The 189,161-nt window shown below is 39.8% G+C and carries 161 protein-coding genes, 2 tRNA genes, 2 pseudogenes and 1 CRISPR repeat array; of the genes and pseudogenes, 92 read left to right on the top strand and 73 right to left on the bottom strand.

What is annotated here, in order from left to right:
• Nucleotides 1-442: 442 nt before the first annotated feature.
• Entirely contained in the window at nucleotides 443-1,321 is an 879-nt protein-coding gene (locus J2X69_RS15160) for a glutamate--tRNA ligase family protein (protein WP_310104954.1), read from the bottom strand.
• 451 nt (nucleotides 1,322-1,772) lie between these two features.
• Between J2X69_RS15160 and J2X69_RS15155 the strand changes: the two genes are divergently transcribed.
• Nucleotides 1,773-2,504, top strand: a complete 732-nt coding sequence (locus J2X69_RS15155) for a carboxypeptidase-like regulatory domain-containing protein (protein WP_310104952.1) — start codon at nucleotides 1,773-1,775, stop codon at nucleotides 2,502-2,504.
• On the opposite strand, the gene J2X69_RS15150 is transcribed toward J2X69_RS15155, so the two are convergent.
• Entirely contained in the window at nucleotides 2,501-2,947 is a 447-nt protein-coding gene (locus J2X69_RS15150) for a DUF4442 domain-containing protein (protein WP_310104950.1), read from the bottom strand. The two genes, J2X69_RS15155 and J2X69_RS15150, sit on opposite strands and share 4 nt — an antisense overlap.
• 148 nt (nucleotides 2,948-3,095) lie before the next feature.
• On the opposite strand from J2X69_RS15150, the gene J2X69_RS15145 reads away from it, so the two are divergent.
• Complete coding sequence (locus tag J2X69_RS15145; RefSeq protein WP_310104947.1) at nucleotides 3,096-3,887, top strand: M48 family metallopeptidase; 792 nt, start codon at nucleotides 3,096-3,098, stop codon at nucleotides 3,885-3,887.
• A 146-nt stretch (nucleotides 3,888-4,033) separates the two neighbouring features.
• Here J2X69_RS15145 and J2X69_RS15140 read toward each other — a convergent pair whose 3' ends face one another.
• Entirely contained in the window at nucleotides 4,034-4,255 is a 222-nt protein-coding gene (locus tag J2X69_RS15140) for a hypothetical protein (RefSeq protein ID WP_310104944.1), read from the bottom strand.
• An 11-nt stretch (nucleotides 4,256-4,266) separates the two neighbouring features.
• On the bottom strand, nucleotides 4,267-5,361 hold the full coding sequence (locus J2X69_RS15135; RefSeq protein ID WP_310104941.1) for a metallophosphoesterase family protein: 1,095 nt from the start codon (nucleotides 5,359-5,361) through the stop codon (nucleotides 4,267-4,269).
• A 139-nt stretch (nucleotides 5,362-5,500) separates the two neighbouring features.
• On the opposite strand from J2X69_RS15135, the pseudogene J2X69_RS15130 reads away from it, so the two are divergent.
• The 4 genes and pseudogenes from J2X69_RS15130 to J2X69_RS15115 form a co-directional block, all read left to right on the top strand.
• Nucleotides 5,501-5,752 (top strand): annotated as a pseudogene (locus tag J2X69_RS15130) (PhoPQ-activated protein PqaA family protein); the annotation flags it as partial.
• Between the two features lie 72 nt (nucleotides 5,753-5,824).
• Nucleotides 5,825-8,191, top strand: coding sequence for a DUF2339 domain-containing protein (locus J2X69_RS15125; RefSeq protein ID WP_310104938.1), 2,367 nt, complete (start codon nucleotides 5,825-5,827; stop codon nucleotides 8,189-8,191).
• Complete coding sequence (locus tag J2X69_RS15120) at nucleotides 8,175-9,407, top strand: DUF3999 family protein (protein ID WP_310104935.1); 1,233 nt, start codon at nucleotides 8,175-8,177, stop codon at nucleotides 9,405-9,407. The genes J2X69_RS15125 and J2X69_RS15120 overlap by 17 nt, the downstream gene beginning before the upstream one ends.
• A 230-nt stretch (nucleotides 9,408-9,637) precedes the next feature.
• On the top strand, nucleotides 9,638-10,051 hold the full coding sequence (locus J2X69_RS15115) for a hypothetical protein (protein WP_310104932.1): 414 nt from the start codon (nucleotides 9,638-9,640) through the stop codon (nucleotides 10,049-10,051).
• 14 nt (nucleotides 10,052-10,065) lie between these two features.
• Here the strand turns inward: J2X69_RS15115 and J2X69_RS15110 are convergent, their stop codons facing one another.
• Both J2X69_RS15110 and murC read right to left on the bottom strand, forming a co-directional pair.
• Nucleotides 10,066-10,869: an exonuclease domain-containing protein gene (locus J2X69_RS15110; protein ID WP_310104930.1), complete on the bottom strand. Its 804-nt coding sequence runs from the start codon at nucleotides 10,867-10,869 to the stop codon at nucleotides 10,066-10,068.
• A gap of 2 nt (nucleotides 10,870-10,871) precedes the next feature.
• On the bottom strand, nucleotides 10,872-12,227 hold the full coding sequence (gene murC, locus J2X69_RS15105; protein ID WP_310104928.1) for a Mur ligase family protein: 1,356 nt from the start codon (nucleotides 12,225-12,227) through the stop codon (nucleotides 10,872-10,874).
• 335 nt (nucleotides 12,228-12,562) lie between these two features.
• Here murC and dnaB point away from each other — a divergent pair, with 335 nt between their 5' ends.
• Nucleotides 12,563-14,143, top strand: coding sequence for a replicative DNA helicase (gene dnaB / locus J2X69_RS15100; protein ID WP_310104925.1), 1,581 nt, complete (start codon nucleotides 12,563-12,565; stop codon nucleotides 14,141-14,143).
• Nucleotides 14,144-14,152: 9 nt separating this feature from the next.
• Complete coding sequence (locus J2X69_RS15095) at nucleotides 14,153-15,151, top strand: zinc-binding dehydrogenase (protein ID WP_310104923.1); 999 nt, start codon at nucleotides 14,153-14,155, stop codon at nucleotides 15,149-15,151.
• On the opposite strand, the gene J2X69_RS15090 is transcribed toward J2X69_RS15095, so the two are convergent.
• Both J2X69_RS15090 and J2X69_RS15085 read right to left on the bottom strand, forming a co-directional pair.
• Nucleotides 15,148-15,633: a hypothetical protein gene (locus J2X69_RS15090; RefSeq protein WP_310104920.1), complete on the bottom strand. Its 486-nt coding sequence runs from the start codon at nucleotides 15,631-15,633 to the stop codon at nucleotides 15,148-15,150. The two genes, J2X69_RS15095 and J2X69_RS15090, sit on opposite strands and share 4 nt — an antisense overlap.
• Nucleotides 15,634-15,821: 188 nt before the next feature.
• Nucleotides 15,822-16,154, bottom strand: coding sequence for a tetratricopeptide repeat protein (locus tag J2X69_RS15085; RefSeq protein WP_310104918.1), 333 nt, complete (start codon nucleotides 16,152-16,154; stop codon nucleotides 15,822-15,824).
• 74 nt (nucleotides 16,155-16,228) lie between these two features.
• Between J2X69_RS15085 and J2X69_RS15080 the strand changes: the two genes are divergently transcribed.
• The 10 genes from J2X69_RS15080 to cas2 all read left to right on the top strand — a co-directional run bounded on the left by J2X69_RS15080 (nucleotide 16,229) and on the right by cas2 (nucleotide 30,496).
• Nucleotides 16,229-16,966 (top strand): electron transfer flavoprotein subunit beta/FixA family protein, encoded by a 738-nt coding sequence (locus J2X69_RS15080; RefSeq protein ID WP_310104914.1) that lies wholly within the window; start codon nucleotides 16,229-16,231, stop codon nucleotides 16,964-16,966.
• A 35-nt stretch (nucleotides 16,967-17,001) separates the two neighbouring features.
• A complete protein-coding gene (locus tag J2X69_RS15075; protein WP_310104912.1) occupies nucleotides 17,002-17,970 on the top strand; it encodes an electron transfer flavoprotein subunit alpha/FixB family protein in 969 nt (322 codons plus the stop codon).
• Nucleotides 17,971-17,976: 6 nt separating this feature from the next.
• Nucleotides 17,977-18,573 (top strand): bifunctional nuclease family protein, encoded by a 597-nt coding sequence (locus J2X69_RS15070; protein ID WP_310104909.1) that lies wholly within the window; start codon nucleotides 17,977-17,979, stop codon nucleotides 18,571-18,573.
• Nucleotides 18,574-19,811: 1,238 nt separating this feature from the next.
• On the top strand, nucleotides 19,812-20,456 hold the full coding sequence (locus tag J2X69_RS15065; protein ID WP_310104906.1) for a hypothetical protein: 645 nt from the start codon (nucleotides 19,812-19,814) through the stop codon (nucleotides 20,454-20,456).
• A 320-nt stretch (nucleotides 20,457-20,776) separates the two neighbouring features.
• A complete protein-coding gene (locus J2X69_RS15060) occupies nucleotides 20,777-21,934 on the top strand; it encodes an acyl-CoA dehydrogenase family protein (RefSeq protein WP_310104903.1) in 1,158 nt (385 codons plus the stop codon).
• A gap of 76 nt (nucleotides 21,935-22,010) precedes the next feature.
• On the top strand, nucleotides 22,011-23,693 hold the full coding sequence (locus J2X69_RS15055; protein ID WP_310104901.1) for an AMP-binding protein: 1,683 nt from the start codon (nucleotides 22,011-22,013) through the stop codon (nucleotides 23,691-23,693).
• Nucleotides 23,694-23,859: 166 nt separating this feature from the next.
• Nucleotides 23,860-24,357: an HIRAN domain-containing protein gene (locus tag J2X69_RS15050; RefSeq protein ID WP_310104898.1), complete on the top strand. Its 498-nt coding sequence runs from the start codon at nucleotides 23,860-23,862 to the stop codon at nucleotides 24,355-24,357.
• Nucleotides 24,358-24,462: 105 nt separating this feature from the next.
• Nucleotides 24,463-28,590 carry a type II CRISPR RNA-guided endonuclease Cas9 gene (gene cas9 / locus J2X69_RS15045; RefSeq protein ID WP_310104896.1) on the top strand — a complete coding sequence of 1,376 codons (4,128 nt, stop codon included), beginning with the start codon at nucleotides 24,463-24,465 and terminating at the stop codon, nucleotides 28,588-28,590.
• Nucleotides 28,591-29,259: 669 nt separating this feature from the next.
• The gene (gene cas1, locus J2X69_RS15040) at nucleotides 29,260-30,156 is read left to right on the top strand and encodes a type II CRISPR-associated endonuclease Cas1 (protein WP_310104895.1); all 897 of its coding nucleotides are present in this window, start codon (nucleotides 29,260-29,262) and stop codon (nucleotides 30,154-30,156) included.
• Nucleotides 30,149-30,496, top strand: coding sequence for a CRISPR-associated endonuclease Cas2 (gene cas2, locus J2X69_RS15035; protein ID WP_310104894.1), 348 nt, complete (start codon nucleotides 30,149-30,151; stop codon nucleotides 30,494-30,496). Before cas1 ends, cas2 begins: the two co-directional genes overlap by 8 nt.
• A 160-nt stretch (nucleotides 30,497-30,656) precedes the next feature.
• A CRISPR array of direct repeats spans nucleotides 30,657-32,596; the repeat unit is 46 nt; unit sequence GCTGTGATTTCACTAGTAAAGTACTGATTTGAAAGCAATTCACAAC.
• A gap of 925 nt (nucleotides 32,597-33,521) precedes the next feature.
• Here the strand turns inward: cas2 and J2X69_RS15025 are convergent.
• From J2X69_RS15025 to J2X69_RS15015, 4 genes are all read right to left on the bottom strand, one after another.
• Nucleotides 33,522-34,967: a peptidase gene (locus J2X69_RS15025; RefSeq protein ID WP_310104890.1), complete on the bottom strand. Its 1,446-nt coding sequence runs from the start codon at nucleotides 34,965-34,967 to the stop codon at nucleotides 33,522-33,524.
• A gap of 428 nt (nucleotides 34,968-35,395) precedes the next feature.
• A complete protein-coding gene (locus J2X69_RS24860; RefSeq protein ID WP_409014425.1) occupies nucleotides 35,396-35,716 on the bottom strand; it encodes a hypothetical protein in 321 nt (106 codons plus the stop codon).
• 313 nt (nucleotides 35,717-36,029) lie between these two features.
• Nucleotides 36,030-36,803, bottom strand: a complete 774-nt coding sequence (locus tag J2X69_RS15020; protein WP_310104887.1) for an SDR family oxidoreductase — start codon at nucleotides 36,801-36,803, stop codon at nucleotides 36,030-36,032.
• 76 nt (nucleotides 36,804-36,879) lie between these two features.
• A complete protein-coding gene (locus J2X69_RS15015) occupies nucleotides 36,880-37,449 on the bottom strand; it encodes a Crp/Fnr family transcriptional regulator (protein ID WP_310104884.1) in 570 nt (189 codons plus the stop codon).
• Between the two features lie 169 nt (nucleotides 37,450-37,618).
• On the opposite strand from J2X69_RS15015, the pseudogene J2X69_RS15010 reads away from it, so the two are divergent.
• Nucleotides 37,619-37,777, top strand: a pseudogene (locus tag J2X69_RS15010) (IS982 family transposase); the annotation flags it as partial.
• Nucleotides 37,778-37,938: 161 nt separating this feature from the next.
• Here the strand turns inward: J2X69_RS15010 and J2X69_RS15005 are convergent.
• Genes J2X69_RS15005 through uxaC form a run of 4 tightly spaced genes read right to left on the bottom strand, consistent with a single transcriptional unit; the run spans nucleotide 37,939 to nucleotide 41,987 of the window.
• Nucleotides 37,939-38,493 carry a sugar O-acetyltransferase gene (locus J2X69_RS15005; RefSeq protein WP_310104881.1) on the bottom strand — a complete coding sequence of 185 codons (555 nt, stop codon included), beginning with the start codon at nucleotides 38,491-38,493 and terminating at the stop codon, nucleotides 37,939-37,941.
• Complete coding sequence (gene uxuA, locus J2X69_RS15000; RefSeq protein ID WP_310104879.1) at nucleotides 38,490-39,668, bottom strand: mannonate dehydratase; 1,179 nt, start codon at nucleotides 39,666-39,668, stop codon at nucleotides 38,490-38,492. Before uxuA ends, J2X69_RS15005 begins: the two co-directional genes overlap by 4 nt.
• Before the next feature lie 58 nt (nucleotides 39,669-39,726).
• On the bottom strand, nucleotides 39,727-40,545 hold the full coding sequence (locus J2X69_RS14995) for an SDR family oxidoreductase (RefSeq protein WP_310104876.1): 819 nt from the start codon (nucleotides 40,543-40,545) through the stop codon (nucleotides 39,727-39,729).
• Nucleotides 40,546-40,547: 2 nt separating this feature from the next.
• A complete protein-coding gene (gene uxaC, locus J2X69_RS14990; protein ID WP_310104873.1) occupies nucleotides 40,548-41,987 on the bottom strand; it encodes a glucuronate isomerase in 1,440 nt (479 codons plus the stop codon).
• A 176-nt stretch (nucleotides 41,988-42,163) separates the two neighbouring features.
• On the opposite strand from uxaC, the gene J2X69_RS14985 reads away from it, so the two are divergent.
• Nucleotides 42,164-43,186, top strand: coding sequence for a LacI family DNA-binding transcriptional regulator (locus tag J2X69_RS14985; RefSeq protein ID WP_310104870.1), 1,023 nt, complete (start codon nucleotides 42,164-42,166; stop codon nucleotides 43,184-43,186).
• A 568-nt stretch (nucleotides 43,187-43,754) separates the two neighbouring features.
• Here the strand turns inward: J2X69_RS14985 and J2X69_RS14980 are convergent.
• From J2X69_RS14980 to J2X69_RS14970, 3 genes are all read right to left on the bottom strand, one after another.
• The gene (locus J2X69_RS14980) at nucleotides 43,755-45,458 is read right to left on the bottom strand and encodes a RagB/SusD family nutrient uptake outer membrane protein (protein WP_310104867.1); all 1,704 of its coding nucleotides are present in this window, start codon (nucleotides 45,456-45,458) and stop codon (nucleotides 43,755-43,757) included.
• Nucleotides 45,459-45,464: 6 nt separating this feature from the next.
• Complete coding sequence (locus tag J2X69_RS14975; RefSeq protein WP_310104864.1) at nucleotides 45,465-48,482, bottom strand: TonB-dependent receptor; 3,018 nt, start codon at nucleotides 48,480-48,482, stop codon at nucleotides 45,465-45,467.
• Nucleotides 48,483-48,869: 387 nt separating this feature from the next.
• Complete coding sequence (locus J2X69_RS14970) at nucleotides 48,870-50,252, bottom strand: DUF1080 domain-containing protein (RefSeq protein ID WP_310104860.1); 1,383 nt, start codon at nucleotides 50,250-50,252, stop codon at nucleotides 48,870-48,872.
• Nucleotides 50,253-50,419: 167 nt separating this feature from the next.
• On the opposite strand from J2X69_RS14970, the gene J2X69_RS14965 reads away from it, so the two are divergent.
• Nucleotides 50,420-51,583 (top strand): class I SAM-dependent RNA methyltransferase, encoded by a 1,164-nt coding sequence (locus J2X69_RS14965; RefSeq protein WP_310104857.1) that lies wholly within the window; start codon nucleotides 50,420-50,422, stop codon nucleotides 51,581-51,583.
• 253 nt (nucleotides 51,584-51,836) lie between these two features.
• Here J2X69_RS14965 and J2X69_RS14960 read toward each other — a convergent pair whose 3' ends face one another.
• The 8 genes from J2X69_RS14960 to J2X69_RS14925 all read right to left on the bottom strand — a co-directional run bounded on the left by J2X69_RS14960 (nucleotide 51,837) and on the right by J2X69_RS14925 (nucleotide 60,100).
• Nucleotides 51,837-53,348, bottom strand: a complete 1,512-nt coding sequence (locus J2X69_RS14960; protein ID WP_310104855.1) for a DUF4301 family protein — start codon at nucleotides 53,346-53,348, stop codon at nucleotides 51,837-51,839.
• A gap of 136 nt (nucleotides 53,349-53,484) precedes the next feature.
• Nucleotides 53,485-54,357: a biotin-dependent carboxyltransferase family protein gene (locus tag J2X69_RS14955; RefSeq protein WP_310104853.1), complete on the bottom strand. Its 873-nt coding sequence runs from the start codon at nucleotides 54,355-54,357 to the stop codon at nucleotides 53,485-53,487.
• On the bottom strand, nucleotides 54,354-55,049 hold the full coding sequence (gene pxpB / locus J2X69_RS14950; protein WP_310104850.1) for a 5-oxoprolinase subunit PxpB: 696 nt from the start codon (nucleotides 55,047-55,049) through the stop codon (nucleotides 54,354-54,356). The genes J2X69_RS14955 and pxpB overlap by 4 nt, the downstream gene beginning before the upstream one ends.
• A complete protein-coding gene (locus J2X69_RS14945; RefSeq protein ID WP_310104848.1) occupies nucleotides 55,046-55,765 on the bottom strand; it encodes a LamB/YcsF family protein in 720 nt (239 codons plus the stop codon). The genes pxpB and J2X69_RS14945 overlap by 4 nt, the downstream gene beginning before the upstream one ends.
• A gap of 63 nt (nucleotides 55,766-55,828) precedes the next feature.
• The gene (locus J2X69_RS14940; protein ID WP_310104845.1) at nucleotides 55,829-56,338 is read right to left on the bottom strand and encodes a YdeI/OmpD-associated family protein; all 510 of its coding nucleotides are present in this window, start codon (nucleotides 56,336-56,338) and stop codon (nucleotides 55,829-55,831) included.
• A 324-nt stretch (nucleotides 56,339-56,662) separates the two neighbouring features.
• Nucleotides 56,663-58,108: an ATP-binding protein gene (locus tag J2X69_RS14935; RefSeq protein ID WP_310104841.1), complete on the bottom strand. Its 1,446-nt coding sequence runs from the start codon at nucleotides 58,106-58,108 to the stop codon at nucleotides 56,663-56,665.
• Nucleotides 58,109-58,115: 7 nt separating this feature from the next.
• Nucleotides 58,116-58,559 (bottom strand): response regulator, encoded by a 444-nt coding sequence (locus tag J2X69_RS14930; RefSeq protein WP_310104839.1) that lies wholly within the window; start codon nucleotides 58,557-58,559, stop codon nucleotides 58,116-58,118.
• A 101-nt stretch (nucleotides 58,560-58,660) separates the two neighbouring features.
• Entirely contained in the window at nucleotides 58,661-60,100 is a 1,440-nt protein-coding gene (locus J2X69_RS14925) for a CHASE3 domain-containing protein (RefSeq protein ID WP_310104836.1), read from the bottom strand.
• Nucleotides 60,101-60,292: 192 nt separating this feature from the next.
• Here J2X69_RS14925 and J2X69_RS14920 point away from each other — a divergent pair, with 192 nt between their 5' ends.
• The 6 genes from J2X69_RS14920 (at nucleotide 60,293) to arfB (ending at nucleotide 64,890) form a co-directional block, all read left to right on the top strand.
• On the top strand, nucleotides 60,293-60,445 hold the full coding sequence (locus tag J2X69_RS14920) for a lmo0937 family membrane protein (RefSeq protein ID WP_310104834.1): 153 nt from the start codon (nucleotides 60,293-60,295) through the stop codon (nucleotides 60,443-60,445).
• Nucleotides 60,446-60,758: 313 nt separating this feature from the next.
• Nucleotides 60,759-61,010 carry a hypothetical protein gene (locus tag J2X69_RS14915; protein WP_310104832.1) on the top strand — a complete coding sequence of 84 codons (252 nt, stop codon included), beginning with the start codon at nucleotides 60,759-60,761 and terminating at the stop codon, nucleotides 61,008-61,010.
• A 124-nt stretch (nucleotides 61,011-61,134) separates the two neighbouring features.
• Nucleotides 61,135-61,515, top strand: a complete 381-nt coding sequence (locus J2X69_RS14910; protein WP_310104829.1) for a response regulator — start codon at nucleotides 61,135-61,137, stop codon at nucleotides 61,513-61,515.
• Nucleotides 61,516-61,519: 4 nt separating this feature from the next.
• Nucleotides 61,520-62,938, top strand: a complete 1,419-nt coding sequence (locus tag J2X69_RS14905) for a sigma-54 dependent transcriptional regulator (RefSeq protein ID WP_310104826.1) — start codon at nucleotides 61,520-61,522, stop codon at nucleotides 62,936-62,938.
• Between the two features lie 443 nt (nucleotides 62,939-63,381).
• Nucleotides 63,382-63,870 carry a DNA starvation/stationary phase protection protein gene (locus J2X69_RS14900; RefSeq protein WP_310104824.1) on the top strand — a complete coding sequence of 163 codons (489 nt, stop codon included), beginning with the start codon at nucleotides 63,382-63,384 and terminating at the stop codon, nucleotides 63,868-63,870.
• A 588-nt stretch (nucleotides 63,871-64,458) separates the two neighbouring features.
• Complete coding sequence (gene arfB / locus J2X69_RS14895) at nucleotides 64,459-64,890, top strand: alternative ribosome rescue aminoacyl-tRNA hydrolase ArfB (protein ID WP_310104822.1); 432 nt, start codon at nucleotides 64,459-64,461, stop codon at nucleotides 64,888-64,890.
• A gap of 109 nt (nucleotides 64,891-64,999) precedes the next feature.
• Here the strand turns inward: arfB and J2X69_RS14890 are convergent, their stop codons facing one another.
• Nucleotides 65,000-65,392 (bottom strand): hypothetical protein, encoded by a 393-nt coding sequence (locus J2X69_RS14890; RefSeq protein WP_310104819.1) that lies wholly within the window; start codon nucleotides 65,390-65,392, stop codon nucleotides 65,000-65,002.
• Nucleotides 65,393-65,971: 579 nt separating this feature from the next.
• Between J2X69_RS14890 and galE the strand changes: the two genes are divergently transcribed.
• From galE to J2X69_RS14870, 4 genes are all read left to right on the top strand, one after another.
• Nucleotides 65,972-66,979, top strand: a complete 1,008-nt coding sequence (gene galE, locus J2X69_RS14885) for a UDP-glucose 4-epimerase GalE (RefSeq protein ID WP_310104816.1) — start codon at nucleotides 65,972-65,974, stop codon at nucleotides 66,977-66,979.
• Nucleotides 66,980-67,403: 424 nt separating this feature from the next.
• Nucleotides 67,404-71,777, top strand: a complete 4,374-nt coding sequence (locus J2X69_RS14880) for a PAS domain S-box protein (RefSeq protein WP_310104813.1) — start codon at nucleotides 67,404-67,406, stop codon at nucleotides 71,775-71,777.
• Between the two features lie 209 nt (nucleotides 71,778-71,986).
• Nucleotides 71,987-72,060 (top strand) — tRNA-Asp (locus J2X69_RS14875).
• Between the two features lie 48 nt (nucleotides 72,061-72,108).
• Nucleotides 72,109-72,182, top strand: a tRNA-Asp gene (locus J2X69_RS14870).
• A 47-nt stretch (nucleotides 72,183-72,229) separates the two neighbouring features.
• Here the strand turns inward: J2X69_RS14870 and J2X69_RS14865 are convergent.
• The gene (locus J2X69_RS14865) at nucleotides 72,230-72,394 is read right to left on the bottom strand and encodes a hypothetical protein (protein WP_310104810.1); all 165 of its coding nucleotides are present in this window, start codon (nucleotides 72,392-72,394) and stop codon (nucleotides 72,230-72,232) included.
• A gap of 100 nt (nucleotides 72,395-72,494) precedes the next feature.
• Between J2X69_RS14865 and J2X69_RS14860 the strand changes: the two genes are divergently transcribed.
• The 5 genes from J2X69_RS14860 (at nucleotide 72,495) to J2X69_RS14840 (ending at nucleotide 77,216) form a co-directional block, all read left to right on the top strand.
• A complete protein-coding gene (locus J2X69_RS14860; RefSeq protein ID WP_310104808.1) occupies nucleotides 72,495-73,442 on the top strand; it encodes an acetyl-CoA carboxylase carboxyltransferase subunit alpha in 948 nt (315 codons plus the stop codon).
• A gap of 51 nt (nucleotides 73,443-73,493) precedes the next feature.
• On the top strand, nucleotides 73,494-74,333 hold the full coding sequence (locus J2X69_RS14855; protein ID WP_310104805.1) for an MBL fold metallo-hydrolase: 840 nt from the start codon (nucleotides 73,494-73,496) through the stop codon (nucleotides 74,331-74,333).
• Nucleotides 74,323-75,126, top strand: a complete 804-nt coding sequence (locus J2X69_RS14850) for a patatin-like phospholipase family protein (RefSeq protein WP_310104802.1) — start codon at nucleotides 74,323-74,325, stop codon at nucleotides 75,124-75,126. The genes J2X69_RS14855 and J2X69_RS14850 overlap by 11 nt, the downstream gene beginning before the upstream one ends.
• Nucleotides 75,123-75,683: a 1-acyl-sn-glycerol-3-phosphate acyltransferase gene (locus J2X69_RS14845; protein WP_310104799.1), complete on the top strand. Its 561-nt coding sequence runs from the start codon at nucleotides 75,123-75,125 to the stop codon at nucleotides 75,681-75,683. The genes J2X69_RS14850 and J2X69_RS14845 overlap by 4 nt, the downstream gene beginning before the upstream one ends.
• Before the next feature lie 384 nt (nucleotides 75,684-76,067).
• Nucleotides 76,068-77,216: a DUF4221 family protein gene (locus J2X69_RS14840; RefSeq protein ID WP_310104796.1), complete on the top strand. Its 1,149-nt coding sequence runs from the start codon at nucleotides 76,068-76,070 to the stop codon at nucleotides 77,214-77,216.
• A gap of 23 nt (nucleotides 77,217-77,239) precedes the next feature.
• Here J2X69_RS14840 and msrB read toward each other — a convergent pair whose 3' ends face one another.
• From msrB to J2X69_RS14825, 3 genes are read right to left on the bottom strand one after another with little or no spacing between them, the layout of a single operon-like run.
• Nucleotides 77,240-77,662, bottom strand: coding sequence for a peptide-methionine (R)-S-oxide reductase MsrB (gene msrB, locus J2X69_RS14835; RefSeq protein ID WP_310104794.1), 423 nt, complete (start codon nucleotides 77,660-77,662; stop codon nucleotides 77,240-77,242).
• Nucleotides 77,663-77,715: 53 nt separating this feature from the next.
• Nucleotides 77,716-78,906 (bottom strand): aspartate aminotransferase family protein, encoded by a 1,191-nt coding sequence (locus tag J2X69_RS14830; protein WP_310104791.1) that lies wholly within the window; start codon nucleotides 78,904-78,906, stop codon nucleotides 77,716-77,718.
• 14 nt (nucleotides 78,907-78,920) lie between these two features.
• Nucleotides 78,921-79,817: a class I SAM-dependent methyltransferase gene (locus tag J2X69_RS14825; protein WP_310104788.1), complete on the bottom strand. Its 897-nt coding sequence runs from the start codon at nucleotides 79,815-79,817 to the stop codon at nucleotides 78,921-78,923.
• Nucleotides 79,818-80,145: 328 nt separating this feature from the next.
• Between J2X69_RS14825 and J2X69_RS14820 the strand changes: the two genes are divergently transcribed.
• From J2X69_RS14820 to ppk1, 5 genes are all read left to right on the top strand, one after another.
• Entirely contained in the window at nucleotides 80,146-80,967 is an 822-nt protein-coding gene (locus J2X69_RS14820) for a 1-acyl-sn-glycerol-3-phosphate acyltransferase (RefSeq protein WP_310104785.1), read from the top strand.
• Nucleotides 80,960-81,928: a GNAT family N-acetyltransferase gene (locus tag J2X69_RS14815; RefSeq protein ID WP_310104783.1), complete on the top strand. Its 969-nt coding sequence runs from the start codon at nucleotides 80,960-80,962 to the stop codon at nucleotides 81,926-81,928. The genes J2X69_RS14820 and J2X69_RS14815 overlap by 8 nt, the downstream gene beginning before the upstream one ends.
• Entirely contained in the window at nucleotides 81,906-82,292 is a 387-nt protein-coding gene (locus tag J2X69_RS14810; RefSeq protein ID WP_310104780.1) for a CoA-binding protein, read from the top strand. The genes J2X69_RS14815 and J2X69_RS14810 overlap by 23 nt, the downstream gene beginning before the upstream one ends.
• A 168-nt stretch (nucleotides 82,293-82,460) precedes the next feature.
• The gene (gene gyrB, locus J2X69_RS14805; protein WP_310104778.1) at nucleotides 82,461-84,419 is read left to right on the top strand and encodes a DNA topoisomerase (ATP-hydrolyzing) subunit B; all 1,959 of its coding nucleotides are present in this window, start codon (nucleotides 82,461-82,463) and stop codon (nucleotides 84,417-84,419) included.
• 110 nt (nucleotides 84,420-84,529) lie between these two features.
• On the top strand, nucleotides 84,530-86,653 hold the full coding sequence (gene ppk1, locus J2X69_RS14800; RefSeq protein WP_310104775.1) for a polyphosphate kinase 1: 2,124 nt from the start codon (nucleotides 84,530-84,532) through the stop codon (nucleotides 86,651-86,653).
• A gap of 15 nt (nucleotides 86,654-86,668) precedes the next feature.
• Here the strand turns inward: ppk1 and J2X69_RS14795 are convergent, their stop codons facing one another.
• The 4 genes from J2X69_RS14795 to J2X69_RS14780 form a co-directional block, all read right to left on the bottom strand.
• On the bottom strand, nucleotides 86,669-87,556 hold the full coding sequence (locus J2X69_RS14795; protein WP_310104773.1) for a phosphatase: 888 nt from the start codon (nucleotides 87,554-87,556) through the stop codon (nucleotides 86,669-86,671).
• A gap of 43 nt (nucleotides 87,557-87,599) precedes the next feature.
• Nucleotides 87,600-87,812 (bottom strand): hypothetical protein, encoded by a 213-nt coding sequence (locus J2X69_RS14790; RefSeq protein ID WP_310104770.1) that lies wholly within the window; start codon nucleotides 87,810-87,812, stop codon nucleotides 87,600-87,602.
• A gap of 108 nt (nucleotides 87,813-87,920) precedes the next feature.
• Complete coding sequence (locus J2X69_RS14785; protein WP_310104767.1) at nucleotides 87,921-89,702, bottom strand: SLC13 family permease; 1,782 nt, start codon at nucleotides 89,700-89,702, stop codon at nucleotides 87,921-87,923.
• A gap of 3 nt (nucleotides 89,703-89,705) precedes the next feature.
• Nucleotides 89,706-89,981 (bottom strand): DUF202 domain-containing protein, encoded by a 276-nt coding sequence (locus J2X69_RS14780; protein ID WP_310104765.1) that lies wholly within the window; start codon nucleotides 89,979-89,981, stop codon nucleotides 89,706-89,708.
• A gap of 48 nt (nucleotides 89,982-90,029) precedes the next feature.
• On the opposite strand from J2X69_RS14780, the gene J2X69_RS14775 reads away from it, so the two are divergent.
• From J2X69_RS14775 to J2X69_RS14765, 3 genes are all read left to right on the top strand, one after another.
• Nucleotides 90,030-90,929: a DUF3078 domain-containing protein gene (locus J2X69_RS14775; RefSeq protein WP_310104763.1), complete on the top strand. Its 900-nt coding sequence runs from the start codon at nucleotides 90,030-90,032 to the stop codon at nucleotides 90,927-90,929.
• A 317-nt stretch (nucleotides 90,930-91,246) separates the two neighbouring features.
• Nucleotides 91,247-93,037: a DUF1080 domain-containing protein gene (locus J2X69_RS14770; protein ID WP_310104760.1), complete on the top strand. Its 1,791-nt coding sequence runs from the start codon at nucleotides 91,247-91,249 to the stop codon at nucleotides 93,035-93,037.
• A gap of 27 nt (nucleotides 93,038-93,064) precedes the next feature.
• Nucleotides 93,065-95,158 carry a plastocyanin/azurin family copper-binding protein gene (locus J2X69_RS14765; RefSeq protein ID WP_310104757.1) on the top strand — a complete coding sequence of 698 codons (2,094 nt, stop codon included), beginning with the start codon at nucleotides 93,065-93,067 and terminating at the stop codon, nucleotides 95,156-95,158.
• A 157-nt stretch (nucleotides 95,159-95,315) separates the two neighbouring features.
• On the opposite strand, the gene J2X69_RS14760 is transcribed toward J2X69_RS14765, so the two are convergent.
• Both J2X69_RS14760 and J2X69_RS14755 read right to left on the bottom strand, forming a co-directional pair.
• A complete protein-coding gene (locus J2X69_RS14760; protein ID WP_310104754.1) occupies nucleotides 95,316-97,601 on the bottom strand; it encodes a prolyl oligopeptidase family serine peptidase in 2,286 nt (761 codons plus the stop codon).
• A 314-nt stretch (nucleotides 97,602-97,915) separates the two neighbouring features.
• Entirely contained in the window at nucleotides 97,916-99,061 is a 1,146-nt protein-coding gene (locus J2X69_RS14755; RefSeq protein ID WP_310104752.1) for a heparan-alpha-glucosaminide N-acetyltransferase domain-containing protein, read from the bottom strand.
• Nucleotides 99,062-99,266: 205 nt separating this feature from the next.
• On the opposite strand from J2X69_RS14755, the gene J2X69_RS14750 reads away from it, so the two are divergent.
• Nucleotides 99,267-100,151: a PPK2 family polyphosphate kinase gene (locus J2X69_RS14750; RefSeq protein ID WP_310104750.1), complete on the top strand. Its 885-nt coding sequence runs from the start codon at nucleotides 99,267-99,269 to the stop codon at nucleotides 100,149-100,151.
• 257 nt (nucleotides 100,152-100,408) lie between these two features.
• On the opposite strand, the gene J2X69_RS14745 is transcribed toward J2X69_RS14750, so the two are convergent.
• The 12 genes from J2X69_RS14745 to pdxA all read right to left on the bottom strand — a co-directional run bounded on the left by J2X69_RS14745 (nucleotide 100,409) and on the right by pdxA (nucleotide 114,605).
• Nucleotides 100,409-102,535 carry a c-type cytochrome domain-containing protein gene (locus J2X69_RS14745; RefSeq protein WP_310104748.1) on the bottom strand — a complete coding sequence of 709 codons (2,127 nt, stop codon included), beginning with the start codon at nucleotides 102,533-102,535 and terminating at the stop codon, nucleotides 100,409-100,411.
• Between the two features lie 7 nt (nucleotides 102,536-102,542).
• Nucleotides 102,543-103,997 (bottom strand): DUF1501 domain-containing protein, encoded by a 1,455-nt coding sequence (locus tag J2X69_RS14740; protein WP_310104745.1) that lies wholly within the window; start codon nucleotides 103,995-103,997, stop codon nucleotides 102,543-102,545.
• A 1-nt stretch (nucleotide 103,998) separates the two neighbouring features.
• Complete coding sequence (locus J2X69_RS14735; RefSeq protein WP_310104742.1) at nucleotides 103,999-106,311, bottom strand: PSD1 and planctomycete cytochrome C domain-containing protein; 2,313 nt, start codon at nucleotides 106,309-106,311, stop codon at nucleotides 103,999-104,001.
• 103 nt (nucleotides 106,312-106,414) lie between these two features.
• Nucleotides 106,415-107,470: a nucleotidyl transferase AbiEii/AbiGii toxin family protein gene (locus J2X69_RS14730; RefSeq protein WP_310104741.1), complete on the bottom strand. Its 1,056-nt coding sequence runs from the start codon at nucleotides 107,468-107,470 to the stop codon at nucleotides 106,415-106,417.
• The gene (locus J2X69_RS14725) at nucleotides 107,467-108,237 is read right to left on the bottom strand and encodes a DUF6577 family protein (protein WP_310104739.1); all 771 of its coding nucleotides are present in this window, start codon (nucleotides 108,235-108,237) and stop codon (nucleotides 107,467-107,469) included. Before J2X69_RS14725 ends, J2X69_RS14730 begins: the two co-directional genes overlap by 4 nt.
• A 491-nt stretch (nucleotides 108,238-108,728) precedes the next feature.
• Entirely contained in the window at nucleotides 108,729-110,078 is a 1,350-nt protein-coding gene (gene accC / locus J2X69_RS14720; protein WP_310104736.1) for an acetyl-CoA carboxylase biotin carboxylase subunit, read from the bottom strand.
• A gap of 24 nt (nucleotides 110,079-110,102) precedes the next feature.
• Nucleotides 110,103-110,573, bottom strand: a complete 471-nt coding sequence (gene accB, locus J2X69_RS14715) for an acetyl-CoA carboxylase biotin carboxyl carrier protein (RefSeq protein WP_310104733.1) — start codon at nucleotides 110,571-110,573, stop codon at nucleotides 110,103-110,105.
• Nucleotides 110,574-110,672: 99 nt separating this feature from the next.
• Entirely contained in the window at nucleotides 110,673-111,236 is a 564-nt protein-coding gene (efp, locus tag J2X69_RS14710; RefSeq protein ID WP_310104731.1) for an elongation factor P, read from the bottom strand.
• A gap of 103 nt (nucleotides 111,237-111,339) precedes the next feature.
• Nucleotides 111,340-112,338 (bottom strand): beta-ketoacyl-ACP synthase III, encoded by a 999-nt coding sequence (locus J2X69_RS14705; RefSeq protein ID WP_310104729.1) that lies wholly within the window; start codon nucleotides 112,336-112,338, stop codon nucleotides 111,340-111,342.
• A 230-nt stretch (nucleotides 112,339-112,568) separates the two neighbouring features.
• Nucleotides 112,569-112,760 carry a 50S ribosomal protein L32 gene (rpmF, locus tag J2X69_RS14700; protein ID WP_057938136.1) on the bottom strand — a complete coding sequence of 64 codons (192 nt, stop codon included), beginning with the start codon at nucleotides 112,758-112,760 and terminating at the stop codon, nucleotides 112,569-112,571.
• An 18-nt stretch (nucleotides 112,761-112,778) separates the two neighbouring features.
• Complete coding sequence (locus J2X69_RS14695) at nucleotides 112,779-113,351, bottom strand: DUF177 domain-containing protein (protein ID WP_310104720.1); 573 nt, start codon at nucleotides 113,349-113,351, stop codon at nucleotides 112,779-112,781.
• A 231-nt stretch (nucleotides 113,352-113,582) separates the two neighbouring features.
• Nucleotides 113,583-114,605, bottom strand: coding sequence for a 4-hydroxythreonine-4-phosphate dehydrogenase PdxA (gene pdxA, locus J2X69_RS14690; RefSeq protein ID WP_310104717.1), 1,023 nt, complete (start codon nucleotides 114,603-114,605; stop codon nucleotides 113,583-113,585).
• Nucleotides 114,606-114,723: 118 nt separating this feature from the next.
• Between pdxA and rsmA the strand changes: the two genes are divergently transcribed.
• The 27 genes from rsmA (at nucleotide 114,724) to J2X69_RS14555 (ending at nucleotide 143,112) form a co-directional block, all read left to right on the top strand.
• Nucleotides 114,724-115,509 carry a 16S rRNA (adenine(1518)-N(6)/adenine(1519)-N(6))-dimethyltransferase RsmA gene (gene rsmA, locus J2X69_RS14685; protein WP_310104714.1) on the top strand — a complete coding sequence of 262 codons (786 nt, stop codon included), beginning with the start codon at nucleotides 114,724-114,726 and terminating at the stop codon, nucleotides 115,507-115,509.
• A complete protein-coding gene (gene mgtE / locus J2X69_RS14680; RefSeq protein ID WP_310104710.1) occupies nucleotides 115,496-116,863 on the top strand; it encodes a magnesium transporter in 1,368 nt (455 codons plus the stop codon). Before rsmA ends, mgtE begins: the two co-directional genes overlap by 14 nt.
• A gap of 13 nt (nucleotides 116,864-116,876) precedes the next feature.
• The gene (locus tag J2X69_RS14675) at nucleotides 116,877-117,806 is read left to right on the top strand and encodes a 2-hydroxyacid dehydrogenase (RefSeq protein ID WP_310104707.1); all 930 of its coding nucleotides are present in this window, start codon (nucleotides 116,877-116,879) and stop codon (nucleotides 117,804-117,806) included.
• A gap of 600 nt (nucleotides 117,807-118,406) precedes the next feature.
• A complete protein-coding gene (locus tag J2X69_RS14670) occupies nucleotides 118,407-118,790 on the top strand; it encodes a hypothetical protein (protein WP_310104705.1) in 384 nt (127 codons plus the stop codon).
• 198 nt (nucleotides 118,791-118,988) lie between these two features.
• Nucleotides 118,989-119,699, top strand: a complete 711-nt coding sequence (locus tag J2X69_RS14665; RefSeq protein WP_310104703.1) for a DUF421 domain-containing protein — start codon at nucleotides 118,989-118,991, stop codon at nucleotides 119,697-119,699.
• A 292-nt stretch (nucleotides 119,700-119,991) separates the two neighbouring features.
• Nucleotides 119,992-121,341 (top strand): tyrosine-type recombinase/integrase, encoded by a 1,350-nt coding sequence (locus J2X69_RS14660; protein ID WP_310104701.1) that lies wholly within the window; start codon nucleotides 119,992-119,994, stop codon nucleotides 121,339-121,341.
• 117 nt (nucleotides 121,342-121,458) lie between these two features.
• A complete protein-coding gene (locus J2X69_RS14655; protein ID WP_310104700.1) occupies nucleotides 121,459-122,307 on the top strand; it encodes an NUMOD1 domain-containing DNA-binding protein in 849 nt (282 codons plus the stop codon).
• Nucleotides 122,308-122,367: 60 nt separating this feature from the next.
• Complete coding sequence (locus tag J2X69_RS14650; protein ID WP_310104697.1) at nucleotides 122,368-122,877, top strand: hypothetical protein; 510 nt, start codon at nucleotides 122,368-122,370, stop codon at nucleotides 122,875-122,877.
• A gap of 320 nt (nucleotides 122,878-123,197) precedes the next feature.
• Complete coding sequence (locus J2X69_RS14645) at nucleotides 123,198-123,683, top strand: phage terminase small subunit P27 family (protein WP_310104694.1); 486 nt, start codon at nucleotides 123,198-123,200, stop codon at nucleotides 123,681-123,683.
• Nucleotides 123,684-123,711: 28 nt separating this feature from the next.
• Nucleotides 123,712-125,346 carry a terminase TerL endonuclease subunit gene (locus J2X69_RS14640; RefSeq protein WP_310104691.1) on the top strand — a complete coding sequence of 545 codons (1,635 nt, stop codon included), beginning with the start codon at nucleotides 123,712-123,714 and terminating at the stop codon, nucleotides 125,344-125,346.
• Between the two features lie 37 nt (nucleotides 125,347-125,383).
• On the top strand, nucleotides 125,384-125,908 hold the full coding sequence (locus J2X69_RS14635; RefSeq protein WP_310104690.1) for a phage holin family protein: 525 nt from the start codon (nucleotides 125,384-125,386) through the stop codon (nucleotides 125,906-125,908).
• Nucleotides 125,909-125,919: 11 nt separating this feature from the next.
• A complete protein-coding gene (locus tag J2X69_RS14630) occupies nucleotides 125,920-126,294 on the top strand; it encodes a D-Ala-D-Ala carboxypeptidase family metallohydrolase (protein ID WP_310104688.1) in 375 nt (124 codons plus the stop codon).
• A 35-nt stretch (nucleotides 126,295-126,329) separates the two neighbouring features.
• Nucleotides 126,330-127,565 carry a phage portal protein gene (locus J2X69_RS14625; protein WP_310104686.1) on the top strand — a complete coding sequence of 412 codons (1,236 nt, stop codon included), beginning with the start codon at nucleotides 126,330-126,332 and terminating at the stop codon, nucleotides 127,563-127,565.
• Nucleotides 127,558-128,175 carry an HK97 family phage prohead protease gene (locus J2X69_RS14620; protein ID WP_310104685.1) on the top strand — a complete coding sequence of 206 codons (618 nt, stop codon included), beginning with the start codon at nucleotides 127,558-127,560 and terminating at the stop codon, nucleotides 128,173-128,175. Before J2X69_RS14625 ends, J2X69_RS14620 begins: the two co-directional genes overlap by 8 nt.
• 63 nt (nucleotides 128,176-128,238) lie before the next feature.
• Nucleotides 128,239-129,489: a phage major capsid protein gene (locus J2X69_RS14615; RefSeq protein WP_310104681.1), complete on the top strand. Its 1,251-nt coding sequence runs from the start codon at nucleotides 128,239-128,241 to the stop codon at nucleotides 129,487-129,489.
• Nucleotides 129,490-129,566: 77 nt separating this feature from the next.
• Entirely contained in the window at nucleotides 129,567-129,779 is a 213-nt protein-coding gene (locus J2X69_RS14610; RefSeq protein ID WP_310104679.1) for a hypothetical protein, read from the top strand.
• Entirely contained in the window at nucleotides 129,776-130,324 is a 549-nt protein-coding gene (locus J2X69_RS14605; protein WP_310104676.1) for a head-tail connector protein, read from the top strand. The genes J2X69_RS14610 and J2X69_RS14605 overlap by 4 nt, the downstream gene beginning before the upstream one ends.
• Before the next feature lie 2 nt (nucleotides 130,325-130,326).
• Nucleotides 130,327-130,650: a head-tail adaptor protein gene (locus J2X69_RS14600; RefSeq protein ID WP_310104674.1), complete on the top strand. Its 324-nt coding sequence runs from the start codon at nucleotides 130,327-130,329 to the stop codon at nucleotides 130,648-130,650.
• On the top strand, nucleotides 130,650-131,120 hold the full coding sequence (locus tag J2X69_RS14595; protein ID WP_310104672.1) for an HK97-gp10 family putative phage morphogenesis protein: 471 nt from the start codon (nucleotides 130,650-130,652) through the stop codon (nucleotides 131,118-131,120). Before J2X69_RS14600 ends, J2X69_RS14595 begins: the two co-directional genes overlap by 1 nt.
• Entirely contained in the window at nucleotides 131,117-131,509 is a 393-nt protein-coding gene (locus J2X69_RS14590) for a hypothetical protein (protein WP_310104669.1), read from the top strand. The genes J2X69_RS14595 and J2X69_RS14590 overlap by 4 nt, the downstream gene beginning before the upstream one ends.
• Before the next feature lie 54 nt (nucleotides 131,510-131,563).
• Nucleotides 131,564-131,998: a phage tail tube protein gene (locus J2X69_RS14585; protein WP_310104663.1), complete on the top strand. Its 435-nt coding sequence runs from the start codon at nucleotides 131,564-131,566 to the stop codon at nucleotides 131,996-131,998.
• A 95-nt stretch (nucleotides 131,999-132,093) separates the two neighbouring features.
• Nucleotides 132,094-132,393, top strand: a complete 300-nt coding sequence (locus J2X69_RS14580; RefSeq protein ID WP_310104658.1) for a hypothetical protein — start codon at nucleotides 132,094-132,096, stop codon at nucleotides 132,391-132,393.
• A gap of 53 nt (nucleotides 132,394-132,446) precedes the next feature.
• The gene (locus tag J2X69_RS14575; RefSeq protein WP_310104655.1) at nucleotides 132,447-132,734 is read left to right on the top strand and encodes a hypothetical protein; all 288 of its coding nucleotides are present in this window, start codon (nucleotides 132,447-132,449) and stop codon (nucleotides 132,732-132,734) included.
• A gap of 24 nt (nucleotides 132,735-132,758) precedes the next feature.
• Nucleotides 132,759-135,365: a phage tail tape measure protein gene (locus J2X69_RS14570; RefSeq protein WP_310104653.1), complete on the top strand. Its 2,607-nt coding sequence runs from the start codon at nucleotides 132,759-132,761 to the stop codon at nucleotides 135,363-135,365.
• 37 nt (nucleotides 135,366-135,402) lie between these two features.
• The gene (locus tag J2X69_RS14565; RefSeq protein WP_310104650.1) at nucleotides 135,403-137,661 is read left to right on the top strand and encodes a hypothetical protein; all 2,259 of its coding nucleotides are present in this window, start codon (nucleotides 135,403-135,405) and stop codon (nucleotides 137,659-137,661) included.
• Between the two features lie 7 nt (nucleotides 137,662-137,668).
• Nucleotides 137,669-142,042 carry an alkaline phosphatase D family protein gene (locus tag J2X69_RS14560; RefSeq protein ID WP_310104647.1) on the top strand — a complete coding sequence of 1,458 codons (4,374 nt, stop codon included), beginning with the start codon at nucleotides 137,669-137,671 and terminating at the stop codon, nucleotides 142,040-142,042.
• 17 nt (nucleotides 142,043-142,059) lie between these two features.
• Nucleotides 142,060-143,112 carry a PIN domain-containing protein gene (locus J2X69_RS14555; protein WP_310104644.1) on the top strand — a complete coding sequence of 351 codons (1,053 nt, stop codon included), beginning with the start codon at nucleotides 142,060-142,062 and terminating at the stop codon, nucleotides 143,110-143,112.
• Here J2X69_RS14555 and J2X69_RS14550 read toward each other — a convergent pair.
• Together J2X69_RS14550 and J2X69_RS14545 are read right to left on the bottom strand one after the other, a co-directional pair.
• Complete coding sequence (locus J2X69_RS14550) at nucleotides 143,089-143,460, bottom strand: hypothetical protein (RefSeq protein WP_310104642.1); 372 nt, start codon at nucleotides 143,458-143,460, stop codon at nucleotides 143,089-143,091. The two genes, J2X69_RS14555 and J2X69_RS14550, sit on opposite strands and share 24 nt — an antisense overlap.
• A 75-nt stretch (nucleotides 143,461-143,535) precedes the next feature.
• Nucleotides 143,536-144,102, bottom strand: coding sequence for a hypothetical protein (locus J2X69_RS14545; RefSeq protein ID WP_310104640.1), 567 nt, complete (start codon nucleotides 144,100-144,102; stop codon nucleotides 143,536-143,538).
• Between the two features lie 72 nt (nucleotides 144,103-144,174).
• On the opposite strand from J2X69_RS14545, the gene J2X69_RS14540 reads away from it, so the two are divergent.
• The 11 genes from J2X69_RS14540 (at nucleotide 144,175) to J2X69_RS14490 (ending at nucleotide 151,375) form a co-directional block, all read left to right on the top strand.
• On the top strand, nucleotides 144,175-145,053 hold the full coding sequence (locus tag J2X69_RS14540; RefSeq protein WP_310104638.1) for a hypothetical protein: 879 nt from the start codon (nucleotides 144,175-144,177) through the stop codon (nucleotides 145,051-145,053).
• 26 nt (nucleotides 145,054-145,079) lie between these two features.
• On the top strand, nucleotides 145,080-145,406 hold the full coding sequence (locus tag J2X69_RS14535) for a hypothetical protein (RefSeq protein WP_310104635.1): 327 nt from the start codon (nucleotides 145,080-145,082) through the stop codon (nucleotides 145,404-145,406).
• Nucleotides 145,407-145,568: 162 nt separating this feature from the next.
• A complete protein-coding gene (locus tag J2X69_RS14530) occupies nucleotides 145,569-145,826 on the top strand; it encodes a hypothetical protein (RefSeq protein WP_310104632.1) in 258 nt (85 codons plus the stop codon).
• A 598-nt stretch (nucleotides 145,827-146,424) separates the two neighbouring features.
• A complete protein-coding gene (locus tag J2X69_RS14525) occupies nucleotides 146,425-147,858 on the top strand; it encodes a hypothetical protein (protein WP_310104629.1) in 1,434 nt (477 codons plus the stop codon).
• Nucleotides 147,859-148,023: 165 nt separating this feature from the next.
• Nucleotides 148,024-148,389: a hypothetical protein gene (locus J2X69_RS14520; RefSeq protein ID WP_310104626.1), complete on the top strand. Its 366-nt coding sequence runs from the start codon at nucleotides 148,024-148,026 to the stop codon at nucleotides 148,387-148,389.
• 23 nt (nucleotides 148,390-148,412) lie between these two features.
• On the top strand, nucleotides 148,413-148,550 hold the full coding sequence (locus J2X69_RS14515; protein ID WP_310104622.1) for a hypothetical protein: 138 nt from the start codon (nucleotides 148,413-148,415) through the stop codon (nucleotides 148,548-148,550).
• A gap of 3 nt (nucleotides 148,551-148,553) precedes the next feature.
• Nucleotides 148,554-148,928: a hypothetical protein gene (locus J2X69_RS14510; protein WP_310104619.1), complete on the top strand. Its 375-nt coding sequence runs from the start codon at nucleotides 148,554-148,556 to the stop codon at nucleotides 148,926-148,928.
• A gap of 197 nt (nucleotides 148,929-149,125) precedes the next feature.
• Nucleotides 149,126-149,503, top strand: a complete 378-nt coding sequence (locus J2X69_RS14505; RefSeq protein WP_310104617.1) for a hypothetical protein — start codon at nucleotides 149,126-149,128, stop codon at nucleotides 149,501-149,503.
• Between the two features lie 91 nt (nucleotides 149,504-149,594).
• Complete coding sequence (locus J2X69_RS14500; protein ID WP_310104615.1) at nucleotides 149,595-150,032, top strand: hypothetical protein; 438 nt, start codon at nucleotides 149,595-149,597, stop codon at nucleotides 150,030-150,032.
• A gap of 436 nt (nucleotides 150,033-150,468) precedes the next feature.
• On the top strand, nucleotides 150,469-150,942 hold the full coding sequence (gene greA / locus J2X69_RS14495) for a transcription elongation factor GreA (protein ID WP_310104612.1): 474 nt from the start codon (nucleotides 150,469-150,471) through the stop codon (nucleotides 150,940-150,942).
• A 40-nt stretch (nucleotides 150,943-150,982) separates the two neighbouring features.
• A complete protein-coding gene (locus J2X69_RS14490; protein ID WP_310104609.1) occupies nucleotides 150,983-151,375 on the top strand; it encodes an HIT family protein in 393 nt (130 codons plus the stop codon).
• A 327-nt stretch (nucleotides 151,376-151,702) separates the two neighbouring features.
• Here the strand turns inward: J2X69_RS14490 and J2X69_RS14485 are convergent, their stop codons facing one another.
• From J2X69_RS14485 to J2X69_RS14475, 3 genes are all read right to left on the bottom strand, one after another.
• The gene (locus J2X69_RS14485; RefSeq protein ID WP_310104606.1) at nucleotides 151,703-152,569 is read right to left on the bottom strand and encodes a PfkB family carbohydrate kinase; all 867 of its coding nucleotides are present in this window, start codon (nucleotides 152,567-152,569) and stop codon (nucleotides 151,703-151,705) included.
• Nucleotides 152,559-153,905: a sugar porter family MFS transporter gene (locus tag J2X69_RS14480; protein WP_409014424.1), complete on the bottom strand. Its 1,347-nt coding sequence runs from the start codon at nucleotides 153,903-153,905 to the stop codon at nucleotides 152,559-152,561. Before J2X69_RS14480 ends, J2X69_RS14485 begins: the two co-directional genes overlap by 11 nt.
• Before the next feature lie 82 nt (nucleotides 153,906-153,987).
• Nucleotides 153,988-155,280: an acetyl-CoA hydrolase/transferase C-terminal domain-containing protein gene (locus J2X69_RS14475; RefSeq protein WP_310104603.1), complete on the bottom strand. Its 1,293-nt coding sequence runs from the start codon at nucleotides 155,278-155,280 to the stop codon at nucleotides 153,988-153,990.
• A 238-nt stretch (nucleotides 155,281-155,518) separates the two neighbouring features.
• Between J2X69_RS14475 and J2X69_RS14470 the strand changes: the two genes are divergently transcribed.
• Genes J2X69_RS14470 through J2X69_RS14450 form a run of 5 tightly spaced genes read left to right on the top strand, consistent with a single transcriptional unit; the run spans nucleotide 155,519 to nucleotide 163,486 of the window.
• Complete coding sequence (locus J2X69_RS14470) at nucleotides 155,519-158,896, top strand: methylmalonyl-CoA mutase family protein (protein ID WP_310104600.1); 3,378 nt, start codon at nucleotides 155,519-155,521, stop codon at nucleotides 158,894-158,896.
• A gap of 49 nt (nucleotides 158,897-158,945) precedes the next feature.
• Nucleotides 158,946-159,359, top strand: a complete 414-nt coding sequence (locus J2X69_RS14465; RefSeq protein WP_310104597.1) for an OsmC family protein — start codon at nucleotides 158,946-158,948, stop codon at nucleotides 159,357-159,359.
• A complete protein-coding gene (locus J2X69_RS14460; protein ID WP_310104591.1) occupies nucleotides 159,359-159,598 on the top strand; it encodes a hypothetical protein in 240 nt (79 codons plus the stop codon). Before J2X69_RS14465 ends, J2X69_RS14460 begins: the two co-directional genes overlap by 1 nt.
• Nucleotides 159,599-159,620: 22 nt before the next feature.
• Nucleotides 159,621-160,628 carry a PDC sensor domain-containing protein gene (locus J2X69_RS14455; protein ID WP_310104588.1) on the top strand — a complete coding sequence of 336 codons (1,008 nt, stop codon included), beginning with the start codon at nucleotides 159,621-159,623 and terminating at the stop codon, nucleotides 160,626-160,628.
• Entirely contained in the window at nucleotides 160,628-163,486 is a 2,859-nt protein-coding gene (locus J2X69_RS14450; protein WP_310104585.1) for an ATP-binding protein, read from the top strand. The genes J2X69_RS14455 and J2X69_RS14450 overlap by 1 nt, the downstream gene beginning before the upstream one ends.
• 304 nt (nucleotides 163,487-163,790) lie before the next feature.
• Here J2X69_RS14450 and J2X69_RS14445 read toward each other — a convergent pair whose 3' ends face one another.
• From J2X69_RS14445 to J2X69_RS14415, 7 genes are all read right to left on the bottom strand, one after another.
• Nucleotides 163,791-165,077 (bottom strand): dihydrolipoamide acetyltransferase family protein, encoded by a 1,287-nt coding sequence (locus J2X69_RS14445; protein ID WP_310104582.1) that lies wholly within the window; start codon nucleotides 165,075-165,077, stop codon nucleotides 163,791-163,793.
• 95 nt (nucleotides 165,078-165,172) lie between these two features.
• Nucleotides 165,173-166,423 carry a competence/damage-inducible protein A gene (locus tag J2X69_RS14440; RefSeq protein WP_310104580.1) on the bottom strand — a complete coding sequence of 417 codons (1,251 nt, stop codon included), beginning with the start codon at nucleotides 166,421-166,423 and terminating at the stop codon, nucleotides 165,173-165,175.
• 196 nt (nucleotides 166,424-166,619) lie between these two features.
• Nucleotides 166,620-167,405 (bottom strand): SDR family oxidoreductase, encoded by a 786-nt coding sequence (locus J2X69_RS14435; RefSeq protein WP_310104578.1) that lies wholly within the window; start codon nucleotides 167,403-167,405, stop codon nucleotides 166,620-166,622.
• Nucleotide 167,406: 1 nt separating this feature from the next.
• A complete protein-coding gene (locus tag J2X69_RS14430) occupies nucleotides 167,407-167,907 on the bottom strand; it encodes a dihydrofolate reductase (protein ID WP_310104575.1) in 501 nt (166 codons plus the stop codon).
• Between the two features lie 64 nt (nucleotides 167,908-167,971).
• Complete coding sequence (locus J2X69_RS14425) at nucleotides 167,972-168,898, bottom strand: DUF4412 domain-containing protein (RefSeq protein ID WP_310104572.1); 927 nt, start codon at nucleotides 168,896-168,898, stop codon at nucleotides 167,972-167,974.
• A gap of 210 nt (nucleotides 168,899-169,108) precedes the next feature.
• Nucleotides 169,109-170,035, bottom strand: coding sequence for a methionyl-tRNA formyltransferase (gene fmt / locus J2X69_RS14420; protein WP_310104569.1), 927 nt, complete (start codon nucleotides 170,033-170,035; stop codon nucleotides 169,109-169,111).
• A gap of 41 nt (nucleotides 170,036-170,076) precedes the next feature.
• Entirely contained in the window at nucleotides 170,077-171,264 is a 1,188-nt protein-coding gene (locus J2X69_RS14415; protein ID WP_310104566.1) for a DUF1343 domain-containing protein, read from the bottom strand.
• Nucleotides 171,265-171,303: 39 nt separating this feature from the next.
• Here J2X69_RS14415 and J2X69_RS14410 point away from each other — a divergent pair, with 39 nt between their 5' ends.
• Entirely contained in the window at nucleotides 171,304-172,521 is a 1,218-nt protein-coding gene (locus J2X69_RS14410) for an FtsX-like permease family protein (protein WP_310104564.1), read from the top strand.
• On the opposite strand, the gene J2X69_RS14405 is transcribed toward J2X69_RS14410, so the two are convergent.
• The 9 genes from J2X69_RS14405 to J2X69_RS14365 all read right to left on the bottom strand — a co-directional run bounded on the left by J2X69_RS14405 (nucleotide 172,496) and on the right by J2X69_RS14365 (nucleotide 182,440).
• Nucleotides 172,496-173,251: a polyprenol monophosphomannose synthase gene (locus J2X69_RS14405; protein ID WP_310104561.1), complete on the bottom strand. Its 756-nt coding sequence runs from the start codon at nucleotides 173,249-173,251 to the stop codon at nucleotides 172,496-172,498. The genes J2X69_RS14410 and J2X69_RS14405 overlap by 26 nt on opposite strands.
• A 279-nt stretch (nucleotides 173,252-173,530) precedes the next feature.
• Nucleotides 173,531-174,331 (bottom strand): tetratricopeptide repeat protein, encoded by an 801-nt coding sequence (locus tag J2X69_RS14400; protein WP_310104559.1) that lies wholly within the window; start codon nucleotides 174,329-174,331, stop codon nucleotides 173,531-173,533.
• Between the two features lie 120 nt (nucleotides 174,332-174,451).
• Nucleotides 174,452-175,549 carry a bifunctional histidinol-phosphatase/imidazoleglycerol-phosphate dehydratase HisB gene (gene hisB, locus J2X69_RS14395; RefSeq protein ID WP_310104557.1) on the bottom strand — a complete coding sequence of 366 codons (1,098 nt, stop codon included), beginning with the start codon at nucleotides 175,547-175,549 and terminating at the stop codon, nucleotides 174,452-174,454.
• Nucleotides 175,550-175,552: 3 nt separating this feature from the next.
• Entirely contained in the window at nucleotides 175,553-176,620 is a 1,068-nt protein-coding gene (gene hisC, locus J2X69_RS14390) for a histidinol-phosphate transaminase (protein WP_310104556.1), read from the bottom strand.
• Nucleotides 176,617-177,912, bottom strand: a complete 1,296-nt coding sequence (gene hisD, locus J2X69_RS14385) for a histidinol dehydrogenase (RefSeq protein WP_310104553.1) — start codon at nucleotides 177,910-177,912, stop codon at nucleotides 176,617-176,619. The genes hisC and hisD overlap by 4 nt, the downstream gene beginning before the upstream one ends.
• A gap of 102 nt (nucleotides 177,913-178,014) precedes the next feature.
• Nucleotides 178,015-178,875, bottom strand: a complete 861-nt coding sequence (gene hisG, locus J2X69_RS14380) for an ATP phosphoribosyltransferase (RefSeq protein ID WP_310104550.1) — start codon at nucleotides 178,873-178,875, stop codon at nucleotides 178,015-178,017.
• Between the two features lie 268 nt (nucleotides 178,876-179,143).
• Nucleotides 179,144-180,238 carry a hypothetical protein gene (locus J2X69_RS14375; RefSeq protein WP_310104547.1) on the bottom strand — a complete coding sequence of 365 codons (1,095 nt, stop codon included), beginning with the start codon at nucleotides 180,236-180,238 and terminating at the stop codon, nucleotides 179,144-179,146.
• A gap of 243 nt (nucleotides 180,239-180,481) precedes the next feature.
• Nucleotides 180,482-180,952, bottom strand: coding sequence for a DinB family protein (locus tag J2X69_RS14370; RefSeq protein WP_310104544.1), 471 nt, complete (start codon nucleotides 180,950-180,952; stop codon nucleotides 180,482-180,484).
• A gap of 291 nt (nucleotides 180,953-181,243) precedes the next feature.
• Complete coding sequence (locus J2X69_RS14365; RefSeq protein ID WP_310104541.1) at nucleotides 181,244-182,440, bottom strand: alpha/beta hydrolase-fold protein; 1,197 nt, start codon at nucleotides 182,438-182,440, stop codon at nucleotides 181,244-181,246.
• A gap of 538 nt (nucleotides 182,441-182,978) precedes the next feature.
• On the opposite strand from J2X69_RS14365, the gene J2X69_RS14360 reads away from it, so the two are divergent.
• The 3 genes from J2X69_RS14360 (at nucleotide 182,979) to J2X69_RS14350 (ending at nucleotide 186,332) form a co-directional block, all read left to right on the top strand.
• Nucleotides 182,979-183,566 (top strand): T9SS type A sorting domain-containing protein, encoded by a 588-nt coding sequence (locus J2X69_RS14360; protein ID WP_310104540.1) that lies wholly within the window; start codon nucleotides 182,979-182,981, stop codon nucleotides 183,564-183,566.
• Nucleotides 183,567-183,921: 355 nt separating this feature from the next.
• Complete coding sequence (gene araD1, locus J2X69_RS14355; protein WP_310104538.1) at nucleotides 183,922-184,935, top strand: AraD1 family protein; 1,014 nt, start codon at nucleotides 183,922-183,924, stop codon at nucleotides 184,933-184,935.
• A 308-nt stretch (nucleotides 184,936-185,243) separates the two neighbouring features.
• The gene (locus tag J2X69_RS14350) at nucleotides 185,244-186,332 is read left to right on the top strand and encodes a glycoside hydrolase family 18 protein (RefSeq protein ID WP_310104534.1); all 1,089 of its coding nucleotides are present in this window, start codon (nucleotides 185,244-185,246) and stop codon (nucleotides 186,330-186,332) included.
• Between the two features lie 18 nt (nucleotides 186,333-186,350).
• Here the strand turns inward: J2X69_RS14350 and J2X69_RS14345 are convergent, their stop codons facing one another.
• Both J2X69_RS14345 and J2X69_RS14340 read right to left on the bottom strand, forming a co-directional pair.
• A complete protein-coding gene (locus tag J2X69_RS14345; protein WP_310104531.1) occupies nucleotides 186,351-188,597 on the bottom strand; it encodes a multicopper oxidase domain-containing protein in 2,247 nt (748 codons plus the stop codon).
• A 21-nt stretch (nucleotides 188,598-188,618) separates the two neighbouring features.
• On the bottom strand, nucleotides 188,619-189,074 hold the full coding sequence (locus tag J2X69_RS14340) for a DUF3347 domain-containing protein (RefSeq protein WP_310104528.1): 456 nt from the start codon (nucleotides 189,072-189,074) through the stop codon (nucleotides 188,619-188,621).
• Between the last annotated feature and the right edge of the window lie 87 nt (nucleotides 189,075-189,161).

The following is a 189,161-nucleotide window of genomic DNA, read 5'->3' as shown; positions in this document are numbered from 1 at the left end:
TGCCCAACTCAGAGATCCTATGCCCCTTGTTTTTTTTTCTTTTTGTCGTTTCATAGTAGTTTACTTTGTGTAAACTCAATTCAGGACGAGTCAAAGTAGCTGGTAGGACAAGAATCAAGAAACAAGAGTCATTATTCGTCATTGCGATAAGCGAGGTACGAACGAAGAAGCAATCTCATTTATTAAAGCAATAAGTATCAAGAACCAAGATCCTAGAGGCAAGAAGTAAGAGACTAGAAAGTTGAGTCGATGATAATCTGAAATTACTGGTATATTCAGTATTAATCCTGTGCTCAATTTTAACCTATTAACCTTTAACCCTTAATCTATAATCCTTACAGTAACAAGAGACAAGGGCCATGTTTAGTCATCGGTATAAGTGAGGGTTGCCTGATTCAATCAGATTTGTAGTGGGCTTAACTGAGCAATTAATGTATTGTTTTTAGGCTCCAAGAATTGCCTTGAAAGAATCGAAATCCTGAATCGTCTCTTTTGCTCCGATCATTTCACCTAAAATACGGTAAATATCAGCAGGCTTTTTGCCCTCTTTTCTAAGAAATTGAATAGAAGTAGCCCCTTCGGATTTAGATAGTTTTTTGTTTTTCGGACCTTTCAATAAGGTGTGGTGGTGAAATGTCGCTTCTTGAAAGGATACGAGATCAAGTCCCTTGGCTACTATTTGCTGGTCTAAAGTTGATCCCAACAAGTCATTTCCTCTCACGATCAGGTCCACGCTATAGTGTATGTCGTCCAGTACAGAGGTAAGCTGATAGGCTGGAAGTTTATCTTTTTTTCTAACTATAAAAAAGGCAGAATCTTCCGGCAGGACATAGGATTTCACTCCTTCTGAGTAGGTTTTGACTTTGATGAAATCCGTATCGAAAGTATCCATACGCCAGCAAGTTTCATTTCTTTCCAGTGGAATATTCCTGACTTGGCAATGCCCCAAATAATAACCGGAAGAATCCATTTGTTGGATTTTCTTGCGAGTGCAATCACAGGCAAAGACTAATTTTCTCTCTCTGATTTTCTCTAATGCTTCCAGATAAATACTCATTCTATGAATCTGAGACCATTCTTTTTTAAATTCCTCAACGGTTTTTGGCCCATGGTCATAGCCGATTTCCATGAAGTCCAGCGTATCAAAAATATCCTGTACGTATTCAGTTCTGTAGCGGTCACGGTCTAGGTCATCAATCCGTAGAAGAATTTTGGCACCGGTATTTTCAGCAAGAATTTTAGTGATCAAAAAAGAATAGAGGTTTCCCAAATGCAAAAATCCACTTGGGGTAGGGGCAAATCGTGTAAGCTTGAAATCCATCCGGCGAAATTAACTAGATTCGGATGATTAAAAATCATGAATTGGCAAACGTTACAATTTCATTTCAGATCATATTATCTTCTTTTACCACAACACCAATTTCAATCCTGCGATGAGCTTGTCAGACCATGTCCAGATGAACCATGGATTGTTTTGGGACAGGTATCATTGCGTATAGTCATATTTTTTGTTTTATGATTATCCACTTTTCTACCAGCAAGGGAAGAAAGGTGTCATAATATTCAGAAAATACTAAAGGAAGTCTACTTCGGTCTTCCGTCACTCGTGCTGAGCGTAGTCGAAGTATCGGTCTTCCTGCCAGTAAAGCATGAAAAATACGGCTACTGGCATCATTACAGTTATACATGTTTCGTTTTTACTTTTCGGTCTTAAGCTTCTTTAACTTTCTGAAATTTAATACCTAAGTAAAGCCTGCTTATTTTTGGACTTTATGAAAGTTAGGTTACTGCTCATTATATACTTTGCATTTCTTCCGGCGTTGTTGGCTCAGAGATCATATTCGGGGAACGTGTTGGATGCCACTGATAAGCGATATCTGGAAGGTGTCTCGGTAGAAGTGGTGGGTACTGACCAGCTACAAACTACCAATATCAGGGGTTACTTTTCGGTCAAGGGAAAACATGGAGATACGCTACGTGTATCTTTTCCGGGATTTATAGAGCAGAAGATGGTGCTGGGTGAAGAAACTTTTCTTACGTTTCAGATTCAGGATAGAGCGAGGTTACTGCCTACGTTTGAAGTGAAATCAGATCCATATACTTTTCGCTTCAAAGACGGGAAGCTGGTGTTGATAGATCCTGATGAAGAAACATCCCCTTCCAAAAAAGGCGGAATCAGTGCCGGTTATCTGGATTCTCCAAACGGTGGTGTGGCCATAGCCGGTGTATTGTCATCGCTGACCAAAAGAGCCAAGCAAGAGCGGGAATACCAAAAAAAGCAAGAATGGATGAGAAGGAGAGCGGGTTATTACGAAGTGGTTGAATCAGATTCAGTACGTCAGAATTTTATGGTGAAGTATCAGCTAAAACGTTCAGATTGGGATAGAATAATTATCCGGTTCAATGAAGGAAGTAGCCACCATGAATTTCTTGATTGGAGCAAAGAGCGGGTTTATGAGACTCTAAGTGAGTTTATCCATCGAGAGAGTCAATGGATTGATTAGACTTTCCTTTTGAACGACCAAGTCACATAGAAGCGTGCCACTTCTTCATTCTGCGGATTTTTCCCACTTGAAACCATCGTCAACTTTCCTGTATCATTTGGCTTGAGAGATGAGAGTAACTCATGAAGCTCTTGCCCCTGATTGCAGGAAAACGTGATTTTTTGATTGGCTTTTTTATAATATTCCGCCCTAAAATCCACCACAAGCATCGAGTATTTACCCAACCCACTTATTGCCAGTTGACACAGTGCGCCTGTACTCAACTCAGCTGCTCCTGCCATAGCTGCAAAATAAATAGACTTGAATGGATTCTGAGTCCTCCAGGAATAAGGGATGGTTACCTCGCATTTCTCAGCTCCCAGCTCCTTGATACGGAATTTCCAGAATACCGCAGAAGGGAGCTTGACCAGCATGCCAAACCAAAAATAGAACGGATTGCTCATCTTTTTTTGATAAGCTAAAGATGCTGGATTTAAAGGGGTTAGGGTTTCTTTAGTGTTCATATATTCTCTAATTGAACTCTTAAACTAGTGAAAATTGATTTATGGTATTTAATTTGGGACTTTGGGACTATGATGAAAAACTAACAACATGAAAAAGATAGCAATTTTATTTTGCGCCGGGCTAATGGTTTATTCCTGCGCCAAAGTACCCTTGACAGGAAGGAGCCAACTGTCCTTGGTGTCGAATGAGGAAATTCAGCCTTTGGTGAATGAGCAGTATGGTCAAGTCTTAAAAGAAGACAAAGTGTTGACCAACACACCGGATGGACAGAAAGTACTCAAAGTGGGTAAGCGCATGGCAACCGCAGTAGAAAACTATTTGGTATCAAAAGGCTATAAGGAATTGGCCGGTTCATTTAATTGGGAGTTTAACCTGCTCGAAAGCGATCAGGTGAATGCTTGGTGTATGCCGGGCGGGAAGGTAGCATTTTACACAGGTATAATGCCTCTTACCCAGACCGAAACCGGTATAGCTGTGGTGATGGGACATGAAATAGCCCACGCAGTGGCCTCTCATTCGGCAGAACGTATGTCAAACGGTATGGTCACCAACATGGGAGTAAGTGTATTGTCTACAGCCATGGGGCAAAACCCGACTTTGACTCAATCTCTTTTCTTGCAGTCTGTAGGGATAGGAAGTCAGCTTGGGATGTTGAAATTTTCCAGAAAACATGAGTTGGAAGCAGATGAAATGGGATTGATTTTTATGGCTATTGCCGGATATGATCCTCAGGAGGCACCGATTTTCTGGCAAAGAATGCTGGAGAAAGAAAATGGTGCAGCACCACCGCAGTTTCTTTCCACACACCCGGCTTCCCAGACCAGAATAGACAAACTGAATAAACTTATGCCGGAAGCCATGGCATACTATAAAAAGTAAAAATTGACCAGGAATTCCAAAAGTAAAGAGGCTGCCCAAATTTAAGGCAGCCTTTTTACTTTATAAGCTTACTAAGCTGCGAAAAATTGGAGGGGGTACAGCTCAAGAAAGGAGGTTAACTGATTTTTGCAGTATGAGTGGGGAATTCATTTTTCATTTCCTTGAAGCCGTTCAGGCGTATTGGGAATTTGATTGATAAGTGTATTTATGCCATTGGAGTCTTTGTGAATTTCAAAGGCATCATAAAGTTCTCCCAAAGCAGTGTAAGCTTTGAAGCTCAGCACATCCTCTTTTAGGTTGACCCACTGATAGGTCTGTGTACCGTAGGCTTTTCGATCCATCCAGTCATCGGCTTCTAAGTCATACATTTTGGGACCGGCTATAGATACCACATATACGGTTCCTTTTTCATAATCATATTGCCCCCGGCTTCGTATGCTCTTCCCCGTGCATAGGCGTGATCGTGCCCCTGTATAGCTAGGTCAACCTTGAATTCCTGTAGTATCGGCCGGATATATTCTATCATCTTGTCATGATATCGATCAGGAGCCGTAGCATATACAGGATAGTGGAAGGTGATTACAGTCCATTTTCGAGGATTATTGGTTAGAATATCTCTAAGCCAATCCATTTGCGCTTTCCTATACGCGGGGGACTCATCGATTTGCTCACCATCCAAAGAGATGATTTTGAGTTCTGGATAATTCACCTCATAGGTAGTCTCTTCCAAGCCCTTTGGGCCGTTGCTAGGGAGATTGAATTGTGCATTCCAGTGAGGGGTAAGTGTAGCCGGATTTTTGGAGAATTCATGATTGCCTGGTGTCATCATGGACGGAATAGTGGCGTGAATCCACTGCCCGGATGCAAACCATTCGCCCCATTCGAAGTCAGCACTCTCATGGTTGATCAGATCCCCGGCATAGACAGTGAAGTCCATTTTGGGTAAGTTGATTATCGCTTCGCGAAAAACTCTGCTGAACATGGATACTACTTCATTTTGGACATCGCCGAAGTAAAGGAAGTTTACCTCTTTATCGTCGTCTGGAATGGCGAATTGAAACCATTCACTCCAATTATCTTCATTGCCCACCCTATAAACGTACTGTTGTCCGGCTTTTAGTCCGGTCAATTTCACCTGATGGTAATTCGCATGGATTGTCGGTTCATCATCCTGCTGGGATACCAGCAGTTCAGTGATGGCTTGAATAGCCTGCGCTGACTGCCTGAATTCAGGTCCGGGTGTAGCCATGGCAAATTCCGCATTTGAAATATGCTGAGAGGTATCTGTTCTCCAATTTATTCCGATTTCCTCCAATGGGTCTGCTGAAAGATTCAGTATAATTCTATCAGGTTTGGCGCTTGGGAGGAGATGGGAATTGGGATGGTTTTTGGGTAAGCTCTGAGAAAATGAGCAGATAGGAAATGAGAAAAATGTGATAAAAATTACTTGTTTTATTGTTTTTAAGTTGCTCATTATTATCTGTTTAATAGATTGTTTCAAAGTTTTACTTAGGTTTTCCTGTGTTATTTTTACTAGACCGTTTCATAAGTTATACTGCGATAGTCAGCTTTCGGGCTAGTGTTTCCTTAAATTAACTTTATATAAAGATGAAGTTGTTTCTTACACACTTCAACAGTTTCAGAAGAGAGGTGATCCGGAGTGGCCAGCACTATTTTCGATGATAAAAGCAGCAAGTTCTGCCACGGATGCCATGGTGGAATTTAGCCATATAAGCTTGTTCATCTTGATAACAGGTTCTATGCTTACGGGGCTTTCCAAAAGAGTCCGTACTATACGACTTACTGGCTCACCTGACGTGTGGGCTGCAGAAAATAGCATCGATGATGATCGACTTACTCAATAGTGGAAATAAAAAATGCTAAATTTCCTGTAGTGTTAGGTCAGAAGACAGTACACTATACCTAGAAAGTCAACTATGGCAGAGAATAACAATACGATAAACTTACTCCTTGACAAGCTGCAGGTAATTCTCCAAAGGCAGGACAACTTTGAGAGGGAGATAGAAAATTTGAAGCTGGAAATAAACAGACTGAAAACCGGTGGGCAGGGGAGAATTGTGGAAAAGGAGGTGCTATCACAGGATAGCCCCACTTCAAAGACGGAACTTAAAACAGAGAATGTAACGGCTCTCAATCAGCCTTACCCACAGCAGATAAAACAGGTGGCTCCAACACCGGGATTTGCCCCAGCGCCTACCCTGGTACCTAAACCTTCAAAAGCGAAATCAGATCTAGAGAAGTTTATTGGCGAGAACCTGATTAATAAAATCGGAATTGTAATTACTGTAATTGGCGTAGCCATAGGTGCAAAATATTCCATAGAAAATGAACTGATAAGCCCACTGACAAGAATCATTTTAGGTTATTTATCCGGCTTGGGGTTAATGGGATTTGGTATCAAATTAAAGAGCAAGTATGAAAATTACAGTGCCGTCCTTGTAAGTGGGGCAATGGCAATAATGTATTTTATTACCTATTCTGCATATGCTTTCTATGGGTTGTTTCCCCAGGTTTTCACCTTCGCACTGATGGTGGTTTTTACCGCATTTACCGTGCTGGCTGCCTTATCTTACAAAAACCAACTAATTGCACATATAGGACTGGTGGGTGCGTATGCTGTACCGTTTTTGTTGAGCGAAGGCTCAGGGAAAGTTGCATTTCTCTTTTCCTACATGGCAATTATCAATATAGGAATACTTGTAATTGCGTTTAAAAAGTACTGGAAACCACTTTACTATTCAGCTTTCGGGCTCACTTGGCTCATGTATTTTGTATGGTATTTCTTTACATATCAGGCAAGTGTGCATTTTACTTTGGCCCTGTCATTTCTTACGGTATTTTTTGTCATATTCTACCTGACGTTCCTTGCCTATAAATTATTTCAAAAAGAAAAGTTTGAATTCGACGATATTTTATTGCTGCTTGGGAATTCCCTGATTTTCTATGGAATAGGCTATTCCATTCTTGATAACCATGCGGTAGGGGAGCAATTGCTGGGAGTATTTACCCTTTGCAATGCCATAGTACACTTCATAGTAAGTGTAGTGATTTACCGTCAGAAAACCACTGACAGGAACTTGCTCAATCTGGTTTCAGGTCTTGTATTGGTCTTTATTACTATTGCTATTCCTGTACAACTGGATGGAAATTGGGTCACATTGCTCTGGGTGGGAGAAGCTGCATTGCTGTTTTGGATCGGCAGAACAAAAAATGTTCCAGGGTATGAAAAATTGTCCTACCCTGTAATGGTGCTGGCATTTTTAAGTATATGTCACGATTGGATGTATGTTTATGATACTTACATTCCTGAAAATCCCCAATCCAGAATAACCCCACTAATCAACGTGAATTTTTTAACCTCACTGTTGTTTATTGCGGCTTTTGGGTTTATAAATATTCTAAACCATAACAAAAAATACGCTTCTTCAAATGACTCGCTGAAAGGTATTTCAAGATTGTTTTACTTTTTCATTCCCTCAATTCTGCTGATCTCAGCGTACTATGCCTTCCGGATGGAAATAGCTACGTACTGGAACCAACTTTACCTAGACACGATAATTACTGGTTTTGATGCTCCTACTTTTACCAAAAGTCAGGATTTGATGGACTTTAAAACTATCTGGATAATTAATTATTCTTTGCTTTTTGTTTCTCTACTGGCTTTCTTAAATCTCGGGAAATTCAAGAACCGGCAATTTGGGTTGATCAACCTTGGTTTGCTTGTCTTGACCCTTGCTGTATTTTTGATTCAGGGTCTTTATGTTCTTAGTGAGCTAAGAGAGAGCTACTTGGAAGAGTCTTTAGTGAACAGCTATCAACTAAGTCACTTTAGCATCATAAGGTATGTTTCGCTGGCTTTCGTTGCTTTGGCACTTGTAGCTTGCTATAAGTACACTCGCCGGGATTTCATGCAGCGGGACTTCAAGATTGCCTTTGACTTGCTGCTGCATAGCTCAGTATTGTGGATTGCCAGTAGTGAATTAATCCACTGGCTGGATATTGCCGACTCCACGCAGTCATATAAACTTGGGTTGAGCATTTTGTGGGGATCCTATTCACTTTTCCTAATTGCATTGGGAATATGGAAGAAAAATAAACCATTGCGAATAGGAGCTATTGCATTGTTTGGCGCTACCCTCGTTAAGCTGTTTTTCTATGATATTTCACATCTTGATACCATTGCAAAGACTGTAGTGTTCGTGTCTTTGGGGATCTTGCTTTTACTGATTTCATTTTTATACAATAAATACAAGTACATAATTTCGGATGAAGCTGACAATTAAACTATCGTGTATTCTCCTGCTCTTTGCATACACACTCTCTTATGGACAGGTAGAGCAATACAATTACAAGCGGGAATTAACCGGGATTACTGAGCAGTGGCACTCAATACGTCTGCCTGAGGAAGTTTTTGGAAAAGTTTCTCAGGATTTGTCAGATATAAGGATTTTCGGGATAACTGCAACTAGTGATACAATTGAGGCTCCTTATCTGCTTCGGCTGGCAACGGAGAAAATATCAGTCAAAGAGGTTGCGTATAAGACGCTCAATACTTCATACAATGACAGGGGATATTATTTCACATTTGAAATACCGACAGCAGAACCAATCAATCAAATCAATCTGGACTTTCGTCAGAGTAATTTTGACTGGCTGATTAGTTTGGAAGGCAGTCACAACCAAAACGATTGGTTTACTATCGTAGAGGATTATAGAATCTTATCTATAAAAAACGAGATGACCGACTTTGAATTCACCAAGTTGGTATTTCCCAGTTCCAAGTATCGCTTTTTCAGACTGCTTGTCAACAGTAAAGAAAAGCCCGAACTAAGCGTTGCAAGTATTGCTCAGTATGAAATTGCAGAAGGGGTATTCAGAGATTATGCGCTCAAGAAATTTGAAGTAAGTGAAAACAGAAAGACCAGAGAGACTGAAATCGATATAGAATTACAACTGCCTGTTCCCGTAAGCCATCTAAAGATAGATGTTGCCAATACGTTTGACTATTATCGGCCTGTTACAATAAACTATCTTTCGGATAGCATCCGAACAGCCCAAGGATGGAAGTACAACTACAGTACCTTGACTTCAGGAACACTGAATTCGATGGAAAACAATGAATTTAAATTTAGCAGTACAACTGTACAGAAGCTAAAAATTCTTATTCACAATCAGGCCAATCAGCCTTTGACTATTGATAAGATTCATGTGAGAGGTTACGAACATGAATTAATAACCCGTTTTACTGAATCGGCTACTTATTTTTTGATCTACGGAAATAAAATGGCGAGAATGCCCTATTATGATATAGACCGCTTTGCCGACAAGGTTCCGGAGACAATGAAAACACTAAGTTTGGGTGAGGAACTGGTAATCGAAAAAGAACCGGTGCCTTTAACGGAGCCGTTATTTAAAAACAAAGTTTGGCTATGGGCAATTATGGGGTTAATTATTGTATTGCTTGGTTGGTTTTCAATCAAAATGATAAAGAAAAACTAGTAACGTTTGTGAATAGCACGGGCTCAAAGGTGACGTTATAGCTATACACAGTAGGTCTTTATGGTTTTATCAATTTGAGAATTACCTAGAATATGATTTCAAATTCCAATTGTAACTGAGAGGAAAAAAATGGATTCTTACCACTTTTTTAGCTTTTTGTTCTATAATTGTAAGGAAACTAACTTTATGGTGATGAATAAAATTTTTATAAACTCCCTGATAGCTATTCCATGATTTTATCGGCATGTAATTCTGATAATCCATTTGAGCAGGAGCCGCTGATTGAGGAAGTGGAGAAAGACCGGTTTTCAATTGATGCCGTTTTAGAAGCATGTGATTCTCAAAGTAGTTCAGACTTTTCTTGGCTACAAGCATCTATTGAATCTGCGGTTGAAACAAAAGATCCTGATTTTTCCTACAGTGCTAAGTTAATAGAATTCAAAGCTCAATATTTTGTGATTATAGTGGAAACCTGGGTTGATGGGAAAGGCAATACTTCCATAATTTCTTGCAATTACAGTTGTGCAGGGGTACTGGGCATTCCTGATCATACGCTAACCCTAGATGAATACATGGGGGAAATTAGTGTGGTGGAAGAGATATATTCTAAAACAGGAACAACAAAAAACCCGGGGTATTATTAACTCCGGGCTCTTTATTATTGATTAAATCCTCTCAGCTTGATCTGGGTAAGTTTGCGTTTGGTGTCAAGCGGGAAATCGCCCCGCATCATCCAGTCGTAGTATCCGGGCTCTTCCTTTAGTACCTGAGTGACAGGTGTTCCTTTCTGCTTTCCGAAGTTAAAGACTTCCACACCTTCATTGTTGAATACAAACCTTCCGGCCAGATCTACCATTTTCTCATTGAGGAGCTCATGGAGTTTCTTCATGTCATTTTCGAAGATCCCCACTTTATTGCCCTGCAAATCTTCCATTTCCTCACCCAAATACCGTTCTACCTGCGCTTTGAACACGTCCAGCGTAGCTAGGGTGTCAGCTTCGGCACTATGTGCATTTTCCAGATTTTGTCCACAATAGAATTTGTACGCGGCGGTAAGGTTGCGCTTTTCCATCATGAAAAAGATCTTCTGCGCATCCAGTAAATTCCTCTTGTCCAGATCAAACTCAATTCCCGCCCTCAGAAATTCTTCTACCAACAAGGGGATGTCATATTTCAAGATGTTGAATCCTGCAAGATCCGATTGGCCGATAAACTGGAATATTTCCTTTGCCAGTTCTTTAAATGTCTTTTCATTTTTTACATCCTTATCGTAGATGCCATGGATCAGTGAAGACTCCAGAGGAATAGGAATAGTAGGATTGATTTTTTTGGTGTAGATCTCCTGTCCGCCATCAGGCATTACTTTTACAATGGAGATTTCTACGATTCGGTCGGTAGAGATATTGATTCCGGTTCCTTCCAGATCAAAAAATGCTATGGGGTTTCTTAAGTTTAACTTCATGGTTAGTTGAATTTAGCTTTAATCAGCTCCAGATCCATTTTGTCGTAGGATCCCGAGCTCATCAACAGTAGGTTGGAATTAGTGTAGTCTTGGGCCAGAAGATATTCTTTCAGGCTATTGCTATCGGTAAATAATTTTAGGTCAGGTCTCTGAAAGCCAGCCCGCAATGTTTCTTCATCCATCAGTTCTAGTTTTTTCAATGCTACTGCATGGGGATCAAGATACACAATTGCTACGTCTGCAGCTTCCATTGATTTGGCATAATTAGGCAAAAACTCCTTATTCAGGGAAGAATACGTATGAAGTTCCTGTACGGCAATCAGCTTTCTGTCCGGGAATTGGGTTTTTACGGCCGAGACTGTAGCTTTCAATTTGGACGGTGCATGGGCAAAGTCCCTGAAAAGACTTGAGTTTTCATTCTGTACCAAAAGTTCTTGCCGTTTTGCTGCACCTTTGAAGGTCTGAATACTTTCGTAGAACTGATCTTTAGACAATCCCAAGGCTAAGCAGATATCCATTGCGCCTTGAAGGTTTTGCAGGTTGTGTTCTCCAAAAATGTAAATAGGAATCAACCCATTTTCGGTTTCCAGATAAGTCTTACCTCCTTTGATTGTTGCAGGATGGGCTTTATAGGCGGTTTTCTTAGCATCAATCGAACTTTTCTCTGCCGCTTCTTTTACCAGAGGATCAGCTTCGCAATAAATTAATTGTCCTGACTCGGGAGTCAAATCCATCAGCTTGCTAAACTGCTGCCGGTAATCTTCGAAATCGGGGAATACATTGTAATGGTCCCACGCGATTCCGCTGACTAAGGCAATATCATGCTTATAATGGAAGAATTTCGGTGTTCCATCCAGTGGAGAAGTGAGGTATTCATCGCCTTCTATGATGATCACGGGGGCATCTGACAGTTTTACCATCAGGTCAAATCCCTCGATCTGAGCACCGACCAGGTAGTCGAAATCAATATTTTGTTCTTTCAGCACATGGAGAATCACCGAAGTGATAGATGTTTTGCCATGTGAGCCAGCCACGATCACCCGCTTTTTATGCTGACTTTGGTTGTATATAAACTCAGGAAAGGAATAAACGGGGACTCCCAGCTCCTGTGCTCTAAGTAGTTCCGGATTATCTATTCTGGCATGCATTCCCAGAATAATTCCTTCTAAGTCAGAAGTGATTTTCTCAGGAAACCAGCCGTATTCCGCAGGTAAAATTCCTGCTTTTTCTAATCTTGTCCGGGATGGCTCGTAGATTTCGTCGTCCGAACCAGTGACCCGATAGCCTTTTTCTACCAGTGCCAGCGCCAAATTATGCATCACGGCTCCACCGACGGCTATAAAGTGATAGTTATTCATGGGGGAAAATAAGGTGTGGTAATTTCAGATCAAACTTAAAAATAATTATCGGCTGCTGATGGGGCCGGCATTTCTTATTCACAACATTTTCTCTGAGCGGTATTGATTGCCTTTACAAGCTAATTCCGATTTGTGGTACAATTCACAGGATATTCAACTTTTTGAGTATCAATGGTTCTTTTCTCTACTCAGTTTTGCTTCGGGTTCAGGTAAAAAGTAACCGTGTTTTTTTCCAAATAATTTTCCTTTGAGGCTTGATTATTGAGCCTTCGAGTGTTGATAACTCTGGCAGAAGTTGTTTAAAACTCTTGCCTTTTTCCCAATACATTTGTTCTATGACCGAGAAAAACAGCAATCCGCGTATCACCCGTAACAAGCCAAACCATCAGAATTCTACTATGCTGGGTAAAATGCCTCCGCAAGCCATTGATCTTGAGGAAGCTGTGCTTGGTGCTTTGATGCTGGAAAAGGAGGCGCTTACGAATGTGATTGATATTCTTAAGGTCGAGAGTTTCTATAAGGATTCGCATCAGGTGATTTTTCAGGCTATTCTTGATTTGTTTACCGAAAGTCAGCCGATTGATTTGCTTACCGTGACTTCCCAGCTCCGCAAAAGCGGTAATCTGGAGATTGCAGGTGGTGCCTTTTATGTAACCGAGCTTACTTCCAAAGTAGCTTCTGCGGCTAATATCGAATATCACGCAAGGATTATCACCGAGCAATCCATCAAGCGTGAGATGATCAGAATTGCTTCAGATATTCAAAAAGATGCATACGAGGAGACAACGGATGTTTTTGAGTTGTTGGACAAGATGGAGCAGAATCTTTTTGAGATATCCGAAAAAAATATCCGAAAGAATTATTCCGACATGAAGTCCATTATGCGGGATGCTATTATTGAATTGGAAGCCAGAAAAGGCCAGAAAGATGGACTGACAGGAGTTCCTTCCGGACTGACAGCATTGGACCGGGTGACCTCAGGCTGGCAGAAATCAGATTTGGTAATTATTGCTGCACGTCCCGCGATGGGAAAGACGGCATTTGTTCTTTCGGTATTGAGAAATGCCGCTGTGGATCACAATCGCCCCGTTGCTATTTTCTCATTGGAGATGTCTTCCATTCAGTTGGTGAATCGTTTGATTTCTTCCGAAGCTGAGCTTGATTCTGAGAAAATCAAAAAAGGAACACTCGCCGAGCACGAATGGGCACAATTGGTACATAAGACCGCCAAGCTATCGAAAGCCCCACTTTTCGTAGATGATACGCCTGCACTTTCTATTCTTGAACTGCGGGCAAAATGTAGAAAGCTTAAGGCGCAGCACGATATTCAGATGATCGTAATCGATTACTTACAGCTGATGTCGGGAGACTCCAAAAGCGGAGGAGGAGGAAACCGTGAACAGGAAATTGCGAGTATTTCCCGAGCCTTGAAGAAAATCGCAAAAGAACTGGAGGTACCCGTAATCGCACTTTCGCAGCTGTCCAGAGCGGTGGAAACAAGGGGAGGAGATAAGCGGCCACAACTTTCGGATTTGAGGGAATCGGGAGCTATCGAGCAAGATGCCGATATGGTAATGTTCCTTTACCGTCCCGAATATTATGGTATCACGGAAGATGAGGATAATAACTCTACTCAAGGAGTTGGAGAGGTGATCATCGCAAAACACAGGAATGGTTCTTTGGATACGGTAAGGCTTCGGTTTATCGGTAGATATACTAAGTTTCAGGATTTGGATGGCTTCGGTAACATGCAAGATCCCCAAGGAGGGAATGCTGTTTACAGACCTACTTTCGCAGCCCAGTCGAGCGGAGTTTCAGAGTTTGATTCGGGAAATACCATCAAACTCCAAAGTAAGGCTAACAGTGACGACGGAGATAACTTATTGAATAGAAATAATTCTGAAGATGCTTTTTAATTTTTGGATATGAAGGCAATCACACTGGATAGTAAGGAGGACTCCAAATTGCTTTTGACTGAGGTTCAGGAAAGAGGCTTGAATGAGGGAGAAGTTCGGGTCTCCATCAAAGCAGCAGCTTTGAATCATCGGGATGAATGGTGTAGACAAGGATTATATCCGAATATCAAGGATGGCGTGGTGCTCGGTTCGGATGGTGCCGGGATAGTCACTGAGCTGGGGGATGGAGTGGATCAGGAGTGGTTGCAAAAAGAAGTGATCATCAATCCTGCGATGAATTGGGGAGAAAACCAAAAAGTACAAAGTGCCTCTTTTGAAATTCTCGGAATGCCCAGAAATGGAACCTTAGCTGAATCGGTGATTGTGCCTGCAGACCGACTCCATACAAAGCCTTCCCATCTAACTTGGGAAGAAGCTGGAGCATTGCCTCTTGCAGGTTTGACAGCTTTTAGAGCCCTTACTTCTAAAGGGAATATTCAGCTGGGAGAAAATTTGCTGGTCACAGGATTTGGAGGCGGAGTGGCCCAGTTTGCAGTGCAGTTTGGGCTGGCCTTAGGTGCCCAGGTTTCTACAAGCAGCAGCAGTCAGGAAAAATTGGAAAAGGCTAAAGCATTGGGAGTGACACGGGTATTCAATTATCAGGATAGCAACTGGATATCGCAGGCCCTAGCTGATGTAAAAGGTTTTGATTTGATAATTGACGGAGCTGTAGGAGATACGCTGGATCAGTTGATACAAGTCACAAAACCGGGAGGGAAGATAGTCTTCTACGGAGCAACTCTAGGCAACCCCGGCAAGCTGGAGGCAAGAAAAATTTTCTGGAATCAGTTACAGATAATGGGCACCACGATGGGGTCAGACCAGAATTTTAAAAACATGATTTCCCTAGTCTGTGAAAAGGAAATCCATCCGATCATAGACCGGGTTTTTAAGTTTGAGGAGGCCGAAAAAGCATTTGATAGAATGCGTGACGGCAAGCAGATGGGCAAAATCGTGTTGGTACCTTAGATTTCCACGTAAGTTTCGCTGAATTCCTTCTTAGCTATTCGATAGATTTCATTTTTTTCAGGTGGAACGACCAGCATGTCACCGGGTTTTACGACCATCGTGTCCTTCCAAGGCGCCTGAAATTCCAGCGTTTTTGGATTTCCCAGAGCTTCTAAGTGCGATTCACTCACTACCAGTCCTGATGCCTCGCCTTTGGATTGATAGCATCCCCAGCCTTTTTCCAGCGATTGAACCAGCGAATATTTCTTCTTAAAAGTTTCCGCTTTTACGAGGTAATGCTCATTGCTACTGGTTTGATTTTCGACCAACCAATCTCCCGATTCTGCCGTGCTTTTCGTCTCATCACTACCCGATGTCTTAGTTACCACTACTAATCCGGCTTGAGCTTTTTTGGCACGAACCATACTTTTCTTTTTATAGCGCTTGCCGCTTTTTTCTAGAATTGGCAGAAAATAGGCTAGCATTTCTTTTTGGGTGATCATTGAAGCAAGGAGTTTAGTAAGCGGAGATTGGAAAGTTTAAGATAAGCGGTTCCCGCAGATTTACGTAGGAAAAGAAGCTAATATCGGCAGATTTTTTTACCCTCTTTCTTAGAAGTATGTGAATACCTGATTGGTAATTGTTTTCTGAGAAAAGGAATAAAAATCAAGTCAATTAATAAGAAGGTGTTTTAATCCAAATCATGCTCAAAGAGAAAATTTTGATATGCATTCTGTAGTTCTTGTTGGGCTTTGATATTCTTTTGCTCCCGGGCCAGTACTATTCCCTTTTCAAAAATCGCTTTAGCTTGTTCTATTTCACCCATTTCCGCATAGAGATGAGCTGCAGGAAAATACGCTGCAAGGTAGCTCGGATGGTCTGCTAGTACCTTTGCAAAAAGGGTAAAGGCCTCTTCTTCATCCGTTTCTCTATATTCTAAAGCCAAGGCATACCAGTTGAAGGGATTTTCCGGTTCTTCTTCGGTAAATTGCCTAAGTAATTGTATCCTGTTCAGATTGGTCATCAATAGTTTTTTTAATTAAGTGCTTACTGTTATTTTCACGAGAAATAAATCTAAACTAATCTAATTCTAAACCAATGAAGATTCTTGTTTGTATCACCCACGTCCCCGATACTACCTCCAAGATTCAGTTTACGGCCGACAATACCAAGTTTGATTCTACCGGAGTTCAATATATTATTGGCCCATACGATGATTATGCCTTGGCTCGTGCTGTTGAACTCAGAGATCAGGCGAGTGGAAAGTTAACTGTTTTGAATGTAGGTGAAGCGGATTCCGATCCCACCTTGAGAAAAGCGCTGGCAATAGGAGCTGATGAAGCGATCCGTATAAATTCCGCTCCGAAGGATTCTTATTTTGTAGCAAAGCAAATTGCACATTATGCAAAAGAAGGAGGGTATGACTTGATTTTGATGGGTAGAGAATCTATCGATTTCAACGGTGGAATGGTTCATGGCATGGTAGGAGAGTTGCTGGGAATTCCTTCATTTTCGCCGGTGATGAAACTGGATGTGGATGGATCTACTGTGAAAATGTCCAGAGAAATCGAAGGCGGTAAGGAAACGCTGGAAGCTAGTCTTCCGCTGATTGCCGGTTGCCAGGAACCTATCGCAGAATGGAAAATCCCGAATATGCGCGGAATCATGTCTGCTAGAACCAAACCGCTGAATGTAGTAGAACCTGTCTCTCAGGAGACTCAGGCAGAAGCAAGCAAGTTCGAGCTTCCTCCGGCCAAAGGTGCTGTGAAATTAATTGATAAAGATAATGTGGCAGAACTTGTAAAGCTGTTGAAAAACGAGGCAAAAGTTCTTTAATATAACCCAATTAACTTATTAAAAATTAAGATATTATGTCGATATTAGTTTATATAGAACAAGCTGAAGGGAATGTGAAAAAGACAAGCCTTGAGGCAGTCTCTTTTGCAAATGCTTTAGCTGCACAGACCGGTGAGGGAGATGTGGTGGCGGTAGCTCTTGGGACAGTAAGTCAAGGAGAATTAGCCGCAATAGGAAAAGCCGGCGCAGCGAAGGTACTTCACGGTGCAGACAGCAAATTGGATGCTGGTGTGATCCAAGCACATGCTTCAGCCGTAGCTCAGGCTTTTAATCTTATTGGAGCTAAAACTTTGGTGTTGGCAAAATCATCCTTGGGTGATGCAGTAGCAGCTAGATTGGCTATCAAACTGAATGCTGGTCTGGTGTCCAATGTGGTGGAATTGCCAAAAACCGATGCAGGATATGTGGTGAAGAGAAGTATTTATACCGGAAAAGCTTTCGCTGAAACAACTGTCACTACAGACAATAAAATTCTGGCAATCAAAAAAAATGCAATTGATTTGAAGCAGGATGGCCCTGAAGCACAAGTGGAGAGTTTCGATGTAGCAATAAGTGATTCGGATTTTGCTTCTAAGATCACTGCTACAGAGCGTGCTACAGGAGACGTTCTACTTCCGGAAGCGGATATCGTCGTATCAGGTGGCAGAGGATTGAAAGGTCCCGAAAATTGGGGCATGGTCGAGGAAATGGCGAAAACGTTGGGAGCAGCTACTGCTTGTTCTAAACCTGTTTCTGATCTTGGATGGAGGCCACATCATGAGCACGTAGGGCAGACAGGCATAAAAGTAGCTCCAACTTTGTACATAGCGATAGGAATTTCAGGAGCTATTCAACATCTTGCAGGAGTCAATTCCTCAAAGTGCATTGTAGTAATCAATAAAGATCCGGATGCGCCTTTTTTCAAAGCTGCGGATTACGGAATCGTTGGAGATGCTTTTGAGGTTGTACCAAAACTAAACGAAGCATTTAAAGCTGAATTATAAATTTTTGTGGAAAAACTCATAGAACTTGAGATTTTGGGGCTTTCGTCTAACCATTCCCAGTCAGGGTCATTTACCCTGGTGCTAGGGGAGGTAGGAGGAGCTAGAAGACTGCCGATTGTGATCGGTATGTTTGAAGCTCAGGCGATAGCTTTGGAAATCGAAAAGATTATTCCTAACCGTCCCATGACACATGATTTGTTTAAGTCATTTGCTTCCGGGTTCAATTTTGATATCGATAGAATCGTAATCACAGATATGAAGGAAGGAGTGTATTATGCTAAAATTCAGTGTAAAGGCGACCATATCGAAACTGATGTAGATGCACGGCCTTCTGATGCGATAGCAATTGCGATACGGTTTGGAAGTCCCGTATTCTGTACGGAGAAAGCCATGTCCGAGGGGGCGGTGGAGCATTACGAAGTAGAGAAAAAGGATGAAAAAACGGAACCTAGGCCATCCACACAAAAATTCACAGCTAAAAAAGAGCCTTCTTTGAAGGATTTCAGTTTGGACAAGCTCAATCAAATGCTTGACAAGGCAATACTCAATGAGGATTATGAGCGAGCTGCCCGCATCCGGGATGAAATCAACAAAAGAAACTGATACACTATGAAAGCCCGGGGTAACTCGGGCTTTTTTTGATTCTTTATTTTAACCACAAAGTCCACCAAGGAACACAAAGGTTAGAGTTTGCCTTTACTTGACCATTGGGTTTGAAAATTGGAAATTGATCATTTTTTTAAACCACATAGCCACATAGAAAAGCATAGAACTGATCTGACTAGATGTGAGATTAATTTCTCAGTCAGCATAAGCTCGTTCACGAAAAGATGGTTCTTGAAGAGCCGATCGTATGACCCGCCTACTGGAGGGCAGGTGGGAACAGCGGCCATGACGATGATCAGGTCTGAAAGACAGTGGGTCTTTGGTCTTACACTTTAATGTACTTTGTTTCTTTTGTGGTGAGTAATGATAACCGGAAAGTCCATAAAGCGGACCGGTCTACCTAATAGAGCAAGTCTATACTTCTCAAAAAACTATGAGTCCTATGCTTCTATGTGGTTTGAATAGCTTTGCCACATAGCATAGCAAACATAGAGGTACCCGTATTTCGACAAGTCCATGTCAGGAGGCTTGAATTAGGTGGTGTTTATTTTTGAACCACAAAGTCCACCAAGGAGCACAAAGGTTAGCGTTTGCTTTCCCTTGAATATTGAATTTGAAAATTGGAAATTGATCATTTTTTTGAACCACATAGAAGTATAGCAAACATAGGGGTGCCCGTATTTCAACAAGTCCAAGCCTGCCTACCGGTCCAGGCAGGTCAGGAGGCTTGAATTGGGTGGTGTTTTTAGTGAACCACAAAATCCACCAAGGAGCACAAAGGTTAGAGCAGCCGTTTCTTTGGCCATTGAATTTGAAAATTGAAAATTGATCATTTTTTTACCACATAGTCACATAGGGGGCATAGAACTGATCTGACTAGATGTGAGATTAATTTCTCAGCCTGCATAAGCTCACTCACGTAAAGATGGTTATTGATTAATTCACATGAGTTGATTCCTATTATAGTCTCTGGACTCATTACTAGACTAGTAGGGTAATGATTCTGATAGTAAGACCATTGAGTGTTTTTGTAGGTCTTGCACCTTTCAAGGACAAGACTTTTATTGCTTGGGAGGGGAATTGTGTCTGGAAAAATCCCTTGTAGTCATGGTAATGAAATGGACACAGGAAAATACTGGTTTTCAGTTATTGAAGGAGATTCCACGATGTTGTATGTTCGTTCGTCAAACTGTCATTCTATTCTATAGGAAGGGTTAATCTGAATAAATAGCATTATGAAAAACTATTCAACAGTATTTTTGTATTTAATTCTTGCCTGCCTATTCCTGGCATGTGCGGAGAATACTGATGCGGAAGATCCGGTTCTGCAAGAGGATTTTGCAAGTCGAATGGAGGGCGAAGCTTACCTGGGCAGTGCAAAATCCACACTTTTTCTTCACGGATACGAAAAATTACCTTCTGTAGATGGAGAAGGGAGTTTTAGTTTAGCTGAGGTAGCAGGTGATAGTGTTACATTGGCGTTGGTAGTCGAACTGACTACAGGTGATGGGTTCACGCTCGGAATTCCTGGGATACAGATTGGTAGCGCATGGAAGGCAAGTTTGGCAGGCGGTGAGTTTGCAATTCGGGATAACGGGGAGATGTCAGGAAGTGTAATTACCACCACGCAGGAAATATCATGGGATGGGCACTTATTTGCAGATAAAATCTTTCTTGATGTCAGATCCAAGTATCTAATTCAGGAAGATAATATCACAGAGGGGTCGATTTTTCTCACTCACCTTGAACTCTATCGCTCTTCAACTCAAGGAGGCTCTTCCGGAAACGATTGTAAGAATATCGTGTGGCAGAATAGAGCAGTTTTCAACATTCACTCCGGAGGGGTGGATATGATGAGTGTGCCTGTGTGTACTGATTAGTAAATAAAAGGCCCAAAGAAGAAAAATGTAAAGTGTAACAGACCGAAAAGCTTCATTGTATATTCTTCATCCTGTCCAGCATAGTGACTACATTGCCTGAACGGCAATTCCAAAGCCACCATGAATGTGACCCTTTTCTATGGGCAAAATACTCCTTGGAAAGTTCTTTAATTGTACAACCAATATTAGTTTTTAAAAGAAAATAAAGCTTTGACAACAGTTTAATATCATCAGGATTATGATCTTTTGGAGATAAAGTGGGAACGTGGGTACTAAAATCCCTATTTTTGATTTGGACTAAACCCTAAAATATAAACCCTATGTTTGGACTGCCCCGAACTTTTTTTACAGAAGAGCATGACCTTTTCAGAGCTAGTGTAAGAGATTTTATTGCGAAAGAAATATCCCCATATAACTCACAGTGGGAGAAAAATAAGATGGTATCCAGGGAAAGTTGGCTCAAACTTGGGGAAAACGGATTTTTGGGAATTCAGGCACCTGAACGTTTGGGAGGAATGAATATTCAGGATTTTCGGTACAACGCTATTTTTATAGAGGAACTTGGACTCAGTGGCTGCTCTGCCCCGGCGATAGGATATCCACTTCACAATGATATAGTGATGCCTTATATCTTGCATTACGGTACAGAGAAAGCCTTGGAAAAGTACATTCCAAAGATGATTGCGGGGGAGTACATTGGAGCTGTGGCGATGACAGAGCCTGGGGCAGGAAGTGATTTACAGGGTATTAGGACGAGTGCTGCCGATCAGGGAGATTATTACCTAGTAAATGGAAGCAAGACTTTCATTACTAATGGGTATTTGTCTGATGTAGTGGTAGTTGCAGTGAAGACGGATCCCAAGAGAGGAGCAAAAGGCATCAGTCTACTTCTTTTGGACAAGACGATGGAAGGCTATACTAAAGGCCGTCCTTTTGATAAAGTAGGCCTGCATGCGCAAGATACCTGCGAACTCTTTTTTGAAGATGTGAAAGTTCCCAAGGAGAATCTGCTTGGCAAAGAAGGAGAAGGCTTCAACTATTTGATGACGGAGTTGGCGCAAGAACGGCTGGTGGTAGCGCTGGCTGCGGTAGCTTTAGGCGAATACATGCTTCAGGAGACTATTAAGTATGTAAAAGAGCGAAAGGCTTTTAATCAGGCTATCGCAGATTTTCAGAACACCCGGTTCAAATTGGCCGAGATGTGTGCGGCTCTGGAGCAAGGAAGAATTTATTGTGATTATTTGGTTCAGCTGCATAATGATGGCAAATTAGATTCTGCTATGGCTTCGGCCGCTAAGTACAACATGACCGAACTGCAATGCAAAGTGGCTGATGAATGTGTGCAATTACATGGGGGATATGGGTACATGTGGGATTATGGCGTTGCACGGGCTTATGCAGATGCCAGAGTACAGCGGATTTATGCGGGCACCAATGAAATAATGAAAGAGTTGATTGCAAGAAAAATCTTGAAATAGAAGAAAAAGCTTTTGACCTAAACCAATATTTTGATTAATTAAGCAAAAATAGATTTTCCCAATAATAACCTATATCATGAAGGATTTCCCCTGGTTTAAATATTATCCTGATTCAGTGCCCAAGGAAGTAGATTGTACCGCCTATGCTAGTGTGGCAGAGCTTTTTGACGAAAGTGTAAAAAAATACGGTGATGCTGTGGCTTATGAATGCATGGGGAAAACGATGTCATTTAATAAGTTGGATAAGTTAAGTGAGGATTTTGCGTCCTATCTGACACAGGTTTTACGGTTGAAAAAAGGTACCCGGGTGGCGATTCAGATGCCAAATACACTTCAGTATCCGGTGGCGATGTTTGGTGCACTTAGGGCGGGAATGATCGTGGTGAATACCAACCCCCTGTACACTCCTTCAGAAATGAAGCATCAATTCAAGGACTCAGGGGCTGAGTTGATCATTATTGTAGCCAATTTTGCCAAAAATCTGGAAAAAATCCGGCATGAAATACCTGCCAAACATATAATAATAACAGAACTCGGGGATTTGCTCGGAGGAGTAAAAGGTGCCGTGGTAAATCTCGTGGTGAAGTATGTTAAGAAAATGGTTCCTGCCTATTCTATTCCCAATACAGTTTCTTTTAAATCAGCCTTGTCTCAAGGCGCTAACCATAAATTCAAGCCGGTAGCACTCACTTTGCAGGATACGGCATTTCTTCAATATACGGGTGGCACCACGGGCTTATCGAAGGGGGCAGAATTGACTCATGGAAATATTGTGGCAAACATGCAGCAAATCTCAGCATGGATGAAACCAAAATTGAAAGAAAGTGAGGAAGTTGTCATTACTGCTTTACCTCTGTACCACATATTTGCCTTGACGGTAAATTGTCTGGCCATGCTCAAAATCGGGGCGCACAATCTCCTGATCACCAACCCACGGGATATGCCTGCTTTTTGTAAGGAATTATCCAAAAAGAAATTCACTGTTTTCACAGGAGTAAATACACTTTTTAATGGATTGCTTAATCAGGAATCATTTAAGTCATTGGATTTTAGTTCTTTAAAAATAGCTGTGGGTGGAGGTATGGCGGTGCAGAAAGCCACTGCCGAGAAGTGGATGGCTGTGACCGGAACTCCATTGGCCGAAGGCTATGGGCTTACTGAAACCTCTCCTGTAGCTTCCTGCAATCCTATTGATGGTACGGAAAGAAATGGTACCATAGGTATTCCGCTTCCCAATACTGAGTTTATGGTCATAGATGATGAGGGCAATACACTTCCGGTAGGTGAGCGGGGCGAATTATGTGTGAAGGGACCTCAGGTGATGAAAGGCTACTGGCATAAACCTAAGGAGACAGCGGAGGTAATGATGGGAGAATGGTTTAAGACAGGTGATATTGGCGTTATGGACGAGGACGGTTTCACCAAAATTGTAGATAGAAAGAAAGAGATGATCCTTGTTTCGGGCTTTAATGTCTATCCCAATGAGGTGGAGGATGTGATTGCCTCTTATCCGGGAGTTTTGGAAGTAGGCGTGATAGGTATTCCGGACGACAAGTCTACTGAGCGGGTTGTGGCCTATTTGGTGGTTAAAGACAAGGCTATCACCAAGGATCAAATCATCGCACATTGTCATGAGTCTCTCACCAATTATAAATGCCCCAAAGAGGTTTATTTTACCGATGAATTACCGAAATCAAATGTGGGCAAGATCCTGAGAAGAAAGATTAAGGAAGGGCATTTGGAGAAAATGAAAGGCTGACAGATGCCGTCAAAGCTGTGAAATTGAGAAAAAATACCCTGTACAGGGTATTTTTTTGTTTCCGGGGACAGGTATATTGCAAATAACTAGATAGTTACCTCCAGTTGGGGCTAGATATATTCCAACCGGGTGTGCTGGAAGGCAATAAATCCAATCCGTCTGCACGATGAAGAAGTCAGCTACATCCGGTCCTTTGGGACGCAAAGAATTTTTGAAAGCCATGGGACTCGGGGGAGTATCGCTGATCCTACCAGGGATGGTGCCGAAGCCTGAATTGGTATCCGGGATTATATCCCAACCCATCAAGATCTATGACAACTACCTACGTGGAGTCCAGTATTACGAGTTGGGAAAATACCTAGACGAACTTAACGTAGGTGATGGAGTAAGTTTCACAAGATTTCCGGCCCATGAGTATGACCGCTTTGCAGTGGGAGTGACCTGGCAGGGGCATTTTCTGGGTTATTTGCCGGCTTACGAAAATATTGTTTTGGCCAATCTGCTGGATGCCGGAGTCCGACTGAGCGGGATGGTTACGGCTAAGCATTCACTTCAGGAAGTGGGAATAGGCATATGGGCAGAACTGATCACCTCGGGATCCTGCAACGGTGCGAAACTCAGTGACACTGCTGCGGATAAAGTGGAAGATTGGTATAGGAGGTAGGGGAAAGAAAAAGCCCTACAGAAGTATGCAGGGCAAAGAATATCTTCGGCTTATAGCCTTGTTGTGAATTGTCTTTCAAGCGTAAATATATAAATATAATTTAATATGGAAAAAATTTTTGGAATTGATTTAGGTACGAATTCGATTGGTACTGTCTTAAGAGAAGGTAGTGAGTTTCCATGGTATGGGGTGTATACCTTTAAAAAAGGGGTTGGAGAAGGTAAGGCAGGTGAGTATTCATTTGCTGCTGAGAGAACTTCAAATCGGTCTTCAAGAAGATTGTATAATGCAAGAAGGTATAGAAAATGGGCTACTTTGGAGTTCTTAATCAAAAATCATTACTGTCCTCTTAGTATAGATAAATTGAATAAATGGAAACATTATTCTAAAGATGTTGGAAGAAAATATCCTGTTGAAGATGAATCATTTCAATCTTGGATTAAGCTGGATTTTGATCAGGATGGAGAGCCAGATTATTCTAGTCCCTATCAATTGAGGAGGGAATTAATCAATTTAAAGCTGGATTTATCTCATAATGTTAATCGATATAAGGTTGGGAGAGCTTTGTTCCATATTGCTCAAAGAAGAGGGTTTAAGAGTAGTCGAAAAAGTGGTGCCAGCGAAAAAGTTGCGATTTTTAATGGAAGTACAGAAACTAAAACTATTGGGAGAAATGAATATGAACAACTCATAATAGATCATAATTCTTTGGGAGCAGCTTTTGCTTTTCTTGAGGATTCAGGAATTAGGATTAGAAACAGGTACACATTGCGTTCAGACTATGAAAAAGAAGTGGGTTTGATATGTCAGGTTCAGGGTTTGGATGTAGAGGGATTCAAAGAATCAATTAAAAAAGCTATATTTTTTCAAAGGCCTCTAAGGTCTCAAAAGGGACTGGTTGGCAAATGTACTTTGGAGCCACAAAAGTCGAGATGTCCAATCAGTCACCCTGCATTTGAAGAGTTTAGAGCATGGAGTTTTTTAAATAATATTAAATACTATGATGCTGAATCTGGAAAAATGGAAAGCTTGCCTTTGGAGTTAAAACTCACACTTTTTGAGGATAAGTTTTTCCCAAAAGGGAAAAATGATTTCAAGTTTTCCCAAATCAACAAACATCTACAAAAAGTAACGAATAAAAAGTGGAAGCTTAATTATAAGGATGAAGCTACTGTACCTGCATGTCCTGTTTCAGCTAGACTAAGGTCTATATTTGGAGAAAATTGGATGAACATTTCAGTTTCAAAAAATATAATAAAATACGGTAAACCAAAGGTTATAACTTATTCAATCGAAGATGTTTGGCATATTCTATTTACTTATGAAGATGAAGAGATTCTTGAAGAGTTTTTTGTTGCAAATTTCGATCTAAATGAAAGTCAAGTCGATGAACTCAAAAAGCTTTGGAACTCCTTTCCAGTCGGTTATGCTTCATTAAGTTTGAAGGCCATCAACAGCATTCTTCCTTTTTTGAGAGATGGACTGATTTATACAGAGGCTGTTTTACTTGCTAAAATCCCCGATGTTATAGGTACAAAGATGTTTGATCAGCACCAAGTTTTTATTAAGGAAAGGATCAAATCGGCAATAGAAGAAAACAGGAAAGAAAAGAAAGTTATAGCTATTACCAATAAACTTATTTCTGATTATCATTTATCTGATTATAAGCAGGGATACCGAAACCCTGCATATACCATTGACCAAGATGATATTAAAGATATTGAAAAAGCCATTTTGGGACATTTTGGAACAGAAGCTTGGAAAAAAGAACTAGAAAAAGATTATTACCTTGACAAGGTTAAAGAATATTATCAGAGCTTTTTCAATTCCAAAGACAGGAAACATTTTGGATTACCGCATTTGCTTGACCAAATAAAAGATGTGCTTTTAGATGAATTTCATGTTGAAAGTAAACAAGTTACCAAACTTTATCATCCTTCTCAAATAGATATTTATCCACCAGCAAAACGCTCTAAGGATGAAAATATCTATTTACCCAATCCAAAAACAGGAGCCTTTAAGAATCCGATGGCCTATAAGACACTTTTTGAATTAAGGCGTGTAATGAACCATTTGATAGAAAAGGGTGAAATAGATGAAGACACAAGAATTGTAGTAGAGATTGCAAGAGAGCTTAATGATGCCAATAAACGATGGGCTATTGAAACATACCAAAGAAACAGAGAAAATGAAAACCGAGAAATCGCCTTTGCTATTTCACAATTATTGAAAGATCCTGATTTCAAAGGAAATGTAGATCCAAATAACCATACAGACAAGGATAAATTGAGGTTGTGGACAGAGCAGTCAGCTGACCCTAATGAATTTTGGAAGGAAGTATTTACCACCAAGGATGATGTGAAAAAATATCGGTTATGGAAGGAACAAGACTGTAAATGCATATATACTGGAAAATTGATTCCATTCACAACGCTTTTTGATGAAAATGTAATTGATTTTGAGCATACCATACCAAGAAGCAAGTCCTTTGATAATTCTCTTGCCAATTTGACCGTGTGTTATGCCCATTATAACAGAAATGTGAAGAAGAACTTTCTACCTGTGGAATTACCTAATTATGAAAGTGACACAACTGAAGGGTATGCTATCAGACCACAGTTGATAATCTGGGAGAAAAGAGTTGATTCTATATATAAGTTGATTGAGGCTGCAAAATCAAGGTCTAAAGGTGCTATGGATAAGACTCAAAAGGATGATGCCATTCGCAAAAGACACATGCTTCAAATGGAGTATGATTATTGGAAAAATAAGTTGGACAGGTTCACAAGAACGGATATATCTACTGGGTTTAAAAATAGTCAGTTAATAGATAGCCAGATCATTTCAAAATATGCATTTCATTACCTAAAGACTGTATTTAATAGGGTAGATGTGCAAAAGGGTACTGTTACTTCCCTATTCAGAAAGATCTATGGAATACAACCAAAGGATGAAATTAAAGATAGAGGAAAGCACCACCATCATGCAGTTGATGCTGCTGTATTGACACTGATTCCAAAAGCAGCAGAGCGGGAAGCAATATTGAAAAAATACTTTGAGGATTTAGAAAGTAATCAAAAGAAGGATTATCCAATTGTTCCATTTGATGGATTTAATCATAAAATGTTGGAAGAATTAAAGGACATGATTCTTATTAATAACATTCCTAATAAAGATCAGGCTTTTGCCCCAGGAAAGAAATTAGTAAGGAAAAGAGGTAGGGTAGTATGGTTAAGGGATAAAGAAGGAAATTTAATTCTTGATAAAAAGAATAATAAGATTCCTAAGGTTATGCAAGGAGATTCGGTTAGGGGACAATTGCACCTAGATACTTTCTATGGCAAAATCAAGGCTGTAAAAAGAGATAAAAATGGAGCACCACAAAGAGATGATCAAGGTAAATTTTTATACAATAAAATAAATGGGAAAGATGAAATGTGGATTGTGGGAAGAAAGTCAATTACTGATTTGAAAATAGGAAATGATTTAATCATCGATCCTTATTTGGAGAAACACCTTCAAAACCAATTGTCAAATGGAGTTTCTCTTAGCGAATTGAAGGATTTCAACGGGAAGATAATTCGAAGAATCAGAGTTAGGGTCAAAGCTGGAAGAGGTTTCTTAGATGCAGATAAAGTAACAGAACTCAAAGAACAGACATATAAATCTAAGTATGAATACAAAAACAATTACTATACAAATTCAGGTGATAATTATGCTTTTGGATATTACGAAGGGAGAGAATTAAGGAAAATAATTCCAATTAATTTATTGGAGGCATCAAAAGTAGGGAAACTGAATGGCAGCTATAAATTAGAAGATTTATTTGAAAAAACTTTAGTCTTAGGGTCAGGTAAAAAGCAAGAGGAGGTAAATCTTTATCATGTTTTTCAAGTGGGGCAGAGGGTCTTAATCTATTTTACAGATAAACTAGAATTGAAAAATTTAGGTAAACCTGAGATTTCCCAAAGACTTTATTTTCTAAAAAAACTTGCAGATGCCAATCAAAGTAAGATTCAATTTCAACATCATTTGGAAGCTAGGGATGATCAGCAGTTATTAATTGATTTTCCAAAAGATTCATTTGGTACAAAAGGAAAAGATGGTTTTTCGTCTATTAGCCCAGATTTTATTGCACCAAAATTATTATTGACACCATCCAATTATAATTTCATAATTGAAGGTAAAGATTTTGATTTAAGCCTTGATGGAGAAGTGAAATACAAGTTTTGAAATGAAAGACTTATAGATACATATATGGAACAATCCCAATCCTACCATATCTACAACCATGCCAACGGAGCCGAGAATATATTCCGAGCGGAAGAGAATTATCGATTCTTTCTACAACAGTATGCCAAGTATTTAGGAGAAGTTGTGGATACCTATGCGTACTGTTTGATGCCTAATCATTTTCATTTGCTAGTCAGTGTAAAGTCGGAGGAAATGCTCAGGTCAACTTTTCCAAAGTTTCAAACTTTGGAAAAGTTAGTCTCCAAGCAATTCTCAAATTTCTTCAGTTCCTACACTCAATCATTCAACAAAGTTTACGAAAGAAAAGGTAGCCTGTTTATAAAAAATTTAAAAGAACCCCCATTCTCACTGAGCGCCAATGGCAGGAGACATTTCTATATATACACCTCAACCCGGTCAAGCATGGTTTTGTCAAAGACCACACAAACTGGAAATGGTCCAGCTGGCATGCTTACCAGAGTCCAAAGAAGCTTTCAAATTTAGACAGAAGCTACTATTTGAACTTCTTTGACGGTTGGGAACATGTGCAAAGTATGATGGAAATGAAAAAAGAATGGTTGATGAATAAAGATATGGAATGACTTACAAGAAAACTTTTCTAGAGTTTTAAAACTTTAGAAAAGTTCCCCTCTTCCAAAACGAAATGTTATGATCAAAAGAACCCTTTTCTTCGGCAACCCGGCTTATTTAAGCACAAAGAATGAACAGTTGCATATCAGTTTTCCTGAAGCGGATAAACCTGATCGGACAGTTCCCATAGAAGATCTGGGGATGATCGTATTGGAAAACCAACAGATCACCCTAACCAATGGGTTGCTTGCAAAGTTGACAGTTCGAAAAGTGGCAGTTGTCAGTTGCAATGCCCAGCATCTTCCCGAAGGCTTGCTGCTTCCCATGCAGGGTCATACAGAGCAGACCGAGCGGGTGAGGTATCAACTGGAAGCTTCCCAACCGCTTAAGAAAAATCTCTGGCAACAGACTGTCTCCGCCAAAATCAAAAACCAATATGCCCTGCTGCTGGAGAAGGGAAAGGAGTCCAAAAGAATGGAATACCTGTACAAAAATGTAAGCTCGGGGGATACAGGAAATCATGAAGCGCAGGCAGCTGCTATTTATTGGCAGAGTTTGTTTGATATACCTGATTTCAATAGGGGACATGTAGGTATTCCTCCCAATAACCTGCTCAATTACGGTTACGCCATCTTGAGGGCGGTTATTGCAAGGTGTTTGGTTTCTTCGGGGATGTTGCCTGGAGTGGGGATTTGGCATAGGAACAAGTACAATGCCTATTGTCTGGCGGATGATATAATGGAACCCTATCGGCCCTATGTGGATTTGGTGGTGTCCTATATTGTGGAAAACCAAGATGAATATGCAGAGCTCAATACTGATCTGAAAAAGGAGTTACTCAATATTCCCGCATTGGATGTGAAGATTGATGGTCAAAAGAGTCCCCTGATGGTAGCAGCATCCAGGACGACATCTTCTTTGTTTGAATGTTTTGCCGGGATCAGTAGAAAAATCATTTACCCGGAATATGGATGAAAAATATTTCTCACGTCTTAACCAATATAGGAGTTTGTGGGTCTTAGTTTTCTTTGACCTACCCACCGAAACCCGCAAGGATAGAAAAATTGCAACTTCTTTCCGGAAAAAACTGCTGGACGATGGGTTTGCCATGTTTCAGTTTTCGATTTACATGCGTTTTTGTGCCAGTCGGGAAAATGCCGATGTACATATCAAACGAACCAAGAAAAATTTACCACCAAAAGGGAAAGTAGGGATTATGTCTATCACCGACAAGCAGTTTGGGATGATGGAGCTATTTTATGGTACAAAGCCCCAAGAAACCGAACCTCCATCCCAGCAGTTGGAATTGTTTTAAAAAATATGATTAAAGCTTTTCCAAAGTTTCAAACTTTGGAAAAGCTAACAGGTTAGTAAAAACCTCCAGGTCTCTTTCCTTTGCCCCTAAAATCCTCTATTTTTTTATTTTCTAATTTTTCACATAAAAGACAGCATACCAGCCACTTAACGTGGGGTATGCTGTGATTTCACTAGTAAAGTACTGATTTGAAAGCAATTCACAACCAATGTCATTAGCACGGTCAATGTGCGACGGCTGTGATTTCACTAGTAAAGTACTGATTTGAAAGCAATTCACAACGCTTCAATCGGTTCGAAGGTATCGGAGGATGCTGTGATTTCACTAGTAAAGTACTGATTTGAAAGCAATTCACAACACCTCCATTGCTTAATCCCATAGTCCTTGGGCTGTGATTTCACTAGTAAAGTACTGATTTGAAAGCAATTCACAACCAATTTACAAATTGGGCGATTTTTGTTTTTGCTGTGATTTCACTAGTAAAGTACTGATTTGAAAGCAATTCACAACCTGGAAGAAGGATATGTCTGCGCATTTTTAGCTGTGATTTCACTAGTAAAGTACTGATTTGAAAGCAATTCACAACCTAAGCGCCTTCAATCTACAGTAAAAAAAGCTGTGATTTCACTAGTAAAGTACTGATTTGAAAGCAATTCACAACTGGAAGCTGGAACTGATTCATAGCCCCAGCGCTGTGATTTCACTAGTAAAGTACTGATTTGAAAGCAATTCACAACCCAAAGCATACATCTTCATTACCTCATAAAGCTGTGATTTCACTAGTAAAGTACTGATTTGAAAGCAATTCACAACTAAACAGAGGTGGAAGTCCCATACACAGTAGCTGTGATTTCACTAGTAAAGTACTGATTTGAAAGCAATTCACAACTGTATATGCCTTGCCAGCACTTCAAACTTGCTGTGATTTCACTAGTAAAGTACTGATTTGAAAGCAATTCACAACCAGTGGTCATCTCTCGTACGATCATCCCTAGCTGTGATTTCACTAGTAAAGTACTGATTTGAAAGCAATTCACAACAAAGACCTATTCCTCTATCCATCAGATCCGCTGTGATTTCACTAGTAAAGTACTGATTTGAAAGCAATTCACAACGCACAAGGCATCGCGAACACGGCTGAAGGTGCTGTGATTTCACTAGTAAAGTACTGATTTGAAAGCAATTCACAACTTTGGGAATCTTTCTTGATACATTCTAGCTGCTGTGATTTCACTAGTAAAGTACTGATTTGAAAGCAATTCACAACGAAAGAGCTTTCGATAAAGGGGGTGAATCGCTGTGATTTCACTAGTAAAGTACTGATTTGAAAGCAATTCACAACATAGCCAATTGGCGATATATCTCGAACTCTGCTGTGATTTCACTAGTAAAGTACTGATTTGAAAGCAATTCACAACAACCTTAACCTCTGAAATCCCTTTAGTAAGCTGTGATTTCACTAGTAAAGTACTGATTTGAAAGCAATTCACAACCTATATTTGAATCATATCGTGGGGTAGAGCGCTGTGATTTCACTAGTAAAGTACTGATTTGAAAGCAATTCACAACATAGGGTGGTGTGCTTTGCGATGGACACCGGCTGTGATTTCACTAGTAAAGTACTGATTTGAAAGCAATTCACAACGGTATTCTATGTTCTCCCCGCCACTCACAGCTGTGATTTCACTAGTAAAGTACTGATTTGAAAGCAATTCACAACAATCAACCTTCATCCCGTCTACACCAAAATGCTGTGATTTCACTAGTAAAGTACTGATTTGAAAGCAATTCACAACTTAGCGGAAACGAACTGTACAAGCTCCTGTGCTGTGATTTCACTAGTAAAGTACTGATTTGAAAGCAATTCACAACCCATAGGGCATATTCCACAATCTTCCTCCTGCTGTGATTTCACTAGTAAAGTACTGATTTGAAAGCAATTCACAACCTTGGGGATGGCTACGATCTCGATATCCTTGCTGTGATTTCACTAGTAAAGTACTGATTTGAAAGCAATTCACAACCGCTTACGCAATGTTTCATAGCTATAATCAGCTGTGATTTCACTAGTAAAGTACTGATTTGAAAGCAATTCACACAGCTTCTGAAAAAATTCATTATTTGCAGCGCCGTCGTGAGCTTTAATCCTTGCATCTGGAAATGGGGTCGGGTTTTCAGAAAAAATCCGACTGATTTTCACATCCACCCGCTTCTCTAGATCCTTCAGTTCACTGCAGATTTCAGCCCAGTTATACATACCGTGAGGGAATTGATTTGCACACTAAGATCTGCTGTTTTTGGCCTAAATGAAAATTGTCAAGCAGGATGTATGATATCCTGTGTCAGATTTTAACTTCAGTTTTACAGCTCAAATCATCAATCTCCTCGCTTTTCACCCCTAAAATGTGGATAACTTTCTGATTTTTCCAAAAAAACACCCTGTATAGGAGGGACGAGCGTTAAAAATCTCTTCAGTAGGACTGAGTGTGAAGGATTAATCCAGTGGATTAATCTAGCGAGGGGCCAGCCTGTAGCGGAGGATTTAGAGAAGTAGCCAGCTTGCGCGCTGGGATGGTATCATTTTTTCCGTTTCTTGCTTAAGCCATATGATTATTGAAATCGAAGATCCCGATAAGCGAAGCGATTCGGGAACAACCAACCTACTTCTTACGCTTAATCTCCATCTGGAGCAGAGCCAAGCGCCTCCTCTTCAAGGAGAGCCTGTCCTGATGCGAAGCGTATCGGGAAGGTCGGGAGGAGGTAGGAAAGCCAATTGCAAATTGATAAGAATATTAGGGTGGAATTACAAATCCCACCCAGTCAAAAAGAGGTGCTGACTACGCCGATAGGGGGCATACCGTCGTAAAGAGCGTCATTCCTATGCTTTACTAACCGCCGCATATGGTATGAACAAATGTTTGAAATTACCGAGCGTAGCTCATGTATGTACGGTGGTGAGAGAGCCTAAATCTGAGCCATTTGACTCTGGCCGGCCTATTTGATGTGCTTATTCTTTTCACGACGACTAGTAACTGATCATATTGTTTTCCAAGTTAGTATCTACATCATAATCTAATCCCAAAACCAATTTTTTCACTGGTTTTTTTGCATTGAATTCTAGATGTATAGATGTGTTTCCTTTAGCCCAACAGCTAATATCTTTTTGAATTACTTCCTGCGTTTCATCTTTATAGATAATAGTTAGATGAACAGGTACAATTGCATCTCCAATTTTGTTAATGACTACTGTATAACTTAACTGGTTATGTTTTACTTCACCGATAGCCAGATCAGGGACATTCTTCTCAAAAAACCAATTCTTCCAAAACCAATTTAAGTCTACCCCAGCCCCTTTATTAAAACAATTAAAAAAATCATAAGGTGTAGGGTGTTTTCCTTTCCATTGATCTATATAAAATTTCAAAGCAGTATTAAACAGGCTGTCACCAAGCATTTCTTTCACATAAAGAAATCCTAGGGCAGGCTTAAGATCTTTATTGGCATACCTGGCCTTGCCATATAATTGAGGGGTAAGGGTGATGATGGGTACATCCTGGTCCATGCCTGCCGTATTATTCACATCGCTCATATCGTATTCAAGAGGATAAGCGACATCAAAAAAAGGATAAAGCAGAAACTCTGTTAAAGTTGCCCAACCTTCATCCATAAAAGAATATTTCGTTTCATTGCTGCCTACATAAAAAGGGAAAATAGAATGAAAAATTTCATGCATGGTAAACATGACTGCATCACTTTCTTCAAACGGGAGATTATTCACCAGCATAGGATATTCCATCGCATCCAATCCTTCAAAAACAGTTATGTGAGCATATGGAAAAGGTACCCCCGGAAATTGATGGGAAATTAGCGAAACAGATGTACGTGCATAATTTACCACCGGCAAGTATGCTACATGATCGGGATTAAAAACGGCATCTACGCGAGTGCGCCTTTTTGAAACAGTGTCAACCACAACACTGGAGGCTTTCCATATATAATGATTGCTGGCAGTAAATGCAAAATCACTTACATTTTCGGCCTCAAATATCCAGGTGTTCCATCCATGTTTTTGCGTTATATTTCCTTTCTGCAGGTCTGGGGTTGTAATGATATCAGTTATCTCATCATTTACAGATGCTTTATGAATGCGTTGTACAAATTCAGGTTCGTACACCGAATCAGGATTTTTCAAATCACCTGTGGCCCAAATTTGGTAATCGTCAGGAACAGTAATTTCCGCTCTGAAATCCCCATAGTCATTATAAAATTCTTCTCTGCCGGTATACGGATAGTCATCCCAGCCATCTATGTCGTCATACACAGCAATGCGTGGGAAAAAGTAAGCAATCACAAAAGCTCCGGAATCCACTTGCCCTGTACGTATAAAAGAATTTTTGTTTAACTCATAAGCATAGGTGATTTCAAACTGAGCTTTTTGTCCCGGCAGTATATAGGCATCCCTAACCGTCATATTGGTACCTCTAATCCTGAAATTTTCCGGAGCCGGTGACTGGTTATTGATTTGTATCGATTGGATTTTCACACCCTGGCTTACATCTTCTGGCGAAACAGGAACTTTACGGACGGCACCTGCCTGATATAAATTCGGAAATAACTTAAAAACAACCTGATGCAGGGTATCCGGGCTATTGTTGGAGTAGTCTATGTTAACCCTGCCCTGAAGTAAGCGGGTGGCAGGATTGAATTTGATCTTAAGATGGTAATCAGCTGCATTTTGCCAGTAATTTTTACCCGGAATGCCGACCTTATCCCTTGTGTCCCCTTCATATGCTGCTTTAAAATTGGTCGGTATGGGTAAACTAGCTTGAGAAAAGCAAAAATGACTAGTAAGAATCAATATGATAGTTAAGTATTTAATTGATATCATTCAATTATTATTTAGCATTTTAGTATTAAAATACACGTATATGAGCAGTATAAAATCGTATCATTAAAAGCATTTACTATTGCTAGGTACCTATCCTTCATTTTTGAATACAATGGCCAAAAGTAAACGTTGGCAACGTGGCACGTTACTAATCGGTGTTTGCCTCCATCAATAAACTGCATTCTTCCTTTTTTAGTGGCTTCCATAACACCGACCAATGTATTCGGATCGCCTTTGCCCCACACCAATGGTGGTCTTACGGCAATGGTTTGAAATTTTTTTGTGCTGGCTTTCAAAACCATATTTTCTGCTTGCAGTTTTGTTCGTGAAATAACTTCATTTTTAAGCAGTCAGCCCGCATTTTCTATAGCCGATATTGAGTGCTTGACTATTTCTAATCGTTTCAATCTGATAAGTTATGCTATTCCCGTTTCAGTTAAATGATTTCTGCGGTGCAAATGGTGAAAGATATGTCTTTGACTTAGACAACTTGCCTAACGCTTTACCCATAGCTCAAAATCACCTTGAAGATGCCCGGTTCTCTCGCTAAGGTGCGAGACAGGCTGTGAAACAACTAAGGTTTTATTCTAGTCCCCGCGGACCGAACAAGACCTTAGTTGTTACAGGCAGTGTTTTGTCAATCATTTAAACAATAGGTGAAGCACCACCGTCTACAGAATAATTAGTACCTGTAATGTATTTTGCTTCCGAAGAAACAAGAAATGCTACAAGGTTAGCAATTTCTTCGGGTTCAGCCATTCTGCCCAATGGAACACCAACTTTGTCCATTACCGCTTTAAATGCTTCGTCCACCGTGGTATTTGAGGACTTTGCTATATTCTCAATAAATTCCAACATTAACGGTGTCTTGACCACGCCTGGTGAAACTACGTTTACACGTATTCCTTTTAAGCCAACTTCGCTGGCCAATGCTTTGCTATAAACATTCAATGCTGCTTTTGCCGATGAATAAGACATTGTCATTTCCCAAATAGGTCGTTTTGCAGCACCTGTCGAGATGTTGATGATTGTGCCGTGTTTTTGTGTAATCATTGAAGGCAATAATGCTTTGTTGATACGGACGACGGACAAAAAATTCATTTGCCAATCGTTATTCCAATTTTCATCCGAAAGAGTGCTGAAGCCTCCTCCAGGACTTAAATTAGCACCCGCGTTATTCACGACAATGTCTATTCTGTTATATTTTTCTAAAATTTGTTTAGCAATGATTTCCGCACTTTCGGGTTGAACAAGGTCTGCTTTAATGAAAAAATGTTCACTTGCCTTGTCTTTTGGTTCGTTGCGTGCAGTTACAACTACCTGAGCACCTGCATTACTTAATTTATCTGCTATGGCTTTACCAATGCCTTTTGTTCCGCCTGTTACCAAGGCAACCTGTCCTTTTAATGAAATGTTCATAATATTTGTATTAAAAATGAACTGCAAAGGTTGTCTGTCTAAAAACAATAGCAGTTGCCATTTGGCAAAAAAAGCACTAGTGAATATTTTTTCTTATTCGACTTAATGAAAATCTTGTAATGCCTAAGTAAGAAGCAATATAAGCTTGTGGAACACGGTTAACTAGTGTTGGGAATTTTTCCATGAATGACAAGTAGCGTGTAACAGCATCTTCCGAAACTAATGCGGTTCTTCTTTCTAAGTGTATCTGAAATGCTTTTTGAACTGCTCTGCTTACAATTTTGTCCCAACCAATAATTGCATTGTAAAGTTCTTCCCAATCCCGTTTAGAAAACACAATAAGTTTACAGTCGGTAACAGCCTGCAAATAATCGGAAGACACAAGGTTGGCATCAAAATTTTCGTAATCTACAACCAACCGATTTTCGTCAATAAAATACTTAGTGATTTCTTCGCCCTCGTTGCCGTAACAGCAAATGCGAATAATGCCTTTAACAACAAAGCCAACTTGTGTTGGGATTTTTCCAGCTTCCGAAAAGTACTCGTTTTTCCGAAGTTCTAATTCTGTTGCTTTGCTTGCAATGAGGTCTATTTGCTGTTTATTCAAGTTGCCAAACTGTAAAATATATTCAATCAATTCTTTCATTGTCGCAAAATTAGCAATAGTTGTTTGTCGTTGTTGAAAAGTGTCTGTCTTGTCAAATCGCTACAGTGGGCGTAAGGTTGTTCGGTCGTCCAATATTGACTGTAACGGCTCGAATATGCGTAGTGCAGGAATTCAAGGCACTTCACTTCAAACTGTTGCAATGTTTATTGAACTCAAAAACATCTGCCAGGTCGAGCATTCAAGACACAGATCTTTTGAGAACTTTATAACCAACCTTATAGCAGGTTTAATTGCTTACTCCTTCTTCCCTAAAAAGCCCGCAATCAAGTACCAACCGGTCCTAACAAACCAATTAGCCGTTTTATAAAATCGAACTCCGGTTAGTAAAGTACTGATTTATTCACTTGTTGGTTTGTGTAATAAGGCGTTCATGAATCTCCCTTTGGTCGATTTGAGCGCAATTCGCAACTTCGCGTTTTTTAGTATTACCTCAAGTGGGGTTTTGCGGTTTTAGAGGACAGTGATCGCCTACTCCAAGTACTTAATCACCTTGGCGGGATTTCCTCCAATTACTACATCGGAAGGAAAATCTTTCGTCACTACCGCACCTGCTGCGACCACTGTCCGTTCTCCTATACTTACTCCCGGGCAAAGCACCGCAGATCCTCCTATCCACACGTCTGAACCTATGGTAATGGGTTTCCCATATTCCCACTGCTGACCTCTACTTACAGGATCGAGTGGGTGGGTGGCGGAATAGAACTGCACATTCGGACCTACAAATACCCGGTCACCAAGTGTCACTTTGCATACATCCAGCACTACGCAGTTGAAGTTGAAGAACACATCGTCCCCAACTTCAATGTTTGACCCATAGTCACAATAAAAAGGGGGTTCCACCCATAGATTTTCCCCGGCTTTACCGAAAAGTTTTTTGAACAGAGAAATCCTGTATTCCGGATCCTCGGGATCTGAATCATTGATGGTCTTCAATAGCTTCCTGGTCTCTAAGCGCTCTGCTGCCAATTCCGGATCACCGGCTTGGTAGAGTTCGCCTGCTAACATTTTCTCTTTTTCGGTCATTTTTTCTTTTGACTGTAAAGTAATCCTTCTTCTACACCTCTGATTTCAGCCAACCCTTTTAATCTGCCTATTGCGGAGTATCCGGGGTTCGTTTTTTTACTCAGATCGTCTAGCATCAGGTGCCCATGATCCGGTCGCATAGGAAGGCTTTTGCCCCGCTTCTGTTGTACTTGTATGATTTCATCAATTACTGCCACCATTGGCACATTTCCTTCCAGATGATTATCCTCAAAGAAATTTCCGGCTTCATCCCGTTTGGTACTTCTTAAGTGGATAAAATGAATGTGATCACCAAATTCTCTGACCATAGCAGGAAGATCGTTGTCAGCTCTTACCCCAAAAGACCCGGTGCAGAAGGTAAGTCCATTGTAAGGACTGGGCTGATCTCTCAGAATTCTTCTGGCATCTTCTGCCGTGCTCATGATTCTCGGGAGCCCGAATAGGGAAAAAGGAGGATCATCCGGATGGATAGCTACGCAAACGCCGTTTTCTTCTGCTACCGGAACGATCGCATCCAAAAATAACCTCAAATGCTCAGCCAGCTTGCCTGCATCGATTCCGTCATAGGTTGCCAGCATGGCTTTAAATTCGTCCATGGTATAGCCTATCTCAGATCCGGGAAGCCCTTTTAGGATATTGTCTATGATCATTTGATGCTTGGCGGGACTGAGAGCTTCGTAGTAAGCTTTGACTTCTTCGTATTCCTCCTTGGAGTATTCAGATTCAGACCCCGGTCTTTTTAGGATAAAAAGATCAAATGCCTGAACAGCTTTTTTCTCAAACAGCAATGCTTTTACACCGTTTGGAAGCTCATACTCCAAGTCTGTTCTAGTCCAGTCAAGGATAGGCATGAAATTATAACATACCGTGTAGATGCCTTCTGCAGCAAGATTTCGAATAGTCTCTTTATAGTTTTCAATTACTTCAAGGTAATTTCCAGACCGGGTTTTTATGACTTCATGTACGGGAACAGACTCTACTACCGACCAAGTCAGACCGGCGGCTTCGATAGTGTTTTTACGTTCCTTTATCTGCTCACGTGACCATATTTCTCCGTTGGGAATATGATGAAGAGCCGTTACGATGCCGGTTGCCCCTGATTGGAGAATATCTCTTAAGCTAACAGGGTCATTTGGTCCATACCAACGCATGGTTTGCTCCATTTTATAGGTCATAGTATTTTGAGTTTAAGATTAGCCAATTTGAAATTTGAGATTTCAACTATTAAATTTTTTACACACCTGAATAAGCTCCGAATCCACCGTCCACCGCGACAATAGTTCCTGTCACAAACTCAGATGCATCTGAGCAGAGCCAGTGTAGTGCTCCGTTTAAATCTTCCGGTTTGCCAAATCTGTGCATCGGCGTATGGTTGATTATCTGATTTCCCCTGCCGGTAAGACTTCCGTCAGATTCTGTCAGGAGCGTTCTGTTTTGCTCGGTAAGGAAAAACCCCGGCGCAATGGCATTTACTCTATATTCAGGGCCGTGTTTGGCGCAGAGTTCCACTGATAGGAATTTGGTGAGATTGTCGATCGCAGCTTTGGCCGAAGCATAGCCCATCACCCTGGTCATCGGCCGTGAAGCAGCCATGGAGCTGATGTTGATGATATTTCCCTTGCCATTTTTCAGCATAAGGGGGAAAAGAATCTTGGAAGGAATAGCTGTCCCCAGATAATTCAGATCCATCACTTTTCGTAAGGCATCCAGCTCCAAATCTTTCAATGTTTTGTCCGGTGTGATTACAGCTCCCTGCATATTGCCCCCTGCAGCATTGATAAGAATATCAATGTAGCCATGGTCATTTTCCAGTTCGGTATAGACTCCCTGAATGCTGGCTTCATCCGTGACATCACAGATATAACCGACTGCTTTGCCGCCAGCCTCTGTGATAGTATTGACCAAGTCTTGCACTTTGTCCGGAGTACGTCCCAAGATCAGGACTTCCGCCCCTTCATTTGCCAGATATAAACTCAAGGATTTGCCCAGAACTCCGGTGGCTCCTGAAAATGCTATTTTTTTTCCTTTGAGAGAGAATAGTGAATTACCCATGATCAAACTTGAATATTTTTAGGATTGAAGTCAAAATACTCTTTTGCGTTGTTGTAGCAGATATCAGAGATGATACCTCCCAGCCATTTTTCGTCCCAAGGGAGTTCGCCATTGGCTACATCCAGTCCGAAAAGATTGCAAAGTACACGGCGGAAATACTCATGACGCGGAAAAGAGAGAAAACTTCGGGAATCGGTAAGCATACCTATAAAGCAACTGACAAGACCCATATTCGAAAGTGTGTTGATTTGCTTCTCCATTCCATCCTTCTGATCCAGATACCACCAGCCTGATCCAAACTGGATCTTACCTTTCACCGATCCGTCATTATAATTGCCGATCATCGTTGCAAAAACTTCATTGTCGCGGGGATTTAGGTTGTATATCACTGTTTTAGCAAGCTGGTCATCTGCATTGAGGGCGTTGAAAAAACCGGACATAGCCTTTGCCTGATCAAAATCACCGATGGAATCATAACCGGTGTCCGGACCTAGTATTCTTAGAGAACGCTCATTGGTGTTTCTGAGCGCACCCAGATGAAATTGTTGTACCCATCCTTTTGCATGATACATTTTACTTAAGGCTAGGAGGGTAGTGTACTTGAAGAAATTCACCTCTTCTTGGGAGAGTTCCTTTCCTGAAGTGATTTGTGCAAAAATGGCATCAATGGAAAATGCATTTTCCTTGAAGAAATAGAGTTGCTCCAGCCCATGGTCTGAAAGTCTGCAGCCGCGCTCATGGAAGTAATCTATTCTTTTGCCCATCGCCTCCAATAGTTTCTCGTATGAGGTGATCTCAAAACCGGCACTTTCTCCCAAACTTGAGATATAAGCGTTGTAGCCAGCAGGATTTTCTACGGCGTAGGATTTATCGGGACGGAATGCCGGATACATGCCTAAGTCTTTGCCTTTTTTGTGAAAGGATACATGCTGATCCAAGGAATCTATGGGATCATCGGTAGAGCAAACTACTTCCACTTTCATTTTGGCTAAAAGCCCCTGAGTAGAATAGCAATCTTGCTCCAGAATGGTATTGAACTGTTTGTAAACCTCGGAGGCATTAGTCTCTGAGAGTAGCTCATCAAATCCAAAGTATCGTTTTAGTTCCAGATGAGACCAGTGATAAAGCGGGTTTCTAAGTGTATAGGGAAGTGTTTTCGCCCAATTTTTAAATTTATCCCCGTCAGAGCCATTTCCTGTAATGAACTTTTCATCGATACCATAGGTCCGCATCGCCCTCCATTTGTAGTGGTCACCGGCAAGCCAGATTTTGGAAATGTTTTCAAATTTTTTATTGGCATTTATCTCGGCAGGCGGGAGGTGATTGTGGTAATCTATAATGGGTAAGTCCTTGGCATACTGATGATAAAGAATTTTTGCAAAATCACTTTGCAATAGAAAATCGTCAGATAAGAATGACGCCTTCGTTGTTGAGTAGGGCATTGGTTATTTAGGCTAAATTTCTACAACTTATTATTGACCTAAAAATACCCTGAATCAACTGTATTTAAGTAATAAAATGCGGAAACGATTTCGAAATTATGTAGATGGTATTGGATTAATACGCTCAATGATTTGTAATTTGTGCACGATAAATAACCCGATTAACCCTTCATACCATGGCCTCAGGAATTAGTTTGAAAGAATTGGCCGCAGAATTAAAACTCGCGCCTTCTACCGTCTCAAGAGCTTTAAACGATAGTTACGAAATCTCAGAAGCCACTAAGAAAAAGGTAATTAGCATGGCTGAGAAGCTGAACTACCATGCGAATCCATTTGCACGCAGTTTGCGCGAAAATAAGAGTAAAACCATTGCTGTGATTATACCTGAGCGGATCAATAACTTTTTTGCTCAAGTCATGGATGGGATTGAAGAAATTGCACAGGAACAAGGTTATCATCTGCTCATTTACAATACTCATGAAGATCTGGAGCGGGAGCGTAAAATTGTGAATCTTCTTCTAAATGGAAGGGCCGACGCCATAGTGATGTCGGTGACCAGTCAGACCAGCGATATATCGCATTTACAAAAACTGCACGACCGTGGTCTTCCTATTATATTCTTCGACAGGATCAGAGCTGAAATCCCTACCACCAAATTTATCACAAATGACTACGAAAGTGCTTACGAAGGCACAAAACATCTGATCCAGCAGGGCTGCAAAAAGATTGCCTTGTTTACATTGTGCAAAGATTTGTCCATCAGCCAAGAAAGAAAGCGGGGATACAATGATGCTATTCTAAGCGAAGGCTGGGAGCCGGATCCTGCTTTGACACTTTATTGCACTCATGATGAGGAGAAAAATGTGAAATTGATCGAAGAGCTGCTTCTGTCCCCTGATCGTCCCGACGGAGTGTTGACCTCGGTAGAGAAATTGGCGTTTGCGACATATCAGGCTGTAAAAACGACAAAATTGAGAATACCCTCAGACTTGAAGTTGATCAGTTTTTCCAATTCCGCTATTGCAGGTTTGCTGAACCCATCCCTTACTACGATAACTCAACCTGCCGTAACTATTGGAAATGAATGTGCAAAATTGCTTATCCGGAAATTGACCAAGCCGAAGCACTATGAGCTTATAGATCAGGTCATCACCATCCCGTCTAAGATTACGGTCAGGGAATCGACGGTTTCTTTGTAATTAGCATCTTCGGTTACCCGTCATCGCGATCCGCCTGAGGCGGAGAAGCGATCTCATTGTATTTACGAAATGCGAATGAGGATTTACGGGATCAACGGAAAATGAAGATTTATCCTAAGAAGTCGACTCAACCAGTTATTTAGTGAAAACCGAAGGATCAGCTAAATGTACCTAGATTCAATAATGCCGTAAATCGTACTTCGTAAATCCAGAATCAGAAAAGATTGCCGCGTCAAAACCAATTCCCTTTGGTCATTGGTTTTTCCTCGCAATGACGGACAAAGCAATCTCATTGTATTTGAGAAGTACGAATGACGATTACGGGATCAACGGAAAGTGAAGATTTACTCTAAGAAGGTAACTCAACTAGTTATTTAGATAATACCAAGGGATCAGATTAATGTGCCAAGATTCACTAATGCCGTAAATCGTACTTCGTAAATCCAAAATCAGAAAGGATTGCCGCGTCAAAACCAACTCCCTTCGGTCATTGGTTTTTCCTTGCAATGACGAAAAAAAACTGCTCCGATATACTCAGAGCAGTTTTTAGTTTTATACAGATTGAATTTTAATACCCCGGATTCTGAGGAAATGCACTTGCGGTGCCTTCCGCACGGTCTATCTGATTCTGAGGGATTGGCCTTAGGTTATGGAATTCCTGAATACCCGCAGCTCCCTGAGGGTTGTGGGCTTTAACCCGCTCTACCAATATTCCCCAACGCTTCAGATCAAGCCATCTCGTTTGTTCTCCAATAAGTTCTCTCGCTCTTTCTTCAGTGATAAACTCGAAGGTCAAATCAGAACTGGAGATTTCCATTTCTGCTTCCTTGCCCGGAAATGCGGCTCTTCTTCTTACAACGTTGATATTTTCAGTCGCTTCGCTGATTTTTCCCTGACGAAACTGAGCCTCAGCAAGTAGGAGGTAGGTATCTGCCAATCTCATTGCGATATAATCCCTTCCTCCTTCAAATTGGGTACGGTCTACACGCCCCGGATCCATATGTTTTTTCATTGGGGGGAAAACTCTTTCTGTGTAAAGCTCCGGAGTAAGTACCTGATAGGGGTATTTAGCTCTTTCTGCCACAGACATATTGTAGCCCGGAAGCCAAATGGTTGTATCTCCCTGAGCAAAAGTTACGGTTTCTTTAGACTTATCAAAGGTGGTATTATACTCGCCCGGTCTATTGGATAAAAAGTGATCCACATAGGTGTTTTTATATCTTGAATCATTGACTCTATCAGCAAAAATAGTGTTCAACGTATAATCCGTAGATTTATAACGTTTGAACGGACGTCCGTTTTCCGTATCCCGCTGCATTCCAGGCTGTACATCGTATTCCATCAGGAAAAATACATGGGCATTGTTTCCTTCATTTAAGACGGGATTGGCTTCTGTATTTTGCTGCTGGTTATTAAGGGGATCTCGGGTATATTGCACAGACCAAATTACCTCGTCATTTATTTCATTTCCAAAAGCATGTACATCACCGAAATCAGGCAACAAAATAATTCCGTAATTGTTGATTACGCTTTGTAGCAATGGCTCTGCTTTGGCATAATCTGTCGCTTCACCGGCTTCTGAGGTAGCTTTGGTAATATAGACTCTCCCCAGCAGATGCTCTGCCGCAGCTCGGGTGGCCCTACCATAATTATCTGATTTTGCCTTAGCTTCCAAACTTGGAATAGCTTCTTCCAAATCCTGAATAATAGCCGCGTAAACAGCCGAGACTGATGAACGGGTTACTACTTTGGTAGGGAGAATAGTCTCTTCAAGCTGTAGATCCACTGCTCCAAAAAGCTGGACCAAAATGAAATAGTGATGGGCTCTGATGAATTTCGCTTCTGCTACTCTCTGTAAGACGACTTCCTCCGAAAGTCCGGTAACGTTTGGAGCCCTCTCAATTACAGCATTACAGGTGTTTATTCCTCTGTAGAACTCATCCCACACTTCACGTACATGTCCATTTTGGGAATCAAATTGATTGGTATAGAAATTCATAAATTTCCATGAGCCATCTGCACCGTTGGTAAAGATATCAGTTCCGAAAGTAGTAAGATTATTGCCTCGCTCGGATCCGTACCATGCTCTCATAGAGCTGTAGGCAGCATTGATTCCATCGTTAAGGCCTTTTGGCGTATTGAGGTAATCATTACCGATTTGGGAGACTACGTCTTCTTGTAGAAACCCATCACAGGAGGCCATTGCCGAAAGTCCCAGAATAAGGGCTGTGGATTTTGCCCAATAATTTATAGATATAGCTAATTTTTTCATTGCCGATTAGAATTTTGCATTGATACCAAATGTAAAAGAAGTGACAGCAGGAGCGACATTTGCACCTACCGCACCTGGATCTAGCCCTTGCTCACCATCCAGAAATACCTCTGGATCAATACCTTTATGCTTTGAACGATACTTGGCGAAGATAAATGGTTGCTGTATGCTGCTGTATACTCTCAAGCTAGTCATACCGATTCGTTTTGCAGCTTCTGGAGTGAAGTTGTAACCGAAATTAATATTCCTCACCTTAATAAAAGATGCATCAAAATACTCCATAGAGCTGGCATATTTTGCACTTTCCTGATTTACATTTGGTCTAGGATAGTCGTTCGAAGGGTTGTTCGGTGTCCAGTAGTTTACATCTAAGTTATTATATCTACCTGCCAAGGAGTTATTGCCTGTATGAAACTGTGATCGTAACATGGATCCTAACCTACCGAAGATAAAGAAGGAGAAATCAAAACCTTTGTAGCTAAATCTATTGGTTATACCCAGTGAGAAGTCAGCTACTGCAGATCCCAAAAATTGTCTGTCTTCAGAATTGATCACTCCGTCACCATTGAAATCTTCAATTTTGATCTCACCGGGGACACTTCCATAAGAGGCAGCTTCATCGATTTCGTCCAGCTGCCAGATTCCTATTTTCTTTAGATCAAAGAAAACTGACAATGGCTGACCTATAAATCTGCCCGCACCTATATCATCTCCGTTCGGTAAGGAAATGATTTCCTCGGTGTTTTTGGTGAATATCAAGTCTGTGGACCAGGTGAAATCTCCCTTTTCTATATTAAGCGTGGAGAGACTAAGTTCTATACCACGATTTTGTGTCTCACCAATATTGGTGATATATCCTTGAAACCCTGTGGAACCGGGTAGTGGCTGTGGCGCTAGCAAATCCGTGGTATTGGTGATATAGTATTCAAAAGATCCGAAAACCCGGCTATTCCAAATTGCGAAATCCAATCCTGCATTGAAGGAGGTGGATGTTTCCCATCTCAAGTCAGGGTTACCGATAGACCTTGGACGATATCCAAAAGCACCACTGTTATCATACGCATAGTTTGTTCTGCCCAGGAGCGCTTGTGTCTGGTAGGGGTTGATAGCCTGGTTACCGATTGACCCATAAGACACCCTCATTTTTAACTGATCTATAGCTGAAGAATTCTGCATAAAGTTCTCTGAGCGGATATTCCAGCCCAGTGCTACTGATGGGAAGTATGCAAAGCGATTGTTTGCACCGAATTTTGAGCTTCCATCCGCTCTCATGGTAGCGGTAAATAAGTATTTGTTTTTGTAGTCATAGTTTAACCTTCCCATAAAAGACATAAGACCCCACTCTATCATGTCAGTATCGGCACGGGTGATTTGTGAAGCATCGCCTAATCTGTGGTAGAGTTGGGTTTCATCGGGAATCCCCAATACACTAATTCTCGCTTGTTCAAACCTGTCTTTTTGTATGGATTGCAGTGCAGTGAAATTCAGATTATGCACTTGGTTAAATGACTTGGTATAATTCAGGATGTTTTCCACCGTATAATTAAAGGTGAATCTATCTTCGATACTTCCTGTGGCGTCACCCCCACGGCGGGCATTGGTCTGTGAACCGGTAAATCTTCCATTTTTACTGATGGTAATATCAGGGCCAAAAACAAATCTATAGGTCAAGCCAGGAATAATATCATAGTTGGCAAAGATGCTGTTGAAGATTCTGTAGTTTTTGGTGAGGTCTACTTGGGCACCGGGTACTACTTCAGCATACGGGTTGGTTCTCAGTCCATCAGAAGTAGGAAGGAAAATCAAGTTGCCATCCTCATCGTAAGGCTTGCCCAATGGATTTTCGGCCAGTGCCCCGCCAAGCGGGTTGAAGTTTTCACCGTTACGCTCGCTGAATGAAACCAAAGTAGAAGTTCCAAATTTGATTTTCTTATTGATTTGGTGATCAATATTTGCACGGAAAGTGTAACGCGTAAAATCCTGATTGATAATCACTCCTTTATCCTTGAAGAAGTTGCCGGATACAAAGAAGGTAGTTTTGTCACTGCCGCCACTTACACCTATTTGATGACTTTGGATAGCGCCGCCTCTCAATAATCCTCCTACATAATCTGTGCTTCTGCCGGTAGCAATACCGTCTAATTCAATTGGCTCGAAGATTGATTCATCTGCAGCCTGTGTAGCCGGGCCTTCCGGATACTCTCCACTGGCTCTTCTAGACTCTCTTTTATATTCAGCAAACTCAGCACCATTCATGACATCAATTTTTCCCAACTCTTTATTTATACCATAATAGGAGTCAAAGGAAACGACTGTTTTGCCTACGGTTCCTCTTTTGGTTGTGATAAGTACTACACCATTTGCTCCTCTGGATCCATAGATAGCTGTGGCTGATGCATCCTTCAGTACTTCCATGGAAGTGATATCCTGCGGATTGATATCATTTATTCCTCCTGTTATCGGAATTCCATCAATTACATAAAGCGGTTCGTTGGAGGCATTAAAAGATCTTCTACCTCTGATCCGTACTTGGGGTGCTGAGCCCGGCTTGGAACCCGGCTGAGTTACATCCACACCGGCAGCTCGACCCTGCAGTGCCTGTCTTGCATCAGTGATCGGCAATTCTTGGATTTCTTTTGATCCTACAGATGAAATGGCCCCTGTAAGCTGACTCTTCTTGGCTGTACCATATCCTATTACGACTACTTCCTCCAGATCATCCAAATCCGGAACCAAATTGATATCGATAACCGATTGGTTTCCTACCGCTATTTCGATTGGAGAATAACCAATAAAGGAGATGACAAGAGTACCGTTAGCCGGACTTGAGATACTGTATTTTCCGTCCAAATCGGAGGTGGTTCCTACTGTAGAGCCTTTAAGTAGGATGGTGGCACCGGGTAAAGGCTGGCCAGTTTCGTCGTAAACTGTACCTCTCACTTGTGATTCCTGTGCCCAGCTGTACGTGACGCTGAGCAGCAAAAATAGCACTACCCGCAGATGCGTGTAAATTTTTGATTGCATAGTAAAATGGGTTTGTTGTTAATAATATTGCTTTCAAAGCGAGTGGAAAACGAGACTTCTTACTATAAGAATGCAGGCTCCTACGCTATGATGAAGTCAAGTTAGCTTGTTTAAACACTATTTTCAAGAGGATAAGCGGTAGAGTTACGCAATCGATTGCGTTGGCGTTGCGCAGAGAAAATGCACGGTACTTCTAGTTGGCTTAGTATGAAAGTATGGTATATAGCCATACTTAATTGAGGATGGCTAAAAACTTCATTTAGTCTAAAAAAAACACCTGCTTAAATATAAATAAACAGGTGTTGTCAATAGGACTGGATTTTACTTACATTTCTTCGATTCCCGGCATGTTTTATAGCTTGTCGTTCAAACTGAAGATGGAGGTAGCTACTTTAGTGTCTTGATTTTTATGTTTTTGAAGCTTACTTCATCGCCATGATCCTGGAGAAGAATATGTCCTTCAGCGGCTTCGCCAAAATTGTCCCAAGTGGCATATTTACTGATCGCAACCAAATCCCGGTATTCCTTAGAACCTCTTTCATATTCTACTACTTTCACACCGTTGAGGTAATGAGCCACTTTATTGTCAGGAGTTACCACTACGCGGCCTTTGTTCCATTCTCCCACAGGTTTGATAAATCTACCGTTTTTATCAGCTTTGATTAGGTCGTACAGAGATGCCATCGTACGATTGCCATCTCTTCCCATTTTTGCATCGGGATGCTTATCATCATCCAATACCTGGTATTCAAGTCCTATCGCAGAGCCTTTATTGCCCTCGGTAAGAGTCACAAAATATTTCACACCGGAATTGGCTCCTTCTGTAAGCCTGAACTCAAATGCCAAGTCAAAAGCAGAAAATTTCTCCTTGGTTACTATATCTCCGGCATTGGTAGATTCCCCACCGTCTGATGCAGCAATAGTCAAAATACCATCATTGACAGACCAGCCTGATTCCGGAAATGTTTCCTTATAGGCACCTTTCCAGCCATCAGAATTCTGACCGTTAAAAAGCAGTCTCCATCCCTTGTTTTTCTCGTAATCTGTGAGGGAGTTCAAGCTATTGTTTACCACAAAAATATCCTTGTTGAAATCCTTAGGTTTAAGGTTTTCTGTTTGGATTTTTACGTTTTTGAATGAAGTCTTTCTTCCGGCGTCTTCCGGCTTCTGAATGCTATGAACCTGCAAGCCGATAAAGCCTGTTTTGTCCATATCATCGACTACATAAGCTACTTCCTGACCATTTATCCATGTTTTTATTTCATTGCCTATAGCCTCTATTCTGTAATGGTTGAATTCATCCATTTTGAAAGCGGATTTGGCTTCGGGATTCAGGTCAAGTGGGTATAGCCAGCCTCTTCTTGCTTCATCATACACTCCGCCTGACCACGCCCTTTCGGAAGGATCAGCTTCGATCTGATAACCAAAAACCAAACCTTGACCGTCTCTGCCAGCCGGGTCGTATTGCCCTCTGGCCATTACTCCGGAATTGCTGGATAGATGACTGATCTTAAGATCCAGTTCCAGGATAAAATCCCCGTAAGTTTCTTCAGTGATCAGAAATGTGTTGGGAGATCCGGCCACAGCTGTTCCTTCTATAGTTCCGTCTACCACTTCAAATGTGGCAGTTCCTGCTACAGATTTCCAGCCTTCAAGGTCTTTGCCATTGAATAGATCTGTCCAGCCATCTTCTGTCTTTTGCTCTCCGGCACAGCTTACCAGCGCCAGTGAAGTAATAATGGCAGCTAGTATGTTTCGGGTGTATTTCATAAAATTGAGGTATTGTTTTCCAGTCTAAAATTCAAGATTTAGGGGCATTGCTCCAAAGGGAATTCTTTTAAGTTACGCAATCGTTTGCGAGTTGTATTGAAATAAGTGAATCAAATCCCTGCGTGGAAGTGCGGAGAAGAATCCGGGGATCTTTCTTACTTTTGCGCATGCTTGATTTTAACCTCAAAGGAAAAGTTTTTGTCACCTGTAAGGATCGCTCGGTTTCTTACTTGGAAAAAGAGATCCGTGAACTGGGTTTTGTGCCTGAATCCGTCACCCGAACAGGGATTGAACTAAGAGCCACCATGGAAGAATGCATGGATCTTAACCTGTATTTACGCACAGCTTCACAGGTTCTTTATGAAATCAAATCATTTTACCTGAGAAATGCAGATGATATCTACCGCAGATTCAAGGCTATTCCATGGGAAGACTACCTGGATGTGGATGGTTATTTTTCGGTTAATTCTGTAGCCGAAAATGAAAGTATCACCACACCGCTGATCGTAAATGTAAAAGTCAAAGATGCCATTGTAGACCGTTTTCGGGAATTGAAGGGGAGAAGACCTGATTCGGGATCTGATTTCGACGGCTTGGTTTTTCAGGTTTATTGGAAGGACACCCAATGCTCTGTTTACATCAATACCTCCGGTGATACGCTTGCCAAACATGGCTACCGTAAGATCCCCGGTAAAGCTCCCATGATGGAGGCGCTGGCTGCAGCGACTATATTCGCTACCGAATGGAATACGCGGGTTCCTTTTATCAATCCCATGTGCGGTTCGGGTACCTTGGCTATAGAGGCTGCGCTGCTGGCGACCAAACGCTATCCGGGTTTATATAGAGACCATTATTCTTTCCAGCATATTTTAGGCTACGAGGAGCAGGCTTACTTGGCAAAAAAGAAAAAATTGGAAAGCAAAATCATGGAACTTCCCGATCTGAAAATTATAGCTTCGGATATTTCTTTACAGGCAATATCTTTTGCCCAAGAAAATGCTATTACTGCAGGAGTGGACCATATGATCGAATTTCAGGTATGTGACTTTGCGGAGACGGAGATACCTGAGCGTCCGCGTGGCGTGATCATGTTCAATCCGGAGTATGGTGAAAGGCTAGGGGAAAACGATGAACTGGAAGTCACCTATAAGCGCATGGGAGATTTTCTGAAGCAGAAGTGTGCCGGATACAGAGGATATATTTTTACGGGTAATTTGGAATTGGCCAAAAAAATCGGACTGAAGGCTAACCGAAGAATTGAATTCTGGAACGGAACAATTGATTGTCGTTTGTTGAAGTATGACTTATATGAGGGAAAGAAGGAAGAGTAGGTAAAGTTTTCCCGCAGATTTTCGCTGATAATACTCGCAGATAAGTGCAGATTCAGTTTAGGTTTTACGGATAAAGACCATAGATGAGCATTGATTTTTAGTTTTCCCGCAGATATAGGCAGATTGATTCGCAGATTCCCGCAGATATAAAAATAGATCAGCGACGATAATCGAGTAAAAGTTTTCCTGCAGATGAGCGCAGATAAAATCCGCAGATCTATTTTTTGAATAAATCTGCGGGAAATATTAGATTTTACTGATGTTCGTCTCTCAACAGGTCATTGACTGTCTTCACAGGATTGAAGGTGATAAGGGGCACTTCTACGAAAATCGTGTTCCAGCCTGCCATAGCTCCATTCCAAAGCCCCGGTAATTCCAGTGCTTTGAGATCTTTCCCGCTTTTTGATTTCTCGGTGATAAATCCGGTCATCATGTCGCGATACTTTAGTAGATCAAATGGTTCGCCCTTGTAGTTTCTTGTAGCACATACCAAATCTACGGGGTTGAAATGGGTAGCAGCATTAAAATGAACTTTTGATTCAGGATCGTTTAAATCGATCTGGGCAGTTTCAAGGATTTGAAGAGATTGGGAGCCATCTGTCTCTTTTACCCAAAATGGCCCGCCTCCGGGTTCGCCTGTATTTTTCACCATTCCACATACACGAATCGGTCTGTTTAGTTTGCCCCTGAGAAAAATACCTTGATGCTCTAAGGAATTCGTATGGAAATCCTCTGGCAATTTCCCGCCGATCTCATGTGTAAAAACCTCTTCCGCATGTCTTAAAGATTTCTCTTCAATACCATCATCCAAGCTTTTCAAAGCGCTGAATACTTTCTCCTGAACCTCCAACAGCAGTCCTCCAATTGCCATTTTGTAATTTTTAGTTTCCTCTTTCAATCGGTCCGGAACTACATTGTCCACGTTTTTGATAAAAATGAGATCAGCAGATACATCATTGAGATTTTCCAGCAATGCCCCATGGCCTGCAGGCCTGAAAAGGATACTTCCATCTTCCTCGGTAAATGGCGTATTATCGGTGTTTACAGCTATGGTGTCGGTAGATTTCTTCTGCTGAGAGTAGCTGATGTCGAAGTTAACCCCGAATTCTTTCTCTATTCCGGGAAGTATTTTTTCTATTTCCTTTTTGAATTTCTCCGTGTGCTCAGGAGATACAGTAAAATGAATTTTCACCATTGACCCGGTTCCAATAGCATATTGCACTCCCTCGATTAAGTGTTCGTAAGCCGGAGTTCTGCGTCCTTCCTTATAGCGGTGAAACTTGAGTAATCCTTTAGGCAAATTACCATAGCCAAGGCCTTCGTCCAATAGCAAGGCGGCCAAGATACTTTTGTAGTCTTTGGTATCGAGTGCCTGATAGATGCTGCTTCCCTGACTTTCCAATACCTCATCAAGATCTTCATAGAAAGCGAATTTCTCGATATTGTCCATGAACTTCTGAACAAAAGCCGACTTACTGATATCTCCATCGCCTTCCAGAAAGGAGAAAAGATCTTTGAACATCCGCGAAGCCGCTCCACTTGCCGGTACAAATTTCAATACTTCCACTTGAGAAGCCTTTTCGGGATAAGTCATCAGGAAATGCTTCAACTCTTTATCGCTCAAAACTTTTATGCCATTTCCCGGAGTGGCAGGAGCGGTAATATTTAGAAAAGGGAAGCCATTTTCAAAATGTTTAATCTGTTGGGCTACGGTTTCAGGGTTCATACCCTGTTCCAAAATTTGGTCTGTTAAGTGATTTTCCATTAGGTGTCTGATAAAAATATAGGGTGTAAGTTAATAGGCTTAGTGAGTATCCTCAAATTGAATGTGGGATTTTTTCTAAAATTAAATTCATTAATAATTTATACAGGATCTGCTTTTCCCATACATAATTACTCTTTTAGGTAACATTTTTCAACTGAAACCTTATTCTTTGCTTGGGCCGCTTTTGTGCCAAGACTGAAAGTCCCGCATCAGTTATCTGAAGAATTCGAGGGTAGCCACCGGTGATCTGCGCATCCTTCATCAGGACAATCAATCTGCCGCCTGAAGTCAACTGCACAGTACCCGGAAAAACCGGAGCAGTCGCCATTTCATGAGGTTTGTGGGAGATGGTTTCTTCCAACTGAATAGCCATTCGATCTTTGAGGTGTGAGATGGTAAAATCCATTTCTTCCATCAGGGTTCGGGTTTTTTCGTCCAATAATTTCCATTCCGGCCCAGGATATACTTTAATGATGGGTTGTAGAGCCCAACTGAAATCCCATTTCACTTTTGAAGCAGTGAATCGTGGAAGTTCCTGAGTTGTGAAATAGGGGATTAGATCTCCTTTTTCAGCGTAGTCATTACTACTTATTCCTATGTACCAACTTCTGGAATCCATAATTTTTTCAGTTTGAAATCCATTCTTGATGCCTAGATAAAGAACTGAACCATTGATAAATGCGCCGATTTCCAATTCATCATTTTCGTAGATTGCATGGATTCCATGGTCGGCAATCGCTTTTCCATTCAATTTCACATCCGTTTTTGCTCCGGCTAAGCAAATCAGTGTGGGTGAGTCAAATTGGATTTTTAGGCCAGGTTGACAGATCTCCAGAGCTGCGTCAGAATCTTTGTTTTTCAGGAGGTGGTTTACCCAAGTAAACGAACGGGAATCCAAAGCTCCTGAAGTAGGAACTCCAAATCCGGTAAATCCGATTCTGCCGGAATCCTGAACAGAAGTCCCCGGACCGGTTTTTACAATATTCAAATAACCAATATCCCTGATCATTTGAATTTTGGTTTTTGGGGATGCCTTTTCAATTGATCAAATTCCTGAACGGTGATCGGAATAAATTCTATTCGCTCTCCTGCGGACGCAAAAACAGGGATGGGTTGCTTCGGGTCGAAAAGGGAAATAGGAGTCTGGCCGATCAGGTGCCAGCCGCCGGGACTTGAGGATGGATAAATACCTGTTTGCGTTCCTCCAATAGCAACCGAACCACTCGGGACAATGCGATCAGGCACACTTTTTCTGTCTGTATGCAATTCTTTTCTCAGACCATTCAAATACATAAACCCCGGTAGAAATCCATAAAAATGTAGCCGGTATAAAGGGGCTGAATGTATTGAGATCAGTTCTGCTGAAGTGATTTTTTTGCTTTGTGCCAAAACTTCGAGATCACGTCCTGTTTCTAAAGAATAGCACACGGGAATTTCCCGGATTTTTTCCGGTAGGGGGTAGCTCGAATCTTCCGAATCGAAGGACTTCAACCAATTATCTATTTCGGTAAATTCTATAGGATGTGAAAGTATTATTGCAAGGGTTTTAAAGCCAATTCTCATATCTACGATCTTTGGATTGAAGTCGTGTAGAAGCTTTGCTTTGAAACTTAATTGCTGCTGAAGTAGCTTGTCTGACACTTCGGAATTCCATTCAAATTCATAGAGCAGAGGAGAGATTTGGGATAATTTGGGTATCATGACCAGAATTCTTGTCGGATTAAGGGCAAAAAGCCCGTGATGCCGGGGTTGTCTCCATGAAAACAAATGGTTTGTGCCTTTACTTTGAGTTTTTTTCCTTGGTTAGAGATCAGGTACCCATGGTCCAAGATAGTATGAAGGTGCGCGGATATTTCCGGCTCTGTAGTGAGATGTGATCCGAAGATAGACCGCGGCATCAGTTGGTAATCGTCCAGATAACCCCGGTCACCAAAAACCTCGGTACGTCCGATCAAGCCCTTCTCGATGATATACTTTTCCAGCCGGGAATGGGGAGGAGTGAAAATAGGTGTATTGTGAAAGTGATTTGCTATAAAATCTGTCAGTAGGTCTGCAAGTTCTTCATTGGAAGCAGCATCATTATACAGGGCTCCATGGAATTTAATGTGATCCATAGTCACTCCGGATTCTTCAGCCAATTGCTCGAATTTTAGGATTTGGATTAAGATGGACTTGATAAGGTCTTTATGGGCGATTTTCATCGTTTTTCTGCCAAAATTAGCCGGGTCTGGATAGGAGGGATGAGCTCCAACCTTTTTCTTGTATAGCAGAGCTAGTTCTATACTTCGACTAATTGTGTTTCTATCACCGAAATGTCCTCCACAGGCAATGCTCGCTGTATCGATGAGCGGAAAAATTTGTTTCTCATTTGGCATACCTTCCCCTAAATCACAGTTTATTTCCGGAAGTTTCTTCATTGTTCTGGCAAAAATTGAGTAAAGCCTAATCTACAAAATGTCGGCTAAGGCTTCGAATATTTGCTATAAGTTATTGTAATATTTAATAAGCTCATTAAGTTGTTTGTAGTCCAGTTTTCCTTTGGCCAGTTTGAGGTGGTGAATGATCGCCAGCGCTTTCTTCATCCTGCTTTCCGGATTTTTGACCTTGGTGACAGTATAGACCATCATTCGCTGTTTGCCTGGAGTAAGGCTTTTGAAATAGAGAGTTCCTTCCTCATCCTGATCCATCAGTACTTGGAGTTCTTCAGGCATTTCATGACCGTATTCACTAAGATCTCTCGCTATGTTGACCGTAAAGGAAGATCCTTCATTTAAGTTAAAGCGATTTCGAAGTTCTTGATTGACTAAGACATACCAATAATCCTTGGACTTCATCAGTGCCATGTGAAATGGGCCTTGCCCTTTTATCCAGACCAAAACCCTGCGATGTTTCTCATCCATCATTTGGGTGGATATCTCATCGGAAATAGGAATGTGATACTGCCAATGATTAAATTCAAATGCCTCCAGTTTCCCTTGAAATTCTATCATTTTTGTTGTTTTGGATGAAATGGTAATCTTAATTCTAGTAAGAGTATCCGCAATGATGCCATGAGTCATGCCTTCTTTGGTTTAATGGCTGAATGACCGAAGAAGCTCAATGCCAGTGTTTTTCCGAATCCTATATGCATTTACTGCCTTATTTTCAGAAATGCGGATATACATAGCTGAATTTATAGTTTTATGTGATAAAAACTGTTCTTCTTATCTCTTAATAGTTTAAGCAGGGGTGCAGCCGAATTCTTTATTAGCTAAAATAAAAAATCCCTTCAACTGCTCATATTGAAGGGATTTGAAATTCACAGACCGGAGCTCTTAGTCCGGGATATTAAAGGAAATCAGAAATGAGGTGCCTTTGCCTACCTCACTCTTAACCCGAATAGAACCTCCGTGACTTAGAATAATATTTTGGGTGTTGGTAAGTCCAAGTCCTGACCCCGTTGCTTTACTGGTAAAGAATGGCTCAAACAGACGTTCTAAATTTTCTTTGGGAATACCTTCTCCATTATCCCGTATCTCAATTCTACACTGCTTGTTTTTTACAGATGTTCGCAGAATTAGCTTGCCGGTGTTTTCGTCCATAGCTTCTATGGCATTTACTATCAGATTGATTAAGGCTATTTTTACTTTTTCCCCATCTACATGGATATCACAGATATCTGTTTGATAATATTTTTGGGTACTGATTCCTTTGAGTTCAATTCTATCCTGAACATGTTCGAGCGCTTCATCCAGAAGTTTATTGATGGAGAGGGTTTTTGAATCCAGCTCAGTGAATCGGGTGCTATCCAGCAGCTGGGTGACGAGATGATTGATCCTGTCGCAATTTCTCCTGATTACATCGATCAAATCTCCGCTTTCATCCAGCACATTCTGAGGCAGCTCCATATGCAATTGATCTGCGGAAAGTAGAATTGTCGTAAGGGGATTTTTTACTTCATGTGCCAAAAGTCTGGCAATTCTGCCTGTGGAAGAGAATTTTTTAAGGTTGAGCTCTTCTTCTTCCTTGGCTTTGATCGCACTTAAATCTTTGATTAAAACCTGATAAATCCTTATGTCCTGTTTTACTATGCTGATTAGGCAATTGATGCTATGTCCATGATCAATTGCCATAATTGCTTCCATGTCGTAAAGTTCCCGACTCTTGAAAAACAAATCATCCAATTCTTGACGAGAGGATTCTTCAGGAAGCAGGTTTTTGAAAAAGAAGCTCTCTTCGGAATTGGGATCGAAGGCTTTTTTTCCGAATTTTTTCAGAAAAGCGGGATTGGCTTCTATAATTTCACCTGCATCGTCTATTAAAAGAAAAGGATCACTTGCCAGCTCGAAAATTGATTTGAATTTCACGGCTGCGCTTGACAGAGATTCCATCAATTGAGCATCCCTGATAGCATACCTTAGTGTTCTGTCAAGTGTATGCGCGTCAAATTCCCCTTTTATCAAATAGTCGGAGGCTCCCAGAGTAAGGGCTTCCCTGTCAATATGTCCTGTACTCATGCCTGTGAGCATGATTACAGGAGCGTGTTTTCTCACTGATTTTATTTCACGAATCAGTTCCAGGCCGGTATCTTTTCCAAGCCTGTAGTCTACCAAGAATACATCAAAGCTTTTATCCAACTTAGGAATGGCTTCTTCCAGACTTGTAGCTCCTTCTATTTCATAAGGGGTATCAGTGATTTTTTTGAGCAGAGTAGATACCAGAAAAAAATCGTCGGGATCATCATCTACGTAAAGTATTTTAATGTTTTCAGTACTGTTCATCTTTTCTCTATGCAGGCAGCAGGACTATTTTAGACCAGTAATTCTCAATTTCTTCTGTGATTTTCACTAGTTCTTCAAAGGATCCGGGTTTGGTGATAAAACTACTGGAGCCCATTTTGTAAGTAACGCGGATATCGTCGTCGCTGCTTGATGTGGTAAATATTATTACAGGAATGGATTTAAGCTCATCACAGCCTTTTATTTCAGCAAGCGCCTCTCTACCATCCTTGCGAGGCATATTGAGATCGAGAAGGATAATGTCTGGCTTTGGGTATTTTTCCAAATCTTCGTAGGGTGCGACGCGCTTGAGGTACTTAATAAGAGCTTCACCGTCTTCCACGCAGGTTACCTTCTCCTTTGGAAGTACTCTTTCGAAAGCTTTTAGTATAAGTAGCTTATCATCTTCATCATCTTCGGCGACTAGGATATGGATAGGTTTCTCGAAGGACATGAGCATAGGGGCTTGGTCAAAACAAGGGGTTAATTTTGTTGAAAAGATAATCACCTTTTTGCTAATTCAATACTGTCCGTTTTTTTTGGGACAAACGGCGATTAGTCTTCAATAGACGGCAAAAGAATGTTGAAAGTAGATCCATTTCCTGGATGGCTCTCCGCAAATATAACTCCACCGTTTTTTTCTATGATTTTTCGGGTGATAGAAAGACCTATTCCCGTGCCTTCATATTCTTTCTTTCCATGTAACCTCTGGAAGATCGAAAAAATTCGATCCACGTGTTCTTTCTCAAACCCTATTCCGTTGTCACTCACTTTTATCAAGTGATAGATTTTATTACTATCCAGTGTGGGATATCTACTGACGATTATTGGACTGGCCTTTTCACCGGTTATTGTGATCTCGGGATTCACATCTGACTTTGCAAATTTCAGGGAGTTCGAAATCAGATTTTGGAAGACCTGTCTGTATTCCGTATCAGAGCCATGGACTTTGGGCAATTTTCCCAGGGTGATGTTGGCAGATTGGTCTTTTATGGCAATTTCAAAGTCTTCAAGCATCTCTGAGATTACTTTGGAGAGCTTCACCGATTTTACTTTTTCATTGTCAATTCTGCCTGCTCTGCTGTATTCCAGAAGGTCAGTGATCAACCGTCTCATTCTTACCGCAGCAGCAGTGATCCTGCTTAGGTATAAGTCCCCGTCTCCTTGTAATTTGTCTTTGTACTGTTCGTTTAGAAGATCAGAAAATGCAGTGATTTTCCGTAAGGGTTCTTGCAAATCATGGGAGGCTACGTAAGCAAATTGCTCCAATTCTTTATTTGAGCCATCCAAAAGCTTGATCTGATCCCTGAGTTTTTCCTGAAATAGTGTAATCTCCTTATTTGCAGCCAGCTGTGCTTTATTGTATTGGTAGATAGAGAAGAAGGTCACCAATCCAATGGTAATAGAAAAAATCGAAATCAGTCCTACGATAAAAGGCAAAGCGTTAATATTATTGATAAGGACTTGATTGCTTTCCCGAAAAAGTGTGTTTTCTACTTCATTGATTCTCAATACGATCTCTTTAATCGACTTGTAGCCACTTAAGGCGTCGTTGACTTTATAGGGATTTAGGAAGCCGTCTAAGTTACCGTTCTCTTCCATATAAGCTATAGTGGCTTCAAAAATCACAACTCTCGAATTGATGAGTCCACGAAGTTCCTCAATATTATTTTGCTGTGTTGTATTATCCAGTGTCAATGCCTGTAGCTGCGTAAGCAGCAACTCTGCATCTATATTGGATTGATTATAGAATGTTAAAAAATCCCTGTTTCCGGTCAGGGCGTAGCCTCTGATATTAGTTTCCCTTTCCAGAATACTTGAATATAATTGATCTGTACGCTGAAGAACTTCTGTAGTATGCATTACCGCATGGGTGTAGAAGTCTATTCTGCCGGCAGTCCAATAGGAAACACCGCTGCCGACGATAATCAGTATAAGGGTCACAATTGAATAAATTTTGACTTGGCGAATAGAGGGGTTTTGTTCTTTTGTCATTACAAGGATTTTCTCACTATGGGGAATTAATTACTCAATAAGCTTGGATTTTCTTTAGGCTATATTAATCTCAAACCATGTTTAAACGGCTAAATGGCCGAATCAGCCTCGCTTCTTGAAGGTTGGCTGATTTCAGGCATACCTGTTGAACTGACTGACACATAATAATCAAACAACCTAAACCCCAAAACTATGAGTTCTTTATTGTATTTCATCGCAGTAATTCTTCTGATCGGCTGGCTAATCGGAGTATTCGCCTACAGCGTAGGGGGATTGATTCATGTATTATTAGTTTTAGCAATTATAGCTGTATTATTCAGACTGATTTCCGGTAGATCCGTATAGTTCTGGGTAAGTATACATCCAGCTTGATTTCATGTTTTTAAAAATAAGTCCCAAATTCTAAACCAATTCCAACGAAACAACGACAAATGAAATGGGAACCTCCTTGAAAGATGAATTAAAGTAATGACGGAAATTTTCTTGATGACTAGTTGTGATTCATAAATGGCAAGGGAGAGGAGCTTCAGGAGGGCTGGGAATGAAAATCAGCAAGATCAAAGGTTAAAATAGGCGTTTATTCGCAATGTATAGCATAAAATTATTCTGAATTATTCTGAAAATCTAAATCAAAGTTCAATCACTAAAATAAAACACAATGAACAAATCAACAATAAATAAAACACTCTGGCTTAGCGGACTGGTGACAGGTGCTCTGATAGGAGCATATCTTTACAAAAACAAGGATGATTTCGGTCCTCAAAAAGAAAAGTTGAATAGCCTGTTAGGAGATTTTCAGGCACTTGTAGGTGATTTAAAAACTAAATTATTGGAAGCTAAGTCAGAAGGACTGGAGGCTACCAAAACGGCTTTGCAGTCCGCAAAAGACAAAGTAGATAAAGTGAAGTGAAATAGGTTTAGAATTTTGAAAAGGTGTAGCCTGTAGCTGCACCTTTTCTTTAACTAACCTTTTTAGAATTATCCAATTAGCTAAGTGAATGTGCCCCAGCGCAAACAGTTAAGATGCTGATGAAATGAATAATAAACTAATCTTAGTAATAGATGATGAGCCGGAAATTAGAACTCTTTTAATCAGATTCCTGGAAAGAAGAGGCTTTTCTGTTTTGGCTGCAGGCACGCTTAAAGAGGGAAGACAATTGTTTGAGCAGTCTAAACCTGAGCTGGTCTTTTTAGACGTAAACCTTCCTGATGGAAACGGCTTAAATGAGCTCAAGCATATTAATTCAGGTAAACTCCAATCTAAAGTGATCATGATGAGTGCTTTTGATCATAATGAAGTGAAATTGGAAGCAATCCAGTATGGAGCATTAGACTTCCTCAGTAAACCATTCAATATTGCGCGACTGGACCAAGTTGTCCAGAGCCAACTAATCAATACCAATAACTCTAAATAAAAACATGGCTAAGATTCTCGTAATTGATGATAATATAGATATCTGTCAACTTTTAGAGCGATTCCTCACCAAGAAAGGTTACGATGTTGAAACTACAATTTCAGGAAAAAATGGCCTGGATATGGTCAAAAAAACATTTTTCGATCTGATTTTCTGTGATTTCAAATTGCGTGATATGGAGGGGAGAGATGTTTTGATGAAGGTCAGGGAAGTTTCCCCCGGTACCCAAGTAGCTATCATTACAGGATATGCGGATGTGAAGATCGCTGTGGAAGTGATTAAGAATGGTGCATTTGATTATGTGACCAAGCCATTGATTCCGGATGAAATTATCAATTTAATTGAGCGGGCTCTTGCTGCCTCCAAAGCTAGCAAGTCAAATACACAAACGTTTACCAAAGCAACAGAGTTAAAGAAAGAATCTGATAAAACCCGGCAATCTGATTCGAAGTTTTTGAAAGGAACCGGGGCAGAGTCCAAGAAATTATACAAGGAAGTAGCTTTAGTAGCGCCCACTAGTCTCAGTGTAGTGATATACGGAGAAAGTGGTGCCGGCAAGGAAAATATTGCACGTACCATTCATGATCAAAGTGAACGGGCAGGAAAGCCTTTTATCGCTGTAGATTGTGGAGCCCTCACAAAAGAGCTTGCAGGGAGTGAGCTGTGGGGACATGAAAAAGGGGCGTTTACCGGTGCATTAACCGAAAAACCGGGACAATTTGAATTGGCTGACGGAGGCACGATTTTTTTGGATGAGATAGCAAACCTTTCTTACGAAACGCAAGTGGGGCTGCTCAGATTGGTTCAAGAGCGGAAGCTTAGGAGAATAGGGGGTACCAAGGATAAATCTATAGATGTACGGATATTGGTGGCTTCCAATGAGGACCTCAGGAAGGCAGTCTTAGCAGGTAAGTTCAGAGAGGATTTATATTTCAGATTCAATGAATTTAGTATTGTAGTGCCGCCATTGCGAAATAGAAAGGCAGATATTGAGCCTTTTGCCTACCATTTCTTGGAGCTTTCCAATGCTGAATTGAACAAGAAGGTTTTTGGGTTTGATGAACAGGTGATGGATGTATTGAAAGAATACCCTTGGCCGGGCAATTTAAGGGAAATGCTGAATGTGATACGTAGAGCTACGCTATTGACAGACGGTGGGAAAATGTCCGTATCTGCCCTTCCTCCTGAAATCGTATATTCCCAGAAATTTAATTTTATAGATTCAGACGCGGATAGAACGGATAGAACTGAAAATAAAGGAAATAAAATGCCGTTGAATCTTAAGGATGCCGCTGCAGAAGCCGAAGCAGAGGTGCTGAAAAAGGTGCTCGAGGAAGTGAAATATAATAGGACTCAAGCAGCAAAGCAATTGGGAATAGATCGAAAAACGCTGTTCAATAAAATGAAGCAGTACGATTTATAGGCAAAGTTGCTCACCTGGCCTGGAATTTTTTCCGGGCTTTTTTTATGAACGTCTCTAATTGGGGCTTGCTGACCTGGCTGTAGTCAGACAAGCTAACGCAGAGAAATGAGCAGATCTTTTGTACCCGATTAATCACGTTCAGTCCCAACTTGTGAAGCTCTAATTCATGGGGGCAACCGAGCTCTGAATTAAACTTTCATCACGAAAACTAAGGCATAAACCGGATACAATTTCTCATCGGATTGGGGAATTTTTTTCACACTCTTTTTATGCTTCCAAAACGAATAAAGAACTCATTCCTTTTTTTATTCTCTTCTGTAAGCTGCCGGCAGAAGAGTATTGTTCTCAACACCTAAAAATCATTCATTCCTTTTGATTTGTATATCATGGCATGCCAGTTGAACCTATGATTGCATCATTTTAAATTAATTAATTCAAATCATATGACTACCACTAAAGCAACACTCGCTAACCATTTGAAACTTGATACCAAGGCAATGAAAAATGTATCAGATAAGCTAAATGACCTGCTTTCTGATTACCATATTTTCTACCAAAATGTAAGAGGGTTTCACTGGAATGTGAAAGGAGAGAATTTCTTTGATCTTCACGCAAAATTTGAAGAGCTATATTCCCAGCTCTATGAGAATATTGATGAAATGGCGGAAAGGATAGTAACCATAGGATTCAAGCCTTTACATGCCTATTCTGATTACTTAAAAAATACAATTCACAAAGAAATCACGGATGTGTCCAATGGAGATGAATGCGTGAAGCACGTCATCGATGGCTTGGGAATTCTGGCACAATCTCACCGACAAGTGGCTAAAGCTGCGGAAGAAGCGGATGATATTGCCACTGCGGATATGCTAACCAAGTTCGTCGGCGATATAGAAAAAAGAATGTGGATGTTTACCATGTTCTCAAAGTAATCACGGGAAAAACCTTAACCCACAAAACCGCAGTGAAAGCTGCGGTTTTCGCGTGTAAAAAGAAGAAAGCGGCAGAGTTTTGGCTGCCGCTTCAAAAAGTAATTGGAAAAGTTTTTTATGGATTAATAAATATACTTCTACTAAGCTAACACTTTTTTTCAAAATTCAAGACATTTCAGCACTTCTTTTACAGTGACTGATGTGTCCGGTGTTTTATGTTCTAACTCTATGGTATCTGGGAACTTAGGCTTATTTTTCGATGTCAAATTCAATAGTTCCGGGATCGAAGTCTCACTGTTGTCCCACGGCAAATTCCCTTTTACCATTTACCCGAGTTTGGTTTATTGAGCGATGTGATGATCGCAGGGGCTCCATGTAGCCCAGAGGGAGACAAAGTTAATCTTCCGCTCCAAGAGCCGATTTTATAAGGAAAGCTCTTCTGATTTTGTATGCTCAGTCTTGTGATTGACTTCAAATTAGTATTTACTTTTTCTTTTTTGGTGAGAAGTTTACCCATAATTTCGTTTTCTGGGCTGGTTGGCTGACTACTTAGTTTAAAGAACTACTGCCTGTTAAATTAATGACGAAATGGATCACGATGAGAAAAATATAAACGGAAGAATTGCCAGAGGGGACTTTCTGGGTGAACTCCAGTTTATCACCTCAAGAAGCGGGGGTGCCGGAGGTCAAAACGTGAATAAGGTGGAAACCAAAGTTCAGCTGAAATTTGATATCCCCAATTCCCGGCAGTTGAGCGAAGAGGAAAAGGTTCTGCTATTGGAGAAGCTACGGACCAAGGCAGATCAAGCAGGTATAGTGCAGCTGCAGTCTCAGGAAAAGCGTTCACAGATCCAAAACAAGGAGCTGGTCATCAGGAAGTTTGAGGATTTGCTCCGCAAAGCTTTTCATAAGAAGAGAATTCGAAAGGCTACAAAACCCAAAAAAGGAGCGATAGAAAAAAGGCTTAAAGCGAAGAAGAACCAGTCCGAGAAGAAAGCGAACCGTAACTGGAAGGGATAGGAGGTAGTGATCGGTGGACAGTCTCAGAAATCAGTTACAGCTAAGTAATTGTTCAGATATACTGATCCGTACTTTTAGGATAAATTAGTTATCGCCAAGATCAGCACCATCAGTATTCTTTTATCAAAAGTGTGAAATTTTTGGTAGAGTCGGGTTCGTAAATCTGAATAGGGTGATTACCTGAAGGCTTGAAGATTCTCAGTGAATATAGCTTTTCAGGATTTTCTACAAGTTGATTCTGATCTTTATGATATAGGAGATTTGTATCTCCGATTGATGGACTTGACAGTCCTAGTCCATCAAATTTTTTGAAAGGAAATGGAATAGAGTCATTGATGAGCCCATTTTGAGTGAATTCCCGGTTACTTTCATAAAGATTTTGACCGTATTCAGAGGACGGAGGTGTGAGGGTGAAATCGTATTTTTTTGAACTGATGGCCTGCGAAAATACAGGAATGCATGCAGTACTTGCGAATAGCAGAAATAGAAGCAGCTTTTTCATCTGTTTATATTTTGATTTTTAATGGTCAGATGGAATCTCGCATGGTAGATAATCATCCCTCTGTGTGTCGTCTTCGACATGCTCGATTTCATCTGTTTATAATTTGTTTTTCAATGGCCACCCCGAATTCGTCGGGGCAGGCTACGGAATCTCGCATGCATTATAATCATCCCTCTCCCGAAGCAAGTTCGGGACAAGTTGTGTGTCGTCTTCGATATGCTCGATTTTATCTTATCCTTGAGGTATAAAAAACGATAGTTTTGCCAATATGAATTTTAAGTGCAAACGAAAAACCATGCAAATTTGTTTTGAAAAGCAGATAGGTGCCCTAAATCATCTGGAATCCATATATCTCCTCAGTGGTATCAGATAGAGGATTGTAGTGGGTTTTTATTAACTCTTCTCCGAAAACGATCCTATAATCCATTCAAAAGGATAGTTTTGTCCCGGCAAACTTTTATATAAGGTAATATCGACACGATTAAAATTATCATTAAAACACACAGGGAAATGATTATTTTAATCGTCAAAGATTCCACCTGCCGGCAGGTCTGACCTCTTAAAACAAATTATAAACAAATGAAAAACATTCTAATCACAGGCGGAGCCGGATACATAGGTTCTCACACCGCAGTGCAACTGGTAGAAGCGGGATACAATCCGATTGTCATAGACGATCTTTCTAATTCAGACGAAAGAGTCTTGGATAGATTGAAAGAGATTCTTGGCAAAAGTCTTACTTTTTATAAAGGAGATTGTGGTGATCGTAGTCTTTTGGATCAGATTGCTTCCGAGCATGTTATCGACGGGGTCATTCATTTTGCTGCTTTCAAGGCTGTGGGAGAAAGTACATTTCAGCCTTTAAAATATTACAGGAATAATCTGGGATCCCTGCTGACCATACTTGATTTCATGAGGGATAAGCAAATCAAAGATCTGGTTTTCTCTTCCTCGTGCACTGTATATGGGCAGCCCGAAATCTTACCTGTGACGGAAGAGACTCCCCGTCAGGATGCAGAGAGCCCCTACGGAAACACCAAGAAAATCTGTGAGGATATTATGATGGATTTTGTGAAAAGCCAGGCTGGAATTCGGGTGATATCTTTACGCTATTTCAATCCTGTAGGAGCTCACCCTAGCGGAAAAATTGGTGAATTGCCTATTGGTACACCTGCTAATCTGGTTCCCTTTGTGACCCAAACGGCTGCCGGTATACGTGAGAAGCTTACAGTTTTTGGTGATGATTATGATACTGAGGATGGATCATGTGTTCGGGATTTCATTCACGTAATGGATCTGGCAGATGCCCACGTGAAGGCCTTGGCGTATCTGGGTGAGCAGCGGGATAATTTCTATGACGTGTTCAACGTAGGGACGGGAAATGGGAATACTGTACTGGAAGTAATTACAACTTTTGAAAAAGTCAACGGCGTAAAAGTCAATTATGAAATTGGAGGCCGAAGGGCTGGGGATATCGTGAAAATCTGGGCAGACACAACCAAAATCAATTCCGTGCTCAATTGGCATCCAAGCTATTCGCTGGAAGATTCTTTGAGAGATAGCTGGAATTGGCAGAAGAGTTTATGAGTAAACAACTCCCCATATACACTGCCTAGGAGTCGTTTGATTATAATGTACATGTATATTCGCTTTAAATCGTCAAAGAATTTGATGATTTCTATCTTAGGTGACTTCTTACCGGCTTTATAAGTCAAGAAACTAGGCACGTGCATCAATGCGAATAATCATGATAAAAAACTCTTTTGATGGATTGAAGTTCAAAGAAAGAGTTTTTTGTATTAACTTCTTGAAAGTTGGTGATGACACAAATTGACTATCCGAGAGAGGTACGCGGGGAAGATGCTTTTGAAACTAATTAAAATTTAAGTTTCCACCGGCTTTTATTCTGTTACTATCTTTGTCTTTTTCTCAAAGAGTCATAATTTAAAGAAGAAAAGGAGTCAAATTTCTTCGGAATATTGATTACTGCCTTATAAATCCCAGTGTAGTTATGAATAATGATCCCTTGAAAGAAAATAGCAACCAAGATCAATTGCCTGTTCATAATTATCAGAACCTCGATGCTATTCAGGGTGCTTCGCTCTATAGAATTTGCCAGTTAAGTTCGATTGTATGTGCTACGCCGAAATCTTTGGTGATCTTTGAGGAATCTAATGCCTTAGGGTTTAAGGCTTCATCGGGATTTAATTTGGACAATAACGATCTGGCTGATTTTTTAAAGAAACAGACAGTGAAGGTTGATACATTTATCAACTGTGCAGATGTAGGAAGTCTTCAGCCCACGGTAGAAATTTCCAAGGCTTTTTCCGATTATGATATCAGTTCATTTGTGGGGTTGCCTTTGCTTGATGCAAAGGGGGATAGGGTAGGTTGCTTGCTAGCGCTGGGAGATAATTCTATTTCTCTTGATGAGAAGACAAAAACTGCTCTTGAATTACTTGCCAGCGAGGCATTGATCATAATTCAAGAGCGTAAACTGATCGCCGAATTCAGCAATATGGAGAAGTTTTTCAACCTATCCAATGACTTGATTTGTATAGCGGGGACAAATGGATATTTCAAAAAAATCAATCCATCATTTACCAACCTGCTAGGCTGGGATAATGAAGCACTGCTTTCCCGTTCATTTTTTGAATTAACCCATCCTAATGATGTTAAGAAGTCCCGCCGCATATTGGAAAAGCTTAATAAAGGAGGACATTCGGTAGAATTATCCCACCGATTCTTGTGTAAAGATGGTTCCTATAAAATTCTGGACTGGGTAGCTACACAAGATACTAAAACAGGAAACATCTACAGCATAGCACGTGACACGACAGAAGCTAAGGCTAAAGAACAATTATTGGCAAAAAGTGAAGGCAGACTCAGGGCTTTTTTTGAAAATTCACAAGGTTTGATGTGTACACATGATCTGCAAGGAGTCTTTCTTTCTGTAAACGAGGCAGGAGCCAAGAAACTTGGCTACACCTCAGAACAGATTACAGGAAAAAGTCTCTATGATATCGTTCCTGAATCCCGTCACCCTTTGATAAAGGAATATCTTTTGACAATTAAGACTGACCGTAAAGCCAGCGGGCAGATGATCACTTTTCAAAGAGACGGTTCACTGCTGATATGGATGTACAATAATGTTCTGGAAAGCGATCCTGACGGAAATGGGGATTATGTGATTGGTAATGCTTTGGACATCACCCAAAGAATCAGGCTACAGGAGGAATTGTTACAGGCACAAGTGCTCTTGGAAGAAACAGAAAAAGTGGCTAGAGTAGGAGGCTGGAATTTTGATCTAAAATCCCAAAAGCTTACTTGGACTTCCATGGCTAAACTGATTCATGAAGTCCCTGAAGGCTTTGAGTTGGATATTTCTATTGGAATTAGTTTTTACAAAGAAGGGGAAAGTAAGAATAAAATTGCTTCGGCAGTGGAAAAGAGTATGCTCACTGGCGAGAGTTGGGATTTGGAGTTACAGATGGTGACTTACAAAGGGAATGAATTATGGGTTCGGGCAATAGGAAAGACCGAGTTTGAAGACGGAAAATGTATCAGGATCTTTGGGACGATTCAAGACATCGATTCCGCCAAACAGGCTCAGATAGAGTTGGAACAGACGCAGAAAGTATTGAATAACGTGATTAATGCTTCTTCAGAGGTGTGTGTTATTTCTACTGACATGGAAGGGATTATCACCCTGTTCAACGTAGGAGCGGAGAAAATGCTCGGCTATACTTCTGATGAGCTTGTAGGAAAACATAAACCGGATATACTGATTAAACCTGAGGAAATAAGGGAATCTCAACTAGTTCTAGAGCGTGAATTTGGAAAAAAAATTGATTTGTCTGAGATTTTTACCCTCAAGGCAGATCGAAATGGAGTAGAACAACGTAACTGGACATTCATGACCAAAAAAGGGGAAGAGAAAGCAGTTTCGCTGGTTATTTCCCCTATGCGGGACTTTGAGGATAATACAATCGGCTATCTGGGTATAGCTATAGATATCACCGAAAGGACTGAAATAGAAAAGGATCTCATCACTGAAAAAAGTAGACTGAATGCCTTTGTGATGCATACTCCCGCGGCAGTGGCAATGCTGGATAATGAAATGTTTTACGTAGCAGCGAGCAATCAATGGAAAAAAGACTATGGTATTCAAGATCAGGATATTATAGGAAAATCTCATTATGATTTGTTTCCCCTGATAGACCAAGTAGGAAGGGAAAGACATCAGCGGGTAATGGATGGAGCAGTGGAGAGAAACGAAGAGGAGAGATTTAGGATGCATGGTGATACAGAAGATCGCTTCGTCTCCTGGGAATTACGACCTTGGTACTTATACACCGGAGAGGTAGGAGGGATCATGGTTTTTACCCAAAATATCACAGGAATGGTAAAGCAGCGGGAGGAATTAAAGAAAGCCAAACTTCAAGCAGAGGAAGCAAGTGTGGCCAAGTCAGAATTCCTTGCAAATATGAGCCATGAAATCCGGACTCCACTTAACGGCGTAATAGGTTTTACAGATCTCGTACTGAAGACCTCTCTGAATGAGACTCAGCATCAGTACCTATCCATTGTTAACCAGTCCGGAAATACTCTTTTGGGGATAATAAATGATATTCTGGATTTCTCTAAAATAGAAGCCGGGCGGCTAGAACTGGATATAGATAAATGTGATCTGTACGAAATGAGTGCCCAGGCCACGGATATTATTACCTATCAAATCCAAAATAAGGGACTGGAAATGTTGCTGAATATTTCTATGGATTTACCTAGGTTTGTTTACACTGATTCCGTACGTCTAAAACAGATATTGTTAAACCTTCTGGGAAATGCTTCCAAGTTTACAGAAAGCGGGGAGATAGAACTGAAGATAGAGGCACTGGAAAATGATGGTGATTTTCATTTAATCCGATTTGCGGTAAGAGACACAGGAATAGGAATAAAACCTGAGAAGCAGAGAAAAATCTTTGAGGCTTTTTCCCAAGAGGACAGTTCAACCACAAAAAAATACGGTGGTACGGGTTTAGGATTGACGATTTCCAACAGCCTACTGAGACTGATGGACAGTAAACTTCATCTCATCAGTGAACCTGACAAAGGAAGTACTTTTTATTTTGACATCAAGCTAAAAACAGAAGTAGGAGAGCCCATAGAATGGTCTGGTGTGGACAGAATCAATAATGTGCTTATAGTTGATGATAACGATAACAATAGGCTAATAGTAAAACAGATGCTGCTTCTGAAGAATATTCAGTCTATAGAAGCTTCTAGTGGATTTGAAGCATTGCAGCTGCTTGAGGAAGGAAACCGGTTTGATGTGATTCTGATAGATTATCATATGCCACTTATGGACGGACTTGAGACTATCCGAAAGATCAGAGAGACATTCACCTCTTGGAGTGGGGAAGAACCTATTATGTTGCTTCATAGTTCTTCAGATGATCATAAGATCATAGAAACCTGTAAGGAGCTTCGCGTAAACCACCGGTTGGTCAAGCCGGTTAAAATTCAGGATTTTTATCATGTATTGTCAAGACTATTCAAAGTCCAAGATTTAAAAGAGATTAAATTGTTGAAGGAGGATGGTCATTTCTCGAAGAAGGGGGATCATTCAGCTAGAAGTTTTACAGTATTAATAGCTGAAGACAATCTGGTGAATATGCTGTTGGCAAGGACACTTGTTAGAAGAATAGCTCCCAATGCAACAATAGTAGAAGCAAAAAATGGTCTTGAGGCACTGGAATATTGCCAAAAACAGTTGCCTGATATTATTCTGATGGATATTCAAATGCCTATAATGAACGGGTATGAATCCACAAAAAAAATTCGGCTTTTGGAGAAAGGAGCCCATGTGCCGATCGTTGCCGTTACAGCCGGAAATATGAAAGGAGAGCGGGAAAAATGTCTGGCAATAGGAATGGACGATTTTGTGGTAAAGCCGGTGCTGGAAGAGACAGTAATGATGATATTTGATAAATGGCTTGATCCAAATTCTATTAATTTAAGTCCAAATGATTATAAAAGTGATCCAATTAGGGGTGGCCATTATAATCCGGAGAAGTTGAAGGATTACACAGATAATGATCCGCAGGTTTTGAGGGATATTCTTACCATTGTGAAATCCGAATTGAAAAACTCATTGAGTTTATTGGAGGAAGCCATTCATAGAGAAGATTTAACCGGTATTAATGAAGTGGGGCATAAAGTTTATGGCACAGCCATCTCAGCGGAGATGCATAAACTTGCAAAAATTGCTTTTGAATTGGAACATTTAGAGGCTTATTGTGCGCCTACAATTGACACCTTATATCAGGCTTTGGATTCAGAGATAAATCTTGTTTTAAAAATGATGGAGAAGAGGGATGCTTAATTCCTTGTTTTGAAGTGTGGGTGTCGTAAAATGGCTTAGTATGGAAAATTTCAAAAAAAAATATCTCATTGACATAGAAGTTCATACGAATTAATAGTACAAAATTTTAAATCTACTTTTGCAATAACAAATCTAAAACATACCTTTGCATCACTCAAAAACGGGGTAGTTGAAGAGAAATCTAAAACAATTCGGGATTTGAGCAAAACGGAGTGGTAGTTCAGCTGGTTAGAATGCCTGCCTGTCACGCAGGAGGTCGCGGGTTCGAGTCCCGTCCATTCCGCTTAAATTTGATGAAAAAGTTCATCATTTAGTGACGATTAAAAATATTGGAGTGGTAGTTCAGCTGGTTAGAATGCCTGCCTGTCACGCAGGAGGTCGCGGGTTCGAGTCCCGTCCATTCCGCATAAAGCCTTGGAGAAATCTAAGGCTTTTTTGTTATCATTATTTTTTTATATGTATATCCCCTTTTCTGCCAGTAAAGAAACAAAAGCAATATAGGATTTGCTAATCCCGATAGCCATCGGGACATTGAGGCTACTTCGGTCATCCGCCATCGGTCTTCCAGCCAATAAAGCAAGGAAAATATGGCTACTGGCATCATTGCGGATAATCATATTTTTTTATGTTCTTCTCAATTTTCCGTGCTAGTCGGCTTAAAAATTTTAATTCCCAAGGGTATATGCTTATCTTTGTTTTTTCCAAAAAATCACCAGAATGGTATTAGAATTTGAAAAACCTATAGCCGATTTAGAACAAAAACTTCAGGAAATGAAGGAGTTGGCTATCGGCAGAAATATCGATTTAAGTTCAGATATTGAATCCCTTGAAGATAAAATTCTTGCTTTGAAAAAAGAAACTTTTCAAAATCTGACCCGCTGGCAGCGAGTTCAGCTCTCCCGACATGCCGATAGACCTTATGCTCTTGACTATATCTATGAGATGACAAATGATTTTGTCGAATTACATGGAGATAGAAATGTGGCAGATGACAAGGCCATGGTAGGAGGTCTTGGAGATTTAGACGGCCGCTCAGTCATGTTCATTGGTCAGCAGAAAGGTAGAAATACCAAACAGCGCCAAATGAGAAACTTCGGTATGGCTAATCCTGAAGGCTACAGGAAGGCGCTTCGCCTGATGAAAATGGCGGAGAAATTCGGGAAACCTATCGTCACTTTGATCGATACACCGGGTGCATTTCCGGGGTTGGAAGCTGAAGAGAGGGGACAAGGAGAAGCAATTGCCCGCAATATCAAGGAGATGTTTATGCTGAAAGTGCCTGTAATCTGTATCATCATCGGTGAAGGAGCTTCAGGTGGAGCCTTGGGCATAGCAATCGGCGATCGCGTATTGATGCTCGAAAACTCTTGGTATTCAGTGATCTCTCCGGAAAATTGTTCTACAATTCTTTGGAGAAGCTGGGATTACAAAGAGCAGGCTGCTGAGTCTTTGAAGTTGACGGCTATCGATATGGAAGGAAACGGATTGGTAGACGGTATCATACCTGAGCCACTGGGGGGAGCACATAGGGATATGAAAAAGATGGCTATTACCCTGAAGGGAGCTATCCTCCAAGCATTGAAAGAGTTGGATAAGATCAAACCTGAGAAAAGAATTGATCAACGCATCGACAAATTTTGCTCGATGGGTGTGGTGGTAGAATAAACTATTTTAAGCCCGGACTTTGTGAAAAGCCCGGGATTTTTCTTTCATATCATGGAATTATACGTAGTCAATACCGGCTTTTTCAAATTGGACGGAGGAGCCATGTTTGGTGTAGTGCCGAAAACCCTTTGGTCCAGAACTAATCAGGCTGACGAAAACAATCTCTGCACTTGGGCCATGCGCTCATTGCTGGTGGTAGATGGTAATAGAATCGTATTGATTGATAATGGGATTGGAGATAAACAGGATGCCAAATTTTTCTCGCATTACTATCTTCATGGGGACGATTCCCTGGAAAAAAATCTGAAGAAACTAGGCGTCGGCCCTCATCAGATTACGGATAACTTTCTGACGCATCTGCATTTTGATCACTGTGGAGGTGGAGTGAAATACGGCTCTCATGGGCAATATGAAATGACTTTTCCCAGAGCTACTTACTGGTCAAACAGTGCCCATTGGCAATGGGCAACCGCACCGAATCCCCGGGAAAAAGCATCTTTTCTGGAAGATAATATTCTTCCAATGCAGGAGCTGGGGCAACTTGACTTCTTGGATTTAACGGCACAATCTTTCATGCCCGGCTTTGACTTCATTACCGTAGACGGGCATACCGACAAGCAGATGCTTCCCAAGATTAAGTATAAGGGCAGAACTGTGGTATTTGTGGCAGATCTGCTTCCATCAGTGGGACATATTCCATTGCCTTATGTGATGGGATACGATACTCGCCCACTTCTTACCATGGACGAGAAGGCAAAGTTTCTCGAGGAAGCAGCACGTGAGGAGTATGTCCTGTTCCTAGAGCATGATGCAGTGAATGAGTGTTGCACGGTGAAAATGACCGATAAGGGAGTCCGTTTGGATCAAACATTCAGACTGGATGAAATCTAAATTGAAAATCGGGATTGCACTTTCGGGGGGAGGAGTGCGCGGCATAGCTCATCTGGGAGTTCTGAAGGCCCTAACTGAATCCGGTATTTTCCCGACAAAAGTTTCGGGTACATCAGCAGGTGCTATTGCAGGCGCGATGTTTTGTCAGGGTTATTCGCCGGAAGAAATTCTTAAAATCATTGTAGAGACGAATTATTTCAAGTTTCTAAGGCCTGCAGTATCTTGGACCGGATTTCTGAAAATGGATTCGGTAGCAACACTGTTTAAGCTCTACTTGGATCATGATGATTTTGCCAAGCTGAAGATTCCTCTTACGGTAGCTGCGACTGATATCAAAAAAGGAAAGGTGCGGTATTACTCAGAAGGAGATTTGATCAGGCCGATTATGGCTTCTTCGTGCATTCCGGGAATGTTTGATCCCATTATTATAGGAAAGAGATTCTTAGTAGATGGAGGGGTGCTTAACAATCTTCCCGTTGAGCCCTTGGAAGGTATCTGTGACTATGTGATCGGTGTGAATTGTAATCAGTTACCTGAGGAAAGTAATATCGGAAACATGAAAAAACTGATTGAGAGATCCGTAATTATGGCGATGAATTATAATGTATATAGCCGGAAGGCTAAATGCGACTTTTTTATTGAACCTCCGGGATTGGGGAGATATGGGGTGTTTGATATTAAAAAAGCTTCTGAATTATTTACTGTGGGATATGAATACACAATGAAATTTATTGAAGAAAATCCTTCAATTTTGGAGTTGGCTATTAAAAGCAATAAATCTAAAAAAGCATGATGAAGTTTTTGTCACGTATTGTGTTTTGGATGTCAGGGTGGTCGCTGAATAATCAATGGCCTGTGGGAGTAAAGAAAGCCGTGCTTATCGCCATTCCACATACCTCCAACTGGGATATTCTTTATGCCCGGGCGGCATTTTTTTTGATGGATATCCCTGTGCGCTTTACCATTAAAAAGGAAGTAATGGTAGGTCCGCTGGGCTGGTTGCTTAAGGGACTGGGAGCTATTGCCATCGATAGAAAACGTATTCCGGGTGGCAGAAAACAGACTTATACCGAATCTATGGTATCCATGCTGAATGAGCGGGAGGAACTTGTAGTCATGGTAACACCCGAAGGCACCAGAAGTCAGGTTAAGAAGTGGAAATCAGGATTTTATCATATTGCACTTGGAGCAAATGTCCCTATAATTGTAGGTTACCTTGACTATAAGAAAAAGGAAGCAGGAATAGGCCCCTGTGTGTATCCTGACGGGAATATGGATGCGCAGATCGAAGAACTGAAAATATTCGGCAGAACTGTGACGGGAAGACATCCTGAGAAGGGGATTTTGTAATAGATTTTTTTCTGAAAGTCTTTTTCAACCGTGGTGGGCACAGTAGTTCGGCAAGCTCACCAACCAAGGTTTTCGCAGAGGCTACAATTTAGAAGTGATTTTCCGGTAGTATGCCCTATCGAAGGGAGGTCCTAATTTGTAATTGTTTTTTAAGGCCATACGGGTTAGTCTGGACAGGTTATGGAATCTGACGCGGAGTTTAATCATGCCTCTCCCGAAGCAAGCCTGCCTGCGGTAGGCAGGTTAGGGACAAGTTGTGTAATCTCGTAAGAACGGGGCCATGCGGGATTTTATTTAACTTTTTATAGCATTTATTAAGTACCTAGTTCAATGGGCTTTAAGTATCTTTCCTCTCGAAGGTAGCTTTTATTTGAATTTGGTTTTATGAGATTGTTTGTCACGATTGCGTTTTTATTGATTCTTCAGGCTTGTAGTCAAAAGGAAGATAAGCATCTGGCCGGTATGGATCATTTTCGGATCTCCCTTGATACCGTATTAGTGGACGCAGGAGAGGAATTCCTTTATCTAAATAACGACTTGTATTACTCATCCCTATCCCCGGAAAAGGATTATCTTATAAATTTCAATCAGAACGATTTTACTGCTGAGAAAATCGATTTAAATGAATTAAAGCTTTTGGAGAAAATTCAGTTTGAAAAAGAAGGCCCGAATGGTCTTGGATCTTATCCAAGATTCAAAGTTTTAGGCGATCAAAATTTGCTTTTTTGGAAATACAGTTTCTATAAAATATTTGATCAACAGGGGCAACTGGTAAAGAATCTGGATTTGGATAAAATTGCTGCTGAATATCTCGGGAGTGATGAATATTACCCAAGGACGCTACTACAGGATCAAAATAATCCAAGCAGGATTGTTGGATTGATAGTCAATTGGGAAAGTGACACGTATATTCTACTTGACTTTGATTTAACTAGTCAATCGTTTAAAAAAATAGACCTTCCCGAGTTGGAAAAAAAATCTGAATTTAAGGTAGATCTACTTTACGAAGGAAGTCCTGCGGGAAGCTATGGTACTTGGACTAGCTCTCAGTACATCGATGGAAAAATTCTAATCAGTACCAACACATTCAATGAAGTTCAGGTTTTTGATCTGGAGAGCGATAGTCTTTATGTGAAAAGTTGGGATACACCATTATTGGGGAGTAAAAGAAGCTACATTCCTCCAAAAGAAGTAGAAAGAACTTCCGGTGAACTGAAGGAAATAATTAGAAAGGCAGAGGAGGATATTTCCTATAGAGAATTTGTATGGGATGATAAAAACGAAAGGTTCTTCAGGTTTTCAGAAAAAAAGCATTTTGGAGAAGAATTAAACGGTTACGGAGACTTTATATCGACTGGATCGGATGTTTTTTTGAGTGTATTTGACAAAGATTTCAATCTAATTTTTGAAGCTGAGATATCAGAACTTGCTAAGCTTCCATTAACTTACTTTACTAAAGATGGGAACATCTGGATGTTTGAGAACATAGATGATGAACTGGCCTTCATTATCGTGAAAGTTGAAGTGCTGTAGAATTTCAACTTTGAAATTTGAAATTAGTTTTCGCCATTCTTAAAATCCAAGCTCACAGAGTTAATACAATATCTGATTCCACCTTGGTTACTTGGGCCGTCGGGAAAGCGATGTCCAAGATGCGAACCGCAATTGGCACATAGAATCTCCTCCCGAATCATGCCGTGGGTATAGTCCATATGCACATCAATAGCATCCGGTCTCACGGGCTCGGTGAAACTCGGCCATCCGCATCCACTGTCATACTTTTTGGAAGAGTGAAAAATCTCATTTCCACAGGCCTTACACTCATATATTCCTGATGCCTTATTTAGATAATACTCGCCTGTAAATGCCCTTTCGGTTCCTTTTTCTCTCAGTACCCGATAGGAATCAGCGTCAAGCTTTTTACGATACTCTTCTTCGGGTAGTTGATGTGGATAAACTTTCTTTTCTTGATTTTTCATAAAGTTTCCTTTGGGTTGATAACCTTTTGACAAAGGGAGAAGTTCAACGATGTTTAAGAAGGATTTACTTCTTGGATTGCCTGTAGGATTATATCACAAGCTTCCTGAATTTGTTCTGTAGTGATGGTAAGAGGAGGTGCTATCCGCATAGAGTCGTCACAGAAGAGGAACCAATCCGTGATTACTCCCATCTCGATTGCAGTATCGATAATTGGCTTCAGAACATCAAAAGACTCAAATTCCACGGCCATCAGCAATCCTTTATTTCTTATGCTTTTGATAGTCGGATGTACCAAAAGTGATTTGAACAACTTGGCTTTTTCCTCTACTTCTTCAATGAGCTTCTCTTCTAGCAGAATCTGTATAGTGGCCAGAGACGCAGCGGAACTGACAGGATGCCCACCAAATGTGGTGATGTGACCAAGAATGGGATTGTTTTTGAATACGCCCATTACATCCTTGTTGGCAATAAATGCTCCTATTGGCATTCCACCACCCATTCCTTTGGCACAAACGACAATATCGGGAACGATCCCAAAATGCTCAAAAGCCCAGAATTTGCCTGTGCGTCCAAAACCACATTGGACTTCATCCAAAATCAGCAATGCTCCTGTTTCATCACAGCGCTTGCGCAAAGCCTGAAAATATTCCTTCGTGGCTACACGAATTCCCGCTTCGCCTTGAATGGTTTCTATGAGTACAGCCGCAGTATCCGAATTGATACTTTCTAAGTCTGAACTATCACCGTAATTAATGTGGCTTACTCCAGGAAGTAAGGGGCGGTAGGCTTGTTTGAAAATCTCATTTCCTCCTACACTCAGCGATCCATGTGAACTGCCGTGATAAGCGTTGACACAGGAAATCAGATTTGGTTTTCCGGTGAATCGCTTAGCGAGCTTTAATGCTCCTTCTACTGCTTCGCTACCGCTATTTACCAAGTAGACGTTGTCTAATTTCTCCGGTAATGTATCGCAAAGTGCTTTTGCCAACAACGACTGAGGACTCTGCACATATTCACCATACACCATTAGGTGTAGATATTTGTCCAACTGGGATTGGATCGCGGTCAATACCCGTGGATGCCTGTGTCCTACATTGCTGACTCCGATTCCTGAGATTAGATCGATGTATTTCTCTCCTTCAGAGCCAAAAAGATAAATTCCTTCGGCTTTTTCCACTTCTATCATTAAAGGGAAATCGGTGGTTTGTGCTAGGTGCTGAAGGAAAAGTTGACGGTTATTCATTGTTGATGTTTGGATCAGTAGCTCGAAAATCTGAAGAAGATCCCAAGCGGAAGTTTTTTATTTTGGTTGTCTTGAAGGTAAAGTTCGCCATGCTCGGCGTTTTGCACATTCTTAAATGTTGTGTTGATCAGGTTTGCTGCGATCAATGAGGAGAAGCTCAGGGAATACATGTTGAGCAAAAGAAAATGATCCTTGGGATCAAGGATCTCCGCACAGACTTTCAGCATTTCATTGATTTGCTCTTCCAATACCCATTTTTCCCCGTCCGGACCTCGGCCATAGGCTGGAGGATCCAGAATAATACCATGGTATTTATTTCCCCGTCGGGCTTCTCTCTTGATGAATTTCATGGCATCGTCCACCATCCATCTGATGTCGGATTGGCCGGAGGATTCCATATTATGCCTAGCCCAGGTCACTACCTGCTTCACAGAATCCAAATGTGTGACATCTGCTCCTGCTGCCTTGGCAGCCACACTGGCAGCTCCTGTATACGCAAAAAGGTTGAGCACCTTTGGTTTTGCAATAGGAGAACGCTTGATCGTTTTGTAGAGGTAGTCCCAGTTTACCGCTTGCTCCGGAAATAGACCAATATGCTTGAATGAGGTTTGGGCAAGATTTAGCTTTAAGTCCAGTCCTTCAGCATTGGAATATTCTATTGCCCAGTTATGCGGCATTTTTTTCAATTGTTCCCAATTGCCTTTTTCAGGATTGCTTTTTTCTTTTGCAAAATGTGCATGAGCCATTGTTTTCCACTCACTTTCCGGAAGTGTTTTGTCCCATATCGCCTGAGGTTCCGGTCTGCTTAGAATGAACTCTCCAAACCGCTCCAATTTCTCAAACCCTCCGGTATCAATGAGTTCGTAATCTTTCCAGGGGCCGGGACTAAGTGATAGGATGGATTCGTTCATAAGGGGTAGTTTTTCAGGTAGCAAAAATAAGAAATTAATTGGAGGCAAGGAGACAGGTTTCGTATGATTCAGATTACTAGGACTATCAAGCTCGCAGAATTTTGGTTGTACAACAGAATAGCTGAACGTTGTAAAAATGCCTGCTTGAGTCTATTGTTATCGATTCAGGAATTAAATTAACTCAATTGGTTCTCAGGCTAGTAATCCCGCTGCCCTGTAGAATCGTGCCGTTAAATCTGTTTTTTTGTACTTTTAGGTTTATTTTAAGAATGAGATAGAGTAGCTTCACCTGTTTCCGATAGACTTAATAGCCACGCAACAGTAAAAAATGTCCAAGAAATTTATTGATATAGAGAAAGCGATTGAATCTAAGAATCCGACGCTTTTGAAATGGATGCCTGGCTTTTTACTCAAATACATCAAGCGTGTGACTCACGAGGAATGGATGAATGGCGTGCTGGATAAAGTAGAGCACCTCCATGGGATAGACTTTGCCAATGGGTTGATAAGAGAACTCAACATTACGGTTGAATTGGTAGGAGCGGAGAACATTCCGAAGGCGGGAGGGATTATTATTGCTGCCAACCACCCACTTGGGGGAATTGACGGCATTGCTTTGATGCAGGCCATTGGAAAGGTTCGGACAGATATGCGATTTCTGGTTAATGATCTGCTGATGGCTTTTAAAAATTTTCAGCCTTTATTTATTCCGATAAACAAGCATGGCAAAAATTCCGCCGACACATTGGCTGCTATGGAAGCGGCTTACTCGGAGTCTTACGCAGTTTTGATATTCCCAGCGGGTCTTGTGTCAAGAAAGGTGGAGTCAGAAATTCGTGATTTGCAATGGAAAAAGAGCTTCATCTCCAAAGCGAAAAAATATAGAAAAGATATCTTACCTTGTTTTATAGGAGGTAAAAATTCCGCTTTCTTCTACAATTTGGCTTATTGGAGAAAGAAAATTGGCATAAAGGCCAATATAGAAATGTTTTACCTAGCTGATGAATTATACAAGCAGCAAGGACAAAAAGTGGTGATCACCGTAGGGAAACAGATTTCCTGTCAGAGCCTGGATTCCTCCAAGACGGATGTACAATGGGCTGATTATGTGAAGGATGTAGTTTACGAACTTGGTAAAAAGAATGAATAGAGAAGCAGAAATAATTCCGGCAATTGATAAAGAGCTGTTGAAAGCTGAATTGGTTCCGGATCGATTTTTACGATATACCAACAATGGGGATAACTTGGTGTACTTGGTTAATTTCCATAATTCTCCGAATGTCGTCCGGGAGATTGGAAGATTAAGGGAGCTTACCTTTAGGGCAGCAGGGGGTGGGACAGGTATGGAGCTGGATTTGGATGAAAATGATGTCTGTGAGAATTGCTATGAGCAATTGGTTACCTGGAATGCTGAAGATGAGGAAATAGTAGCCGGCTACAGATTGATAAACTGTAAGAATTCAATGAAGGAAGATGGAAGCTTGAATTTATCCACGACCCATTTGTTTGATTTTACAGAAAGCTTTATACGGGATTATATTCCGTATACCATTGAGCTGGGGAGATCATTTGTCCAGCCAAAATACCAGCCCGCCTTCGACAACAGAAAGGGGATTTTCAGTCTGGATAATCTTTGGGATGGTTTGGGAGCTGTGGTTTTGATGAATCCGGATGTCAAATACCTTTTTGGAAAAGTGACGATGTATCCGCATTTCAACCGTGAAGCCAGAGACTTGTTGTTGATGTTTATGAATTATTATTTCCCTGACAGGAAGGGGTTGGTCAAGCCAAAAGCTGAGTTGGAGCTTGGATATGAAACTGACCTTCCCAGTTTGGGAAATCCATTTGAAGGAGTGGAATACAAAGAAGGGTATAAGTTATTGAACGGACGGATTAGAACTTATGGAGAAAACATTCCGCCTCTTATCAATACCTATATGAATCTATCTCCAACGATGATGACTTTCGGGACAGCTTTGAATGACGAATTTGGAGAAGTAGAAGAAACAGGGATATTGATTACGCTTGCTGATATCTATGAAACTAAAAAGCACAGACACATGGATACCTTTGAGCGGGATAAGATATATGGAAGCAGGAATAATGTCTGATAAATTGACTTTGATCGTAGGCGCTACTACCAATCCGACCCGCTACGCTTATTTTGCGGCCAGTAGACTTGCCGATGCAGGCGTACCTTTCATCCCCATAGGAATCAAAACGGGAGAGCTCTTCGGCGAGAAAATCATGGATCTTCGTGCTAAACCGGCATTGGAGAATATCCATACCATTACGCTATACATTGGTCCCTCGAATCAGGAAGAATGGATTGATTATTTGATTAGCCTAGCTCCCGAAAGAATCATCTTCAATCCCGGAACCGAGAATCCCGTATTTTTTCAAAAGGCCAAAGCTAATGGTATTGAAGTTTTGCAGGCTTGCACATTGGTGATGTTGAGTACCAATCAGTATTAACAGCGCTATAAACCAAGTGGTTGGGTGGATATATCCCAACTGTTTTTTTGTGTAGGAGAGCCTATGGAAAAGCTGTGTAAAGTCACTTTTTTTGTGTATCTTGCCACATCTAAAAAAGAACATAAAATCACCTTTTTAGACCCATTTTGAGGGTTTTCTCCAAAACATATGAGTGAAGAACAAGCGAAGAATCCAGCCGAATACGGTGCGGGAAACATTCAGGTATTAGAAGGTCTTGAGGCAGTTCGTAAGAGGCCTGCTATGTATATTGGTGATGTCGGGGTCAAAGGCCTCCATCACCTGATCTGGGAAGTTGTCGATAACTCTATTGATGAGGCACTTGCGGGTCATTGCGATACTATTAAGGTCACGGTGAATGAAGATAATTCTGTCACAGTAGAGGATAATGGCCGCGGCATCCCTACAGACATGCATGCCAAGGAGAAAAAGTCAGCCTTGGAAGTTGTGTTGACCGTGCTTCACGCTGGCGGTAAATTTGACAAGGATACTTACAAAGTATCAGGAGGTTTGCACGGTGTGGGTGTATCCTGTGTCAATGCTCTTTCTACAGATCTGAAAGCTACCGTTTACCGAAATGGGGTGATCACTGAGCAGGAATTTAAAATTGGTGTGCCGCAATATCCTGCCAGACAGGTAGGAACTACGGATCGTAGAGGTACTACTATACATTTCAAACCTGATGACAGTATTTTTGCCATTACCGAGTTCAAGTATGAGACGATAGCAAACAGGCTTCGTGAAATGTCGTTTTTGAATGCGGGAATTAGAATTTTCCTAACTGATCTGAGAGAGACAGAGGATGATGGCACTGTGAAATCCGATGAGTTTTTCTCAGAAGGAGGGTTGGTGGAGTTTGTCCAATACCTTGACGTGAGTCGTGAGAAAATCATCGATACTCCGATTTCTATAGATACAGAAAAGAATGGTGTACCTGTACAGGTAGCTATGAACTATAACAGTTCCTATTCTGAAAATGTGGTTTCCTACGTGAACACGATCAATACCTACGAAGGTGGTAGTCACGTATCGGGATTCAGAAGGGCTTTGACAAGAACATTGAAGTCTTACGCCGATAAATCCGGAATGCTGGATAAGCTAAAGATGGAAGTGGCAGGAGACGATTTCCGTGAAGGTCTTACCGCTGTGATTTCGGTGAAAGTGGCTGAACCTCAATTTGAAGGTCAGACCAAGACCAAATTGGGTAATTCTGATGTGGTAGGCGCTGTGGATAGTGCTGTTTCTGAGGCTTTGCAGACTTGGTTGGAAGAGCATCCCAAAGAAGCCAAAATCATTGTTGGCAAGGTAATCTTGGCAGCACAGGCTAGGCATGCGGCGAGGAAAGCACGGGAAATGGTGCAGCGTAAAAATGTACTGGGGGGCGGAGGTCTTCCCGGGAAACTGGCCGATTGTGCAAACAGCGATCCTACAGTATGTGAATTGTACCTAGTGGAAGGGGACTCTGCAGGAGGATCCGCCAAGCAGGGTAGAGATCGTGACTTTCAGGCGATATTGCCTTTGAAAGGTAAAATTCTAAACGTAGAGAAAGCACACGAGCATAAAATCTACGATAATGAAGAGATTAAGAATATACTGACTGCGCTTGGAGTTAAATTCGGTACAGTGAATGATGATAAAGAATTGGATCTTGCAGGACTGCGTTATCACAAAATCATCATCATGACGGATGCTGATATCGATGGTTCCCATATACGTACCTTGATTCTCACCTTGTTTTTCAGGTACATGAGATCATTGATTGAGAATGGCTATGTGTATATTGCTTTGCCTCCTTTATATTTATTGAAAAGAGGAAAAGACGAGAGGTACTGCTGGACAGAGGAAGAGCGTAAGATCCTTACTGCTGAAATGGCGAAGGATGGTAGAGAAGACAGTGTGGGCATACAGCGATACAAAGGTCTCGGTGAGATGAACCCTGAGCAGCTTTGGACTACTACAATGGATCCGAATGTGCGTACGATAAAACAGGTAAATATTGAATCAGCCGCGGAAGCAGATCACCTCTTCAGCGTGCTCATGGGAGATGAAGTAGCCCCAAGAAGAGATTTTATCGAGAAAAATGCGAAATACGCGAAAATCGATACCTAATCATTCAAAAAGGGGCTTTTTAGCCCCTTTTTTTAATTGATAACACAATGATAAACCCAAAGTAAGCAAGCAAAACTTAACTTGCTTTCTTAATATTAACTTTGAATGCAATGAAACTGGCAGTTGTAGAAAAATACGATTCGATTATACAACAGAGTGATCTGGTCAGCAGGGATTTAAGTTGGCTGAAATTTAACGAGCGCGTCTTGGATCAGTCCAAGAAAATGCATCGCAACGTTTTTGAAAAGTTGAAATTTCTCGCAATCACCGCGTCGAACCTAGATGAATTTTTTATGATCCGTGTAGGATCCTTATACAACTATCTGGATTACGACAAAGAGCGGGTTGATTACTCAGGTTTACGGGAAGAGCCTTTTAAGGCGAAGCTGATGAATGAAAGCCACCTGTTTCATACTGCCCAGCACGAACATTTCACACAGGTAATCATGCCCGAGCTGCAGGAGCAGGGAGTGGTACTGTGCAATCTGTCAAAGCTTACCGAAAAAGAGCAGGAAAAAGTCCATGATTATTTTGTGAAAGCGATCTATCCTATGCTCACCCCGATGGTGTATGACGGCTACCGTACGTTTCCGATTCTGATGAACAAACTTTCGGTGTTTGGGGTAGTGACTACCAGTCCCGGAGACAGACAGGATATGCGGAAGATGAGTTTTGTTCAGATTCCTGCAAATATTCCCCGCTTTTTTGAAATCGAGCGTGAGGATTCTCTTTTGCTTGTTCCTATCGAGGAGGTCATCCGTGAAAATATCATCTCTCTTTTCAGAAACGTAAAAATCGAAGGAATTAGCCTTTTTAGAATTACCCGAAACGGTGATTTTACGCTGGAAGAGAGCGAAGATATGGACGCAAATTTCCTGGAAGAAGTGAAGCGTAAATTGATGGAAAGAAAGAGTGGGAGGGTGGTAAAGATAGAAATAGAAGAAGGCTACAGTAAATGGATGCTGAATTCACTTTTGGAAAGGTGGAATTTGAAAATGGATTCTGTATTTCTGATAAAAAGGTCCAGCCTGATAGATTTTACAGGACTCTGGCAAGTAGTAGGGAACAAGAAATTTCGGGAGCGCCTACCTCAAATTCCGGATCCTGTGAAGCCACTTTCTTATCAGGATGAAGGGATTGCAGACATTTTTGATGTATTGAAAGAGAAGGATATACTTCTCCATCATCCTTATAATAATATTGATTCGATCTTGGATTTGGTAGAGAAAGCATCTGAGGATCCTGATGTGATGGCTATCAAAATGACTATTTATAGACTTGCAAAAGATAGTAGAATCACTAAGGCTTTACTTAAAGCTGCCGAAAACGGCAAGCATGTTTCGGTGCTATTTGAGGTCAAAGCCAGGTTTGATGAGGAAAATAATATCCGGGAAGCAAAGAAACTCCAGAAAGCAGGCTGCTTTGTGATCTACGGAATTTCCCATTTGAAAACCCACACCAAACTTCTTCTGATTGTGAAACGTGATGGAGGAGAAATCACGCGCTACGTTCACTTGGGATCGGGTAATTACAATGAAGACACTGCAAGGCTTTATACCGATATAGGGTTGATGACTACAAATGAGGTTTTGGCCAATGACGTGTCAGAATTTTTCAATGTAATCACAGGACACTCCATGCCTTCACAATATAAAAATCTGATCACTGCTCCCCGGGATATGCGAAACCAGTTGATCGAATACATAGAGAAAGAAGCGGAAAATGCCAGAAATGGGTTGCCTAGCGGAGTATTCATCAAAGTCAATTCTCTGGAAGACTCAGAGATGATATATGCCTTATACCGGGCTTCGCAGTCTGGAGTGACGATCAAATTAATAGTCCGTGGAATCTGCTGTTTGCGTCCGGGAAGAGTGGGGTTGAGTGAAAATATCGAAGTGCTGTCTATTGTGGGAGATTTCTTGGAGCATTCCAGAATCTATTATTTTCACAACAATGGCGATACCAAAACCTATGCGGGAAGTGCAGATATGATGGTAAGGAGTTTCGATAAAAGGTTAGAAGCACTGTTCAAGGTGGAATCTCCACTGCTTGAAAAACAACTGATGAACATCTTAGCCTATAATCTCAAGGACAATGTAAACGCATACGTAATGCAGGAAGATGGTACTTACATAGCCAAACAGCCGGTGGGTGATGAGTCGGAATTTAACGTCCATCGTGAGTTCTTCCATGTAGATGCGGAAAGTGTGATGCAGGTTAAGCTTGTAGACTGACAAAAAAAGCCCCGGTTAAAGGGGCTTTTTGGTTATATTCCGTTCGTAGAGAACCTGTATGATGCCATCTTTCAAACCCAAATCCGGTACAATCATTTTTTTGGATTTTGCGGCTAGCATTACTCGTTGGTATATTTTGCCTGCCGGGATAATGACATCGGCCCGGTCATGGTTTAAGTTTAACTTGTTCACCCGCTCTTCGAAAGTGAATGTCTGCAACCGACTTAATACTTCTTCGATTTTTTCATAGTCCAAGTAGCGCTTATTTTTCCGAGGAAGGGAAAGTTCAAAAATCTTATTGATATTTCCTCCGGTCCCTATAGCAGTGACAGAGGGGGAATTTTCTAAATATTTCAGAACGAAATTTTCCATTGATTTCCATACAGGAACAGCTATTTGGTCTTGCAGGGCTCTGACTGAACCTATCTGAAATGATTTAGAAGCTATTTTCTCGCGGTTTTTATAAATATTCAGCTCAGTACTGCCTCCTCCCACATCAATATGCAAGTAGGTTTTTTCATCGAAGAATTTGTTAAGAGATTTGTTGATTAGCTCAGCTTCCTTATTCCCGTCTATTATATTGATCTTCAGACCAATTTCTTCCTTTACTTCAAGTGCTATTTCTTTTCCGTTCACACTTTCCCGCATCGCTGAGGTAGCACAAGCCATATAATCATCGACTTCATAGAGATCGATGAGGATTTTAAATGCCTTCATCAGTTTTACGAATTTTCTTCGATTTACCTCAGAAATCTTTTGATTGTGAAATACATCCAGCCCCAGACGAAGCGGAAAGCGGAGGTATTCCAGTTTCTTGAAGTTGATGTTTCCTTCGTACTGGGTCACACTGGTGATTTGCATTCTGATGGCATTCGATCCAATGTCTACTGCTGCTAATTTCAATTAAAGATGGGAATAGTTGAGAAATGAATTTTAAGCATTGAATTTACTTTTTTTTCTGTGCCGCTACTAGCATTATTACGCCTGCAGCAAGTACAATCCCTCCTGCGTAAGTAGGCCAGTTGATTTCACGCTTTTTGTCTGCCCTTATTTCAATCGGCCCCGCATCGATCACTTTTTCTTTTGTGGTGAAAGAGAAACTTGTACTGAATAGCATAAACATGCCCAGGACAATCAATACGATACTGAAGATTTTCATAAGTTATTTTAAATGGAGGTCAAATGAATTGCTGTAATAATATAGAGGATAATCGTGTAGCCTATCAGTCTCTATACTCCTAGAGCTAAAGTAATACTTTTGCTAAAACTAAAAAGGGAAAAAATAAGGGATTCCAAAAGTAGCTACTATCCAAAGAATCAAGTTCAAGGGAGTTCCTATTTTCAAATAATCACGAAATTTATAATTTCCCGGAGTATAGATCATTGTATTGGTCTGGTAGCCCATAGGAGTCATAAAGCTGAGACTTGCAGCAAAAGTGACCGCCATAAGCATAGGTCTGGAGTCAACATCCAAGGCTGTAGCTATGCTGATAGCAATAGGAGCGAGCAAAGCGGCTGTGGCATTGTTTGACATAACGTTTGTCATCATAAAAGTCAGTCCAAATAATGCACTCATTACTACCTGAGGACCATAATGCCCCACAGAGTCTACTATGGAAGTTCCGATGAGCTGAGCCCCCCCTGTTTTTTCCAGTGCCATTCCCATAGAGAGCACACCTGCCAGCATCAGTACCACTTTCCAGTCAATGGCTTTATAGGCTTGTTGTGTAGTTAAGGAGCCCAGCATGATCAAGGTAATAGCTCCGGCGACCGCCGTGACTACAATCGGGAATACCTCGAAGGATGCCAATCCGATAATCAGAGCCAGAACAACCAGCGTTAATATACTTTTAATCTTATTTACCGGGTGGCTTTTTGTTTCTGAAAGAAGTAGTAGATCATCACTGCTCTCTATGGCTTGAATAGAATCTTCTGTAGCTCGAAGGAGCAGGATATCTCCAGCCCGCAAGGCAGTTTTGGCGAGCAAGGAATCCAGCATATCTGATCTATGCCTAATTCCAATAACCAAAACCTGATTGTATAGTTTTTTGAAATTCAGAGTTTTGATACTTTTATTTACCAAAAATGAATTAGGAGTGACCAGTGCTTCATAAAGCCTTTCTTCCTCATCGGTAATATTTTCTTCAAGCCATTTCAAATCTGCCTTCAGCTCAATTCCTGTAGTGGTCTTGATTTTCTCTATCGTTTCTTTGTCGCAGTTGAACCGTATGATATCTCCTTCCTGTATTGCTGTATTAGGGTATACACGCACTTTTCTGCCGTCTGATCTGATAATCTGTAACGGTTTGATACAGAGTTTTTCGAAGACTTTCTGTTTGGTAAGAGGCTCATTTAATTGCTCATAATCTTGTAGAATAACCAATTCCGAGAGATAATTCCCAAGCTGTATGCTCTCGCCCAGCTCCGATTTTGCTTTTCTCACCGGCGTAAGCCATCTTCCTATAGTAAGCATATAGATCAATCCTGTGGCGAAAAAAACTAAGCCCATCAAGCTCATCTCAAATACCCCAAAAGGGGGAAGTCCGGCTTTTTGGACTATCCCGCTGACCAAAATATTGGTACTGGTTCCAAGCAATGTACAGATCCCACCCATTAAAGCACCGAAAGACAGCGGCATCAATAGCTTGGATGGCGGGATATTGTCAGTTTTATTTAGCCGTATTACAGCAGGCATGAGTAAAGCAACTACAGCCGTGTCATTTATAAAAGCGGAAAGAAAACCCGCAAATAGCATTAAGGTAAGTAAGAGGTGTGTTTGGCCTTTTCCGGCTTGAGAGCTTAGCTTTTGGGTAAAGCTGTCCAAAAGCCCGGTATTGAAGATCGCTGCTGACACTACAAACATTGCAGCCACAGTAATAGTGGCAGAATTGGAAAATCCCGACAACCCTTCTTCTACATCCAGAATTCCTGTAAGTAGAAACATAACCATTACTCCAATAGAAACTGTGTCTATTGTGAATTTCTCGGTAAAAAACAAAATAACGGCTAGGCCGATAATTGAAAATACTAGACCAATTTCAAAAGTCATTAATTACATTTTTAGATAGTTTCCCTTCTTGAGCTTCTCCCTGATTCGGAAGTAGCTTAAAAAACCCAGGATTAGGAATACCAAACTCAATCCAAATGCCAAGTAACCCAAGTCTCTCACATGATCCAACTCCTTCACCTCAAAAAGTGCGGTACCCGAGACCAAAAAGTAGAGAGATGTGCGGATAAAGGACAGTAACGTTCTATAATTTGCCAAAGCTGTACGCTGCCTGGCCAAATAATCACGAATTATTAATTCTCTTTCAAAGTCATTTTCCATATTTGCATTGTATTTATTTATATTGAAATAATTCAACATCTATTAATTATGAAAAGAATTACTACACTTTTCCTCTTTATTTTGTTTTGCGGGCAAGTTTTTGCCCAAGGTGAAGAGGTCTTAACCCCTCAAGACACAAGCTATTGGCTTAAAGAATTAGGAGGTGGTTTAAATCTAAATCAAGCTGCCTTCAGTGGTAACTGGCAAGGCGGTGGTGTCAACTCAATAGCTTTGGGTATCTACCTCAATGGTCGTGCAAATTATGCTAAAGACAAATGGTCTTGGGATAATACGATGGATTTTATTTATGGCGTGGTGAAAAACAAGAATGAAGAGACCCGGAAATCCAACGACCGTATTTTTCTGGATTCTAAAGTGGGATACCAAATTAATGATAAATGGAATTACTTCTTTGCTGTTAATTTTCTTTCTCAGTTCGCTCCCGGGTATGAATTTCCTCAGGATGCAGAGAGAAGATTGATATCTAAGTTTGCAAATCCTGCCTATCTCACCACATCTCTGGGGGTAGAATATAAGCCAAATGATGAGTTTAGCTTGCGTATGTCTCCCTTTTCTCCCAGATGGACTTTTGTGACGGACAGAGAGTTGTACTTAACTGTGCCAAGCAATTACGGAGTAGAACAAGGTGAAACGGTGAGAACTGAGTGGCTAGCATTTAGTTTGATGGCTGATTACAATAAGAAACTGTCTGAAAACCTGTCCTTAATGGTTAGGTACCAGATGTATGCTAATTATGAAACCCTTGCTTTTAATGCCATTGATCACAGGTTGGACTTCGGTTTGACAGCGAAAGTGTCTAATCTGGTGAATGTTAGCTTAACCAGCCTTATGATATATGATTTGGATCAAGATAGTAAAATTCAATTTAGCCAAGGTTTAGCATTGGGAATTGCATTTAAACGGGGTAACTTCCCTGAAAAGAAATAAACACAACAAATTTTTATTTGGAATTTTGATTTGATTTTAAAAGTATTATTTTTGAATTCATTGTGGTAGTTAAATAATAGTTGGTTTAGTTTTCAAATAAAGGGCAGGAGATTTTCTCCTGCTTTTTTATTGTATATATACTATACTGATCAATTTTTACTTGAAAAAATCCTATTTTTTTAATATGTATAGAAAGTTACCTTTGGTGGCAATTACCTATTTAACCTAAAATGAATACTAAAACATTAATGTTTTGTTGTTGCTTATGTATCAAGGCAATAACAACTGAAGCACAGGAGAGTCCAATCCCATATGAAGTGCTACCACTTGAGAATTTGAGTGAATTTCAACCTACAAGCAGCAATTGGCAAATAGTCCAAGAGGTATTCTACGACCTTAATGGAGGAAAGTCCAAAAGCACCAACGGTACCGGCATATTGCTGAACACCTTGATGAAGGAAGACAATCAGGCAATTAGATCTTCTTTTGAGCATGGAGACATAGAGCTGGATCTTGATTTTATGATGCCAAAAGGAAGCAATTCCGGTATTTATCTTCAGGGTAGGTATGAGATTCAGCTATTTGATTCATGGGCTAAGCAAGATCCGACTTACGCTGACGCAGGAGCTATCTATCAAAGATGGGATGCTGGGAGAGAAAAAGGCAGGGAAGGATACGAAGGCCGTCCACCACTGGTAAATGTAAGTAGAGCCCCGGGACTTTGGCAATCGCTTAGAATTGTTTTTAGAGCGCCCCGTTTTGATGCCAGCGGCAATAAAGTATCAAATGCCAAATTTATTTCTGTACATCAAAATGGCGTGCTGGTCCAAAAGAACATAGAAGTCACCGGGCCTACACAAGCTGCATTTTTTGAAGATGAGCAGGCCGTTGGACCCTTGGTCATTCAGGGAGATCATGGTGGTGTAGCTCTAAGAAACATCCGATACAAATCTTATGGCTCGGAAGAAGTGACGTTGAAGGATATGAAACTCACTTATTACGACAGTATCAAGACAATCAATGATTTTGCTAAAGCTAACCCAAGGGGAACTATGGCTATTGATGTCTTGGCTCATTTGGCTCCGGCTACAAGAAATGAGTTTTCCGGAACTGTAGTAGGAACATTGACTGTGCCAAGTGCAGGGGAGTATTTCTTTGACTTGGATCTAGCCTGGGTTCCTGATGATACTCCTCCCGGTCGGATAAATGGTGCAGGCAAACTCTATATCGATGAGAAAGAGGTGGTCTATGTAGATGGAGTCACAGGTAAAGCCAACGGTTCTATTCAACTGACATCGGGTGTACACCAAATCAAATTGAATTATTTCAAAACATTTGGTCACTGGTATGCTCCAAGCAATGATATCACCCTTATCGTAGAAGGCAAAGGAGTGGCTAAAACAGCACTCAATGTTCCGTTGAGAGCCGATGATCCGGTTGGTCAGATTGCTGTGAAAGTGAAGGACAAGGCTGAAATGCAACGTGGATTTATCATGCATCAAGGGGAGAAGCGGACGCATACTATGGCTGTAGGCGAACCGGGTGGTGCTAACTATGCCATAGATTTGAGTAGCGGAGAATTGTTGAGTGTCTGGAGGGGAGATTTTGTAGAGACCACTCCTATGTGGTACGGTAGGGGGGAAACTCAATTAATGTTGCCTTTAGGTAATGTAATTGAATTGGCAGGTAAGCCTAGTTTGTCAGTTTTGGCTTCAAAAGACGCAGTCTGGCCTGAAGAAATTGAAGACTTCACTTATGAAGGATACAAATTGAAAAAAGGAGGAGCTCCGATCATAGACTATAAAATGCCGGGTGTACGTATTAGTGAGACTTTTGATACCAGGGATTCCGGTAAAAAGTTGGTTCATACACTTAATTTGACTGCTGACGGCGACCCACAGCAAATCTACTGCTTGGTAGCACAGGGATCCACCATTGATAAATTGCCCAACGGGCTTTATGCTATAGATGACAAATCCTATTACATCGAATTTGGGGGAAAAGAAGCTCCCATTGTCAGGGACTCAGCTGACGGCTCTAAAGAGCTAATCCTTCCGGTAAAATGGAAAGACAGGACAGGGGTAGTTACTTATTCAATTGTTTGGTAATAAATAGGAAGCAGCATGAAAAATCTAATGAAACGTACTAGTATAAAAGGATTTGCTTTTGCCTTTACTTGCCTATTTATCGGACAAGTTGAATTAAAAGCACAAGACAGCGCACCGATGATGGTGCCTGAGACTGAGGACGATTTTTACAAATTGATTTCTTTGCCCGTTCCTGAAGATGTGATTCTGGAAGTGGGAGGGATGGCGACTTTACCGGACGGGAGTTTGGCTATTTGCACCCGAAGAGGAGAAGTATGGATAGTTTCCAGCCCGAATATTTCAGGGAGTGAAAGACCAGTCTATAAGAAATTTGCCACCGGTTTGCACGAACCATTGGGACTTGCCCATAAAGATGGTGACATCTATGTGACGCAAAGGAGTGAGTTGACACGCTTACGCGATACTGATGGAGACGGACAAGCCGATGTGTACGAGAAAATATACTCTTGGCCACTTTCAGGCAATTACCATGAGTATTCTTATGGCCCTACTTTTCTTCCAAACGGAAATATGCTCGTGACGCTAAATGTGGGCTGGAGCAATAGCCTAGGACATGGAGTAAGTTTGGTGCCATGGAGAGGATGGGCATTGGAAATCACTCCGGAAGGAGAAATGATTCCTTTTGCGGCGGGGATGCGCTCTCCCGCGGGATACGGAATGAATGCCGATGGGGATTATTTCTATACTGAAAATCAAGGTGATTGGGTTGGCTCAGGTAGAATTACTCATGTAGAGAAGGGTGATTTCGTAGGAAATGCTGAGAGTTTGGAATGGTCAAATTTACCGGGATCTCCGGTGACACTGAAGAAAGAAGATATTCCCGACACGGGAGAGCCATTGTACGATGTGGCTAAGCGTGTTCCGGGATTGAAAGTACCTGCGATATGGTTGCCACATGGGATTTTGGGGATTTCCACTTCCGGCTTTTTGAATGACAATACAGCAGGTGGATTTGGTCCTTTTGCCAATCAGGTCTTTGTGGGTGATCAGGGACAAAGTAATATTGCACGGGTTGATTTTGAGAAAATCGATGGCGTTTACCAAGGCGTGGTATTTCCTTTTAGAGAAGGATTTTCTTCAGGGATTCTGCGGATGGACTGGGGCAATGATGCTTCCATGTTTGTAGGGATGACCAGTCGAGGGTGGTCTTCTACAGGTAAGGAATTGTTCAGCTTGCAGCGCTTGGTATGGACGGGAAGGATGCCTTTTGAAATGAAGACGATCAAGTCTAAGCCTGATGGGTTTGAGATCGAGTTTACCGAGCCTGTGAATAAAGAGTTGGCAGAAGATCCCGCTAATTATCAGGTGACGGGATTCACTTATAAGTACCAGGCTGCTTATGGTAGTCCTGTGATCAACAACGAGCCCTGCAAGGTAATTGGCGTTGTGGTTTCCGAAGATGGCATGAAAGCCCGGTTAGTTCTTGATAATTTACGTCTGGGCTACATCCATGAGATCAAAGCAGAGGGTGTAAAGTCCACTGAAGGAAAACCACTTTTGCATAACGTCGGCTATTATACATTGAATAATTTCGGTGCAGGTGAGAAAGTGGATGTGACTCAGTTCAAAGCCCGTCATGATCACGAAATGATGATGAAAGCTGCGGCTGATAGCGTGGCAAAAGCCCAGGCAGATGCTGAAGCGAAAGCTCAGGCAGCGGCAGCAAAGAAGCAGGCTGTAGCAAGTAAGCCGGCAGCTCCCAAAATGGGTAAGCATGTGACTGCCATGCCGGCTGATTGGAATGGCAAAGCAGATCTTACCATCAATATGGGAACTAAGCCGGGACTAAAGTTTGATCCGGCTCAGGTACAAGTGAAGGCAGGGAGTAAGGTGAAATTAGTGTTCCAAAATGTAGATGACATGCTTCACAATTTAGTGATTGTAATGCCGGGAACGGCTTTGGAAGTAGGAGAGCAGGCGATGAAACTTGGGCTGGAAGGCCAGCAGAAGGATTACATTCCAAATACTTCTAAAGTGCTAGTCCACACCAAATTGCTTCAGCCAAGTGAGTCAAATACCATTTACTTCATTGCTCCGACTGAGCCGGGAGAATATACCTATGTATGTACTGTGCCGGGGCATTTCTATACCATGCAGGGAATATTGAAAGTGGTGAAGTAAAATATAGACCGAAGCTCGAAGGCAGATGACCGAAGTGGCCTTATTTTTAGAGTTTGGCTAATTCGGGCTTGCTGATACACATAAATGAAAAAGCGCAGATCGGGAGATCTGCGCTTTTTTAATTTCAAATTTGAGATTTCAAATTTGAAGTCTTTCTTCACTTCTGAATCTGATAGTGCCTCAGCGGCTTTTCACCCATTAAGTGCTCTATGAAATAGTCCCAACGCTTTTTGGTAAAATAGTCTCCGTCTGTTCTGCCAAAGCTGTGGTTTCTGCTTGGCCAGATAAATAGGTCGAAGTCTTTTCCTGCATTGATTAATGCCTCTGCAAATTTGAAAGTGGCCGATGGGTTGACGTTTTCATCTATTCCTCCATGTGCCAATAGCAGGTGTCCTTTTAGGTTTGCAGCATTGGTGATATTAGACTGCTCATGATAGAAATCTCCGACAGGATAGCCCATATACATTTCCGGCCACCAGGCTTTTTCCATCCGGTGGTCATGATCCCCTGCAGAAGCCACACCTACCTTATAGAAATCAGGGTGTAGCAGCATTGCTCTTCCTGCATCATATCCTCCCGCTGAATGACCAAATATTCCCACTTTGTCTACATTCATAAATTTGTTTTTCGCAGCAAGCTCCTTGATGGCAAGGACATGGTCTGTCGTGCCATCGCCCAGATTGCGATAGGACACGTCGTTGAAAGCTTTTCCTCTTCCTGAAGTTCCCAAACCGTCCACAGTGACCACGACAAATCCGAGCTCAGCCATAGGCTGCTGCAAGCCGACTAGCCCTGCCCGGAATGTTTTGGGGGTGATGTCTATATGAGGTCCGGAATAGGTGTAATCGATGATCGGGTATTTCTTTTTTGAGCTGAAGTCTGTAGGAAGATAGTAGATCCCGTAGATTGTAGTCTTGTCATCTTTAGCCGTTGCCGTGAATTGCTTAGGTGACTGATAGCCTTTTTTGAGCAAGTTGGAAATATCGGCTTTGGATATTTCATGAATAATCTTTCCTGTTTTCAATTCTCTTACTATGGAAACTGTTGGTTGATCCACGGTAGAGTAATTGTCTACCAAGAAATCTTTCCCCCGCTCATAACTGATCGAGTGATAGGCATTTTCCGGCGTCAATAATTCAAGACCTGAACCGTCAAAATTCACTTTATATACAAAGGAGTAGTATGGATTCACATTACTTTCTTTACCGGAAGCTTCGAAATAAATTATGCTGTTTTCCTCGTCAACGGAAAGTATATTTTTGACTATATAATCCCCTGAGGTGATTCGGTTTACTAACTTCCCCGTCTTCCAATCCATTAAATAAAGCTGGTTCCATCCCGATTTTTCTGTACCTAAGATGAACTGTCCGTTTTTCAGTCTACGGAATATATTGTTGTTATTGACATGTGTTGGAGAGGATTCGGAGTAGACTTTTCGGATTTCTTTGGTAGCTGCATTGATCTCGATAAGATCGAAGCTTTTAAATCCTCTTTGTAGATATGTTCCGTAGAGATTTTCACTTTCACTGTCCCAGCTTAGATTCATCCCGATAAAATGCGGGAGTGAAAGCCCTGTAAATTTTGCCTCTTTCTTGCTTTCCAGTTCAAATAGGACGGGTGTGTACATCACCACCGTAGTGTCTCCGGGCGATCCTCTATAATAGCCCATCAGTTGAGGACGGAATTTATCCTCCTGACTATTGTCCAGCAGCAGCATTTTCTCTGCTAAGCGTAGATCTACGATCTGAGTTTGTATTTTTTTGGAGTCCGGCGACCAGTTGAGGCTCAGATGCTCAGGCCTTTCACCGTTTTCGCCATGAATCATATCTGACCAGCCCCAAAATGAAGCATACTCATAGTCCTTCTTTCCGTCATAGCTCAATTGTGTTTCCTCCCCGGTTTCCAGATTTTCTACAAAAAGATTGAAATTCTTGACATATGCTTTCCAGTTTCCATCTGGGGAAATTGAAACTGATCTGTCTCCGGTATTTGATGACACTCTCTTTGAATCCAAGTTTCCATCTTGATATGTCCAAGTTTTATTCTTCCAGTCAAAAACTATGGATCCATCTTCCTCAATTTTTATTTGATCGAAAGGCAAGGTTGTCGGATCAATTTTCTCCCCACTTTTCTCGCTCAGCAGGTGGGCTAAAGCTTCATGGTCAAAAGCTTCTTTGGTTTCACCTTTTTCAATAACGGTAAGGAAAAATCGCTTGCCGTCGTTTGTGTACGTTTGATGCCAAAAACTAGTATTGTCGTTCAACCAATTCGGATTTACATCCAAATGATACACTTCCCGCTGTATAGAATTACTGAGGAAATATTCAGCTTTGTGATAGGTGTCTTCTGTGATTTGGCCAAAGGAATTTTGAACCAAGAGAGTCAGTAGGAAGACAGCCAAATAGGGGAGTCTCAAAGGTTTGGAAATCTGAGTATTGAGCATGGAGGTGAGTTATGTCTTTGGAAACCAAGATATCTCCAAAATACAGAACAAACACTTCAGCAATTGACCAAAAGTGATCCTATTTTGTGAGTTGCGTAGCTTGATCCATAGCGCTCTGATTAATTTTTATGTATATCCGCTTTTCTGCCAGTAAAGAGACTAAAGCATTATAGGATTTGGAAAACGCTAATGTCGAGGCCACTTCGGTCTTCTGTCACTCGTGCTGAGCGTAGTCGAAGTATCGGTCTTCCTGCCGTTATACAAAGAAAATTAGGCTACTGGCATCATTGCGGATAATAATATTAATTTTTTATTTACACCTTAATGTAGATTTTTCTTTTGTCCATCCAGAGTCCTATCAGCCAAATCACAAGCATGTAGCTAAGTGCGAATAAGAATGAGGCCATTTTTGGAGTAAGCCAACTCGTGTAGAAATTGGTATAAATGAAACCTCTAAGAGTCTTATCTCCCAATGGAATCATAGATAGCATTCTAATCACCAGCCCTGAGAGTACATAAAGAATCAACGGATTTCTACCGAAAACCTCGGAGAAATACGTCCAATTTTTCCAGTTTTTGATTTCAATCACAGCAATCAATAAAGCGATTAAGAACAAATCAATGCCCGTAGTGAGCAGCACGTAAGAGCTTGTCCAGATTTTTTTGTTTATAGGGAATAAGATGTCCCAAGCATAACTTATGACGATAAGAACCAAACCGATGATCAGTAACTTCTTGACAGTTTCTAGGGTGTTGCCTAATTTTTGGATCATTTTACCTGCCAGGTAGCCTGCTATTACATTGACGATAGCGGGTAGGGTGCTGAGAATTCCTTCCGGATCAAATGGAATTCCTTCGCCTCCGTACATTCTGTCCGGCCCGATAAGCGTCAAGTCAAGCTTGATGGCTGCATTGCCTGTAAGACCATATGGATCGGCCGAATCACCGAAGAAATACATGATGGCCCAATAGCCAAAAAGGGCAATTCCGCTGAAAATCCAACCTAATTTGATGCCTCCATAAAAGAGGATGATTGATGCGAAGAAGTAGCAAAGTGCGATGCGCTGTAATACACCGAAGAGTCTTACTTCGGTTAGGTCGATAAAAGAGATTGATCCTGCTTCGGAAATATGATAAAACGGAAAAGCATTGAGCAGCCATCCGATAAGAAATATCAGCACTGTTCTTTTTCCGACCTTTTTAAAGAACTCTTTGTCGGACATAAGCTGAAGCTTTTTCATCGAAAAGCTCATGGCATTGCCGACCACAAATAGAAATGTGGGGAATACCAGATCAGTGGGAGTGAAGCCATGCCATTTTGCGTGAGCTAAAGGCGCAAACAAATTGCTCCAATCGCCGGCTGTATTCACTACGACCATAAATGCTACTGTCAAGCCACGAAGCACATCCAGAGCCAGGTATCTATTGCTGATACCCGATGAAATAGAATTTGGAACCATCTTAAGGTTGGGGAAAGAATGATAAAAGAATGGGTTTTTCGGTACGGTTAAGATAAAATATTATCTTGTTCTAAACTTGGAATCTCACTTTTTATCTATTCAAAATCACAAAACTTATGAAATCGAGCATGACTCAAGCGTTACAGAGGTGTAATTGTCAAATATGCGAGATTCCATATGGCCACTGAAAAACAATTATAAACACATGAAAAATATTTCAATAAGTGACTTTAAGGTGACTGCTGCCGTTTCCCTTAAAGACATACCTACCTCGATAGATCTGGAAACATCCGAAAAAAAGAAGGCGAAGGAACTGAATAAATTGAGAGAGAAGCTTAGTGAGCATCAGGATATTATGTATGCCCATAATAAATATTCGGTGCTAATCTGTCTCCAGGGAATGGACACGGCAGGAAAGGACAGTTTGATTCGGGAGGTTTTCAAGGAATTCAATCCACGTGGCGTGGTGGTTCACAGTTTCAAAACTCCCTCTTCTCTAGAGCTACAGCATGATTACCTTTGGAGGCATGTCATTGCTCTTCCCCAGAGAGGTAAATATGGAGTTTTCAATAGAACCCATTATGAAAATGTACTGGTGACTAGGGTACATCCATCCTATATTCTGAGCGAAAATATACCCGGAATCAATTCGCTTGATGATATCACAGAGGAGTTCTGGGAAAAACGATTTGAGCAGATCAACAACTTCGAAAAACAAATCAGTGAAAATGGCACTATCATCTTAAAATTCTATTTGCATCTCGGCAAGGAGGAGCAAAGACAACGATTACTCCGAAGGTTGAATAAAGCAAAGCATAATTGGAAGTTTTCTCCCGGAGATCTTAAAGAACGGGAAAAATGGGAAGAATATCAGAAGTACTATGAGGATGCGATAAACAAAACCTCCAAACCACACGCACCATGGTATGTAATTCCTTCAGACAATAAGGAAACAGCCCGTGTATTGGTAGCCAAAGCAATCTTGGAACAAATGAATCAGCTCAAAGATATCCGTGAACCTGAACTTGATGAGAAAATCAAGCAGAATATTGAACTATATAAAGAGATTCTCAGCAAGGAAAAGAATTGATGAAGAAGAGTATGATTAGCTGTTGACTTAGTTGGAAAACGTATAGGGATGGGTGTTTTTAAAAAGATTGACTATCAAGGATTCGAACCTTTGCCTTTTGTTTATTATAATATATGTATATCCGCTTTTCTACGAGTAAGGAAGCAAAAGCGACATAGGATTTGGTGAACTCTCGCTCTCCACTTCGGTCTTCCGTCGTCGGTCTTCTGGCCAGTAAAAGCAAGGAAATATGGCTACTGGCATCATTGCGGACAATCCTAATTAAAAATCACCTCATCCACAAATACCCAACCTTTGCTTCCTGCATCCGGGTGCCATTTTGGTAGATGGGGGAGCGGCGTTACTATGATCTTTAGCTTTTCATAGTTTGTGTTTTCCAACTCAAATGACAGCAATTCTGACCTTGCGGGTAATGGACTGGAAGATACCGCCGGAGAGTTACTTGCCATTTCCTTCCATTTCCCGTTTTCCAGTCCATGAATAACCACAGTAGAAGGAGGGAAAATATGTGCCGCCTCGCTGTAAAGTAGGCTGATGGAGAGTTCCCTGGGTTTGTTGTTTTCTTCAAAACCAACTTCCAAAACCATTGGTTTATCCTGAAAACCCAGCCATTTTTGACCATGATTTGATGCCTGGGCTTTTTCCAAATCAAAGAGCGTAGCCGCACCTGAAGCCTTATACTTAGAGTTTGGTTCATGAACTAGGATAAATTCTGCAGGCTTGATTCCGGAATGCATAAAAACAGCTTCGGCCACCTTTGAGCCTTTCCACCCTTCAGCATACGCTTGTGTCCTGATTTTTCCTGTTTTTTTGACAAAAAGAGGATTGGTGTAAACAGGGCTTGTGATGCTGTCCGGTTCTGTGCCGTCAAGTGTATAGCGAAGTTCAACAGTTTTGATAGGATGTGAAAGCTTTAATTCCAAACTGTCTTGATAGATCACATCCGCTTGGGATATAGCAGGGCTGTTCAATTCGTAGATTATTCCTTTTCCGTCAAAGCCAAAGAACAGTTCGGTAGAAGGAAGTGATTTACGGATAGTTTCCTGCTCCTGATTTCCCAATCCTGTTTGCCATAGATAGAGCTTTTTCAAAGACTTTATTTTACTGAGGTTTTGAAGAGAGGTATTATCAATTGTATTACCTGAAATGGCAAGTGTTTTAAGTGTTTTGAGTTCAGAAATCACTTTCAACTGATCAGTGTCCAAATCAGTGAAATTCAGTTGTAATTCTTCCAAATGCTTGAAATCAGTTAAAAACTTAAGATCTACCCTGGCCAAAGGCATTTTATTCAGACTAAACCGGACGATTTGATCTTTTATAATTTTCAGCTCAGAAAGTGATTTGGGCTGAAAAGCGGAGGTGCCAAAGTAGGAAACGGCTAATGCAGGTGATTCAGGATAAAGTGCCTGAACTGACCGGAATGAGGTATTTAGCTTAGCAATGTGGTCAGCATCCGCAGCTTTGAAGGAATAGGTTTTATTTTCTTCAAATTTCACCGAAGCCAGTTGATACAATTCGTTTGTAGGGGGAAGTGTGACCAACTTTGTGTCGAAATCTGCGCCTGAAGCCACCCACTCCCTTAATATCAAAAGCTCCTCCTCAGTCAACTGCGCCTTGTTTGCAGGAGGCATATGTTTTTTATCATCCTCGGGAAGATTGATTCGCTGAATGAGAAGTGAATTTTCAAAATCTCCGGCAACTGCAAAAGGGCCTGATTTTCCCCCTTTTTGCAACCCGGCGGGATGATCCATTCTCAGCTCTCCTTTTATCTTTCCTTCTTTGTGGCAGCTGATACATTTTGCCTGTAAAATAGGCTTAACTACATCTCTGAAAATTTCGGCTTCAGCCAATGGGATTACTTCTATGTGAGTAGACCGAACAGGAGCCAAGAGGAAATTCTCTCCATGCGTCAGACCCGCGCCCCAGTGCCCGGTGAGGATAATTGCTATTGCCAAAGCCAAACTGCCAAGGCGAATGAATTTCACTTTGGCTGAGCTGAAAAAATAGAAGAGTACACAACCTCCGAAGACCAGCAAGCCTCCCCATTTATGCCAAATTAGAATATCGCCGGTGTACTCTTCCTGTGCCAAAATCAGCCCGGCTAGTACGGTGATTCCTGCAAAATTACACCCTACAAGAAAGCTGATTTCTCCTATTTCTCTTAATTCAGCTTTTCCGTTAATTCCCGGAATCCAGAAAAAGAGTATGCCCATCAAGAGCAGAACAATGGGGAAATGCAGCAAAATAGGATGGCTTCTGCCGACCACCTGTAGCCAGTCAGGCAATGCCAGAGACTCTCCGGCTAATGTGATGATAAGCGTAAGACCTATCCAGATAAAAAGTGTGCTTTCCAGAATCGATCTGATCGAAGAAATCTTGAGCATAGTGATTCTAAGCAATTAAGTCTTTTACCACTTTGCCGGAGACATCGGTCAGTCTATACCTTCTTCCCAGATGTTTGTAGGTCATGCGTTCATGGTCGATTCCCATTAGGTGAAGGACAGTAGCTTGAAAATCATGTACATGCACGGGGTTTTCGGTGATGTTGTAGCCAAATTCATCTGTCTCACCATAGACCATTCCGGACTTCACCCCACCGCCTGCCATCCATATCGAAAATGCACGGGGATGATGATCACGGCCATAGTTGTCCACCAATATTTTTCCTTGACAGTAATTCGTTCTTCCAAATTCTCCACCCCAAATCACCAAGGTCTCATCCAGCAAACCCCTTTGCTTCAAATCCGTGATAAGTGCCGCAGAAGCCTGATCTACATCTTCCGCCTGCAATCTCATTTCATTGGGCAAATTGCCATGCTGATCCCAGCCCTGATGGTAGAGTTGCACAAACCGAACGCCGCTTTCCGATAGTTTTCTGGCCAGAAGGCAATTGGCAGCATAGGTGCCGGGAACCAGACAATCAGGCCCGTAGAGTTTGATAATACTTTCGGGCTCCTTGGAGATATCAGTCATTTCCGGAACGGCAGTTTGCATTCGGTAAGCCATTTCATACTGTTTCACCTTTGCAGTGATTTCAGGATCATTAAACTGCCGCATGCTGAGCTCATTCATTGCAGCGATCTGATCAATCATTTTTCTGCGTTCTGACCGACTCATAGAATCAGGATCCTTGAGGTACAAAACGGGATCCTCCGAATTGGAAAACTGAACACCCTGATGGGTTGCATCCAAGAATCCATTGCTCCATAATTTAGAGTAGACTCCCTGTCCATTTCCACGTCCACGGCTTAACAAAACCGAAAATGCCGGAAGGTTACTGTTTTCACTTCCAAGTCCGTAGCTCAGCCAAGATCCCATACTTGGCCGATTACCTACCTGAGCTCCTGTCTGGAAGAATGTCAGTGCAGGATCATGGTTGATCGCATCGGTATGCATGGATTTTACGATACAGATGTCATCCACTATCCCGGCAGTATGTGGAAATACTTCGGATATCCAAGCTCTTGATTCCCCATACTGGTCAAATTTATAATTGGATCCTACCAAAGGAAATGAAGATTGACCGGAAGTCATTCCTGTGAGCCGCTGCGTTCCACGAATGGATTCCGGGAGTTCTTCTCCCATTTTTTTGTTTAAAAGAGGTTTGTAATCAAATGATTCCAGTTGGCTTGGAGCTCCGTTCTGGAAAAGATAAATGACTCTTTTGGCCTTGGGGGCAAAATGCGGAAGTGCATTCATCATCGCTTCTTCGGCTTCAGATTTTCCGGAGAAAAGGTCAGGAACCAAAAGTGATCCCAAGGCTAGGCTACCCACTCCAAGACTAAGCCGGGATAGAAACTTCCTGCGGTTGTGATTAAGGCCTTCTTCTAATAGTTCCTTTTCCATCTCAGCTCTTGGTTATGGTTTCTTCCAGGTTATAAATACTCACGATTACTTGCATGAGCGCGGCAGTCTCAGGATTGATATTACTTTCTTTCAGAGGATATTCGCCTATAGTTAGAGTAGGGAGAATCTGATCCGGGTTTTGGTTAAATCTTTCCAGTTGGTCTTTGTAGTAGGAGAGTAGGATGGATTTTTCATCTCTGCTTATATCCCTACAGACAATACGTTTGAAGGAAGTGGAAATAGCATTTTCGTCATTTCTGTGCTCCTCCCACATGCTAGCCGCCAGAACACGTGACGCTTCCAATATCATGGGGTCGTTCATCATCACCAATGCTTGTAGTGGAGTGTTTGTTCTATTTCTTCCTATTTCGCATCGATCCCTATTGCTGGAATCAAATATCATTGCCTTGGGAGGAGGGACGGTTAACTTGATGAAATTATATAGACCTCTGCGATACAATTTGTCGCCTTTGTCCTGAATATACGTGGCTAAAACTCCCCGTCCTGAAGTGGCAGCCTCCCATATTCCCTCAGGCATATAAGGTTTGACACTTGGTCCCCCAAGTTTTCTCACCAGTAATCCACTGCTGGCCAATACAAGATCCTGAATGTTTTCTGCAGGAAGACGAAGTCGTGGAGCTCTTGACAAATAGAGATTTTCAGGATCGATATTAAGATGTTTTTCAGTGATCACTGCGGACTGTTTATAAGTAGCTGAACTTAGAATTTGCTTCATTAGGCGCTTGATATTCCAGCCATTTTCCATAAAGTCCACCGCCAGCCAGTCCAATAGCTCAGGATGGGTGGGAAGATCGCCCTGCATGCCAAAATCACCTGCAGATTTGACTATACCCTGTCCGAAGATCTCTTGCCACATTAGATTTACAAATACTCTGGCTGTTAACGGGTTTTCTCTGGAAGTAATCCATTGGGCAAGACCCAGACGGTTCTTTTCCAGACCTTCCGAAAACTCCAGTATAGAAGCCGGAGTGGAGGGCTCAACTTCTACCGTCGGTGCATCATAGACACCCCGATCAAGGATATAGGTTGGTCTCTTTTTATCCAGTTCTCCCATCACAGAGATACTTAATTTGGAGGTGTCACTATGGTTGATAAAACTCATGATCCCGGACATATCTTCCTGATCAACCCATAAAATCGGAGTTTTGGCAGGTTTAGACTGCGAGACATCACCCTGGTATCCTGCTTCGGGGGTATTGTTGAAAAAAGCAAATAGCTCAAAATACTCTTTCTGCGAAAAGGGATCGTATTTGTGGTCATGGCATTGGGCACATTCCATGGTGATACCCAAAAGTCCCTTGCTTACCGTATTGGTTTTGTCCAGCACATATTCGATTCTGTATTCCTCATCGATCACCCCGCCTTCCTCGGTATACTTGTGGTTTCTGTTGAAGGCGGTAGCCAGAATTTGTTCTTTGCTCGCATCAGGCAACAGATCTCCCGCTAGTTGCCAGGTGACAAATTGGTCATAGGGCATATTTTTATTGAATGCATGGATTACCCAATCCCGATAAGGCCATTGGGTACGTATATTGTCATCTTGATAGCCGTAGCTATCTGAATAGCGTGAGATATCCATCCAGAGAATAGCCATTTTCTCTCCGAAACCCGGGTCATCCAACAACCCATTGAGTAAATCGGAATAGGTCAGTTCACCTTTGAAATCCCCAAACTTGTCCAATAACTCTAGGCTGGGAGGAAGACCCGTAAGATCAAGACTTGCCCGCTTAATCAATTCGTACGACTTGGCTTCAGGATTCGGTTGCAAGCCTTTTTCCTTCATCTTTGCTAAAGTGAATTGGTCGATTTCATTGATGGCCCAATCTGTTTTCTCTGGCAAATCTTGCTTGTCCGCTTTTATAAAAGCCCAATGTGGCTCATAGTTAGCTCCCTGCTCTATCCATTTTTTGATCAGTTGGATTTCCTGTTCATTTAATGCCAGATTTGATTCCGGCGGGGGCATCAGTTCACCCGGATCATTGGAAGTGATTCTGTGGTAAACAGTTGATTCTTCTAATTTTCCCGGTTTGATTACAAACTGGGTGGGATCATCTTTCAACGCTGCATATGCACCTGATTCTATATCTAAGCGCAGGTCAGCCTCACGCTTATTAGCATCCGGACCGTGGCAGGCAAAGCATTTGTCAGACAGAATGGGACGGATATGAAAATTGTAGCTGATCTGCTCGATATCCGAAAGCTGGATTTCGGCAGTTTGCTTGGGGTTGCAATTGATAATCCCAAAGCCAAAGCAAGCTAATGCTAAAATTCTTAGTATTCGGTAAGGTATCATTTAGGGTTACGCTGACATTTAAATCACTCTTAAACTAGTGATAATTTGACTAATATCCGTCCTGAAAGTGATTATGAGATGGCATTAATGTTAATTTTTGTTCTTAGTTCAATGCCTTGTACCAATAGAAAAAAGCTGCTTTGTCTCTTGACTTTTTAAGCTTGTTCAGGAAGTTTAGCTCACCGGTTATTTCCAGTTTACTGATGACCTGGCCGTTAAACTTCTCTAGGGCTGAAAAGTCTCTGTTCCTTAATTGTTTGGCCAGATAGGCTGCCTTACCTGCTGCAAGTATGGCATCTTCAATTTTGAAGTTTTCGGCTATCAAAAAACCTCCAAACCTTCGTATTCCGGTGGTGAGTTCAGTAAACCTTGTTTTGTCCGGTTTTGTGGTATTCTTGGTTCGTTTGGCAATCAGTAAGGAAGTGGTGAAAATATCCTCCAGTATATCTGTTAAACTAATTTCAAGTTCACGGTAGTTGATTTCCTTGGCTCCAATTTTCTCAAAGCTCAATGCAATTTCCTCGACGTTTTCCGCTTCGTCAAACAGACAGCCAATATCAAAAAGTTGCTTGATGATTTCTTGCTCTTTTTCCGTGCCGTACAATATTCCAACTGTATTTGGTGCAAATGCTGTTAGTTTATCTCCTAAAATAGATTCTATGGAAGGCACAGCCACTTTCAATACTTCTTCTGTTTCTATCCATTCCGATTGAATGGGAGCCGACAACAGTCTTGGGTAGTCGGTTTGCTCAAACAGAATATCCAACAACACAAAGTGAGCACTTTGGTTAAGACTGGATTCATAATCGAATTCGTAATGGGCTTTGGGTACACCTTCTTTGTAGCTCCTTCTATCCTGCAATTCCCACCCATTGAAATGCGAGTTTGACACCACTTTGTCCAGAATAGCTTCTATTTCTTCTCGGCTTTGAGTAGTGATAATATCAATATCCACAGAAAATCGTCTTGACTTAGAGAGCAATAAAACAAGGCTTGTCCCGCCTTTAAATATAAAGTCCAAGCCATGGGCTTTGAGTTGTTGCAATAAGGAGAGGGCGTGTATCATCTTCTCCAGTATCGGAGGATTGATTCGCTTTAAATTCTTTTGCTGCTTAAAGCCGTTGACCCATTCTTTCGTAAAACATTGTGCTTTTATCATACTAAAAAGTCTTTTACAAAGTCACCAAAGTTGTTTTCCAAGTAACTTTTAATTTGATCCTCTTTATTTCTCCTTCTAGCGTAACTGATGAGCTTAGTGAAGTTTACCTGATAGCGTTTCAAAGCATTTTCAAACAGTGTATCCATTTCGCTTCCCTGTATGGCATAGAAGGTTACTGCATCACTATACACGTCAATCAATATTTTCTCCAAGGTGGGCACATAGATTTTGTCCTTGGACTTTTCCTTTACAGCAACTTTCTGTTTTGGTGAACGGCTTATAAGCGGTTTAATGACAATGGAAATTTCGCTTTCCACATACCTTTCCATGATCTCTTCTTTGGGATCCAAGTACACCCTGTATTGCTTGGATTCTGAATACGCATTGAATGCTTCCTCTATAAAATCCTTTTCTACCTCCAGTATGTAAAAAAAGGTTCCCAATTGATGTCGGGTAAAATCATTGAGCCACTCGGTACTCCATAGACAATATTCCAATTCATCGAACTCCTTGGCTACAATTTTGGATAAGCGCCCCAGTTTATCGGATATAAATGGTTTGTAAGTTTCCTTGTTGGAAATGATATAAACGCCCAACTTGACTTGGTTAATTACTTTTCGTTTTACCAAATCATGCATTCTCCAGGATAGAGCTCTTTCTGTAATTTTTGGATCCAAATCGGTCAAAAAGGAGCTGAGGCTATCTCGGTCGAAATACCCTTTGCCTTTAAAATGCTTCAATATTTGACGGTCAATGATTTTAGACATCGCTCAATTTTACAAGTATCTAGCTTATTCGGCATATCTTTAATTTACTCAATTATGCCAACTAGACAAATATAGTGGCAATTTGTAAAAATACTTAAAAATGCCAGTAAAATATAATTACTGGCATTTTTGAGTAAGTTTTTGCCTATGAATCTACAGCTATAAAAATCACAACAACAAAAAAGTAGAAGAGAAAACTGGGATAGGAGTTATAGGTGACTTCGTTTGCACGGAGCAGTCAACTGCCTTCGAACGGCTCGCACACCTCGTACTGAATGAAAAATACAACTGAGAAATTTGAAATAATCCAAGTGAATTTCAATTGGAAAAGAAATTCGAACCTGTCCCTGGGTTTGTCCCAGATTAATTATAAAGAACATAAAGTCAGTGGCTTACAAGAGTCTTGTTCCAAATTCTAACACGCGATATATTATAAAACAAAAAAGCTGCCCATTTGGACAGCTTTCTTGAGTATAACTATGCAGGAGCTATTATCCCTTTATCACAGAAAAATCAAAATCTTCCAAGAATTTGGTGGTGAAATTACCTGCTTTGAATTGCTCGTTTTCCAAAAGTGCGATATGGAATGGGATGGTGGTTTTAATGCCATCAATCACAAATTCTTCCAAAGCTCTTTTCATTCGTACAATCACTTCTTCCCTTGATTGGCCACTGACGATCAGCTTGGCAATCATGGAATCGTAATTGGGAGGAATCACATAGCCGGCATATACGTGGGAATCGATTCTCACGCCGCGTCCTCCGGGAATATGAAGGTTCTGGATCTTGCCGGGACTAGGTCTGAAACCGTGGGCAGGATCTTCTGCATTGATTCTACACTCCATAGCGAAGAGCTTAGGATAGTAGTTTCTTCCGGAAATCAATTCGCCTGCGGCAACTTTAATCTGTTCTTTGATCAAGTCAAAATCAGTGACTTCTTCAGTGATCGGATGCTCTACCTGGATACGTGTATTCATCTCCATGAAGAAGAAATTGCGGTGCTTGTCGACAAGAAATTCCACCGTTCCTGCACCTTCGTAGCCAATGGCTTCGGCTCCTTTGATGGCAGCTTTTCCCATAGCTTCACGGAGCTCATCAGTAATGAATGGGGAGGGAGTTTCTTCCACCAGTTTCTGGTGTCTTCTCTGAATTGAGCAATCACGCTCTGAAAGGTGGCAGGCTTTTCCAGTTTTGTCCCCTATGATCTGAATCTCGATGTGTCGGGGTTCCTCTACATATTTCTCCAGATACAGGCCATCATTGCCAAAAGCAGCACCTGATTCCATTCTTGCATCATCCCAGGCTTTTTTGAACCCAGCTTCCTCCTTCACGATACGCATCCCACGTCCACCGCCGCCTGCAGTGGCCTTTAGGATTACAGGATAGCCCATTTCATTGGCAAGTTTGATCCCTTGCTCCATGGATGTCAATATTCCTTTAGAGCCCGGAATAGTAGGTACTCCTGCTGCTTTCATGGTTGCTTTGGCAGTAGCTTTGTCACCCATTTGATTGATCATCTCAGCGCTGGCCCCGATGAATTTGATTCCGTACTCTTCGCAGATTTTTGAGAATTCTGCATTTTCAGATAGGAATCCATATCCCGGGTGTATGGCATCTGCGTTGGTGATTTCGGCAGCTGCAATTATTCTTGGGATGTTTAGGTAAGATTCACGACTGGGAGCAGGGCCTATGCAGACAGCTTCATCAGCAAATCTGACATGCAAACTGTCCTTGTCGGCAGTGGAGTAAACCGCCACTGTTTCTATTCCCATCTCCTTACAGGTACGGATTATTCTTAGGGCAATCTCGCCTCTGTTGGCGATTAGTATTTTTTTAAACACAGCTATTTATTTTTGATGAAAAAATCAACCCGCTGGATCTACAAGGAACAATGGCTGGTCGTATTCTACCGGTGTAGAATTGCCAACCAAGATTTTGACGATTTTACCGGAAATTTCAGATTCTATTTCGTTGAACAGCTTCATCGCTTCAATGATACAAACAGTTTCGCCGGTTTTGACAGTATCTCCAACCGCTACAAACGGATCTGCATCAGGACTGGAGGTAAGGTAGAAAGTACCTATCATTGGAGATTTGATTTCTACTAAATTAGACGGAGTTTGCTCAACAGCCGGGGCAGGTGCAGGAGCAGAAACCGGTGCAGGAGCCTGAACAGGTGCGGGAGCAGGGGCCTGTGCCACTTCTACCATTCTGGGAGCAGAAGATTCTGCATACTTTTTAATAGAAAGTTCAAACTCGTCAGTTTTGATTTTAACTTCCGCCAAACCGGAATTGGAGATGTAATCGATCAACTCCTGAATCTCTTTTGCTTTCATAGGATTATGTATTTAGAGGTGCCGCAAGGCATATTTATTTTAATGGGTTATAAAAGAATAAAGCTGTGTAATTTAATGAAATCACACAGCTTAACTAAGTTATTTTACTCTTTCTGAGTAAGAACCATCCCTGGTATCCACCTTGATCAAGATGTCTTGCTCTACGAAAAGCGGCACCATCACAGTGGCTCCTGTCTCTACAGTAGCAGGTTTCAATGCATTGGTGGCTGTATCGCCTTTGATGCCAGGTTCGGTGTATGTAATCATCAATTCCACGAAAGGAGGAAGCTCCACAGCAAGAGGGGTTTCTGTTTCGTCATGGATCAAAATATCCACCAACTGACCGTCTTTCAGAAGATTGGCTCTTTCTATCAATTTTTCTTCAATAGAAATCTGCTCAAAGGAGTTGGTGTCCATGAAATTGTAGCCCATATCATCCGCATACAGAAACTGATGAGGCCTTTTCTCTACTCTAGCTGTTTCTACTTTCTCTCCGGCGTTGAACGTTTTATCAAGGGTTTTTCCGGAGGTGATTCCCTTCATTTTGGTTCTGACAAATGCAGGACCTTTTCCCGGTTTGACATGCTGAAACTCAACGATGGTGTAGATGTCATTGTTCATTACCAGACAAAGTCCGTTTTTAAAATCTGCAGTACTAGCCATAATATAATTATCGTATTATTTTCATCTGTTTATAATTGTTCTGTGTTCCCGTAGGTACGGGATCATACCTGCCTGAGGCAGACAGGCTCGATTTCTTGAGAACTTATTTCGGATCGTAACCCCACTTAAGGAAAATGGAGCCCCATGTAAATCCGCCTCCAAAAGCAGCAAGTACCAAGTTATCCCCTTTTCTTAATTGACTTTCGTAATCCCAGAGACAAAGCGGTATAGTTGCAGCTGTCGTATTGCCGTATTTTTCAATGTTCATCATCACCTTATCTGATCCTATTCGCATACGGTTGGCGGTAGCGTTGATGATTCGAAGATTCGCTTGATGGGGGACAAGCCAAGCAACATCGTCACCTGTCAAGCCATTTTTTTCCATAATCTCCGCACTTACATCAGCCATATTGGTCACTGCAAACTTAAACACAGTAGAGCCTTCCTGATAAGCAAAATGCTCCTTGGCGTCCACTGTTTCATGACTGGCCGGTCTACGGCTTCCACCGGCTTTCATATGAAGATATGGCGCTCCGGAGCCGTCAGATTTGAGGATGGCGTCCACTATACCCAAATCCTCGGTAGTTGGCTCTAGCATGACTGCTCCTGCGCCATCACCAAATAGAATACATGTAGCTCTATCCGTGTAATCGACGATAGAAGACATTTTATCAGCTCCGACTACAATTACTTTCTTATGGGTTCCTGTCTGGATAAACTGACTTCCCATCTGGAGAGCGTACAGAAATCCTGAACATGCAGCTCCAATATCGAAGCTATAGCTGTTTTTCGCACCTACCAGATCCGCGATGATATTTCCGGTAGCAGGGAAAGGCATATCAGGAGTGACTGTGGCACATATAATCAAATCCACATCCAGAGGATCAGTGCCGGTTTTTTCCAGAAGACCTTTTACAGCTTCAGCACCCATTATAGATGTGCCTTGGTCTTCTCCTTTTAAAATTCTTCTCTCCTTTATTCCAGTTCTTGAGACGATCCACTCGTCATTTGTTTCTACAAGCTTCTCAAGTTCTTTGTTTGTCAACCTGTATTCCGGAACGTAACCTTGTATTCCGGTGATCATGGCTCTGAGTTTGTCCATTATGCTGGGGTTAAGCTGAGACGATCAAATCGAAATCATCTCTAACTGTTTGTTATGGATGTGTTCTATCCTGTAAGGAAGGCAAAAATATTACAATTGTCATTCTCTACCAAAAGAAATCCATGAATGAAAAGTAATCGGCTTGATAACAAGCTGTTTGGATTGAGGCTGAAAACAAAAAAATCCATCCGCAACTAGCGGATGGATTTTTATCATAATCAGCTGACTGATTAAGCCAAAATTTCTTTTTCGATGATAACTTGTCCTTTGTAGTACAGTTTACCGTCCAACCAGAAAGCTCTGTGTGGTAAGTGCATTTCGCCTGTGGTAGGGCATTTAGCCAAGCCCGGAGCCTCTAACTTGTAGTGAGTTCTTCTTTTATCTCTTCTGGTTTTCGAAATTTTTCGTTTAGGATGTGCCATTTTATGCGTGGTTTATGATTATTCCTTGTTTTTTAACTTTTTTAAAAGATCCCATCTAGGATCAACTGCTTCATTATTATCTTCGTCGGTTGCTGAATCATCTCCGGTACTGTCAGAATCCTGCCCGTCTATATAAGCGTAGAATCCTTCTCCTTCGTATTCCTCATCATCCATTTCATTTCTATAATCGGGGTGAATTTTTTTCAACGGCAAAGCCAGTAAAATAAACTCATAAATCAACTGAGCGACATTGACTTTCGGGGTATCCCTAGTGATCATAATGACGTTTTCATCGATTTCTTTTTCTTCAGCTCCGTACTTGTAGATCATTTTTTCACTGAAGTCCAGAAGCTGCTCAAAGGGCTCCAAACTTCTATCGCAGGTCAGGGTCACTGTCCCTGCAATATGAAAATTCATTTCAATTACGTTTGCTCCGACTTTCATAATGACCCGTGCGGTCAAATTGCCTTTTTTGACAAGTTCGTTGTCTTCGAAGTTCTGGAAAAATGATTCTCCAATTTCGAAGTCAATTTCGTGGATGCCTTCGAGGAACTTAATGACCTCAATATCAAATGTTCTCCAGAATTTCACGATACCTCCTCTCGATTTAAGACCGCAAAAATAGTGAATTATTATACAAGGATGAAAGAGATTTTGAAATAATATTTGGTTTCATGTGCTTTTATTTTTCTTTCGAAAGGCTACTACCTGTCCCAAACTTGATTCAGGAGAATCTTTGAAGAGTAAAATAATCACCGGCCAGTGTGTTTTAATGATTAGTTTACTCGTGTCGATTTCATGGGTAAATCTCTCATTTCCTTATCAATCCTCTGATTCCTGCGGGTTGTGTAATTGAATAATGTCTAGTGCCAGAAAGATTGCGGCTCTCATGGAGCCTTCATCTGCTACGTTTTTACCTGCTATATTGTATGCAGTGCCGTGATCCGGTGAAGTTCTGATTACGGGCAAACCGGCAGTGAAGTTTACCCCGGTGCTGAAGGCCATGGATTTGAAAGGGACCAATCCCTGATCGTGATACATGGCAAGAATCCCATCAAATTTGGTCTGATGAGCCATTCCAAAGAATCCATCAGCAGGATAGGGGCCAAAGACCATTTTGTTTTGATCCTTCAGTGCATGAATAGCCGGTTTGATGATTTGCTCTTCTTCTTCACCCAGTAGTCCGTCTTCACCTGCATGTGGGTTCAATCCCAAGATTGCAATTTTCGGCTTATTGATTCCAAAGTCATTTTCCAGACTTTTCAGAAGAATCGTGGCTTTTTGGATTATCCTTTCCTGGGTGACATTCTCAGCCACTTTTGCCAAAGGCACGTGCCCTGTGACCAGTCCTACACGCAACTGCTCTGATACCATCAGCATCAGACTTTCTGTTGCTCCCACTTCATTTGTGATGAATTCGGTATGCCCGACGAAGTGAAGTTCGGCAGAGTTCACATTGTTTTTATTAAGCGGTGCCGTCACCAGGGCCTGAATTTTTCCTTCTTTCAGGTCATTCACAGCCATTTTCAAAGCTTCCAAAGCAAATTTTCCTGCTTCCTGAGTTTCTACTCCGGGAATCACCTCGGGACAATCATCGGTTACATTGATTACATTGAGTCGCTTATGTTGAATCTCTTCTATGCTTTTGATCTGTACAAAGTTAAAATCTTCCAGTCCCAATTGCTTTCTGTAGAAAGTCAGCGCCTTACCATGCGCATAGATCAGCGGGGTAAATGATTTGTAAGTTCTGTTGTCCAGCAAAGCTTTCATGGTGACTTCGATGCCTATTCCATTAATATCGCCAATACTGATTCCGATTATGGGTTTGATCTTACGTTGATGCATACAAGGATGGGTGTGGATTTGCGGAGTGACTTGGTATTGCTACCGCATCTTAGCTAGTCCTTTAGAATTATTGTCTTAATTTTGGTTGCAATTTATAAAAATTTATCTGAGCTAACCGATGGAAAAGGTCAAAGCCAAGAAACACTTGGGACAGCATTTTTTGACCGATTTGAGTATTGCGGAGCAAATAGCGCAAGCGGTCAGAGGACATAATGGAGTAAGCAAAGTCCTGGAAATCGGGCCTGGCATGGGGGTGCTTACTGATTTTCTTTTGAAAGGGAATCTGGATTTGTATTTAATCGATATTGACAAAGAATCGGTAGCTTACCTTCATAAGAAATACCCCGAATTGGGAGATAAAATCATCGAGGGGGATTTTCTGAAAATGAGTCTTTCCGAATCATTTGAAGATAAGTTTGCCATCGCAGGTAATTTTCCCTACAACATTTCTTCCCAGATTTTTTTCAAAGTACTTGAGGTGAAAGATCAGGTGACGGAAGTGGTCTGCATGCTACAGAAAGAAGTAGCTGAGCGTATTGCTTCACCTAAGGGAAATAAAGATTACGGAATATTATCGGTGCTGTTGCAGGCATATTATGATATAGAATATTTATTTACCGTGCCTCCGCATGTCTTTGATCCGCCTCCCAAAGTCAATTCGGGAGTAATCAGATTGACACGGAATGCTACAGAACGGTTGGATTGTAATGAAAAACTCTTTAAGCAGGTAGTGAAAGCCGGTTTTGGAAATCGCAGGAAAACACTGCGAAATTGCCTTAAACCCTTTAGTCTTCCTGTTGACTTTAATTCAAATCCTATTTTGGATTTACGTGCTGAGCAATTAGACGTTGCTGATTTTATATTTCTCACCCAAACAATCGAAGCTTCCCGTGGAAATCATTAAGCAGTTTGAACTTTCGAAAGAATACCTAGAAAGTCTCCGTCAGGCGATTGAAGCACAGGATTTGAACTTTATTCAGGAGTCGCTGGATGGGGTGAATGTGGCGGATATCGCAGCCCTGCTCGATGAGCTTTCTATGGAGGAAGCTATCTATGTTTTGCGGGTGGTTGACGCGCAGTTGGCAGCGGATATTATCATTGAATTGGAAGCTACCAAGCAGCACAGAGTTCTAAAGGAACTTGACATCCAAGAAATGGCTAATTTGATTGAGTTGATGGATTCCGATGATGGGGCGGATATACTCAATCTTTTTTTGGAAAGAGAGCGGGAGGATATCATCAGCCATTTTCAGGATAAGGTTAAGTCTGACCAGATTCTCGAACTCCTACGCTACGATGAAGATACTGCGGGCGGGATTATGGCTAAGGAATACATCCGTGCCAATAAGAACTGGAATGTGGTACAGACAATCAATGAGATCCGTCGGCAGGCAGAAAATGTAAATAAGATTTTTTCCATTTTCGTGGTGAACAACCGACAGCAATTATTGGGATTGGTGTCTCTAAAACGGATTATCCTGGCATCTGAAGACACGAAGATTGAAGATATCTATGAGGAGGAAGTAATCTCAGTGCCTACCCACATGGATCAGGAGGAAGTCGCCGAAATCATGCGGAAGTACGATCTGGAATCCGTACCGGTAATCAACGCAAAAAATAAACTGGTGGGAAGAATCACCGTCGATGATATCCTGGATGTGATCAGGGAGGAAGCTGAGGAAGACATGCAGGCGATGACGGGTATCTCTGATACAGTAGATGAATATGATAGTGTCATCAAGCTTTCTAAAGCGAGACTTCCCTGGTTGTTAATTGGGATTTGTGGGGGATTATTGGGAGCGGGATTTATAGGTTTCTTCGAAGCGGGCCTAAGCAAGGTGACCGCCCTGGCGTTTTTTATCCCGCTGATCACCGCCACAGGAGGCAATGTAGGGATTCAATCTTCCTCATTGGTAGTACAGTCTCTGGCGAACAAGTCCATCTTTGACGATTCACTGGGTAAACGCTTTTTTAAAGTACTGTTGGTAGCCATTTTGAACGGTTTAATACTGGCAATTTTCGTATTTGCTGTAGTGGTGTTGATTTACCATAATGAGGTTGCATTCGCTTTGGTGGTATCCATAGCTTTATTTTCTGTGGTATTGCTTTCCTCATTTATGGGAACTATCACACCTATTGTTTTGGATAAATTTGGCGTGAATCCCGCTTTGGCTTCGGGGCCGTTTATCACCACCGCAAATGACCTGATAGGCCTTGCTGTTTACTTTTTGATTGCCATGTCTTTATTAAATATTTAATTCCTTCAAAAAAATGAAGATTCTTATAATTGACGAAATGCACGAAAGTATTATGCCCATGTTGCAGAAGGAAGGGCATGAAGTCATTTACTCACCTGAAATCACCCGTGATGAAATTCTGGACACGGTAGCGGAATTTGATGGGCTTATTATCCGGTCAAAGACTCCGATGGACCGGGCTCTCCTAGAGCAGGCTACCAACCTTAAATTTATCGGTAGAGCCGGAGCCGGACTGGACAAGATTGATTTGGGTTATTTGGCTGAAAAGGACATTAAGCTTTTTCATGCTGCCAAAGGAAATCGGGATGCAGTGGCTGAGCATGCCATTGGGATGCTTTTGGCATTATTCAATAATGTGGGAAAAGCCGATCAGGAAGTTCGAAAGGGAATTTGGGATCGTGAAGGCAATCGTGGGCATGAGTTGGCGGGCAAAACCGTCGGTATCATGGGATATGGCAACATGGGCAAATCCTTTGCGCGCCGTCTCCAGGGGTTTAAGGTTGATATTCTCGCTTACGATAAATATAAGATGGATTTTGGCGATGATTTGGTGAGGGAAGTAATGTGGGAGAAACTGAAAGCCGAAGCGGATATTTTGAGTATTCACGTGCCACTGACATCTGAGACAAGGGATTTTTTCACAATGAAAGAGCTTAAAAGCTTCGCCAAGCCCTTTTGGCTGATCAACACGGCTAGGGGAGAAGTGATAAGCTTCAAGACTTTAAATAAAGCTTTGGATGAAGGTATTTTGCGCGGAGCATTACTGGATGTGTTGGAAAATGAAAAATTCCAAAAATTCAGCCCTGAACAAAAGTCCGAATTTGAAAAACTTGCTGCCCGGGATAATGTGTTGTTTAGTCCTCATGTGGCAGGGTGGACATATGAGTCTTATGAGAAAATCAACAAGGTTTTGGCAAAAAGGATCAAAAAGGCATTTAAATAAATAGGTATATCCGCTTTTCTACCACTAAAGAAATTAAAGCATCAAAGGATTTGGTGAACTTTATCATTCAAGGCCACTTCGGCCTGCCTACCGGCAAAGGCAGGTCATCCGTCATCGGCCTGCCTCGCCTTGGCGGGTCTTCTAGCCAAGAAAACAAAGAAAATACGACTACTGGCATCATTGCGGATAATCATATAAATAAATGTCTTTTTAAATATTTATTTAAAGCATAGACTGAAGGAAGTCCGCATAATGGGAAATATATAGATCATAGTGAGGACTTTATGGGTTCGTGTTAGAGAATATTTATTTTCGACCTATTTATTTCAATCAAAAAAAATGTTTTTTGGAGGTGTAATGACAACAGTGTTTTTCTAATGAATATTATAGATATAGTAAGAATTATTCTGAAAATGGGTAAGGAATGACAGTTTTTTCGCCTATTTATTCTGGGTTTGATATTGATGTGTTTTTTTCTTGAGAGCTGGATGATCTTTTTTGCTCATAGGATTTCTGAATTGGGCAGAATTTTGAATATATTTTCTTGAAAGCGCATAATTCTCTTTTTCAAAAGGAGGAATTTGAAAACTTAAACCAACCATGAAAACTAACTCGATAATTTTCCTTGTTCTAATAGCTCTACTGTCATTCTCCTGTGGAGAAAAGTCTGACAAAGCTTATGAAGAAAGTGTAGAAGCCCAAAATGAAATGAGTGGTCCCCTGCACGATTCAGATACCAACATTGTGAGACGTGACGGCACTTTAATGCCGGAAGCAATAGATCAGTCCGGCACTGACGATCTTCCATCCCCTGTGCTTGAAGCAATAGATATGGACAATGCGCTATCAACTGATAAAATCACCGATAAAAAGGTTTTTGAAGAAAATGGGATTACCTATTATGAACTAAGTTTCGAAACTGAGGATAGAGAATCCCTGACCATCGTTTATGACGATCAAGGGAAAGTGAAATCTACTGATTGAAGATGAGATAGAGTAAGCGATGATGCCTCCCTTGACCGGCAATTGACTACCAAAGGTTTACTTGGATTTAAAGAGCAATTTCGTAAAGAAAAAAGCCTAGCGGTAAACCCTAAATAGATTCTACAGCTACTAATGTATGTAGGATGCACTAAAGTCACCGTCGCGAGGAGGCGCCATCGTTTTTATCTTTGAGAGCCAATGGAAGCCACCGAATCATTTGACTTTTTTGACACCAAACGGCTGCTGATCGGGGAAGATATCCCTTATGTATTTTTGGCAGAGGTGGTTCTTCGGACCACGATAATGTTTTTTGTCGTCCTTTTGATATTGAGACTTTCCGGGAAGCGGGGGATCAAGCAGCTATCTGTATTTGAACTGGCAATAATTATATCTCTCGGCTCTGCCGCAGGCGATCCTATGTTTTATGAAGATGTAGCCTTACTGCCTGCTATTTTAGTTTTTGTGATAGTCATCAGTCTGTACAAACTGATCACCTATCTGGCTGGCAGATTTGAGAAAATAGAGCGATTTGTAGAAGGAAAACCTGTCAAGTTGATAGAGAGCGGTAAAATCATTTTAGCTTCTATCCATGAAGAATCCTTGGCGTATGATGAATTGTTTTCCCAGCTTCGACAACAACGCGTTTCTCACCTTGGACAAGTGAAATCCGCTTATTTGGAAACTTCGGGGGATTTAAGTGTATTTTATTTTCCTGACGAAGATGTAATGCCGGGTTTGCCTATTTTACCTGATGTGTATGCTTTTCCCTGTAAAGAATTTGAACCCGGAAATAACTATTGTTGTACGCACTGTGGAGAATTGAAGCTTGAAGGAGAACGGGTAGAGCCCTGTGAAATTTGTGGTGAAAATGAATGGCTCTTGGCCAGTGAAGAGCGAAGGTTAAACTGAGTTGACAAAAGTAGAATAATGGATGTGGAATAGTTCGTGGTTAAATCAGTTGTTCTAAAAATTTGACAGAAATGCCTATCCGGTATCCAAAGAGTAAAAATGGAGAAGGAGAAAGAAATTCCGGCTTTGGTTTGTTTCAAAGCTTTGTTATCTTTGTAGTTCAAATAATATTATTGTTTAATAGAGCTTCTGGTGCATCTTAATGTGTCATTTTTAAGACTTTTTCGACTGTTTCATTACATTTAGTATTACATTTGATCCATAAGGAATCAGAAACAAAATGTAATACCATATGAAGACTATCTTTTTCATTTCAAAAGCAAAAGCAGGGGTAAATGAACCCAATTCAATCAACCTCAGATTCTACCTGAAATCATTGAAAAAATACAAGGTAAAAGGTATTGGCATTTCCTGTAGTAAATCCCAATGGAATCAGGAAGAGCAAAAGGTGAAAAGGTCTAATAGTTACTATCAGAAATATAACAACCGTTTAAATTTCATTGAAAACGAACTTACCAAAATTGAGGAAAAAAGAGAGGTAACAGCAGCTGATATTGATAATGTGGTTAAAGCTTCAATAAAAAATGTAGATGTATCTCAGATAATTGGTGAATCTCAAATAGTAGATCAATCTGAAAATCTGGTAATGTTATTAAAATTAAAACTTAAAGATGCAAATATTAAAAAGCTTGCAAATACCACTTTAATTATATTAAATACTGCAATCAACAAAATAGAGAAATTTGAAAAATATTCTGAATATATAATAACTACAGATAAATTAAGTAATAATATTGATCAGATACAAGATGATTTAGTTAACTGGTGTAGAAACATTGAAGAGAATAAAGATTCTAGTATTTCAACTTTCTTTGATGTATTAAATACCTCAATAAAGAATTTTAATAAATTTAACAAACGTAAGTTACCAACTTTCACCCAAAAAGATAATAAGTACAAAAGAGAAGAAAAGGAAATTATTTATTTAACCAAAGATGAATTATCAAACCTTTATAAATTTGTATATGCACCTACTGAGAAAATGCAGGAAATACCAAGACCAAAGGATAATGAAATTGATTATATTAAATATTTTCTGTTTCGTTGCTTTTGCGGTATGAGAATTTCAGAAATGAATAATAATAATATAAATCCTCAAAGGCTAAATCCTTTTACAAAAGAATTAGAAACGAAAAGCACATTAACTAAAAATGATAATTCATATAATTATTTTGCAATTAAAAATAATAAAATTGTAAGTGTTCCATATATCGGTACTTACCTTTATGATATAGCAAGTGATTTACAATGGAATTTTCCAGATATAACAAATAGAAGTACATCTATTTGTTATATGGCAAAGGAAAAAAAAGTAGTAGGCGAAACATTAAAAAAAATATATGGTAATAGTATCAGAAAAATTACCTTTGTTGAAAATAAGAAATTTACTTACAAAGATTTATCCAAATGTATAAGTTCACATACAGCCCGTAAAAGTTTTGCTTATATAATCTACAATGTAAATCGAGATTTGTTACAAGTTAAAAATTGTTTAGGCCATTCGAGTATTGAGGTAACAATGAAATATTTAGGAATTGAATATGATAATAAATCAATTGAATCTTTTAGATTGGATATGTAGATTATAATTATTTGAATTGCTTTGAACCTATCAATTAGTTTTGATAGGTTTTTTTATGTTTAATTTTTAGTGATTGATAAATATTGAAATTATATTTGTATTTATAATAAAATAAATATGAATGCTGAAGTATATAATTATGTAAAAGAACAAACCAAAAAGATTAAGAATAAAGAAATGATTGATGATACTATACAAGATGTTGCATTAGTCTTGATTGAAAAAGGATTAATTGATTGTGAATTATCCAGTGAATTAAAGAAAGTAATACAAGGCATAATCTGGAATGTAAGCCATTCAAACTTTTCAAATGTTGAAAGAAAGTATCAGCAAATATCAGAAGATTATGATGTGCCAGATCCAACTGATAATAATACCAATACTACATCAAAATTAGAGGCAATATTCCCAAAGCTAAGGCAACATATCATTAATAAGTATATGAGGAAGGGTAAAAACATTACACCCTTTAAATGCTGGTATTTGTTCTATTTGGGCTATTCTCCCAAAGAGATAGCAATAAGACTTAATATAACCAATGAAGAAGCCTCAATCAAAGTCAGGTATATAAGTAAGATAATTAAAACATTAGTATTTGGTGTTAATGGCAAACAACCATTATATCAGTTAAATTATTACTATCAACCTATCAAGCTTTTTGACACCGTAAAGGAAGCCTCTAAAGAGTTAGGATTAAAACCTAATACTATTTATCAATGTTTGAGAAGTAGCGCAACAAGTGTTAAAAGTATTAATTCAGTATTCATTTATAAATCTGAATATGATTCTGGTAGTTATTCAAAAGAAATACCAAAGTATGAAATATATAAAGGTAATGACTTTGTGGATGTTTTCTATTCATTGAACGATACAGCCAAGTATTTTAATTACAGTGTAACTTGGATAAAGAATAAGATTCAAAGGAATGAATATATAAATGGTTATACGGTTAAACATTTTTATTAAAATATTTTTATAATTTAACACATATTGAGTTTTATAAAGTATTTATATTAAATAAATAATATGAATACTGAAATCTATGATTATGTGAAATCCACTTGCTTACTGATAAAAAATAAAATTGATTATGAAGATGTTATACAAGAAGTAATGATTGTACTAATTGAACAAAACAAACACAATGACCAGCTTACAACCATTTTAAAAAATTACATTAAAGGAATCGTTTGGAATTGCAGCACAAGAATATATAATCAATTCAATAAAGATATGGATTGTAATATAAAAAGCTTTGATCATTTGATTGATGATTGTGATTCAGAAAGATTCTATTTGGAAGATACAACAGAATATAAAAGATTAATTACTGATATTAGGTCATATGTTTTTACCAATTATTTTATCAAAAGAAAACACTTGAATAGATGGAGAACATTTTATTTGAGATTGAAAGGCTACAATAGTAAGTACATTGGAACAAGATTAAACATTACACAGCAATCAGCAACGGAGTATTATTATCTGTGTGTGAAAGAAATTAAAGAATATTTAAATTTTAATATAGAATTATGAGAAAGTTTATTTTTTTTTTAGTATTTATAGGTATGATAGGTTGTGTTGATATTTATGATCACACAAGTAATAATTGTGAAAGATTGAATAAAGAATTAAATGAATTGAGATTTAAATATATGTCCTGTCAAACATCAAGTTGTTATAGGGTTTTGGATGATTTGAATTTTTCTCAAAGTTAATTAAATTTTTAGGGGTAGGGGGTCTTTATAATTTATTGATCCTCAGAACATACCGACTACTGGTAGTTGATCTTGTATGCGTGCAAAATTCACTAGTGGGGGGTTGATTGCCAAGTACTTATAATTAAAGTAGAATTTATGGGCAGATCACGCATAGCAGATGAATTAAAAGAAAAGAAGGGGACATTGCAAAAATGCAGAACCAACGCTAATAAACCCCAATTTAACAAAGTTGCATCATTGGATGATATCAAAGTACCAACCCATTTAAATAAATACGGCAAAGTTTTTTTTAAGAAGTTTGCCCAACTATTAATTGAATCTGATGTATTGACCAATTCAGATTTTGAGTCATTGGAAATTTTATCGGCTGAATATGGCAAGTATTTAGAAGCTCAATTTGAGATCAAAAGAAATGGTTACGTTATAACAGGTACAAATAAAAACGGTGCCACTTATCAAATGATTAGCCCTTGGATTAACATTGCCAATAATGCATTTAAAAACTATAGTCAATTAATGAGCAAATTTGGTTTATCACCTTCAGAGCGTTCGAAAATTTCTGTGATGGTAAATGATAATAAAGAACTTAGTACAACATCAATTGAAGACTTTTTGAATTGATAAATCTTTACTTATTGAAAAGTAAGTAATGTATAAGTACACAATTGATTTTTCAAAAATTGATTCCAGTAAGTATTATTTTGATAAAGAAGATGCAAATAAAGCGGTTTTATTTATTGAAACTTTTATCCAACACGTTAAAGGTAAATTGGCTGGTAAGCCATATATATTACAAAATTGGGAAAAGGAATATATCACCAATTTATTTGGATGGAAAAATATTGAGACTGGATTAAGAAAATATAGAGAGTCATTTTTATTCCTGCCAAGAAAGAATTCTAAAACCACCCTATCTTCTGCAATAATGCTTTACCTGCTGATTGTTCAATCCAAGAATGATAGAGGCGGTGAATTTTACATTGGTGCATCAAGTAGAGAACAAGCCAGAATTGCATTTACCATTATGAAATCAATGGTATTGGAAAATAAGCAATTGGCACAATACATAAAGGTTTTCAAAAACTCACTGGAATTTGATAAAACCAATTCATTCCTAAAGGTTGTTTCCTCAGAATCTGGAAACTTACACGGTGCATCTTTATCAGGCTGTTTGATTGATGAATTCCACGCCCATAAAGACAGGGACTTGTATGATGTTTTTAAGACTTCTATGGGAGCCAGAGAACAACCGCTACTGATTACCATTACCACGGCTGGTAGTGACAGGAATTCCGCTTGTTATGAGTTGTACGACTATGCAAAGAAAATAATTGATGGGGTTATAGAAGATGATAATTTCTTACCATTTGTTTTTGAGGGTGAAGATTTCGATGATCTTAAAAAGCTATTCCACATTGACAATATCAAAAGGGCAAATCCTGGCTTTGGTGTCAGCATTCGAGAGGATGCCATTTTGGAGGAAATAACCAAAGCACGGTCAATGCCTACCTTTTTGAATTCCTTCAAACAATTGCATTTGAATATTTGGGTGGATAGCACAATGGCTTGGATAACCAATAGTGATTGGATGCTGAATAAGTCTGATTATTCAGAGGATGATTTATTGGGGCAAGAATGTTGGGCAGGATTGGATTTAGCAAACAATAGGGATTTAAACGCCCTTGTATTGGTTTTTCCGCAACCTGACAAGACATTTAAGGTTTTAACCTATTCATTTTTGCCAATGGAGGCTGCCGAAAGAAAGGATAATATTTCTGCTGGTAGGGCTTTTCTTGGTTGGGCGTTGAATACCAATAACCATTTGTATTTGACCGCCAATAGGTCAAGGGATGATGATTTTCTTTTTGAGAAGATCAAAGAACTATCAGAAAAATTCATAATCAAAAATATTGGCTATGACCGTTGGGGTGCTGATCAACTGGTTGCAAGGGTTCAGAATGAATTGGGTTTAAAATTCACTGGGTTTGGACAGGGTTATAAATCAATGTCACCTGCCATCAAAAAAGTAGAATCATTGATTGTTGAAAAGAAATTGATTCACAATAATAATCCTGTGCTGAAATGGTGTCTCTCAAATGTGAGATTAACCAAAGATCCTGCTGGAAATATCAAAGTTGATAAGGAAAAAGCGAAAGATAAAATTGATGCTATTGTTGCAATGATTATTGCATTGGGGCAATATTTTATTGATGAGGTTGAAGAATTGGAGAATCAAAGCAATAGTAAAAGTGTATATGAAGACAGAGGTTTTTTCTTTGTGTAATTATTGATAAATCTTTACTTATAGTTAAAGAATTTCAATGTATGGTTATGCAAATGGTACTGATTTAGTCAAGGCAATTTTTAAGAATGTAGATAATGAATGGGTTGTAAAAATACTTTTCCCATTATTCACAATAATTGATTTAGTGTTTAATTTTTTATTTCAATCAGTTGGGGCGATTTATTTTTTAATTATCCTTTATGTAGTTGACTTTTTAACAGGGGTCTTAAAGTCAATAATGTTTTCCTTGAAAATAAGAAAATTAAATAAACTAGGTCTTCCAGTTTCAAAGGAATTAGAAGATAAAAAACTGGTGTCTAAAAAGTTTCCTAGATTTTTATTGACAATGTTATCTGCTTTATTGCTTTTGTCATTGGTTAAGTTTGCTGGGATTTACTCAATTATTTTTGTGCCTTTATACTCTATTTTTTATAGTACTTTTCTTGGACAGCAATTAATTTCCATAACTGAAAATCTCCACGCAATGGATTTAGTGCCATATAAATTTATAGCCGTAATCAAAAGAAAAATTACTGACTATAATAGTCAGCCAAAGAAATAAATATTTTTTAAATGTTGATGTTAACAAGATATTTTGAACAATCAGAATTTACATGTAAATGCGGATGTGAATTTCCATATGAATTAACCGATAACGTTTATAATCTTGCAGTTAATTTAGAGATAATTAGAAATTATATTAATTCACCCATCATAGTCAATAGTGGATATCGATGCAAAAAACATAATGCTAATGAAGGTGGTAAGTCCAAATCAAAGCATTTAATCGCAATTGCTGCCGATATCAAAGTAAAAGGTTTAACACCAAAACAATTAGCCTCAGTCATTAAGAAATTGATGGATGAGGGAAAAATTAAAGCTGGTGGATTGAAAGCATATAGAACGTTTGTTCATTATGATATTAGGGGTAATTATGTGACTTGGTAATTTTGTTGATTATTTTTTAATTATCAATAAAATATATGATTAATCAACTTAGAAGTATTTTTGGGTTACCTAGTTTGATTGTACCAAACGTAATTTCGATTGATAGTTTACCTAATTCAATTGCTGTAAATAGCAATTCAGCACTATCTATTTCAAGCTTTTATCAGGGTGTTAATGTGATAGCTAATTCAGTTGCATCAATGCCATTAAAGATTTATCAGAATAAAAAAGTTTATAAAGAACATCCAGCTTATTTTTTATTGAAAGAACGGCCAAATTTTTATCAATCTTCTTTTGAATGGTTAAATACAATGTTATTCATAATGCTGATTAAAGGCAATTCATTTAGCAAGATTGTTAGAGATAGTGCAGGAAATCCAGTTGATTTAAAAATCATTTCATTTACCTATGTAGAAGCAATATTTTTTAATGAAAAACTATATTTCAAATTTGATGGTGATGAAGGAAAGGTTATTGAAAACGATGATTTAATCCATTTCAAAAATATTGGTTCTGGGTTTTTGGGTATTGATCCGATTAACAATTTTAGAAAGAATCTTGAAATCAATTTGAATTCAGTGGATTACACCAATAAAATATATAATGGTGAAGGTGGATCAATTAGGGGTACTATCCAATATGACAAAGAATTAAATGATAAGCAGAGGGATAGATTAAGAGGTGAATTGACTAACAATTTTAGCGGTCAAAATGGTAAAAGAATTCTATTCTTGGAAGATGGGATGAAACTAAATCAAATAGAACTTGATCCAAGTCAAACAAAATTCTTGGAATCGAGACGATTTGAGAAAGAAGAAATTTGTTCTATGCTTAATTTGCCTTTGTTTATTCTTAATGCTGAAGTTAGTTCAACAAATCAAAATATTGAGTTCAATAATATTAGATTCTATCAAATAACATTGTTGCCATTGATTACAAAAATAGAATCCGAATTGAAATTTAAATTATTCAGCAAAAAAGAAATCATTGATGGGGTTTATCCAAAGTTCTCAATTGATGGAGTATTAAGAGGTGACAGTAAAGCAAGAGGCGAATTATATAAATCTTTATTCTATTTAGGTGCAATCAGTCCTGAAGAAATTAGAGAGCTTGAAGATATGCCAGAAGAAATTAATGGGGATACCTATATCCAAGCCAATTTGATTCCCAAATCAATTGTTAATAGGTTCTGGGATTCAAAAGCAAAATTAGACTATTCCAAGAGTGATTTAAATGAAGTAGAGTTACAAAATTTTAATACTAATGAATAAAGAAATAAGAATTTTTTCAAGTCCTGAATTTAGGGCTTATGAAGATGGTGATGATAAATACATTGAAGGTTATGCATTGACCTATAATAATGAATCCAAGAATCTTGGAGGATTTGTTGAAATTATAGATAATAATTCTATTAATGAAAATACTGATATATCTGATGTGATGTGTTTATTCAATCATAAAGATGAATATATTTTGGCAAGGAATACCAGCAAGACACTTGAAATAATCAATGATGAAAAAGGATTGTATTATAAGGCAAAATTGGATATGAATATTACTTATCACAAAGATTTATATTTATCAATTCAAAGAGGTGATATAAATAAATCTTCTTTTGCATTTTATTTGCCACAGGATGGAAGTGGTGAAAAATGGGAAAAGATAGGTGATAAATATATTAGAAGAATAACCCAGTTTCGAATCATATCGGATGTTAGCCCAGTTTCAAATGCTGCCTATCAAAATACAACTTCAATGGTAAGATCATTTGAAGAAGTAAAAAAGGAATTGGAAGAGGAAATTGTGGCTGAAAGTAAAGAGGAAGTTAAAGAAAATAATGTTAATGAATATATGCATAAGTATATCACATTGATCAAATAAATTTATTGATACTTTTTTAATTATATAAAATTAAATTATTGATTTTAAAATTTTTAAATATATATGAAAAAATCCGTAGAGTTAAGAAAAAAACTTAATGACTTAGAGAAAGAAATAAAAAGTGTTTTGGATTCTGCTAAGGCTGAAAATAGAAGCTTAAATGAAGCCGAACAAACAAATTTCAATACCAAGTTTGATGAAGCTGAAGGTTTGAAAACTGAAATTACAAATGCTGAAAGAGTTGAAGAGTTTGAAGCTAGAATGGCTGCTAATCAAGGTGTAAATGTTCCTAATGTAGTAACTAGATCAACTGAGAAATATTCTTTGATGGGTCACATTGATGCAATTAAAAGAGGTAAAGTAACTGGTGTATTTGCTGAAGCTCAGGCAGAAGGTGAAAGACAGCTTACAGAAGCTGGTATTGCCATCAATTCTAATGCTGCTTATATACCTTCTAATTATCGTTCATTCTCAGTGACTGGTGATTCTGGGGCTAAAGGTGGAAATCTTGTTGAAACTAATAAGGGTTCTATTATCGAAGCATTATATGAAGGTTCATTACTTGATAAAGTTGGGGCGACCAAAATGTTATCTTTAGTTGGGAATGTTGATTTGCCTAAACTGGGTCGTGTGGTAAGTACGTGGGTTGGTGAGAATGCAACTGTATCTGATTCTGATGCAAACATTGGTCAAATAGAACTTAGGCCAAATCGTTTGGCAACCAGATTGCCTATAAGTAACCAATTGTTAATCCAATCAAGTCAATCTGTAGAAGCTTCATTGAGAAAAGAGATTGAGAGATCAATACAAAAAGAATTGGATGAAAAATTTATAGCAAATCTTTTAGCTGCTACTGATACACAAGCTGTTATTAATGGTACTAATGGTCTAGCATTGACAGTTGAACAGGTTCAAAAGTTTGTGGAATTAGCAGGTAAAGCTGAAGTGGATATTGAATTTGCTAAGTATTTAATTAATTATGATGTGTGGTCTAGTCTTAAAGCTTTGCCAAAGGCAGTTGGAAGTGACAAATTCATTTTAGAAAATGGATTAATAGATAATATGCCATTTGTACTATCAAACAGAGTTCCAAGCAACCTTGAAAAGGGCACCTCTGGTGAAACTCTTAGCGCAATGTTCTATGGTGATTTCAGTTCTACAATCGTTGCTGGGTGGGGTTCCGCCATTGAAATCCTGGTAGATCCATTTAGTAATGCTGCTAAAGGGGAAACAGTATTGAACATTGGTACATATTGGGATATCAAAGATAAACACTACGAAGGTAAGGTTGTATCTAAGGATATTGTAGCCTAATAGTATTTATATTAAAATTGAAAGACTATCATTTAATGGTAGTCTTTTTTATTGATTATTTTTTAATTATTAAAAATATGAAGTATAAAATTCAAATAATTCAGCCATTTAAACATTCAGGTTATTTTCCAAACCATATTGAAATAGTCAATGAAGAAGTATTGGAATTGATAAGAATGAATAACAAAATAATTGTTATGGAATTGATTGAAGAAACTAATGATGATCAATCAAAAATTACTCAAACACCCAAACAGGGTAGAGGCAGGAAGTCAACCAAAAGCAAATGATTGCAAAAGTAATTAAGAAGTCAACCCAAACAATAATAAATTTATCAGAAGCAAAAGACCATTTGAGAATATTGCATAATTATGAAGATTTATATATTAATACTTTGCTGTCAGTTGTTACTGATTCAATTGAAAATGAACTGGATAGGGATTTGGTAGATACCACCTATCAATTTGCAATATTTGATAAACTGGTAGAAAATGAAAATATATTATTTCCCAATGCGCCAATTTATAATGTTACTGATGTAAAGTTTTTCAATGATCAAACTGAAATTGATTCTAGTGAATTTGAGTTTTCATTTTCGGATGAATATATAAAGTTTAGTCTTTTACCTTCTGATTATACCCATCTTCAAATTACCTATAAAAAAGGTATAGAAGATTCTGATGATTTACCAGAGGCAATTAAACAGGCTGCTAAAATTATGTTGACTGACTTATATCAATTTAGAGGTACTTTGGTAATAGGTAAATCAGTGGTTAACCTTCATAAGGTGGTACAGAGATTATTGCAACCTTATAAAAATGTTTCATTCTTATAGTTATGTTACACTTAGAAGATGCAAGGCATTTAGTAGAGATTCACCAGCCAATAATTGAAAAGGATTCAGTAGGTCAAGAAAAAGAAACATTTACCTTATATCAAAAATTCTGGGCTTCAAAATATGAGTGGCAAAACAGAGAACAATATGAAGGAAAGAATTTGATTGATTCCAATGTTTGGGTATTCAAGATTTATTATGATGTTAATATTACAAGCAATCATATTATCATTTTTGATAGTCGGATTTTCCAGATTCGAGGAATAAAGGAGATTGGATATAAAGAGGCATTGGAAATTACAGCACAATATAAATCCAATAAGTAATGGCTTCAAACCGTGTTACCGTTTCACTCGATGCAAAGAAGTTATTGGAGAAACTGAGAAAGTTACCAGACGAAACACAGGACAAAGTAATTAAGAAAGCTGTTAGAAAAGGTGCCAATATAATCAGGGCTGATGCAAGGAAAAATGTACCTGTTGATTCTGGGTATATGAAAAAGAAAATTCAGATAAGACAGGCAAAGAAAAGAAGCTTAGCAGGACAGTTTGTAATGATTGTAAATGTCAATTCCAATGCCCACCATTTGATTGAACTGGGTACAAAGGACAGGGAACCAACAAAGCATAAGTTTCTATCATTCGAGACCAAAGACGGTAAAATTATTTTTGTTAAAAAGGTGAAAGGCATTAAAGCCAATCCTTTTTTGGGCAATGCCTATGATTCCAATAAGGATAATGTGTTTAAAACATTTATAGCTGAATTGGATAAAATAATAAAGAGTTTAAAAATATGAGTGTAGAAGAAGTTATTTATGATGTATTATCAAATGATGTAAATGTTACCAATATTTTTGGATCAAATATTTTTCCTTTATCTGCAAAGAAATCAAAGTTACCTGCTTTGATGTATCGGATTTTTATTACTGATACCAATGAGACAAAATTAACCCCATCATTGAAAGATTTTTATATTCTGAGATTGCATATATTTTCTGAAGATTATATGGATGTAATCAATGCTGTTAAACACCTTAGAAATTTATTGGACTTTAAGGAATTTTCTGATGATGAAGATAATGTGGTGATTGATCTAATTAAGTTTGAATCATTTACAGATGAATATGAAGAAAAACCAGAATTGTTTAATAGAGTGATGGACTTTAGTATGCACATATTCAATTGATAGATTTTTAATTATATAAAATTAAATTAAGACTTTTTATAAATTTTATATAATATGACAAATCAAGATTCAAATAAAATATTAATCAAATTCAAAGAAATTGATGATGTTGGTACACCTGTTGTTTTAGCGGGTCAAACTTCTGCTTCATTGGATTTAACTAAGGAAATGATTGAATACACTTCCAAAACTACTACTGAGGGTGGAATTCCTGTAAGAAAATATTTACCTACTAGATCAACCGCAACTATTAATGTTGAAGCCTTATATGATCCGACTGGTGCAATGACTATTGCAGAGGTATTGGAAATTGTGTATAACGGTACCAAAGTTGATTTTGTCTTGGGTGATGATTCAGCAAGTAACACTGTAATAAGTGGAGAGGGTTATTTTTCTGCTGGTTCTCATTCTTATGATATGGATTCAGTTGCCACAGGTTCATTTACTATTCAAGTTGATGGTGGTCTATCATTCGATACAGTATCCTAATTTTTTATACTTATTTTTTACGGTGCTGGTAAAGGGGGCTTAACGCCCCTTTTTTTATTGATTAAAATTTAATTATAACAAAATAAGTTAAAGTTATGATCGAATATTTAGAAATCAATGAAAAGAAAATTCCTGTTAGAATTAACAGAAGGGTAATTATCAAATTTGAAAAAATGTTTAAAACTGGTTTACAGGATTTAGCAAAGATTGATACTGATGGATTATCCCATCTATTATATTTTGGTGTATGTGAAGGATATTCATTTTTGAATGAAAAAAATCAATATGTTAAATATGAAGATTTTGAAAAAGAATTGGATGAATTATCAATCAATGAGTTTTTCAAGATTGCCACTGATACTATTGGTAGTTTTTTTTCAGACGGGAAGAAGTAAGTTCTTCCCATAATGATATTGATGAAGATGATATTAATGGAAGTGATAGGAGTTTGATTATAGCTTTTGAAGCTGGATTAGGATTGAATGATTTTTATCAATTAACCCCAAAAGAATTTGGTGATTTTATTACTGGTTATAATAATAGAAATAAAAAACAATATGAGTTGGCCAGATTCATATCCTATTTTTCAATTAAGCCACATTTGGAAAAATCATCTCAAAGTAAATCTATGGATATACTAATTCCTTTTGGGTGGGAAAAGGATGAAAATAAAATTAGAGTTAAAAAACTGTCTGCTGATGAATTCAATGATTTAAGAAAGAAGTGGAAGTTTTAAAGAGTATATATTTTTTAATCTATAATGAGTAATTACACTGGAAAGATTAATGTCTTAATAGGTGGTGAAGCTTCAGCATTTTATAATGCTATTGGAGGTGTACAAAAGAAGCTTAACGGCTTTGCCAAAAACCTTGATCAGATATCAAAGAATATATCAACCAAAGTAAGTTTACCATTAACAATTTTAGGCGGTATTGCTACTAATGTAACCGCAACTTTTTCTGATTCGATGCTGAAGGTTAAAGCATTAACCAGTGCCACAGATTCAGAATTTTCAAAGCTATCAGACACAGCAAAAACATTAGGTATAAACACAAAATTTTCTGCTTCACAAGTAGGGGATGCAATGACCTATATGGGATTAGCTGGTTGGTCAACCCAACAAATTCTTTCTGGTGTTGATGGGGTTCTTTCTTTGGCTGCTGCTAGTGGCGAAGACTTAGCCCGTGTTTCTGATATCCTTACAGATGGATTAAGTGCCTTCGGAAAAGAAGCTGGTTATTCTGGTAGGATGGCAGACATTCTAGCACAAGCCAGTGCAAAAAGTAATACCACTGTTGGATTATTGGGTGAAGCGTTCAAGTATGTTGCACCATTAGCAGGGGCATTAAAATTTGAAGTTGAAGATGTTGGTTTGGCATTGGGTATTATGGCTAATGCTGGTATAAAAGGGAGTCAGGCAGGTACAGCATTAAGAGCAACATTATCAAGATTGGTAAAGCCTACCAAGGAATCAGAACAGGCAATGAATGCTTTAAACTTCACTGCAATAAATGCTGATGGAAGCATAAAACCTTTGGCTCAAATCATTGAAGAATTAAGGGAGAAATTCAAAAATCTTGCACCTGCTGAACAGGCTGCAAATGCTGGAATGTTGGCAGGACAGGAAGCAATGTCAGGATTTTTGGCATTAATCAATGCTTCAGATTCTGATTTTGAAAACCTTCAAACCAATTTGCTTAACTCTGAAGGTGCTGCAATGAAGATGGCCGAAACTATGGAAGGTGGTTTGGGTGGTGCTATAAGGAGAATGAGAAGTTCAATTGAGGGAATATTAATAACCATAGGTGAACAACTTACCCCATACATTGAAAAAGCTTCTGCATGGGTTAATGCCTTTTCCAATGCATTCAATAATCTTAATCCTTTTGTTCTAAAAATTGGAGTGGCATTGGGTGTTGTTTTGGCGGTTATACCTCCATTGATTGTTGCCTTTGGTCAAATCATAGGGATAGTAACAAGCTCTATGAAATCAATTCAAACCTTACTGCCTTTATTGGGCGGTATATCTGCACCCGTGCTTGCAATTGCTGCTGCTGTTGGTGCTGCTGTTGCCTTGATCATCTATTATTGGGATGATATCAAAGCGTATTTTACAAGTGGTGAAGGAACGGTATTTTTAGATTCCTTGAAGGAATTATGGAATACAGTAATGGACTCCATAATGGGTGAAGTGAAAAAGCTTGTAACCGTTACCAAGGAACTATGGGCGAAATATGGCAAAGATATTATTGAAGTTTTTAATTCTCTATTAAATGTTGTAGGCACTCAGATAGGAAATATTGTAAAAGTAATAAGCCTTGGAATCAGATTTATAACCACCAATATCCAGGTATTTTTAAAATTGATTCAGGGCGATTTTAAAGGGGCTTTTGGGGTCATAAAAGATTTTGTGGTGGATGTGTTCAAAACCATTGGAACGGTTGTAATTAACTCGTTTAAATCGGTTCTGGGAGTAGCACAGACCATAGCAGATAAATTGGGATTTGATACCATATCCAATGGCATTGATAATGCTATCCAAAGACTTGATTTGTTTAACTCCAAATTGGAGAAAACCAAAAAAGTTAATGATTCTATTGTTGATCAGACATTTACTCCTTTAGAAACTAAAGAATTACCAGCAACAAATACAACCACTGAAGAAGGTACAACACCAAATGGAGGTGGATTGAATAGGGCGGTATCAATGATCAAATTTGTTAAAAAAGAATTTGATATAACTTCTTCATTTGCAGGAAGTAAGATTGATGAACTGACTAATAAGGGAATCCAGCTAAAGGAAAGATGGAAAGCCATTGCAATTGATTTATCTGAAGGTTTTAACCAAATTATAAATGATGGGTTGGCAAATGGTTTAGAATCGTTTGGGGATGCTCTGGGAAATGTACTTGCAGGTTCTGAAAATGTAAGTTCATTGGGTATCTCTATATTATCAACTTTGGCTGATACTATGTCACAATTGGGTAAAATGGCAATTGGTGCAGGTATAGCCATACTAGGAATAAAAACGGCCTTGGAATCCCTGAATCCAATAGCTGCAATAGCTGGTGGTATTGCATTGGTTGCCTTATCGGCAGCGGTTAAATCAGGACTATCAAATATGAGTAGTAATTATGGTGGTGCAAGGGCTGAAGGTGGTAAAGTTGATGTGGGTAGTGCATACCTAGTTGGTGAGAGAGGCAGAGAGTTATTTGTGCCTAATCAATCGGGAAATATTATTAGTAGTAATGATCTTGCTTTTGGTGGGTCTAATCAATCGGTTATACTTGATGGTAAATTTAGGATAGAAGGAAGTGATTTAGTTTACTTAGTCAATAAAGAGAATAACAGAAGGGGACGTATTTAGTATTGATTATTTTTTAATTATTACTATAAAAATCAGTATGTACGGAACCAAATATATTATTGACTATAATAATGTTAATAATCAAAACACAAAGATTTTAATCAAGGAAGTTAATTTTAATGGGATAGCTACGCAAATTGAAAAGGTGGGCTACTCTCCATTATCAATAAAATGGTATGGAGAAGGTAAAGAAAAATTTCAACCGATTAAAACCAGTGAAGTACAGATTACTTTATTATCACAGATTGATTTTGAATGGCTTGAATTTTCAAACTTCCAAGAAAAACAATATAGAGTAGAAATATTATTCAATAATCAATTGTATTGGGTTGGTTTTTTGGTGCCAGACAATTATAGGGAATCATATAAAATACCACCTTATGATGTTACCATTGTTGCCAATGATTATTTAAGTACACTAAAAGATATTGATTTTGTTGATGTAGAAAATAATCTAATCTATGAATCCAAAACAGGATTAGAAATAATCAACATTTGTTTGAATAAGCTTGAATTGGATTTAGATATATGGGACGGTACAGATATTTTTCCCATTGATGGTAATACCGATTTTTCAGCATTGGCACAAGTTTACATTGATCCAAAAAAATATATTGAAAATCTCAGAGAGGAAAATGAAGAACCTTCAAACTGCTATGATGTACTAATTGATATTTTAGAAGCGTATGGTTTATCATTATATCAAAATTATGGGCACTGGGAGATTAAACATTTTGATTCATTTATTAAGTCATTTTATGTTTATAATCCATCAAATGTATTTGTTGAAAAGATTGATTCTGAAGAAGTTAGAGAGCTAAATTCAATTGATTTATTTTTGATTGATGGTACGGGTGAATTAGAGGTTGAAGGTGCATATAAGAAAATTCAGCTTACTCATGAATTAGGGCGCAAAAAGCAATCAGTAAGGGGAGGTGATTTCTATCCTGATAGCTGGCTGGATTCAATCATATTTCTTAACAGGCATAAATATTTTAATTTTGTTAGCGGTGGTGGGTTTTTTGTGCCAGACAGAAATAGGGCATTACTAACCAAACAGGTTGATAATATTGTTATTACGACCCCTGGGGGACCAGGCAATGTTGAAATAATCGATACTGCAAAAACCAGTTATATTTATATCGATGTGCCTTTTTCGAAATTACCAATTGTTCATAATAATTATCTTGATTACCATCTTGATTTGATTTTTGAATATCAATTGGAAGGTATTTATAACCAGCCAGTTAACTATGATGATCCATCATTTGACAGAGATAGCTATAAAATATATTTAGACAGGCAATTAAATGCTTTATATGGTGGGATTACATACAACCATATGTGGAAACTTGAAATTCATAATACAAGTAAATCAACCACTTACTATAATAATTTTGCCCCTAACTGGGATAATGGCGGTGATGCTGAAATGATTGATAACCGTTATAATTGGTCAACTACTGATAGTAATGATTGGGAGCCTTTTACTAATGGTTATGTCGAAGAAACTGGAAAAATAAATCCTACACATAATAAAAAGATATATAGATTCAATAGAGAAACTAATAACGGGTTAACTGTCTCTGGTAAGCCTTTCGAGTTAAAACAAAGAATTCAATTATTTCAAAACTCTACATCATCCACCCAATTAATTGAAGCTGGTGATGAAGGATTTATGAGAGTGTATATTTCCACTCCCTATTTTTTTGGCGTACAAAATCATCATTCAGGAGTACCCACTGATTATAGGGTTAATTTTCAAAGGATTTCAAGTTATATAAGTAGGATTGATTTTGATAATGAATTTTTAAATCCCTCAAATGAGCATATATATGTGGGTGATGCTGATAATAATATCAGAACCTTAGAGCCAAAAACCTTGACTTTGGGTGATGGTGACAGTTTTTCACAGAATAGTTTATTTGATGTTAATGAAAATGTTATTGAGGAATTTACTAAAGGAGATGAGGAAGGTAAGCTATTGCAATTCACAGCCAATAGAATTATTTCACAATATGAAACGCCTTCTATGAGATTCAGAGGAACCCTATATACACAGGGAGAAAAAATTGATTTATCTAAAATTATATATGTTGAGGATTTGGATAAATTCTTTGCAATCAACTCTTTCACCTATGAAGATATTGAGAATTTTTATGATGTTGAATTGATTGAATTGGTTGGATATTCTGGATTTGGAAATAGACAGTTGCATTGGATTAAAAATATGGCATTGACCATTGTAAACAATGAAGAAGGATATTCAATTGAAATTAGTAATGAGGATAATTAAATAAATAATGGCAGTAGAATTAAAGCAATTATATGCAGGTGGTACAGATGGCAATAGAACCAAAATAAAAACAAGGGTTGATCTTGGAGAAATTGAAAATGCAACTTCGGTTTTACGGGTGTATGCTGTCCGATATGCAAAGAATAATTCCCTGATGGAAGTTTTTGTGAATGGGGTAAAAGTTGATGAATATACGGCAACGGGAAATTTACCCTATGTACAGAATATTCTTTTGGGTGGTGATGAAGATAATTTTGCTGGAAAACTACCTGAAGTATTGATAATCAAAACCACTGATGATAGTATTAGCAACGGTGATATTACCACTTATTCCCGTTGGTTGGCTAATAAATGGCTACCAACTGGAAGTGATTTCAATGGGTACACCGTCCAAGCAAGTGCAGGTGCAGAACCTAGTTTTGGTACTGGGTATGATTCTAAGTGGCTTCATTTTGATGAAACTACCATTCAATACCCATTAATTACGAACTACATTAAAAATACTAATATCTTCGGTGGACAGTGGACAATAGCAGGAGGCTTAACGATTACTGAAGAATCTGGCGTTTTTTTGGGAGGATATGCTACTGCGAGACTAACAAAAACATTATCAACATCATACTTATTTATTAGGCAATCCACAAGTTTAATATTGTCTCAAGGTGAGGAAGCAACATTTTGTTTTTATGCGAAGAATGGAAATACAAAAGAAGTTCGTTCATTTATAAGAACAGTCGAGTATGTAGATACACACAGGGCAGCGATTAATTTTAATTTTAGCACAGGAAATATTGTGTTGGGTGATTCTGGTAGTTTCGAAACAACTGATTATTCCGCTACTAATGTGGGTGATGATACGTATTTTATTAAACACACAATAAAAAATAATTTATCCGAAGAAATAACACTTGATCCTAATATTAGATTCAATGATAATATAGCTGATGTACATATGTTTATTTCAGCCCCACAATTGGTAAAGGGAAATCAGGTAGCTTCATTCATACCAACTACTTCTGCACCCGTAACGGCTCAAAATACATTGGCTGGTATATGTGAAGGTTGGAATGATAAAGCGGGGTTCGGTGCTGCTGGAAATAAAACCTCAGTATATGAGAATTATCCAACATCCAACAAATTTGAAATCCAAACACTGAAAGGAAAGAACATTGTTAAATTTGATGGAGATAATTATCTGAAAATCAATGTTCAAAATGCAGGCGTAAATCAATCTGCTGATCCTGATTCTTTTACTTTATTCTTTGTTTGCGAGTTTGATAATTATGACTTATCAGGTGGAACAGGCCAGGGCGTAATTTGTTCTCAATTAAATGGTGGTGGATGGAATGATTCATTCAGGATCAAAAAATACCCAAATGAGCAATTTTTTAACTTCAGAATAAGGACTGGTGGTGGCTGGAATTTCTTGGAGGTTCAAAGGGATGAGGTTTTGGATATTGAATTTATTCCTGGGGTTTCTTCTGCTTCATTAAGATTGCTTTATACCAAAGATCCTGCATTTTCCTCTGGTGTAACCTATACCAGCACTCAAACCTTAACAGGAGCAAATAAAGGTGCTCATATCTGGCAACTCACTAATTTAGATTATGATACCTATTACGTGAAAGCTGAATTGGATTCTGTTGTCCAGTCACAAGTTGCCAAATTCAGATGCTTTAAAAAAAATGAACCTGAAGCTTTTTCTTTCATTTTTGGTAGTTGTAACCATACTGAATCAAATCATATTATATGGGATGCAATGAGGGAAAAGAACCCTGATTTATTCTTTCACATTGGGGATTTGCACTATGATGATATTGCAACACCCGACACAGATTTATTCAGGAACTCATTTAATAAGACGGTTGAACAGCCTAGGCAGAAAGATTTTTATTCAAATCAATCAAACTACTATGTGTGGGATGATCACGATTACGGGGCAAATAACAGTGATAGGGATTCCCCATCAAGGGCAAATGCATTGGAATTCTTCACAACAAATATTCCATATAATAATATTATCAGTGATCCAGAAACAAACGGTGTAAGCCAATTTTACGACATTGGAAGATGTAGATTTATCTTGACTGACTGCCGTTCAAACCGTTCTGATTGGTTGGTTGAACCAGCCACAAATCCAAATAAAACAGTTCTTGGAGCAACCACGAAAGCTTGGTTTAAATCATTGCTGCTTGATTATAAATCAAGTGAAAATTTGGATATGCTTTTTTGGATGAATCCTTTGGGGTGGGGTGGTGATATTGATAACCCGTTAAGCTGGTCATATAATTCCAATCCTGATGGGTGGGGGGAAAACTGGTTGGCATTTTTAGCGGAAAGAAAGGAGTTGGCAAACTTCATGTATAACAACAATATTACTAATGTGGTAGTTTGTAATGGTGATACACATATGGTTGCCATTGATGATGGTAGAAATAACCTATTTGCAACTGATTCACAGGGTAATAGAATCAATCCCAAAAATGTCAATGATAACTTGAAACAAATGGTTATTGAGTCTTCACCATTTGATAGAGATCCAGACAGGGGACAAGGACCATTTCAGATAGATGATAGTGATGATTCTGGTGGTCCTTATCCACAGGGTGATAATAATTTTTCAATTATTCAAGTTAATGACCTTGGTTCAAATTGGATTGAAGTGGTGATTGAGCAATTTGGGTTCTTTGTTTTTCACGATTCAGGGAATTCATTGTACAAGATTCGAGAATTCAAAAAAAGATACAACACCAAAAAAAGTTATAATGCATTACCAGCACCACCACCATATGTAAGTCCTTTTCGACTTGATGAAGGGGTAGTTTCTTTGCCAGAAATGAATCATTCAGTATTATCAACAAAAATTGAAATCACTTCACCAACACAGTTAAGTAATATGTGGAGAGCCTCAATTACTGGTAGAATTAACGGTATAAATGTAAGCGGTGGTGGGTTTGAGGTAAGGTTATATAGAAGAAGTGACCAAGATTATTTCCAGGCTGTAAGTAGCGTGGATACTTATTCAGGCGAGTTTATTCTCATTCCTCCTGCACCTGCTAGCGGTACAATTGTAATTAAGTTGATAGATACCAATTTTAGTTTCGAGGTTGCGGAATATATAAATGATGGTAATACTAGTACTTTCCACGAAAACTTAATGATAGAAAGATGGATTGCCACGGATATTGATTATTTCAGTGGTCAATCTATAAGGGTGCCATCAAATAAGGAATTCCGATTGGGATATAATTATGGTGAAGGAAGGATTAAATATAAGCTGAAAAGAACCACAGATAATAAATATGTGGCTGAAACTCCATTAGCAACCGATTTATCGAGGTCATTTTTGATTGATGATGGAGATGAAGAAATATTGGCTTCACCATTCCCTTCACGATCCTACCTATATGATATGGCTTTGGCTGTTATAAGTGCCACCGGACTAAGGGATTTTAAATTTGCTGATAGGTTGATTGATGGAATTTTGGTAAGTCAGTATGCTAATGGTGCTTTTCCATTCTCAGTCAATCATATAAACCCAAATCCATTGCTGCAAGATCCTTATTTTAGAGTTGGTGCAATTGCTTGGGTTGCTTATGGACTTGGTTACTATCTTCAGTATCGCCCAAATCCAGCCAAAAAGGAAGCGGTACAGACCGCATTGATAAATGTATTGAACTATATTCAAACCTTAGAATCAAACCCAATTGGACTTCCTACAGGTGGTACGGGAAGGTATTATATTGATTCAGGATCAGGATTAGAATTATTCGAACCAGATTATCAAATACCTTGGATAAGTACAGAACATAATATTGATTACTATTTTGCATTGAAACAGGCTGGAAGGGTGTTAAATTCAACCTCCTATAATTCCAAAGCTGAGACGGTTAAAAATCTGATGTTAAGTCAATTGTGGTTTACTGCTGAGAATAGATTTTATCAAGGCATACATAATGCCACAACCAATGCAAAAGATACAGCACAGGCACTTGATACTTATAGCTGGGGTGCTTGTATGCTTTTTTCTGCTGGTGAGATCGAAAAAGCAAATAGTTTATTGGACTTAATCCAAAATTTCGAAGTAACTTTTGAAGGCAAGACGGGGTACACTCCTTATCTATGGGGGTATGATTTACCACCAGATCCCCCATTATGGCTTGAAGGTACTTTTGGGGTTGCTCTGGCAATGTGGAAAGCGAAACGGTACAATAAATACCAGTCAATTATGAGTGATGGAAAAGAGCTTGAAGAAGAGGATGGAAGTTACCGTTATGCGATGCTTAGGGATGATGTGAATCAGATAAGTAATTACCCTTCAGTGGCAAGTACCACGTGGTTTATTATTGCAAATAGATTAAAAAATTCAGTTTGGAATTAAAATAGATAATTTAAGTTATGGCAATAATATTAGATACAAATATATTATTTAAGAATCGAATTTTGGAACATTCGGAATTTATTGGATTGTTATGGTCAATGAAACGAAATGAAGATGAAATATATTTATTTGATATTATTTTGGAGGAATTCAAAGTTTTAATGAGAGCAGAGTTTAAGAAAAATTTAAGAGAATTAAACAAAAATGCTACCTACTTTAAATCATTTACTTCAAATGTAGAAACGATAGATTTGGATTTGGAAATACTTATTGAGAGTTATGTTTATAAATTCTTAAAAAAGTTAAATATTGACAATAATAGGATTTTATCTACCGAGAACCTCCCAATTAAAAATATAACTTCGAGAGCTATAAAAAAACTTAAGCCTTTTAATATTAATGGAAATGGCTATAAGGACAATGTTATTTGGGAAGCAATTAAATATTATAGTGACTCAAAATTTGATAAGAAAGTCTCTTTCATTAGTAATAATAGTAAGGACTTTGCGCAAAGTAAAAATGATCCTGATGTACTTGCTAGTAATTTAAAAGAAGAATTAGAAGAAATTGTTTTGGATTTTCAATTATTCAATAGTATTAGTTCCTATATTAATGCGAATTATAAAAGTTTCAATGAAAGTCAATTGTATGATAATCAATGGCTTAAAGAAAATTATGATTCTGAACATTTTGTTAATCCCATTTTAGATAAGTTAAATAGTGCTGAATATATTAATGATTTTCTTTTATTCATGAAAGAAAATCAACCTAATACATTAATTTCTGATTATATATATTTTTATTTGATTACTATAGAGGGTTATTCTACAGGTGATCTATTAAAGAAAGGTGATACTAATGAATATTTATTACAGATAAGTTTGTATTTTACTTCATTAGTAGAATATGAAGTAGTGTCAACTGATTCTAGCGAATATTATTCGTATGTGAATACCCCGTTTTTAGTAGAAAAGGAAGTAGACTTGATAGGGGAAATTAGTTTTTATATTAGTGATGATAAAATACAAAAGGTTGAGCTTAAGCAATTATGTTTTCAAACAATCAATTAACCCCAATCTCTTTTCCTCACTGCAAATATTCATCAACTTACCATTCTCCATTTGATCCAAAAATTCCTGTAAAGTATTAATGCCCCTTGTTTGGGCGGTCTTCTGCTGGTGGGATTTAAAATCAAGTGTTTGAAAGTTTAATTCATTGAATTCCAGTTCTGTATATAATCTTCTGGGTATGATGTGATCAACGATTATTCCAGCACTTACAATGCCATATTGCAATTTGAGTTCATCAAGTGGGTTAAGATCAATATATTTTTTTCTAACCTTTTTCCATTTGGCAGATTGATAGAATGGGTCTGTTTCCCCATCCCATCCAACCTTCGTTGCTTTTATTTCAGCCATAGTAGAAATAATAGAATTAAGTAATTTATTGCCATAAGGATTAATCCGATGTAGAAATATCTATTAATTAATTTTTTAATCTCTATTAACTTTTTCATAATTGAATGGGATAGGTTTATGGTAGTTTTTTAATTTTTCAGAATAATTAAATATAATTATATCAATGTCAGGGTCTGGGAATAAATCTGTATAATACTTTTTTTTGTATGTTCCTTGAAATGAATTTTTCTGAAATCCCATTGAGCGGTAAAAATCTTTTGAAAAGATTGTATCAATTGATTCATATATTTTTTTTAATTTGGTTTTTATTCTTTTATTCAAATTAAAAATGATCAAAATATCACCATTTCCTTTTTCATCCTTTTCAATATAATTGATATATCTTGCCTGTTGATTTTGATATTTTATTTTTTTAAGTAAATCAGATAATTTCTTTTCTTCAATTAAATATCCAATTTTGATTTTTTCCCTGCACTTAATTTCGCAATAGATTTTTTTATTGTTCTTTCCTTTGATAATTAAATCCAAATCTGAGAATTTATTTATGGTCGGGTTAAGTTCAAAGTCATTGATGTTATAGTAATTCATCAATGAATTTCCCACTTCATATTCATTTTTTTCATAGAGATCAATTCTAGTCATATTTAAATTATTTAATTATAAATAGTATGAAATCTGAAAAATTCTGCTTTTTTCGTAAAAACTTTTAACAAAATGGCTTCAGTATCAGAATTTATCAGTGAAACAAAAGATGCAATATTTGAAAGAATTAAAAACCCATTTTTGGGATCACTTTTTTTCTTTTGGACAGTTTGGAATTGGCAATATTGGGCTTACATAATCTTTGGGTCTAATACTCTGGAATTCAGAATTGAAAGATCCCCAGTTTACATGAATTGGTGGTATTTAACCGTATTGCCTTTAGTCTTAGCTATTGGCTATACATTGGGAAGTAGTTATGTTTTTAACTGGATAGAAAGTAAATCAAAAAGTGGAATTGAGGAGAGAAGAAGAAATTATTATGTAAGATTGAAGACGGATTATAGTCTAAGAAAAGAGGCTGCACAAGAAAAGTACAATCTTAAAAAAATTGAAGAAGGAATAACTCAATTAGATGAACTTAAAGTAGAAAATAATGATTTAAAAGTAAAGATTGAGGGCTTAAATTCTGATGTTTCTAATGAAAGGCAAAATTTGGCAAAGAGAAATAAAGATCTTGAAAATGTTAATTCAAATCTTGATTCAATTATAAAATTAATTAATTATGACTTTCAATTTGATTTAAGAGATAAGAAGATTGAGAGATTATTGAAAATTACTAATGAAGATGATTTGGAAGTTTTAGGACTAAAGGTTAAATCATTGTTCCCATATGAACGTGGACAAATGGGGGCAGCTTATATGAATACAGCTAAAGAACTGTTGGAGGGTAATTTTATTAAATATACTACGGGTAATTTTTCTGATGAAATTGTTGAATTAGAACTTACTTCTTTAGGTAAATATGTCTTGAGAAGAAGTTTGTATTCATCTGATAAATTAGATAGATTTAATTTGAATTTTGATAAGAAAGATTTTAAAGTTGTGTTGTGAAATAATATAATGAATTTTATTAAATAATGAAAATGATAAAACTGATTGACAACGCTCTTAAAATGCTGACTAAAGCAGATAACGGTATCATCCTACTAAATGTATCCAATGAACCCGTACACCCAGCAGATGCAGCATTTAGAGGCGAATTGGTGACACCTTATAATGCACTAGATTTTATTGCTGAATCTTTTAAAGTAAATGGACTCCAAATAGGGGATAGAGAAATCAGAATGAAGTTAATTCAACTACTTCTGGAATTCGAAAAGGTAGAAGCCAATAAAACCAGAAAATCAAAGCTAAAGGAACTGTTAGCGGAGAATGAATTGAAGGAATTTGGAAAAATAATTTGATTTTTTTTTCTAGTATTTTTAGACTAAAATATGCCTCTATTAGCTTTAATCGTCATTTTTAATTAAGTTATATAGCTTAATTAGAATGTTTAGTTTTTGTCAAAACCTTTGAGGTTGATTTACTGTATAGGGGGTATTATTCACAATTTAAACATTCAAAAAATGGAAGAATTTAATAGAAAAAGGCAACTTGAAATTTTAAACGGTTCTGTAAAAGAATTTCTTAGTAGCAAGAAGGTTGATTTACATTATTTTAAGAAAAGTAAGAGGTTAGTAAATGTAATTAATGAAATAAAGGGATTTAATTCTGATGAACTTATATTTGCTGATAATCCTGTTAATCGAAGATTTGATTCGTTACAGGATGAATCTATTACAGCATTTTGGAATTTAGTAGTTGATGAATTTAAGGTTGTTTAAAATCTTCAAATCACGGCTTTGGTCTTAGGTGGTTGCACTTCGTGACCACCCCGCCCAATCCTATTTGAATCTTTTGGGATATCACTGTAATAGGTGATATTTTCATTTATCACTATTAATTGTAATAAGTGAATAAGTCAGGGCACATATAAGAGGCGATTAACTCAGGGTATATATAAGACAGAATAAGTCAGGGTACATATAAAGCAATTTACTCAGGGCACATATAAAGCAGAATAAGTCAGGGCACATAAGGGTGTATATATTTCTATTACTGATTATGCTATATTCATTATATCATAATCATTAATTGAAACAGGATTTGGCGTGGTGGTAACGAAGTGAATCCACCTAAGACCAAAGCCGTTGTTTCAATTATATGAATGTCATAAAAATATTTTAACTTTTTTCTTGATTTCTATAATAAAAGATATTTTCTTTGTATTTATATATGAATCGTATGGATTCATTAAATTAATTTCATTAGGATTATTTTGCTAACTTAACAATGGAATAGAGTAATTAACTATTCCATTGTTTTTATTCTGGTTGCTGAATTTGATTAATGAGATACAAAGCAAAATAATCATTCATCTTAATGAAAAGAAATGTAGAGAAAAAAGAACTAGAATTATTTACACACCTAACGGTAAATGAACTTACAAACCAACTCCTAGAGATAGGAGTAACAAAAAGACATATTAATGATCACTTGGTAAAGTACTTTTATTTAATTGATAAAATGTACACCTTTCAAGTCTTCAATAAGAATAGAGAATATTGCCGATTATCCAGCATTTTACTTGGTTCACTTTTAGGAAAGGATTATTACAAGCCAATAATTAATAATCTCATTAATGCTGGTATTATCCAGCTTATAAAGAACCACAGGAATTTTGGTGATATCAAAGAATCCAAAGCATATAGATTAGTTAATGAAAATGTAGATTTTTTTGTACTGGCATTTTCCGCCACTGATTTTAAATTCGTTGATAAGATAATTAATGAGAGGGTAAAGAGAATTGAAAAAGACACCCAAACCCTTTCCAGGCTATTCAGAACCTTATCCAATATAGAAACCAGCCATATAGATCAAACCTGCCTATCAGCTAATGAATTGATGTTTCTACACCAATTGGAAACATATAAATTCCAGACGGTGGGAGCAAAGGGAAAAAGGGTTTACAACAATTTTTGCAACCTCCCTAAATCGCTTAGGGGCTGTTTGAGGATTAATAATGAGAATTTAGCGTTTGTGGATGTGGTGTGTAGCCAGATGATCTTTCTGGCTTCACTGGTAAAATCACAGCTAGAAACACAATCAATCACTTTAGAGAATACCACCAATCATTTTATCCAGCTTGTTACTGATGGTAAGCTATATGAACATCTTGCTACTGAATTTGACCTTAATAGGGATGAAGCCAAAGACGGGATTTTTCAAATGGTTTTTTCATCCAATAAATTCCAATCAAAAATCAAGAAATCATTTAAAGCCCAATTCCCACAAGTTTTGACGGTAATGGCACAGATAAAGGAAAAGGATCATAAGGTATTATCACACCTAATGCAACAAAAAGAGGCTGAAGTCATTTTTAGGGCACTAGATTCAATTGAATACAGTAAAGAGGTGCTCAGTGTGCATGATTCTTTGTATGCTGGTAAAAGCGACCTAAAGACCATTTCAGATGCATTGATTAAATCATTTCAGGTTGAAGGAATTAATGCCACCATTAATATCAATGATCAATCAAAAGTCAAGGTTTTTGACTCAGTGGCTAATGAGATAAAAGATTTACATGTAGATGATGATTTTGGGGTATTCGATATTCAAGAAGTAAAACCAGAAGTTGAAATGTTTCAATTACCATTGAATCCAAATGATAGTGCAGGAAAAATTTTCATCAATCTTTTAAAAAATAATGGAATTCATTTTTCAATGAAATCTGATTCAGTTTCATTTCCATTAAAAGACAAAGGTTTTGTAATTGCCACAGCAAGTGAGTGTTATAGAAATTTGAGAGCAACATAATTTAATTAAATTATATAACTTATTTTATTACTTAAAAAAGTTACTTAAGAAAGTTAGACAATGAAAATAAATCTATATTATTATTGTTTTTTTTCTGAACATTTCCATTATGTTTGCGTTATGATTAGAGATTAAACAAATAAATTTAAACAAAATTGAAAAATTATGGAAAAAGTTACACTAAAATTTTTGGCTAATAATTTAGCTAAAATGAATGAAGTACCAAATTATTTGTCTTTCGAAAAAGCACGTCTTTATGTAAGAAAACTAGATTTGGAAACAGAAAGAGAATGGGATATTTATGTGAGAAGTGGAAACAAGTCTAAAGACATTCCCAGTTATCCTAACCTTGATTATAAGGAGTGGATTTCTTGGAAAGATTTTTTGGGGTGTAAGTTCTCAACAAAAGAAGAATTCTTAATTTACTGTGACCGAAATTTGATCAGAACCAAAGAGCAATATTATAAACACTATGAGGAAAATCCTGATTGTGGTATACCTTTTGATCCAATTAAGTATTATAATTTATAATAAACAAATAAAGAATAATGATTATGAAAAATGTACAAGTAAGAAAAACGGAAAAAATCGAAGTAGGTGATTGGCGAAATGCACCAAAAAGTAAACATCAACAATTTACAGAAAAGTTGCTGGTAATTGATCAATATTTTAGTCAATCAAAAAAAGGTTAAAATATGGAAGAATTTAAATTTAGTAATATAGATTCAGCATTAGCAATACCACGCAATAGTATAATGGCTATGCTGGAAAGCGTAAACAATCAGATTATATCATTTGATAATGATAGTAATCTAAGTAATCCAATAGGTCTTTACATTGGCTGGATAATGGTTAATAATATTGCTGACAGAGATGCAGACAATATTATAGCAACATTGGATTTAAATTTTAATGAAATTGAAAATTTGTGTAATAATATTGATGTTGATAGTGTTAATCTTTCAAGTGTTCTTGTTTCCGATTGGAATTTAATAATTGATGAAGATGCTTTGAGAATACAGAATCAAAATAGTAATAGTATAATTACTATTTCAAATTTTGTGAATTGACAATCAGAACAACATGATATTGCTGATTTTAAAATAGACCTGATTAGTTTCAGGTTTTTTTTATTAAATCTTAAAGTTTTGAGATTTCAATAGTATTTATATTAAATTAATAAATATGAAAGAAATAACCTTACAAGATGAAGTCACATATAAAAAGTTTTTATTAAAATTAATATTTGAAGATATATTTGTAATCTATGAGCCTGAAGATAAAAAGTAAAGTTGATCCACTACACCATTCGATTGATGTAAATTATATTCTTGAAACTGTAGTAATGAGTTTGAATTCAAAGAAATTTAGATTGCTGGTTGACGGTACAGAAGTAAATTATGTTGAATTTGCCATTATTGGATTAAGAAAATTAAAGAATTTAAATCCCGACAATTTTAAAGGCAAATTAATTAGGCTGTATAATTTGTTTATCAATCCAATCTGGGAAAATGATTTTTATAATACCTTATCCAGAATTTGCGGAATAGAAAAGATTGATTTTTCAAATAGCTTTGATGTTTTCAATGAAATAATAAACGAATATGAACTAAGGCTAATTGGTGATAAATTAGTAAAGATATAAAAGAACCATAATTTTTTTAATCTAAAGCCTGTTTCCTCTGGATTCAGGTTTTTTATTGATTTATAATTAATTATAATAAAATATAATTATTATGATCAAATTTTTTAAAAAATTAAAGCAACTATTTGAGGAATTCTTTTTTGGCAAACCATTCCAATTTTTTCAGGAAAACAGCGAAATAGCAATTAAGGTAGTTAATCATATTAAGTCAATTGTTGAATCTGATGCTGTTGGATTTGGGGTAAATCTAACAGCTACTAATATTGATAATCTTATAGTCGAAAAACTTAAATCAATCCTTCCAGTAGTCAGTGAAAAAATGCTGGTGTTACATGCAATTGTAAATGCTGATTCTGGTAATGATTCTATTGCTATTCTGATTGACCATTTAAAATCAATTACCAAAGGCCAAAGAGAATCTTTTTGGATAATGCTTGCTGGTGAATTGAATGTTGCTTTGGCAGATGGTGAAATCAGTAGGGCAGAAGGTATTGCATTAACTCAGTTGTTTTACTCTAAGGATGCTTAAAATCTGACCCACAGAAACAGGGTAAATTCAAGACTTCAGACCATAAAAGGTGTCATTACCTCATAAGCTGGTAAAACGTCTTAAATCGGCTTATTTTGGATTTGAAAAAGAAATGATTAATTTGAAGATGAAAGGAAACGGCAAAGTTGCTGAAAGCCCCAATTAAAACTTAACAATTAGTAAAAATCCTGAATCGGAAATGGTTCAGGATTTTTTTTGTAAATTTGCATTTAAGTAAGTGGAAGAGGGATGTAATAAATGATTCAAGTAATTTAAAAAAGATCTAAATAATACAGAATTTATTACATTTCTACTCTAAGTTACTGATTATCAATCTGTAAATTATAAGTAGTTCAAATACAAGCTCAAAACAAGGTAACGGTCCCGTCTTGCGACCGTTACTTTGTTTTTGTGGCTTTTACTAATAGAGTAGATTATGGGAACAATACAATACTATACTGAAGAAGGGTTGAAGCGGTTGAAGGACGAACTTCAAATGCTTAAGACCAAAGGAAGAACTGATATTTCCAACCAAATTGCTGAAGCTAGAGACAAGGGCGATCTAAGCGAAAATGCAGAATATGATGCTGCTAAGGATGCACAGGGCCATTTGGAGCTTAAGATCGCAAAATTGGAAGCGGTAGTAGGGAATGCCCGGATTCTGGACAGTTCTCAGCTGGATACTTCCAAAGTGGGGATTCTGACTACTGTGAAGATCAAAAATGTGAAAAATGGCATGACTGTAAGCTATACCTTGGTTTCTGAGGAAGAGGCTGATTTGAAGGCAGGCAAGATTTCCCTTGCTTCTCCTTTCGGGAAAGGTCTTGTAGGTAAAAAAGTAGGTGAAATCGCTGAAGTAAATGCACCTGCAGGAACACTTCAATTCGAAATATTAGACATCACATTCTAACATAATCCCGGCGTACGTCGGGATTTTTATTTTTACAGATATGGCTTCAATTTTCACTAAAATCATCACTAGAGAAATCCCGGGGCACATTGTTGCCGAGGACGAAAACTACATTGCTTTTCTGGATATCATGCCGTTGGTCAAAGGCCATGTACTGGTAGTACCAAAGCAGGAAGTCGATTACATTTTTAACCTAGAGCCACAGGTGCTGTCAGGCTTACATCTTTTTGCCCAGCGGGTAGCCAAAGCCATGGATAAAACCATCAAATGCACCCGGATAGGAGTAGCAGTGATTGGTCTCGAAGTTCCCCATGTGCATGTACATTTAGTGCCATTGAAGACCATGGATGATATTAATTTTACGCGTCCCAAGCTAAAATTCAGCAATGAAGAGATGGCGGAGATTGCAGAGAAGATTAAGGGAGGGTTTTAGTTAGTAAGCAGTCTCAGTTATCTGTTTGCAGTCTCAGTATTCAGTAAAGTTGGGGATGTCATTGCGAACGACGAAGGAGTGTGGCAATCTCTTTTGTTAGTATTCAGTAAAGCTCAAGAGTCCGGAAATATTGAATATCGAATGATGAATGCCGAGTAATGAAGATTAGACAACCAATTAACCCTTAACTATAGTCTGAACGTATCAAGATTCCAAATCCAAGAGTAAAGATCATAGCCACGAGTAAAGAATCTAGATCCAAGAGCCAATACCCGATTAATTTAGCCTGACGACTATTCACTTTTTCACAAACTGCGACTGAATACCTTATTGTATATCAGAGATCTCATACCTCGGTGTTCCGCCTTTTTTACCGGCGACAAAAGCTCCGAGTTTGCAGGCAAAGTCAAGTACCTGATCCAGTGGCTGACTGTCTAAATAAGTTTTGATAAAGCCGCTGAGAAATGCATCGCCTGCACCAATGCTGTCAGCTACTGTGACCTTATAGCCATCATGGCTGATTATCTCACCTTGCTTATAAATCATAGCGCCCTTTGATCCTTGGGTGACGCATATCAGATCCATTGGGTAATGCCCGTCTAGGTGGCTACATACGCTTTCTATACCCGGATCTATAGCAAAATAATCAGCAAAAATCTCCAACTCATCTTCGTTGATCTTAAGAATATCCGTGAAACCCAACAAGGTCACGATGATCTCAAAATCATAGAATGGAGGCCGAAAATTCACATCAAATACCCGTAGGGTTTTATGCTGGAGTAACTGAAGAAGTGTAGTTAAACTTTCAGCATTACGCACGCCCAGTGTACCAAACACGAAAGCGTCAGACTCAGCAACGGCTTTGTCCATTTTGCTATTCCATTGAATGAAATCCCAAGCCACCGGCGACACGATAGTATATTTGATGTTTTCAGGATCAGTGTCATCTACCAGAACCTTTGAAGTCTCATGATCTTGATTGATCTGAATAAGTTCTAAAGGCAGCTGGAAAGTTTGTAAAAACCCGAGAAGTTCTTTGCCGTCATTGTCATTTCCGACCGCCGAGATAAGTTTTGAATCCAAACCCAGTTGATGAAGGTTGAGTGCGACGTTCATGGGAGCTCCTCCGGGGACAGGGCCTGAAGGCAGGCAATCCCATAGCATTTCTCCGAATATAACTACGTTATGCTGCATTGGTATTGTGTAAGTCTTGTTGGATTTCTTCTAAAGATCGGCCTTTGGTTTCAGGCATTTTGAATTTTACCCAGAGTAGCTGCCACACCATCATCAAAGCGAAAAATGCAAAGATATATCCCGGGCCAAATTGATTGGCAAAATAAGGGAAGACATTGGCTATCAAAGCAGCCAAAATCCAATGGGTAAAGCAGCCGATGGATTGGCCATATGCACGTAGTTCATTGGGGAACACTTCTGATATAAATACCCATATAACAGAGCCTTGACCTACCGCATGTGAAGTAATGAATGCAAATACAAATATCGGCAACCAGAAGTTGTCTATTCCTCCAATCAGGAAATTGTAGGCCATAAGCGAAAGTGAAATGATATAACCGATGGAACCGATATACATTAGTTTTTTCCTACCGATCCTATCGATCAAATACAAGCCTACAAAAGTCGCCAATAGATTCACTACACCAATTCCAATGGTGGAGAAAAGCGCAGATTCTGTAGAGATCCCCGCCATTTCAAAGACTCTTGGTGCAAAATAGATAATCGCATTGATTCCGGAGACTTGGTTGAAAAAGGCGATGAAAATAGCCAGCATGGTAGTGGACAGAAAGGCTTTGCTGAAAAGGGCAGAAAAGCTGCCTTTTTGCTTGATGGTTTGCTCTTCTATTATTGCCAACCGAATAGCTTCATCAACTCCCTCTGGATCAGTTCGGGTAAGGATTTCTCTGGCTTTTACTTGGTCGTTGAACTTGGCGATAAGCCAGCGGGGACTTTCAGGTATTCTGAAAATCATGGCCGTGTAAATCAACGCGGGTACGGCTTCCATTCCCAGCATCCATCTCCAGTCATTCGCAATTCCTGCCGTGCCAATCAGATAGTTGGACAAATAAGCCATGAGAATACCGAAGACAATGTTGAATTGGTAAAGCGCAACGAGTAAGCCTCTGTTTTTGGCGGGAGCTATTTCGGAAATATACATTGGAGCTACCACTGAAGAAGCGCCGACTCCGAGCCCCCCAATAAATCTGAAGAACATAAAGGAATAGGGGTCCGGAGCCATTCCCGAACCTACTGCCGAAATAAGATATAATGCCCCGATCCAGAGTAAGCTCTTCTTCCTCCCAAATTTGTCTGCGGGAATTCCTCCAAACAATGCTCCCAGGACAGTGCCGTAGAGTGCCATGGCAATCGCCAGCCCATGTGTGAGGTCATTTAATTTCCATACATCCTGGATAGCCCGCTCGGCACCGGATATTACCGCGGTGTCAAACCCAAATAAAAAGCCACCCAAAGCGGCTGTGATGGATAGAAAAAAGGCGTATTGTTTAGATGACATTAGGTGTTTCGGGTTTGATAGAGTTGCGAATCTAAAGAGAAGCCGAATAAATCAAAACCCATATTTGCATTTTGCCCACTTTTTATCTAAATGGATAAATAAAACTTCCAAATCTTTCCACAATAGCTTTTTCGAGGGTTTCTCTATGATCGGGATGAGCGATTCGCATCAGTTCATATGCACGCTGTCGCAGGTTTTTTCCATAGAGATTTACCATGCCATATTCGGTGACCACATATTGCATATGTGCTCTGGTAGTGACTACTCCAGCACCTTCTTTGATAAAAGGGACTATCTTGGATGTACCTTTTCGGGTGGCTGAGGTCATCGCCATAATGGGTTTGCCTCCTTCTGATAAGGATGCCCCACGCATAAAATCCATCTGACCACCCACGCCGGAGTATTGGTAGCTTCCAATGGAATCAGCGCACACCTGCCCTGTGAGATCCATTTCCAGGCAACTATTGATAGAAATCACCTTTGGATTTTTGCGGATAACCGCTGTATCATTCACATAGGCAGCCTCATGAAATGAAAACTCAGGATTGTCGTCTATTGCATCATACAGCTCTTTGGTTCCTGCGGCAAAGGCTGAGACGATTTTTCCGGGGTGTTTTTTCTTGTATTTGTTGGTAATTGCGCCCGATCTGAGCAGTCCCAGAATTCCATTGGAAAACATTTCGGTATGAATACCCAAGTCTTTATGCTGCTTTAGAGAATCGAGTACAGCATCGGGAATTGCTCCAATTCCCATCTGAAGGGTGGAGCGGTCTTCGATGAGTGCAGCACAATGATTTCCTATTTTTAGCTCTGTTTCTGTGATCTTTTCACCGTAATCCACTTCCGGGAGAGGTTCGTCCACATGGATGGCGGCATGGAATTTGGAAATGTGTATTTGGCCATCCCCATGGGTTCGGGGCATTTGCTTATTTACTTGAGCTATCACGGTTCTGGCAGTTTCTACCGCCGGTTTTGCCACGTCTACAGAAGTTCCAAGTGAGCAAAATCCATGTGCATCAGGCTCAGATACCTGTACAATGGCTACGTCTATCTTCAGGATATTTTGTCTGAATAAGTTGCCAATTTCACTTAAAAAAATAGGGACATAGCCTCCGTTTTCTGAATTGACCGCCTTTCGGACATTCTGTGATACAAAAAGGGAGTTCATATAAAAACTGCCTTTACACTCATCAGACACCAGAGGCATGTCTCCCAATGTAGTAATGGCTACTATTTCTACATCTTCAAGTTCATCTTTCCTGCCTGCCAAAGCATATAATAGCGTGGTGGGTGTAGCGGCACTTCCATGGATAAAAACTCTTTGGTGGCTCTGGATAGAGGAGACGGCAACTTCCGGGGTAACGTAGGTAATCATTGTAGCAAAAATTAAGATAAAACTAAATTCAAATCAGGATAGCCAAGATCGGGAAATTTCATTAAAAGTCTGTCTTTAGGACTGACTCCCAAGGTAAATGAGCCAAATTATATTTTGTTATTCATTCCGTAGCAAAAGTGAAGCACCTGTATAATTGCTATATTTGTAACTGGTGCTTATAGGAGCGAGGAAAGACTCCCGATGACCCAAAAACTGAAAACTATACCCGTTCAACTCCATGACTACGATTCCTGAGAGCTATAAACCCAAAAATCACATTAGAATAGTTACTGCCGCTTCACTATTTGATGGGCATGATGCAGCGATCAATATCATGCGCCGTATCATTCAATCCACCGGGTGCGAAGTAATACATTTAGGGCATAATCGATCGGTGCAGGAGATCGTAGATTGTGCTATCCAGGAAGACGTGCAGGCTATTGCGATCACATCTTACCAAGGTGGACATGTGGAGTTTTTCAAATACATGTATGATTTGCTTCGGGAGAAAGGAGCAGCACATGTAAAAATTTTTGGTGGGGGCGGAGGCACTATTCTTCCCGAGGAGATCAGAGAACTTCATGATTACGGGATCACAAGAATCTATGCACCGGATGACGGACGCTCTATGGGATTGCAGGGAATGATCAATGACTTGGTCAGCCAGTGTGATTTTGCGGTTGGGGATGAATTGCCGGAAGGATTCTCTCTTGGAGTGGATAATAAAGAGCATATCGCACGAGCTATTTCCGCATTTGAGAATTTCCCTGAAAACTCTTTGGCCCTTTTAGAGAAAGTAAGAAAGCAAAGCAAGGATTGCAAAACTCCTGTATTGGGAATCACCGGCACCGGCGGAGCAGGCAAGTCTTCCCTTGTAGATGAATTGGTTCGGAGGTTTATAATGGACTTCGAGGATAAAACACTGGCTATCATATCTGTTGATCCTTCCAAGAGAAAAACAGGTGGAGCACTGCTGGGAGATAGAATACGGATGAATGCAATTCATCATCCACGTGTGTACATGCGTTCACTGGCTACCAGACAGTCTAATCTTGCACTGTCCCGCTATGTGCAGGATGCCGTAGACACGGTGAAAGCCGCCGGCTTTGATATGGTGATTTTGGAGACATCCGGAATCGGCCAATCCGATACGGAAATCGTTGAGCATTCTGATCTTTCCCTTTATGTAATGACTCCCGAATATGGAGCTGCTTCACAATTGGAGAAAATCGATATGCTGGACTTTGCCGATGTGATCGCACTGAATAAGTTTGACAAAAGAGGCGCATTGGATGCAATCCGGGATGTGAAGAAGCAGTATAAGCGTAACCACAACCTTTGGGAAATCAAGGATGAGGATATTCCGGTTTTTGGTACCATTGCCTCTCAGTTCAATGATCCCGGCATGAATCAGCTTTATAGGACATTGATCTCAAAGATTGCCGAAAACCACCCTGAACTGCGTAGTGATGTCGAATTGGCATCAGGTAGCTCAGAGAAAATTTATATTATTCCTCCTGCCAGAACCCGCTACCTCTCTGAGATCTCTGAAATAAACCGAAATTACGATGTATGGGTGGAGGAGCAGCGGGAAATTGCCCAACAGCTCTATAGCATAACAAAGTCTATAGAAGCAGTAGCGAATACAAGGGTGGAGGACAAGGATCGGTTGGTCAAAGAACTCCTGGAAGTGTATGCTCAGGTAGAATTGGGATTTGACCCAAAAAACAAGAAATGGCTGGAAGAATGGACTTCTGAATCGGCTAAATATGGAGAGGACTTTTATGTTTTTAAAGTACGTGATAAGGAAATTAAGATTAAGACCTTTTCGACTTCACTATCCGAAACAAGAATTCCGAAGGTCTCTTTGCCTAAGTATGAAGCTTGGGGAGATCTATTGAAATGGGGTTTGCGGGAAAATGTTCCGGGCAAGTTCCCATTTACGGCCGGAGTTTTTCCATTTAAGAGAGAAGGAGAGGACCCTACCCGAATGTTTGCAGGGGAAGGCGGGCCTGAGCGTACCAATAAGCGCTTCCACTATGTCTCCAAGGATATGGAAGCTAAGCGCCTTTCCACGGCATTTGACTCTGTGACACTGTATGGAGAAGATCCTGACTATCGTCCGGATATTTATGGTAAAATCGGTAATTCGGGCGTGAATGTCTGCTGTCTGGATGATGCAAAGAAGCTCTACTCAGGCTTTAATTTGGTGGATCCAATGACTTCAGTTTCAATGACTATTAATGGCCCTGCTGCTACGATGACGGCATTCTATATGAATGCGGCGATCGATCAGCAGTGCGAGGTATATATTAAGGAGAATGGACTGGAAAGAGAAATTGATCTGAAGATAGAACAGATTTATAAAAGGAAAAACCTTCCGAGACCGAAATACAACGCTAAAGTTCCTGAGGGAAACAATGGACTGGGTTTGATGCTTTTGGGGGTCACGGGAGATCAGGTATTGCCGGCCGAAGTGTATCAGAAGATCAAATCCGACACAATCGCCAAAGTAAGAGGAACTGTTCAGGCTGATATTTTGAAAGAAGACCAAGCTCAGAATACCTGTATTTTTTCCACTGAATTTTCTCTGAGACTGATGGGCGATGTGCAGCAGTATTTCATTGAGCAGGGCATTCGTAATTTCTATTCTGTGTCTATCTCAGGATATCATATAGCGGAAGCCGGAGCAAATCCTATTACACAGCTGGCTTTGACACTTTCCAATGGCTTTACCTACGTGGAATACTATGTGAGCAGGGGAATGGATATCGACCGGTTTGCACCTAATCTTTCCTTCTTTTTCTCCAATGGAATAGATCCGGAATATGCGGTAATAGGAAGAGTTGCCCGTAGAATTTGGGCGAAAGCCATGAAGCTAAAGTATGGAGCAAATGAGCGCTCGCAAATGTTGAAGTACCATATACAGACTTCAGGACGCTCGCTTCATGCGCAGGAAATTGACTTCAACGACATCCGGACTACGCTTCAGGCACTGTATGCGATTTATGATAATTGCAATTCCCTGCATACCAATGCCTACGATGAGGCGATTACGACGCCTACTGAAGCATCAGTTCGTAGAGCAATGGCTATTCAGCTGATTATCAATAAAGAATTGGGATTGACAAAGAATGAAAATCCTATTCAGGGGTCTTTCATTACAGAAGAATTGACTGACTTGGTAGAAGAGGCCGTATATGTGGAATTTGACAGAATCACTGAGCGTGGCGGGGTGTTGGGTGCGATGGAAACCATGTATCAGCGCGGCAAAATCCAAGAGGAAAGTATGCATTATGAAATGCTGAAGCATACAGGTGAATTTCCTATTATCGGAGTGAATACCTTCCTATCGTCGGACGGGTCACCTACGGTGACTCCGGGCGAAGTCATACGTGCAGAGAAGGAAGAGAAGGAAGCTCAGATCCAAACACTTCAAACGTTGCATGCCGTTAATCCGGACTTGGTGGAGAAACACCTGCAAGCTCTTAGAAAAGTATCCGTGGACAACGAAAATATTTTTGAGGAACTAATGGAAGCTGTAAAGTATTGTTCACTTGGACAGATTACCCATGCACTGTATGAAGTAGGGGGTCAGTATCGCCGAAATATGTAATTGGGTTGAAGGATTCAAAAATTTCAAGATTCAAAAATTGATAAGAAAAATGGCAAAACGAAATGTAACGGTTCGCATGAAAGCGGATCATGAGTATGAAGCGGTCAATTCACAAAATAATATAGTGCAGATTGATATGTATGATCCCGAGGACAAGAAAGCACAGTCTCCTATGGATTTGCTGCTGTCGGCATTGGGATCCTGTGCATCAGTAGATGCGGTTTTGATGATGAAGAAGAAACGTAGAACAGTATCTGATTTCATAGTGGAAGTGGAAGGAGAGAGAAATGAAGGGGTACCGGCTTTTTACACGGATATTCACTTGAAATTCATCCTGATTTCTCCTGATGCCAAGGAGGAAGAGTTCGCCAAAGTAGTCGCTCTTTCGGTAGAGAAGTATTGCTCGGTAGCTTCCTCATTGAAGTCTAACATTACCTTTTCGTCAGAAGTAAGAACAGCTTAATGAGAGTTGTAAAAGAATTCAATCAGGAGGACATACGCATCAGTGTGTTCTCCTGGAATAGCAAATACATCATCAAGTATGAATTGGGGCCGATGGAACAGACTTTTAAGATTCCGGAGATGGATGTCTCTGCAGAAGCTGATTTAGAGACTTTTTGGACCGGGATTTTTTTTGATAAAGTAAAACTGAGATTTAAGGAAATGGGCGAATCATTTCGTAGTGAGGTGGAAAATTTATAATTTCCTGATCAGCTCAAATCTTATGAAGCCTATTATCTTTTGGATTTTTCCATTACTTATTCTCTCAAATTCTTGTGGACGCTGTGCCAGAGACAGTAACCGGCATAATTTGGTGGTGGATCAGTCCATCATTCTTGAGATAGAATCTGAGCTTGCCCAGCTTGATGAGGAGATCATTGCGCTAAAGGATCATTTCGAATTCCTATTGGCAAACAGAGATAGTTTAAAGCAGTATGCCGACGTAGACAAATACAGCTTTGAGGCAGGGTATTCAACCAATTTGCCCAAAAATTCAGAAAAACTCAGTTCTGTGGTTATTCTAAATACCACACCTGACTATGATTCAGCCTTGCAAAATGTGCTGGCTACCAATGGGATGGATTCCTTATTCCACCAGACATTTGAGAAGTATAATATGCTGGCGCAGGTCTATTATAATTCTGTAGACCAGGTATCACGGGTTTTCCCCGCCTATGATGCTAAAGCCCTTTTGGATCCCAATATTGACCTCACTAAGTTCAATTTTTTTTACAAAGGAGATTTTGATCACAATCCTGAGAAAGGGCCTGTGTGGATACCTGAGGTCTATGTCGATCCCGCAGGCAGAGGTTGGATTCTCTCATTGGTCCATCCTGTGACAGCTGATGGAGAGCTATATGCTGTGTTGGGAATAGACATTACTGTAGATGAGCTTATTGGAAGATTCTTGGAAAATAGAGAGGGTGATTTTCTAATAGTAAACAACAAAGGGGATATAGTTGGGGGAAAAGCTTCCGCAATAGAAGCGTTGAGTTTTCCACCATTGTTAAATCATGTATATAGAGAAACCATTCTGGCTGATAATTTTCGGATATCAGACTTTAATATTTTCAACAGTAAGAACAATGAGGTTCGAGAAATGGCCAAAGCAATAATTTTAACCAAGGAGAACCAGTTTTTTTTCCGGGAGGATTTTAGTCCTAAAGCCGCATATGCAGTTCCTTTTACGTTTCTTGACTGGTATTTGATAGAAATTGAGCTTAAATCCTGATGGAAAAAAGGATTGAATATCGCAGGGATTATTGGCTAACGATTGTTAGTGGTAGTATTCTGGTGATTTTGGTCATTATTCTTGGAGTAAGTTTTTTTAGCGCAATAAAAGATGCTGAAACCAAGTCAAGAAGCGAGTTTCTAAGGAAGCAAACTGAACTTGCAGCTACTGAAATTGAAATAGCAATAGATAGGTTTGAAGTTCATGCTAAGGATCTGATAAACTATCTTGAAGATGCGGGTTTGGATCAGGATGATTATAGGGATGATCTGACCAAAGCAGTTAGAAGGATTTTTAACAACTATCCGGGACTGATAGATACGGTATGGGTAAATCTTGGTGACTCTTCTATTTATCTTACTAGAACGGAAAGGAATGACTTCATTCGAAATAGATATCATGGTGACTTCCCGATAAAAGGCAATAATGATTTTGTGTATTTTACCGAAGGCAACAATAAAGGTTTTGAGCTTGCTTTTGGGCTAAATCCTGTCCAGTTTACCAAAAATTTTGTAACCCACTATTACTTGAATAAAGGAGGCAGTAAGCTTCTTTTGCTAGGAGAGGAGTTACAGAACTTGGACCTTACACATAGTGAATCCAAATTATCAATTGACAGTGTTTCTATTAAGCAGATCCAAGGCGATGCGTCCATTGGAGTGATTGGCATATATGAAGTTGGCTGGAAACGGGGAGTAACTTCCGGATCCGGTGTTTTGGTACAATATCCTTTTGACTTTGGGGAGATCTTTGACAATGCCGCGCTTTTATTTATGATTGAATCAAATTCAATCATGGATGGGATATATAGTACTTATCTGCTTCTATTCTCCGGCTTCGTACTTCTGCTTATAGGCACGGTGATATTTTTTACACTTTCTTTGCAAAGTAGGTTAGCGTCCCAAAAGCTACTACAGGAAAGCGCTGAGGAAATTTCAGAGTTATTTGACCAGCAAAATATCCTTTTAAAAGAACTTCGGGGATTTGTTTTTTTTCATAATTACAAAGGAGAAATTACCAGAGTAAGTGATGAAGTAGATGAGATTTTGGGCCATCCCAAATCGGAGCTTTTAGAAGCATTCAAAGAAGGAAAAACACATGAAGATGTTTTAAATGTGAAGGGTTTGGTGAAAAGTGCGCTTAGCCAGAATAAGTCCTTTATCGATTTGGAGTATGATTTTCAGAAACCGGACGGGACATTAGTAAGGCTCAGGGTTTTTGAGAAATTAATATTTGATGAGCAGGGAAAATTCAATGGAGGACTTGGCATATGCACCGACATCACCGATCAATACCAAAGCAAAAAAGAGTTGATAGAAAGTGGAATGCGCCTCCAAAATCTTATTGACAATATTCCCGATATCATATTTGCATATGATAATGATGGAATAGTGCTGGACACTCATTCTAGGGATCAGGAATTTTTGAAATCTATAGACCGGTCTTTGGTTGGGAAATCCTTGTTTGATTTGGTTCCAATACAGCAGCGAGAACAAACAAAATTTGCTTTTGATTTGGCGAGAAAAACAGGGCAAATCCAAACAATAGATTTAAAAATAAGTCTTGACGAAGATAATCAATACTTTGAAGTGCGCTTCTTCCCATTGGATGCCACTAGAATGATATCTATTACTAAGGACATTACCAGCCAACGTGTCTGGGAGGAAGGTCTGGTAGATGCGATGAATACAGCCGATCAGGCAAGTAGAGCAAAATCTGAATTTCTGGCCAATATGAGCCATGAAATAAGGACTCCGATGAATGGACTCTTGGGAATAATTGACTTACTGGATCAGACTGAGCTGGATGCCGAGCAGCTTCAATATCTCGAAATCATCAAGAATTCAGGGAATTCCTTATTGAATATTATCAAGGACATTCTTGATTATTCAAAAATTGAGGCTGGTAAAATTGTCCTTAACTCCATTGTTTTTTCTCCTGCTGAGGAGTTGGAAAAGCAAGTTAAAATTTTTTATGGTTTAGCCCAGAAGAAAGGAGTGACTCTTACTACTACCTGCGAACCCGAAACAAAGGAACTGATGGAGGGAGATGTAGAAAAGATCAATCAAATTATTCTCAATCTTGTCGGAAATGCGGTGAAATTTACTCCAAAAGGAGGGACGGTAACAGTAGAGCTGGAAATTGAGAATATTGCCGGAGATATTAATTTTCTGAAATGCAGTGTCACGGATAGTGGAATCGGTATTCCTGCGGCTGAGATCCCCAAATTAACCGACCCATTCTATCAGGTGGAGAGCTCAAGCAGCAGGACTTATCAAGGAACAGGACTCGGCTTGGCTATTGCGAAGAAAATTGTGGAATTAATGGGAGGGGAGCTGATTATTTCCAGTGAGCTTGGGCAGGGAGCTGTTTTTTCGTTTTCCGTATTGTTGAAAAATGCGCCCGAAGTTACCTCTAAACAGCCTTCCGATGAATTGCCCAAGCGATCCAATTGGAATGGTATGGCAGAAGAGTATCCTGCAAGGATTTTATTGGCAGAGGACAATGACCTTAACCTACAGCTGATGTCTTTGATGCTAGAGCAGCTGGGATATGATTTTGCAGTAGCCAAGAACGGGCAAGAAGCCTTAGATATGGTTAGACAGAAGGAGTTTGATATCATCTTGATGGATGTTCAGATGCCGGTACTGAATGGCCTGGAAGCGGCTAAGAAAATCAGGCAGATGGGAGACAAGGGCGGGCTGTTTATTGTGGGCTTATCTGCCAACGTCTTCGACGAAGATAGGAAGAAAGCGGCTGAAGCAGGTATGGATGATTATCTGACTAAGCCGATTCGCTTAGTAGCCTTGGCGGAAAAAATAAAGGAGTATTCCCTTAAGAAGGAATCAAAAATGTGAATAAAAAAAGAGGCTGTCTCATAAGTAGGATTTCTTGTCAGGCTGAGTAAGAAAAATTTAGAATTTACAAAAGAGTAGTGACTGCAAGGTAATTAGGGGCAAATTAAGGTCATCCTGAGCGAAGTCGAAGGGTTCTCGACTTCGCTCGAACTGACATACTACCAATACCTGCTCACTTAGATTAAATCCGTCATTGGTAGCTTGCCTCGCCTTGGCGGGAAGTCGAAGCCTTTTATGCGCTAATTAAGCCCATTTCGACTTCGCTCAATGTGACAATCATGAGTTATGAGACAGCCTTTTAAAATTATAAAGGAGTATTGATATCAAATGCTTCCAGATAATCAGAAACCCGCTTGACAAATTTCCCTCCCAACGAACCATCAACTACCCGGTGGTCGTAAGAATGGGAAAGAAACATTTTATGCCGTATGGCAATCACGTCACCAGTAGGAGTTTCTACCACCGCGGGCTTTTTCACAATAGCACCTACTGCCATGATAGCTACCTGAGGCTGAGGGATAATAGGGGTCCCCATTACATTACCAAATGAACCTACATTAGAAACGGTATAAGTTCCTCCCGACAGATGGTCTGCGTTCAATTTATTGTTTCGGGCAAGATTTGCCAGTTCATTCACTTTTTTGGAAATCCCTACCAAATTCAACTGATCAGCATTTCGGATGATGGGTACGATCAGATTTCCATTGGGCAATGCTACGGCCATTCCTACATTGATGTCCTTCTTTCTGATGATTCTATCTCCATCTACAGAGATATTGATCATAGGGAAATCCCGTATAGCTTTTGCCACAGCCTCAATAAAGAACGGGGTATAAGTGATCGACTCACCGAATTTGGCCTTGTAGTCAAGCTTATTTCGCTCGCGCCATAATACAATATTAGTCATATCCGCTTCCACAAAAGAAGTGACATGGGCAGAGATACGTTTTGACTCCAGCATGCGCTGGGCAATCATCTTACGCATCCGGTCCATTTCTATGATCTCATCCGAGCCGGAAATACTCACCTGCGTTTTGGGGGCTGAAATAGAAGGGATCGAGGATGTCTGTTTGGTAGCGATAGTTTTAGAAGAAAGGTAATTCAGCATATCCTGCTTTGTTACTCTAGAGTCCTTTCCTGTACCGGGAACCTTTGAAAGTTCCGCTTTGGATATGCCTTCTTCTTTGGCTATGCTTTGCACCAGAGGGGAATAGAATCTATCATCTCCCGAATTATCAGACAGGGTAGCTTCGGGTGTAGCTAAAATCGTAGCTGTGTTTTCAGGAGCAGCTGCCACCAGTTCTTCTTTCCTGCTATCTGCTTTTGGCTTTATTACATCATTTTTTTCAGCTGCTGTCTCAATGATGGCTATTGGAGCCCCGACAGCTATTACTTCTCCTTCTTTGGCAAGAATCTGTTTTAGAACTCCGGCGTGCGTGGAAGGTACCTCAGTATCTACTTTATCCGTAGCTACCTCCAGAACTGATTCATCTTGCTCAATAGTGTCCCCTTCTTTTTTCAGCCAGGTTAGCACTGTACCCTCTATGATACTCTCGCCCATTTTGGGCATCAGCATTTCTACAATCGCCATGGTTATGATTTAATGATTTATTGGGTTTATATACAAGTTTTAAAATTAAATTTTATAAAACTCTATCCCAAACCTTTTAATAGAAATTTTATTTGTTATTTCTCTAAAATACAAATTCGAAGCAAATTTAAAACTGCTACTGCCGTCAATTGAATATTTAATATTCTGTCTTGAGTCAACTGAAGTTTTTTGGTTTCAACAAATCCCTCTCCTACACAGGAAATCCAAACGGTACCCACAGGTTTTTCGGCCGTTCCTCCAGTCGGACCGGCTATTCCGCTACTGGCCAAACCGAAATCTGCCTGAAATAATCCGCGAACACCTGTTGCCATCTCCCGGACAGTTTCTTCACTTACCGCTCCAAAAGAGTTCAAAGTGTCGTTCTTCACATGGAGAATTTCATTCTTGAACCGGTTATGGTAAGGTACAACAGCACCCTGAAAATACGAACTGCTGCCGGAAATACCGGTAATCAGATGAGAAATATAGCCGCCGGTACAGCTTTCGGCCAAAGCTACAGTTTTCTTATTCGTAGTCAAAAGCTTGGCAATGGCCGTTTCCAAAGACTCTGAATCATAGCCATAGACATATTTTTCTATCCTAGGCAAGACCATGTCAATTTGCTTCTGAATAGCGTTTTCGATAGTAGTTTTATCTGTTCCAAAGCCGGTAAGCCGAAGTTTGACGTGGCCTAAGGAAGGCAAATATGCCAAGCGAATGGTTTTTGGAAGCGCATTTTCCCAATCTCTAATCAAATCTGCCAGCCAACTTTCCCCTATTCCTACAGTTTTTACCATTCGGTGTACGATGACGGGAAGAGAAAATAGTGTAGGAAGTTTTGGCAGGACAAAATTACGCATCAACTTTTTCATTTCATGGGGTACACCGGGCATGGACATCCAGTAGTTTCCGTTGCGTTCAAACCACATTCCCGGTGCTGTCCCCACTTCATTTGGCACGTAAGTGCAGCAAGCGGGCAAATGTCCCTGAAGAATATTGAGGGGAGTAATCTCCCTACCACGCTTTCTGAAAAACTCTGTGACTGCTTCCACCGCAGCAGTATGCTCTACTATAGGGCAATCGAAATATTCTGCCAACAGTGGTTTGGTGAGATCATCCTGTGTGGGACCGAGTCCACCTGTGATCAAAATAATATCGGCCCTGGCTTCGGCAGAAGCGAAGGCTGCCAGAATATCCTTTCTGTCATCTCCTACGGTTGTTTTTCGTACTACCTTCACACCCATCAGATCAAGTTCCTGACTGATCCAGTGACTATTTGTGTCGACTATTTGTCCATAGAGCAATTCGTCTCCAATGGCTATTATCTCGGCTCTGACTACTTTCATCTGATTATAATTTGATTTTTAAAGGACAGATGGAATCTCGCATGGCTTATAGTCATCCAAGTGTGTGCCGTTTTCGACATGCTCGATTTCATGTGTTTATAATTTGTTCTTCAACGGCCACTACCTGTCCCGAAAATCGGTATGCCCACTTATCGTCGGACAGGTTCGGGACAAACTGTGTGACACTTTCATCAGATCATCTTACTTCTGATTTACGAAGTATTTTAGTGAAAATTGTAGGGAGAAACCGTTTTAAATAAATTCCCATGGTTTCTTTTCCGCCGATGTATACTTCTTCCTTTTTGTGTTTGAGGGCTTTGAAAATTTCTGTGGCACAAGCCCCGGCACTCATTCCGTTTTCCTGAGCTTTGTCCATCTCGTTGAGTGGAGACCCGTCAGCCGTTAATGCATTTTTGGATACATCTGTTTTGATAAATCCGGGACAGATCATGGTGACGGCAATATGGTCATTGAAGTGTTCTAATCTAAGGGACTCAAAAAAACCGTGGAGCGCATGTTTGGCAGCAGCGTAACTTGATCGATATGGTGAGCCAAATTTCCCGACTAAAGATGAAATCACTCCAAATTGCCCGGATTTTCTACTTATGAAATGGGGGAGTAGTGCCTTTGTCAGTGCCACAGTTCCAAAGAAATTCACCTCCATCAGCTTGCGGTCCACTTCGATCGGTGTATCCCTGATCAGCGAGCGTTGACTGATTCCTCCATTGTGGAGCATGAGATCAATATGTCCAAAAGCTGCTATAGCTTCCTTAGTCTTTTCTTCGAAAGTAGCCTGATCTATCAAGTCAAGCGATAGGACTTTACAATTCCCTGGATTGGAACTTGAAGCTTTGACCCTTTCCAACGCTTCTCGATTTCTGGCAGACAGGATCACCAGATAGCCTTCATTTACAAATTTGTATGCAGAAGCTTCGCCTATTCCTGAGGAAGCACCGGTGATCCAGATTACTTGTTGGGACATGCTAATGACGGATTCTTTTATAATTGATGTAGGTGAATGCGTATTGATGACGCTCGTCTGAAGGATGAAACTCGGAGAATGTAATTTTCCAGTCGTCTTTGTTGAACTCGGGAAAATAAGTATCACCCGCTGGAGTAGCCTCTACTTCTGTAAGAACCAATTCATCTGCCAAAGGCAACGTTTGAAGATAAATTTCTCCTCCTCCGATCACATAGAGGTGATCAACTCCCATCTTTTGACAAAATATAAATGCTTTCTCTACGCTCTCGAATACGTAATGACCTTCAGGGACAGTGTAGTCTTTATTTCTGGTGATGACGATGTGAGTCCGATTGGGCAGAGGTTTGCCCAGTGATTCAAACGTTTTGCGCCCCATCAGTATGTAATGATTGGAGGTTAGCGTTTTAAAACGTTTGAAATCATCGGGTAATCGCCAGACTAGGTCATTTTCACGACCGATGACATTGTTGGTAGCCAGAGCAGCTATTAGTGATATCTTCATGCAAAATGCTTCTTGGCTTGAAGATAATAGGCCTGAACACCGGAAAAAATAAAATGGTACAGAATTACTTTTCTTTCATTGAATTCATGATGTTGGGGTATTGGGCCATGGCAAGTGATTTGGGAGCTGACTCGTCTATTTGGATCACTCTCATCTCCATAGTACCTGCATCTTCTGTGCTGTAGGTAAGCTCCATGAAATTGCCCTTCGGAAAGTTCTTGTAATGCTGTGCATACTTTTCCTGTGCTTTTGAGCTCATCATAGGATTATTACTGCTCCACAATGATGAATAGCCCCCAATAGCCTTATTGGTGACCCAATAGTATCCCTCTCCATCTTCATTTTTAACGTGGTATTCTTCACAGGGATAGCCTAATATATCTTTGGTCTTTCCTGTCTTTTTTACCACCACATCACCCACGGATAATGTATCCAAGTGATCCGAGACCGCATCATCTATGGCATCCAAATCCATTTTGTAAGCAAAACTGGATTTCTCTCCCTTATTTTCCAGAAATACGATGGAAGCTTGATTTTTCATGTCAAAAACCATGGAGGTCATTGCTTCGGGTTTTTTCGGATCCACAAGCTCCATTCCGGTGTAATTCGAAGATTTTGCCAGATAGGATTTAAATAGCACGGGGTCACTCGTCTTTCCTTTATTATCTCTACTGGTCATTTCCAGTACTATATGCCCAAAAAAATCATATTGATCCTCTGTGTCAACCGGCTCGCCTAAGCCCTTCATGATTTTACTGAAGTCGATGCTTCCGGATGCCCTGTCTTCACTGTCTCCATACATATCAGAGAATATTTTCTCTACCTGCCTCTCAGTCATTTTGGAGGCCTCATCCTCTACTTTTCTCTCTAGAGCTTTCTCTACGCCCCGATTTGCAGCATTTTGGATTTTTCTCATGATTTGGGCTTCCACAGACAAGGACAGGGAAGAAACAACAACCAAAAGGATAGAACTTCGGAGGAGATTATTCATGAGTCGGTAATTTAAAAATAGGGTGAAATTATAGATACAAGTTCCTTAAAATCAGGGTAAAAAAGAAATATTTCCACTTTTTTATTAAAGTATGTAATTCATTGAGAGTGATGGTAAATCATGCCGCGGTTACATCATTACAACCGTGAGATACGAAGCAGGATACAACTCGACCTAGCAGGAATTTTACGATCTTGGATTTTCGGATAATCATACAAATTTATATCCTCTAAGCAATTCGTCTACTTTCATACGCTTTTTCCCTTCCAGCTGAAGTTCCACTATGTCCAAAACCCCTTCTCCTGTCTGCACTTTCAAATAGGTCTTATCATCAGTCAGCAGTTCTCCGATTCCCTTGGCTGTTTTCTGATCTTTAGCAAATGCGGTTCGGTATATTTTGCAGATTTTACCATCAAAGCGTGTCCACGCAGCAGGGTAGGGAGAAAGGCCACGTACTAAATTATGAATAGATTCTGCGGACTTGCTCCAGTCGATTTCGCAGGTTTCCTTGAATATTTTGGGTGCATGATGAATCGCTTTGGATTCATCCTGGGGGAGAGCCTGCACTTTATCGTCGGCAATATCCTGTACCGTTTTGAGAACCAGCTTTGCGCCTATGTTCATCAATTTTTCATAGACAGAGCCAAGGTTGTCTTCTTCAAGAATTGCTGTTTTTTCCTGATGGATGATACTGCCTGTATCTATCTCATGTTTTAGGAAGAAAGTAGTCACACCGGTTTCCTTGTCACCATTGATTATCGCCCAATTGATCGGAGCGGCACCGCGATAATTGGGTAGAAGTGAGGCATGAAGATTAAATGTACCCAAAGGAGGCATATTCCATACTGACTCGGGAAGCATTCTGAATGCTACCACGATTTGTAAATCTGCTTTCAGCGCCCGCAGTTCCTCTTGAAATTCAGAAGACTTAAGGTTGGTTGGCTGGAGGATATTTAAGCCTAGCTTGAGTGCGGCTTCCTTTACGGGAGAAGGGATTAACTTCTGTCCACGGCCTTTGGGCTTATCCGGAGCAGTGATTACACCTACGATATTCCAGTCATTTTCTACCAAAAGTTCTAGCCCGGGCACCGCAAATTCCGGTGTGCCCATGTATATGATTCTAAGGTCTCTATTCATTAGTGTGTTGATTTGAAATTTAGGATTTAAAGTTTCCAAACTCAATTGTACATCAGGTATTTAGCACGAAGCAGTCTATACTTTACCAAATCCTCCTCCCAACTTGCAGAAATTTCTGCTTCAGATTTTCCGGCGATAATCATCTTTTTCAATTGATCAGTACCCGCCAACGTATTGAAAAAGTTGTTGAAAAATGCCTGGTCCTTTCCTGATTTGTGATAGGCTTCCAGCAGATACTCCAGCGTGAATTCGTGCGCCATCGATTCTCCTCTCAGATCCCTTCCATAGCATTTTTTATCCTGATGGGGAGGATTCTTGGACATGCCGTCTACGCTTACAGGAGTGAATGTAAAGTCCCCGAATTTAGGGGCCGGATAGCCATAAACCTGAAAAGGGAAATGAGTGCCTCTGCCCAGAGAAACAATTGTCCCTTCAAAAAAGCAGGTACTTGGATAAAGTTTAATGGATAGATCATTTGGCAGATTGGGAGAGGGTTTTATGGGAAGATTATAGGCTTTGCCATGGTCCCAATCTGCCACAGGGATGACTTCCAAATCGGCCTGCAATCCGCCTTTCAGCCATTTTTCACCATTGATCATTTGTGCCAGCTCACCCACGGTCAGTCCGTGTACTACAGGAATGGGATGCATTCCCACGAAGCTTTCAAAACCCTTTTTCAAAACCGGCCCTGCAATGTAGTTCCCGTTTGGATTAGGTCTGTCGAAAATAATTACCTTTTTCCCATTTTCCGCGGCAGCTTCCATCAGGTAATGCATGGTGCTGATATAGGTGTAAAAACGAACTCCGACATCCTGCAGATCGAAAATCAGAATATCCAAATCTTGGATCTGCTCCGGTTTGGGTTTTTTATTATTTCCATAGAGAGAAATGATAGGAAGACCGGTTTTGGAATCCACCGTATTGTCAACTTTTTCCCCGGCATCAGCCTGACCACGAAATCCATGCTCGGGCACAAATACTTTCTTTACTCTAATGCCTTTCTCCAACAAATAATCCACTACATGTTTATTGTCGCTTTGGGTCAAAATACTGGTTTGGTTTGCGACTATTCCTATACTATTTCCCTGAAGCTGGTCCAAGTAGAGTTCCGGACGCTCAGCTCCGGGCAAGGGAGTGCTTTGTCTTGCCAAAGTGATAGATGAATTGATGAGAATTAACAGCGCTATGCTCAAAAAGTAAATAAAGGAAGTAAGTTTCGTTTGCTTCATGCTATTTTGCGGTCTAATCGAACAAATTAAAGCAGTCCTTTGAACCTTTCCTATTTCATCGCCAAAAGAATCAGTTTTAAGAAAGCTGGGGGATTTTCTGCCACCATCCATAAAATCGCAGTAGGAAGCCTTGCCTTAGGCTTGGCTGTGTCGCTTATTTCGTTTATGGTACTGGGCGGTTTTCAAAGTACCGTTTCTGAAAAAGTTTACGGGTTCACCGGTCACTATCAGGTGCAGCGATTCACCATGAGCAATGCCTTTGAAGAGGCTCCTTTCTCGTTGAATTCTCAATTTAGCCAAACATATCAACTGCTTCCTTTTATAACTAAGGTGCAGGCATTTGCCCATAAAGCAGCATTGATCAAAGGTGATGAAGAGGTAGAAGGCGTCTTGATGAAAGGAGTGGGGCAGGACTTTGATATGCCTGCATTCCAGAAGTATGTGGTTGAAGGCAGAATGCTGAGCATTCCTGACGAAGGTACCAGCAATGAAGTCATGCTAAGCCAGCATATTGCCAACAAGCTATTGCTAAAAGTAGGAGATAAAATCACACTGTACTTTGTCCAGGATCCACCACGATACAGGCGAGTGGAAGTGGTCGGGATATTTCAGACCTATCTGGAAAACTTTGATGAGAAGATTATCATCGGGGAATTGCAGACAATCAGAAATCTAAACAACTGGACTAAAGATCAGATCGGTGGTTTGGAGATTTTTATCGACGATCTGAAAAATATGGATTCATATACTCCAAAAATAGAGGAACTTATGGATTTTGATTTAAAGTTGATTAGCAGTCAGGATAAGTTCTTGGAGATTTTTGATTGGCTTAAGCTTCTGGATAATAATGTCTATGTCTTTATAGGATTGATCGGCTTTGTGGCAATCTTCAATATGGGAGCGATTCTCTTTATTTTGATCATGGAGCGTACCCAAATGATTGGTTTGCTAAAAGCGCTGGGATCTACCAATCAACAAATCCGAAGAATATTCTTTTGGAATGGAATCAATATCTTACTCCGGGGCATGGCCATTGGAAATGCGATAGGACTTGGGCTGGGTTTTTTGCAAGATCAATTCAGATTGATCCCTCTGGATGCGGCAAGTTATTACATGAGCTATGTGCCGATTGATTGGAACTGGCCGGCGTTCATTCTGATTAACTTGGGAATTGTTGCGCTGACAGCGGCAATTTTGTGGATACCTGTAATGGTGATATCTAAGGTAGATCCTATTCGATCAATCCGCTTTGATTAAGGGTATAAGGATTGAAAATGCTTTTAATTTTCATCATTATCACACCTAATACTGCTTCTTTGAAGATTCCCCGGCTCATTTTTGAGGTTCCTTTGGTGCGGTCTGTGAATATGATAGGAACTTCTACCAATTTGAATCCCAGCTTCCAGGAAGTGAATTTCATCTCGATCTGAAATGCGTAACCCACGAACTTTACTTCATCAAGTTTAATCCCTTGCAAGACTGATTTGTGATAACATTTGAAGCCGGCTGTAGAATCCTTGACAGGTAGTCCGGTGATGAATTTCACGTAAACGCTGGCAAAGTAAGACATCAGAACTCTTCCCATGGGCCAGTTTACCACGTTCACTCCTGTGATGTATCTGGAGCCGATGGCCAAGTCAAAATGTCTATCAGCACAAGCTTCATAAAGGCGGATCAGGTCTTCCGGATTATGGGAGAAATCGGCATCCATTTCGAATATATAATCGTAACCCCTCTCCAGGGCCCATTTAAAACCGGTAATGTATGCCGTACCCAGTCCTAGCTTACCTTCCCGCTCGATTAGGTGAAGTCGGTCAGGGAAGTCTGATTTCTTGCTTTTTACTAAATTCCCTGTACCGTCCGGACTTCCATCATCAATCACCAAAAGTTCAAATCCACCTACAAGATCCATGATCGATTGAATCATCTCCAGGATGTTTTCTTTCTCATTGAAAGTGGGGATAATGACGAGTTTTTTATGGTCCATAGTCAAGCAAAGGCCAAAAGTAAGCTTAAAGACCGATTTTAGAAGGACAGACCGTATAAATTTTGGTTAAAGTTTAGATTTACGCAAAAAACAAACAATGAAGCAGCACCTAGCTATTGTCAGTTATTTCTCGGTAGGAGCTTATGATTCTACCTCTGCGGAAGAAAATCAGATGCTATCTGAAATACATTAAAACTTGAAAGCCGGGATTGGGAAAAATATGCTGAAAAAGTGCAAAGTTGGGTTAATGAAGAAGTGTTTTTGGTACAGCCATTTATCTCAGGAAGCACAAAATTCCAGTCGGGATTTGGCATAATTACTTCCTTTTTTAGCAGCATTTTGGATGAGGATACAACCTTCTGAATCACCCATAGAAGTCAAGCATAGCCCTTTGTGAGCCATAGCCTCCAAGTGATTGGGGTTATGCTTGAGTACCTCATCAAAATCCTCTATGGCCCATTCCAAATATCCTGCATTCATGTAAGCAAATCCGCGATTGTATCTTCCGATTATATTGTCCGGTTCATGCTTTACATAAATATTGAATAAAGCAGCACAGCCCAATGCATCTCCCTGATAGGCAAGAGCCATTCCGGTATAGAAGTAGGCTTTTGCATAATCAGGCTTTAATTCAGAAGCTTTTCTTAGAAATTCTTCGGCTTTACTATAATTCTCAGTCATGATCATAGTGCGTCCGAGTAGGTAAATAAAATCAAAATCATCTGCTCCAAGTGTCGCAGCGCGAAGGAGCTTCAGCTCGGCATTCTTATAATCTTTTTGCTCGAACAGTAACTTGCCCAGACCCACGTAAGCCTGTGCATATTTGCTATCAATGGCGATGATTCGCTCATAATCAGCTTTTGATTTTTCGATTTCTCCAAGTTCCTCATGGCATCTTGCGCGTATGTGCAGTGCCTTCACGTCTGTTACATGAAAGAATAGGTATTGGTTTAAACTAGAGATGGCATCTTCATATTTCTCATTCTTAAATAGCTGTTCAATGTCTTGAATGCTACTTGAACATGAGCTACTTATATATACTAATAAAAGCATAGTCAGGATACGTAAAAGTCGTTTCATGACTAAATGAACAAAAAAATAAGGATTAGGAAAAATATTTCTTACGAAATTTTCCTAATCCCTACGAAATTTTAGGAATTATCTCCCTCACGGAGAGATTTTCCTGTAATCTGCTGACTATTAAAGTACTCCCTTGGTACTGGGAAGTTGGTTGATATTTCTGGGATCACGCATCACTGCCATCTTAATAGCTCTTGCCAATGCTTTGAAAATAGCCTCAATCTTATGGTGCTCATTGTCACCTTCTGCTTTGATATTCAGATTGCATTTGGCAGTGTCAGAGAAAGATTTGAAGAAATGATAAAACATCTCAGTGGGCATATCTCCGACTTTTTCCCGCTTGAATTCCGCATCCCACACCATCCACGGCCTTCCTCCGAAATCAATTGCTACCTGCGCCAACACGTCATCCATAGGAAGAAGGAAACCATAGCGGTAAATTCCCTTCTTGTCTCCCAAAGCCTTCAAATATGCTTCTCCAAGAGCCAGTGCCGTATCTTCTATCGTATGGTGCTCATCTATGTGCAAATCGCCATTTACCTTGATCTCAAGATCTGTGCTGCCATGCTTGCCTAGCTGCTCCAGCATGTGATCAAAGAAGTGCAAACCTGTCTTGATGTCACAGGTTCCATTTCCATCGAGATTCAGTTTGATGTAAATGTCAGTTTCAGAAGTTTTTCGACTTACTTCTGCTGCACGGGGCGGCATTTTCAGGAATTCATAGATCTCGTCCCAGTCGGTGGTAACCAAAGCAGTATTCTCAGCTGATTGGCCTATGAAAATAGCTTTTGCTCCAAGATTTTCCGCCAACTTCACATCGGTCTGCCGATCCCCGATTACATAGGAATTTGCCAGATCGTATTCATCGGAAAAATACGCGGTAAGAAGACCTGTGCCCGGCTTTCTGGTGGGAGCATTGTCTTTTTCAAATGTCTTGTCCACATGGATCTCCTTGAAGAAAATATTCTCCTGTTCCAGTGTTTTGAGCATCTTGAACTGTGCCGGCCAAAAGGTTTTTTCAGGAAAGGAATCCGTGCCCAATCCATCCTGATTAGTTACCATTACCAATTCAAAATCAGTTTCCTCGGCGATTTTGCGAAGGTTGGAAATTGCCTTTGGCAAAAACTCTAATTTTTCCAGGCTATCAACTTGAAAATCAGTAGGCGGTTCTTTGATGATAGTTCCATCCCGATCTATAAAAAGTACTTTCTTCTTCATGGTTTATAACTTAAAGCTTTCTGTATATATTTTCTTTAGTGCTTGGATGAAGGATTCATTTTCTGCCCGTGTGCCTACGGAGATTCTTAGACACTCTTCACAAAGCTGAACTTTCGATCTGTTTCTGACGATGATTTTTTCCTCAATGAGATCATCGTAGACATGACCTGCATTGGGGATTTTCACCAAAAGGAAGTTCGCATGGGAAGGATGGATTTTCTCCACAAAATCAAGTTTGCCCATTTCCTCCTTCAAGTATTCACGCTCTTGAAGTATATCAGCAATCATCGCATTGACCTTATCTACTTTTTGAATAGCGTTCAGGACAGTACTTTGAGTCAAGCCTGAGATATTGTAGGGAGGTTTGATCCGGTTCAGAATTTTGATCATTTTCTTCCCGGCAAATGCCATCCCCAGTCTGAGAGAAGCAAGTCCCCAAGCTTTGGAAAAGGTCTGCATGACCAGAAGATTTCCATAGTCATTCAAATAGTCGGTAAAGCTCGGTTCGTCGCTAAAGTCTATGTAGGCTTCGTCCACGACCACCAGGCCATTAAATTCTCTGAGTAATCTCAGAATATCCTCCCGCTTTACTTTATTCCCACTTGGATTGTTGGGAGAGCAGACGAATATGATTTTAGTATGCTCATCTATCGCTTGTAAGATGAGATCCGGCTGAAGTTGGAAATCAGCGGTCAAAGGGACTTTTCTGGTTTCTACATCATTGATTCCGGCACTTACTTCATACATTCCATAAGTTGGAGGCAAGAGAATCACATTGTCTATACCGGGATTGCAAAATGCCCGAAAAAGCAAATCAATTGCCTCGTCAGAGCCGTTTCCAAGGAATATTTGAGAGGGCTTTATTCCCTTTATTTTAGCGATTTCCTCCTTCAGCTCAAGTTGATAGGGATCAGGATAGCGGTTGTGATCCTCATCTGTGATAGATCCGTAAGGATTTTCATTTGCATCCAGAAATATCCCTTCCTTGCCGGTATATTCATCCCGGGCGGATGTGTACGGCTGAAGGTTTGCGATATGCGGTCTTAGTAGTGGGGTTAGGTCAAACTTCATTTCTTTTGTTTTTTGAGATGTTTGAGTCTGATTGTTACGGCATTTTTATGAGCGTACAGCAGCTCGTTTTCCGCCATGATTTCTATGGTAGGTCCTATGTTTTTCAATCCTTCAGGACTGATTTTTTGATAGGTGATTTTCTTCACAAAGCTGTCAAGAGACACGCCGCTGTAATTTCTGGCATAGCCATAGGTAGGCAAGGTATGATTGGTACCGGAGGCATAGTCACCGGCAGATTCAGGCGTGAAGTTTCCGATGAAGACTGAGCCTGCATTATAGACAGCCTCTACAGCTTTTTCTTCTTCGACCACACTGATGATCAGATGCTCAGGTGCATAGAAGTTGATCAGTTCCATGGCTTCTTCTGTACTGTCCATTATTACTGCCCTTGAATTTGCCAGCGCTTTCTTTGCGATGTCTTTTCTGGGCAACTCTTCCAGCTGCTCATCGATCTCTTTGATCACCCGCTGAGTAAATTTCTCTGTGTCTGTGACCAAAATGACTTGACTGTCCACGCCATGCTCTGCTTGAGAAAGCAAATCGGCTGCTACAAAAGCAGGGTTTGCGGAATCATCCGCATAGACCAATACTTCAGAGGGTCCTGCGGGCATGTCTATTGCTACTCCGTATTTTGTCGCCATTTGTTTTGCCGCTGTCACAAATTGGTTTCCCGGACCAAAGATCTTGTCGACTTTCGGTACGCTCTCTGTTCCAAAAGTCATAGCAGCTATAGCCTGTGCTCCACCCGCTTTCACAATTTTGGTAATGCCTACCAATCCTGCTGTATAAAGGATTGCCGGATGGATTTCACCTTCTTTGTTAGGAGGGGAGCAAAGCACAATTTCTTTGCAGCCGGCCAATACTGCAGGGATTCCGAGCATCAAAACCGTGCTGAAAAGGGGAGCAGTTCCTCCTGGAATGTACAGGCCCACCTTCTGGATGGGGATACTTTTTCTCCTGCAAATTACGCCGGGCATTACTTCATCTATTAATTCAGGAGTGGCTTGGGCCATATGGAACCGTTCAATATTGGCTTTGGCCACATGAATAGCTTCCTTCAATTCAGGGGAAATAGCCGCCGAAGCTGACTGGATTTCTATTTCGGTAGGAAACAATGACTCCAATTCAACATGATCGTATTCCATTGCAAATTTGAAAAGGGCTTTATCGCCATTTCTTTTCACTTTTCGCAGAATAGGCTTTACGATTTTAGTTATTTGCTTGGTTTTAAAGGTTGGCCGGGCCAACTGTTTTTTCCAAGTCTCCTTGCTAGGATTGTCCAGGACTTTCATATGATTATAATTAGTCTTTCAAAGGCCAGACCTGCTTACCGTCAGGCAGGCTCGATTTCATTCGATTTCCGGTCTAGGGTAGTGCAATTAATTTTTGCAGGGTTAAAGAATCATCTTTTCTATGGGAACGACTAGGATGCCCTCTGCTCCTGCGGCTCTGAGTTCCTCGATGTTCTCCCAGAATTGATCCTCATTCAAAACAGAATGGACAGATGACCAACCTTCCTGTGCAAGCGGCAGAATAGTAGGGCTACGCATTCCCGGAATCAAGTTGGTGATTTTTTCAATGGATTCATTTGGTGCGTTCAACAGCACATACTTGCTGCTTTTGCCTTTTTGAACTGCATTGATCCTGAACAACAATTTTTCTGCAATTTCCTTTTTCCAATCCGGTAGGTCATTATGGGCGATCAGCACAGCTTCGGATTTGAAGATTTCTTCTACTTCCTTCAGGCCATTCATCATCAGTGTGGATCCCGAGCTCACAATATCACATATTCCCTCGGCCAACCCTATGCTAGGGGCGATCTCTACCGAACCGGAGATTTCGTGAATATCAGCATTGATGTTTTGGCTTTTGAGATAATCCCCAAGAATTTTGGGGTAGGAGGTTGCTATACTTTTTCCTTCAAAAAACTCTACTCCGCTGTATTGCTGACCTTTTGCCACAGCGAGGGAAAGACGACATTTGGAAAATCCCAAAGCCTTTAGTGTAGTGACATTTTTGTCTTTCTCCACTACTTCGTTTTGACCCACGATTCCAAGATCCGCCACTCCGTCGGCTACATATCCGGGAATATCATCGTCGCGGAGAAATAAGAATTCGATAGGGAAATTGGTGGAAGTGGACTTGAGTTTACCCGTTCCGTTATAGAATTTGATGCCACATTCTTTGATGAGGCTAAGTGAGTCGTCAGATAATCGGCCGCTTTTCTGTACGGCAATACGGATTATTTTTTCCATGTTGGCAAGTTACGCTAAGAAATAAAAGGATGTAATAAATGTTGGCGAAAAGCGGAATCCCTATCATCGGCTTCACCGGGTGTGTAATACTATTCCTCAGGAGGAATGATGGAAATGGTGCATCAAGTTGCCTTGATGTGCAGTTGCTAAAAAATCAATATTTCTATTGCTGTTTTCCATTCTCGTTGGCAAAGATAGGGATGGATAGAAAATATGCAAATGGAGAGGCGTTTTTTTGAAAATTAAACTTGTGAGGTTTCTTTACAAATTACTCCTCCCCAGATAGCAGCGCGTCGAGTTTCTCCCAATTTCCCCCCAATGCCTGGGTAATGATCAAGTTCCATCTAGCTTGCATCTCTTTATTTAAGCCATGCCTCGTCTGGCCGTCGTATAATTCCTGTAAGCGGTTCATTTCTCTGTAAGAGTCCATGTAGATAGTATTGAGCTTTGCTTCAAATAGCTCCGGTTCCAATTCCGTATTTTTCAACCTGGCTATCATACGGTCAGCAGCGATTCTGGTAAGGTCAAAATGTCTTTGCTCATGATTGCTTGCATAGTCATTGGCATTTTTCACCCAAGATTGATTGGGTAGCATATATACTTTGATCTCCAGCGTCTGCACTATTTCACCTTCTTCTATAGTAGCATTTCCTTCTATAGAGAGACTACTGAAAATTGTGGCATTGAAAGAACTTCTGGGATTGGGAGTTTCAGTGAAATCGGACCAGGACAAAGGTCTGTCAGGATCATAGAACACGGTGTCTTTGCTGCTCGGTCTTATGGGATCTATGATATTCAACCTGACTTTTTTTACCAGTGCTCTGTTGCTCTGATATTGGGTGGAGATCCAAGCATCAAAGTATTCCCTGCTATTTTCAAACAATCGCTGGATGGATGCTTCCACATGGTGCATTTGGGAAGCGGGTCTGTTGTACTGGATTTTACCGTTGAAATCCACCAGGTGAACGGGCTCATTTTTGCCGTTTATAAAGAAACCCAGCCCCAACTGCAAGTCTCCTTTGTAGGCATTGCGGTCTGCTTGATAAATTTCCTTAAGGTCTAGGTTATAAATTTTGATTGAAATTCGATGGAGGAGCTGTTGGGAAGGAGTTATTTTAGAAGTGAATAATTCCAGTGTTTCTTCGGGAAGCTTTGCACCGAAGGTAGCTTTATGCTTTTTTCTCCCGGAATCATAGATTTCGCCAACTGTTTTGGATACACGCAAGTCGATGACTTCATCAAAAGTGTAATTCTTTTCTTGGGAGGATTTTTCAGCAGGATTTAGTTTCAAGATGATATCCTGAGCTACGGAATCCACCGGTATAAGGAGAAAACAGAAAAAGGCCAAAAGCAATATTCTCATGACTTGGAAAACGAAATTGACTATCAAAAGTTAATTCCATGTCTATTTACAAAATCTCAATTGACGAAGAGTCTTTATGTTATTATGTTTATCCGCTTTTCTGCCAGTAAAAGAGACTAAAGCATTATAGGATTTGGAAAACACTAGCGTCGAGGCCACTTCGGTCTTCTGTCATCGGTCTTCCTGCCATTATACCAAAGAAAATGAGGCTACTGGCATCATTGCGGATAATCACATTATTTATTATACTCCTTCAGTTATTAATCGAAACAGAATTGAAATTTGCCCAAAATGATAAATGTCGTGGTGCAATACTCCTAAAATCAACTCGTAATAGGAGTAGCTCATTTCCCCAAATGGTTCATCCAAAATCATTTCGTCCAAGGTCGATAAGTATTGCTGCCAATCCTCTTGGGATTTTTCTAAATGAGCAAGAGTTTTTTGCCACTCTTCTTTAGTAGTATTTGTAATCGGCTGAATGAAATTATGATTTGGGCTTGAATAGTTGTTTTGGGGGATTCCTTGCAGTACAAGTTCTCGCCAGCCTATCATGTGATTAAGAATTTCCCATATGGAATTGGCTTGAGGAGAAAATTTGTAAGCAGCTTGTTCGGGTGTGATTTGGCTGAGTTTAGCTACCATATTCACCCCCAGCCAAGGATTTCCATTGTATTGCTTTGCAAAAAGGCTTTCTATTCGGCTGGATTCTTTCATAGATCTCAGAGTTAGTGAGCCTTGAAAATACAAAAAAGAACCAGTTTAATTACCGGTTGGATAGTGATACTCAAGGAATCGCTTTTACTAAAAAACCTTCACGGGTTGGCTAATAACTAGGTCATAAATCAGCTAAATTAAGTGCGTTTACTTTCAAATGAGTATTAACCCTTGAAGGGGGGTAAAGATTGGATTTTTAAAGGCTATTTTCTTAGGGTAAAGCTGTCAGAATGTAAAAAAGAAGCGCAGGTAGCATCCACGCTTCTTTTTTGAATGCTATTCCTATTCGTTTTAGTTGAAAAGGAGCGGAGCGAATTGGGTCAAATAGATCCTCCAGTTTCTCCAGATATGGCCGCCCTCAGATTCTACATATTCATAAGGCATGCCCATGGCATCTAGTTTTGCTCTATATTCCTTATTGGCATCATAGAGAAAATCAGTTTTTCCAATAGCAATCCAATAGAGTTGATATCCATTGTCCATTTGAGTTTTCAAAGTACCATCTATGTCATTGTAGACACTGTTGGTAGCATCTTCCCGTGGCATAATAGCAGCGGAGAAAAGACCGATGTAATCAAACTTGTTCGGATAAAATCTAGAGATGTGCATCGTATGGTAGCCGCCCATGGATAGACCTGCGATAGCTCTAGTTGATTTATCTGCCTTAACCCGATAGTTGCTTTCCACAAAGTTGATGATGTCCATAAAATTTGCTTCATAGGTTCCATCCATAGTTTTTGGAATCATAAAAGCCGGCTTGTACATTCCTCCCTTTCCTTCTCCCGGAGCAGCATCCTGGATTACATTGCCGTTTGGCATTACAACGATCATAGGCTTGGCTTTTCCTTCTGCGATGAGATTATCCATAACCTGGGCAGTTCTTCCCAGAGCTATCCAAGCCTCCTCATCGCCGCCCGCCCCATGCAATAGGTATAGCACAGGATATTTGTCTTTGGATTGTTCATATCCGGGTGGGGTATAGATGGTAAGTCTGCGGTTCATATCCAATCCCGGAGAATCATACCAGCGGCGGGCAACAGTACCATGCGGTACATCTTTAACCCGATAAAGGCCAGCTTGTCCTTCACCTATTATAAATACATTGGTAACAGAAGCTACATCACGGATCAGAAAGGGATTGTTGGGGTCAGTAGTCTTGAGATCATCTACTATAAAGGAGTAGTTGTAGAGCTCGGGGGAAAGCTGAGCTGTGGTATATGACCAAACTCCTTTGTCATCTTTTGTAAGTTCAGCTTTTCCGGGGCCGTCCATTTTGCCCATGGGGGTGTCCATTTCTAGTGTAGGAAGAAAGTCCCCTGTTACCTGAATGACAGCTGCTCCCGGAGCAAATATTCTGAATGTGACAGAGCCATCGTCGTGAATTTCTGGTGAAGTGATTTGTTGCGGGCTAAATAGAGCTTCTTGCGCGTGTGAGCTTCTTACTATCAGGCAAAAGAATAGGATAGAAAGCTGTAGAATTTTTTTCATTGCTAGGTTTTTTTGGGTTGAAATCAGGAGATTACTTAAGTGTAGGCTTAATCAAATCCCTATTGTATCATGATGACAATTACAGGAAAATCAAGCTACTTTCCAAAGTAGGTCTTTTGAAACCTTACTCTATTTTGCAGTAATCTCCTGAAGAGTGATCGCCGGCTTGTATTCTATCGGACGAAGTGTGTACGAAAGTGTACAGGTGATTGTATGCCGTCCAAATCAAATTCACGGAATTTAAACTTTTTCAAAATTAAATTTCCTTAACAAGCTTGGTTTGCTGCAACCCAAGAAATGAATGAAACTTACAAAAAGTGTCCGCTTGTAATACAGTCGGACATAGAAGTGACCATATATTGTACATGTTTTGTTAAAAAACTGTGAATTGATCAGAATTAAATTTTGAAATGATCCTGAAAGTATAATGTTTCGAAAAATTATTTGGGCTCTGGGGAAGCTTTTGTTTTTGGATTGGTATGCGCTTGGCAATAAGGAAAGCATAACACAAAATCTAAAAATTTAAAACCAACATATTATGAAAACTCTATTCACAGTAGCATTAGCAGGCGCATTATCTTTAAGTTCTTTGGTAGCCAACGCAAGCGAAGACCTAAGGGCTTTATCCACCGTAAATTCTACGCATAAGAAAGTCAATGTGATGCTGAATGAAGGCGTAGGAAACGCAAAAATTTCTATTTTGGATCAGGACGGTAAAGTCCTTAGCAATAGAAAAGTACGTGTAAAAGATGAGAATTTGATGGTGCCTTACAATATGGATAATTTACCCGCAGGCGAGTATCAAGTCAAAATCGTAACTGATCTGGAAGAAGTAACCTACAAAGTAACGACTAGTGATGCACCGATACCTGCTGCGGCTTTACCTTTGATGGCTTATGGTAAAACAGTTAATGAAAACACCGTTGGCTTGACTGTAGTGGGATTGACTGAGCCCGGTGTCAAGGTGGAGGCTTACTCAGCCAAATCTGGAAAAGTCATCTATTCTGAATATGTCGATCAGGCTGAAGGTTTTAAGAAGGATTACTCTTTCAATAATATGAAATCAAACGATATCTATCTGAAAGTGATAGACAGTCAGGGAAGAAGCAAAACACTATTCTTCTAAAGCAGAAACAAACCAACTATTTCCCAAAGCCCTGATCAACTTCAGGGCTTTTTTTATAGATCATCCAGTCTTCGTGTGCGTCATTTTGAGCTGCTTTTCTTTTAGATGGGTTGTTCAATGGATTTTAATGCATGAATTATCGCTTTGAAGGAACAATGAATTATCTTCCCTATTCTATATTGCCTCAAAGGTGTTCAAATCCAGTCATAAAATTACTTGTTATAGTGCTGTAGAAGTCTCATAGGATGAAGAGCTTTGTAGAAGGATTAACCGGCGTTGAAAACACATTTACAAACAGGACAGGATACTTCGGGGTGGCCTTAACGTTAACTTTACCATAGAACTTTACATTATCATGGAAAACAAAACACGACTTGTACAACTGATCCATCCCACTTATGGACGGAGTATTGCCATGGTTCAAGAGCCGGAATTGGTATTTTTAAAAGAGTTTGGGTCTATCTATGAACTTGCCATAAGTGCTTTGGAGAATGGGCAAAAGTTAAAGGAATTGATCCTAGCTAGCTTGACAACTGAAACATTGGATTACTCCTCTGTATATGAAGGTACAAGTGAATGGAAGTTGCTTCCTTCTTTCGATCATCCGAAGTCTCCTTTTCTTTGTATGGTATCGGGTACAGGTTTGACGCATCATAATAGTGCGTTGAACAGACAAATGATGCACGGGCAGCTTGAAGAAAAGCCTACTGATAGCCTAAAAATGTATGAAATGGGAGTGAAGGGAGGATCTCCGGCACCTGGGGAAATAGGAGTTCAGCCGGAATGGTTTTATAAAGGGAATGGCGAGGTATTAAGAGCTCATGGAGAATCGCTTTCTGTACCTTATTATGCCAATGACGGCGGAGAGGAGCCTGAGATTGCCGGGTTGTATATCATTGATAAAGCGGGCAAACCTTGGAGAATCGGTTTAAGTACAGGTAATGAATTTTCCGACCACATCATGGAAAAAACCAATTACCTCTACCTGGCGCCATCAAAAATAAGGAATTGCTCCATAGGACCGGAAGCAGTGATCGATGCGGATTTCGAAAGCTATTCAGGTGAGGTTGCCATCTCGCGTAATGGTCGGCATGTTTGGAGTTCTGCAATTAATACCGGCCAAGAGAATATGTGCCACAATTTGGCGAATCTGGAATTTCATCATTTTAAATACGAATCCCATAGAATCCCTCTTCAGGCGCACGTTCATTTTTTTGGAGCAGATGCCTTTAGCTTTGGAAATAAAATCGCCTTAGAAAATGGGGATAAAATGACTGTAGAGTGGAAAGGAATGGGACGGGCATTGGAGAATTATGTAAAAGTAATGGATCCAAAAGCACAAGAACCTCCTGTCATCAGTCAATTGTAACAGACAATGATCAATAAACAATGAAGTTGGTATAATTGAGTTTGTACTACCTGTCATGTAATTTTTATGGTCCTATTCTTAATCATACAGCGAGATTGAATTTACTTTGCTTATCTTGATCTAAAATTTAGATAAAGTAAAATCTATTTCGAGAAATAATTGTTAAAGAATAACCAGAACGTCCATTGAAATCTAACTTCTCTTTATTAATCCAACTCCTTGTTTTAGTTTTTGCGTCGGGCTGTACATCAAGTACTGATAACCTATCCCAAGAATCCGGAGATGTACTAAATTCAAATCCCGTCATCATGGCCTATTATGTGCCTGAGCGGAATTTTAAGCCAGAAGAAATACCTGTAGAAAAGCTTACCCACATTATATTCTCTTTCACTCACGTAATCGATGGTGAAATGAAATTCAGGAATCCAGAGGTGTCAGGGCCAATGCTGGAGGCCCTTGTCGGGCAAAAAGCACGTAATTCTGACCTAAAAGTGATGATTGCATGTGGAGGATGGGGAGCGGATGGCTTTTCGGATATGGCATTGACAGAAGAAAGTCGCGCAAAATTTATCAAAAGTGCCGGGGAATTTATAGCAGCCTACCAGCTTGACGGTATGGATATGGATTGGGAATATCCTGGAATTTCGGGAGAGGGTACTATGGCAAGGCCGGAAGACACACAGAATTTTACCTCACTGATGAAAGGATTGCGTGAGATGTTGAATACGTTCGATTCCCACAAAATTCTGACTTTTGCTTCAGCCGGATGGAAGCGATACTATGATTTTATCGAGGTGAATGAGGTAATGAAATATGCCGACTACACCAATGTAATGACGTATGATCAAGTTTCCGGGGTTTCGATTTACACAGGCCATCATACTCCGCTAGGGAATGTGAATAGCGAAGACATTCAGGGAACTCCTTTTCGTGATCATCTGGACAGCTTGTATCAGTCAGGTGAGAATTTGGATCCAGATCCACGTTCGGCGGAGAAAATCGTAGACTTCCTGATCGAAGAAGGGGTTGATCCTAAGCAGATCGTGATCGGTGCTGCTTTTTACGGCAGAGTCTGGAAAGGCGTACCTCCCGTAAACAACGGCTTGTACCAGCTTAGCAATGGACTACACATTGGATGGATGGCTTATCATCAAATTCGGGACAAGTATGAGCAGGATTCTAGTTTTCACCGGTTTTGGGATGACAAGGCCAAAGCCCCATACATGTATAATATTACCGATAGCTTATTGGTATCGTATGATGACACCGTTTCCGTAGCAATGAAAACAAAATACACTAAAGACAAAGGAATAGGAGGCATCATGTTTTGGGAATTGGGCAATGACACCAAGGAGCAAGGAAGTTTACTGGATGCCATTTATAAGGCTGCTCAGTAAGTAAGATTATCCTGGTTATCAATAAGTAAAGGTGATACCTGCACCTAATCCCATATCGCTGTCATAATGTGAGGAGGCTGAAATGTATTTGGTGAGGATGTATCTGGCACCTACGGCATATTCGAGATCGGAATTCACCATTCCCCAAAGTCTGGCTCTTTTGGTAAGGGGAATATCGTCCCGCCGGAGTTGAAGTCTTACGTAGCCGGTATGATCTACTTTCAGGTCTGTCACGATAAACCAGGGAGCCGTGTACTGAAATCCTAAATGAAAAACATTCCTATCGTCTTTGGTGTTGGCTTGCCCAAACACGCTTTTTTCAAGTTCCTTACCCTCACGATATCGAAAATCCCACCCTACATAGCCAAATGCAAATTGATTTCTCCCCAGAAATCTCCCGAAGTGACTTTCTGTTTCATAACCATTTCTGGCATTCAATCCGACTCTCCACTCTGTTTGTAGCATCCAGCGGGTGTTCATAAGGGTGATATCACCGTCTGTACCGTTAGTTTCCACACCTACTTCTGCTCCAAGATAAAAGCGGCGGTCATCTGCTTTGACTTTTCGCAAAGCCACTCTGGGATCTCCTATCTGAGGATTGGGAGGGGAGTCTTCGTAGCTGATTATTCTGCCCATACCTGCCATCATATGATAGAGGATATGACAGTGGAAAAACCAATCCCCGTATTCTTCCGAGGCATGGAACTCGATGGTGTCGGTCTCCATGGGCATAATATCGAGGACATTCTTGAGCGGAGCATATTCGTCCATATCATTTACCACTCTGAAAAAATGTCCGTGCAAGTGCATGGGATGGCGCATCATGGAATTATTGGTCAGGACAATCCGAACGTTTTCCCCTTTTTTGATCAGAATTTTATCACTTTCGGAGATGGTCTTATTGTCAAGCGTCCACACATACCGGTTCATATTTCCTGTCAGCTCAAAGTTGAGAGTTCTCGTTGGGACATCGGGAAGTGTGGTTTTCCGGGGTGCTTTGAGCATGTTGTAGTTTAGCGTGACCAATTCTGCTGGGGATTTGGCATGCATAGCTTCCATGTCTTCAGAATTCATTTTACTGTGATCCATTTGGGAATGATCCATAGATGCGGAATCTTCTGAAGTAGGAGCACTATCATCGGTTAGTTCCCGATACATGACCGCATTCATGTCCATCTTCTGAAGAGCCATGTCCATGCCCATATCATCCATTTTTCCTCCTAGGGTCATCATACTGTTCATCATGTCCATTCCTTCAAAATAATCCAGTTGGGGAAGTTTTTGGGCAGAGAGCTTGGGGCCGTTGCCTAGCCAAAAGGAAGCGTAACCCATGCGGTCTTCGGAAGTTGCCAGAAATTCCGCCATCTCACCTGATTCGGGAACAGTGACTTCCAAGTCATAGATTTCCGATACTCCGACGATAAGGCGGTCTACTTCTACCGGTTCCACGTCCATCCCATCAGAGGCTATTACTTTGAACTTGCCTCCTGCATAACTCAGCCAGAAATAAGTAGAAGCACTTCCATTGATGACCCTAAGACGTACTTTTTCTCCGGGCTTATACTGTTTTCGCTCAATGCTTGTTTGTCCATTTATCTGAAACTGCTCATAATAGACATCGCTCACGTCCATCGCATGCATACGTTTCCATTCATTGGTTAGCTTTGTCTTTAATTTCCCCGCTTTGATTGCCTCTGAATAGCTTTGGACTGAATTTTTTTTGATCATGTACCAGTCTGTGGCAAAGTGTAGGGAGCGTTCGATCTGATGCGGATTTTCGTCACTCCAGTCAGTTAGCAGCAAGACCTCTTCATTCTCAGGTTGCTCATTTTTCTTGTGGATAATCAGTGCCCCGTACATTCCTATCTGCTCCTGTAGCATGGTATGGGAATGATACCAATAGGTACCACTCTGCTTCAGTACAAACTCAAATGTATGCGTGCTGTGCGGCTCAATGGGGGCGGTAGTCAAATAGGGTACACCATCCTGCTCATTGGGTAAGATAAGTCCGTGCCAATGCAGTGAAGTGGTATGATGCATCTTGTTGTGCACCCGGATCACAGCCGTGTCCCCTTCTGTAAAATGCAGGGTAGGCATCGGAGTTTGGCCGTTTACGGAAATGGCTTTTTTTGTTTTTCCCGTATAGTTTACCAGCGTGTCACGGACATAGAGGTCATATTCTACGAGCTTTTGCGCCACTACCGGTGCGCTCAGAAGTATACTTAAAATGGAAAAAGCAAGGATCTTGATCGATAGTTTTGACATGCCGGATAGCAGGGGAATTAATTAATTTTTGAAGCCGATTGTTTCTTTCACACTACCACAAGTCAGCATTTTAGAGCCATAGTATGGATTCTTTACACCTGCCTCAGCGCTTAGCCAATAGCTTTTCTTCATGGGGCAATACTGATAATAGAGCACCTGTGGGATAGAATCTTGGTTTTTCGCATACGTGTACATGGCTTCAGAAAATGGGGCAAAAGCAGCGCGCCTCTTTTCCAAATCTTTGCTTTTATTTACCTCATCAGCGAGTTTGGATAACTCTTTTTTATTGGGAAAATCCCCGGCTTCAGCAATGCTTTTAGCCATAACTGAAGCAGCATTGCCGGATTTTTCATTGTCACTGGCTATTAGAGCATCTTTCAGCACTAAATAATTTTTTAGAATTTCATCCGTGTCTTGAGCGGTTGCAATTGCTGCAAAACTCAATAGAATAAGAGTTGATAGAATGAGCTTTTTCATATGTTTATAATTTTTCTGTCACTTCATTTTTATATTTTTAGGTAAGGGTAAGAAAACGCTAAGAAGTTAAATTTTCATATTCATGCT

Origin of the sequence: Algoriphagus sp. 4150 (assembly GCF_031457395.1) — a bacterium.
GTDB lineage: Bacteria > Bacteroidota > Bacteroidia > Cytophagales > Cyclobacteriaceae > Algoriphagus.
The sequence above is the reverse complement of the archived record's forward strand: the minus strand, read 5'-3'. Positions and strand labels throughout refer to the sequence as shown.

What these genes read in the sequence shown, in the direction of transcription:
- J2X69_RS15160 (WP_310104954.1), bottom strand. Translation starts at nt 1,321, where the DNA reads ATGGATTTCAAGCTTACACGATTTGCCCCTACCCCAAGTGGATTTTTG.
- J2X69_RS15155 (WP_310104952.1), top strand. Translation starts at nt 1,773, where the DNA reads ATGAAAGTTAGGTTACTGCTCATTATATACTTTGCATTTCTTCCGGCG.
- J2X69_RS15150 (WP_310104950.1), bottom strand. Translation starts at nt 2,947, where the DNA reads ATGAGCAATCCGTTCTATTTTTGGTTTGGCATGCTGGTCAAGCTCCCT.
- J2X69_RS15145 (WP_310104947.1), top strand. Translation starts at nt 3,096, where the DNA reads ATGAAAAAGATAGCAATTTTATTTTGCGCCGGGCTAATGGTTTATTCC.
- J2X69_RS15140 (WP_310104944.1), bottom strand. Translation starts at nt 4,255, where the DNA reads ATGTATGACTTAGAAGCCGATGACTGGATGGATCGAAAAGCCTACGGT.
- J2X69_RS15135 (WP_310104941.1), bottom strand. Translation starts at nt 5,361, where the DNA reads ATGAGCAACTTAAAAACAATAAAACAAGTAATTTTTATCACATTTTTC.
- J2X69_RS15125 (WP_310104938.1), top strand. Translation starts at nt 5,825, where the DNA reads ATGGCAGAGAATAACAATACGATAAACTTACTCCTTGACAAGCTGCAG.
- J2X69_RS15120 (WP_310104935.1), top strand. Translation starts at nt 8,175, where the DNA reads ATGAAGCTGACAATTAAACTATCGTGTATTCTCCTGCTCTTTGCATAC.
- J2X69_RS15115 (WP_310104932.1), top strand. Translation starts at nt 9,638, where the DNA reads ATGATTTTATCGGCATGTAATTCTGATAATCCATTTGAGCAGGAGCCG.
- J2X69_RS15110 (WP_310104930.1), bottom strand. Translation starts at nt 10,869, where the DNA reads ATGAAGTTAAACTTAAGAAACCCCATAGCATTTTTTGATCTGGAAGGA.
- murC (WP_310104928.1), bottom strand. Translation starts at nt 12,227, where the DNA reads ATGAATAACTATCACTTTATAGCCGTCGGTGGAGCCGTGATGCATAAT.
- dnaB (WP_310104925.1), top strand. Translation starts at nt 12,563, where the DNA reads ATGACCGAGAAAAACAGCAATCCGCGTATCACCCGTAACAAGCCAAAC.
- J2X69_RS15095 (WP_310104923.1), top strand. Translation starts at nt 14,153, where the DNA reads ATGAAGGCAATCACACTGGATAGTAAGGAGGACTCCAAATTGCTTTTG.
- J2X69_RS15090 (WP_310104920.1), bottom strand. Translation starts at nt 15,633, where the DNA reads ATGATCACCCAAAAAGAAATGCTAGCCTATTTTCTGCCAATTCTAGAA.
- J2X69_RS15085 (WP_310104918.1), bottom strand. Translation starts at nt 16,154, where the DNA reads ATGACCAATCTGAACAGGATACAATTACTTAGGCAATTTACCGAAGAA.
- J2X69_RS15080 (WP_310104914.1), top strand. Translation starts at nt 16,229, where the DNA reads ATGAAGATTCTTGTTTGTATCACCCACGTCCCCGATACTACCTCCAAG.
- J2X69_RS15075 (WP_310104912.1), top strand. Translation starts at nt 17,002, where the DNA reads ATGTCGATATTAGTTTATATAGAACAAGCTGAAGGGAATGTGAAAAAG.
- J2X69_RS15065 (WP_310104906.1), top strand. Translation starts at nt 19,812, where the DNA reads ATGAAAAACTATTCAACAGTATTTTTGTATTTAATTCTTGCCTGCCTA.
- J2X69_RS15060 (WP_310104903.1), top strand. Translation starts at nt 20,777, where the DNA reads ATGTTTGGACTGCCCCGAACTTTTTTTACAGAAGAGCATGACCTTTTC.
- J2X69_RS15055 (WP_310104901.1), top strand. Translation starts at nt 22,011, where the DNA reads ATGAAGGATTTCCCCTGGTTTAAATATTATCCTGATTCAGTGCCCAAG.
- J2X69_RS15050 (WP_310104898.1), top strand. Translation starts at nt 23,860, where the DNA reads ATGAAGAAGTCAGCTACATCCGGTCCTTTGGGACGCAAAGAATTTTTG.
- cas9 (WP_310104896.1), top strand. Translation starts at nt 24,463, where the DNA reads ATGGAAAAAATTTTTGGAATTGATTTAGGTACGAATTCGATTGGTACT.
- cas1 (WP_310104895.1), top strand. Translation starts at nt 29,260, where the DNA reads ATGATCAAAAGAACCCTTTTCTTCGGCAACCCGGCTTATTTAAGCACA.
- cas2 (WP_310104894.1), top strand. Translation starts at nt 30,149, where the DNA reads ATGGATGAAAAATATTTCTCACGTCTTAACCAATATAGGAGTTTGTGG.
- J2X69_RS15025 (WP_310104890.1), bottom strand. Translation starts at nt 34,967, where the DNA reads ATGACGGTTAGGGATGCCTATATACTGCCGGGACAAAAAGCTCAGTTT.
- J2X69_RS15020 (WP_310104887.1), bottom strand. Translation starts at nt 36,803, where the DNA reads ATGAACATTTCATTAAAAGGACAGGTTGCCTTGGTAACAGGCGGAACA.
- J2X69_RS15015 (WP_310104884.1), bottom strand. Translation starts at nt 37,449, where the DNA reads ATGAAAGAATTGATTGAATATATTTTACAGTTTGGCAACTTGAATAAA.
- J2X69_RS15005 (WP_310104881.1), bottom strand. Translation starts at nt 38,493, where the DNA reads ATGACCGAAAAAGAGAAAATGTTAGCAGGCGAACTCTACCAAGCCGGT.
- uxuA (WP_310104879.1), bottom strand. Translation starts at nt 39,668, where the DNA reads ATGACCTATAAAATGGAGCAAACCATGCGTTGGTATGGACCAAATGAC.
- J2X69_RS14995 (WP_310104876.1), bottom strand. Translation starts at nt 40,545, where the DNA reads ATGGGTAATTCACTATTCTCTCTCAAAGGAAAAAAAATAGCATTTTCA.
- uxaC (WP_310104873.1), bottom strand. Translation starts at nt 41,987, where the DNA reads ATGCCCTACTCAACAACGAAGGCGTCATTCTTATCTGACGATTTTCTA.
- J2X69_RS14985 (WP_310104870.1), top strand. Translation starts at nt 42,164, where the DNA reads ATGGCCTCAGGAATTAGTTTGAAAGAATTGGCCGCAGAATTAAAACTC.
- J2X69_RS14980 (WP_310104867.1), bottom strand. Translation starts at nt 45,458, where the DNA reads ATGAAAAAATTAGCTATATCTATAAATTATTGGGCAAAATCCACAGCC.
- J2X69_RS14975 (WP_310104864.1), bottom strand. Translation starts at nt 48,482, where the DNA reads ATGCAATCAAAAATTTACACGCATCTGCGGGTAGTGCTATTTTTGCTG.
- J2X69_RS14970 (WP_310104860.1), bottom strand. Translation starts at nt 50,252, where the DNA reads ATGAAATACACCCGAAACATACTAGCTGCCATTATTACTTCACTGGCG.
- J2X69_RS14965 (WP_310104857.1), top strand. Translation starts at nt 50,420, where the DNA reads ATGCTTGATTTTAACCTCAAAGGAAAAGTTTTTGTCACCTGTAAGGAT.
- J2X69_RS14960 (WP_310104855.1), bottom strand. Translation starts at nt 53,348, where the DNA reads ATGGAAAATCACTTAACAGACCAAATTTTGGAACAGGGTATGAACCCT.
- J2X69_RS14955 (WP_310104853.1), bottom strand. Translation starts at nt 54,357, where the DNA reads ATGATCAGGGATATTGGTTATTTGAATATTGTAAAAACCGGTCCGGGG.
- pxpB (WP_310104850.1), bottom strand. Translation starts at nt 55,049, where the DNA reads ATGATACCCAAATTATCCCAAATCTCTCCTCTGCTCTATGAATTTGAA.
- J2X69_RS14945 (WP_310104848.1), bottom strand. Translation starts at nt 55,765, where the DNA reads ATGAAGAAACTTCCGGAAATAAACTGTGATTTAGGGGAAGGTATGCCA.
- J2X69_RS14940 (WP_310104845.1), bottom strand. Translation starts at nt 56,338, where the DNA reads ATGATAGAATTTCAAGGGAAACTGGAGGCATTTGAATTTAATCATTGG.
- J2X69_RS14935 (WP_310104841.1), bottom strand. Translation starts at nt 58,108, where the DNA reads ATGAACAGTACTGAAAACATTAAAATACTTTACGTAGATGATGATCCC.
- J2X69_RS14930 (WP_310104839.1), bottom strand. Translation starts at nt 58,559, where the DNA reads ATGTCCTTCGAGAAACCTATCCATATCCTAGTCGCCGAAGATGATGAA.
- J2X69_RS14925 (WP_310104836.1), bottom strand. Translation starts at nt 60,100, where the DNA reads ATGACAAAAGAACAAAACCCCTCTATTCGCCAAGTCAAAATTTATTCA.
- J2X69_RS14920 (WP_310104834.1), top strand. Translation starts at nt 60,293, where the DNA reads ATGAGTTCTTTATTGTATTTCATCGCAGTAATTCTTCTGATCGGCTGG.
- J2X69_RS14915 (WP_310104832.1), top strand. Translation starts at nt 60,759, where the DNA reads ATGAACAAATCAACAATAAATAAAACACTCTGGCTTAGCGGACTGGTG.
- J2X69_RS14910 (WP_310104829.1), top strand. Translation starts at nt 61,135, where the DNA reads ATGAATAATAAACTAATCTTAGTAATAGATGATGAGCCGGAAATTAGA.
- J2X69_RS14905 (WP_310104826.1), top strand. Translation starts at nt 61,520, where the DNA reads ATGGCTAAGATTCTCGTAATTGATGATAATATAGATATCTGTCAACTT.
- J2X69_RS14900 (WP_310104824.1), top strand. Translation starts at nt 63,382, where the DNA reads ATGACTACCACTAAAGCAACACTCGCTAACCATTTGAAACTTGATACC.
- arfB (WP_310104822.1), top strand. Translation starts at nt 64,459, where the DNA reads ATGGATCACGATGAGAAAAATATAAACGGAAGAATTGCCAGAGGGGAC.
- J2X69_RS14890 (WP_310104819.1), bottom strand. Translation starts at nt 65,392, where the DNA reads ATGAAAAAGCTGCTTCTATTTCTGCTATTCGCAAGTACTGCATGCATT.
- galE (WP_310104816.1), top strand. Translation starts at nt 65,972, where the DNA reads ATGAAAAACATTCTAATCACAGGCGGAGCCGGATACATAGGTTCTCAC.
- J2X69_RS14880 (WP_310104813.1), top strand. Translation starts at nt 67,404, where the DNA reads ATGAATAATGATCCCTTGAAAGAAAATAGCAACCAAGATCAATTGCCT.
- J2X69_RS14865 (WP_310104810.1), bottom strand. Translation starts at nt 72,394, where the DNA reads ATGATTATCCGCAATGATGCCAGTAGCCATATTTTCCTTGCTTTATTG.
- J2X69_RS14860 (WP_310104808.1), top strand. Translation starts at nt 72,495, where the DNA reads ATGGTATTAGAATTTGAAAAACCTATAGCCGATTTAGAACAAAAACTT.
- J2X69_RS14855 (WP_310104805.1), top strand. Translation starts at nt 73,494, where the DNA reads ATGGAATTATACGTAGTCAATACCGGCTTTTTCAAATTGGACGGAGGA.
- J2X69_RS14850 (WP_310104802.1), top strand. Translation starts at nt 74,323, where the DNA reads ATGAAATCTAAATTGAAAATCGGGATTGCACTTTCGGGGGGAGGAGTG.
- J2X69_RS14845 (WP_310104799.1), top strand. Translation starts at nt 75,123, where the DNA reads ATGATGAAGTTTTTGTCACGTATTGTGTTTTGGATGTCAGGGTGGTCG.
- J2X69_RS14840 (WP_310104796.1), top strand. Translation starts at nt 76,068, where the DNA reads ATGAGATTGTTTGTCACGATTGCGTTTTTATTGATTCTTCAGGCTTGT.
- msrB (WP_310104794.1), bottom strand. Translation starts at nt 77,662, where the DNA reads ATGAAAAATCAAGAAAAGAAAGTTTATCCACATCAACTACCCGAAGAA.
- J2X69_RS14830 (WP_310104791.1), bottom strand. Translation starts at nt 78,906, where the DNA reads ATGAATAACCGTCAACTTTTCCTTCAGCACCTAGCACAAACCACCGAT.
- J2X69_RS14825 (WP_310104788.1), bottom strand. Translation starts at nt 79,817, where the DNA reads ATGAACGAATCCATCCTATCACTTAGTCCCGGCCCCTGGAAAGATTAC.
- J2X69_RS14820 (WP_310104785.1), top strand. Translation starts at nt 80,146, where the DNA reads ATGTCCAAGAAATTTATTGATATAGAGAAAGCGATTGAATCTAAGAAT.
- J2X69_RS14815 (WP_310104783.1), top strand. Translation starts at nt 80,960, where the DNA reads ATGAATAGAGAAGCAGAAATAATTCCGGCAATTGATAAAGAGCTGTTG.
- J2X69_RS14810 (WP_310104780.1), top strand. Translation starts at nt 81,906, where the DNA reads ATGGAAGCAGGAATAATGTCTGATAAATTGACTTTGATCGTAGGCGCT.
- gyrB (WP_310104778.1), top strand. Translation starts at nt 82,461, where the DNA reads ATGAGTGAAGAACAAGCGAAGAATCCAGCCGAATACGGTGCGGGAAAC.
- ppk1 (WP_310104775.1), top strand. Translation starts at nt 84,530, where the DNA reads ATGAAACTGGCAGTTGTAGAAAAATACGATTCGATTATACAACAGAGT.
- J2X69_RS14790 (WP_310104770.1), bottom strand. Translation starts at nt 87,812, where the DNA reads ATGAAAATCTTCAGTATCGTATTGATTGTCCTGGGCATGTTTATGCTA.
- J2X69_RS14785 (WP_310104767.1), bottom strand. Translation starts at nt 89,702, where the DNA reads ATGACTTTTGAAATTGGTCTAGTATTTTCAATTATCGGCCTAGCCGTT.
- J2X69_RS14780 (WP_310104765.1), bottom strand. Translation starts at nt 89,981, where the DNA reads ATGGAAAATGACTTTGAAAGAGAATTAATAATTCGTGATTATTTGGCC.
- J2X69_RS14775 (WP_310104763.1), top strand. Translation starts at nt 90,030, where the DNA reads ATGAAAAGAATTACTACACTTTTCCTCTTTATTTTGTTTTGCGGGCAA.
- J2X69_RS14765 (WP_310104757.1), top strand. Translation starts at nt 93,065, where the DNA reads ATGAAACGTACTAGTATAAAAGGATTTGCTTTTGCCTTTACTTGCCTA.
- J2X69_RS14760 (WP_310104754.1), bottom strand. Translation starts at nt 97,601, where the DNA reads ATGCTCAATACTCAGATTTCCAAACCTTTGAGACTCCCCTATTTGGCT.
- J2X69_RS14755 (WP_310104752.1), bottom strand. Translation starts at nt 99,061, where the DNA reads ATGGTTCCAAATTCTATTTCATCGGGTATCAGCAATAGATACCTGGCT.
- J2X69_RS14750 (WP_310104750.1), top strand. Translation starts at nt 99,267, where the DNA reads ATGAAAAATATTTCAATAAGTGACTTTAAGGTGACTGCTGCCGTTTCC.
- J2X69_RS14745 (WP_310104748.1), bottom strand. Translation starts at nt 102,535, where the DNA reads ATGCTCAAGATTTCTTCGATCAGATCGATTCTGGAAAGCACACTTTTT.
- J2X69_RS14740 (WP_310104745.1), bottom strand. Translation starts at nt 103,997, where the DNA reads ATGGAAAAGGAACTATTAGAAGAAGGCCTTAATCACAACCGCAGGAAG.
- J2X69_RS14735 (WP_310104742.1), bottom strand. Translation starts at nt 106,311, where the DNA reads ATGATACCTTACCGAATACTAAGAATTTTAGCATTAGCTTGCTTTGGC.
- J2X69_RS14730 (WP_310104741.1), bottom strand. Translation starts at nt 107,470, where the DNA reads ATGATAAAAGCACAATGTTTTACGAAAGAATGGGTCAACGGCTTTAAG.
- J2X69_RS14725 (WP_310104739.1), bottom strand. Translation starts at nt 108,237, where the DNA reads ATGTCTAAAATCATTGACCGTCAAATATTGAAGCATTTTAAAGGCAAA.
- accB (WP_310104733.1), bottom strand. Translation starts at nt 110,573, where the DNA reads ATGAAAGCAAAAGAGATTCAGGAGTTGATCGATTACATCTCCAATTCC.
- efp (WP_310104731.1), bottom strand. Translation starts at nt 111,236, where the DNA reads ATGGCTAGTACTGCAGATTTTAAAAACGGACTTTGTCTGGTAATGAAC.
- J2X69_RS14705 (WP_310104729.1), bottom strand. Translation starts at nt 112,338, where the DNA reads ATGGACAAACTCAGAGCCATGATCACCGGAATACAAGGTTACGTTCCG.
- rpmF (WP_057938136.1), bottom strand. Translation starts at nt 112,760, where the DNA reads ATGGCACATCCTAAACGAAAAATTTCGAAAACCAGAAGAGATAAAAGA.
- pdxA (WP_310104717.1), bottom strand. Translation starts at nt 114,605, where the DNA reads ATGCATCAACGTAAGATCAAACCCATAATCGGAATCAGTATTGGCGAT.
- rsmA (WP_310104714.1), top strand. Translation starts at nt 114,724, where the DNA reads ATGGAAAAGGTCAAAGCCAAGAAACACTTGGGACAGCATTTTTTGACC.
- J2X69_RS14675 (WP_310104707.1), top strand. Translation starts at nt 116,877, where the DNA reads ATGAAGATTCTTATAATTGACGAAATGCACGAAAGTATTATGCCCATG.
- J2X69_RS14670 (WP_310104705.1), top strand. Translation starts at nt 118,407, where the DNA reads ATGAAAACTAACTCGATAATTTTCCTTGTTCTAATAGCTCTACTGTCA.
- J2X69_RS14665 (WP_310104703.1), top strand. Translation starts at nt 118,989, where the DNA reads ATGGAAGCCACCGAATCATTTGACTTTTTTGACACCAAACGGCTGCTG.
- J2X69_RS14660 (WP_310104701.1), top strand. Translation starts at nt 119,992, where the DNA reads ATGAAGACTATCTTTTTCATTTCAAAAGCAAAAGCAGGGGTAAATGAA.
- J2X69_RS14655 (WP_310104700.1), top strand. Translation starts at nt 121,459, where the DNA reads ATGAATGCTGAAGTATATAATTATGTAAAAGAACAAACCAAAAAGATT.
- J2X69_RS14650 (WP_310104697.1), top strand. Translation starts at nt 122,368, where the DNA reads ATGAATACTGAAATCTATGATTATGTGAAATCCACTTGCTTACTGATA.
- J2X69_RS14645 (WP_310104694.1), top strand. Translation starts at nt 123,198, where the DNA reads ATGGGCAGATCACGCATAGCAGATGAATTAAAAGAAAAGAAGGGGACA.
- J2X69_RS14640 (WP_310104691.1), top strand. Translation starts at nt 123,712, where the DNA reads ATGTATAAGTACACAATTGATTTTTCAAAAATTGATTCCAGTAAGTAT.
- J2X69_RS14635 (WP_310104690.1), top strand. Translation starts at nt 125,384, where the DNA reads ATGTATGGTTATGCAAATGGTACTGATTTAGTCAAGGCAATTTTTAAG.
- J2X69_RS14630 (WP_310104688.1), top strand. Translation starts at nt 125,920, where the DNA reads ATGTTGATGTTAACAAGATATTTTGAACAATCAGAATTTACATGTAAA.
- J2X69_RS14625 (WP_310104686.1), top strand. Translation starts at nt 126,330, where the DNA reads ATGATTAATCAACTTAGAAGTATTTTTGGGTTACCTAGTTTGATTGTA.
- J2X69_RS14620 (WP_310104685.1), top strand. Translation starts at nt 127,558, where the DNA reads ATGAATAAAGAAATAAGAATTTTTTCAAGTCCTGAATTTAGGGCTTAT.
- J2X69_RS14615 (WP_310104681.1), top strand. Translation starts at nt 128,239, where the DNA reads ATGAAAAAATCCGTAGAGTTAAGAAAAAAACTTAATGACTTAGAGAAA.
- J2X69_RS14610 (WP_310104679.1), top strand. Translation starts at nt 129,567, where the DNA reads ATGAAGTATAAAATTCAAATAATTCAGCCATTTAAACATTCAGGTTAT.
- J2X69_RS14605 (WP_310104676.1), top strand. Translation starts at nt 129,776, where the DNA reads ATGATTGCAAAAGTAATTAAGAAGTCAACCCAAACAATAATAAATTTA.
- J2X69_RS14600 (WP_310104674.1), top strand. Translation starts at nt 130,327, where the DNA reads ATGTTACACTTAGAAGATGCAAGGCATTTAGTAGAGATTCACCAGCCA.
- J2X69_RS14595 (WP_310104672.1), top strand. Translation starts at nt 130,650, where the DNA reads ATGGCTTCAAACCGTGTTACCGTTTCACTCGATGCAAAGAAGTTATTG.
- J2X69_RS14590 (WP_310104669.1), top strand. Translation starts at nt 131,117, where the DNA reads ATGAGTGTAGAAGAAGTTATTTATGATGTATTATCAAATGATGTAAAT.
- J2X69_RS14585 (WP_310104663.1), top strand. Translation starts at nt 131,564, where the DNA reads ATGACAAATCAAGATTCAAATAAAATATTAATCAAATTCAAAGAAATT.
- J2X69_RS14580 (WP_310104658.1), top strand. Translation starts at nt 132,094, where the DNA reads ATGATCGAATATTTAGAAATCAATGAAAAGAAAATTCCTGTTAGAATT.
- J2X69_RS14570 (WP_310104653.1), top strand. Translation starts at nt 132,759, where the DNA reads ATGAGTAATTACACTGGAAAGATTAATGTCTTAATAGGTGGTGAAGCT.
- J2X69_RS14565 (WP_310104650.1), top strand. Translation starts at nt 135,403, where the DNA reads ATGTACGGAACCAAATATATTATTGACTATAATAATGTTAATAATCAA.
- J2X69_RS14560 (WP_310104647.1), top strand. Translation starts at nt 137,669, where the DNA reads ATGGCAGTAGAATTAAAGCAATTATATGCAGGTGGTACAGATGGCAAT.
- J2X69_RS14555 (WP_310104644.1), top strand. Translation starts at nt 142,060, where the DNA reads ATGGCAATAATATTAGATACAAATATATTATTTAAGAATCGAATTTTG.
- J2X69_RS14550 (WP_310104642.1), bottom strand. Translation starts at nt 143,460, where the DNA reads ATGGCTGAAATAAAAGCAACGAAGGTTGGATGGGATGGGGAAACAGAC.
- J2X69_RS14545 (WP_310104640.1), bottom strand. Translation starts at nt 144,102, where the DNA reads ATGACTAGAATTGATCTCTATGAAAAAAATGAATATGAAGTGGGAAAT.
- J2X69_RS14540 (WP_310104638.1), top strand. Translation starts at nt 144,175, where the DNA reads ATGGCTTCAGTATCAGAATTTATCAGTGAAACAAAAGATGCAATATTT.
- J2X69_RS14535 (WP_310104635.1), top strand. Translation starts at nt 145,080, where the DNA reads ATGAAAATGATAAAACTGATTGACAACGCTCTTAAAATGCTGACTAAA.
- J2X69_RS14530 (WP_310104632.1), top strand. Translation starts at nt 145,569, where the DNA reads ATGGAAGAATTTAATAGAAAAAGGCAACTTGAAATTTTAAACGGTTCT.
- J2X69_RS14525 (WP_310104629.1), top strand. Translation starts at nt 146,425, where the DNA reads ATGAAAAGAAATGTAGAGAAAAAAGAACTAGAATTATTTACACACCTA.
- J2X69_RS14520 (WP_310104626.1), top strand. Translation starts at nt 148,024, where the DNA reads ATGGAAAAAGTTACACTAAAATTTTTGGCTAATAATTTAGCTAAAATG.
- J2X69_RS14515 (WP_310104622.1), top strand. Translation starts at nt 148,413, where the DNA reads ATGAAAAATGTACAAGTAAGAAAAACGGAAAAAATCGAAGTAGGTGAT.
- J2X69_RS14510 (WP_310104619.1), top strand. Translation starts at nt 148,554, where the DNA reads ATGGAAGAATTTAAATTTAGTAATATAGATTCAGCATTAGCAATACCA.
- J2X69_RS14505 (WP_310104617.1), top strand. Translation starts at nt 149,126, where the DNA reads ATGAGCCTGAAGATAAAAAGTAAAGTTGATCCACTACACCATTCGATT.
- J2X69_RS14500 (WP_310104615.1), top strand. Translation starts at nt 149,595, where the DNA reads ATGATCAAATTTTTTAAAAAATTAAAGCAACTATTTGAGGAATTCTTT.
- greA (WP_310104612.1), top strand. Translation starts at nt 150,469, where the DNA reads ATGGGAACAATACAATACTATACTGAAGAAGGGTTGAAGCGGTTGAAG.
- J2X69_RS14490 (WP_310104609.1), top strand. Translation starts at nt 150,983, where the DNA reads ATGGCTTCAATTTTCACTAAAATCATCACTAGAGAAATCCCGGGGCAC.
- J2X69_RS14485 (WP_310104606.1), bottom strand. Translation starts at nt 152,569, where the DNA reads ATGCAGCATAACGTAGTTATATTCGGAGAAATGCTATGGGATTGCCTG.
- J2X69_RS14480 (WP_409014424.1), bottom strand. Translation starts at nt 153,905, where the DNA reads ATGTCATCTAAACAATACGCCTTTTTTCTATCCATCACAGCCGCTTTG.
- J2X69_RS14475 (WP_310104603.1), bottom strand. Translation starts at nt 155,280, where the DNA reads ATGATTACCTACGTTACCCCGGAAGTTGCCGTCTCCTCTATCCAGAGC.
- J2X69_RS14470 (WP_310104600.1), top strand. Translation starts at nt 155,519, where the DNA reads ATGACTACGATTCCTGAGAGCTATAAACCCAAAAATCACATTAGAATA.
- J2X69_RS14465 (WP_310104597.1), top strand. Translation starts at nt 158,946, where the DNA reads ATGGCAAAACGAAATGTAACGGTTCGCATGAAAGCGGATCATGAGTAT.
- J2X69_RS14460 (WP_310104591.1), top strand. Translation starts at nt 159,359, where the DNA reads ATGAGAGTTGTAAAAGAATTCAATCAGGAGGACATACGCATCAGTGTG.
- J2X69_RS14455 (WP_310104588.1), top strand. Translation starts at nt 159,621, where the DNA reads ATGAAGCCTATTATCTTTTGGATTTTTCCATTACTTATTCTCTCAAAT.
- J2X69_RS14450 (WP_310104585.1), top strand. Translation starts at nt 160,628, where the DNA reads ATGGAAAAAAGGATTGAATATCGCAGGGATTATTGGCTAACGATTGTT.
- J2X69_RS14445 (WP_310104582.1), bottom strand. Translation starts at nt 165,077, where the DNA reads ATGGCGATTGTAGAAATGCTGATGCCCAAAATGGGCGAGAGTATCATA.
- J2X69_RS14440 (WP_310104580.1), bottom strand. Translation starts at nt 166,423, where the DNA reads ATGAAAGTAGTCAGAGCCGAGATAATAGCCATTGGAGACGAATTGCTC.
- J2X69_RS14435 (WP_310104578.1), bottom strand. Translation starts at nt 167,405, where the DNA reads ATGTCCCAACAAGTAATCTGGATCACCGGTGCTTCCTCAGGAATAGGC.
- J2X69_RS14430 (WP_310104575.1), bottom strand. Translation starts at nt 167,907, where the DNA reads ATGAAGATATCACTAATAGCTGCTCTGGCTACCAACAATGTCATCGGT.
- J2X69_RS14425 (WP_310104572.1), bottom strand. Translation starts at nt 168,898, where the DNA reads ATGAATAATCTCCTCCGAAGTTCTATCCTTTTGGTTGTTGTTTCTTCC.
- fmt (WP_310104569.1), bottom strand. Translation starts at nt 170,035, where the DNA reads ATGAATAGAGACCTTAGAATCATATACATGGGCACACCGGAATTTGCG.
- J2X69_RS14415 (WP_310104566.1), bottom strand. Translation starts at nt 171,264, where the DNA reads ATGAAGCAAACGAAACTTACTTCCTTTATTTACTTTTTGAGCATAGCG.
- J2X69_RS14405 (WP_310104561.1), bottom strand. Translation starts at nt 173,251, where the DNA reads ATGGACCATAAAAAACTCGTCATTATCCCCACTTTCAATGAGAAAGAA.
- J2X69_RS14400 (WP_310104559.1), bottom strand. Translation starts at nt 174,331, where the DNA reads ATGAAACGACTTTTACGTATCCTGACTATGCTTTTATTAGTATATATA.
- hisB (WP_310104557.1), bottom strand. Translation starts at nt 175,549, where the DNA reads ATGAAGAAGAAAGTACTTTTTATAGATCGGGATGGAACTATCATCAAA.
- hisC (WP_310104556.1), bottom strand. Translation starts at nt 176,620, where the DNA reads ATGAAGTTTGACCTAACCCCACTACTAAGACCGCATATCGCAAACCTT.
- hisD (WP_310104553.1), bottom strand. Translation starts at nt 177,912, where the DNA reads ATGAAAGTCCTGGACAATCCTAGCAAGGAGACTTGGAAAAAACAGTTG.
- hisG (WP_310104550.1), bottom strand. Translation starts at nt 178,875, where the DNA reads ATGGAAAAAATAATCCGTATTGCCGTACAGAAAAGCGGCCGATTATCT.
- J2X69_RS14375 (WP_310104547.1), bottom strand. Translation starts at nt 180,238, where the DNA reads ATGAGAATATTGCTTTTGGCCTTTTTCTGTTTTCTCCTTATACCGGTG.
- J2X69_RS14370 (WP_310104544.1), bottom strand. Translation starts at nt 180,952, where the DNA reads ATGAAAGAATCCAGCCGAATAGAAAGCCTTTTTGCAAAGCAATACAAT.
- J2X69_RS14365 (WP_310104541.1), bottom strand. Translation starts at nt 182,440, where the DNA reads ATGAAAAAAATTCTACAGCTTTCTATCCTATTCTTTTGCCTGATAGTA.
- J2X69_RS14360 (WP_310104540.1), top strand. Translation starts at nt 182,979, where the DNA reads ATGAAAACTCTATTCACAGTAGCATTAGCAGGCGCATTATCTTTAAGT.
- araD1 (WP_310104538.1), top strand. Translation starts at nt 183,922, where the DNA reads ATGGAAAACAAAACACGACTTGTACAACTGATCCATCCCACTTATGGA.
- J2X69_RS14350 (WP_310104534.1), top strand. Translation starts at nt 185,244, where the DNA reads ATGGCCTATTATGTGCCTGAGCGGAATTTTAAGCCAGAAGAAATACCT.
- J2X69_RS14345 (WP_310104531.1), bottom strand. Translation starts at nt 188,597, where the DNA reads ATGTCAAAACTATCGATCAAGATCCTTGCTTTTTCCATTTTAAGTATA.
- J2X69_RS14340 (WP_310104528.1), bottom strand. Translation starts at nt 189,074, where the DNA reads ATGAAAAAGCTCATTCTATCAACTCTTATTCTATTGAGTTTTGCAGCA.